Source organism: Planococcus lenghuensis (assembly GCF_001999905.1).
GTDB classification, from domain to species: Bacteria; Bacillota; Bacilli; order Bacillales_A; family Planococcaceae; genus Indiicoccus; species Indiicoccus lenghuensis.
In genome coordinates, this window is the sequence record NZ_CP019640.1 from 2,882,836 (window position 1) to 3,113,521 (window position 230,686).

Below are 230,686 nucleotides of genomic sequence, written 5' to 3' on the forward strand. Positions count from 1 at the left end.
TACTTGTTGCCAGTGCCAAACCGTTGATTCCCATTGTTTTGGATAACACCAGATTTAACCCAATATTCAAAACAACTGTACATGTCGCATTGATCATAGGCGTCTTTGTGTCTTCGAGAGAGTAAAAAACCTTTGTAAGCACTTCTCGCAAGCCGTAACCTAACAGTCCTAGAGAGTAAAAGAACAGTACCCCTCCAGTCATTGCTACTTCAGCTTCACCAAAAGCTCCTCTGCCGAACAATAGTGCAATAATCTCTTTTGAAAAGAGCATCATGCCGATCGTTGACGGAATTACAAGCAACATTGCCGCTGAAATCACTTTTCCTACAATTTCTTTCAGCTGCTGCATATTTTTTCTGGCCGCCAGTTTTGTGATCTTTGGAAACATGACCGTCACAAGCGCTGTGATGAAAATACCTTGGATAAAGTAAACAACTCTATCTGTGTAAGCGATCGCTGATATTCCGCCTTCAATGATTCTGGAGGCAAGTGTCCGGTCTACAAGGACATTCAATTGATTGACCGATACACCGATCACTACTGGCATGGCCATATAGAAAATATTACGGATGCTTTTCTCTTTTAGAGAAATTTTCCATTTATGCCGGTAGCCGATTTTCCATAGAGCGGGACCAAAAAACAAAAACTGACCTGCTAGCGCTACGAGTGTCCCGACTGCTAAAAGATACAGATGATACTCAACACTGAGGTAAATGAACAGTATGGTCAGGATGTTCAATGGCAAGCCGCTTAATGACGAGAGAGTATATCGGCCATGTACCTCCAGAAGACCTTGAGAAATGAAGATCAGTGCAGTAAACATCATGCCAATTGCTGAAATCCGCGTGAACGTGATGGCCAATTGCCTCGTTTCTTCATCGAATCCTGACGCAAACAACTGAACCGCCACTGTTGGAAACAGCATCAGAATTACCGTCATGAGCACTGTGAAAAGGAGAACAATATTGGTTAGATTTGAAGTAAACAGTGCTGCGGCTCGTTCTCCCTCGTTTTCTCGCAATCTTGTATAGACAGGGATGAAGCTGGTATGGATTCCGAGTGCCACAATCGCAAAAAAGACGGAAGGAATCGTCATTGAAATCAGATAGGCATCAGATATATTTGAAGCTCCGTAGAAATATGCCAGAATGATATCTCTCGTAAAGCCAAGTACTTTAGTCATCACGATGACAATCATCATTGATATTACTGTTTTCTCCATGCTCTCAACCTCGTTCTCGGCTAAATCGGAGATTATTCTCTTACATTAGCTTAGTGCTGTTTTTAGGAGGCTGAATGATTGATTATTAACCGGAACTTGCTGTTCTCTGGTACCGGTATCCGATCGGTAAACTGAATTTCAATATCCATATCTCCTTCGAAGGTGTAATCAAGTTTTTCTCTCATTACAGCAGTTGCCGCATCCCTGTTGTTCTCGTGCGCCTCCATGAGAGCTATTAACCTGCCAGGCTTATGCTGGATGAATTGCATTTTATCCACAGCCGCCACTAAAGCGGGGCTGGTGGTCGATAGGTGAAGGAAATTAAATCTCCGCCCACTTTTCGACTGGACGAAATCATTTGAGCGTCCCTGAATCCAGTCCACTAATGGAAAAGCAGATCCACACGCACATGTCTGCTGGCTATCGCTCAATTTCACTGCATCTCCAATCCGGTAACGGATCAACGGCGTGCCATATGTAAAAAAACATGTGACTAGCATGTCCCCGTCTTCCGTTACCTCAATTACGCCAGTATCTGTATGGTAGTGCAGGTTCCCCTGTGTACACTCGGTGATAAAAGGCGATCCCTCCGACGAGCTATATTGATCTCTGACAGGACATTTGAATGCACGTTCTATTTCTGTCCGATAATGCGGATATAGTGTTTCAGAAGTTGGAAAGATCGCTATCGGTCTGAACTTCAATTGAATATTGTTTTTATTGATCCAGCGGGCAATCTCATATATTGACGATGGAAGGCCATCCAAAAAATCAGGCTTGTAGTGATTCAAATTCTCCGCGAATTTTTCCGCTGTCTGTTCATTACAGTAATAAGTGGAATAGAGACGCTGTTTTGCAGTTGCATTATCCCGCCAAAATGTCTTTTTTTGCCCTTTCGGAATAAACTTTTGAGGACTGAATGAAGCACGCTTCATTTCAAGTCCAATTACTCCATGCTGCTTTTTAAAAAAATCCAAGTGGGCCATCCGCTGTTGAAAGTTTTCTTTCGTGTTTAAGAATTTAAGCGGAATTCCAGTTGTTCCGCTTGTCATAGAAATAACCGAATTCTCTTCAGATACCGTATAAATTTCATCTGCATTATTACGGAGAATTTCCTTCGTTAGTACCGGCAGCTTCGGAAGATCGCTGACGGACTGAATCGTTTTGATATTGATTCCTTCATAAAACTTTTTATAGAAAGGGCTATGGTTGACTGCGTGACGGAGTAACTTTCTCATTTCCTCTTCCTGGTAACTTTTCGTCGTTTCCTTATTCATATAGTCACGCTGTTCCAAGGCTTTTAAATGGCGGTAATAAATTGGTCCGAACCGCACTTTGTTTTTGCGGTATCCTTCCAGGTTGGTCAATATATTCTGAACAAAAACCGGTGAATTCCAGTAGATTTTCATTTGCAGTTCTCGCACTTGCTGTACCTCCAATCAGGGCAGTCATTCACTTATGAATTCGCAATATCCAAGATCTAAGTAATAACCTGTTAATGACCGTAGACCCGGTCTTTGCTGAGCCGATAGTTATTCAGGACAACGCCTAGCAGATTTCCTTTTGATGAGTGAAGAGAGTCGCGTGCCCTTGCTGTCGTTACTTGTTCTGATATCCCCGCGCGGACAACCAAGATGGTACCATCGCATTTGTTCGCCAAGATTCTTGAATCAGTCACCGATAAGAGCGGTGGTGAATCAAAAAGCACAACATCATACTGCTTCTTGAGTTCCTCGATCAACTGATCCATCCGGGAAGAGCCAAGTAACTCTGCCGGGTTGGACGGCAACGGACCACAAGGCAGTACATCCAACCCTGCAATACGGGTTTCGCTGATCGCTTCACTAATTGTCGCTGTTCCCATAAACAAGCTGGAAAGCCCCACCTTCCCATTTTGGAGAAAAGTGAAATGAACGGTGGGACGCCGCATGTCAGCATCGACTAACAATACTTTTTTGCCCTCTTCCGTGAATGCTATAGCCATATTACAAGCCGTTGTCGATTTCCCCTCTTCCTTTAATGCCGAAGTAACAAGGATTGTTTTTATCTTTGCTTCTGTTCTAGCAAAATTAATATTTGTTCTGATGCTGCGATATTGCTCAGCCACAACTGATCTGGGATCAGTATGTACGGCCATTTTTCTTGCTGTCTGGTAAATCGATGGCAGTTTATTACGCATATGGATCCTGCTCCTCTCCAATGTTATTCATCGTTTTATATTTCGGAATCGGACTCACAACCCCCAGAACAATCAGCCCCATCTCTTCTGCATTGTCTTCTGTCCGCACTGTTGTATTAAGCTGATCAAGCATGACTGCAGCTCCTGTTCCCAGCAAGAGGCCCATAATGGCACCGATTGTCATATTAACGAGCGGATTAGGTTTAACTGGAATCGGTTCTGCCGGGATATTAGCAGGCGAAAGAATATTTACATTATCTGCATTCATTAGATTCTGAATCTCCCGCTGGAATATTGTGGCTGTTGCGTTTGCAATATCCACTGCTGTTCCCATACTTTTATCCTGCACATTAATCATTACAACCTGAGAACCTTCTACACTGCTGACTTCAATGCGCTCTGTCAATGTTTCTGTCGTTTCTTCCAATCCTAGTTCGTCAATGACTTGTGAAAGGATCGCCGGACTTTTAATAATAATATTGTACGTACTGATCAATTGAACGTTGGCTTCAATGTCTGCTGCAGTGAATCCCTGTTCGGAAGATGAAGTTTGATTTACTAAGAGCTGTGTTGTTGCTTCATATGTCGGTGTCAGAACTTTATAACTGACAATTCCAGCTATCAAGACCATTAACAGTGATGAAGCCAAAATCAATGGCATGCGCTTTTTGACAACTTCCAGGAAACGCTTTAAATCGATTGCATTACCCACTTTCAGTCACCTCGTTTATTTTTGTTTGTTAAATCGAAAGTTCCGTTATAAAAATCTTTTCAATCCTCCTTTTTGTTTTTTACCTTTCTCGTGTCATCACTGGTATTCATAGTAAAGTTAATAGGTTAAAAGTAAGTTAAAATATTAATTTAAATTAAAAATAAAAAAATATTAGGCCATTTGATTCTAAAAATCAAATGACCTAATCTTAATACTTTTAATTCAGTTATTTAATTTTCCGCTTTTTTGACTGAGCTTGAGTATAAATATGGTTTAGTTCACTTCTATAACCACCTTCATTATTCAACCGTTCAAACTTCATAACACTTGCCTCTTTCATTTTTTTCTGTAGGTTTGGATCAGTCAGCAAGGATTTCACCGCTTCTATCAATCCCTTGTTTTCCTGCCTCAAATAACCGGTTACTCTATCATCCACCATATCAACCATACCGTCGACAGATGTGCTAACAATAGGCACACCCAGCGCTAATGCCTCAAGAGCCGCAATCGGCGTACCTTCAAAGCGGGAACACATTAACATGCATTTCGCCTGTTTTAATGCTTTATATGGATAAGGCAAGTTTCCGGTGAACACTACTCGATCCCGCACCCCTCTACTCTCAAATACCCGAACCATATCTTCCTTTAATTCCCCATCCCCGATAACCCCGAAAGTAGCCTCCGGTAGGTCTTGCAGCACACTGGCTGCTACCTCAGCAATTCGAGTAGGATTTTTAGGATAAGATAATCTGCCAAGATAGACAAAGTCAAACGCATAGTCATTTGAATCCCGTTGCACCAATTTATGAACTCTCGGTACATATATGATGTTTCTCATGAAAGTATTCCGTCCTTGGATAAAAGTCCCGAATTTATATTCTTGTGCAATACTCTCTGATACAGTAATGATTTTTTTCACTTTTTTAACTGATAATAGATATGCGACAGATTTAGGACTTACCCTTCGCATCTCCTCTCCATTGCCATGCAAGTGTGAAATCACCGGTATTTTTCCAGAAACGAACGCTGCTACCGTCGTTGCTCTAATATCATGCGCATGAATTAAATCCGGTTCAAACTGCTGGATCGCTTTTCTAACTTCTGTAGGAGTTACTTTTTGCAACGGAACGAATTGGATATTTCTGTTCCCGAGCGCTTCCCGGATCGTCCCATCCGGTGAACAATATGCTGATTCATGTTCCCCTTCAAACATCATACATATATCTGCTGCTACGTTTTCCGCTCCTGATAACCGGTCACTACTCAAGATATGCAAAATCCTCATATAATAGTCCCCCCTTAATTTTAAATTAGATAACAAACTTATATCCAAATCCTCGAACGGTCTGGATATAAGTAGGCTTTGTTGGATTCCGCTCTACTTTGCGCCTTAGGTTACTAATATGCACCTTGACTGTTTGTACATCACCTTCTGAAAGACAACCCCATACCCGATCATATAATTGCTCGGCTGTCCAGACCCGATTCGGATTTTGTGCAAGCAGGAGGAGAAGTTGGAATTCCTTACTGAACAACCGGACTGGTTCGCCCTCACATAAAAGTTCTTTGGCGTCAATATTGAGTGTGAAATCACCGAAGTGAAGCATGGATAGAGCATCTGTTTCTCCAGCAAGCCAACCCTTCCGTCGAAGAATCGCTCGGATTCGAGCTTCTAGTTCATTGAAGTCAAAAGGCTTCGTGATATAATCGTCCCCTCCCACTTCAAGCCCCTGAATCTTATAAGCCAGCTCCTTTCGGTAACTGACAAATAAAATCGGCAATTTGGCATGAAGACGGATCTTTTCACATACTTCCAAGCCACTGAGACCAGGCATCTCAATATCCAGCAGCATCAGGTCCGGCTGTTCTTTCGCAAGAAAGTCCATCGCCTCATATCCGTCTTCCGCTAAAATGACCTGGTATCCCTTCTTCTCAAGAAACAGCTGCATCAATTCACGGATGCCAACTTCATCTTCGGCAATCAGCACTTTTACAGGTTCCATGTTCATTCCCCCCTCTTTGCGCTTCCATTTCCAGTGGCAATGCAATTGTAAAGCAGCTTCCACGACCGAGTTTGCTTTCTGCCCTGATTTCTCCTTGGTGGGATGATACGATTTCCTTTGCGATCGCGAGACCGAGACCGCTTCCTTTTTTGACTGATGTTTTGTTCCCTTTAAAATAACGGTCGAATATATGTGGCAGCACTTCCGGCGGAATGCCGGGTCCGTTATCTTTGATGGTGATGATGAGTTCGCCGTCTGACGCTGTATTTTCCAGTATGGCGCCGGTTCGGCTATCCGTCCGGACTACCGCGGAAAGCGTGATCTCCCCGTTATCGGCATCCGTGTGTTTGACGGCATTCCAGATAATGTTGGAAAATACTTGTCCGAGCCGTTCTTTGTCACCTGACAGCGTTAGCCCTCCCACTTCACCGGTGAGCCCATCAAAACAGAATAGCCGGCCACTCTGTTCAATATCCGCCCGCAATTCATCCGTCAGCTTGCCGAGCCATTCCCGGATATTCAAGGATTCAAAATGGAGCGACATATGACCGGACCGGTATGTCGATAAATCGGTCAGATCTTCCGTCAGTCGTTCGAGCAGGACGAGTTTGCTGTGGATCATATCGAGATAGCGCTGATCCCCTTGGCCGATGAGCCCCGCTTGTGTTGCCTGGATGTAGGAGTGGATGAGCGTAATCGGTGTACCGAGCTCATGCGAGATAGCCGACAGCATTTCATTGCGCGATTTTTCCACTTCCTGCATTTCTTCATTGAGCGTCAGCAAGTTCATATGCGCGATTTCCAGTGCCATTGTCCGCTCCTTCACCCGCTGCTCCAGAACGAATTTCGTCTCTTCCAGTTCCCCTGTTTCCTTCCTGATGTTCGTGAGCGGCATGGTCCAGAGAAGCAGTTCTTCCGGATCCGGCCGGTACTGAAGGCAATTATTCGCCCCTGCTTTAAGTGCTTCTCTGATTGTATCGGATCCCGCCCCAACAGCAACGATCAGCACCGGGAGTTCGATGATCGAGAATTGCTGACGGATAATCTTGCAAAGCGCTATTGCTGTCGTATCCGGCAGTTCCTGATCCAGGATTATGATGTTAGGCTGCTGCCCCTCCAGTGAAAGGAGCAATTCTTTTCCGGTCGGTACAATGGATGTGATAAAATTTTCTTTTACAGCACGCTGACTGAGAGTTTCTGCAGCTGTCCTGTCATTCAGCGCAAGCATCATTCGCAGCTGCTTATTCTGCCTTCTTCGGATGCGCCGGGAAGGAAGGGATGCCACTTCTTCGGCGGCCGGAAGGGAGAACCGGTAACAAGTGACCGGGCCGGGGCCCGATTCCATTTCCAGTTCACTGCCGTGCAGTTCAATCAATTGCCGGACAACCGAACAGTCCGGCCCTTCCGCTCTTATCGGTTCCGTCGATTCCAGCGTACCGCAGATGATGACAGTAATCCTTCCGTGATCCAGCTTTGCCGAAATCTCAATTTGCCCCGTCACCGCTCTGCGGACAAGCCGATTCGTCAGCAGCAACAGCACTTGATGCAATCTGTCGAAATCGGCCAGGGCAGATGGCAGATCTGCAGGTACCGTATTCAGCAGCCTGACTTGGGGATTCTTGATAAAAGGTTTTGTCGCCACAATCACACCGTCCGCTGCCGCCTGCACTCTGACCGGCCGGAAGTTCAGATCCAGGCCGCTCAATTTAATTTCCCGGGAATTCCGGAGCTCGTTGATCATATCGGACATGCGGTGCCCGCTTGAGATAATGTCGCCCAATTGGTCGGACATGCCGGATGACGGCATGGTGGCCGTCACTTGCCGCAATGACTCTGCAATGCTGACGATCCCATGAATCGGCGTCTGGAGATTCTGCGATAAGAGAGCCAGCAACTCTTCCTGGTGTTCATTGGTCCGCTTGAGTTCATCCATCAAATGCTGCTGACGTTCTGTCTCCTTATGCGTCCATTCCTCCCGGAGATCCCGTTTCATCTGCGTTTTTTCTTCAATCGCGATTGCCAGCAGCAATATCCCGAGCGGAATCAATAATGGATCGATCAGCGGGCTTATCCCGAGTAAAAGTAAACCAGCCAGGAAAAAGCGTATGTATGCTAATTTTTTAAGCTGAATGGCCATCGAAATGAAGATCAACATAAGGGTTGTCACAGCAAGCGCAATGGGCACAGCCACCTCTGCCGCTTCTATTGAAGCAAACGGCACAATCACCATTGCGATATTCACAGCGAGCAAACTCTGGATTAGCCATTCCGTCGACGGGTAATGACGGCGTGCATTCAGAAACCCCTCTGCCAGGAAAATCGCGATTATCCCTGCCGCCCCGCCCATCCAGAAGATAGCATCGGGGGTGAACGCAACATATAAGAGTACCGCTCCGAGCAGCACGAAATAGAGATACTCCGTTTCCCGCGTTTCCGTGAATTGAAGAAGCGCCAGTGAGAAAACTGCGCCGATTCCTCCGATTACAATGCCGGTATACAGAAATGATACTGGGGCGGCCGGTGTGGCGAAGAAATAGATTACTGCTATCGCAGCTGTTATGCATATTAATATGTAATAGAACTCTTTAATCGCTTTCGGCATAGCTATTGCCACCTCGCTTTATTAGTTCTTTTTACTTAAAATATATGCAAAAATGTATACTACAGGTGCAATTACAGGTTCATTATACATAGAAATGATAACACCTACACATTGTTAAATATACTGATATTTTAGAATTAATTATAAATGAATACTTCTGTCTAAAACGGAATGGTTGATACTGAAGGCAATGCAACTTCTCTTATTGGCTTTTTGAGTTGTGATGGTTGCTTGCGCTGTCTCGCTAGTAGGTTTTTTGTCTTATATTTCATTAAGAGAATTTATTAGCAGAAAGAATTAATGACCGGTTACTATAATTATATTACCGTCCGGAAACAGGTGCGCTATACTGAACCCGAGGGGTGAGCGCATGATCATTAAGGACCGCACGCCCCCGGTGCCATTGGAGGCACTTCCGCGGCTGCAGCACCGGCTCCCCACGGCGCATGCCGCACAGACGGCAATTCCTGAGCAACTTTATCAGACGAAAGCGGGTTTCGGCGGCGAATCCTATGTCGATGACGTGCTCAGGCAGGTTCGGTTGTATAGGCAACCTGTGATTGTCCGTGATTTATATTTTCTTACGATTGCCCCCTGTCAGATCGATACCCTACTCCTATTTCCCCATTTTGCTGTTGTCCTGGAGATCAAGAATTATACGGGCATCCTTCATTTCTCGGATGAAGGGCGCCGGATGGAACGTGAGAAGCATAAGACCGGCGAGCGGCAAGGCTTCGATTCGCCGATTGTGCAATTACAGATTGAAATGGAAGAATTGTCGCATGTGTTCCGGGAGCTCGCGATTCCGCTGCCGGTGATCGGTGCGGTTGTGCTGCCGCATACGAAAACTCTCATGCGCGGCGATACGGGCGGTGTTCCTGTGATTTATGCGAAAGCGCTTGGGCGCTGGATTGCCGGGTTGCCTCGCGGGAAGGAGTGGTTGCAGGCTGGTGACGTACCGAAAGCCGGTGCCGCGCTTTTGCAACGGCAATTGCGGGATAAAGTCATCGATTTTCAGAAGCGTATCGGCTATTCGGCCGCGGATGTGCTGGCCGGTGTGCGGTGCAGTGGGTGCGGACGTGTTGCCGTGCGCGTCAGTGAGCGGATGCATCATTGCACGGCGTGTGATGTGGCATTCAGCGATGGATTCAAAAGGGCGCTGGATGACTGGTTTGATTTCAAGCAGCCGGTGATCAGCGTGCGGGAATGTCAGGTGTATTTGGGCTTGAAGGACCGCTTTGCTGCCAGCTATTTGTTAAGAAAAATGGGCTATATCGCTGAAGGCAACACATCCAAACGTGTTTATCGAAGAAAATGAGGGCCATCCGTGACAATGCGGATGGCTTTTTGGGATGGAAATTAAGTGAGTTACACAAGTTACGTTGCGAGTTATACAAGATTGGCTGTGAATTACACAAGATCGAGCACGAGTTACACAAGTTAGCTTGTGAATTACACAAGTTGAATATAAAAGCAGAAAAGCCACCCCGGCGGATGGCTTTTCTGCTACTAACTATTTGTTCTTTGCTTTTATTCTTTATTTGATGCACCAGTGGGTGTGCTGCCCCCCTGTTTATCTTGAGAGCTACTGAAACGTCAAAAATGCCTTCCGAATCGGAAGGCATTTTGTCTTAATACGGTCGCATTGCAAAGAAATAACAATTGGCAAATTACCCAGCACAGGCTGTGTTGCTTGAAGCTTTATACTACTTGATATCGAGAGTTACAGATTCTTATTCTACTGTTATTTGAACAGGTTCGATTGCTAACACGCTTTTCACGTGACTATGGAATTTGGCTGGCGCCTCGTCCATAAGTTCTTCATATCCTGCTCCCTCAATGTATTCTCCGTCAACTGTAAGCGTGGTTGTTGCTCCTCTTAGCGAATAAGTTCCCTGTTCCGTTAAATTAAACGTTGACTTTATAACGAGCTCCTCTCCTGGACTCATTTCGGTTTCCACTATCATATCCTCTTGTCCCCCTCCTTGCTCGTCAATGGATAATAGAATAGGAGGTTGGGCGTGACCTAATTCAATCGGCTTTTCTCCATTGTATTTCAGCGTGCCAGTGACCTCAAAGTCCTCCCCCGCTTGCACCGACGAAGAAGGCGCAGTAACTGTAAGCGAGAAAAGGTTTGATTCAATAGATTCCCCAACAGGCTCAACGGGTTCAACATTCTCCTCGTTTGCTGTGCATCCAAATAAATAGAGTGAAAGAATAGTTAAACTTAACATTAATCTCTTCATGCCTACATTCCTCCTACACCAGAAGTTCCGCCGAACAGTGAAGCTTTCTGCCATTGAATTGCCCCTCTACTTGAGTCGTCGTTTCTAAATTACTTTAGTTTCAATTCCCCCTTTATTACGTTTAGTTTTTTACATATTTTACCGATTACCCGCTGTATAGGCTCTGTTAAAGGGTAATGTTGATTTTTCACTGCAAAACTTTGCGGAATTTCAACAGAGACGCTTATCACAGCTAATCAATAAAGAACAGATGCCCAAATAGGTGGCAAGTGACGTGAGTTCCACAAGGTCGGCTGCGAGTTACACATGATAGTTCATGAGTTACACATGATAGTTCACGAGTTACACAAGATCGGGCGCGAGTTACACGAGTTTGCGTATGAGTTACACTAGCTGAACATAAAAACAGAAAAGCCACCCCGGAGGATGGCTCTCTTTGTTCCTTATTTCTTCAATTGGCCTTTATTTGATACGACGGTGTATGTGCCGAGTTTGTTGACGCTAATGGTGAATGTGCCGTCACCTTGTTCGCCTTGGAAGATTTTCCATTTGCCGTTGTCGGCAAGGAATGAACCGAACTGGATTTTCACATTGGATTTGGTATCGAATGTGATGGTGGCTGCTGAACCGAATGTCAGTGCCAGTTCGTCGCCTTCCGCTCCGAGGAGACCGAAGTCGATTTGGTCAGCGATGGCCGGGCGGTTGTCGACAGTCTCTTCGCTGCCCACACCAATTTCGAGGGTGAATTCACCGCCGGCAGCTTCAGCAATTTGCGCGATTTGTTCAGCCGTCAGTGTGAGCTCGGCTGTCGGTGTGTCGACGAAGAGATTCTTGCCGCTCACGAGCAGTTCCGTAACAACGTCTTCACTGAAGTGGATGTTGAGATTTCCTTCTTCATCGAATTCGCCTGTAACGACAACCGCCTGTTCACCGGAGAAGTCCGGTTCTGCATGCTGTTCGCCCGGAATGACTTCTTCTTCAAAATCGATCTGGATGAGCAATGGATCATGGTCGGATGCGCGGCCATGTTCTTCCATGAACATCGCGTTGATATGGACCATATCGATGTCTGTCTGTTCAGCCAGGTTGTCTGTTACGAGAATGTGGTCGAGCACTTGCGAGTTGCCCTGATAAAAGTACGAGAAGCGGTCTTCGAGCGGCACATCTTCAACTTTATTTACGAGAATATCACCCGCCAATACTTCAAGCGGCTCTGAGAATTCAAAGTCGTTAATATCCCCTGCAACCACAACATTCAGATCAGGGTCTGCTGCAAGCCCCGCTTCAATGAAGTCATTGATCGATTGGGCGAGTCGGATCCGTTCTTCTTCCGAACCAAGATACGGCGGTTGGTTGTCACCGAATAACGGCTCGTCTCCTCCTTTCGAGTTCAAGTGCGCGCCGATGACGACGATTTCTTCACCTTGGAACGTGAATTCCGCAGCGATCGCTTTCCGAGTGTTCGGTGCCTCGTCCGGTGCGATGCGACCCGGGTTCAGCGCCAGGTCACCGTCTTCTGTCCAGTAGTTGGCGTCATCAAAGTCGCCGACTGCTCCTGTGTCATTCAACGTCACCCGTTCCGGATTGTAGAGGAAACCGACGCGGATGTTACCGCCCGGCTGTCCGCCGTCCTGGTTGTACTCCGGATCGATGTTCACGAATTCGTATTCGGGACCGCCCGCTGCCACGATTTCCGCAATGATGCGTTCATAGCTTTCATCCGCCGCGGAAGTTCCGGATCTGATCGGACCGTCGTTGTCCTGAACTTCAACGAGCGTGATGATATCCGGTGAATTCAAGTCATTCACGAAAGACTCCGCCACGCGCTGCGCTTTCGCATCAGATGTGTGACTCGGGTCGGCCGAGAAGTTTTCGACGTTGTATGAAGCGATCGTCAGTTCATCTTCTTCCGGCACAATCCATGTTTCTTCCGGTGTCACGCCGCCATCAATCAGTTCAGGCAGGCTCTCGGAAGTCGCTAGGATTTGATAGTTGCTATAGCCATAGGAAACCGGTCCAGTAACTGTGCCATCGAGGTAGTCGCCCGCTTTTGCAATATAGTCTTCATCGTCGATGTTGATCTTCACTTTTTCCGGGTTGTAGTCGTTTTCCGAGATCAGGAGGCCTTCCTGCTTGTGAAAGTTCTTTTCCGGATAAAGATCAGACACGACCCACAGCTCGCCGTATTTCTGCGGCCCGATGATTTGCGGATTCGGCACTGCTACGAGCATGCCTTCAAGCGATTCCCAGAAGTCAATGCCGTCTTCCGCCGGTTCGAATTCCGTCAAATTATCATTGTCTATGATTTCGTACGGCGGGATGATATCCTCACCAAGCACAAGCGCTTCCGGCACCGGAGCTGTGCCAATTTTTGTGACGGTAACGTCCGTCAATTCGGTGACCGGAAGATCCGTCTCAAACTTCTCACTGTAGCCATCGCCGAAGTATTCAGTGACTGTGCCGTCCAATGAAACAAGGTCTCCAGGCGCGAGGCCGTGGTTCCGGCTGTAGACGACGATTCCTTCAGAAGTCGCCGGGTTATCATCCGGTGTGATGTCTTGGATATAGAAATTGCTGCCGTCGACATATGTCACGACGCCTTCTATGTCATTGACGGTCACGCCCGCGTATTTCGAGAAGTGGCGCTCCCCTTGAATGTCGCTGATCTGCAGATCTTCTGTCTTGATGACCGCGTAGTCGTACGTGAACACTTCGGATGTTTCCGCGCTGACCGCAATCGCTTTGATCGTCACGTCTTCCGTCAGCGTGATCGGACCTGTGTATTCTGTGCTGGCGGTCGTCGGTGTTGTGCCGTCCGTTGTGTAATAAATCGTCGCATCTTCCCAGCCGGACTGCAAAATGATTTCCGTTCCGACCGCTACCGTGCCTGGATAGATATCCGGGAAGACCGCGGGTTTATTGACCAGCTCAAAGCTTTCAAAACCGAGCGTCTTCAGCTGATATGTACCATTGAATTCGGAAGCGATTCCGGATACATGGATCAGGTCGCCTTCACTGTAGCGCGCGGCAAAGTCCTCATAGAGGAGACCATTTCGGTTATCGTTGCGGACCAGGACTTCCTCGCCATTTTCCGCCGCTGCTGTGAATTCGAACGTTCCGTAACTATTGACTTCTGTCAGGTTCGAGATGGTGACGTTCTCTACGAGTACGCGCTCACCCTGCGTTTCTTCATTGATTCCTGAAGGACTGACGGTCTGGACTGATGGCAGCTCGTTACCTGATGAGACGACTTCAACTTCTGTCGCTTCAATCTGGAATTCGCCCCGGTATTCATCAAGCGGACCTGATACGATCACTTTATCGCCAGGCGCCACATCGGCTGAATCCGGATAAACGTAAACCCCACCCGTTGCATCCTGCAGGTAGAAGCCATCACCGCCCCATTGGCCGGAAGCCGTCGTGACGATCGCTTCCACTTGGACGATGGTGCCGAGTTCAGCGGCGCGGGCATCGGCGATGGAAACCGTTTCAAGCGGTGTCTCCGGGTCCGGCTCAACCGGTCCTGTCGTTGTGCCGTCCATTGTGTGCGCGCCGAGATTAGAAAAAGTGTCTTGTGGAGAAGCTGAATATTCGGCAGTCGTATCAAATGCATCAGTCGGATCCATGTCGCCCGCTTCTATGGATTCATTGCGGACGAGAGTAATATTGGCCGCGAAATCCGCTGCGTTCCCGAGCTGGCCGAACGAATCGATAATCGCATCGCCTTTTTTCAGAACAACGGTATCATTGCCGTTGAAACTTGCTACCCCGGATGCCAAATCACCGATACTTGTGATTGCTGCCACTGCCTGGCTATTATAAACAATGAATGTATTGTTATGCGATAACGTGCCGGAAAGCTTTTCGGTTCGGGAAGGCGTTAACCCGCCGTTCGAGTAAAGTTCGAGTGTATATTGGCTTAAATCGATATCAGCGCTTGTGCCATTGTATAATTCCAACGCTTTGTTATTCGAACTTCCTTCAATGTATTCCGAGAAAATCAGGTCGGTCGCATCCGCTTCCGCAAACACCGCAGTTCCCGCAGTCGGTACGATCACACTGCCGGCCAGACCTGCAGCTAAAACAAACTTCATCGTCTTCTTCCACTTTTTATTGCTCACTCATGATTCCTCCTAATGGGTTCATCTAGATCGCCAATTGACTAAGCGTCAGACAGTTGCCGGCTTCTTGAATCGTTGGCACATAGCTCTATTATACAAGGAAATTGGAAGCGTTTTCTTAAGAGTTTGTAAAGAAATGAACTTAATGCCCTAAAGTCCTTTTGATCTGTAAATCCATTAGTCATAAAGTATGTAACTTCACGTTTTATTTTCACACCATATTAAGTTAAGACCGCCGGTTGGACTAGTAAAAAAATACCTTTAATTTTAAAAAAATAGTTAGTGCTTTTTTTCAGCGGATGGATTACAATCCTATCATACCCATATTCCAGGAGGAATTTCATTGAAAAAGACAGTTACATCTCTTCTTTCCGTTGGCCTTATTGTTTCTGCTTCATCTGGTGTACAAGCAAGCACTGACCTTGAGCAAAATCACCCATTTTACGATGAAGCTTCTTATTTGATCAATGCCGGCGTCATTAAAGGTTTCCCCGATGGATCGATCCGTCTTTCCAACCAGGTTACCCGCGAACAGACCGCCATCATGCTCGGTCGTTTACTGGAACTCCCGACTACACAAGCCACATCCGGCTTCAAGGATGTCGCTGCCGGCAGTGAAGCAAGCCCTTATATCGCCCAACTTGAAGAAGCTGGTGTCATTAATGGATTCCCCGATGGAACATTCAGACCGAAAAGTGTCCTGACCCGTGGCCAAATGGCATTGGTTCTTGACCGGGCTTTCGATTTACAGTCGGCAATCCCGTCCGCTTTCGCAGACACCCAGACTACTGCAGAGCTTTCCGAAGCTGTTTCCAGCCTGGAAGCGAACTTGGTCACAAACGGCTATCCGGATGGAACCTTCCGTCCTAAAACCGAAATTACACGCGGCCAGTTCTCCGCTTTCCTGGCACGCACGGTCGAGCCTGGATTCAAAAATGAAGTGCGGGCAAGCAATCCGAATACATTCCTTCGGGATTTAAGCAAAACTTATACGTATTCCTATGACGGTGAACTCGTTTCTGAAACATTTGCTTTTTCAGAGCCATTCAGCGTAGACGAGCCAGTCGGCTTTGCCTGGATTTCAGAATTCGCTGATGGAAGTATCTTCCCTTACTATGAGCATGAAACCAAAGCCGGTCTCGCACACAGCGATCCATATGATGACAGCTATCTCGTCATCAAATATCCGGTCAAAGCCGGTTCATCCTTTACCTATACATACTGGGACGTGGACTACACTGGCACCTACACGAATACAGATGTGCAGGTTACAACCCCATATGGCACATTTGATCACGCAGTGGAAGTCACTGAAGACGGGATCAAATATTACTACGTAAAAGGATTCGGTCTTGTGAAAGAAGTGGATACAGACGGGACTGTTTACAGTGAACTCGTCAGCATTGAAGAATCTGTAAATTAATTTAAAGAAGAAGCCGGCCCCATTTGGGACTGGCTTTTTTCATGCATTCAAAAAACGCCTGGCAAATGGGTCATCCATTTGCCAGGCGTTGCCGTTTTAACTTATTTGATATCGATGCCGTATTTTGCAAGTCCGTCAGTAGCCAGTTCGATGAAGGAGATATTATCATCTTCCAATGCGAATGGCTGAGCGGATGGGCTGGACAGGAATGTCAGTTCAGCATCAGCGACTGTCGACGCGAGTTCCCAGTTGCCATCAGCGGATGGGTCAATGACTGGGTTTTCCACGAGATAATCCATGATTGCGAGTCGGTTTTCGTAAGCGAAATCGACTTGCGCGATGGCGTCACGCACGCCTGGGAAGTTGCCGCTTGCGCGGTAGTTATTCGTTACGACAAAGAACTGCTGGTTCGGATCGATTGGCTCCCCATTGTATGTCAGGTTGACGATCCGGTTGGCATCTGCATTGATCAGTTTGCCGTCGCCATCGTATTTCGCCGGTTCCGTGATATCGATGTCGTATTCCACGCCATCAATCACATCGAAGTTATATGACCGGAAATCCGGGTTGATGATGTCCTGCTCAGTTGCAGCAGATGCATTCACCTGGTTGAACTGGCCTGCAGACATTTCGAGCCATTCTTTCACACCTTCACCAGTCAGAACAAGACCGAAGATCGTATTGTCAAAGACATATAGATCCGCTACGTTCTTGATGGCGATTGTGCCAGCCGGGATATTCGTATAGTATTCCGCCCCGTAACGTCCGCCCGCTTTAAATGGTGCGGCTGCGGAAAGCACTGGAAGGTCTGTGAATTCACCTTGATAGTTTTTCTCCACATACCATTTCTGCGCTGTATTCACGAGCTGGATGGATGGATCATCCTGTACTTGCGAGAAGTAGCTTGTAATCGGTGCAGTTGTTTCACCGATCGGTGTGTTGACGTAATTGATTGTTGCTTGATGTGTTTCCTGGACGGAATCAATGACGCCTTGATCTACAACATCAGCCGGCAAGTCTTTAATCGACCGGAGTTCAGCGTCCCCGTCGATCACTTGCCATTTGCCGCCGAGCTGCTTCAGGTGAAGGTCGATGACACCGAGGTGGCTGCCGAATTTACCTGGCATAACGACCGGTGTGCCGTTGATCGTGCCTTCTTCCATATTCACGCCTTCGAGATCACCGTAGCTGCCCGGGAACGTCACATGATTGTGCCCAGTGATGACTGCATCAACGCCTTCCAATTCAGTGAGCTGGTACGTGATGTTTTCTTCGCCGACTACGTGTTCTTCATCGCCCATACCGGAATGCGAAAGAACGACAACGACATCAGCGCCAGCCGCTTTCACTTCCGGAAGGAATTTCTCGACGGTTTGCACAGCGTCTTCCGCGATGACTTTTCCTTCAAGGTTGATCTTATCCCACTTCATGATCTGCGGTGCCACGACACCGATCACGCCGACCTGAATCGTATGTTCACGGCCTTTCGCATCTTTCACGACCCGGTCTTCCACGACGTATGGCGTGAATTTATTTTCTTTTGTTTCTGCATCGTAGACGTTTGCGTTCAGTACCGGGAATGGCGCTTCTTCCAACGCATTTTCAAGGTAATCCAGCCCGAAGTTGAACTCATGGTTACCGAGCGTTGTTGCATCGAAGTCGAGTGATTCGAGCGCAGCGAAAGCCGGGTGTAATTCGTTTTCTTCAATCGGGTCTTCCGTCACTTTGTAGCTGCCAAACGGTGTGCCTTGGATCAAGTCGCCGTTATCGAATAGCAGGGAGTTTGCACTTTCCGCGCGTGCCTGTTCAATCAGAACGCCGGTTTTAGCCAAGCCGAGGCTATTATCAATTTTATCTTGGTAGTAGTTGTAGTTCACAAAATTCGTGTGAAGATCGGATGTGCCCAGAATGCGGAGTGACACTTCTTTGCCTGTGACCGGCTTTTCGATTTTCACCTGATCGGTGTTGCCTTTTGCTCCGTTCCCCGGTGCAGCCAGTACACCAGTTGATGCGGAAAATCCACCGATGGTCAGTGCAAGTGCTGTTGATACGACAGACGCTTTTTTGAATACGTTCACTCGAGTATCCCCTTTTTGCTTAAGTTTTCGCGCTATACATATGCCTTTGTATAGCCACCGAACTCTACTATAGCTGCTTTTTCAGAAAAGTAAAGGCTTTCATTCGACGGGAACTTCTGTTTTTCGACAATTGAGCAAATGCTCCTAGAGGTCTGACTTCTTTTTCAGGACTTCGGAATCCCGAATTTTTCATTGCTTTTTCTTAGAGCGGTTGTAGGGGGATCTCCGATTTCCGCAAAAGGGATTGGGTGCCTGGAAATGATCTCATCAAGGAAGGCGCAGATGGAAAAACGGCATCATTTTTTATGATTTAAAGCAAGAATCCGGCTTAGTTGCATTTAAGATTGCGTGAAGAAACTTTAAGCGCCCGCGAGTTCACTTTAAAGCCTTTTGAATGTGCATTAAGAGAATCCGAATTCACTTTAAGGCGCTGTGAAATTACTTTAAGATTCCATAGGCAATCCAAATAGGCAGATAATCTTTGATTGAACACAAAAAAGCCACCCCGGAGGATGGCTTCAAACTCATTTCTTTACTTCAGTTCGTCCAAGAATAATGAAACGATTTTCACTGCTTCTGCATGTGAAACGGCTGCATTCAGTTTGAACTGTCCGTTATGACCTTCAACGATTCCGAAATCATATAGCATAGTGATCGCTTTTTGTGTTTCAGCATCTGCCCGTTTCAGATCTTTGAACGGCGCAAGTTCGCCAGCCACGTAGTCATCACCGGCATAATCGAACGCGCGGTTCAAGAGAAGAGCCAAGCCCGCCCGTTTTACAGCTTTATTTTCCTGGAACTTGCCATCACTGAGGATGCCTGCTTCCACTGCTGCAGCGATTGCTTCTTCGACAGTTGCCGCTTCAATTCCGGCCGCCCGGACTGCGAGTGCTACGGCTTCGCCTTGTTTCAGCGCTTTGTCCGCTTCGAATTCTTCACCGAACAGGCCATCAAGGAGACCGTTGTAGTAAAGGTTCTGCACGTACGGGTAGATTTCGTCAAGGATCGAGATATCCGCATATGGCACTGTCAGGTTAATGCGCCCTTCCACTTCAGGGCTGACTTTGCCGAGTGTTGCAATATAATCGATGAACATCTGGTAGTCGATATTGCCCGGTTCGCTCACACGGCCATCCGCGTACGCTGCAGCGAAAACATCATAGCCATCGCCGCCTTTAGCGGTGAATGTGTTTGTTGCGACTTTATAAAAAGCGGCCGGGTCCAGTGCTACCACTTCGTCATTGCTTGTGATGTAGACCTCGCTGATGCGCTCGCCTGCAGGTGCAGTCGGATCAAACGCGAATTTCAGGCCCGCCACTTGGAGGAATCCGCCGCTCGTTGTCGGATAGGCGCTTACGCTGTGCTCGAGGGCCGCGATGATTTCCGCGCCGCTCAGCTCCATAATCGCAAGGCTATTGCCGAACGGCATTACAGTCAGGACTTCACCCACTGTAATATCTCCCGTGTCGATTGATGCCCGGATTCCACCGCCGTTTTGCAGCGCGATGACGGTTTCAGGGTCGATTTCCTGAGCTGTCGCCAGCATACCGTCAGTAATCAGGTTACCTAGGTTTGTTTCAGAAGTCCGCACGTCTCCGCGTGCGCCGTTCAGTACAACTTCCGCTTCCGCACCGGTGGACTGGTTTTTCAATCTTTCAATTGCCGCTGTGTATGGTGCCAGAAGTTCTGCAGCTTCCGCATCGGCAACTGCGCTTCCAACCGGGTGAAGCGTTCCGTCGAATGATGTGATGACACCCGCCTCGTTGAACGTGACGTCCAGTTCACCGACTGCGTTGCCATACTGGCCCGCCTGGACGATGACAACCGGTTCTCCGTCTTCATTAAAGACAATCGGTTCCCCTAACTCGGTGTGCGTATGTCCGCCGACGATCACGTCAATGCCAGCCACTGCTTCTGCAAGCAATCGGTCATTATCGTATAACCGTGAGTCATCATATCCGAGATGCGTCAGTGCTACGATTTTATTGACACCGGCTGCTTCGAATGCCGCGACCGCTTCTTCAGCAGCAGCGATGTAGTTTGAGAAGTCCACTTCACCAGGGCTTGAGATATCGGCCGTTTCTTCGGTTGTCAGACCGAAGATCCCGACTTGTTCCCCATCAATTTCTTTGATGATGCCGCTGTAGATTTCACCGTTTTCAAACTCGGATGTATAAACATTATTCTCGAAAGCCGCCAGGTTGGTGTCTTGTGAGAAGTCCGTATTCGCGGAGACGAACGGGAACTCAGCTCCAGCGATGAATTCAGCAAGGGCCGCATGTCCTTCAGGGCTCGCGCCAAGATCGAATTCGTGGTTTCCGAATGTCATTGCGTCATATTGAAGCAAATTCATGAAAGCCAAATCCGCCTGCCCTTCAAACTCGTTGAAGTACAGCGTTCCCGAGAATACATCTCCAGCGTCCAGCAAAAGATTATTCGGATTCTCCGCCCGAAGCTGTTCTACCACTGTCACCCGTTTCGCGACATTTTCCAGATGTGCATGCGTGTCATTCGTGTGCAGAATCGTCAGTTCGAAATCCCCTTCTGCCGCTGTTGCCGCTATCGGAGCCTGAAGTCCGATTGCACTGATCGTCACTGCCGATGCAATAGTCGCCTTAACCGCTTTACTCTTCATCTGACACCATCCTTCTTAGTTTTCGAATAATTGCCCTTAGAATAACTCCTGAATTAAATTTCATACCGGCAATTCAAAGGACAAGTAACCGCTTTCAGTTTAGCATGCCGAAATTCTTCCAACAATAAAAAACTTATTTATTTATGTTTTTTACAAATCGCCTATTAATTGAATCAATTTCATAATTATGAGGCCTTGCGACTCTAAGGCGGTCAGAAGTAAAAAAAGGAACACCTCCCCAAATCCTGTATAATGGACGTCACCACAACACACCAAAACAGGAGGGGAAGCGCTCTATGCCTATTATAAGACAAGATAACCTGTTTGACATGCAGGAATTATTCGAAATAGCACCTACCCACCGGTTCAATGCCATTTTTTCGACATTGGAACTGGGTCCGCTTCTTCGCATTTTTGATAAAAGCCGTTCCTTTTTTGTCTAGGAGAAACGGGAACTTGCGCGACTCCTGCGGAATAACTGGCTGGTAAGATCCCGCCGCACGGAACGGGCGGCGAGGCTTGCCGGTCAGTCCGCGGAAAGCAAGCGGGTTCCCGTCCGTCCAACTTTTTGGTGAATTCACAGATTCATTTTTTAGAGGAAAAATGCTCAGAAAAGCAGTCTGTGCTTTTTTAAACATGCGATTTATGAAATCGGCTCAATTATATCGCCATTTTACAAGCGAGCAACAGACATGAATGCTTCCCCCTTCATATAAAAAAAGCACGCCTACAGAAGCTGCGGCGTGCAAATCAATCTTTGTTTATTTTCGCAAAGCATCCAGAACAAGGTTTGCTGTCCCGGCGGCTTGTTTTTGCAGCGGAAGGGCTTTCTCATTAAGCTTTTCCGCTTCTATAGCATAGTTTTTCAAAATACGCTCAGCCGCCGCCGTAAGATCTTTATGATTCCAATCCTGCGGACTGACGCTGCCGATCACTCGCTGGCCTGTAATGGAAGCAAACGAATCGATTTTCGGATCATATGAAAGTGCGAGGAATGGCGTGGAGCCGGCTGCAGCAAAAATCAGCGCATGCAGCCGCATGCCGATCAGCAGGTCCACTTCGCTGATGATGGCCATCTTTTCTTCTATCGAGCTGTCATGTGGTGCAATCAATGCTTCTTGTTGCATCATCGCCGCCGTGCGCTCCGATGTTTTTAAATCATGCTCACCGTGCATCGGCACGAAGACAATCCGGTTGCCGCGTTCTGCGAGTTCATCGAGCGAAGCGGCGATATCATTCAAGTAGTCCAGGTTTTCTGTCCAGTCCCGGACAGAGACAGCAATAGTCTGGATTCCCGGGTCTTTTTCAAGCCAGTTGCTCTGGAAATCACCAGGATTCAAGCCCATAACGGGATCAGGAACAACGGTGATCGACCGGGTAATACCGATGTCTTCCAACAACTGCTTTGACTGGCTGTCTCGTACGGTCAGCAATTCAGCTTTCTGAAGAACTTTCTTCATCAGCAGACGGTTGGCTTTTCCGCTCACTGGTCCCATACCCTGGGCATAGACAAAGACCGGCTTTTTCATCCATTGCGCTAATTTGATGACACCAAGATAATATGGAATGCTTTTAGGGCCGGTCTTGTCCTGCAGCAAGCTGCCCCCGCCGCTGATCAGCCCATCCGACTGCTTCAATGCGGCTCTGACTTCTCCTGGTTTCCAGCGGTTCACTGCGTTGACGCCGTAGGTTTCTGCGGTGTAGGCAGGATTATTCGAAAGGACGGTGATCTCCACCGCCGGATCCCACTCCCGCAGCGCCCGGATGATGGCGAACAGGATGGCCTCATCTCCGACATTATCAAATCCGTAATAACCTGACAGTACAATATTCATGTCTGCCACCTCGCTTTAATCTGATTCACGACCCAGTCCCCGATCAGTTTATAAATCCCAATCAGCCCGAGACCGATCAGGAATCCGAGCACGATGCTATAGAAACTTCTGAGTACAGAAACCAATAGCGGGATATGGAAATGCGTGAATGTGTTGACCAGTGATAAAAAGCCGATTACCGCCGGTATCAAGATGAAATAGCTGGCCCGTTCATACCGTTTGGCAATATAGAGGGCGAAGACGAACAATGGAAGCCCGATCAGAAATTCCTTTGTCCGCGGTCGCACATAAAGCAATTGCTCCAGCAGCTGCCTCGCCTGAATTTCAAGAGTGCTCACCGTAGCGGCGTTCCCCGTCCGTTGGATGTAATAAAAACCGATTGCCGCAACCAGACCGAACAGCAGGATATGCCAGTATTTTATATCGAGCTTAAGTATATCCGTAATCTTCCCCCAGAACGCATAAAGCGCAACGAAAGCGATCGGCAGGATATACACGAGCTTCACCCCTCTGAACAATTCCGTTCCAAGGATAAATTGGTTGCCGTTCAGCAGAACCACGATGAGCCAAATGCCGGCAAATGTAATTCCTACTGCTTTCAAATATGAAAATAGCAGGTAACCCTTCTTGTCAGGATCCCGCGGAACCAGCACGGCGAACACTGGTGCTGTAACAGCGACGGCGAGTGCCATCCCTTTCAGCAGGATGCTTGAGCCAAGGACAAGATATACCAAGGAAAGCAACGAAAACAATGCAATGGCGCCGATGGTCAGCCAGCGCCGGTTGAAGACAGCTGCAGCGGCCAGACCGATGAAGGCGACAGCTCCCGCTAACGCAATCGCTATCTGCCAAAGCGGCACATCGATTTGATCAAACGTAACCGCTTCCCCTCGCATATAACGCGGGAATATCCCGGCATTCACCGCTGTCTCCAATTCAGACAGTGTTTCAATCGCTTCGCTGTATTCCGGGATGCCGACATTCAGGAACACCACTTTGATATTCCGTTCTTTGACCGCCCGGATGATCCGATCAGCCATTTCGTCGACATTCGTTGTGTACAGCGGAAGGCTGTGCAACCGGATGACGTCGAATTCGGTTATATATGCCGCCGTATTGAAGCCTTGCTGGGTCGCCAATTCGATGTTCAGCAAATCGAATCCGGCATTTTCAAGTTCACGGACAAAGTTCTTCAACCGGACGGGGTCATCGTAAAACGGCAGTTTGTGTCCCGAAAACAGTACGCTGTCCGTATTTTCGCTGTAAAGCGCAAGAAGCTCTCCTATGTTCTCGTCCAGCCGGTCATCATCCGACTGATGAGCGATTCGCGGAATGACTGCCATTCCGGCGGCTTCAATCGCCGAAATTGCTTCCGTATTATATACAAGCGGAGCCGACTTAAGTTCATCCGGTTGGCCGGGCACGAATATGTATGAGACCTCCCCGATTTCCGTCGCCCGTGTGTCCGTGAAGTTATCCCTGATCACTGACCGGTAATCAGGGCCATTTTCCATGTAGACAAAAATCCCTCTCGTATCAAAGAAATCCGAAAGTGGTTCTTCTCCATTCAGTAGAATATGCTCCCGAATTGTCGCAGAACTGATAATGGAAATCTCTCCCCATTGTTCGAGTGTCCGCAAATTGATCGGCTCTACGCTAATGCTTTGAACGCCCACTTCCTTCAGACCCTCGAGCACTTGCTCCAACTCAAGGTCCGGCTCTCTCGTAAGCCATCCGTCGATTACATGAAACGGAATGGCGGTTTCAATTGTCTTACTGCCTTCTTCCACAGTGACGCGTTCATAGATAGAAGGAATGGTTAATATAATGGCTGCAAGAACTATACCCATTAATGCTTTCTGCACTGACTACACACCTTTGATTGTTTATTGTCCCAAAACTGTTTCCGACTGTTATACATACCCTCTTATTTAATGAATGACCGGATTACCGGAATTTTATTCAGCAAACGCTTATCAATGACGTTCAGCATCAGCAACAGACTGCCGTAGATGACAGCGCCCGCTGACGCAGAAGCGGTCAGATACAAAAATGCGATGCCGCGTGTCCATTCTGCCACTTCGAAAAACACGAGCGGCAGCCAGACGATCCCGCCCATCACAAGCGCGGCGATGATCCCTGCCACTGCCTTTTTCGATAAAAAATTAAATTTCGTGTGTTTCCAAATGAAGTACGTATTCACCAAAAATAGAAGAAGATAGACAGCAGTTGTGGAAATAGCCGCGCCGAGCAACCCGTACCATTGGATGAACAGGAGGTTCAGCAGCGCTTTCACCGTCACCCCTCCAACGATAATCCAAGCAGCCAGTTTCGCTCTATTGATGCCTTGCAGAATGCCCGTACCGAGAACCGTCATGGACGTGAACAATGAACTGAATGCGATGACCGCCAGCACGGCACTGCCTTCCAGGTTCGTAAACAAGGCCAAATTGACTGGCAATGTCAGCACGGTCAGTCCGATGGCAGCCGGCAATGAAATGAGGTAACCGAGAAAATATGTATGCTCAAGATCGCGTTTAACTCCCAGGGCATCACCGGCCGCAAGTTTGGCGGATACGGATGGAATGAGCGGCAAGACGACGGATGTCGCGAATACGGAGACAATTTGCACAAGCGCAAGTCCCCGGCCATATATACCGTATAGATAGATAACATCGTCATCCGAATTACCGAATACCCGCAATGCGTTCGGTATGGTGACGGAATCCACCAGATTGAGGAGCGCCATGGTAATGGAACCGATGCTGATCGGAATGGAAATCGCAAGAATCATTTTACCTGTGCGCGTAAACTGGCCTCGGATGCGATTTGCATTTTTTTTGACGCGGAAATCGGAACGGCTGTATAAATACCGCAAATACATGAGGGAAGCGGCTGCCCCAATGACCGAACTGATCATGATTCCGCCGGCTATTTCCCGGGCGCTGTAGAGCTGGCTGACCATATAGACCGCGATGACAAGGATTAAACCGACCCGTATGAATTGCTCGATCACTTGTGAAACAGCTGTCGGCGTCATATCGCCATGCCCTTGAAAAAATCCCCGGTACACAGCCATATACGGAGCGACCAATAGCGTGCAGCCCACCACAATGAGCGCCGGGCGGGTCGCCTGTCCGCCAATCACGGCAGCGATCTGCTCCGAGAAGATGAAAATCAATGCGAAAAACAACGCTCCAAAAACCAGTGCTAAAATGCCGGACGTATGAAAGATCTTGCCGACCTCGTCCGGCTTATCCTGTGCCCGGGATTCTGCAATCAGCTTCGAAATAGCGATCGGAATACCTGCTACCGACAGTGTCAAGGCAACCATATAGACCGGGTAGACGAGTGTGAAAATCCCCAGCACTTCATCGCCGGCGATGTTTTGCAATGGAATCCGGAAAAGGCTGCCCAACACTTTTGATAACAGGGCCGCAATGGATAAAACCAGCGTCCCTCTTATTAATGCGTTGTTCATTTCTTCCGGGAAGCCTTTCCACGCAAAATAACCAGCGCAAACTTCGGCAATACAAGCATTCTTTTCCAGCGGGAAGGTTGCTTCGCGAGCCGGTAAAACCACTCGAGATTCAGTTTAATCCATACATCCGGCGCCCGATTTACATTGCCGGAAAACACATCGAAACTTCCACCTACCCCGATGAATACCCCTTTATCAAATAACGGCAGGTATTTGCCGATCCATTGCTCCTGTCGGGGGAAACCGAGCGCAACAAAAACCAGATCCGCACCTGATTCTTTAATCGCTTCAGCCACGCCAGGATCCTGGCGGTCAAAAAAGCCGTTCTGGTGTCCGGCAATCTTGACGTTCGGATACTCCTCGCGCACCTTTGCCACTGTAGCCTGCAGCACTTCCTCCGCCGCTCCCAAAAAATAGACGCTGTAACGCTGCCGGTCAGCCACTTGAAGCAGATCGAGCATGATGTCATATCCGCTCACCCGTTCCGGCAGTGGATCACCGATGATCGAAGCGGCTTTCACAACACCGATTCCGTCGGCTGTGATGTAATCCGCCTGTTGAAGGATTCCCCGATACTGCTCGTCTTGGAGCGAATGCATGACAATTTCCGGATTTGCAGTCACGACAAATGTTTTACTTTTTTGTTCCACATGCCGCTGCAGCGTTTCTATGAACGCCTGTCGGGTCGTGTGCAGAAACGGCACTCCTAAAATATCAATCGTTTTCTTCATCTTGTTTTTCTCCTTAACTTGACGCCTTGTTTCTTTTTCCTACTATAACACAATTGAAGCATAATAAACCGGGTGAAACGTATGGTATGAGCACCTCCGACTCTGCTTAAAACGGCAATCAGCTTAGACAAAAGTCCTCCCGCTTTAGTTGAAGAGAGCAATTACACGGAATTTAACGCCGGCACCTTTCTTGTAAACCATACAATAATGAACAAAGGTCGGAGGTCGCGGACAAGGAAAAAAGAAATATCAAGCGGAAGAAAACAAGCAGGGTCAATTGAAAGAACTTCTGCAATAAATCAAAAAAAGAATACCGCACAGGAGACCGCAGCCTCTTGCACAGTATTCTTCTTTTTTGCCGTCCTGATAGTTACTTCGCAAGCGGAAGAGCTTTAACAAATTCTCCATACGCGCCATTTCCATAAACATGCGCATCGTCAAATGCCTTGTCTTCAGACTGGACATGGAACCAAGTTGCGCCGTTCACAGTAGCCTGTCCTTTGATAATGACCGGGACGTTTGTATGAAACAATTTATACATCACGGTATCCGGCGCTGTTGCTCCGGCGATTGTCCGGAAGTTTAAACCCTCCACATTCGTATAGCCCAGCTGATGCTTGTAGATATCTTTTTTGCCAAGGTATAAGTCGGTCCGATACATATGGCCGGCGATCTTTTCACCCCAGTATGGATCTGATGCATAGCGCACATTCATACCGATTGCCTTGTTGCCAAGAATAGATCCGTTATAGAAACTGCCGGTTACTTTATGGTAGTTTGCATTGATTTTCTTAGCAGCATCTTCAATGGATTCCTTGAAAGTAGCGTAGGTATAAGCGCCATTGTACGCGTCCCCGTCGACTGCCCCGTAGCCGAACAGGTTGTTTTTATCCTGCGCAATTTTACTGGTTCCCCAATTGCTTTCATGAATTGCATGGGATAGTAAGTACAATGCGTTCACTTTATACTGCGCTTCGATGTCTTTGAAGAATTGGCCACTGCCTGCAAGCGGACTTTCGGTCCATGTTTTTCCGTAGATCGCTTTCCCGTAATACGGGAATTTATCTGTTAAGTATTTATCGAGTTCTTCAGCCGTGTAATTCGTTGCTGACGAAAGCGGCAGTTTATTGAAATACTGATGCGCCTCGACCACTTTTGCGCCGGAAGCGTTGAAGAAGACCGCGCCATCCTGGCTGTAGTATTTTGTTCCTGGCACAAGCCCAGCCGGCGCTGTACCGATTACGCCAGTCGATGAATATTTTTCACTCAAGTGATTGAATGGCCGATGAATGAGTCCACCGTTTGCCACTTCATAGTAGGAACGGCCTTTCATCATTTCATATGGAATCAGCATGATCGTGTTCGATTTCACATAGCCTGGTTTGCCTGCAAGTTCCACTCGTGCGTATCCGGCTTCAGCGTCGATATACTTCATTTCCGTTCCAGTCGGAATATACGGGCGGTACTGGCCGCCGAGCTGACCGGAACTCCATTGGAGACTAGCGCTCGGATAGACATAGGAGAATGCGCTGCTGACTGCGACTCCATTCTCCATCCAGACGATCTGGCTGCTGTGTTCAACCACTTCTGCTGATGCATCCGCTTTGGCGAATTGCTTCGCCTCTTCAAAAGTCCCGAATTGCTTAACCGCTTCTGTCTGTCCATTTGTGATGGCTGAAGCTTGGTACGGGAGCGGCGCCGGCGGATAAATAACTTCTCTTCCTCTTAAAAGCACAAGAGCCACCATCCAGCGTTTCGAATCTGCTTTCGGTTGAAATTCTCCAACCAGATTCCCTTCCATGATTTTTAAATGACCCAAAATCCGGGCATCTTCAGCATGATACTTGGCGATGCTGGCTGTATCCACATACGTCAGCGGTGCGATTTCAGCGATATTCACGACAATCCCTTTCGCTTCCAGCCCTCTCGAAATCATGCTTGCCATCTGCTCGCGGGTAATCAAAGCATTCGGCCGGAAAGTGTTATCCGGGTAGCCTCTTACAATCCCTGCATCCACTGCGGCAGCAATCGGCTTAGCGTACCATGCGTCCGCTGAAACATCGCGGAAAGTGGATTCTTCAGTCGAATCGCCTGCCGGCAGTCCCGCTTCTCCACTTCCTCCTAATTCAAAAGCCTTGACGATCATTTTAGCGAACTGGGCTCTACTGACTTCCCGGTCCGGTCCGTAACTGCCATCCGGATACCCGGTGATCGCCCCGAGAGCGATCATCTCCCGCATCGCCTCTTCATATTTATGACCTGTCAGATCATCGGCCGCATTACTATTCTGCGGGAATATCAGTGAGAATATCAAGCTCGCTATAATGGCTGCACACAACATTTTTTTCATTTCTCTTTATTTCCTCCCATATGTTAATATTTTTCTATTTTTTACCTTTTTATGTATTAAAGTTACTTAAAAATGCTCCTTTCTATCGTTTATTCTTTTCATAAATAAGTAACTATGCCTTTATCCTCCTTTGCCGATAGCTGGATTAAGTCGCATAAGACTAAGGAATATGAAGCAACGATCCTTATCTATTCTAATCCTTTTTACTGCTCAATCTTATTTTATTTATCGGTATTTTTGGCCTATTTTGTGCTAAAATCTCTTTAAAGCAATTTATATCGGGATACTATATCCTTATTTTCACCAAAACCGGTTGTTTTTTACGAAACAGAACAAATAAACTGTGTGTATACCCGTTGTGGACAGCGGGTAAACAAATAAACAATTAAAGGAGAAATTTCGCCCACATGAAGAATGCTAGTACACGACTTTTGGCGCTACTCATCCTCTCGGTTTTTGTGATTTTGAATTTTGGTACCTCACAGGTATCTGCCAGTAATCCATTCACGGATGTCTCCTCATCAGACGAGGAAATTATTTATCTATGGAACAAAGGACTTATCAACGGAACATCCAGCACCACATTCAGTCCAAATAGTTCTGTCACTCGTGAACAGGCTGCCATCCTGATCGGTCGAATTTTGGGCTATGCGTCAACACCGCGGGAAACGGATTTTTCAGATGTTCCATCATCCCGTTATAGTTCCGGATACATTCAGACAGCAGTTGAGAATGGCATTATCACTGGTTATCCCGATGGTACTTACAAACCTAAGGCAACAATGACACGAGGCGAAATGGCTTTCCTTCTAAGTCGAGCATTCAACCTGAAAAACACAGGGCCTGTCTTTTTTAGAGATGTTAATGTAAGCACAGATCCAAAGAGCTTATATTTAGCAGTCAATAAGATAGCTACTAAGGGAATTTCAAATGGTACCGGAAATGCGAATTACTCGCCCTCACTTAAATTAACGCGCCGCGATTTTGCAGTTTTCGCAGCCCGGGGCTTGGAATCTTCATTTAGAGTTACATTCCAGAATGCGACAATCGATGAATTGGCCGCTACTGTGGATAGCTTGAATATCAGAACCGGCCCAAGCTCGACTTACAGTACAGTCGGAAAAATCAATAAAGGCACAGTGGTTTCAGTTTATGGCTATCATGGCGATTGGGCGTACGGTAAAACCGGAAGCTTATTGGGTTATATACATAGCGCATATCTAAACGAACCTGCTCCACCCGCTCCTGCTAAGCCTGCTTACATCGCTGAATTGGTCTCAACAACAGACAATTTGAACATCAGATCCGGCCCTGGCACGAGCCATGGAGCGATCGGTCAAATGGACGCCGGTGATAAAATTCAAGTCCTCAGTTATGATGGAAGCTGGGCGTACGGACAGATTGGAACATTGAAAGGTTATGTCCACTCCGCTTATCTTGTAAATCCGGCAGCTCAGAAACGTTACATCGCGATCGATCCAGGCCACGGCGGATCTGATCCGGGCGCTGTTGCAAACGGACTTGTGGAAAAAGAAATTAACCTTGACGTCTCAAAACGTGTACAGAAGCTATTGCTCGCTAAAGGAATCTCGGTCTATATGACACGTACAACAGATGTTTACCCGACACTCTCTCAACGCGTCACCAACAGCGTAAACAGCGGTGCCAATGCATTCGTCAGCATCCATGCTAATGCTTACACGCCGGCAACAAGCGGATCAGAAACGTTCTATTCCGCGGCGCTTGATCAAGTTGCAACCGACAGCAAACAACTGGCGACTTTCATCCAGAACCGCTTGTATGTGGCGATGAACAATAATAACCGCGGTGTGAAAGAAGCATCGTATCAGGTGCTCCGCACCAATCCGATGCCTGCCGCACTGACGGAACTCGGCTTCATGACTAATACGTCCGATGCAACGAAGCTTGCCTCTTCCACTTACCGGGACCGGGCAGCAAGTGCTATCGCTGAGGGTATCGAAGATTACTACAACTGGAAAGCAAAAAATTAAAGTTAAAAAGACGAACGGTTCTCGTTCGTCTTTTTGCTTAAATTGTATTCGCTGACCTATTACGCCTTGCATATGTGATATCCATAGGAGTGATTGTATTGAGAACCAATCTGCTTTTTGTTATTTTGCTGCTCGTCTTTTTTCTGTCTTTACCGATTTCCCCCAGCGCTGAAATGGCAGGATCCGAACCGGTCATCATTTCTTTTGAGGAAAAAATCGACTACGAGTTACTTGAAGAGCTCGGTGCCGTCATCCACGAGGAACTCACTGAGATTTCCACCGTCGTGGCGACTGTGCCCGAACGGCCACTTGTGACGGCCGCAGCTACTTCAGCTGACATTCATATTGAGGAAGACCAAATCGTGCAAGCGGCGGTTCAGACTTCTTCCTGGGGCCTTCAGAAAATTGGCGCCTCCCACGCAGCCGCGCTCGGCTACACCGGAAAAGGAGTTAAGATCGCTGTTTTGGATTCCGGGATAAACGGCTCGCACCCTGATCTCAAACTGGCCGGTGGCGCTTCATTTATCAGCGGCAGTGATTATTTCAATGACCTTTTAGGGCATGGAACCCATGTCGCAGGCATCATCGCTGCACTCAATAACGATATCGGCACAGTCGGTGTTGTACCGGATTCTTCATTGTATTCTGTAAAAGTATTATCGGACACCGGAAGAGGGTCGCTGTCCACAGTATTGAGCGGCTTGGACTGGGCCATCGCGCAGCAAGTTGATTTGATCAATTTGAGCCTCACCACAGAATCGGATTCACCCGGATTAAAAGCAGCGCTGCAGAAAGCGTATGATGCAGGCATACTCGTCGTTGCCGCTTCCGGAAACAGCGAACAGCTGGATGGCACTCAGGTTGATGTACTTTATCCCGCCCGCTACTCTTCTGTTATTGCAGTTGGTTCCATCGGCAAGGACAATAGCCGGTCGTCGTTTTCTTATTATGGCCCTTCCGTTGAATTCGCCGCTCCCGGTGAAGCTGTCAGAAGCACACACACTAACCCTGATACATTGACGCATAATGATTACGGTTCGCTTAGCGGCACTTCTGTCGCAACACCTTTTGTTACCGGTGTTTTCGCCCAGTACATCGAAGCGTATCCGTATTTATCGAATAAACAAATCCGGGAAGTAGTCAAACGCAACGCGCTGGATATCGGTCCTACCGGCAAGGATATACACCATGGCTACGGACTCGTGCAGTCTCTCCATACACAAGCATCGCTGTTCCCGGATCTGCCGCTTGTAAAATGGTACTTGCCTGCTATTGAAAGCATTGTCAGCAAAGGTATCATCACCGGTTATCCGGACGGTACTTTCCAACCTGAACATGCCATCTCCCGCGAACAAGCCGTCGCCATGATCGGCCGAGCAGTTAACCTGGAACCTGACACATCCATTAACGTCTTCAGCGATGTGCGGCCGGCCAGTTTTGGAAGCGGCTATATCAATAGCGCTTACAAGCTCGGTTATATCGAAGGCCGACCGGACGGAAATTTTTATCCGGCTGATTCAGTTACACGAGGAGATGTCGCAGTCATTCTGCAGCGCGTCTTCAATTTCTCGAAAAGTGGCGAAAGTTCCTTCCGGGATGTGCGGCCGACGATTTACTATGCGGATGCCGTGCAAGCCGCTTATGAAAACGGGATTGTAAATGGATTCGAAGACGGCACTTTCCGGCCAGGTGAAGCAATCACCCGCGCCCAATTTGCAGCCATGCTCCATCGCGCCTTGCTGCTTCCGTAGAAAAAGCAAAAATGGCCCTGTCCGGATGGTTGGACAGGGTCGTTTTTTCAGTTTACCGTCAGGGTTGACTGGAATGGGACCTTGTAGTTAAGCATCATAATTCCCTTGCTCAAAAAAAAGAACCAGTTACAGTGAGAGTGAGCTACACCCTAGCACAGATCATAAGTATTGAAAACAAAAAGGGGCTGTCCAAAAAGCCCCCTAAATTAAAAACAGGGAGAGAATAACCAATCGGTTGTTCTCTCCCTGTTTTTTTAAAGTTCGCTTTTTCGGAAAGTGACCGGAGGAAACCGGCCACTTTCCGAAAATTATGCGCCATGGCGATGAGTCCGAATTCGATGTGCACTTTCTGAAGCCCCCGGAGATGGAACCGGCGGAACGCCAAATTGCCCTTGATATCGCCGAAACCGGTTTCCACCTCGATTTTTCTTCGGGCGTATACCAGTTTTCGGTCCTCACATTCAAGGGCTTCTTTCGCTTTCATTTTCAATTCCTCGTAGACCGGGTTCCAGTGAACCTGACGGTTCCCTTTCGCCTTGGTACACGATTCTTTCAGCGGACATCCGGTACAGTCTTCACATTCGTAGATTCTATAGGACTGAACAAAGCCCGATGCATTTTTCTTCTCCTGATATTTTTTGAAAACGACGCGGCGGCCGTTTGGACAGATGAATCGGTCATCCGCTTCTTCATACGTCCAGTTTTTCGCGTTCCATTCATTGTTTTTAAACTTCTTCGTCTGCTCTTTCAGATAGGTGCCATACGGGATCAGGAAGCCGGCAAGCGGTTCTTTTTCATCCCCGATCAGGTAGAGGTAGTTCTCTTCGCTTCCATAGCCGGCATCCGCGACGATGGTCTTCGGCATAGGCAGGGCAGATGCCTGCAGCTCTTCCAGATGTGGAATCAGGCAGCGAGCATCTCCTGGGCGCTGATGAATGGTATAGAACAGTACAAATTGATTCTCGGTCGCCATCTGGATATTGTATCTGGGTTTCAGCTGGCCATTCTTCATATGATCTTCCTTCATCCGCATGAATGTGGCGTCCGGGTCCGTCTTCGAGAAGCTGTTGCGCTCTCCACAGACGGCGAGCTGTTCCGCATACGTTTCTTGGCGAGGAATGAAGTTTTCACGAATCAGTTTCACTTTCTTTTTCAGGAGACTGTGCCGTTTGCGGAGTCCTTTTCTGTTTTCCACAATCTCTTCCTCAGCAATGAGATCCGTCAGGATGTCCATTTGGTCTTCCAGCTGGTTCGCAACTGAAGCCAATTCCGCAGCCGCCGGCTCCTCGGCCAGCTGGCCCAGTTCCAATCCCTCCGCCTTGGCAATCTCCTGGATCTCCTGAAGCGTTTCCTGGATTCTGATTTTCAGTTTCGCTTCCCGCCCCGTCACCGCCTTACGGAAGACAAAGCTATACTTATTGGCGTCCGCTTCCATCTTCGTCCCGTCCAGGAAGTAGTTCTCAAACTCGACAAACCCTTGCCGGTGAAGTTCCAAAACAGTGAACTCGAATAACTGATCGATGACCGCTCCCATTCGGACGCTCCGGAAATGGTTGATGGTCCGGAAATCCGGTTTCTGCATCGCCGCCAGCCAGATCGCCGGAAGATCCTCGTGCAGCATCGTGGCGATGCCCCGGCAGGAATAAACTTTTTGGGAATAGGCATAGAGAATAACTTTGAGCATCAGTTTCGGGTGGAAGGGTGGCCGCCCGCCGCCAGGGTAGCAGGCGGTCAACACCTCATCGGGGAAAGCCTCAACCAACTGATCCACCACACGAGCCACATGATGGTCGGGAATCAGGGCGCCAATATCAGGAATGGATAAGGCCTGGGTCGGATCATACGGTTTGAATGCGGGCGCCGGCCGGCGCCCTTGGGTGGAGACTACGATTTCATGTTCAAGTAATTCACCTGACGGAAGAGGTGGTTGCATGGTATAATCGGTAGAAGCAATCGTTGGATTGCGCATAAAAATCGTCCTTTCTGAGTGGTTGTGTGGTAACTCCCATTTTACAGAAACGGACGATTTTTGTATGCATTGATGACTTGACTAGCGGGAAGGCCGGCGGCGACTCCTGCGGGACCAGCACGAGCTGAAGACCCTGGACCGAGCCCAGCGAGGGAAGCGTCTGAAGCCGTGCCCGCGGAAAGCGTCCGCCGGGCCGAACCCCAGCTACTTCTTTACGAATAGAAAAAGGAACTGCCCCTCGAGGTCATTTTTCATGACCTTTCGGGACAGCCCCTTTTCAGATTTATTTATTGCCAAGCGCCCGGTAAACGAAGAGCGAGAATTCTGCCCGGGTCGCATTGGATTCCGGATTGAATACTCCGCTTCCATCACCTTTTGCAAGTCCGTTCGAAGCGACGATCAAGATATCAGACTCTGCCCAATGACCGCTGATATCCGAGAATGCGACTGAGCTTCCTGTCATTTGCAAATCGAACGCCCGGTTCAGGATCACGGTGATTTCCGCGCGCGTGATCGGATCTTCCGGATCAAACGTACCGTCACCGCGACCATATACGATTCCAGCTTCCGCAACTGCGTTAATATAGCCTGATGCCCAATGGCTGCTGGAGACATCAGGGAATTTGGATCCGCTGATTTTACTTAACCCCAGTGTTCGGGCGATCATTGTCGCCGCTTGCGCTCGGGTAACTTGATTATTAGGGCTGAAGTAGCCATCGCCCGTTCCAGTTACAATGCCTCTTAATGTCAGATCTTTGATCGCCGCTTGTGCCCAGTGTCCGCTGGCTACGTCGTGATATTCCCCAGCAGCAAGTGACGTCACTTTCGGTTCTTCGACTCCATTAACGCGTCTGGCGCCTAGGTATCTTGGCTTCCAGTAAGGATTGGTATTGATATCCGAAATCGCGATCCCTTCACTTTCGGCAGAGATGACATCGCCGTTTCCGATATAGATGCCGACATGCGACAAGCCGGACTTATATGTATTTTGGAAAAACACAAGATCGCCTTTTTGGAGATTGCTTTTTGAAACGTAAGTCCCAACTCCGTACTGAGAGCTTGACGATCTTGGAAGCGAGATACCGAAATGCGCGAATACATAACTTGTAAATCCGGAGCAATCGAAGCTGTATGGCCCATCTCCTCCATACTTGTACGGTACACCAAGGAACTTCAGTGCATAATCAGCGACCTCATCAGGGGTTGCAGTTGCCGCATTGGCTTTGGTGGCAGTAAATACATTCACAGGAATCAGCAGCGAGAGTACGAGCATTAACATGATAAGTTTTTTCAATTAGTCACCTCGAGAGTTTTTTAGTTTCCGCAAGTTGATCAAACATGGAAACGATTGTTTTGTTAACTATATCCTTAGTCTAATATAAAATTAAGAAACATAATGTTACTTTTAGATTACAAGTATGTAACAAATGAATCAGATAAATGTATTCACTCTCCTCTTCCAATGCTTTGTAATTTAGTTCTTAATCGCTTCTGCTGTAAGTAAAAACGCTATTTTACGTTTTCTTTTTCAAAAACCTTTTATTGTTACATTTATATTACAGCCTTGATTGTACTTGCGCTGCTAGGTATTGTAACCTAAACTAAGGACACTACTAGTTACTTTGGAGGAGTTTAATAGGATGAATAAAAAGACCTTATCTGTTGCCGCTTCTGTCATTTTATCGATTGCTCTTTCAGCGAACAGCGTATCCGCCAGCAATTACACGGTCCAAAGCGGCGATACACTGTGGGGAATCGCACACAAGCACAGCATTTCCGTTTCCGCCCTGAAACAATGGAACAGCTTGACGGATAACACCATTGTGCCGAACCAGCAGCTGCGCGTTTCAGTTGACAGCACCGCGCCTGCAGCTTCGCCTTCTGTACCGGCAGCTCCTGTCTCTTCCGGCACTTATACCGTAAAAAGCGGCGACACGCTTTATCGCATCGCCCTTGAATCCGGTTCTTCACTTGTTGAATTGCGGCAATGGAATAATTTGCAGACAGATGTCATTTATGTCGGACAGCAGCTTAAGGTCTCTTCATCCTCCGCTCCGGCTCCCGCTTCTCCCGCGCCGGCAGCTCCGGCTCCGGCACCTGCACCTGCACCCGTTTCTTCAAATATCGTTACGTACCGAGTTGCGGCAGGCGATACACTGAACCGGATCGCCGGGAAATACAGCGTCAGCGTAAGTTCCCTCAAAACGTGGAACAGCCTGACTTCGGATCTGATCTATATTGGCCAGTCCTTGAAAATCAATGGAACAGCCGCTGCCGTCCCGGCTCCGGCATCTCCGCCGGAAGTCGCGGGAGAAAGCAACCGGAATCCGATCAGCATCGCGACGCCCCTCCTCGGAGCGCCATACGCATGGGGCGGCACGACACCTGCCGGCTTTGACTGCAGCGGCTTTATCTATTACGTATACAAGCAGGCCGGATCGTCGATGGGCCGGACCAATACGACCGGCTATTACAATTACGCCGTATCCGTAACTGCCCCTCAGCTTGGCGACCTGGTCTTTTTCCGGGATACATACAGAAGCGGCATTTCCCATATGGGCATCTACCTGGGCAATCGTGAATTCATCCACGCCGGCAGCTCGGGCGGCGTGCAGGTGTCCAGTCTCGACAATTCTTACTGGAAATCAAAATTTGACAGCTTTAAGCGATTCAACTAATAAAACACAAAAAAACGCGGCAACCGGCAATCGGTTTCCGCGTTTTCATATTTTATTGACGGGAGAATAAGTGAACCCAATAATCCGTACCGGCTTCATCCACTGCATGACCAACCCCCATTTGCGTATAGCCCGGGTTCAGTAAATTCGTCCGGTGGCTGTCCGAGTTCATCCAGCCTGTCATGGCTGCGCCTGGTGTCGTATATCCGATCGCCAGATTTTCGCCGTACATCTGGTAAGAATACCCGAAGTTATACGCCATCTCAAACGGCGATCCGTATGTCGGAGAAGTATGATCGAAATAATGATTCGCGGCCATGTCTTCCGCTTTCACCTGCGCAATGCGATTCAATTTTTCATCTGCAATCACAGGAGATGCGCCTGTTTTGCTGCGCTCCAGGTTAACGAGTTCAATGCTGCGCTGCTCGTCTGCCGACAGCCCTTCCTCGCCGCTGATGATCGGCTGTGATTCTTCAGCCGGCGCCGCTTCTTCAGCCGGCTCTTCTTTCGCCGATGTTTCTTTCACTGGTGTTTCTTTTGCCGGTGTTTCTTTTGTCACCGTTTCCTCTGCCGGGTCAAAAGAAGAAGGCACTTTCAGTTCCTCTCCGATGTCGATGATGTTTGACTGCAGGTTATTCCACTGCTTCAATTCATCGACCGATACGCCGGCATCCAAGGCAATGCTGTAAAGCGTATCCCCACTTTTAACAGTATAGGCACCAGCCGGAGCGGCAGATTGTTCTTCCGCTGGAGCCGGTGGTTCTTCAATTGCCGGTTCTTCATCGGAAGGCTGTGTTTCCTCTGCCGGTTCAAAAGAAGAAGGTACTTTCAATTCCTGCCCGATGTCGATGATATTTGACTGCAGGTTATTCCACTGCTTCAATTCATCGACCGATACGCCGGCATTCAATGCAATGTCGTACAGCGCATCGCCACTTTTAACGGTATAAGTACCGGTCGGCACGGCAGATTGTTCTTCCGCTGGAGCCGATGATTCTTCTTCAGCTGTTTCAACCTGCTTGTCTTTTGTACTTTCATTTGCAAGGGAAGCGGCATAATCAAGCGCCCGGTCGATAATGACTGCAAAATATGCCCGGGATATTCCTTTATCCGGTTCAAATGTATCCGCCGTCGAGCCTTCCAGGATGCCCAGGCCGGCTACAATTTGTGTATACTCATGCGCCCAATGCGGGCCGGGTACGTCTTTGAATACCGGCGTCTCTTCTGACAGCTGCAGGTCAAATGCTTTAACGAGCAGTTCTGCCGCTTCACTCCGCGTCAATGTTTCATTCGGATTAAGCGCTTCTGTATTCGTCAGAATGCCCTGCTCGACCAAGGCAATCGCTTCCTCGTATGCCAGGTCGCCCGGCTGCAGATCCAAAAATTCCGGCACAGCGGAACTGTCGAATTTGCCCAATTCCAGATTCAAGGCGTTGGCAAGAATCTGTATCGCTTCATCCCGCTCAATCGCTTTATGCGGATTGTATGTTTTATCCGGCGTTTCCCCGATAACTTCAGCGTCTTCCAGTTCATATATCGCATCAGCTGCCCAAAAATTAGCCGGCACATCACGGAACGGCCCATCCTCGGCAACAGCTGCCGGTATTGCTGCCCCAAAAACAATTGCGAGTGCAAAAACCCATTTCTTCATGCAGAACTCCCCTTACTTGATCGATTTCCCCATAACCCTCTTTTCCAGATACCCTTATATTATCGTTAAAGTACAACAAAAATAACCGACTTTTAGCACATTTTTAAGAAATAAATTGGGTGTATCGGCTCTTGAATCAACGGAAAGCATCTCAAATAGAAATAGGAATTTTCTTCACACCCTGCGTCTTGGCATCGGTTTTATTACTAGCTCCTTATAGCTTACCATGGATAGCGGTATTTAAATACTTTAAGGGTTATCCTCCTTAGAACTTTCCCTTCGCAATTAAGACGCAGCAAATACCTGGAAGTTGCCGGGAAAAGAAAAGTTGTATTCGCGGCCCGACTCTCAGGTGGGCACACTGGAGGGAGCGTTCAGAGTTTGAAGTATATTCGGATCTCCCTACTGCGCACCCGGCTTCTTTTAAAGGTGTTTCCAGGTTTTAAAACGCACTCAACTTTTTTTAATGTGCACTCATTTCTCCTTAATGTCCATTCACTCAGCTTTAATCGTCACCCAGCCCATTTTAAAATGCACTCGTCCTCCCGGTGAAGGTTCTTCAAATTTTAATGGTCATTCTTACTATAATCTCATCTGCTTCATCGCTTCCCCCTCTTGATTCCAATAAAAAAAGCCTTCCGCTCAGGAAGGATTAATGCTTTTTCGCATATCTTCTATACTTCTTACTTCCGCTTTCCGCCAAATCAAAGCTCTTCAGCATACGCTTGGCGACATCGGCTCGCTTCACACCAAGAAATTGCTGGCATTCGCGCGTGGAAATGTCTGTTTTCAGGAGCATGAACCAGTCGTCGATCGCCTGATAGTGAGCGTCTGTACTATAGGCATGACAGCTTCCGCATTTCCACCGCCGCGCAGCATATTCCATGCTGAAACGGCCGCAGTTGGAACAGCAAACGCCCACCGTCACATCATCCGGGTGAATTTTAAATGTCCGGATGACCGGAGATGGATCGTAATCCCGGTGCGCTGAAACCAGCAGCCTGCCCAGTGTCAGCATGTCTGCTTCTGAAATCAGCGCCTTGCCCAGGTCCATCTTGGACAAATGATAATTGACTTCCCGGGCGGCGAGCAGGCGCATATCAGCAGGCGGCTGTTCGACGACTTGCGAAGGATAGGCGACGACGATCAATGGGATGACAGGCAATAGGATGCCCGCATTCCGCATGAAGCGCTCGATTTTCAGCATGGTCGTCCGCACTTGGATGACCGGACAGTCGTGGATTTTCAGCGTGCCGTCCGATTTCACCTGATGCAGTGCCGCCGGATTCGACTTGAAATACAGCTTCCCCTGCATGTTCTTGACTTCGAGCAAAAAAATACAGCTTCGGGTGATGACGAGCGTGTCCGCCTGACACCAGTACGGACCGGGCAATGCCAAATCCCGCAGAACCACGTGCGCATATGCCGGACTGAAATGATCCATGATGCCATCAAAATGCACTTCACCGCCGAACCCTGCACGCACCGACTCCAGTCCTTCCATGATACGCCCCCATTCTGGATGCTGTTCCGGCAGGCGCCGGAGCAATGCTTCATAGGCCGCCAGTTTCTTTGGCGGTGTCCGGTATTTGATGATCAATCGCTTCTCTCCTTTTTGATTCGAGTGTACCGCGTTTATTCGAATAAATCCCGTTTTTTTCCAAATTAAAAATTTGCCGGCGCTATATGGGGCAAAACGGGGATTTGACAGCAAAAATAAAAGCCGCATCAGCTGCGGCTTTTCACTAAAATGGTTTTGATCATATCTTCAAGCAGGACTGGCATTTCGTCAAAAGCGTTGCGTTTATGGAGACGTTCGCTCCGCTTGTGGGCATCTTTGCCGAACGGACCGACGTTCATGACCGGCGCATTCAGCCGCTTCATCGTTTCAAACGGAATGCTATAGTCATCACCATAAATCGGCGTGTTGTTCTCGTAGACGATCCAGCCGTCGCCCCGATCTCCATAATTGACGTAGCTGAGATCCGACATGCCGTTGAAATAATGTGCCTGCGTGATGGCCAGCCCGAATTTACTGCGTGCATTTTCGGTGATTTGTTCCACGCATGCCTGGACGAGCGGGTCACCCGTCGAATTCACCGGCGGGTAGAACGGCGGCGCGAACAGCAGCACGATGGCCGGCGTCAGCTCCTGGCAATTAATGAGGAGAACGTCGGTGATGTGCATCGATTTTTCGCGGACGTCCCAGCCCGGATGCATGACGGTGTCCGTCAGAATATCCTTCACGTAATCGCGTCCGAATTTACCGGTGGCATACTCGACGAGCTCATCGAACCGGAGGACGCTCACTTCACCGACCGGCTGAATGCCTTCCCGCATACACATATCGAGATAATCCTGGTTGCAGTTTGCCGCTGCTTCGCGTGCGACCGCTTCGAATTGCTCGAGCACATCATCCGCATCCTTTTTCATCACAATCACGTTATAGTAGGCGCTCGTCCGGTACGGTGTCTGCGCCGAATAGCCCTGTTTCAGGTCCTGCTGCATGATCGTGACTGGAAGCGGCGTTGATTCGCCGTGATCCGTTTCCCGGAATGCTGGATTCCATTCCATGAGCCGGGTCAGATATGTGGAAATATAGCTTGAGCTGATACCGGCGAGCGGTGAGCCGACATGCGTTTCCCGGCCATAAAATAATGCGGATGGCAAAATCTTGCCGATCGAGCCGGTGTAGACGTAATGGTTCTCGTCGCCGGGCTGCATCGGAAATACCGGTTCGGCATTCAGGAATAACACATACTCAAGCTGATAATGACGCGCGAGATAGAGCAGTTTTTGGGTGCCATAGCGCATGCCGGCCGAATTCACTTCTTCATCCGGCACCGTGATGAGGACAAGGTTGATCGGCCATTGTTCGGCTGCCGCTTTTTCGATCATCGCCATATGTAAAGCCAGTCCTGCTTTCATGTCCATGATGCCGCGTCCAAACAAGTACTCCCCTGACTTGAGATCCGCCAAGGCATCCGCATATAATTCGCCCGGAACGTTTTTGAAGGCAGCCGTTAAGGCCTCCGGGTAATAAGCCAATTCCTCCAGGTCACCGTACTCCTCAGTACCGACTGTATCGAAATGACTGATCAGCACGATCGTCTCCGCCACATCCGCATGCTTGTACAACGCCGTCAAATACTGACGCCCCCAATTCACCTGGCCCAGTTCGAGGTGTTCCGGGTTCTCCTGAAAATATGGAATAGCTTCCATCTTCTCTTTCAATTTATACGGAAAGACCTCTTCTCCCTCAGTCAATGAAACACTTTGCCAGCTGACCAATTCGCATACAAGCTGCTGCAGCTTATCCGGTGTGTCCCAAAACAAGCTCATATCCCCGCCTCCTTCAGATTGCCTTATTCCCTTTCATTATAGCGAATTCATGCAATCGATGCTGACATTTATCTGCGACAGGTAGTCAAGCGGGTACCTAAGTGAGTGACGGCGAGAATGTGATTGACCAGGCGATTGTGATTGATGGTGAATTCATGAGTTTATATTGAGTCATGTTTTAAGGTGGAAGTGAATTTGCTTTGAAGTTCCTTTGGGAAAAGCTAGTGGGCATTGAAAATTGAAGACACTGCTATGACAAGCTGAATGCATTTTAAAATCGGCTGAGTGATGATTAAAGCCGGGTGAGTGCTCTTTAAGGAGAACTGAGTGCTCTTTAAGAAGAACTGAATGCTCTTTAAAAACCCGAGATACTTCCAAGCGAATTACCATCCGCTTCATTCCTTTTACAACAAAAAAAAGCCCGCTTCCGCGGGCTTTTCATCGTCTTTTATTCAAATAAATAAGGCACGTAGTCTTCCCAATAGGAGTTCCCGACCAGATCCCAGTCCGGCCATTCAAGCGGCATCGGCATGAAGATGGCCGGCGCTTCCCGGTAGTCGGCGAGCTGGCTTTCATTGAGCACGACGATTTCGGGCGGCACGCCGCCTGCCAATATGGTGCGGCCATACAAATCGAAGTCGATGGTGATTGGCACCGGAGCTGCACGCCCTTCCGGTGTCAGCGCAAATACGTAGCCGGTGTCATTTTCCAACCGGCCAACGATCCACGATTCCGGCAGGGCGACGGCTTCTGCCGCTTCTTCGGTGATGATGGCGGCAGTGGCCGTGCTGCCGAACGGCAGGCCGGCCGCAGCGAGCCATGGATCCGTCACTTCGGTGTCGGCTGCTTCTTCCGTAACGGTTTCCTCGTCAATGACAGGTTCAAAGTCGGCGACGATGTCGAAGTCAACGGCGTAGAAAGCCATCGGGTTGGCCGGCGTTTCCGGTTCCAGCACACGGTAGGCATGGAACCATTCGTCACTGCCGGCCGGCACTTCGGCGATTTCCCGGATGACGGCCGGTATGGCGGCATCGAGGCCCGGCGCTTGGATGTATGCTTTGTCGCCCGGCTGTATTTCGAGCCACTGGTCTTCTGTGACATACGTCCGGAAGCTGCGGTCTTCAGAATAAACGACGAGGCTGTTATCCTGGATTTCCGCTATGGTGCCGTTGACCGGGCTGAGCAGTATAGGTTCTGTAATCGTTCTGTTCAGCTGGGCTTCCACCACTTCAATATCACGGGTGATGGCAGCGATTTGCTGTTCGAGCTGAGCAATTCCCGCTGCGTAAGCCCCTTGCTGCGGCACTTCAATATTGATGTCGACATTCACTTCTCCGCCACCGGTGGTTCCATTTCCGTTGGTGCCGGTTCCGTTTGCACCATTCCCATTGGTGCCGGTTCCATTATCAGCAGTTCCATCATTAACAGTTCCATCGGAGCGGGCTCCCGGTATGCGGGTCGTCGTTGATTCGCTTGCAGTGGTATCCTGCCGGTCGAGTTCGTCTTCCAGATTATCAAGCGCCGCTTCGACTTCATCCCGTTCCCGCTCGAGTGCCGCAAGTTCCGTTTCCCAAACCGCACGCTGTTCTTCGGCTTCTTCGGAGTCCAGCATGGCCAGCTCAGCACCGATTTCAACGGGGTCGCCCTGCTTGGCGATCCAGTATTCGACCGCGCTGTCGCCTGGAGCTGAGATGACCGTTTCACTCGCCGGGACTGTGAGCGCAGCTTTTGGAAGCGTTGCTGTGTAAGTGCCGGTATACGTCTCTGCGTAATCGTGGACGTATACCCATTTCGGAAATACGCTGTCTTTTCCGAACAGCAGGATGGCATTAACAGCGATAAAGGCAATGAGCGATATAATCAGAATGGTTTTAAGGAATTTATTCAACTGAACCGCCCCTTTCCATGAAACCGGTCAGGATGTCATCGAACGGAACGTAGCTCATGGATGCCGTGATAAGTGCGCCGACGATATGCGCGAGGATGAGCACCGTCAGAATGAGCCACGGCTTCCATGTCGTGAACGCCCGGGCATAGCGGTATTGAATGCCGATGATGAGCGCCGTGATAATGGTCAGCTGATTGAAAAATAAGATCAGGAACGGTTCATGCAAAAATGTCGCGGCTAACGGTCCGAGTGACAGGAACGATAGCAACACGGTATAGCCGAGTGCGGAGAATACGGCCAGTATAAGCGCTTTTTCGAAAATCAATAAGCTGACGGCGTATGCCTGCATGACGAGTGCCGCCCGCCAAGGCATACGCATGAACAGCCGGAACAGCAGGGCGATGATATATGTATGGAATGCCAGGTAAAGGACTGCCCAAACCAGTGTGCCAAGGAGTGAGGTCCAGCGGGCGATCGTATATGTATCCCATTGACCCGCTGCAAGGATCGGCGTCAGTCCGGCTGTACCCAGCCCCCAAATCTCCCGGACGGCAAACACAAGGAGGCCGATGAGCCAAATCCAGGCGAGCCGGCGACCGAAGTGGCGCATTTTTGCTTCTTGCAGATGACGGACCAAAGCGTGCTGCCGGAAAGCATAGCGCCAGAATGAAAAGTCGAAGACCATATCGCAGTTCCTTTCAATCTCTGTAACGAGTTTAGTTTCTCTTACTTTACCAAATACAGGAGAATTTTTAAATGGCAAATCAATAAAGAAACTCCCGCATTACGCGGGAGTTCGCTTATTCCATGATTTTATATTTCTTATGGGAGATGACAGTGAGATTGGAAGCCGCTCCAATTTCTTTTGCATCTTCCGGTGAGATCTCAACGATCACGGAATTCTCAAGAATTTTGAAAATAGTGCCGGGAACTTCCACTCCATTGCGTGTGAATTGGATCCATTCCCCGATTCTGCGGGCTTGGACAAATTCCGATACTTCTTTTTCGTTTGGTTGAAATGCCATTCCTATCCACGCCTTTCTGTGCAAACAAGCTTACGCTATTATATCACAGATCGCATGTTTCCGCCATTTTACCGGATGCCCGGAAGCACGGTCAGCGTTTTGGCGTCGCCATCAAGCCGGGCGTCTGCTCCGAGCGGCACGGCGAAATGTGGCTCGCAATGCCCGATCTTAAAGCCGCTGACGACCGGCACGCCAAGATTGCCGAAATGATGGCGGAACACTTCCTGTAATGCCCGGCCCGATGGATCGGCTGACTCGGCGTCTTCCTTGAAGTCGCCGATCACGATTCCTGCTGCATCCTCGAATTTCCGGGCCAGCCGCAACTGGGTCAGCTGGCTGTCCGCCCGCTCCGGATCATTGCTGACGTCTTCAATGAGCAGAATTTTGCCGGCCATTTCAAGATCGAATTTCGTGCCGATCAGATCACGGATCCGCGTCAGATTGCCGCCGACCAATTCCCCTTGGGCGATACCGCCCCGGATGGCCGTCAGCGGTGAGATCGCTTCATTATAATGGAGTTCCCGGGGCTCGAGCAGCTGACCGAACATCTTGGCGCTCAATTCCGTGAATTCCGGCTTGCCAACATTTGATGCCAACATCGGACCGTGAAACGTGACCAGGTCTGCATATTGGCCGATCGCCGTATGCAGGACCGTGATATCAGAAAAGCCCCAGAACACTTTTGGCTGTTCCCGAACGAGCTGATAGTCAATCCGGTCTACAATTCTTGCTGCACCGAATCCGCCGCCGGCACAAATGATGCCTTGTACGTCCGGGTCTTCAAACATGGCATGAAAATCAGCAAGCCGTTCGGCGTCCGTCCCTGCCAAATAGCCGAGATCCCGTTCAGCCGCCTGGCCGAGCTTCACATTGAGTCCCATATCCCTGAGAAACGGCAAAGCGCGCTGCAGGCTTTCCCGGTCGACCGGACTTGACGGGGAAATGACTCCGACCGTATCCCCTTTTTTCAGTCTTTCTGGCTGTTTGCGCATTCTATCCCTTCCTTTCAATACGGCAACTGTAGCCGAACCGTTCAGAAATTGCAACACCGTCTCTTATTTCCGGCACCCGTCCACTGGATTTTGCCCATATGAAAACGCCTGCCACTCCATCGCCTGGCAGGCGTTCTAGCAATCGGCTTTATTCACTTGGGCATCCTCCATTCATTTGCCGTGATATCAATTCATGAAACATCACTTCATCCCGCTGTTCGAGCGCATAATCGATCATGCGCGAAATATTTTCCATTTCAAGAAATTCAATCGCCTCTGCCGCTTCCCGGATGGATTGCTCGGTTACATCAGCGGCATGCGCCCTTTCGCCTTCCAATATGGTCTGAAGGTGCAGATGAATATCGGATATGAGCAGGAGCTGATACAGCGGAAGCCGGATAAACCGGTTGCCTTTCTGAAAAACAAAGACTTCTGACAGGTTCTCGACTTGGAAGGTATTCAGATTCACAACGATCTCTTTTCCTTCCACTGGTACAAAGTGGAACAGTTCATCATCTTTCAAAAGTGAGAAATATTGATACGCGAAGACAAATCGGATGAGGTGTTTTTCTTTTTTTGTATAGAAAGGTTTCATCAGCTTAACGTACATCATGGCTATTCGCCCCCTTTTTTAAACGAATTTTCTGATTACTTATATCATACCATAGTTTTCCTGAAATGAATATTAAAAAACACAAGGCGGTCACCTTGTGTCGAGGGAGTTCTTTTTTCGATTCGCGGCAGATGACATGAATACGAGCCGCTTGCTGTCTGTCCGGAGAATGAGTTCCTCCATCATCCGGTTGAAACAGCGTTTCACTTGCCGCTCGTCCATCTGCAGTGACCAGAAAAGAATCCGCCGGTTTTTCAAATCCACCTGGATTTTCTCAAAATACCCATCCTGTAACTTAACGCGGGAAATTTCCAAGCGGTCACTGGTAATTGATACATCGAGGGTCAGACAATGGTATTCAATAGCTGATTCCCGGATAAATACACTCCATCGCTCTCTTTCCTGCTGTTTAGTGCCCCGACTCACTACCGGTATCGTCAACATGTAGACGCACGCCAAGCTCATTCTCCTGTCTTGTTGGTTTTTTTTGGATAAAACTTAATCTTATATTACTGTATAAGTTTCAAAAATCAAAAGGTATTTACATAAACTGCCTTAAATTGACGTTTTGTCAATTTTCCTCACCTCTTCCCTCTTCTTTCGTACAGTTGGCACAAGAGAGGGTTGACAATATGGAATTTTATCAATTGCTGAAAACCTACCGGGAAACACTCGGCATCCCCCAAAAAGAGATTGCCCGCCGGCTTAACGTTACCGCTTCGACACTCAGCCGTTATGAGAACGGCTCGCGCCGCATTTCCACCGAGGCCATCCCGGAATTCCAGCGCGCTTATTCGCTTCCCGATCAGCTGGTCATCGATGCGCTGTTCGGCAGCCGGGATAAGCTGCGCCTGCAGCCGGATCAAACGAAAGAGCTGCAGGAACAGTATTATAAATCCTATTTCGATTTGTATCAAGATGTCTTGATGGACGCTTCGTTCCGCCGGTTCATCACCGAGTTCACGGAGCTTCCTTCTGAAATCCGGCCCATCCTGATCCGCAAATTCACCGATGATATCCGGCGACAGCGTGCAGCGAATCCGAGTGAATGATCCCTTACTCGTTTACGGCAGGCCCTGAAAGTCGTATAATAGAGGGATAGTGCAGCAAAGGCTGCCGTATGACCCGCTTCAGGCGGATATTCAAAGTTTACATTTTGGGGCGATGTCTATGGCCACCGTTCAAGCGCTGGCAAAACGATTTGAAGAAACGATCTCTGATTTCATGACTGCTGTCGACAGCACACTTCACCCGTCCAGCGAACGGGATGAAGAGATGGTTCGAAAAGCAGTCTTTTTCGTGCGCCATGGCGGCGTTACTTTTCAGTCTTTTAATGAAGAAACACAATTGCTCGAAGCGACAGTCAAAGACGTGCATACCGTAAAAGTCGTGCTGAATTTCAACGATCTGCTGTCCAGCTGCAGCTGCCCGGAAGAAGATATGTGCCGGCACCGGCTCGCGGTCATTTTTGGGCTGTATCAGAAAGTCGGATCGCTCTCAGGCTGGGTGGCAGACTGGCGCGCCAAGAAAAATGAGCAGCTGCTGCTGATGCCCGACGAGCGGTCGCCCGCCCAGTGGCTTGCGATCGTGAAGAGTGTCTGGCAGGAACCGATTCCCGAATACACCCGGCGCAACTTTTTTTATTTTTCCCAGCTGTATGAAAACCGGTTGAATGCCGTGCTGGCTTATTTGCCGTTCGAGCGGGAATGGAAGACGCTGTTCCGCGTCTATGCGCATTTTTTATCGCTCGTCCATGCTTGGGAATTTTACCGGGACGGCATCCACGAGATGCATCATTCCTTTTTCGGGCGCTGGCTGGAAGAAGAAATTCAATCGCTGACTTCCTTGCTGGAACAGCTGAGCGTGCAGCACCGGACGTTTGCACACGATCCGTTTTTCGACGTGCTCGAAGAACAGGTGCACCGGTTCGCTGAAAAACAGGATGAAACGTTCGCTGCCCGTTTCAGCGTATACCGGCTGTTCTGGGAATTGCTGTTCACCACTAAACGGCTGCGCGAACAGGAAGCGGCCCGTATTGCGGGAACCGATAATCGGCTGGAAGTCTTCTTCGACCTCTTGCTGAACCGGGAAATCGGCGATATCCAGCCGGCTGCCGATGAATTGTCCGTATGGATCGAGCTCGCTGAACTGGCCCGGGAAAACGGCCGTCAGGATGCGATGCAGCGGATCCTTTCGGGTATCCGGCCACACGTGGAACGCTTTTTATTCAATGAAATCCATCCGCAGTACCGGGAAGCGAATGTGAAAACGCTGAGCCGGCTGTTCACAGCGGCAGAACTCAGTGAATCGGAATGGGAAGAGCTGTTCAGCCAATTCGGCCGCTACGGGCTCCCTGCCTACTCCGCTTATCTGATCGACCGGCAGGAGTTCCGCAAATGGGCTGAACTTCATCAAAGGCACCGGTCGCCGCTGTATTTTGCGGAAGAATGCGGACTGAAGGAAGTGCAGGCTGCTGCGCCTGACTGTGTGCTCCCGCTTTATCATTTTTACGCGCTGCAGCATGTCGAGGAACGCAGCCGATCCGGCTACAAACAGGCCGTCCGCATATGGAAACGGATGAAGACCGCCTGCAAGAAGAGCGGCCAGCTGCCGTTTTTCGAATCGTATATGAATGAAATCAAACTGCGGTACAAGCGGCTTCGGGCCCTGCAGCAGGAAATCGAGAAAGGACAGTTGGTATGATGCGTTTTACAACCGACAGCAACATGACATACTTCCTCAGCATCGACCAGGGAATGCCTTTCCGGGTGACCGCAGTGACTGAAACCGGTCAGCCGGTCCCGCCGGAACAATGGAAACCGTATTTGTATTTCTGGGATAAAACAAGCTTTTTCGGAATGGGCGCGGAAGAAGACGGACTTGAACTGCTGATGACATCGGCGGAATTCGTCCGGCTGTTTCAGCGTCCACCGCATCATTTTGTTTCTTTTGAAGGTTTGCGTTCAGAAGACCGGCAGCTCTTGTCCCTCGCCGAGGAGTCGGCGAACCGGATGGAAGATCCGCTGCTGTGGGATGCTGTCACAGAACAGGACGGACAAGTTGTAATCGGCGATTCCTACGCTTCTCCGGAAGTCCGCCGGTTCCTGGAACAGGCGATTGAACAGCAGCTGCAGGCGAAAAACCTGACATCTGCCCTATTGCCTGCCCTCCTGCCATTCCTGAAAGAAGCGGGGTGGGATGGCCTGCCGGAAAATGATGATTATGTGATCGGCATGCGGCTGAGCGAACCCGAGGAATCCGCCTATTGGACGTTCGAAACGGTCATCCGTTCAAAGCGCGGTTCGGTCTACTGGACACCGCCAGCCAGCCGGAGAACGGCACCGATCGATCAGGCGCTGCCGGCGAAATGGCGGGACCATGCTGAAGAGATCCGGCGCCAGCAGCAATTGATGCTGAGTCTGTGTCCGACCACGGAACCGCCAAATCCGGACTGCTTTTATTCGACGGATCTGACTGATGCGGATGTCCTGGCTTTTTTGCGGGAAGATGCAGAGCTTCTGCAGGCGTTCGGGGTTGAATTGTCACTCCCCGCGTGGCTTCGGGCTGTGCAGGAATCGAAAGTCCGCGTCAAAGCGAACGTCGGCGGACCGGTTAAGAAGCAGTCGGCAGTCGGCCTTGATGAATTGGTGAAGTTCGACTGGCAATTTTCATTGAACGGCCATGAAGTGACCCGGCAGGAATTTGAGAGCCTCGTCGAAGAAAACCGGCAGTTCATCCGGGTCGGCGGCGAGTGGGTCCGGGTAGATCCGGCCTTGCTGCAAAAGCTCCGGACGCTGATTGATGAAGCCGACGGCGAGAACTGGACCATCAAGGATCTATTGTTCAAGGATATGCCGGAACTGGAAGAGCAGGGAGATGAACTGGAGCTGGAAGATCCGCTCGTTGAGTTCCGGCTGCATCAGTCGCTGCAGGAACTGCTCGACCGGTTGCTTGAAAAGCGTGACTTGCCGGAAACCGTCATCCCGGCCGGCCTCCAGGCGGATCTTCGGCCGTATCAGAAAATCGGTTTCGATTACCTCGTCTTCATGCGGGAACAAGGCTTTGGCTTGTGCCTGGCAGACGATATGGGTCTCGGCAAAACCGTCCAGCTGATCGCCTACCTGCTCCATGTGCACCGCACCCCGCAGGCCAGACCGTCGCTGATCATTTGTCCGACAAGTGTGCTCGGCAATTGGCAAAAAGAATTGGAACGGTTTGCACCGGATCTCCGGGTGGTGTCGCATTACGGAGGGAGCCGGGCGAAAGAGGAAGATTTCCAGTCTTCCCTTACCGACTCTGCGCCTGATGTTGTTCTGTCGACTTACGGCATTGCCTCATCGGACGCCGAAGCATTGCAGGCAATCGAGTGGACAAGCGTCACGCTCGATGAAGCGCAGAACATCAAGAACATCCAGACGAAACAATCGCGCGTTCTCCGGAAACTCAAGGGACAGCACCATATCGCGCTGACCGGCACTCCGATTGAGAACCGGCTGAGTGAGTTATGGGCGATTTTCGATTTCATCAATAAAGGCTATCTGTACCGGATCAGCCGTTTTAAAGAGCAATTCATCGTTCCGATTGAACGGGACGATTCCGAATCGCATAAAGAACAGCTGCGCCGGCGCATCCAGCCGTTTCTGCTGCGCCGGACGAAGAAAGATCCGGAGCTGCAGCTGAACCTGCCGGAAAAACAGGAACAGCTGGAATATTGCCCGCTGACACCTGAACAGGCGGCGCTGTACGAGGGACTTGTACAGGAAACGCTCGGGAAAATGGAGACGCTGTCGGGCTTTGAGCGCAAAGGGCTCGTGCTGAAAATGCTCAGCAAGCTCAAACAGCTGTGCAATCATCCGGCTCTGTATCTGAAAGAACCGTTCACGACTGCGGATGAAATTCTGCCACGGTCACAGAAGCTGGAGCGGATTGTGACGATGGCTGGTGATATTGCCGAACGCGGGGAGCAATGCCTCATTTTCACCCAGTATATCGGCATGGGGCATTTCCTGCAGGAAGCATTGAACGAGCTGTACGGCTTTGAAGTGCCGTTTTTGACCGGCAGCATGCCGAAAGCGAAACGCGATGCGCTTGTGGCCTCTTTCCAGGCAGGCGACTTTCCGGTGTTCGTGCTGTCATTGAAAGCCGGCGGCACGGGGCTGAACCTGACCGCTGCGACGCACGTACTTCATGCGGATCGCTGGTGGAATCCGGCCGTTGAAAACCAGGCAACAGACCGGGCGTACCGGATCGGCCAGACGCAATTCGTGCATGTGCATAAATTTGTGACGATCGGGACAGTCGAAGAAAAAATTGATTCCCTGCTTACGGAAAAACAGGCGATGTCGGATCAGTTCATCCAATCCAGTCAATGGATGACGGAACTGTCTGACCGGGAACTGGAAGACCTCTTTACCTATACACGTTAAAATGATCCGGCCCGAATCCCCATTCGGCCGGATCTCCCTGTTTTACAGCCCCAAACCTTTCAAACCTTCCGAATCTCCTGGAATGCCGGTGCTGATTTCAGTTCGCGCAGCTCCCTTTCGGCTTCGGAGAGGCGCCGATGCAGCAAGGCGGTCATCTTGATCAATTGCTCCATATGCGCTTCAAGCCGCCGTTCTTTTTCATCCGACATTCCGTTTCCTCCTCATCCGCGTCCGGCTAAAGTCTCCCCGCTTCAGCCGGCGCTTCAAAATCAAAATGTTCATCCCGTTCTGCCCCGCTGACGGTTTCCGCCTCGTCTTTCTGTCGCCTGTCCAAGAATCGGATCTGATCGCCGACCACTTCCGTGACATACATGCGGGTTCCATCTTCTTTATCATAATGACGGGATTGCAGGCGTCCAGTCACTGCGACGAGCGAGCCTTTCACGCAGTATTTCGATACATTATGCGCCGGACGGCCCCATGTGGAGCAAAGGACGAAATCGGTATCCATTTCGCCGCGCTGGTTTCTGAAATTCCGCTGGACGGCCAGGATAAATGAAGTATGTACACGGCCTTCCGCCAGGACCCGGGTGACTGGATCCTTGGTCAGCCGTCCCACCATTCCGACTTGATTCATGCGCTGTTCACCTCCTTTCCGCTTCAGCATACGGCGACCGGAGCTTTTTCAGCAACTGCCGAAAAATGGAAAATGGCGGGAAAATGCTTGTTCAAACTGCGATTTTGGGAATTGTTTCTCCGTGTTCTCCCCGCTATCGCTAACATTCTGATGGGATGAGCCCGTCCTGAAATCCCGAATTTCGCAGTTCTGCGTTTTTTTCTATGCTATACTGAAAAAAAAGTCATTAAAGGAGCAGACGATGAAAACGTTTAAAATGATTTCGCTCGGTATCATTCAGGACGATACGTTCGTCGATTACCCAATAAAAGATGGCATTATCATTAATCAGGAAAACAGCCAGCAATCCTGGGTGCTGGAATTGCTTCTCGACCGATCGTTCATCGAGACGTTCGAGGCCTTCAAAGCTTCCGGCGAAGTGGCTGACGTGAAAGTCGTCATTTCCTATCCGGGAAATGAGCCCGCGACCTTCCGCGTATCGGTCAGTGATGTCAGTGAAATTGAAGAGAATATTTCAGTGTTGATGATCGGCACACTAAAGCGCGGCCGCCGTCGCTACGCCGAAGAGCTCTTGTCGGAACTGCTTCAGAATGGACTTGAAGGTGATGAGCTGCTGGAGCGCTTTGAAACGGATATGCTGGCCCGGCCGCGGCTGCGGGTTGACGAAGGCAAAGAACAGACGAAAAACAAGTAAAAAAACAGGATGGCCTCATGGAGGTCATCCTGTTTTCATGTCTTTACTTTTCTGAAACCGGCCCGAGTGCAAACAAAATGTCACATTCACATACGAGTTCTCCATCGACGGTTGCGACACCATGGCCTTTGCCCATCGGTCCGCGGAGTTTTGTCATTTCCACTTCGAGCTTCAGCTGATCGCCCGGCACAACTTGCCGCTTAAAGCGGCAATTGTCGATGCCTGTGAAAAAGGCCAGTCTGCCTTTATTTGCTTCCATGCTGAGCACTGCGACTGCACCGACCTGCGCAAGTGCTTCAACGATGAGCACACCGGGCATCACCGGATAATCCGGAAAATGACCGTTGAAGAACTCTTCGTTCGCCGATACGTTCTTCAGTCCGGTCGCTTTCTTGCCCTCTTCCAGTTCTAAAATCCGATCCACCATGAGGAATGGATAGCGGTGGGGCAGAATCGCTTTTATCTGTTCTGTTGTCAGCATCCCATGACCTCCTTGCCTTCCGTTTTTTCAATTGCCGCAGTTTACTCAACCGCGTCTTCTTCGACAGCGCCGTCTTCTGTCGGCACATCCGTTTCTGCCGGAACTTCACTTCCCTCTAACTCCGTGCCTTCCATGATGTCAAAAATGTGCTGCCACGTTTCCCAGCGCAGCGCATCCCGGGGTTCGCCGTCGCCGATTATTCCATAGCCGACCATCGCGCCGCCTGCTGCTGCAAGCCCGAGGAGCACCAGTACAAGTACGACCCGCAGCCAGATCGGAAAGAGCCGGATCTGGACCCACCAGGTCTTTTTGTTTTGTCTATCTTTTTGAACAGCCGGTTTTCTTTTTGTTCTTACTTTTCTTGTTTTTGGCATTCCCACCGTCAGCCTTTCCTTTACGAATTCCTGCGTTTTGAATGCATCTTGAAAGCCGGAGCGGTAATCTCACCATCTGTCTCCACGGCTTTTCCACTTCGCCGGGCATTGCTCTAAAGCCGTTTATCGCAGCAAACGACAGAAAAAAACACGGGCTGAAAGATGCAATTGATCCAGTTCGACGCACATGATTTGTATGTATACGCCGGTATCACTGCCGGCATGCCTAATTCACGAACATTAAAATGATCAGGCGTCTTCAAATAACAGCCGGATCAGCTCAGCCGAAGCGCCTGCTTGATCTCCTGCGGGCGAATCCGGACCGTTTCAGGCAGACCGGAAACAAGGTTCCGCCCACGGATGTCCAATTCTCCCGCAGTCTGCAGAAAAGCAGTTGATCTTCTTGCAGTGTCTTTCATCGAATTTGCAGTCGGATCATCGATCAGCAACCGGTATGTGTGTTTTATATACAGCAGGATTTCACGGGAAATCGCTTCTTCCAGCTCCATGAGATTGTGTTCCTGTTCAGACAACGTGACTACCCCTTCCGCTCCCTGATTGCATTCTGTCATCGAAGCGTTGCACTAACGCATATTTTATCACAGTCGCAGGGTGAAATATACAATGAAGATACGGGAAACCAGTCGATCGGGCAAACTTTCCAGCTTTTTGATCCGGGTACTCTAGGCCGTTTAAAAACCCCCGCAGACAGGCAGTCTGCGGGGGTTAAGCCATGGTATTAAGCAGGCTGACCTTCTTTTTCTTTTGATTCTTCAAGAGAAACGCGTTCAATATCCGCTCCGAGAGCTGCGAGCTTCTGATGAAAATTCACATAGCCGCGGTCGAGATGCTGGAGTTCTGTGACGCGGGTGATGCCGTCTGCCACGAGACCTGCCAGGATCAATGCTGCTGCCGCCCGGAGATCAGTCGCTGCAACTTCTGCTCCCTGCAGTGTTGACGGTCCCTGCATCATCACTGAACGGCCTTCGATTTTCACGTTTGCATTCATGCGACGGAATTCTTCGACATGCATAAAACGGTTTTCAAACACAGTCTCAGTCAGGATTCCGGTCCCTTTTGCCGTCAGCATCAATGCCATCATTTGTGACTGCATGTCCGTCGGGAATCCCGGATGCGGCATCGTCTTAATGTCGATGGAACGCAGCGGGCGAGTTGCACGTACCCGGACACCTTCAGGAGTTTCTTTAATATCGACGCCCATTTCACCAAGCTTGGAAATCAGCGCAGTCATATGCTCAGGCATCGCATTTTCGATGATGACATCGCCTTCTGTAATCGCTGCTGCAACCATGAATGTACCGGCTTCGACCCGGTCCGGAATGATTGTGTGTACAGCGCCGTGAAGTTCACGGACACCTTCCACCCGGATTGTATCTGTTCCGGCGCCAATTACCTTACCGCCCATTTCATTGATATAATTCGCCAAGTCCACGATTTCCGGCTCTTTTGCCGCATTTTCAATTACAGATACTCCATCAGCCAGCGCAGCTGCTGACAGGATATTTTCTGTTGCTCCGACGCTCGGGAAGTCGAGATAAATCTTCGCTCCGCGCAGGCGGCCGTTCGTCTTCGCTTCAACAAAGCCATTGCCGACTTTGATGACAGCACCCATTGCCTCAAACCCTTTCAGGTGCTGATCGATCGGACGTGAACCGATTGCACATCCGCCTGGCATTGCGACGCGGGCAAATCCGTTTCTTGCAAGAAGCGGACCCATCACTAAAATGGAAGCACGCATTTTACGCACATATTCGAACTGCGCTTCACCGGCAAGTGTCTCGGATGCATCAATTACCATTTCAGTATTTTCAGCTGTATAAAGTGCATCCGCGTTTAAGCTTCTCAGCACTTCCTGAATGGTATAGACGTCCGACAGATTCGGAACCTCCCGGATAATGCTTTTGCCTGTTGATGCCAGTAATGCGGCTGCCAATACCGGTAAAACTGCGTTTTTCGCTCCTTCAACCCGAACTTTTCCTTTTAATTTATGTCCGCCTTTTACAATGATCTGCTCCACTAGAAAACCCTCCAAATAAAAAATATTGTGTATATGTAACTTCGAAGTCAAATGTCATAATTTAGTAATAAAACCGTTTTAATTTTACATCTTACCCATATCCTCTACAAGCGGCAAAGCACCTATACTTATTAACATTCTCTGACACAATCGATTTTTTTGCAGGTAATTTGCTATATTGCATCAGATGTCCGTACCTTTTTATTACAGTTTGATTACAAAAAACGATTATATTAGCACAATTCCCGATAGCCAACAAAATAAACCTAAAGTTATCATTGACAGAACACTCAATCTATCCGTTTTGCTGTTCTGACGGAGCTGCGGGCTCCCCAGCGCCGTCAGAACACCAAAACATTAAAACAGATATGGGAGCTGTCTAGACCATGCCGATATATCCAGAAAGAAAGTCGAAACCATTGTCCCGATAGCGATGCTTAAAAAGATATAGAGAATTTGCGCCTGCAGCACATGCTGTTTGCGGATCCATTTATCAAACATGACCGCACGCATGGCGTAAAATGCAACACCCGTGAAAAAAATATGGCTGAAAATCGAAATCAATGCCGTTTGGCCAATGAAGAGATCCATCGGTTTATTTCCCCCTTTCTTGCAATGGAAAGATGAAAGCTGGTTGCAGCACCGAAGTTCAAAATATAACAGTATTCATGCAAAATGTATATTTTTTTGCCTCATCCGGCTTGCCGGTACTGATAAAAAAATCTAAGAAAAAGACGAGCAGGAACGTTTGTCCCGCCCGCCTTTTGGTTTATACCTTACCCTCATAGACTCTGATACGGTTTGTTGCACGCTGAAGCGCAAGTTCCGCACGTCTGAAATCGGTGTCGTCTCTTCTCGCTTGAAGCAAGGCTTCCGCCCGCTTCGCTGCTTCCTGTGCCCGAGCGACATTGATGTCTTCGGCCAATTCAGCAGATTGCGCAAGAATGGTGACTTTTTCAGGACGGATTTCCAGAAAGCCGCCGCTCACAGCTGCAATTTCTGTCGCGTTATCTTTCTTCAGGCGCACAGCGCCGATCTGAAGAGGTGCAACTGTCGGAATATGGCCGGGGAGAACCCCCAGTTCACCGGTTGCGGTAACCGCGATCACCATGTTGACGTCTGAATCGTATACCGGGCCGTCGGGAGTGACAATACTGACTGCAATGGTCCTCATTTTTTCCCCTCCTAAACCCTGGTTTTAGACTTCTACGCCCATGTTTTTCGCTTTTTCGATAACTTCTTCGATGCGGCCGACAAGACGGAATGCATCTTCCGGAAGCCGGTCGTACTTGCCTTCAAGGATTTCTGCAAATCCTTTGATTGTTTCCTGAACCGGTACGTAAGACCCTTTCTGGCCTGTGAACTGCTCAGCCACGTGGAAGTTCTGAGACAGGAAGAACTGAATGCGGCGCGCACGCGAAACCGTCTGCTTGTCTTCTTCACTCAGCTCGTCCATACCGAGGATCGCGATGATATCCTGCAGTTCGCGGTAACGCTGAAGCGTCTGCTGCACTGCACGGGATACGCGGTAATGTTCTGCCCCAACGATTTCAGGCGACAAGGCGCGTGAAGTCGATGCGAGCGGATCCACAGCCGGGTAGATCCCCATCTCGGACAGTTTACGCTCCAGATTCGTCGTTGCATCAAGGTGCGCGAACGTTGTTGCCGGAGCCGGGTCCGTATAGTCATCGGCAGGTACGTAAATCGCCTGGATGGACGTTACAGATCCAACGTTCGTCGAAGTGATCCGTTCCTGCAGCTGACCCATTTCCGTTGCCAGTGTCGGCTGGTAACCTACCGCAGACGGCATACGTCCGAGGAGAGCGGATACTTCCGAACCTGCCTGTGTGAAACGGAAAATGTTGTCGATGAATAAAAGAACATCCTGTCCCTGCTCATCGCGGAAGTATTCAGCCATTGTCAGGCCGGACAGGGCAACACGCATACGCGCACCCGGCGGCTCATTCATCTGACCAAAGACCATCGCTGTTTTCTTGATAACGCCTGAATCGCTCATTTCATGGAACAAGTCATTTCCTTCACGCGTACGTTCACCAACGCCTGCGAATACGGAAAGTCCGCCATGCTCCTGTGCGATATTGTTGATCAGTTCCTGGATAAGAACCGTCTTCCCTACACCCGCTCCGCCGAACAGACCGATTTTACCGCCTTTGATGTACGGTGCAAGTAGGTCAACGACTTTAATGCCGGTTTCAAGAATTTCAACATTCGTTGAAAGGTGTTCGAACGTCGGCGCTGAACGGTGAATCGGATCGCGGCGTTCAGATGCCGGGATTTCCTCGCCAAGGTCGATTACTTCTCCGAGTACGTTGAAGACGCGGCCGAGTGTTACGTCCCCAACAGGAACAGAAATCGGCTGGCCTTTATCGATTACAGCAGCACCGCGCTGAAGACCGTCAGTGGAATCCATTGCGATTGTACGGACTGCATCGTCGCCGAGGTGGAGCGCCACTTCAAGTGTCAGTGTCTGCGGCTCCCGGTTCGGACGATTAATAGTAACAGTCAGGGCATTGTAGATCTCAGGAAGTTCGTCGTTACCGAACTTCACGTCTACAACCGGACCCATGACTTGAAGAACTTGTCCTGTTTTCATGCTGTTCCCTCCTATCAAACTAAAAGTTCATCCTCTATTCAAGGGCTGCGGCACCGCCGACGATCTCTGTGATTTCCTGTGTGATCGCCGCCTGGCGTGCGCGGTTATATGAAAGCGTGTAATTACGGATCAGGTCCGCTGCGTTGTCGGATGCGCTCTTCATCGAGGTCATCCGGGCAGCATGCTCGCTTGCTTTCGCATCAAGAAGAGCACCGTAAATCAGGCTCTCAGCGTATTGCGGAAGCAGCACTTCCAGGATTCCTTCAGCCGACGGATCGAACTCATAAGTTGCCGTCGAACCAGTCGGTTTAATATCCGTCAGCGGAAGCACTTTCTTTTCCGTCACTTCCTGTGTCATAGCAGACACGAAGTGGTTGTAGAACATAAAGATCTCATCGTACGCACCATCGGCGAACATGCCGACAGCCTTATTGGCAATATCTTTAATATCAGCAAAAGCAGGCTGATCCGGCACACCGATTGCGCTATCGATGATCGTATATCCGCGTCTTGCAAGCAAATCGCGGCCCACACGGCCGACAGCGAAGATGACGAATTCGTCATTGGACGCATGCCGCTTATTGATTTGGTACATGACTGCCCGCACAACGTTTGAGTTGTAGGCACCGGCCAGACCGCGGTCTGCTGTAATGACGAGATACGCCGTCTTTTTCACGGGACGGGTCACCATCATCGGATGGCTAACATCGGATGAACCTGAAGCGATGGATGCCACGACATCCTGGATTTTGTTCATGTAAGGAACGAATCCTTTCGCGTTCGTCTCCGCACGGTTCAGCTTGGCTGCAGAAACCATCTGCATCGCTTTTGTGATCTGACTCGTTTTCTTCGTTGACGTAATCTTGTTCTTTATATCGCGTAAAGATGCCACCGGTATTTCACCACCTTCATGTTTTTCACCGGATTCCGGTACAGGAGCTATTATTCAGATTTGGCGAATGTGCGTTTGAATGCGTTGATCGCTTCTGCCATTGCTTCATCTTCAGGAAGGCCCTGTGTTGTCCGGATATGATCCAGCAATTCCGGGTGGTCAGCATCCAGGAAGCTCAGGAGCCCTTCTTCAAAGCGGCGGATATCTCCAACCGGGATATCATCGAGGAATCCTCTTGTCAGTGCATAAAGGATCGCTACCTGTTTTTCAACTTTCAATGGCTTATGAAGATCCTGTTTCAGTACTTCTACTGTACGGGCACCACGCTCAAGTTTCGCTTTCGTCTGCGGATCCAGGTCAGAACCGAACTGGGCGAATGCTTCGAGCTCACGGTAGGCTGCAAGGTCAAGACGCAGTGTACCTGCCACTTTCTTCATCGCTTTGATCTGGGCGGAACCACCGACACGCGATACAGAGAGACCCGCGTTGATCGCCGGACGCACGCCCGAGAAGAACAGGTCGGACTGAAGGAAGATCTGTCCGTCTGTGATGGAAATAACGTTTGTCGGAATATATGCCGAGATATCGCCAGCCTGCGTTTCAACGAACGGCAATGCTGTGATGGAGCCGGCACCGAGTGTTTCATTCAGCTTCGCTGCACGCTCCAGAAGGCGCGAGTGCAGGTAGAAGACATCCCCCGGATAAGCTTCACGGCCCGGAGGACGGCGGAGCAAGAGGGAAAGTTCCCGGTATGCGGATGCCTGTTTTGTCAGGTCATCGTATACGACAAGCACGTGTTTGCCTTCAAACATGAACTCCTCGCCCATTGTTACGCCGGTATACGGAGCCAGGTACTGAAGCGGAGCCGGTTCGGAAGCGGATGCTGAAACGACGATCGAGTATTCGAGTGCGCCATTCGCCCGCAGCGTTTCGACGAGTCCGCGGACTGTCGATTCTTTCTGGCCGATTGCAACATAGATACAAATCATATCCTGGTCTGCCTGGTTCAGGATCGTATCGATTGCGACAGAAGTTTTTCCTGTCTGACGGTCACCGATGATCAGTTCACGCTGTCCACGGCCGATCGGCACAAGGGCATCGATCGCTTTGATGCCTGTCTGAAGCGGTTCATGCACCGATTTACGCGCCATAACGCCTTGCGCCGGGCTTTCAATCGGACGGGTTTTGGTTGTTTCAATCGGACCAAGACCATCAATCGGCTGTCCGAGCGGATTTACAACGCGGCCGATCATTGCTTCACCGACCGGTACTTCCATGATGCGTCCAGTACGGCGCACTTCATCGCCTTCACTGATATCTCTATACGGTCCAAGAATGATGATACCTACGTTATTGGCTTCCAGGTTCTGCGCCATTCCCATAATACCGTTTGAGAATTCCACAAGTTCCCCAGCCATGACGTTATCGAGACCGTGAATACGGGCAATTCCGTCACCGACCGAAATAACTGTACCAATGTCGCTGACTTGCATTTCCGATTGGTAGTTTTCAATCTGCTGTCTGATCAGGGCACTGATCTCTTCAGCTTTGATGCTCATATGTGTCACCCTCTCATAATTTGGTGGAACGACCGCTCAGCTGACGCTGCAGGCTCTCAAGTTTCGAGCTGACACTGCTGTCAAAGATACGGTTTCCGATTTGCACACGCAGTCCGCCGATCAAGGACGGATCAACTACGTTTTCAATGCGCAGGGCCTGCTTGCCGACTTTCCGTGCAAATGTCTCAGAAATGGCTGCAGCTTCAGTTTCTGTCAGGAAACGCGTTGAATATACGGTTGCTTCTGCGATTCCCCGGTCTTCATATGACAGATGAATAAATTCATCAACAATATCTTTTACTTCATTGATCCGTTTGCGTTCCACTGCGAGAAGCAGCGTATTCAGGACGTATTCATTAGCTCCGGCAAACAGCTGCCGGACAAGCGCCTGCTTGTCCTTCACGCCCATCTGCGGAGAAGCGAACATATCAAAAAAGTCCGGATTGGTATTGAGGACTTCCTTTACTTCACGCAGATCCTGCTCGACGCTGGCAATTTCACCGTGCGCTCTTGCTACCTCATAAAGTGATTCAGCATAGCGCTGGGCTGCCTTCGACCGGCTCATTGAATTTCGCCTGCCTTCGCAATCGTTTCATCGATCAGCTTGCGGTTTTCTTCTTCCGTCAGTTCTTTACCAAGCACCCGTGAAGCTGCGAGCATCGACAATGCCACCACTTCATCACGCACTGCTGCCAGCGCTTTATCGCGTTCATTGCTGATTTCAAGAACTGCATTATCTTTGATGCGGTTTGCTTCCGCACGTGCCGAAGCGAGGATTTCCTCACGGGAAGCTTCCCCTTGGCGTTTCGCGCTTTCCACGATATCAAGCGCTTCGTTGCGCGCTTCTTTCAGCATGCTGCGCTGTTCTTCCAGATACTTCTGTGATTCTGCACGGCTTGCTTCAGCCGATTCGATCTCACTGGCAATCAATTCTTCACGTTCCTGCATGATGCCCATGAGCGGTCCCCATGCAAATTTCTTCAACAGCCACATCAACACGAGGAAAATCGCCAGTGTCGCCAGAATATCTCCAACATTCAGGAATTCATGATGTTCTGCTTCCACTTCCACCGCGCCGAATACGAGATGATCAAAAAACACGATTGTTTCACTCCCTTCAAGAGCTCTGAATCCTAGTCAGTTTATAGTCGGATTGTTGTTTTCAAAGGTAAAATATGCAAAGTTTTTTCTTACTGTCCAGTTCCGCCGCCCAGCTCCTCGGGGTCATAAGTCGACCCGCTGCGGAAATCAGGATTTCCTGCGCGTTTCGCCTTATGCCTGTCGGAGCTTGCATGGCCGGCTTCACTTTTCTTACTTGTCCAACTTGTTCGCCAGACCGTACGCTGATTTCGCACCCTCCTCCGGAAACAGGTTTCCGGGTCGGCCGCTCCAATCCGCTATCGGTCTACCGGCTCACTTTGCTTTCCTTACTTAAACGCAAATGGCGAAAGATTTGCACTCCGCCATTTACGTCCTGCTGTCCAATTGTCTCTTATTACTCAGCGTTCATAACGATGAACGCGATAACTGTTGCGATGATCGGAAGGGCCTCAACCAATGCAACCCCGATGAACATTGTTGTCTGAAGAACGCCGCGTGCTTCTGGCTGGCGGGCGATACCTTCAACTGTTTTAGAAACGATAAGTCCGTTACCGATACCTGCGCCAAGTGCGCCAAGACCAACTGCGATTGCTGCTGCCAATAAACCAAGTGAACCTGTCATTATTAAATGTCCTCCTCAGGATAAGTAAATTTTGCTCTTAGAGCAGTTTATATTTATTAATGGTCATCTGCAACTTTATGTGAGATGTAGACCATCGTTAACATAACGAAAATAAAAGCCTGGATCGATCCGACGAAAATTGAAAATCCTTGCCATGCGAGTGTCGGCAGGATAGCTCCCAGGAAACCGAGCGCTCCGGCACTGGCCAGACCTGCAAGAAGTCCCAGCAGGATTTCCCCTGCGAAGATGTTCCCGTAAAGTCGGAGACCGAGTGTAAGTGTGTTTGCGAATTCCTCAATGATCTTAATCGGCGTGAGGAACCACATCGGCTTGGTAAAGCTTTTCGCATAAGATCCGAAGCCGTTTGCCTTGATGCCGTAGTAATTGCTCAAAATGATGATCATTGCTGCGAGTGTCAGCGTGACGCCCGGATCTGCCGTTGGTGATTTCCACCACAGGTAGCCGTCGACAACGATTGCAAAAGGCAATCCCAGCATGTTCGCCACGAAAATGAACATCAGAAGCGTAATTCCGAGCACGTGGAGGCTGCCGCCTGTTCGCCAGTCCATGTTGCTCTTGATGATGCCTTTTACGAAATCCATGATCCATTCCATGAAGTTCTGCATACCGGTCGGCTTCAACTTCAGGCTGCGTGTCGAGATCAACGCAATCAGAAAGACGATGGCCGCTGCGATAAGCAGCATCAGGACATTAGATAAGTTAAACCAAATGCCTGTACCGGGCAGTTCCCATGTTGGAGACAGATGTTCCACGATAATTTCACCTCTCTTTCCCCTTTGCGTTAATGATGCCGCACCTGATGGATGATCCGTTCTGTCAGCAACAGAAGGTATGGAATCATCAGACCTGCCGCTGTACTGATCAAGTCAAGATGTTCGGCGAACGTAATCGCGAGTGCGACTGCCGCCACACCTGAGGCAAACCGGATGGCAGTTCCGAGTGAACGGACTTGCGATCCTGCTGTCACCGCCCGATCAAACTTTTCCAATCGCCGCTTCAATATCCAAAAGTTATACAGACCGAATGCCGTACCTAGAGCAAGCCCTGCAAAAACAGACGGGTACGGGGTAAATCCCCACCCCAGAGCAAAAAGCGCCAGGATAAAAAATACCATTTTCTTGAGCTTTTCGTAGATTTCATGAAAATCTGACATTCACTGTTTATCTCCTGAATCGAATTTTTGAACGGTGTACATCATTGCTGCTGCACCGGCGGCAACGCCTGCAAGCAGGAAGATGATTAGAAAAAGTGGGGCGGTTCCGAGTTTCTCATCGAACCACATTCCTGCGAATGTGCCGATCAGAACGGACCCGACAAGTTGTGAGAGGATGGCACTGTAAAGCGCCATCGCTTGCAAGGGACGGTTTGGTGGGCGCATGTTACCCCCTTGAAATCCACTGGAAATCCAGCAGTTTTTTCAACTGGCGGAGCATCGCATCAGGTCTCCTACAACAAGAAATTTATGTATGAAAACCCTGTCATGCATACCCTTTGTAAGCATACAATAGGGGCAAAATCATGTCAATCAACTGAAGTGAAATTGTTCACAAGCGACATGCGGCTGTCATATTCCCGACAAATTTCACGCCAGCTGAAAATCCGGCTGTGGAGGAGGAACTGAGGATGGTAACAATATGATAATTGTAACACAGTTTGGAATGGGGTTTAGCAAATCTTTTTAATTCAATTAAGAAACTTCTTCCAGATGAGCGGCGGGCCGGGAAATTGAATGTTCATGGCTTTTGGAGGGAAAAAGCGGATTAAGATGCGTGTTTTCTAATGAAATATTCATTTTACATCCCTCTCCTCCTGGCTTCTGGACTGACTGCCATGAATTTATGATATTGGGGGAAACAAGGCGACAGGGAGCCCAGGCATATTAAGAGCTGGTGAACGTTCTTTAAGAACATCTGAATACACTTTAAGCCTCCACCTTTTCTTGCTGGCTTGATTTATTGATGTGGATCTGCTGTTTCGAATAAAAAACCGGGACACCAAGGGGCGAATGCTCTTTAAGAGCTGGCGAGTGCTCTTTAAGAAAGATTGAATGCACTTTAAAAACCGGCGAATGCTCTTTAAAAGCTGGTGAATGCTCTTTAAGAAAGACTGACTGCTCTTTAACCTCCACCAATCTCCATAAAAAAAGATGACCCTTGTTCAGGGTCATCTTCCTTTATTCGTTCCCGAAGTATTTATGCAAAGCTTCGACGATCCGGCGGGATGCCTGGCCATCTCCATAGGGGTTGGAGGCATGGGCCATTTTGGCGTACTCTGTTTCGTCGGTGAGCAACTCGGTCGCCATCCGGTAGATTGTTTCTTCGTCGGTACCCGCGAGTTTCAAGGTGCCGGCATCGATGCCTTCCGGACGTTCGGTCGTGTCACGGAGGACGAGGACGGGCTTGCCGAGCGACGGCGCTTCTTCCTGGATGCCGCCGGAGTCGGTCAGGATCAGGTATGACCGGGCCGCGAAATTATGGAAATCGAGCACTTCAAGCGGCGGGATGAGATGGATGCGCGGGTCGTTGCCGAGAATTTCGTCCGCCACCTCCCGTACTGCCGGGTTCAGGTGCACCGGATAGACGACTTGCACGTCGCCCTGTTCTTCGATGAGGCGTTTGATCGCTTTGAACATACCGCGCATTTTTTCGCCGAGGTTTTCGCGGCGGTGGGCGGTAAGCAGGATCATGCGGTCATTCCCGATTTTATCAAGTACCAGGTGTGCGTAGGCATCGCGGACAGTTGTCTTCAGCGCGTCGATGGCGGTATTGCCGGTGACGTAGATACGGTCGGCGGGTTTGTTTTCCGCCAGCAGGTTACCTGCTGATTTCTCGGTCGGCGCAAAATGGATATCCGCCAGCACGCCAGTCAGCTGCCGGTTCATTTCTTCCGGATACGGTGAATATTTATTGTGCGTCCGGAGGCCGGCTTCCACGTGTCCGACTGCGATCTGGTTATAAAGCGCAGCGAGGCTTGCCACGAATGTCGTCGTCGTGTCGCCGTGGACGAGGACGATGTCGGGCTTCGCTTCCTGCATGACACGGTTGAGTCCTTCCAGGCCGCGGACTGTGACATCCATCAATGTCTGGCGGTCTTTCATCATGTTCAGGTCGTAATCGGGTTTGATGCCGAACGTGTCCAGCACCTGATCGAGCATTTGCCGGTGCTGTGCGGTTACAGTCACAATCGATTCGATGGTGTCCGGGTGTTTTTGCAGTTCAAGGACGAGCGGAGCCATTTTGATGGCTTCCGGTCTCGTGCCGAATATGGTCATTACTTTCCGTTTTGCAGTCAAGCGGTGTGCACCTCCAGTTTATTTCGTACCGTACAGCCGGTCGCCTGCATCGCCGAGGCCCGGTACAATATAACCTTTTTCGTTCAGCTTTTCATCGAGGGCGGCGATGTAGATATCGACATCCGGATGCGCTTCCTGCAATACTTCCACGCCTTCCGGTGCTGCGATGAGGCACATGAACCGAATGCTGTTTGCGCCGCGCTTCTTCAGTGAGTTCACTGCTTCGACGGCAGAACCGCCGGTCGCGAGCATCGGATCGACGAGGATGAAGTCCCGCTCTTCAATATCCGACGGCAGTTTGACATAGTATTCGACGGGCGTGAGCGTTTTAGGATCCCGGTACAGGCCAATATGTCCCACTTTCGCTGCCGGAATCAATTTCAGGATGCCGTCGACCATGCCAAGGCCGGCTCGCAGAATCGGTACGACCCCCAGTTTCTTGCCGGCGAGCACTTTGGCGCTGGCCTGCTGAACCGGCGTCTGCACTTCGATGTCCTGAAGCGGCAAATCGCGGGTGATTTCAAACGCCATGAGCGTCGAGACTTCGTCAACCAGTTCACGGAATTCTTTCGTGCCCGTCTTAACGTCACGGATGTATGTAAGCTTATGCTGAATAAGCGGATGATCGAATACATATACTTTTCCCATTGGGTTTCTCTCCTTTTTGTTGCGTTATCTTATACAGTATAACAGTTTTTCATTGTCCGTCAGCCCTTAAAACAGGTAAAACCGGCCCGTTGAACACGGTCCGGTCTATAATTCATCCGCTTCTTCCACCGGGAGCGGCCGGTAGAAATAATAGCCTTGTCCGACCGCGCAGCCGGCATCCAGGAGAAATTCACGCTGCGCGTCCAGTTCAATGCCTTCTGCCACGGGTGTCATTTTCAGGTTCCCGGCCAGTTGAATGATTGCCCGGACAATGGCCTGCGTTCCTTCTTCTTCAAGGTTCAAAATGAAAGAGCGATCAATTTTGATTTCAGAGACCGGCAGCATCTGCAGGTAACTGAGCGATGAGTAGCCCGTTCCGAAGTCATCGATCGAGCAGGCAAACCCATCCTGCTTGAGCTGGCAGAATACGCGGATGGCCGCATCGAAATCTGTGAACCCGATGCTTTCCGTCAATTCGAACCGGATGAGTTCCGGCCGGATGCCGGCGAGCGTCACCAGTCGCTTCATGTCTTCCGAGAATGTGCAATGGAAGAAATGATCCGCTGAAATATTGACCGCCACCTGCCGAAGACAAAGTCCGCGGTCCTGCCGGCTCCGCAGCCATTCGAGCACCTGATTCAACATCTGCTGTTCCAGCAAGCGGATTTTCCCGGTCCGTTCAGCGGCTGAAATGAACACATCCGGTGATACGTGACCGTATTCAGCGGAGTACCAGCGGGCCAACGCTTCAAAACCGATCACTTCCCCGGTCGATAAATTCACTTTGGGCTGCAGGTACATCCGCACTTCTTCCCGCAACAGTGCAGGCGTCAGTTCCTGGGCCAGCTTCTGTTCCTGCAGCAGGTGTTCGTTCCATTCCGCATCGAAAAAAACAACAGCCTCTCCTGGCTGCTTTTTCGCTTCAGACAATGCACTGTCAGCAGAGCGCAGCCATTCCTCGATGTTTTGTACAGCTGCCGCCAGCGGCACCACCCCGACTTTCACGGTTGGAAACAACCGCATATCCGCCACTTCAAGCGGCTCAGTCAGCACTTCTGAAATCTTTTTCAGGGCCCCATCCATCCCGGCCGCTTCAACATCAGAATAAAATGAAAGTGTCGCACCCGAAAAGCGGGCCGTGCAATCCGCAGCCGATAAGTGCAGCGCACCGAGCCGCCTGCCCAGCTTCCGGATCAGCGTATCGCCGGCCCGATGCCCGTACTGGTCAATAATATCGGGATACTCCAAGATGGAAATGAAGGCGATGAACCCAGTGGAATTGACCACCCCGCGTTCCTGGAGCTGATCGAGAAAGAAATGCCGGTTCGGCAAATCCGTGCCGGGGTCTTTATAAGACAGACGGAGCACTTCCATTTGCTGTTCCCGGTAATTGACAGCCAGTGTGATGAGCGGACTGATTTGGCTGATGAATTCAAGTTCTTCCGGCGATGGCGCATGCCGGGAAGAAAAATAAATACCGAATGAGCCGAATACCAGCTGTTCCGATTTAAAAATCGGCAGCGACCAGCAGGAGTTGAAACCGTAGCCCATTACCATGTCTTTCAGCGATTTCCATAACGGGTCGGTACTGATATCTTCTGAAATCACGATCGTTTTCCGGCTATATGCCGCACCGCACGATCCGATTTCGCCATCCGCCCGCTGCCCTTTTACCGCCTGCAGCAGTTCATCCGGCAAGGAATTCCCAGCACCGACTTGAAAGCGGCCGTCCCGGTCAACCGTCAGGATGGAACAGGCGGTCCCCTGCTCGAAAAAAGATTCCACTGTGTCACAAATTTTCTGCAGGAGATCGGCAAGCGGCGCCCCGGATTCAATCCCTGTGTACATCGCCCGCTGCAGGCCGACGAGTGCTTCCGCCTGTTTGCGCCGCGTGATATCCTTGGCAGCCACAATTGTGAAGAGAATGACATCCGACTCTCCGAATACCGGCTGCAGGGTCAGCTCGTTCCAGCATGGACGCCGGTTCTTATAGCAGATCATCCGTTCAAATGTACCAGCCTCCCCTTGCCGGATCGCGCGGCAAAGGTCCGCAGCATCAGCCTGGTCAATGTTTTCTGTCCCCAGAAATCGCGCCGGCAACCCGACGATTTCTTCAAGGGCATAACCGGTCATGGCACAGTAAGCGTCATTCGCATACACGACGGGCAATTCTTCCCGGTGCGGATCCACAACGCTGAAACTCGTGTGGAAACTCTCCCCAAGCCGGCGGAGCCATTCAATTGTCGCTTGCTGTTCGTTGCTGATTGCCTGCAGCTGCATCGGGCGTCTCTCCTTAAATTAACCATAGGCTTCAATTATAGTTAATGGAAAAGACAAAAAAACACCGCCGAAAATCCTATTTTCGGCAGTGGTGGTTTTTACTTGTAAAGCGGGTAATTCGATGTAAGGTTTGCAACCCGTTCCGCAGCTTCTTTCTTTACGTCCCCGTCTTCCGGATTCTTCAGAATCGATGCGATGACGGCCGCGATTTCCTGCATCTCCGCTTCCTTGAAACCGCGCGTTGTAACGGCGGCTGTGCCGATCCGGATGCCGGATGTGACGAATGGGCTTTCCGGGTCGAACGGAATGGTATTTTTATTCGTCGTAAGGCCGACTTCATCAAGCGCATGCTCTGCCACTTTACCCGTAAGGCCGAGTGAACGGAGGTCGATCAGGAGCAAGTGATTGTCCGTGCCGCCAGAGACGATATCGATGCCTTCCGATTGGAGTGCGTCAGCCAGCGTTTTTGCGTTTTTTACGACTTGCTCGATGTACGTGTTGAACTCCGGCTGGAGCGCTTCGCCGAACGCGACTGCTTTCGCGGCAATGACATGCATGAGCGGGCCGCCCTGAATCCCCGGGAAAATCTTTTTGTCGACTTTCTTCGCGAATTCCTCTTTGCAGAGGATCAGACCGCCGCGCGGGCCACGGAGCGTTTTATGGGTCGTGGACGTCACAAAATGCGCATGCGGCACCGGATTTGGATGTACGCCTGCTGCCACGAGCCCGGCGATATGCGCCATATCGACCATCAGGTAAGCGCCGACTTCATCTGCAATTTCACGGAATTTCGCGAAATCCAATTGACGCGGATAGGCACTTGCACCAGCAACGATGAGTTTCGGTTTATGCTCCAAAGCGATTTGACGAACCGCTTCATAATCGATGAGCTGCGTTTCTTTATCGACGCCATATTCCACGAAATTGTACTGAATGCCGCTGAAATTGACCGGACTGCCATGCGTCAGATGCCCGCCGTGCGACAGGTTCATGCCGAGAATGGTATCGCCCGGCTCAACAGCTGCCATGTAAACGGCCATGTTCGCCTGTGAGCCGGAATGCGGCTGAACGTTGGCGTGGTCGGCGCCGAATAATTTCTTTAACCGGTCTCGGGCGATATTTTCCGCCACATCGACGAATTCACAGCCGCCGTAGTAACGCTTGCCCGGATAACCTTCCGCATACTTATTTGTCAGAACAGATCCTTGCGCTTCCATGACGGCTTCTGAAACAAAGTTCTCCGAAGCGATCAGTTCAATATTCGCTTCCTGCCGATTTTTCTCGGCCTGCATTGCGTCAAACACTTCCAGGTCCTGCTGCTTAATCAATTCCATCTCCATGTCTTTTCCCATGCCCCTCTCGTAAATGAACTGCTTCACGGTCATATGCAGCGCGGGCTCCGCCAATCAGCTTCGGCCGGGTCTTTGCTGCCGTAATCACCGCTTCCCCTATCAGTTTAACAGAAGTGCGCACCGGAACGGCGACATGTTTTAAATGCATGCCGATCAGCGTCTGGCCAATATCGATCCCTGCATGCGCCTGAATGCTTTCCACAACGACCGGGTCTTCCATGACGCTGTACGCATGGGCGCTCATGGAACCGCCTGCCCGCGCAACCGGAATAACGGTAACTGGGTCAAGGTTGAATTTTTCCGCCGTTTTCCGTTCGACCGTCAACGCCCGGTTGATATGTTCGCAGCCCTGAAACGCAAGATGAAGGCCATGCTTTTTCGCAAAGCGTTCCAGCGGTCCGTACAGGCTTTCCGCTACATCGAGTCCGCCGGCCGTGCCAATGCGTTTTCCGACGATTTCTGACGTCGAGCAGCCGACGACGAACAGCTGCCCTTTGCGGAATTCCATGTGCCTTTCCAATTCATCCAACACTTCAGCCAGCTGTAATTCCCAAAGTGTATCCATGCTGTTCACCTCTCAGCTCTCCAGTGCAGTTACTTTGGCGATCCGCCGTTCATGCCGTCCGCCTTCAAATTCCCCTTCAAGCCAGGTGCGGGCGATTTCCCGTGCAAGCCCCGCGCCGATCACCCGTTCACCCATCGCCAGGATGTTGGAATCGTTATGTTCCCGGGTCACTTTTGCCGTGAATACATCGTGGACAAGCGCACAGCGGATGCCTTTGACTTTATTGGCCGCGATCGACATGCCGATCCCTGTGCCGCAGATCAGAATGCCCCGATCAAATTCACCGCCTGCCACGCCATCCGCCACCGGTTTTGCAAAATCCGGATAATCGACGGAGCCATCATCCTGCGGTCCGAAATCTGTATAATCAATGCCCATTTCTTCGAGCAGGCTGATGATTTCTCTGCGGAGATTATTGCCTCCGTGATCTGATGAAATTGCTATATTCATTTTCTGTGCCTCCGTTTCGGTTTGGTTACGTCCAGTTTACCATTTCAGCCGTAAAAAAACATGCAGGCCAATGCGGCATGCATGTGAAATACTGAAGTCCATTCTATTGATTGTCCAGCCGTTGTTCCAGACCGGCCAGCAGCCCCTTCAGCTCCCGGTACGTCTCTCTGTACTGCGACTCGGAGCCGCCGTACGGATCGGACACATCATGTTCTTCCCCGTACACATATTCCTTCAGCGTGTATATTTTATGCCCGGCACCCGGATAGCTCCGGATGAGGGCATCTTTATGCGCTTTCGTCATGGTGAGCACCAACGTCGCCCAGTCGATATCATCAGGTGTCACAGAGCGGGACTGGTGATCCGTGTCGATTCCTTCTTCCGTCAGAACATTCCGGGCATGGCCGGAAATCGGACCGCCGCCCGCGAACAGACCGGCAGACCGGGCATCCATGCCATCGAGTTGTTTGGCTTTCAGAATCGCTTCCGCCATCGGACTCCGGCATGTATTTCCGGTGCAGACAAAGAAAATATTCATGGTGTCATCCCCTCTCGCTTTACTGAATGCCCATCAGCTGAACCACTTATGATCCGCCGCTTTTTCCAGCCGGTTCATCAACGCGGCGTCCTTTTTGTGTTCCGGTTGAATCGCCGCCAGAATCAGATCGGCAGACGTCTCATCGCATTTCCGCAGTCCGGAATACAGCACGTCGGCACTCAGCGGAAAATAATAGTCAGCAGCTTTCGAGAAATCCGCACTCAGGACCGCGACTTTCTTTCCTTTACTGTGCAAGTGCTCGATCGCCCGATCCACGATATCGCCTTTTTGTTCGATCAAATAAACAGGAGCATCCGGTGCGTAATGCGTATATTTAACGCCCGGTGAACGAGGTACTGTCCGTTTGCCTTCACAGGAAACACGCAGCTGTCCGATCACATCTTCAATCATATCCGCCGTGATGCTGCCGGGCCGCAGGATGGCCGGCGGTTCCGCTGTCATGTCCAGCACGGTCGATTCGATGCCGAGCGCCGTCGCCCCGCCGTCGAGAATAAGATCGATTTTGCCGTTCAAGTCATGCTCCACATGTCCTGCGCATGTCGGGCTCGGCTTGCCGCTTACGTTCGCACTCGGTGCAGCAAGCGGCCGGTCCGTCTGCTTCAGCAAGTTCAGCGCAATCGGATGATCCGGCATCCGGAGTCCGACAGTCGGCAGGCCGGCCGTTACATTGTCCGCAAACACGCCTTCTTTCGCTTCAAGTATGAGGGTGAGCGGTCCTGGCCAGAATGCATCCATGCATCTGATGGCTTTTTCCGGCACATTCGCTGCATAACGCAGCGCCATTTCTTTTGAATCGACATGGACAATGAGCGGGTTATCAGATGGACGCCCCTTCGCCAGGTAAATTCTCTCGACGGCTTCTGCATTCGTTGCATCCGCTCCAAGGCCGTACACCGTTTCAGTCGGAAACGATACCGTTCCTCCGCGCTGCAGGATCTCCGCCGCCTCTTCATAGTATTCCGGGTTGCCGGCATCATTGCCCACTTCCACGATTCTGGTTTTCATGCTGTATCCTCCTTGCTTCTGCAGTCACCGGATGATGCAGAACACCATCCGGTCCTTGCCATTGATATCTTGTTTTACCGAAGTTTCCGCTTTCGGAAATGCCTGTTCAAGCAGTTGTTTCACCGCTTGGCCCTGCATATAGCCGATTTCAAAACCGATGAGCGCCGGCCGGTTCATGAGTGCCGGCAGTTTTTCCGCCAGTTCCTCATATAGGGAAAGACCATGACGGTCGGCGAACAATGCGGTATGCGGCTCGTGATCTCTGACCGTATCAGCCAGCGTATCCGCTTCTTCCTGTCCGATATACGGCGGGTTCGACAGCACTACATCCCATTTGCTGCCGGCGAGCGGCCCGGTAAGATGACCGAGCCGGAACGCGACTTCCGCATCAAGCCGGTCGGCGTTTTTTTGTGCCGTCTCGAGTGCCGGCCGCGAAATATCCGTCGCTGTTACTTGCGCTTCCGGCAGTTCGCATTTCATCGTGATGCCGATAATGCCGCTCCCCGTTCCGATATCCGCAACGTTCAGCTGCCGATTACCAAACACTTCCGGAATGAGCCGGAGTGTTTCTTCAATTAATTCTTCGGTTTCCGGACGCGGAATGAGGACATCCGGATTCACGAGGAATGTCCGGCCGTAAAATTCTTCCTGTCCGGTCAGGTGCTGCACCGGGATACCCGCTGCATGCTGATTGATTAATTCAAAATAACGCTTTTCGGTTTCATTGTCCAGCGGATCGCGCAAAGAAGCGAGCAATGCAGTCTGATTCAGACCTAATACATGCTGCAGCAGAATGCGCGCTGCGCCCTCTTCCCGGCCTTGCGCCTTTAAATAAGAAGAAGCCCCGTTCAGGGCCTCATAAATTCGTTTATCCTTGCTGTTCATTCAATGACTCCATTTTCGCCGATTGTTCTTCCACAATCAATGCGTCGATGATTTCATCCATCTTTCCCTGCAAGATCTGATCCAATTTCTGGATAGTCAACCCGATGCGGTGGTCTGTCACCCGGTTCTGCGGGAAGTTGTACGTCCGAATGCGTTCCGAGCGGTCGCCGGTTCCGACAGCTGACTTCCGTACAGCATCATATTCAGCTTGGGCTTCCTGCTGGAATTTATCATAGACGCGGGCACGCAGCACTTTCATCGCGGATTCCTTATTTTTGATCTGCGATTTTTCGTCCTGGCATGTTACGACAGTACCCGTCGGCAAATGTGTCAGCCGGACTGCCGACATGGTCGTATTGACCGACTGGCCGCCGGCGCCGCTTGATGCATACGTGTCCACCCGGATGTCGTTATCATGAATCTCAACTTCCACTTCTTCCGCTTCGGCCAGACAGGCGACTGTCGCCGTTGACGTATGGATACGTCCGCCTGATTCCGTTTCCGGCACCCGCTGCACGCGGTGTGCCCCGTTTTCGTATTTCATGCGGGAATAAGCGCCTTTCCCGGTAATCATGAAGACCACTTCCTTGAATCCGCCGAGACCGGTCGGAGAAGCGTCCATCACTTGAACTTTCCAGCCGTTCGCTTCCGCATAGCGGCTGTACATCCGGTACAGATCCCCTGCAAATAATGCCGCTTCGTCTCCGCCCGCTGCCCCCCGCACTTCCATGATGACGTTTTTGTCATCATTCGGATCTTTCGGCAGCAGCAGCATATGCAGTCGTTCTTCCAGCTGTTCGCGGCGGTCTTCGAGCTCGTTCAGCTCTTCTTTCACCATTTCGCGCATATCCGCGTCCATTTTATCATCCAGCATCGTTTTCGCGTCGCTCAGCTGAGCTGATACATCTTTATATTCCCGATAAGCATCCACCGTAGCCTGCAGATCCGACTGCTCTTTCGAATACTCCCGCAATTTGGTTGTATCATTAATAATATCCGGATCGCTCAGCATTTCATTGAGCCGGTCATACCGGTCTTCGAGCGTCTGCAGCCTGTCAAAAATTCCACTCATCTTCCATTCACACCCCGTTCTAAAATTCCGTAACCGTTACACCTGCGGGCACCTCATGATGATGCCGGCAGCGGGGCTCGTAGGCTTCGGATGCCCCGACAAGAATGATGGGATCATCCGCTCCGGCAGGCCGGCCGTCGATCAGCCGCTGCGTGCGGCTGGCAGGTGATCCGCATACCGTGCATACGGCCTGCAATTTCGTCACTTGCTCGGCAACCGACAATAAATCCGGCATCGGACCAAACGGTTTGCCGCGGAAATCCTGATCCAAGCCGGCGACGATCACCCGAAAGCCATGATCGGCCAGCTTTTGTACATTTTCTGTAATCGCCTCATCAAAAAATTGGGCTTCATCTATTGCAATGACATCAAATTCATCTGTGATATACTTCCACATCTCATCAGAATGGCTGATCGGATGGGCAATCACCGTCGATCCATTATGGGAAACGACCGCTTCCTTGCTGTAGCGGTCATCGATTCGCGGTTTAAAAACGGCGATTTGCTGTTTGGCAAATTGCGCCCGGCGGATGCGGCGGATCAGCTCCTCTGATTTCCCTGAGAACATGCTGCCGCAGATCACTTCCACCCAGCCCGATTGTTTCATTACGTACATTGTTTCTTGTGCTCCTTTCGCCATTCGGTCTATCTCTTATCATACCGAAAAATGACGCCGATTTCCGCACTTATTTTTAGAAACTGCCCGGACTCCTTGGGCGGCCTGCCAAAAGAAAAATACCCGGCGTGCAGTGATCTGCATGCCGGGTACCGGTCGTCCAACTTATTCGTTGTCTGATTTGATGCCATATTTTTTGTTGAAACGGTCAACACGGCCATCCGCAGCTGCGAATTTCTGGCGGCCTGTGTAGAATGGGTGGCATTCGTTGCAAACCTCTACACGGATGTCTTCTTTAACGGAACCAGTATGGAACGTGTTTCCGCAAGAACATGTGACTGTTGCTTGTTTGTAATCTGGGTGAATTGCTGATTTCATAGTATTAACTCCTCCTGCCCTGATCCATCCGGAACAGAGTTTAACGGTTGATGACCTTTGCCTTACACGGCTCCTTAGGCCGTATATGCACGGGTTCCTTTGACTTACAAAACCTAGTATAACAAGGATAGGATTCAGGTGCAAGATGTTTGCTCGGATTTAAAGAATGTATTTTGGCATGCAGGAATGCGGTGAAAATGGAAACTCATGGCTTCGGCGGAGAAAAAGACTATTGAAATCACAACAAGTTTTGTAAGTTTCGTTGTTTTTTTGTTAATAGCGATTAAAAGCGGCTGAACGCTCTTTAAGGCCGGCTGAACGCCTTTTAAAATCGGTTGAGTGCATTTAAAGATTGCTTGGACGCTCTTTAAGAACGGCTGAACGCTCTTTAAGACCATATGAGTGCTCTTTAAGATTTATCAGAGAGGAAACTCGAACTATTATTCCATAAAATGGATTTCATGTTTCATCGTACATGCGTTTTAAGATTAAATGAATTCACTTCACTCTCATCCATAATAAAAACCCGCCGATTCAGACGGGAATCGGCGGGTTCATAAACTTATTTAATTAAAGTAACCCTTTGCTGCTTTTATGGGCCCGGATTTCCCCGGTCAGCTGGTCAAAGAACTCTTCATTGGTCTTCGTCTGTTTCAACTTGCGCAGGAAGCGTTCGCCGAAATCATGGGAATCAGAGAAAGTTTTGCGGATGAGCCATAGTTTTTCAAGCTGATCGGCATCCAGCAGCAATTCCTCTTTCCGGGTGCCGGAGCGGCGGACGTCAAGCGCCGGGAAGATGCGCCGTTCGGCAAGGCTCCGGTCCAGGTGCAGTTCCATGTTGCCGGTTCCTTTGAACTCTTCATAAATGACTTCGTCCATCCGGGAGCCGGTTTCAACAAGGGCAGTCGCCAGGATAGTCAAGCTGCCGCCTTCTTCAATGTTCCGGGCAGCACCGAAAAAGCGCTTCGGTCTGTGGAATGCGGCCGGATCGATTCCGCCGGAGAGGGTACGGCCGCTTGGCGGGATGACCAGATTGTACGCACGGGCCAGGCGGGTGATGGAATCCATCAGAATGATGACATCCCGTTTATGTTCGACAAGGCGCATCGCGCGCTCGAGTACGAGTTCTGCAACTTTTACATGGTTATCCGGCACTTCATCGAACGTCGAAGAGACAACGTCGGCATCGACGGACCGCTCAATGTCCGTTACTTCTTCCGGACGTTCATCGATCAGTAATACGATCAATTCCGCTTCCGGATAATTGACTGTGATGGAATTGGCCACTTCTTTCAGCAACATGGTCTTTCCGGCTTTCGGCGGAGCGACGATGAGTCCGCGCTGACCGAAACCGACTGGCGCAACCAGATCAATGATGCGGCTCGATAGACGGCCGGACGTGGATTCCAGTTTGATCTGGCGATCCGGATACAGCGGTGTAAGACCCGGGAAATGGACGCGTTCTTTTGCGACTTCCGGATCTTCCCCGTTAACCGCTTCCACTTGCAAGAGACCGAAATAGCGTTCATTTTCTTTTGGCGGCCGTACTTTCCCGGATACTTTATCTCCGTTCCGTAGATCAAAGCGCCGGATTTGCGATGCGGAAATGTAGATGTCTTGTGAACTCGGGGAGTAATTGATCGGGCGCAGGAATCCAAAGCCTTCCGACTGGATGATTTCCAGTACGCCTTCCATGAAGAAAAAGCCTTCCTGTTCCGCACGGGTCTTCAGGATTGCGAAAATGAGTTCTTTCTTTGTAAGTTTGCTGTAATTAGTCAATTTGTATTCACGCGCCAGAGCATACAGCTCTTTCAACGTCATATTCTCCAATGAGGAGATGGTTATTGTTGCCATGATGTACACCACTCTTATTCATTTTTTGGAATTATCGGGATGGAAAACAGGATTGGGGTTGATAAATCAGTAATAGAAGGAGCCCGGCGGTCAGCCGGGCACAGGTTTCAAGATTAATCGTTCATCACAAGATTCGGTTTTTTCTGGAGGCTGTGCTGTCCTTCGACAAAACGGACAGTGCCGGATTTTGCACGCATGACGAGCGAATGGGTCATGCTGGATGCCCCTTGGACTCGAACGCCGCGGAGCAATTCACCATCCGTAACACCGGTCGCAGCGAAAATGGCATCTTCACCTTTCACAAGATCATCCATGTAGAGAACTTTATTGACGTCGAGTCCCATCTGTCTGCAGCGCTCTTCCTCTTCAGCATTCTGCGGCAGCAATTTTCCTTGAAGTTCTCCGCCGAGGCATTTGAGGCCCACTGCAGCGATGACACCTTCCGGAGCGCCGCCGGATCCAAACAGAATGTCTACACCTGTCTGTTCAAAAGCGGTATTGATGGCTCCCGCTACATCGCCGTCGCTGATCAGCTTGATGCGCGCGCCGGCTTCACGGATCTGTTCAATGATCTCCGCATGGCGTTCCCGGTTCAGAATCGTTGCCACCACATCTTCAATGTTTTTATTCTTCGCTTTTGCCACTGCCCGAAGGTTGTCGATCACCGGTGCGTTGATGTCGACTTTGCCGACCGCTTCCGGCCCGACAGCGATTTTATCCATGTACATGTCAGGTGCGTTCAACAGGTTTCCGCGATCTGCAACGGCCAGTACGGCCAGCGCATTCCAGCCGCCGGATGCCACGATGTTCGTGCCTTCCAGCGGATCGACTGCCACATCCACTTCAGGTCCATGACCGGTTCCAAGCTCTTCGCCGATATAAAGCATCGGCGCTTCGTCCATTTCGCCTTCTCCGATTACAACCACACCCTGCATCGGAATCGTATCGAAAACTGTCCGCATGGCACTTGTCGCTGCATCGTCCGCTTCGTTTTTCAGGCCGCGTCCCATCCATCTGGCTGAAGCAATTGCTGCCGCTTCAGTCACGCGGACCAACTCCATCGATAAACTTCGCTCCATTTTTCCAGCCCCCCGTTCACACTATCTATACTATTGTAGCATATTCCCAGTGGCCGGGAAGCAGAATTTTCAGCCGTTTCTGCTGTTGAATTTCATGCCGGGCACCGGTTCCGCAGTCTCTTTCCGGATGTCGGCTCCAAGACCCTGAAGCTTATCGGTCAGGTTGGAATAACCGCGCTCCACATGGTAAATATCGCGAACTTCCGTTTCCCCTTCCGCAAGCAATCCGGCAATGACGAGTGCTGCGCCTGCGCGCAGATCACTGGCTTTCACGTTTGCCGCGTTGAGCGGCGTCGGTCCGAACAGGACAGCCATCTGGCCTTCCACCCGTCCTTCCGCGTTCATCCGGCGCAATTCATCAATGTGCTTAAAGCGCGCGGAGTAGACGGTGTCCGTAACAATCGAGGCACCTTCCGCCTGGGTCATCAACACGGAAAACGGCTGTTGCAGATCCGTCGGAAAACCTGGGTAGACAAGTGTCTTTACATCAACGGAACGAAGGGATTCGGCCCTTGGGATAAAGATCGACTCTTCGCCTTCTTCCACTTCGACACCCATCTCCCGTAATTTGGCGATCAGCGCTTCCAAATGAAACGGAATCACATTATCGATTTTGATGCCATCGCCAATGGCGGCTGCCATGATCATGAATGTGCCTGCTTCGATGCGGTCAGGAATGATCGTGTGACGGGTGCCGTGGAGTTCATCCACACCGTCGATCCGAATCACACTTGTGCCGGCTCCCTTGATTTTTGCGCCCATATTGGTCAAAAGCGTGGCAACGTCAATGATTTCCGGTTCTTTCGCCGCGTTTTCAATGACAGTCTGTCCTTTTGCCCGCACAGCTGCCAGCATGATATTAATGGTCGCACCGACACTTGCGACGTCCAGGTAAATCTTGGCGCCGCGAAGTTCGTCTGCCCGGAGATAGATGGCTCCGTGTTCATTGGTGACCGTTGCACCGAGTGCTTCAAAGCCCTTGATGTGCTGGTCGATCGGCCGCGGTCCAAGGAAACAGCCGCCGGGCATACCGATGACTGCATGTTTGAACCGGCCGAGCATCGCCCCCATCATATAATAGGAAGCGCGCAGTTTTTTTACGTTGCCGTTCGGCAGCGGCATATCTGTCATTTGAGAAGGATCGATTTCCATTGTGCCGTCCTTGAACGTGACTTGTCCGCCGATTTCTTCCAGAATACTTTTCAGCGTCCACACATCCGAAATTTCCGGCAGTCCGTCAATCTGTACAGGTGAACTCGCCAAAATCGAGGCGGGAATCAATGCAACTGCACTGTTCTTCGCGCCATTCACTTTAATGGTTCCGGAGAGGCGTTTCCCGCCCCGGATTTTGTATACATCCATTCTGATTCCCCTTACTCTGACTTCCGTTTTTCCCAATCGGCCAGGAATGCTTCGATTCCTTTGTCCGTCAGCGGGTGCTTGAACATCTGCTGCATGACTTTGATCGGCATTGTGCCGATATGGGCACCGTTCAGCGCCGCGTCTGTCACGTGCTGCGGATGGCGGATGGAAGCCGCGATGATTTCCGTGTCAATGTTATGCACAATAAAGATTTGAGCGATTTGATCAATCAGATCCATGCCGTTATGGCCGATATCATCCAGACGTCCGAGGAACGGCGAAACGAATGTCGCCCCTGCACGCGCAGCAAGCAATGCCTGGTTGACAGAGAAAATGAGTGTTACATTCGTTTTGATGCCTTCAGATGTAAGAACGGCACAGGCTTTCAGACCTTCCGGTGTCATCGGGAGTTTTACAACGATATTCGGTGCAATCGCCGCCAGTTCCCGGCCTTCTTTCAGCATGCCTTCCGCATCAAGCGAAATGACTTCTCCGCTGATCGGGCCGTCGACGAGGTCTGCAATTTCTTTCAGGCGGTCATGGAACGATACGTTTTTCTCTTTCGCCACGAGTGACGGGTTTGTTGTGACCCCTGAGAGGATCCCCCATGAATGCGCTTCTTTAATTTCATCAAAATTGGCTGTATCAATAAAAAATTTCATTTGTATACCCCTCCTGTAATATTGTAAAAGAGAGAAGATACCTGCTGGCCCTTCTCTCTTCTATTCCATTTATGTTAATGAATACAATTATGCTTTTTGCGAGCTGCCGAAATCGCGCATTTTGCCTTTGACGGTTTCTTTGATCGCTTCGCGGGCAGGCCCGAGATATTTGCGCGGATCATAGACGTCCTGGTCTTTATTCAGCGCATCACGGATTGCCTCCGTGGCTGCAATCTGGCTCTCTGTATTGACGTTGATCTTTGAAGTGCCAAGGGAAATTGCACGCTGTACATCCTTCACCGGAATGCCGGTTCCACCATGCAGAACAAGCGGTACGTCCGACTGCTTCGAAATGATTTCCATTTCTTCAAAACCGAGATTCGGTTCCCCTTTATATGGACCATGAACAGAACCGAGTGCCGGTGCGAGACAGTCAATGCCTGTCTGTTCGACGAGCTGGCGGCATTCTTCCGGATCGGCATAAATAACGCCATCAGCGATCACATCATCTTCCTGGCCGCCGACAACGCCCAGTTCCGCTTCAACTGAAACGCCGCGTGCATGCGCATACTCCACTACTTTTTTCGTGACTTCGATGTTTTCTTCGACAGGATGATGCGATGCATCGATCATGACAGATGTAAATCCTGCATCGATCGCTTCCTTGCATTTCTCGAAGCTTGAACCATGATCAAGGTGAATCGCAACAGGAACGGTGATCTTATAGTCTTCCATCAGACCTTTCACCATCTGAACGACCGTATAGAATCCGCCCATATAGCGGGCAGCGCCTTCTGACACGCCACAGATCAGCGGAGAGTTTTCTTCCTGAGCAGCCTGCAGAATCCCTTGCGTGAATTCCAGGTTGTTCAGATTGAATTGGCCGACGGCATAACCTTCCTGTTTTCCTTTGATCATCATATCTTTCATTGACACTAACGGCATTATTGTATCCTCCTAAAAAATCTATCGCATAATTCCTTTCCTATCATACCAAAAAGCATGGCGGTTGACCACCAGCCAGCCACCTCAAGGATTCAGGAGCTGGATAACGGCATCCCGGACTTCGAATATATCGAACGGCTTTGTGAAATAGCGGACGGCCCCGAGCGATACAGATTCTTCGATCAGGTCGAGTTCACCGTATGCAGTCATCATCATAATGGGCAGGTCCGGCTTTTCAGCTTTCAGCCGTTTCAGGATTTCGATTCCGTTCATCCCCGGTATCTTCATATCAAGCAGCACGGCATCCGGTGCTGTCTCATCTGTCTTGCGGAGCGCTTCGATGCCGTTCGACGCAAGCACTGTATGATAACCTTCTTTTTTGAACACTTCAGCAAGCAGCAGCCGGATGCCCGGCTGATCATCAACAATCAAAATGGTTTTCATTTCCGGAGCCCCCTTTTGTTCCCATTGTACCTGTTTTTGATTCACTCCGCCTTTCTGGTATACTCTTGCGGTGAGGTGATCCCAATGAAAATACTGACAACCCAGCTGACCGGCTTATTCCAGCGCATCGGCAAGCAGGAAGAAGCGATAGAAGATACAGCGCGCGTGCTCGCACAGGCAGCCATCGGCGAAGGCATCATTTACCTGGCGGCATTCGGTGAAATGGAAGCCGTAGCAGCAACGGCGCTGGACGGGGCAGAACCGCTCCCGTCCGCCGCACGCTGGCAGCCCGGAACCGAACTGGCAAGCGCCGACCGGGTATGGATCCTGGCCCGGAACGATGAAGGGGCGGCGCTGGCGCAGGACCTCGCCGGCCAGTTCATCCCATTCGCTTATTTAAGTGCAGAAACATACGACAACCCGGATGCGGATGCGTTTCTGTCTCTTGGCATCGACAAAGGCCTTCTGCCGGATGATTCCGGTGGCCGGACCGTCGTACCCCATGCGCTCGCTGCCCTCTTCGTTTATCATGCGGTGAAAATGGACATCGACGAAATGCTGGGAGAGTAGAAAAGCGGAGTGAGCTGTGAAAGACTCGACAGGCATAAGGCGACGCACAGAGGAAATCCCGATTTCCGGCGTGCGGTGACTTATGACCCCGAGAGTCTGAGCGCGGAAACTGGACAAAGGAAAAGCGGAGTGAGCCGTGAAAGACCGATAGCGGATTGGAACGGCCGACCCGGAAACCTGTTTCCGGCGGAGGGCGTGAAATCAGCGTACGGTCTGGCGAATGAGCTAGACAATGAGAAAAGTTGAGGCGCTCGTTTTGAGGAGCGCAACCTAAGAGCGCGACATCCTGTCGCAACGGTTGCATGACCCGCTTCCCGCGGGCCTTCGACAGGCATAAGGCGACGCACAGAGGAAATCCCGATTTCCGGCGTGCGGTGACTTATGACCCCGAGAGTCTGAGCGCGGAAACTGGACAACGAGAAAAGTGGAGGTTCCTTGAAAGCCCCGACAAGCGCTGGAGAGCCTGCAAGCGATGGCGTTCTTTGCCATCGCCGGCAAGTTCGAAGCGACTCGAGGGGCTAGGTACCGGAGACTGGACAAAGGAAAAGCGGAGTGAGCCGGACTGAGGAACGCAACCTAAAAGCACGACATCCTGTCGTAACGGTTGCATGACCCACATTCTGTGGGCCTCCAACAGCGGATTGGAACGGCCGACCCGGAAACCTGTTTCCGGCGGAGGGCGTGAAATCAGCGTACGGTCTGGCGAATGAGCTAGACAAAGAAAAGCGCAGGTACCTTTGTAAAAAAGCTCCCCGATCACAAATTGTGATCGGGGAGCTTTTGACTGTTCTTATGCTTCTTCACCGAGCGATGCCCGGATGAATTCACGGAACAGCGGCTGCGGACGAGTTGGCCGCGACACGAATTCCGGATGGAACTGCGAAGCGACGAACCATGGATGATCCGGCAGCTCGATCACTTCGACAAGCCGGCCGTCCGGGCTCGTGCCTGAAAAGATGAAGCCGGCTGTTTCGAATTCTTCACGGAATTCATTATTGAATTCATAACGGTGACGGTGACGCTCGTAAACGAGTTCCTCGCCGTACGCTTCAAACGCCTTTGAATCTTTCTGGAGCTTAGCGGGATAAAGGCCGAGACGGAGTGTGCCGCCGAGATCTTCGACATCTTTCTGCTCCGGCAGCAAGTCGATGACCGGATAAGCTGTTTCCGCATTCAATTCTGAGGAGTGCGCAGCATTCAACTTCATCACATTGCGGGCAAATTCAACAGAAGCCAGCTGCATGCCGAGACAAATGCCAAAGAACGGAATTTTGTTTTCCCGTACATGACGGATTGCCGTGATCTTTCCTTCGATGCCGCGGTCGCCGAAACCGCCCGGCACCAGGACACCATCACAGCCCGCAAGCAAGTCGGCTACGTTATCATCATTAACGTGCTCCGCGTTGACCCATTCCACTTCGACTTCTGCATCAAAAGCGAATCCGGCATGCTTCAGTGATTCCACAACGGAAATATAGGCATCCTGCAGCTCCACATATTTGCCGACGAGTGCGATGCGGACCTTCTTTTTCAGTGACTTCACGCGGTCGATGAGCGCTTTCCACTCTTCCATATCCGCTTCCGGTGCGTCGATGCCCAAGTGATCGAGAACGATCTGATCCATGTTCTGTGCCTGCAGGTGAAGCGGGATTTCGTACAATGTTTCCGCGTCGCGCGCTTCAATGACTTCATCTGCCCGGATATCACAGAACAGAGCAATTTTATCTTTCATTTCCTGCGGTACCGGCTGTTCTGTCCGCACCACGATGAGGTTCGGCTGGATGCCGAGCGAACGCAGTTCTTTTACGCTGTGCTGCGTTGGTTTCGTTTTCAGTTCTCCCGCAGCCCGAATATACGGAATCAGTGTACAGTGAATGTACATGACATCATCGCGGCCGAAATCCGACCGCATCTGGCGGATCGCTTCAAGGAATGGAAGGGATTCAATATCACCGACCGTGCCGCCGATTTCCGTGATGACGACATCCGCGTGGGCTTCTTTGCCAGCCCGTACGAGCCGTTCCTTGATTTCATTTGTAATATGCGGAATCACCTGCACGGTGCCGCCAAGGTAATCGCCGCGCCGCTCTTTCCGAAGGACAGTCGAATACACTTTCCCTGTCGTTACGTTCGAGTATTTATTCAGATTGATATCGATAAACCGCTCATAATGGCCGAGATCAAGATCCGTTTCCGCGCCATCGCCTGTCACGAAAACTTCACCGTGCTGATACGGGCTCATGGTACCCGGGTCCACGTTGATATAGGGATCAAATTTCTGGATCGTTACGTTCAGTCCCCGATTTTTCAGCAGGCGGCCAAGCGATGCGGCCGTAATCCCTTTTCCGAGTGATGAAACGACACCGCCAGTCACGAAAATGTACTTTGTCACACTTTTTCCTCCTCAAAATAAAAAAAATAAATGCGCTCCGCCTGCAGCTGCAGGGGGAGCGCATTAACTGTATCCTTCGTTTCTCCTTTTTAAGGAGCCCAATAAAATCTTATCCGGTCAGCGGCAGGAAGTCAAGACGAAATGACCTGTTACTTCTGTTCCTCGTCCTCGTCTTCGCTGTCGTCTTCATCTGCATCGTCAAAATCTTCATCTTCAACGACGAGACCTTCAATTTCATCAACTTCCTCGTCATCGTCATCATCAAAGTCCAGGACTTCGACGTCTGCGACAGCATCCGGATCGTCAGCAGTTACAGCAGGTGTGACATCATCGTCATCATCGTCATCGTCATCGTCGTCGTCCACGTCATCAAAGTCGTCGAAGCCTTCCAGTTCGTCCTCATCGATTTCCAACTCTTCGTCTTCCTCTTCAACAACCTTTTTCGCTTTCTTCTTACGCGTTTTCACAGTCGGTGCAGATTCTTCTTCAATCTGTTCAACCGGATACCATTCCCGGATTCCCCAGCGGTTTTCCCCAAGAATAAGAAAGCGACCGTCGATGTTCAGGTCCGTATAGAATTGGACGAGCCGCGCTTTCAGTTCTTCCGGCGGCAGGCCCTGCAGCGTTGAAATTTCCGCTACCAGTTCCTGATATGTCATGGTTTCACGCCGCTCCTCGAGCACCGCAAACGCCAGATCGATCAGCGCTTCTTCCTGCATTTCTTCTTTCGTCATTTCACGTATATTCAAAACTTGCACTTCCCTTCTCCTCGCATTAACTCATTCATTATATACAAACCGGACCAGCTCTGCTACCGTGATTTCTTTTTAGCCCGGTTCAGTAATTTCCAGCCTGCGTAAAATAAATAGATGGACAATAACAAAAATGGAATGGCGCCGAATTGCTCATTATACAATAAAACAACCAAGATGATGCAAATAACGGGTATTAAATAAAAAATTGCCTTTCGCACGCGACGCCCTCCTTGCCAATGTATTCAGTATACCCAAAAACGGCTGGTATATCGACTGAGTTATAACGGAATGACAGTGGCTGGCGGGTTACTTGCGAAATGCGGGCGTTTACTTGCGCATTCCACCTCGGCACTTGCGAATCTGCCGGGTTTATTTGCGAATTCGGTTTTACTCGCGAAACGTGTGCGGTTACTTGCGAATTCCACTTCGACACTTGCGAATTCGCTGGGCTTACTTGCGAAACCCGGTTTACTTGCGAAACGTACGCGGTTACTTGCGAATTCGCTGGGCTTACTTGCGAAACCCGGTTTACTTGCGAAACCCGATTTGCTTGCGAAACGTACGCATTTACTTGCGCATTCCACCTCGGCACTTGCAAATCTGCCGGGTTTATTTGCGAAACCCGATTTACTCGCGAAACACGTACCATTTATAACATGAAACAGCCGGTCGTGATGACCGGCTGTTTCGTTTTACTGCCTGATTACATGTTTCTACGGTATTGTCCGCCGACTTCGTACAATGCCGTGGTGATCTGACCGAGACTCGCGTATTTCACAGTGTCCATGAGTTCCTCGAAGATGTTGCCGCCGGTTTTGGCGACTTCTTTCAGCCGGTTGAGCGCTTCTCCCGTCTTATCTTCATGGCGCTCCTGGAATCCGCGAAGATTATTGATCTGCGTTTCTTTCTCGTCTTTCCCTGCCCGTGCGATCTGCATGGAGTTGATCTCGTCTTCCGATGTCGGATTCGGGTTGATGTACGTGTTGACTCCGATGATCGGCAGTTCGCCGGTGTGCTTTTTCATTTCGTAGTACATGGATTCTTCCTGAATCTTGCCGCGCTGGTACTGGGTTTCCATTGCACCCAATACGCCACCGCGGTCGTTGATGCGGTCGAATTCCTGCAGCACTGCTTCTTCGACGAGTTCCGTCAGCTCTTCCACCACGAACGAACCTTGGAGCGGGTTTTCGTTTTTCGACAGGCCGTGCTCTTTCGTGATGATCATCTGGATCGCCATCGCCCGGCGGACGGATTCTTCCGTCGGCGTCGTGATCGCTTCATCGTATGCGTTTGTATGCAATGAATTACAATTATCCTGCAGCGCCATCAGCGCCTGCAGCGTTGTGCGGATATCGTTGAAGTCGATTTCCTGTGCGTGCAGGGAACGGCCCGACGTCTGCACGTGATACTTCAGCTTCTGGCTGCGTTCATTTGCGCCGTATTTGTCACGCATCGTAACGGCCCAGATGCGACGCGCCACACGACCGATGACGGTATATTCCGGATCGAGGCCATTCGAGAAGAAGAACGACAGATTCGGAGCAAAATCATCGATGTGCATACCGCGGCTTAAATAGTATTCGACATATGTGAAACCGTTCGACAGTGTGAACGCGAGCTGGGAAATCGGGTTCGCGCCCGCTTCGGCGATATGGTAGCCCGAAATCGACACCGAGTAATAATTGCGCACTTTGTGATCGATGAAGTATTGCTGAATGTCGCCCATCATACGCAGCGCGAATTCCGTCGAGAAGATGCACGTGTTCTGCCCCTGATCTTCTTTCAGGATGTCCGCTTGAACCGTACCGCGCACGACTTGGAGCGTCGCTTCGCGCACTTCCGTGAATTCGTCCATGTTCAGCATGCGGCCAAGTTCTTCTTCGCGTTTTTTGACTTGCTGATCGATCGCCGTGTTCATGAACATCGCGAGGATGATCGGCGCCGGCCCGTTGATCGTCATCGAGACGGATGTGGTCGGTGAACATAAATCGAAACCGGCATACAGTTTCTTCATGTCTTCAAGCGTACAGATCGATACGCCTGACTCGCCGACTTTTCCGTAAATATCCGGCCGGTGATCCGGATCTTCGCCGTACAGGGTCACTGAATCGAACGCCGTCGACAGCCGTTTTGCATCATCGTCTTTCGACAGGTAATGGAAACGGCGGTTCGTCCGCTCCGGTGTGCCTTCGCCTGCAAACTGGCGTTTCGGATCTTCCCCCGCCCGTTTGAACGGGAATACGCCGGCTGTGTAAGGGAATGAACCCGGTACGTTTTCCGCGTAAACCCAGCGCAGGATTTCACCGTAATCCTTGAATTTCGGCAGCACAACCCGCGGAATCTTCAAGCCGGACAGGCTTTCTGTCCGGAGGATCGTCCGGATTTCTTTGTCGCGCACTGTTGTGACAAATTCATCTCCGGTATAGGCTTCCTTCAGCTTTGCCCAATTATCGAGGATCCGTTTCGATTCGGCGGTCAGTTCATCACGAATACCTTCTGCCAAAGATTCGAGTGACGCCACAAGCGCCTCATCCGGATTCTTTTTCTCCACTTCATCGATTGCGCCTTCTAGCTGGAACAGCCGGCGGGCGAAATCCGCCTGCTCTTCCGACTTGGCATGATAACCGCGGACCGTATCGGTGATTTCACGCAAATAATGCCGGCGGTCATTCGGGATGATGACGTTCTGCTTTTGGGTTTTCACGAACTGCTCGTAGCTCGTTTCCCAGTCGGTCCCCAGTTTTTCATTGAGTTCCCCGACGAGTGCCGCAAACAATGAGTTCGTGCCTTTATCGTTGAACTGGCTCGCAATCGTGCCGTATACCGGCATCGCATCGAGTTCCTGATCCCATAACAGATGAGAACGCTGATACTGCTTCTGCACTTGGCGCAACGCATCTTCCGAGCCTTTGCGCTCGAATTTATTAATGACAATCAAATCCGCATAATCGATCATGTCGATTTTCTCGAGCTGGGACGGTGCCCCGAACTCGCTTGTCATGACGTACATTGACACATCGGCGATTTCGGCGATATCCGCATCGCCCTGCCCGATGCCGCTCGTCTCGACGATGATCATATCGTAGCCGGCTGCTTTGACGACATCAAGCACATCATTGATCGCTCCCGACAGCTCCGATTTCGAACCGCGTGTTGCGAGCGAACGCATGAACACGCGTTTATTGAAAATCGCGTTCATCCGGATCCGGTCGCCAAGCAGCGCGCCGCCCGTTTTCTGCTTCGTCGGGTCGACCGACAGAATGGCCACCCGCTTGTCCGGGAATTCGGACAGGAAGCGGCGGATCAATTCATCAGTTAATGAACTTTTCCCGGCGCCGCCTGTTCCGGTGATTCCGAGGACCGGTGTGTTTTTTGACTGCGCACGCGCTTCTTCAAGCAGTTTTTTCGTGTCGCCGCCTTTTGTATGCGCTTCTTCCGCCGCTGTGATGAGCGGCGCCAGTTTTTCCGGCGTTTCCGCGGATACGCCGTCCAGTGTCAGTTCCGTCTTATCCGCTGTTGAGAAATCGCATTTTTGCACCATGTCATCGATCATGCCCTGCAGGCCTTTCGTACGCCCGTCTTCCGGCGAATAAATGCCTGTGATGCCGTAATCGTGCAATTCCTTGATTTCGCGCGGCAGGATAACACCGCCGCCTCCGCCGAAAATCTTGATATGCGGCGCGCCTTTTTCCTGCAGCAAGTCGTGCATATACTTGAAATATTCCACATGGCCGCCTTGGTAAGAGGAAATGGCGATGCCTTGAACGTCCTCCTGAATGGCCGCATTCACGACTTCTTCCACGGATCGGTTATGGCCGAGGTGAATAACTTCGACGCCGCTGCCCTGTAAAATCCGGCGCATGATGTTGATCGACGCGTCATGGCCGTCGAACAGGCTTGAAGCTGTCACGAAGCGGATATGGTTCGTCGGCTTATACGTTTCTTGCTTTTTTGCCGCTGTTGTCATCGGGATTCTCCTTTCACGTACTGATCTGCTTTCGTGATTCCGTTGAAGAGCAATTCCGTCTGGGTATCGATAAATTGTTCAATCGTATAGTCTCCGTGCAAAGCCCAGCGCCGGAACGCCCACATCTGGCCCTGCACCACTAAATGATGAGCTGCCAGTTTCACTTCTTTCGCCGAGAGTGTCAATTCACCGCTCCGCACACTTTCTTCCAGCAGCCGTTCAAAAATCGCCACCATTTCCACTTCTTTATCGAGCACATATTTCAGCGCATCTTTCGGCAATGATTTCGACTCCTGGTACATGACGACAAATTCATCCTGCATGTCGTCGATCAGCAAATAATAATTGCGGATCGCCGTTTTCAGTGCCTGTGCCGAGGGGGCGCCGTGTGTCAGTGAATCAAGACGGGCATGCACCTCATCGTAAATGGCATCACAGACGAGAAACAGCACATCTTCTTTCGTGCGGATGTACTCGTACAGCGTGCCGATCGAAAAGCCGGCTGCTTTTGCAATTTCCCGCGTCGTCGTGCGGTGGAACCCTTTTTCCTTGAACAGCATGACCGCGCCGCTGATCATCTGGGTACGCCGTTTTTCAATGAGTGTTTCGTCTTTTACGGACGATTGGATTTCCCGCTTTTCAGCCATACCTCCACCTCCGGTTACTTCGTCAGCATCCGTGAAATGACAAGGCGCTGGATTTCCTGGGTGCCTTCATAAATCTGGGTGATTTTTGCATCGCGCATATAACGCTCCACCGGATAATCTTTCGTATAGCCATACCCGCCGAATACCTGGACCGCTTCTACCGTGACATCCATCGCCGTGTCGCCGGCCATCAATTTCGCCATGGCGGATGCTTTCGCGTACGGCAAATCATTCGATTCGAGCCATGCCGCCTGATATGTCAGGAGGCGGGAAGCTTCGATGGACGTGGCCATATCCGCGAGTTTGAACGATACGCCTTGGTTCGCTGCAATCGGCTTGCCGAATTGCTCGCGCTCTTTCGCGTAGCCGACCGCCGCGTCGAGTGCGCCTTGAGCGATGCCGACTGCCTGTGCTGCGATGCCGTTGCGTCCGCCATCGAGTGTCTGCATGGCAATTTTGAAGCCTTTGCCCAGTTCGCCGAGCACGTTCTCTTTCGGCACGCGGCAATTATCGAAAATGATTTCTGTTGTCGGGCTCGAGCGGATGCCGAGTTTCTTTTCTTTCTTGCCGACCGAGAAGCCTTCAAATTCTTTTTCAATGATGAATGCCGTCGGTTTGCTTTCCTCTTCCGTAATCGCGAAGACGATGTAGATATCAGCGATGCCGCCGTTTGTAATGAAGATTTTCGAACCGTTCAGGATGTAATCATCACCATCGCGTTTCGCGTTCGTTTTCATGCCGCCCGCATCCGATCCGGAAGCCGGTTCCGTCAGGCCATATGCCCCGATTTTTTTGCCTTCCGCCATCGGACGGAGGTATTTCTGTTTCTGTTCTTCATTGCCGAATTTATAAATCGGCCAGCCGGCCAGCGATGTGTGTGCGGATAATGTAACGCCTGTCGAGGCACAGACACGTGACAATTCTTCCACCGCGATGCAGTAAGCGAGGAAATCCATGCCGCTTCCGCCGTACTCTTCCGGCCATGGAATCCCGGTCAGGCCGAGTTCCGCCATTTTATCGAAAATATCACGGTCAAAGCGTTCTTCTTCATCGCGCTCTTCTGCAGTCGGCGCCACTTCGTTCTGCGCAAAATCACGCACCATTTTACGGATCATTTCATGTTCTTCAGACAGTTGAAAATTCATTATTAGGTTCCCTCCCGGTCATTTGAGCAGCTGTTTGGATACGACAAGCCGCTGGATTTCACTTGTGCCTTCATAAATCTCTGTGATTTTTGCGTCGCGGAACAGCCGCTCCACAGGATATTCTTCCGTATAGCCGTAGCCGCCGAACACTTGGACGGCGTCGATCGCCACTTTTGTTGCCGCGCGTGAGGCGAACAGTTTCGCCATCGACGCTTCTTTATTGCAGATTTTTCCGCGGCCGTACAGATCTGCAACCTGGTAAACGAGGAGCCGGGCCGCTTCCACATCGGTCGCCATATCGGCAAGTTTGAAGCCGATGCCTTGGTTCGCCGCAATCGGTTTGCCGAATTGTTCCCGTTCTTTTGCATACGCCACCGCGTATTCCAGTGCCGCTTCCGCGATGCCGAGCGCCTGGGCCGCAATGCCGATCCGCCCGCAATTGAGGTTGGCCATTGCCACTGTAAAGCCTTCGCCTTCATTGCCAAGCAAATTCTCTCTCGGCACGCGCAAATCTTCAAGCGTCAGCTGCACCGTCCGGGAACCGTGAAGTCCCAGTTTTCGTTCATCTTTTCCGATGATCAGTCCCGGAAAATCCTTTTCAACAATAAACGCCGAGATGCCACGGGAGCCTTTTTCGGGATCCGTTGACGCGAACAAAATGTAGACATCCGCCTCACCGCCATTTGTAATGAAGACTTTGGAACCGTTGATGACGTACTCATCGCCTTTGAAGACCGCACGCGATTTCAGGCTTCCGGCATCGGATCCGGCGGACGGTTCCGTCAGGGCAAAAGCACCGAGGTGCTCACCGGATGCGAGACGCGGCACGTATTTCTGAATCTGTTCATCCGTTCCGAAATTGAGGATCGGCGTCGTTCCGACGGATGTATGAACAGACAGGATAACACCGACCGTCGCACTCGCTTTTGACAATTCATGGATCGCCGTGATATAGCTCGTGAAGTCCATTTCCGATCCGCCGTATTTCTCCGGGACGATGATTCCCATCAGTCCGAGTTCCCCCATTTTGTTTAAAATGTTGCGCGGGAACTCTCCTGCTTCCATCCGTGGAATGAACGGCTCGATTTCTTTTTTTGCAAAATCGCGGACCATGTCGCGCATCATGCGCTGTTCATCTGTAAAACGCAACTCCATGAAGGATTGCCTCCTAAAATGGTTCGAATTGGTCGTGCTTGAATGGCTGAACGCGGATTAGGCACCTCTGAACGCGGATTAGGCACCTCTGAACGCGGATTAGACCTGCCTGAACGCGGATTCCCGTTCACCTGCCATCAGCTATAGTCGTAGAACCCTCTTCCGGTTTTCTTGCCGAGCCAGCCGGCTGCGACGTATTTCCGGAGAAGCGGGCTCGGGCGGTATTTGCTGTCGCCAAAGCCTTCGTACAGGATTTCCATAATGTAGAGACAGGTATCCAAGCCGATGAAATCCGCTAACGTAAGCGGGCCCATCGGATGATTCATGCCGAGTTTCATGACGCTGTCGATCGCTTCTTTCGAGGCGACGCCTTCCTGCAGCGTGAAAATCGCTTCGTTGATCATCGGCATAAGAATCCGGTTGGAGACGAAGCCCGGGAAGTCCTGCACTTCGACCGGCGTCTTGCCGAGTTTCGTTGTCATGTCTTCAACTGCTGTGTACACTTCATCCGTCGTGGCAAGCCCGCGGATAATTTCGACAAGCTGCATGACCGGGACCGGATTCATGAAATGCATGCCGATCACCCGTTCCGGCCGGTTCGTCGCCGCTGCGATTTCCGTAATCGGCAGCGAAGATGTATTCGTTGCGAGAATGGCATGTTCGGGTGCCGCCGCATCCAGTGTTTTGAAGATGGAATGTTTAACGTCCATGTTTTCGACTGCCGCTTCAATGACGATGTCTGCGTTTTTCGCATCGTTTAAATCGAGCGATTTGGTGATGCGGCCGAGAATCCCTTCTTTCTCTTCTTCCGTTTTGCGCCCTTTTTCTACATCGCGGGATAAGTTTTTCGTGATGCCTTGAATGCCGCGGTTATAGGCTTCTTCTTTCATATCGTTCAATGTCACATTAAAGCCGGCTTGCGCGCAAACCTGAGCGATACCGGATCCCATCTGGCCTGCTCCGATGACCATTACGTTTTCAATTGTCATTACTGAGCCCCCTGTTTCGGTACTTCAATCATGATGGCATCACCTTGTCCGCCGCCTGAGCAGATGGATGCGATGCCGATGCCGCCGCCGCGGCGCTTCAGCTCATAAGCAAGTGTCAGCACGATGCGCGCGCCGCTTGCGCCGATCGGATGTCCGAGTGCGACGGATCCTCCATTGACGTTCACTTTTTCCGCGTCAAGATCGGCGATTTTCGAACTGGCGAGTGCAACTGCCGCGAATGCTTCATTGATTTCAAATAAATCGATGTCTTCAAGCGTCTTGCCGGTTTTCTCCAGTAATTTATTGATGACAAGACCCGGGGTTTCCGGGAATCGGTTCGGTTCAACTGCCACTTCAGCGTGTCCGAGCACATAAGCGAGCGGGGTCTTTCCGTCCCGTTTTGCGCGTTCTTCACTCATGAGGACGAATGCAGCGGCGCCATCATTGACGCCCGGTGCGTTGCCCGCAGTGATTGTGCCGTCTTTCCCGAATGCCGGCCGCAGTTTTGCAAGCGACTCGACGGAGGTGTCGGCACGCGGCGCTTCATCCGTATCCACTGTAATCGGATCACCTTTGCGCTGCGGGATGTCGATCGGCGCAATTTCCTCAGCCAGCAGTTCACGGGAGTTGACGGCGCGGTCATGGGAACGGTATGACCAACTGTCCTGCTCTTCCCGCGACAGGCCGAATTTTTCGGCAGTTTCGTTCCCGTAGGTGCCCATATGGACGCGCTCCGGACTGAATGAACAGCTGAGTCCGTCATACACCATGCCATCCACCACTTCGGCATTGCCCATGCGCAGGCCCCAGCGCGCTTTCGGTAAATAATACGGCGCATTGGACATCGATTCCATGCCGCCTGCGACGATCACTTCTTCGTCACCGAGACGAATGAGCTGATCGCCAAGCGTAACGGAGCGCATACCGGACGCGCAGACTTTATTGATCGTTTCTGTTTTCACGTCAAATGGGATGCCGGCTTTGTCAGCTGCCTGGCGGGATGGAATCTGCCCCTGCCCCGCCTGCAATACGTTCCCCATGATAACTTCATCGACTTCTTCGGGTTTGACACCGGCCCGCTCGAGCGCTGCCTTGATTGCGTATCCACCAAGATCGCTTGCAGTTAAAGAACTTAAGTTTCCTCCGAATTTGCCGAAAGCGGTGCGGGCTCCATCCAAAATTACGGTTTTTGGCATGTTAATTCTCCTCCTCCTAATGTAAACGCATACAAAAAAGCTCAAAAAATAGTGACTGAACGCTCGCTCGGAATAATGGCAGAAAAAAAGGGAGCTGATCCACTCCCTTTTTCTGATTACTCTTATTGTACCGAATCACTTCAACTTCGGCAATGGTTATTGAACGACCGGCTCTTCTTCCGGTGCAGTCGGTGCAGTCGGTTCACCGATGACAGCCCGTTCCAGAATTTCCGCAACGTCATAAGTGCCGACCATTTCTTCAACTTCCTTCGCTTTTGTGCCGTCTGACAGCATGGTCAGGCAGTATGGGCAACCGGAAGAAATCATGCTCGGGCTGACAGCCAATGCCTGCTCCGTCCGCGCTACATTCACGCGATTCCCTACATCTTCCTCCATCCACATCAGCCCGCCGCCGGCTCCGCAGCACATGGCGTCCTGACGGTTACGGACCATTTCAACGAGTTCCACGCCTTCAATCGCACGGAGAATTTCCCGCGGTGCGTCATAGACGCCGTTGTAACGGCCGAGGTAGCAGGAATCATGGAATGTGATTTTTTCATCAACCCGGAATTTCGGTTTCAGACGGCCTTCCTGCACGAGGTCGAACAGCATTTCCGTATGGTGGAATACTTCCGCTTCGAATCCGAAATCCGGATATTCATTTTTAAAGATATTGTAGGCGTGCGGATCGATTGTGACGATCTTCTTCACATCGTTCTTTTCAAATTCCTTGATATTTTCCGTCGCCAGTTCCTGGAATAAAAACTCGTTTCCGAGACGGCGTGGTGTATCACCGGAATTCTTTTCTTTATTGCCGAGAATCGCGAATTTCACGCCAGCTTCGTTCATCAGGTTAGCGAATGACAGCGCAATTTTCTGCGAACGGCTGTCGAATGCGCCCATTGATCCGACCCAGAAGAGGTACTCGAAGTCTTCACCGGCTTTTTTCAGTTCTTTCACCGTCGGGATTGAGATATCCGGACGCTCATCGCGCCAGTTTTCTTTCTCTTTCCGGTTCAGTCCCCATGGATTGCCTTGCTTTTCGATGTTTGTCATCGCGCGTTGTGCATCTTTATCCATGCGGCCTTCTGTCATAACAAGATAACGGCGGAGATCGATGATTTTATCGACATGCTCGTTCATAACCGGGCACTGGTCTTCACAGTTCCGGCACGTTGTGCACGCCCAGATTTCTTCTTCCGTGATAACATCGCCGATCAGGGACGGGTTGTAGATGTCATCGATGACGGCACCTTCAGCACCGGCGGCCAGCGCCAGCTGATTGCCCTGTGTATTACCGAATAAAAACGCAGGCACCCACGGCTTTTGTTTCGTCTGTACAGCGCCGGTATTCGTCAGGTTATCCCGCAGCTTCACGATGAGATCCATCGGTGACAGCATTTTCCCTGTTCCGGTTGCCGGACACATATTCGTACAGCGGCCACATTCAACACAGGCATAGAAGTCGATCATTTGCGCCTGGTTAAAGTCGGTCACTTTTCCGACGCCGAATGTCGGCATTTCGTCAGACTCGTCGTCTTCCAAGTCCTCAAAATTGAGCGGCTTAAGACGTCCGACATGATCCAGCCGGTGGAAATACGTGTTGACCGGTCCGAAAATGAGGTGTGCGTGTTTCGACTGCGGCACGTACACAAGGAACGCGAGCAGGAACAGCAAGTGTACCCACCAGGCAATATAGAACACAGTAATCGCGAACGTTTCCCCTGCCCAGCCAAATAATGTAGCGACAATTGAAGCAATCGGCTCCGTCCAGCCAGTCGGATGATCCAGCCATACAAGCGACATGCCATTTCCGACCAGTACAGAAACCATGAGACCGCCGATAAAGATGAGCACAAGACCTGATTTCCATGTGCGCTTCAGACGGACAAGTTTCTCAATGTAGCGGCGGTAGAATGCCCAGACGACAGCAACAAGAATTACGAATGTCACGATTTCCTGGAACAGCGTGAACGCCGGATACAGCGGGCCGAACGGCAGATGCGTACCCGGATTAAGGCCTTTGATAATGAAATCAATCGCTCCGAACTGCACGAGCAGGAAGCCATAGAAGAACATGACATGAATCGATCCGCTCTTCTTATCCTTCAGCAATTTTTTCTGGCCGAACACGTTGACCATGATTTTACGCATACGTTCCCGAACGTTCTCTTCAAACTCGGCTTTCTTGCCGAGCTTTATGAAATCGCGACGCGTTTTGAGCACGTAAAGAAACAGATAAATTCCGTAAGCGGTTACAGAGAGAAATAAAATCCAGTTAGCAATGAGCAGCGGCTCCATCGCGTTGCCTCCTTCAAAGGTTTGAAATTTCCTGAAAGCTTTCAACAAGTTTACAAGAAAGCTTTACAGATGTCGATAACTACTTCTAGTTTAAAACTGAATGAGCATTCAGTCAATGGTAAAGTTGAAAGAGTTGCCTGACTTTTCTTCATAGGAGTTTTGTACAAGTCAGCAGTTGATTTTCAGAAAGGGTTAAGACTGTTTCTTAGAAGGGGATAATTGTTACTTGCAAAGCTATAAATACTTGTGAAATTCCTATGGTTACTTGCGAATCCCCCCTTCTTTATTTGCAATAAAAGCACTTGTCCCGGCAAACTCGCAATAACATAAAAAGACCAACCACAGGGGCTGGTCTCAGATTGGTGTTTATTCATAAAAAACGAGCGGGACGACCGCTGTGCCCAAATGCTGCTGGAGTTCTTTAACATCCTGCAACACTGAGCCGACAAGCACGCATGTTGCCGGACCGCCGGACGCGTCCACATCAAGCGTTCCGGCTAAAACAGTGCCGCTGCGCCCTGTCAGTTGCTGTGCTTCATGAGCAACGCCTTTTGATCCAACCGGCCATATCCGAGTGATCGCATTCTCATTAAATGCATTTCGAATCTTGCCGAGATCCGCCATCAGCCCGGTCTTAGTCAGGACATCTTCCCCGACAAGCGGCACCCCATAGACGTACCAATGCAAATCAGCCCAACCAGGAAGCTGTGTGTGCTGCCGGCCGAACATTACCACTCCGATGCCGGACTGCATCGTCGTCATATTCGTTTCGGAACTTCCTGAAATTGGAGGCGTCACTGTTTGCGCCTCACTAAACAGTTCGTCAAGACCGGCCATATACCGGAGCCAGTGAGTTTTTCCGCTGAAATTTTGCATGATCACTGCTTCCGGTTCGCTTCCAGCCGCCCATTGTTCGAGCAATGCGACCCGGGCCGCCAGTTTTGCAACCAGTTTATCCGGTGCCCGCACCACATCTTGCGGCTTGTTTCCAATGCCTGCTGAATTATCAGCTGTAATGATCCATTCCGAGGCGTTCAATGCATGCCGCATGTCTTATCCCTCGATTTCCTATTCAATAAAACCGGCAGCACCAACCCGGCAGCCAGTGCATTTCCCGCTGCTGCAAGCAGCAGGCCCGGTACAGCGGCAAAGAAAAAGGCGGGTGACAGCAGAAAATAGAATGGCACAGCGGCAATAATCCCGTTACCTAACACAAAAAACAGCCATTTCAAACCGGGGATTCCAATCTCATTCAGTTTGGCGAAACCGAAAACAACTATGAACATTTCCGCTGCGATCAGGAAATGGAACGGTCCGAGCGGCATTCCGCCATAGAGAGCTGACAGCAAATGTCCGCCTGCGCCGACAATCCCGGCAACCGGTGCCGACAGAAACAGTACGGCAACCAGCGCCGGAAAGGAGTCAAAGGCGATGGATGAGGGTCCGACTGGCAGCTTCAGCATCCCGCCGACCGCCGACAGGCTCATGAACATCGCTGCTGCCGTCAATGTCCGGATGTTCATTCTTCCGCTTTTTTAGCGCGTCCATTGTTCTTGAACACTTTTGCACTTCTTACATATTCATTATCCGGAATGCCGGCCCTGGAATTGATGACCCGGGCCGCTGCGAATAAATAATCCGATAGCCGGTTCAAATAGCGCTGAACTACGGCGGGAACGTTTTCATCCGCTTTCATCAGCGTTACGGTCTGCCGTTCAGCACGCCGGGTCACCGTCCGTGCAATATGCAGCGTCGCAGCAGCCGGCGCACCGCCCGGCAGGATGAAGCGTTCCAGTAAAGGCGGTTCTTCCATCAGCTCATCGATTCGTTTTTCCAGCACTTCCACCGGCTCATCCGTCATTTTATATTTCGGCGACTTTCGTACATCAGCCAAATCGCCGCCGCAGTCAAATAACTCGTTCTGAATGTTTTCCAGGTCCTCAAGCAGGTCTGCGTACCGCGCTTCGTCAAGTTCAGTCATAGCTTTTCCGATAAAGGAATTCACTTCGTCAATGGTTCCGTATGCTTCGATGCGCGGTGCATCCTTGTCTGCCCGGGCACCGATCAAACTAGTCTGCCCCTTATCTCCTGTTTTTGTATAAATCTTCAAGTGGTTCATCCCCTTTCAAAATTTGTGGAATACCGTACCAAATACGGGTAACGCCGGCTGCTTGGCTGAATAACCGCTGGTAGAGCCGGCCTGTCGCATCCCGCATTTTCCGTTCAAGCGGATCGATCGGCACAATTCCGCGATGAAGATCGGTGAGAATCCAGATTTGATTGTCCTGCACCGCTTTCAGCGCATCCCTTGCCACTGCGTTTTCCGTCGAACCGGCTTCCAGTTGCTGTTTTATCCATTGTTCCACGCCCGCTATCACGGGCAGCCCATCAGCCTTATCGGGCAGCTTTCCCTCATACCAGCTGTACCGGCATCCTGTAAGCTGCCGTTTCACATACTCCCGCTTGCCGTTATAGGCGCCGCCGAATATGATATGCATCGCGCTCCCTCCTCACATTCCTTCCGGCTGTTCCATGTAAGTGTATAACAAATACCATGCCGGGCGGGCTGTTCCCAAAAAGATCCGCCATTTCCCTGCTTGAGCAGCAGACGGATCGGACCGCCGTGGGTGATCACAATGTGTTCTTTGCCATGCGGCAATGCACGAACGGCGCGATTGACGCGTTCCGCTACATCCGATAAGCGTTCACCGCCTGGAGGAGCGACTTCATTTGGATCATTCAGCCAGCGCTGATACGTTTCATCATATTCGAGCTGCGCATAGGTTTTTCCTTCCCAGGAGCCGAAATAGCATTCCCGCCAATCCGGATTCACACGGTACTGCGCTGCCGGAAACAGCTGGTCCGCCGTCTGTCGGCAGCGCTGCAGATCGCTGCCCCATATCTCTTGAACTGTGAAATCAGGCAGCGCCTGGAATGGCACTACCGCTTCATCGGTCCAGCCAATGTATTTTTTTGCTTTATTGCCGGCCGTCGGTGCATGCCGGATTAATTTAAGAATAAAAGCACTGTCCATAGCAGCAATTCCGTCCCTTCAATATATGCCCCGAATAAATCACCGGTTACGCCGCCAAAATGGCGGCTGCACCAGCGCCGGTACCATAATAATGACACCAGCAGAATGCTGCTGAGTATAAGTAACGGCAATGCATAATTCAGCAGTGCACCTGCCGCAATGACGATCAATAAGTACAGTGTCGCCAGGAACTGGAGCAGTCGCCGGTTTGCGTGCTGCATGAAAAAAGCGGCCAGGCCGGTGTTCTTCGTGCTGGCGGTTCCGCTGAACAACAGCAGCAGACCGATCCGTGAAAGAACCGGAACAGCCGCTACCGCCAAAAGCGGCACATCAGGAATAATTTCCGCAATGATCACCAGTTTCCCGAGAAGCGCGAATATCAGCGTCAATGTGCCGAACGCACCGATTCTCGGGTCTTCTAAAATGGCCAGCCGCTTTTCCTGCTCCTGATAAGAAAAGAAGGCATCGCCTGTATCCGCAAGCCCATCCAGATGCAGCCCGCCGGTTAAGACAGCGCTTAACAGAACCAGCAAAAAGGCTACAAACAAACCGCTGAACTGCATTGTTTCCGTGAAAAGAAAAACTGCAAGAACCAACGTACCGCCCATACCGGCACCGAGAACCGGCAACGCGGCGTACATCCCCGTAATACTTTTCCGGTCCATCGGCAGCTGCCGGTTCACCGGAATGGACGAGAAAAACTGAATGGCCAGCGCCATGCCGATAACCCACTGCCGCATCAGCTTTCCTCCTCCATCATCTGACTGACCGCCTGCCAGTCAATATGCGATTTTACGTGTTCTGCCCACAAATCGTAGCGGTCGACCGGATCCACTGCAGGCGGCTCGGATAATCCTTTTCGTTTCCGGATCGGCGCAAGAAATGCCCGCCGGCAGTCCGGCCGGTCAAATAAACCATGCAAATGCGTGCCGATGATACCCTCGCGCCAATAACCTTCTGCCGCACCGTCATATATGATGAACGGCGCTTCTGTCTTCGAGGATACTCCTGTATGGATTTCGTACCCTTCAACGTCCACTAGTCCTGTTGGAAACAACGCCTTGCCGCTCCGTCTTTTCACATACTTGTCAGCTGAAAAACGGGTTTCCATTCCAGGAATGAGTCCGAATCCCGCTTCATCGGCTGCCGGCAGTCCATCAAACCCTTCCGGATCCTTCAGGCTGGCACCCATCATCTGGAAACCGCCGCATAGACCAATTATCAAGGTATCCGGTGACAGATCTTTCAGCATCGCTGCAAGTCCCTGTTGTTTCCAGTGCCTCAGATCCGCGATCGTGCTTTTCGTCCCTGGCAGCACAAGCACATCCGGTTTGCCGATTTCACGAGTGGTGCGGACCCATCTGACCGCAACATCCGGTTCCTGCAGCAGCGGCTCGAGATCGGTGAAATTCGACAGATACGGATGGTGCAAAACGGCCAGATCTATCGGGCGCGATTCCGAAGAAGACCGGACCGAACTGACACCGAGCGAATCTTCCTGTTCGATGCCGTGATCCGGCGAATACGGAATAACGCCCAGCACAGGGATACCCGTATAGGATTCCAGAAACGCCACACCATCTTCAAACAAGCGGATATCCCCCCGGAATTTATTGATCAGCAGACCTTTGACGCGTTCGGGATTTGGCATGAGGGCAAGCGTACCGACAATGGATGCGAATACACCGCCCCGTTCAATGTCAGCGACCAGGATAACTGACACATCCGCCCGCTCGGCAACTGACATGTTCACGAGTTCCCGATCATTCAGATTCACTTCCGCCGGGCTTCCGGCTCCTTCGATGACGATATGACTGTAGGTCTGACCGAGCGCTTGAAGCGCCCGGTCGATCGCCGTCAGCCCTTCTTCGTAAAAATCCGTCCGGTACGCCATGCCATCCATCGCCTGCCGCTTTTTACCGAACAGGATGACTTGGGAGCGCATATCGCTTTCCGGTTTTAAAAGAATCGGATTCATATTAACCGTGGCCACCGTTCGGGCTGCTTCTGCCTGTACGCCCTGCGCCCGGCCGATTTCTTCACCGAGCACTGTCACGTACGAGTTATTTGACATGTTCTGTGATTTGAATGGCGCCACCTGTTTTCCTTCATCAGACAGAATCCGGCATAACGCCGTGCAGATCATGCTCTTGCCGACGTCAGATGAAGTGCCTTGAATCATAATCCCTTTCACCGGTTCACTTCCTTTTCTGTGCCATTCCGAATTCAATTTCGATCGCTTCATCCGCTTCAGCGGCGAGCCATCGGTGCATCATGCCGAGCCAGCGCTGATAAATTTCGCTTTGGACCGGTTCATCCAGCACTTCATTGGATACGATAACCACAAGCCCAGCTATCTCGCGTATATTTCGGATCGCCTCCTGCAGCAATCGCCATTTCCTGTCCATGCAGCCGGGAATGGTTGCGCATTCGGCACCTGTCTCCCAGCCATCGTATAGCTCGTTTGCCAAATAGGTGGTCAGGCAATCCCAAAGTACAGCATCCCCTTTTTTCAAATGAGATATGGTCTGAGCAAGGTCGGTCGGCTGCTCGATCGTCAGCCAGCCTAGTCCTTCCCGTTCATTGCGATGCCGCTGGATTCGCGCTTCCATTTCAGCATCGCTCGCCTTGCCGCTCGCAATATAAATCCGGCGGGCTGAATCCACTTCCAAGATTCTCTTTTCAGCATAATTGCTTTTACCGCTTCTGACGCCGCCGCACACAAAAATTAATTTCCCCGCAGCCATCCGGCGATCGCCTCCCGTAAGGCTTCCATATCAGCCGATGATTTCATGCCGATCCGGAACCATTCCCCGTCCATTCCGTTGAATGAATAGGTATGCCGGAGAATCAAACCTCTTTGCAACATATCTTTTAAAAAACGGGCGGGATCATACGATGGAGGCAAACGGAATGACAGAAAGTTCACTGCAGAATCTGTCACTTTGCAGCCCGCGCCTGAGAGAAATGCGGTCATCTTTTGCCGTTCCGCCACAGCCGCTTCCCGAATCATCCGCCGGTACCCGCTTTCTTTGAAGCATTGCGCCCCGATTGCCGCTGCCAGTGCATTCACATTCCAGTGCGCCGCGCCGGCTGTGAGTTCTCTAATTACATCCCCCTGGCCAAGAACATAGCCAAGGCGCAGTCCTGGCAATGCGTACATCTTCGTCATGGAACGGATGATTGTTACATGCGGATTGGCGGACAGTTGCGGAACAAAGGAAAAGGCCTCTCCGGCAAAATCCATGAACGCTTCATCAATGACGAGCTCACAATCGGCCGTCCTGCATATGCCGGCAATCCGTTTCATGTCCTCAGGCCGGATCAGCGCACCGGTCGGATTATGCGGATTGCAAATATAGAAAGCCGCGCAATCAGCCAGTAAGGGAGCCAGCTCATTAACCGGCAATGCCCAGGCGTCATCCGCCTCCAGCTGAATCGTTTTCACTTGTGCCCCTTCCGCTTCCAGCGTTTTCCGGTATTCAGAAAATGCCGGCTCCGCGAGCAGCACCCGCTTTCCGCGGTAACGGCGGGCAAGCCACGTGAACACTTCCGCAGCGCCATTTGAGGCAGCGACTTGGTCCGGACTGACGGAATGAAAAGAAGCGGCAGCCGTCCGGAACGGTTCGGCTGCCGGGTCCGGATAGCGGGTGATGGCCGGCAGCAGCGCCGGCCATTGCTGGCGGATGAAGTCAGGCGGCCCGAACGGATGGACATTCTCACTGAAGTCCAAAAGCCGCACCGGCGGTTCCAGATTCAATTCTTTATAAAGACGGAGCGGGTTAGCTCCATGGTCCGGCAAATTCAATGCACAGCCCTCCTAACGCAAAAATCAGTAAAAACAGCAAAGATACCCGATGCATATGTGTGACGGTTTGCGGGATATGCTTTGCTTCAAGCGGGAATACCAGTGTGCCCATATGTGCTCGAACGGATGGTGCACCGTTATATGTATTGGTGCCGCCGAGCCGGATGCCGAGTTGAACAGCGGTCGCCGCTTCCAGCCAGCCGCTGTTCGGGCTCGGATGCTTCCGGGCATCCCGCATCCATTCAGTGAAGCGCTGCCGGATGGTCAGCTGCCGTTCATTCCTGGTCGCCAGCAGCAATAATGCCCCGGTCAGCCGGCTCGGCACGTAATTCAGCACATCATCCAGTTTTGCCGAAGCAAAGCCAAAATGCTGAAAGGCTTCATTTTTATAGCCCACCATCGAGTCACACGTATTGACGGCCTTGTACAGCCAGATGCCCGGCGCTCCAAGTAAAAAAGCCCAAAACAAGGGGGCGGTCACACCGTCACTTGTGTTTTCCGAGACCGTTTCAACCACACCGCGCACAATTTCACTTTCGTCCAGTTCTCTCGTGTCCCGCCCGACAATCCAGGATAATTTTTCCCTCGCTGTCCCGAAATCCTGCGCGGCAAGCGGATGATAAACATCGGCGGCCGCATCCCGCAGACTTTTCTGTGCCAATCCCGAAGCGATCAAAAGCGTTTCAGCAGCGAATCCGGCCATCCAATGGACAGCTGATGCCGCCCAGACAATGGAGGCAGCTATACCGGTTGCGGCTGCCGTCACTGTCAGGACCAGAAAAAATCCGTTGCGGAATGCATGCGGCGGCCGGTTCCATCTTTTCGTCAATCGCGCGATCAAGGTGCCGATCCACCTTACCGGATGTGGCCAGCCCGGCGGATCACCAATGAGGCGGTCCAGGAGAAAACCGGCTGCGATGGCGAAAATATGACTTACCATTTTTGTTTCGCTTCCATATACAGCCGGATCGCTTCCACCGTACATTCAAATACCCCCGTACCGATGAGCGCACCAAGTTCAGTCACCGGTCCGGCATACGGCAGCTTCTCTCCTTGCTGGGTTGCAGCGATCAGACAGCTGTCCGTCGATGTACCTGTAGCGATTGTGTTCGTCAGCGGATCCCGCACTTCTTCCTGGAAGAGCGCTTTTGTTTTCGCTTCGGTCGCTGTGATCATCGCCTGGATGAACGCTTCATCCGACAGTGTGCCGTTCACGAGTACCCACGTATTGATCGTGCCCACCTGCACAGCGCGCTCAGCAGCACGCGAGACATCCACCGCGTTTCCAACGCCGGCTGTGACAGCGATGATAACCGATCCGAATGCCCCCTCGTATTCCTTAACGATTGCGTCTTCTGTCCTGACCGCCGTCATCATGGCAACGGTATCCGTCACTTTATAGCCGCATTTTTCAATGAAAGCCGTCATTTCTGCCGTGCTGTCATCGCAATTATAATCCACGGACACATGGCGGTTCAGGAATGTCCGATACCAGCCGGCGCCCGCATTGACGACTGCTGACGAAACGGTCTTTAATGGAACCGGGCTTTCCAGTGTCACCATATCAACAGACAGCTTCAGGTCTTCGGCATGGATGCGTGTCCGCGCCGATTGCCGCTTCACTTCCGGAAGCAGGGTGATCTGCGGTTTCGGCAGCTCCGGGTGGGGGTGATTGCTGATGCGGGTCCGGTACACCGCCTGGATCTCTTTTTCTTTCACGACTTCGTGTGGCTCTCCATATCCCGCAACTTCTCCTTCATTCAGCAGTAACAGCTGGTCACAGTACATGGAAGCTAGATTCACATCATGGAAAATTGACACCACTGTCAATCCTTTATCAATTGCTTGTTTTTTTATTGTATCGAGCAGTTCTTTCTGGTGATTGATATCGAGATGGTTGGTCGGTTCATCGAGCAGCAGGACCGGCGCATCCTGCGCCAGTGCCTGAGCTACAAACACCCGCTGCTGTTCACCACCCGACAGCTGATCGAGCAGCGTCCGGCTGTAGCGGGTGATATCCATCAGCTGCATCGCTTCCTGCACGGCAGCTTCATCTTGTGCTGACCATCCGGACAGCCAGCCGCCCTGATGCGGATAGCGGCCGAGTGCCACGGTTTCCTGAACGGTATGCGAAAAGGCATGCGGATGAAGCTGCGGCAGGACCGCCATTTGCCGGGCCAGTTCTTTCGCTCCGAATTGGGCCAGCCGCCTCCCGCCGATCTCGATGGTTCCGGATTTCGCCGGCAGCACGCCGCTGATCATTTTCATCAGCGTGGATTTCCCGCTGCCATTCGGCCCGAGAATGCCCAGCACTTGCCCTTTTTCCACTTCAAAAGAGATGCGTCGGATGATTTCACGTCCGCCGTACCCGCCGGTTAACTCTGTAATCTTCAGCACATTAAGCCCTCCCTTGTCTTTGCCGGAAGAAAATATACGCAAATACCGGTGCCCCGAGCAATGCCGTAATGACGCCGATCGGCAGTTCCGACGGCGAAATGATTGTTCTTGAGACAAAATCACATAAAACGAGCAGCGTCGCTCCATTAATAAATGACAGCGGAAGCACATGCCGATGATCCGCTCCCCAAAGCAGGCGGACCATATGCGGCACGACGAGGCCGACAAAACCGATCGTACCGGATACCGCTACGGCAGCACCGGTCAAAAGCGAACCGCCGACCAAGATCACCAGCTTCCGTTTCCGGACATCCACGCCCAAATGCCTCGCCCGGTCTTCCCCGAACAGCATGGCATTCAGCTCCCGGCGGTTCAACCACAGCATAAATGAACCGATGAACACAAACGGCAACACCATCCAGACATGCGGCCAGCCACGCATTGATACGCTGCCGAGCAGCCAGCTGATAATCTGGCGCAGCTCCTCGCCGCTCAGGGCGACAACGAGGGAAATGACCGATCCAAGAAAGGCGCTGAAGATGATTCCCGTCAGAATGACAGTCTCCATCTTCATCGCTTTATCCACCAATTGGGCGAATCCGATCACGGCAATCATGGTGATCAGTGCACCGGTCATGCTCATCACCGGCAGTGTGAACAGTCCTAAAACCGGAATGGAAAGACCGAAAAAAAGCGTCGTCACAGCGCCGACTGAGGCACCGGACGACACTCCGAGCGTGTATGGATCCGCCAATGGGTTCTGAAGCAACCCTTGGAATGCAGCACCGGCGATTGCAAGGGATGCCCCTACAAGTCCGGCCAATATAACCCGCGGCATCCGGATATCCCACAAAATACTCGCAGCCGTTTCATCTGCTCCCGGATTCCACAAGATATGGAATGGAATCGGGACTGTCCCGACTGTCACGCCCAGAACCACCGATCCTGCCAATAACAGGCAGGAAACGATGTAGGCAATTGCTGTTTTACTCACTGTAAATTTCCGGATAGACAGCTTCCCCAATAGCCTGAAGCCCTTCTGTCAGACGAGGACCTGGACGGGAAACGAGATCTGAATTGACATCGATTACCGCTTCATTTTCCACGGCCGGCACTGTACCAAATCCTTCTCGGGACATTACCTGTTCCACTGCATCCGGAACGAATGCGCCATATGTCGTCAAAATAACTTCCGGATTCCATTCGACGATTTGTTCCGGATCCACATTAATCCAGCCTTCCTGGTCACCGGCGACATTCTCAGCGTTGATAATTTCCAGCATCTCGTGCATGAATGTATTTGATCCGGTCGTATAAATGTCCGGCGTTCCGGCCACTTCAACAAATACGGATTTCGGCTCTTCCACTTGCGCTGCCTGTTCGGCAATTGCTGTGACTTCTTCCTGCATTTGCGCTACGATTTCTTCCGCAGCTGCCGTTTCCCCTGTCAATTGACCAATTGCTTCAATCGAAGCGTATACTTCTTCGAAATTCGTCGCATCGTCTACTACATATACCGGAATACCGGCGTCACGCAGCTGCTGATAGCCTGCAGTTCCCAATCCCAGTCCGGATTCATGCCCCAAGACGATATCCGGTTGCAGACTTACGATTTTTTCCACGTTGAATTCCTGACCGCCGACTTTCTCTACGTCAGCCACTTCTTCCGGATAATTCGCAAAGTCGGAGACACCGACGATATTTTCACCTTCGCCAAGCGCATAAGCAATTTCCGTATTAGAAGGAATCAAAGATACGATTGCATCCGGCTCTTCTTCAATCACGACTTCTTCACCCGTTACATCCGTGACAGTCAGCGGATAGGCTACCTCCTCAGCCGCAGCTTCCTCTTCAACAGGTTCCGCCTCTTCCTCCACCACTTCTGTTTCTTCTTCCGTGACTTCAGTTTCTTCTTCGGTGACTTCAACTTCCTCTTCTGTCACTTCAGTCTCTTCCGCAGTATCCCCACAGCCGGCGAGCACCATCGCAGCAACCGCGCTGCTCATTCCGAATTTCCAATAACTCTTCATATTTTCTCCTCCAATTCAAATAGAAAACGTCTCCCGCGGGCATGCGGGAGACGCTGAAAGTCACGTGAAAGAACTACGCGCACTCAGCCTGTTTCCCGCAGGCTCTTGGGTGTGGCTCATAAAGGCAGGTCTCCTGGCTCGTGATCAAGGCAGTCTGCACCTTCCCGAAGCAATTGCTTCAGTGGTTTTTGCAGACAGCTCACACTTACAGTGGCGGGACCGCGCCGGAATTGAACCGGCTTCCCTTTTAACCTGCCGTGTTCAGCGGCAGGCACCTTTATGCTGTCAAATTCTATTGTTCAGTTGTTTATTATACACCAAAAACCGGAATCCGCACTACATTCTTTCCGGAGCTGCGACACCGACGAGCCGCAACGCGTTGGCAATCGTCGTTTTCACGGCCACTGCCAATGCCAGACGGGCGCCGGTCAGTTCCGGATTTTCCGGATCCACCACTTTGTGCGCACCGTAGAAGCTGTGGAATGCAGCCGCCAGTTCGTGGATGTACGTCGTGATGCGGTGAGGTGCCCGGTGTTTTGCCGCTTCTGCTGTAATCTGAGGGAAGTCGCCGATTTTCTTCAGCACATCGATTTCCTTTTCTTCAGTCAATAAATGCAGGTTATCTGTCGATGCGGCAACCTTTTGTTCATCCGCCTGGCGGAGAATCGAGCAAATGCGGGCATGGGCATATTGCGCATAATACACCGGATTGTCGTTCGACTGGGATACTGCCAGGTCCAAATCGAAATCCATATGGGAATCGACGGAGCGCATCGCGAAGAAATACCGGACAGCATCCAAGCCGACTTCCTCGACGAGCTCACGCATCGTCACGGCTTTGCCGGTCCGCTTGCTCATCTTCACTTTTTCGCCGTCTTTGTACAAGTGCACCATTTGCGATACGAGCACTTCGAGCGTATCCGGCCCGTAGCCTAGCGCTTCGATCGCCGCTTTCATGCGCTGGATATAGCCGTGATGATCCGCTCCCCAAATATTGATAAGCTTATCGAACCCGCGCTGCAGCTTATCCTGATGATAGGCGATATCCGGCGTGAGGTACGTATATGACCCTTCCTGCTTGATCAGCACCCGATCCTTGTCATCGCCAAAATCGGTCGAGCGCAGCCATGTGGCGCCGTCTTCTTCATAAATATAGCCGTTGTCTCGCAATTTATTGAGCGCTTCTTCAATTTTGCCGTTCTTATAAAGGGACGTCTCCGAGAACCACACATCGAATCGCACGCGGAAATCCGCCAGATCCTGCTGCAGTTTCGCGAGTTCCACTTTCAGTCCGTACTCGCGCATTGCGTTAATGCGTTCGCCCGGTGACGTATGGACATATTTATCGCCCACTTTTTCCACCAGCTGTTTGCCGATGTCTTTAATGTCTTGCCCCTGGTAACCATCAACCGGCATCTCCGCATCGATGCCGAGCGCTTCAAAATACCGGACTTCAAGCGACTTGGCAAGATTGTTGATTTGATTGCCTGCATCGTTAATGTAATATTCCCGGGACACGTCATACCCGGCAAAATCTAGCACGTTGCTCAGGGAATCGCCGACTGCCGCGCCACGCGCGTGCCCGAGGTGCAGGTCGCCTGTCGGATTTGCGGACACGAACTCCACTTGGATTTTCTCACCGCCACCTGCATTCGAACGGCCGTAATCGTCCTGCTGTTCAAGTACTGCCTGGACCGCTTCAAGCAAATAATCTTTTTTGATTGTTAAGTTAATGAAGCCGGGACCCGCCACATCGATCGTCTTGATATTCGCCGCGTCTTTATCCAGATTTTCCAGAATCGCTTCCGCAATGGCACGCGGCGGCTTTTTCGCAATGCGTGTCAGCTGCATCGCAATATTCGTTGCATAGTCGCCGTTTTCTTTATTTTTCGGTGCTTCCAGCTGCACATCAACCGGTTCGTCCGTAAGTCCCGCTTTCTTGACGGCCTCGGCGAACGCGTCCTTGATCGCCTGCTGTGCCTGTTCTACTGCATTCATGATGTAACCTCCGTGTATATGATTTCCATTTTATATTCACCGACCGCTGAAGCGCCCATCGCCAGATCATAATGGACGAAAAACCGGGTGTCACTTGCGACTAATTCATGGGTCGCCGTCGTCAGCAAAAATGTGCCTTGTTCGTTTGTATAATTGCCCTGCTGCTCCGCGTCCAATAAAAACGGCAGTCGCATATCAAGTCCGCCGCTCCGCAGAATCAGCGCTTCCGTTTCTCCAATCTTCACGGTCGTCCTGATATCGAGCTCATCCTGTTTTTCCTCATACTGCAGGTACCGCTGGCCGTTTTTGACCGTCATCGTCCCCGATGACCACAGTTCAAACGTTTCCGCTTCCGTTCCGGGCTGCTGGATGGTCGTTGTAAGTCTGATTTTCACCGGTGTTCGCATCGCCGGCCGCCTCCCTCCGCTGAATGATAACCTTCTTATTATAGCGCGACGGAATTGTGGTTTTCAATCATATTAAGACGGGGATGCAGAAGATTCAATTCTCTGTACCGGGCCTTTGAAATGAATTCAGCGAATTCTTCTCCACTCGTGCTGCGTCATTGGAATTGTTGATAATGATATCGAATTGTGCGCTGTACGTATGCATGAACACTTCATACTGAATCCGGCGCTCGGCGTGGGACTGCCGCAAATACGTCAGGTCCATGCCCCTTTCTTTGATATCACGACCGGATCTTCTCTGAAATTCCGTATCCCCGTCCGTGTAGACGTAGAGGTTCAAGTCGAATAAATCCGGATTGCTGAAGGCGACAGACATCCCTTCGACAATCGCCACATTCCTGTCCGCAGACAGCACTTCACTTTTCATGAACGACGTATCGATTGTAAAGACGTCAAGTCCTGGGCGGAGCATTCGGATATCCCGCTCTAAAGCGGCCACATGATGGGCTGCCGGGTGGCACGCTGTCATTTTGTCCTGATGTTCTTCGTTCTCGTATGTATAGGAAATCCGTGTGTGCTTCCGCACGTTCGAGCTGATAATATACGGATCCGTGTTCATGTAATTTACTTGCTCCCGGTTCAGCCGGTTCATCAGCCCATTCGCAAAAGTCGTTTTCCCGGCCGCCCCGTGCCCTGAAATGCCGATAACCAGCCGTCTGTCAGCAGCATTGAGCCAATCCGCGATTTCTCGTACTAATCGATCCATCCTTCTTCCTCCCTTAATCTGCAGTCTTTATTATAGGCTAACGCACCCGGTACAGAAAAGAAGGCATGGCCGCCGCCACACCTTCCCGTTTAAATCGCTTAATTCATTTTATCAAAGTCCGAGTTTCCGGATCAGCGGTTTGATGGTCAGCCCTTGGACGATTAAGGAAAACAGCACAACCGCGAATGTCAGCAGCAGGATCGTCTCCCGCCCTTCAAATGCCGGCGGCAGGCTGAGCGCCAACGCGATGGATAGACTGCCTTTCAATCCGCCCCAATTCAATAGAATCCGCTCTTTCCGGTTCAGTTCCTTTGCCGGCATCGTGCTGAGGAACAAGGCAATAATTCTCGCACCGACCACAATTACGATGGCCAGCAGGATGACACCCCATTGTCCGGTAAAGTCGATATTGCGGATTTCCAGTCCGACGATAAGAAAAATCAGCGCATTCGCAATAAGTCCGATAACATCCCAAAATGAATTGATATTGCGCTCGGTAATCTCCGACATGCCGATTTTACCGCCATAGTCACCAAAGACGAAGCCGCCGGCGACAACGGCGATAACGCCTGAAACGTGCAGCTGTTCCGCAATGAAGAAACTGCCGAAGAATAACAGTGCGGAAACGGCGATTTCAAACGGATAATCATCGTAGAAGCGAATCACTTGGGAGAAGATGAAGCCAAGGATGACGCCTACCAAAACGCCGCCAATAGCAAAGCGCAGGAACATCCAAATGCCGCTTCCGAGTCCAGCCCAACCCATTTCCAAGTATGTAAGTAAATAAAGAGAAGAAATCTGGAACAGCACGACGGCAATCCCGTCATTGAACAGCGATTCGCCTTCCATGATGGTCGACAGCTTTTCCGATACACCGACCGATTTGAAGATGGACAGCACGGAAATAGGATCGGTCGCACTCATGAGCGCTGCGAATGTGAAAGCAACCGCAATCGGCAAGCCGATCAAATAATGGGTGCTGAAGCCAATGATGAGAAACGACAAGAGCGTACCGCCGAGCGCCATGCCGACGACCGTTTTCCGGCGTGCATATAAATGATGAAACGGCAGTTTCAATGTCGCATCCCCTAATAAAATCGGCAGGAATAATGAAATGATGATAATTTGAAAGACGTTCGATTGCGTAATGAACGCTTCTGCCCGGTCGATAAATGGAAAACTGGTGATTCCGAGAACCAGGCCAACAAGCACGAGCGCGATCGTGTCCGGCTGGTTAAGTTTTCTTGCAATGCCAATGACTGCAATGGCAATGGCAAGCAGCAGTAAAATCTGCATGAAGGTTTCGTTGAATTCGTGCATTCCGTGTTCCTCCTGTTCTGAAGGGTCCTCTTACAACCATTTCTCTAATTCCCGGCCGATAAACCTCCGGGCGGCAGCTGAATTAAAAAAACGGCCCCTGATCGGAGCCGTTTGTAATCAATCAGCGCACCCAGCCGAGCAGCATTTCCCGGATGAGTTTGCTTGCTGTGTTTGCTGTCTGATCGGAATGATCATAGACCGGTGCCACTTCAACGAGATCGAATCCGACAACGTTGACTCCTGAAGCCGCAATAGCATGGATGGCGGCGAGCAATTCGCGCGACGTGATGCCGCCAGCGTCGACTGTGCCGGTTCCAGGCGCGTGCGCCGGATCCAGTACATCAATGTCGATCGTGATATACACCGGACGCCCGTCAAGCGTCGGCAGGACTTTCTTCAACGGCTCAAGCACTTCGAACTTCGAAATGTGCATGCCGTTTTCTTTTGCCCAATCGAATTCTTCTTTCATTCCGGAACGGATGCCGAATGAATACACATTCTTCGGTCCAATGACGTCCGCGATTTTACGGATCGGCGTGGAATGGGAGTATTCGTAGCCTTCGTAATGTTCACGAAGATCGGTATGGGCATCCATATGGATGACGGCGAGATCGTCGTATTTCTCGGCGACCGCCTTCATGACCGGCAGCGATACGAGATGCTCGCCGCCGAGACCGACCGGGATTTTGTCGTCTTTTAATAATTGATGAATGTAATTATTGATGATTTCAAGGCTCTGTTCCGCGTTGCCGAACGGCAGCGGTATGTCCCCTGCATCGAAGAATTTCACGTCATCGAGATCCCGGTCAAGATACGGGCTGTACTCTTCCAGACCGATCGACACTTCGCGGATCTTGGCAGGACCGAAGCGGGAGCCCGGACGGAAAGATACCGTCCAGTCCATCGGCATGCCGTAAATGACCGCTTTGGATTCTTCGTAATTCGGATGGCTTTTAATGAACACTTTGCCTGAATACGTATCGTCAAAACGCATCGCTTATTCCTCCGTCAAATCTTTCACGAATTTCGGGAGAACGAAGGAAGCATTATGCAGTTCTTTTGTGTAGTATTTCGTGTCGATGTCATGGAACCGCTCTTCTTTCACAGCGAGCGGATCATACTTTTTCGAACCGATCGTGAACGCCCACAGACCGCTCGGGTACGTCGGGATATTCGCCGTATACAGTTTTGTAATCGGGAAGATTTCCTTCACGTCTTTCTGCACCTGTCGGATAAGATCCGCTTTGAACCACGGGTTATCTGACTGCGCGACGAAAATACCGTCTTCTTTCAGCGCTTTCGAGATGCCTGCGTAGAAACCTTTTGTGAATAAATTCACGGCAGGACCCACCGGCTCGGTCGAATCGACCATGATGACATCATAGGCATTTTCCGATTCCGCAATATGCAGGAAACCGTCGCCGACCATCACTTCCACGCGAGCGTCCTCGAGCTTGCCGGCAATTGTTGGGAGGTACTTTTTCGAGTACTCGATCACTTTGCCGTCAATGTCGACGAGCGTCGCTTTTTTCACTTGCGGGTGCTTCAGCACTTCCCGGATGACACCGCCGTCACCGCCGCCGACAACGAGGACATTTTCAGGGTTCGGGTGCGTGAACAGCGGCACGTGCGCAACCATTTCGTGGTAGACGAACTCGTCCCGCTCGCTTGTCATAACCATGCCGTCGAGGAACAGCATATTGCCCCATTCTTCCGTTTCCGCCATTTCCAAGAGCTGAAAATCCGTCTGCTCTGTATGTAACGTCTTATTGACTTTTAATGTGATGCCGAAATTATCTGTCTGTTTCTCTGTGTACCAGAAACCAGCCATGTAAACATCAAACTCCTTTACTTGTGCATATAGTTTAAAAGTATAAATGTTTTCATTGAAAGTGCAACCGTTACGGCTGCGGATTGGAGGTGTGCCGGATGGTGTTGTAAGATAGCCGGGACTTGGTGTGTTTGTTTTTAGTGGAGTCAAGCGGGTGCTGCTTGCTGGAGTTGATTTTTGTATGGGGATAGCGGTGATGATAAAAGATTTTTGATATTCGATTTATGATTTTGATTCTCGGACGGGTGAATGCATTTTAAAACCAGCTGAGTGCTCTTTAAGATGCCGTGAATGCGTTTTAAGATGATTTGAGTGAATTTTAAAATCGGGCGAGTGCTCTTTAAGATTGGTTGAGTGCACTTTAAAGCTTCTAAAATCGTTAACGGAGCGAGGTTCATGCTTGGGAGTGACAAGTTATTGATTTTTCGCTTATGAATTTGGTTCTCGGACGGGTGAATGCATTTTAAAACCTGCTAAGTGAATTTTAAAGCATTCAATCAAGCGGGAAATTCTTATTTGCTAAAGCTGTCATGTATGCTGTATAAATACAGCATACTTTCAAAGGAGCTGACGCGGATGCTGATCAGAAAAGCACATGAGACGGAATACGATGAAATCCGGCGCGGACGGATTCATGCATATGAGCAATATATGGAGCAATTGCCGGAAGCCCATTGGTACGCATTGAAAGGAACGCTGTCTTCCGGAAGCGAGCTTCACGCCGGCGCTGAACTATTCATTGCGGAAGCAGCCGGTGACATTGCCGGAAGCGCAGTGCTGTTCCCTTCTCAAAAAGCGGCGTATGAGTGGGAGACCGGCTCGCTGGATTATCCGGAACTCCGCATGCTGGCGGTTAACCCGTTGTTCCGGAACCAAGGTGTGGGCAAGTCACTTGTGCTGCACTGCATTCAGGAAGCTAAGGAAGCGGGGCATTCGTTTATCGGCCTCCATACCGGTGAATTCATGACGGATGCTATCGGGCTGTATGAACGGCTCGGTTTCGAACGTGTCCCGGAGCTGGATTTTTCACCACTGGACGACGGAATTACCGTGAAGGCGTTCCGCCGGGAAATTTAATCAATATAAAAAAGGTTTTCTGCAGCAGGGAAATAATTCCCGGCACAGAAAACCTTTTTTGCCTGACAGCGCAAGGCAGGAAGCATGAGCCCGCGGGCTTGGGAGTTCTCACAAGCGCATGCGCCCTGTCTGCCAGTCAGGTGTCCTAGCTTTCTATTTGAAAGCACTGTACTCAGTTTACTTATTTTTTTCAGCAACTTCAACCGCCGGACGGTCTTTGGCCGAAATGTCATAAATCGTTCAAGGATGGTTCAGACGGTCAGCGCCTCGTGCAGTTCTTCCGGGCTGCGCTCCCACATTTCAGGGCTGTGGCCTTTCAGATATTCCCGTAGCACTTGTTTTGATGCGGCATCCATGTCAGCGACCATGATTTTCCGCTTCATCGACTTGTCCATGCGGTTCACATGATCAGCGAGAATTTTGTAACCGCGCCGCTTTTCACGGTTCACGACCATCTCGCATGCGGTGACGCCCGCGTAATACGGCCCTTCTTCCAGGTAATCGATTGTCACCCAGACCAGCCAGTAATCCTTGCCGCCTGCGGAATCTTCCCGGTTTGTGGTGAATTTGATCCCTTTTTCCGTGACGCTTCGCGCATGCATTGCCCCGATATCGACTTCTGCTGTCTTTTCTGCCACGTCGATAATCACCGGCGAGACATTTTCAAGCGTTAATGAGCCGATGCCATACCCCTTGTGTCCACCGGTCGGGTCATTTTTTATAATTGTAAAATCAAGTTTCTGTTTCGGTGTCGGCTGATCTTCACTGTTTGCCATATCCGGAATTCCTCCATTCTGATATGATTTGAGTAGTCCAACTAAAAAGGAGCTGTTCCTATTATGCCATATGTGACGGTTAAAATGCTCGAGGGGCGTACGGAAGATCAGAAGCGTGCGCTGGTTGAAAAAGTGACGGCAGCGGTATCGGCAACGACCGGTGCGCCGCCTGAAAAAGTAACTGTCTTCATCGAAGATCTTAAGAAAAGCAATTACGGCGTCAACGGCAAATTGCAGAGCGATGTGTGAAAACTCCCATTACGGGAGTTTTTTCATGGTCTGCAGGCTGTCAATAAAGGAAAATGCCTCATCAATTTCTTCATCTGTGAAATTCAGCTTTCCTTTGACGATATGCAATTTTTCAACACATTCTTCCCGGGACAGATCTTCGAAATAAAGGAGCGTCGCGGTCAGTTCCAGAAAACGGGAACTTCTTTCATTGAGTGCTGCCGCCAGCTTTTCGTCACCTGTCTGCGCCCCAAGCGCCGAGCGGAATTCATGCCCTTCATCGGTTACAGCATATGTATACTGAATATAGGAGCCTTTGTCCTCCAGTGCTTCGGCCAAAAACCCCATGTCGCAAAGTTCCTCGATCCGCACCGCCAATTCCTGTGAATACGGTCCGTAAATATGGAATTCATATTTCTCCTGAAACGGCAGCTCGAGTTTCTTCGCAATGTAGATCATTTTCTGAAGTTTTTTACGGCCGGTCACACCTTCCGTCAGCGCGATAAAGTCCACAATGTTTGCATGTCCTTGCAGCACGTTATCTCTCCCCTTCCCTGATCATGTCCCGGATCTGCTGTTTGACTGCTTTCTTTTTACCGTCGGTCAGCAATTCTTCCGGAAAATATAATTTATAATCTGTCCGGCGCTTGCCTGAAATCGCGTCAACGATTTGCGAGGAGCGGGACAATTCCTTGATTTCATTGTTCGGCATCAGCAAATGAATCGGCAGCCGCTCGCCTTCTTCCCCCGGCCGGTAAAAATCGTATGGCAGATCCGATGAGGAATCATCCACGAGGTAATATTCCGGATCGATGCCCGCTTTTGTGAATAAAACCGCGAGTTCCGCCAGCTTCCGGAAGTCCTTGCCGGGATCGAACTCGATATATTGAAACAGGCGCCGGTTGACGAACCGGTCACTTAAGTCAGACAGAATCGGATCATCTTCTTCCATCCACAGCTGAAAATATGTCATGAGGATGGATTCATCGAGCGCCAGATACTCTTTGAGTGTAAAGGTCCGGTCAAAAAATGACTGAAAATGACGTAGCGGCTGTTTGAATTCATAGCCGTTCGCATCCAGTTCCTTCGCCCGCTGCAGGATTTTCCGGAGAATGACTTCGGCACTCCGGGCAACCGGATGGAAATAAACCTGCCAGTACATCTGATATCGGCTCATGATGTAATCTTCGACGGCATGCATGCCGCTCAATTTGATGACGACCTGATCTTCAAGCGGGCGCATGACACGCAAAATCCGCTCCATATCAAAATGACCGTACGATACCCCGGTATAATAGGCGTCCCGCTGAAGGTAATCCATGCGGTCGGCATCAATCTGGCTCGAAATCAGGCTGACGACAAGTTTATTCCGGTACGTTTTTGCGATGACGTCCGCCACATCCTGCGGGAATCCGGATGACACCCGGGCGAGCACTGCGTTGACTTCCGTATCGCCCAGCAGGATGCGGCGCGTGAAATCCTCATGATCCACATTGAACACTTTTTCAAATGCATGCGAAAACGGTCCATGCCCCAAATCATGCAGGAGCGCGGCACACAGGCTGACAAGCCGTTCCCCTTCGTTCCATGCATCCCGTCCCGGGAAGACATCATCGCAGATCCGGCGAACGATTTCATAGACGCCGAGCGAGTGATTGAAGCGGCTGTGTTCCGCTCCGTGAAACACCGTATAAGATGTGCCAAGCTGTTTGATGCGGCGGAGCCGCTGGAATTCCCGGGTGTTCACGAGATCCCAGATGACTTGGTCCCGCACATGGATATAGCGGTGAACCGGGTCTTTGAATACTTTTTCTTCCGCCATCTTCTGCGTTGCGTAACCCACAGGCACACCTCCCATTTCCTTCAAGTATAGCGAAAAAACCACCTCCGAAAAAGGCGATTTTTTCACACGCCCGCTTCCAGCATTTTCGCATTGCGTTCCACGACGCGGTTCAGGTAATACGTATAGCGTTCCATTTCTTCCGGTCGCAGCATGCCCGGCTGCGGCCGGCCGAGCAGTTCATGAAGGTTTACAACCGTCTCCTGAACAGTAACGGAACGGCCGAGCAACTCGCTCAATGATGACATGACATCCGGTTCGATGACCGGATAGGTGAATTTGGTCGGCTGACCGGCAAGACCGGCCGCATAGAAATCTTTAATCAATTCCGCGCGCGCCGATCCGCTGCCTTCGATGCATAAATACACCTGCACGGCGATGCCTTTGCGGATGCGCCGCTGTGAAATGCCGGCGAATTTCTTTCCGCCGATACTGAGGTCGTACGTGCCTGGGCAGTAGGAGCCGATAATTTCATAGGCGTCGATCTGCGCTTCCGGGAATAATTGCCGGACGAGGTCCACCATCAGCTCATAACCCGCCGGAATGTCAATCGGGGTTTCCCGTTCGGACAGCACGAGCGAAATATTCAGCACCCCGGAATCGAGCACGACTGCGAGACCGCCGGAATTGCGGACGATCGGCTCATAGCCCCGCTCCCGCAATACGTGAAGGCCTGCGTCGATTTCCGGCAGCCGGTGATCCTGGATGCCGAGCACGACCGTGTCATCATGCACCCACGTACGGACAGCGGATATACTCTGTCCGCTGCCCACCAGTTCGCACAGCGTATCATCCGCCGCGAACGATTCGAGCGCGGAACGGTTCCGGCCGCTGATCGACTGGTCCCAGAACCGCCACTCGTGCTCCGTAAAAAATGAATCCATCATTTATTCCCCTTCAGGTAAACTTTGTGCTGCCGTGATAAGCGCCAAGTTATAGGCATCTTCCACCGAGCAGCCGCGCGACAGATCATTCACCGGGGCATTGAGCCCCTGGAGGATCGGGCCGACCGCTTCCATGCCGCCGATGCGCTGCGCGATTTTATAACTGATATTGCCGGCTTCAAGCGACGGGAAGACGAATACGTTCGCCTGCCCTTTCAGCGGGCTGTCCGGTGCTTTTTTCTCGGCAACGGATGGCACGAACGCAGCGTCGAACTGCATTTCGCCGTCGACCGGCGTATCGCCAAGCCGCTGTTTAGCAAGTTCTGTCGCTTCGGCGACTTTTTCCGTTTCTTCTGTGACCGCCGAACCTTTTGTGGAAAATGACAGCAGGGCGACTTTCGGATTGATGCCGAATGCCCGTGCCGTTTTCGCGCTTTCCGCTGCAATTTCCGCCAGGTCTTCTGCTGTCGGCGCAACCGTGATTGCACAGTCGGCAAAAATGTAACGATCTTCACCTTTTGTCATGATGAACGCCCCACTTGTTTTCGACACGCCTTCTTTCGTCTTGATGATCTGAAGCGCCGGGCGCACCGTATCGGCTGTCGTGTGGGCGGCACCGCTCACGAGTCCATGGGCATTTCCGGTATAGACAAGCATCGTTCCGAAATAATTCGGATCCTTCAGCTGCTCGCGGGCTTGTTCAGCGGTCGCTTTTCCTTTGCGGCGCTCAACGAACGCTTCGACGAGATCTTCAAATCCCGGATAAGTATCCGGTGAGACATGCTCACAGCCTTCAATTTCCTTTGAGGCATTGATGACGACGGGCGTGATCAGCCCTTCTTTTGCCAGGCGTTCGGCCGCTTGGGCGATCCGTTCATCTTCCCCTTCCGGAAAAACGATGCGAAGCCTTTTGCCTGTGATTTTCTGTGCCAGTTCGTTAAATAAATCCGCCATGATTATTCATCCTTTCCGTCCTGTCTTCTTCCATTCAGTTTACCCGATGGACCGCTCCCTGAAAACAGCGGGACGCGTGGCAATCCGGTGACAGCCGCTGCCACCTGCAGACGGGACCTGCGGTGTATGCTAAACTGGAAAGGTGAAAGTTTTATTTAAAAGGAGTGTTTGGTCAATGAATGAAGCCGCAATTACACTGGATGGCTGGTATGTGCTGCACGATTTCCGTTCGATCGACTGGGTCGCCTGGAAAATGCTAGACGAAGATGAGCGCCGTGCCGCCGTTGAAGAGTTTACCGCATTTCTGAATAAAATCAATAAGACGGATGAAGCAAAAACAGGCGCGCACGCCCTGTACACAATCGTTGGACAGAAAGCTGATTTCATGCTGATGATCCTGCGCGAGACGATGGACGAGCTCCAGGAGATTGAAACGGAGTTCAACAAACTGACGCTTGCTGCTTTTACCGTCCCGACGTACTCGTATGTATCCGTCGTGGAGCTGTCGAATTACCTGGCAGGCAAATCCGATGAAGATCCGTATCAAAACCCGCATGTCCGCGCGCGTCTCTACCCGGAACTGCCGCGTTCGCAATACGTGTGCTTCTATCCGATGGACAAGCGCCGCGAAGGCAACGACAACTGGTACATGCTTGGAATGGATGATCGTCGCGCCATGATGGCGAGCCACGGCAAAATCGGCCGCGGGTATGCCGGCAAGGTGAAACAGATCATTTCCGGTTCGATCGGTTTCGATGATTACGAGTGGGGCGTCACGCTGTTCTCGGACGACGTGCTGCAGTTCAAGAAACTCGTGTACGAAATGCGTTTCGATGAAGTGAGCGCACGTTTTGGCGAGTTCGGTTCGTTCTACGTCGGCACCTTGCTTGATGCTGATAAGTTTACGAAAATGCTGGAAGTTTAATAATGGGGGAAGCTGATGCCGGATATCCGGTGTCAGCTTTTTTTGATTTGTAGTGGAAAAACGGTAAAATTGCGATTGAAATCGGCTGGATGCTCTTTAAGATTCCGTGGGTGCTCTTTAAGCCGTCGCGAATGCACTTTAAGATTCTGTGAGTGTATTTTAAACGCCAGCCGACAATCAATACGGGAACTTCAATTGTACCTTTTTCGCAAGTGTTTCTCCGTTCGCAAGTATTCACCATGCTTTAGCAAATAACCTCCGCTCTTTCGCAAGTACTCACCAAGATTTCACAAGTAATCACGGAAAGCTTGCAAGTATACAGGTATCTTTCATTAATCGGCCCCCGAGTTTTGCTAGTTGTCTCCTGAGTTCCACTAGTTGGCTCCTGAGTTCCGCAAGTTGAACCATGAGTTCCACTAGTTGTCTCCTGAGTTACGCAAGTTGAACCATGGGTTCCACTAGTTGGCTCCTGAGTTCCGCAAGTAACCTCCTGAATTCCGCCAGTTGATACTCTTCATTTTCTCCTCCCACTTCCTCCCCTTCTCGCCGATCGTCCACAAAACCGCATTAATTTGTCCAAAACAAAAAGCCCTCTGAATGTCAGAGAGCTTTCAAAGCGGCGACGATCAGCATGATCCAGCCGGCGAGGAACGCCAGGCCGCCGATCGGTGTGATGGCGCCAAGTATGCTGATGCCGGTCAGGCTGAGAACGTACAGACTGCCGGAGAAAATCACGATACCGGCGAGTAATAAGTAGCCGGCCCAGTTAAGTGAAGAGATCGGTCCGATGAACGCGGTGCTCATCAGCAAGCCGACGATCAAAAGACCGGTCGCATGGAACATCTGGTACTGCACAGCGGTCTGCCAAGTGGCAAGGTATTTATCCGCCACGCGCCCTTCCAAGGCATGAGCGCCGAATGCGCCGAGTGCAACCGATAAAAACGCATTGATGGCACCGGCAATCAAGAAAAATTTCATGTAAACCCAACCCTGCTTTCCTCAATTAAAAATCAAACAGTGAATCCCCGTTCGCATCGTCTTCCTGAAGCGGCGTCTCGTAAAGGTCCCGTGGTGCTGCCGGCTGCACAGACGATTGCGGTGCCGGCCTCGGAGCCGGTACCGGCTGCTGCGGACGCTGTGGCGGCTGATCCTCCAGTACGATATCGCATAATGCGCGGATGGCCGCAAGCGTTTCCCGCACATGACCGGCATCTTCCGGGCGCACGCGCTCCAGGTGCCGTTCGATTTCCGTCAGGACCCGGTCGGAAGGAATATTCATGATGTGTCACTCCTCCCCTTGTTAGCCTGCATTCACTTTCCGTTTTCTATCGTACCATGAAGTCAGGCGAGGCAGAAGTCGATTGGGTCTTCTCCGCGTTCTTTTAACAATTCGTTCACTTTTGAGTATGGCCGGCTGCCGAAAAAACCGCGTTTTGCGCTGAACGGGCTTGGGTGCGGCGCTTCAATCACATCGTTTTTATCCAGATCGATGAGTTCTTTTTTCGCTTGGGCCGCTTTGCCCCAAAGGACGAAAATGACCGGTTTTTCACGCTCGGACAGTTTGCGGATCACTTCATCCGTAAATTGTTCCCAGCCTTTGCCTTTATGGGAATGTGCTTTGCCTTTCTGTACGGTCAGCACTGTATTCAGCATCATGACGCCTTGTTCAGCCCATTTTGTCAGCGTGCCGTCTTCCGGAATTTCACAGCCGAGATCGTCTTTTAATTCCTTGAACATATTGCGGACACTCGGCGGTTTTGTAATCCCCGGCTGCACCGAGAAGCTGAGGCCATGCGCCTGGTTCGGCCCGTGGTATGGATCTTGCCCGAGAATGACGACTTTCACGTCATGGAAGGGTGTTGTCTCGAATGCTGTCCAGATTTTGTCCTTTGGCGGGTAAATGGTTTTGTTTTCGTACTCTTCCTTCAGAAATGTGCGGAGCACCTCATAATACGGTTTGTCAAATTCCTCTCCGACCACTTCCTGCCAGTCGTTTGATAAAATTTGCTTTGTCATCGCACTCATCCTTTCCTTATTTGAATCGGACGGTCACGTCATAACCGACGAGTCCGAACATATCCCGCACCGAGCGGGAAGCATTGTCTTCTGCCAGCTGCAGGACTCCTTGTGCCTCGGCTTCTTTTTTCATAAGTTTTTGTGCTTCTTCCGCCAGCGTGTACGCCTCGGACAGGTCAGGGTCACCGCGGAACATGCCTTCATGTGAATAAATCTTGATGTCTTTCAGCATCAGTTCTGGTTCACCGAGCAGTTTCGGTTCAGGCAGCAGGAGAATCGCAGTCTGTGCCTCTTCGTCCACCGTAATGTCATCCGCTGCTATACTTGAGAAATCAACACCCGCACGGACTTTCCCCGGTATTACGACGAGCAGCTGACGGTCGGTTCCCGGGACATCGAATCCAATATCCCGGCCGAATAATTGATTGTCATCCTGCTCGATAATCACTTTTGTGTACGCTTCTGCCGTTGACAGCTCGTTCAAGTCCTGCAGCCGCTCCACAATCGAGCTTTGGGACTCCTGAAATGTATTGCCGCTCTGTAAATACCAGAACACGCCGAACGGCAATGCCGCAGCGAGCAGCACAATGAGCACCGAAATCAGGAAAATCCAATTGCGCCAACTGCTTTTCGGCCTGCCCCTCCTTCCCTCTTTTTCCCTGTCTTTCACTTCGTTAAGCTGCCTTTCGATTTCTTTGTAGCGCTCGTCATCTGACAACAAAATCCCTTCCTTCCTCGATATGATAAGATAAACACAGCAATTACTTTTTGAGGTGATGCATGTGGACGACTTCCGGCAAAAAATCAAAGCAATTATACAAACAGACGGATCCGCGGCTCCTGAACCGGTCAAAAAGGCGGCAATGGGCTGCCTGTCAGTAGTTCTGCTTGTTGTGTCCGTTTTGATCCTATTAATCAGCATGGGCCTTTTTCAAGATGGCAGCTGGCTGTTCGGCAGTGTGCTGTTTCTGTTTTTCCTGCTGACCGCAGTCATGGCTGTCACCGCTTTCCCCCTGAAGCAGGATTCATTGTAAAGCGCCGCCTTTTTGTTAAAATGAATGAAGAATACAATTCACTGATGGAGGTTTTGGAATCATGACGCTAAAAAAAACATTAACGATCGCAGGATCGGATACATCCGGCGGCGCCGGCATACAGGCTGACTTGAAAACATTCCAGGAATACGGCACATACGGCATGACGGCATTGACAGTCATCGTGACGATGGACCCGGATAACGGGTGGAGCCATGGCGTCCACCCGGTACCGGTCGAAACGCTGCCGCCTCAGCTGAAAACCGCTTTCTCAACCGGCGTGGATGCTCTGAAGACCGGCATGCTTCCGACAGTTGAAATCATCGAAGCTGCCGCAAAAGGCATTGCGGAATCCGGCGTTGAGCAAGTAGTCATTGACCCGGTTCTCGTATGTAAAGGTGAAGATGAGGTGCTGTTTCCGGAAAACGTCGACGCCATGGTGAAACATCTGCTGCCGATTGCCCAAGTCGTTACCCCGAATTTATTCGAAGCGGGCCAGCTATCAGGTCTCGGAAACCTCGAATCGATCGACGACATGAAACGTGCAGCTGAGATCATCCATGAACGCGGCGCAAAAACAGTCGCCATCAAAGGCGGCAAGCAGCTGCCGCACGATAAAGCGGTGGATCTGTTCTTTGACGGCAGCAAGCATTATCTGCTGATTACGGAACGTTCGGATACTTCATATACGCATGGTGCCGGCTGCACATTCGCTGCCGCCATCACTGCCGGACTCGCAAACGGCTCTTCCGTTTACGATGCCGTCGTTGATGCGAAAGCATTCGTATCTGCGGCCATCTCACACGGCTGGAAGCTCAATGAATTCGTCGGTCCGGTCATGCACGGCGCAGTGAACAGCTTCGGGTATCCTGAAGTGACTGTTGAAGAAGCATAAAATGATTCAGGAAGGCGGCCCCGTGTCGCCTTCCTTTTTTGTTTAACCTTCTTTAAAGGAAGTTATACCTGTTTCACGGGATTTTTCCGCTTTCAGCCTTTGCACACAAAAAATCCCGCCGATTCTTGGCGGGATCTTCTGTTTACAGTTCTTTCGCCATATCGACTTGCTCTGAAGTGACTTGGAATCCCCGATCGTGCAATATTTTGAGTGTATCTGCACTTCTGGTGACCGGAATATTCACCGCTACCCGCTTGATTTCTCCAGTAAATCCGTCGAAGGTTTCAGCGAGCAATTGTCCGATCACTTTGCAGGCGTCCTGAATGGCAGGATCGGCCTCGCATTGCAGCAGGACCGTAGCGGTATGCATACCAGTTTCATCATAAGCTTTCCGGAAAACGGCATACCCTGCAGGCTGGCCCGTCTCATCAAAAGCGATGAGCGCTTCGCCGCCTTTCGCGCTTTGCCACAGCGTCTGCCATGGATAAGCACTGCGGTAGAACGGAAGTTCACCTGCTTTTTCCGGGATCGTTCGTTCAGTCCGGAAGAATCGGGCCGGCTCCATGCTGTGCTCCACTTCCCCGTGCAGATGAAGAAACTGCAGCCGGTCGATGATCCGGTAGCCCACCTTCTCATATAACGCGATCGCCGGGTCATTTTCCTTGATGGCTTCGAGTGTCGCTGTCTGTACACCATTGGCCTTGAAAATAGCCAGTGTCTGTTCCATCAATTTCTTGCCGATTCCGCTGCCCCGTAAGGAAGAGGCGACGCCCGTCCCCCCATTCCAGCCGATTTTCTTGTTTCCGGATTTTCGGATGCCATTGAGTACGAGCCCGGCCGGTTGCCCGCCATGGAAGACGACGAGCGACAGTTCCGGAGCCAGACCTTCCTGATCCAGCCGTTTTTCAAATGCTTCCGGGGTGGTAGTCATATCGAAAAAATAACCTTCAAATCCTCTGTTCCATGCCTCGGCTCCATCAGCCATCGTACAATCGGCCAGTTTTTCAATGCGGATCACGGGTCACCGCTCCTTCCGATTCCTCCATGCCGGCAAGCCGTACCATCTTCTTCCGCAATTCAGTGCGGTTCCACTCGATGACAGTTTCTTCTTTTGCAGACAGCTTCCGTTTTTTCACCTTCGGATTTTTAGACCGGATATAGCCTTCCATCATGAGCGAAACGGACAGGATCGCGATCGCGATGAAGAGGACCGGTATCAGCGGCAGCCACGGAGCTCCTTGCAGATAGCGGAATGAAGAACCGAACAGGCCGGCCCATTCGAATGAAATGGACATCGGCGGATCAGCCAGCATCGGATCATAACTTACTTTCGTCCCGCCCAGGAACAGATCGAGCAAGCCGAGATGCGCCAACACGATGAATGTCTCGATCACTTGTTGACCGTAGAGAACAGCCAGCTTTTCCCGCATTTGCGGAAATAAATGTTTCCGGATCAGCCGGAATTTGCTGGCACCGAGCGTCCGGGAAGCGAGCACGTATTCTTTCCGGTAAACAAGTGACGCTTCGTTGCCGATAAGTACGGCAATGACCGGCGCCGTCAGCAGCGCCATGATGACAATCTGAATAAAAATCCGCTCCCATAACGTCGTTGTAAAGCCGCCTTCCGGCATCCAGAGAACCGGAAACAGAACGAATGCCGCAAATACACTCAGCGGGATGTAATGCAATGAATCAGCAAGCCCGCCGATCCACGTGCGGTGCCGCCGGAGATAAGTCGCCAGAAAGTAGCCTGCCGGAATGGCGATCAGCATGCGAAGCGCTGCAACCAGCAGGGCAGCAAGGATCGTATATTTCGCGCCCAGCACAATCTTCCCGAGAATGTCATAGCCGAATGGATCCGAACCGAACGGCATGCTTGCATTCGGAGAAATGGGCGGTGCTTCAACTACCCGCCCATTTTCAATCAGAAACTGGACCTGACGGGGTGTGGTGCCCCAAATCCATTCATAAGCAAAGCTGCTGGCTAAAAGCAATGCCAGGACCGAAAAGCCGATGATGAAAAAAGGCTGTTTCCACATTCAGACAATCTCCCTTCCATACAGACGCCGCAGAAAATACCATTCACCGATACTGTACAGGATGAATACCGGCAGGAAAAAACTTAGAACAGTCACCAGGAATACTTCTGGCGTCATATTCTCCTGCCAGAACAAAATGATGCCAGGCAAATTGAACATGAGTTCCAGCACAAATAAATTGGACAGCATGAACCAGACCGTTTTTTTCGATTGAAAAAAAACGCTGGTCATGGCATTGCGGAACATGTGCAGCAGCACGGTGATCGCTTTTGAATAGCCGAGGGAACGCGCGAATTCCACATACAGCTGCCGCTCTTCTTCCTGAAACGTCAGCATGCTGAGCCGGTATAGCTGGATCATCGGCAGAATCATGAGACACAGCACCGGAAGCCAGTAAATGCGGTCATCCCCGAGTACGGCAATGCTTGAGACAAGAATCCCGGTTTTCTTGAAAAATGCGATAACCGCCAGCTGGGCAAGCATGATGACGAGAAGGTCCGGAATGGACTCCAGGAAATACAGGGCCAGCTTGACCTGTTCCCGCCATCGGTCCGGCAGCATCATCGTCAGAACGGTGAATACGAGTGCAGTGACAACTGCCGCGATGATGGCCAAGGTGAGAATTTGCAGCGAGTAACTTATGTACGCGAAAATATCCGGAAACAGCGGCATCTCCTGCTGCGCCCGAAAGTTCATGATGGCGATATCCTGAACCGGCCACAGTGATTCAAGAACGTCCCGGATTGTCCTGAAGTAGATTTCGAGCCGCAGTTCCCCTGCCGCGAACCCGCCTACCAGGACCGGAAGCCCGCTCGCCAATAAAATAACGATCAGCGAAAACAGAAACTTCAGTAAAAATTTCACCCAACGCACCCCTTTGTTTAAACATTCGTTCTTATTTTACCAGTTTTTTCTGGCCAATAAAGCTGGACTGTCGCTTTACAGGACGAAATTTCCTATACTAGGTTTCAGGGGAATTTTCGGAAGGAGGAACTGCTATGGAACTTGTTGAGCCTAAAAAACTCCAGACGGCACTGGATGCCTTCGCCGGCAAGGATGTCTATCTCCACCTGGAGACAACAAACGGTGCATACGCCAGCCATTTCAATGAAGGCTTTTTTAACGCCGGTGCATTCATCCGCAATGTGCTGATCAATTTTGAATTGGGAAAAATCGTCGGTGACAGTCCGCACCGCGTAGGATTAAAACTGCCGTATGGCTGGGTTTATGCACAAGGCATTACCCATTATGAACTGGATGACCACGGCCGTCTGTTGCTCGCCGGCCATGACGCATCCGGAAAACTCGCGGTGGCGCTGGAACTGAGCGAAACACCGTTCGCTTATTAAGGAGGAACTTATGACAATAGAAGCAGAACGCCATGTACTGGTTGTATTTCCGCACCCTGATGATGAAGCCTTTGGTGTATCCGGAACGATTTCATCTTATATTGAACAGGGAACACCTGTTACATATGCATGTCTGACACTTGGTGAAATGGGCCGGAATCTCGGCAATCCGCCATTTGCCACCCGGGAATCACTTCCTGACATCCGAAAACAGGAATTGCTGGCTTCCGCAGAAGCCATGGGACTGGAAGATCTGCGGATGATGGGACTTCGGGATAAGACACTTGAGTTTGAAGATGACGAAAAAATGGTGCAGCTCATCACAGAATTGATCGATGAAACGAACCCTTCCCTCATCATCACATTCTATCCGAATTATGCCGTGCATCCCGATCACGAAGCGACCGCACGAGCCGTCATCCGCGCTGTCCGCCGCATGAAGGACCGCCCGAAACTGCATTGTGTGGCGTTTGCCAATGATACGCTGTCCGGCCTCGGCAAGCCCGATATCGTCCGGGATATCTCGCCCGTCCGCGAACGGAAAATGAATTCCATGAAAGCCCACATTTCGCAGACGGCCTGGATGCTTGAAGAAATGGAGCATAAACTTGCACAGGGAGATACAGAAACTGAGAGCTGGCTTGTCAATGAACGTTTTTACACGTACCGGTGGGATGAGGACTTTGAAGAATCATTTTAATCGTGCAGGGCTGTCCCGAAAGGTCATGAGCGATGACCTTTCCGGCGGCTCTTTTTGATTGGCTGGAGTCGCCGCCGTTCATTCGTCAGCCAAGTCATGGACGGATATAACGACCTTACAGAATGGCAGCTGCCGTGATATCTTCAAAAAGGCTGATGCTTATGCGGAAATCGCAGGAAGAGAAAACTGGCGGATTTTTCTCTTCCCTGCCTTCATCATTGATTGCAAGCGGAATCTTTTGGTCAAACCCTATAATTATGCATAAAAATTTTTATGCAGAAAACTGCAAGTAAACAATTTCTGCCCACGAGTGAAATCTGCCGATTCTGACAAAGGTGTTCCGCTTTTTTAAGAACGCTCGCGGGAAGCGATCAAAAGATGCGCGTGATGGATGACCGCGTCCTTTGATCCTCTTCCCCTGCCCGCCTCTTCTTTCCAAACCGGTACCCATTTCTTGATAGCCGGTTCTTCTTGCAGGAAAGACGGCACCTTTTCCCGTTATTCTTCTAATGGAGTTATTGGAGCAAAACAGGTACAGACAATCCGTTGAGGCCGGCGGGCTGCCAATAATTATGTACAGAACGATGTCTTGTCCCGCTCACTGACTGGCCTGTTTGCTTCAGGACCAGGAAGCAAGCGGAACGTTTTCGGCTGGCGACCGGGAATACATGTTTATGCAATTTACAGGGTTTTATCTATAGCTCCAGTTCCTGCCCTAATGGAAGGGACTATATTTATTCGACAAATTCCGCTACTATAATAGAGGATGTTCACACAAGAGAAAGTGAACACGGCAATTATTTCAGTTACATAGACATCAAGGAGGAAAATCATGAAAACGCATTCAGCATCAACGTGGGCATTGTTCCTGATTCCGTCCATACTCGGAATTCTGCTGTTCATGGTGCCGCTCCAGACAGCGGAAGGTGTTCAGGTCGTGGTCGCGATTCTTGCAAGCTGGCTTGCAGAATATATTGCACCGTATGTATCGTGGATCGTAACCGGGCTGCTCATCATCGCAGCGGTGGGATCGCTGGTTTTTGTAGCGAAACGGCCACCTGCAGCAGACGAAGAGACAACGTTTATCGAAAAATTATTCAATGTTCATTGGTTCTGGACAATCGTCCGTGTTCTCGGTGCAGTTTTTGCGCTGATGGTTATGCTCCAGGTGGGACCCGAAGCGGTATGGAGTGACGTAACGGGCGGACTTTTGCTGTCGGCAGAAGGCTTGCTGTCATTCCTGTTCACCATCTTCCTGTTCGCCGGCCTCCTGTTGCCGCTCCTCATGAATTTTGGCCTGCTGGAGTTCTTCGGGACGATGATGGTCAAAATCATGCGGCCGCTGTTCCGGCTGCCGGGCCGTTCTTCCATCGACGCACTGGCCTCTTGGGTCGGTGACGGAACAATCGGTGTCCTGCTGACAAGTCAGCAGTATGAGCAGAACCGCTATACGAAGCAGGAAGCTGCGATCATCGGGACGACTTTCTCAGTCGTATCGATCACGTTCGCCATTGTCGTCATCTCAGAAGTGGGTCTCAGTGAATACTTCCTGCCTTATTACGGCACTGTCATCCTGGCAGGTGTTGTACTGGCACTCATCATGCCGCGGATTTATCCGCTCGCTCAAAAAGAGACGACATTCGCAGACGGCACGCCACAGGAATCTCAGCATGAAGATGTGCCGAAGGGATACAGCTCTGCAAGCCATGGCCTTGAACTGGCTCTTGAAAAAGCGGACCGGAACCGGTCGGCAGGCAAGTTCTTCACCGATGGATTCAAAAACGTGCTCGATATGTGGATCGGCGTTGCCCCGGTTGTCATGGCATTCGGGACAATCGCATTGATTCTTGCAGAATTCACACCGTTCTTTGCGATTCTCGGTGCGCCGTTTGAGCCGCTTCTCACCTTGCTCGGTATTCCCGAAGCAGAAGAAGCCGCCCAGCTCATGGTCATCGGCTTTGCGGATATGTTCCTTCCGGCGATTCTTGGAGCGGGATTGGAATCTGAAATGACCCGCTTCATTGTAGCTACAATGTCGGTCACTCAGTTGATTTACATGTCAGAAGTCGGCGGTTTACTGCTCGGTTCGAAGATTCCGGTCAATATCCTTGATCTGGTTGTCATCTTCCTGCTCCGCACATTGATCGCATTGCCCATCATCACTGGCGTGGCACATTTGCTGTTTTAAATGAAAAAGCTGTTGTCGGAAATCCGGCAACAGCTTTTTATGATTTGTCATGAAAATCCAGCTGGTCTGTAAATAATAATCGGCTGAAATCCCTTCAAATAATAACGAGCATCCCTTGAACCTCCATAAAACACCTTACGAACCCGTGATTCCGTTCAAGAGGAATTTGCCTGCAACCGCTTTTCGCTTTCCGCACTGAGCTGCAGCTCTTGTTCTGTGTCGGCTGGCAGATGAGCAGCAGGTTTCTTTGCCTTCACTGCAGTAAATACATAGCATCCTGCAATGACGATGGCACTGCCGGCCAATTGTGTACCGGTCATTTGTTCGCCCAGTAAAAGGAATGCCAGAATAGCAGTAAAGATTGGGTTAAAGTTCAGGTAAATGCCCGCTGAAGCAGCGCCGAGTTTCTGCACACCGATGTTCCAGAGCACAAAACAAACTACTGTAGAGATGACGCCAGTATAGAGCAGCGCACCAATGAACGGTCCCGTTATGTCTGTCACGTGAAAATCTGCAGCGTTATAGGGCAGGAGCACCAACAGACCTGCGATGCCTGAGTAGAATGTGGCAGCAAGCGGCGTCACATACATCATCGCCCATTTGCTGCAAACGGAGTAAATTCCCCAGATGCCCACCGCAGCCAGCATGTACACATCTCCCCGGTTGAATTCGAGCGACAGAAGCACCTCACTGCTTCCTTTCGACAGCACCAGCACAACACCGGCCAGTGAAAGAGCGATCGCAACCGTCTGGACAGCGCTGATTTTATCCTTCAGGAGCAGGACTGAAAATATAGCGATCGAAACGGTATTCAGCGTAGAGATCAAGCCTACATTTGTGGCGGATGTGTGATCAAGCGCTAAAAACTGAAGCGTATTGAATAAGGCGACACCTGTAAGTCCCATCAGCAGCAACGGCAATAATGCCTGACGCGGCGGAAGCGCCGTTTTTCCCTGCCGCATGATAAACGGTAAGAGACAGACGATTGCAATCAGCCATCTGAGGCTCGTCAGCGTGATGGGTGAAGCATGGCCCACCAGCCATTTTCCCATCACAAAATTCCCTGCCCATAGCAGGCTTGTCAGCAGCAATAAGATTGAATACTTATAACGCATAAAGAACCTCCCCCGCTTCAAGTTAAAACCTCTTTATTAATAATTTTAACTTTTCTACTCATAAACTTACAGGTTCTTTACCTATTGCGTTTTAATTCAATAAAAATTAAAGTGTTACTAAGGAATACGTTATTTTATTCATCTGGCAAATTGAGATTTCCATCATCACAAAACAATCTTAAAGGAGACTTGGCAATGGAATCTGTTTTCAGTAAAGTACTCGATTCAATCGATGTCCAGCTGCTTGATATACTGCAACACGAAGCCCAATTGAGCAATGCGGAATTGGCCCGGCGCGTCAGCCTCTCCTCCCCTGCTGTTCATGCACGTGTCCGCCGCCTGGAAAACGAGGGATACATCAGCCGGCAAGTCGCCATTTTGAACCAGGAAAAACTCGGCTTCGATCTGTTATGTTTTATTTTTATCAGCACGACTGTTCATCAGGCAGAAGAATTGCATGTGCTGGAATCCGCACTGCAGGCGATGCCCGAAGTGCTGGAATGCCATTGCCTGACGGGTGAATATGATTATTTGCTGAAAGTCGCCAACCGGGACCGGGCGGATCTGCAGGCATTCATCCGCAAACTGAACCGGCTTGGCGTCACGAAAATCCAGACTAGTCTCGTGCTGCGGGAAGTCAAAGATTCAACTGTACTGCCCATTACCGGCGGGCCGGATGCCATTTAACGGTTTTACGGCATAAAAAAGCACACGCTCAGGCGTGTGCAAATTTTTCCCGTAATTTATTGAGCATGTCAGCTGTCATGGCATCCAGGGAATACTTCACTTGGAAGCCCCATTCCCGTTCAGCTGCAGATGCATCAATGCTGTCCGGCCAGCTGGCGGCAATCCCCTGACGGACCGGATCGACATCGTATGTCAATTTAAAATCCGGGAGGTGTTTCCGGATGGACGCCGCAACCGCTTCCGGGTCCACGCTCATCGCCGTCACATTAAAGGCATTCCGGTGCTCAAGTTGCGCTGCGTCCGCTTCCATTAGATCCACAATGGCCTGCAGGGCATCCGGCATGTACATCATGTCCATATGCGTCCCTTGCGCGATATAAGAAGCATAGCTGCCCTGTTCGAGCGCTTTGTAGTAAATGTCCACTGCGTAATCGGTCGTTCCGCCACCCGGGGGTGTTACATAAGAAACGAGGCCCGGAAAGCGGACACCGCGCGTATCAACGCCAAATCGGTGAAAATAATAGTCACACAGCAACTCCCCGGCGACTTTATTGACCCCGTACATCGTTGTCGGCCGTTGCAATGTATCCTGCGGGGTGCCGATTTTCGGTGTGGACGGGCCGAACGCACCGATCGAACTTGGCGTAAAAAACTGCAGACCCAGGTTTCTGGCCGTTTCCAGCGCATTCATAAGACCGCCCATGTTCAAATTCCAAGCGAATAACGGATTTCCCTCGGCTTTTGCTGATAATAATGCCGCCATATGCATGATTGTGTCCGCATTAAAATCTTTCGCCAATTGCTGCATCCGTTCCCCATCCGTCACATCCAATAATGCGAAATTACCGTCTTTATTTTCAATCGGACGAATATCCGTTGCCAGCACGTTTTCGACTCCATATATTTCTTGGAGTTTCCCCGTCAGTTCAGATCCAATCTGGCCGAGCGCACCAGTTATCAGTATGCGTTTCACCCAATTTCCTCCTTTAAGTAAAACCATGAACGCCTTTACGCATCTCAAATTTCAATCCTTATTCATTATACGGGGGACGGCATGGGAGAACAACCGGAAATAAGAAGTGAGCCGTTTTTCCTGACTTCCAGTCCAATCTATGTCTCTTCAATTGGCCGGCACGCGCACAGACCTGAAAATCTAAAAAGCGCACTGCCAAAATGGCAGTGCACTGCTTGCGTCATTGAATAACGCCCAGTTCTTTGCCGACTTTTTCATATACGGCAAGCGCTTCATCAAGCATGTCTTTCGTATGGGCGGCCGTCGGCATGTTGCGGACGCGGCCGGTGCCTTTCGGAACAGTAGGGAAAACGATCGATTTTGCATACACGCCTTCTTCGAACAGGCGCTTTGAGAATTGCTGGGTCAGCTTCTCCTCACCGATAATACACGGCGTGATCGGCGTTTCGGATTCCCCGATATTGAAGCCCAGCTCTTTCAGGCCTTTTTTCAAATAATCTCCGTTATCCCACAACTTATCATGGAGCTCCGTGGAATCGATGATCATCTGCAGCGCCGAAATGATGGCCGCTGTATCGCCGGGCGGCACTGCCGTGGAGAATAAAAACGGACGTGAGCGCACGCGCAGCCAGTCGATCAGGTTCTGCTTACCGGCAACGTAACCGCCGACCACACCGACCGCTTTTGATAGCGTGCCCATCTGCATATCAACTTCTTTTTCCAGACCGAAATGCTTTACAGTTCCTTTCCCTTTGCCGGTCACGCCGGATCCATGGGCGTCATCGACATACGAGATGAGGTCGAATTCCTTCGCGATTTCCACGATTTCCGGTAGCTTAGCAATGTCGCCGTCCATTGAGAATACGCCGTCTGTGATAACCATGACTTTATTGTACAGACCGGATTCTGTCGCTTCTTTCGCCTTCGCCCGCAAGTCTTCCATATCGGAATGCTTGTACGCGATGATCTTCGCTTTCGACAGTCGGCAGCCATCGATGATCGAAGCATGGTTCAGCTGATCGGACAGGATCGCATCATTCTTATCCATGACTGCAGAAATCGCCGCCATATTGCAATTGAAGCCGGATTGATACGAAATCGCCGCTTCCGTCCCTTTGAACTCGGCAAGCTTATCTTCAAGCTGCACGTGCAGGTCGAGCGTACCGTTGATCGAACGCACTGCACCTGCGCCAACGCCGTATTTGTCGATCGTTTCTTTTGCGACCTTTTTCAATTCGTCGTTCGTTGCAAGGCCCAGATAGTTATTGGATGATAAGTTGATCAGTTCTTTCCCGCGGACTTTGATGATCGGGCCATTCGGGCCTTCAACCGGATCCACTTCATTGTACAGCCCCTGCTCTTTCAATTCCTGCAGGTTATCGTTCAGGAATGCATCAAGTGTTTTTGACAATGTCCTCTTCCTTTCGCACAAAATTCTCTTCTTCATCTTACCATAAGGGGAATTGAGGCAGGAAGGAAGGGACTGCCGGGATTTGCGAGCTTTATTTCTGGAATACGAGCTTTATTTTGGATTTACGAGCGATAGAGCGGATTTTCATTCCAAAGACAAAAAAGTGTTATGTAAATCAATCCGGTGGTCTAAAAAAAGGTGGCATACCCCAAGTATGATCGATAACCACCTGTTTATGATCGTTATTTTCCGTTTATGATCGATAACAGAGACTTATGATCGTTATTTTCTATTTATAATCGATAAGGTCGAAATCTATTTTATTTCGCAGATTAATGATACTCATCCATAAGAAAAAGCGGGCTTGTGGCCCGCTTTTCGTAAGACTTATTCGCCGCTGTTGTTTCCTGCGCCTTTATTCGGATTATCGATCTTGTACTGTACTTCGTACGTGAATTCCTGTGCATTGCCCTGTCCCGGCTGCGCGGCGTATGAAGTAATCATTTTCACGTTGCCTTCCCGGAAGACGTTTTGAAGGTCCAATGCTTCTTCTTCCGTTACATTGAATGGGTCCACATGGAAAACATGCTGCTGACCATTCTTCTTTGTCTGGACGAATGTCGTCGTGAAGTCGACATATTCACCTTTCAATTGGCCAAGTGATTGGAATGGCTCTGTCGATGACCCGTCTGCAAAGAAATCTCCCAACGACACATTCTTGATGAACCAGCCTGTGTCGTTATAGCCCCAGTCCGTGAGATTACGGAATGAAACCAGAATGTCGCGGCCTGCATACGCCGAGAGGTCGAATGTCTCTGTTGACCAGTTCAGCTTATGACCAGTGAAGCCCGGAACGTTCTCTTTAATTTTCGGGTACCCCTCTTCCACGACATCTATGCGCGTGTTTTCATTGGCTAACGACGTCCATGTTTCCCCATTATCAGTGGAAACTTGAACGACCCCATAATCCCATTGTTCTTCGATGTCATAATAATGATCGAATGTCAGGACTGGATTGTCTGCCGGTACAGTAGCCCCAAAAATCAACGCCTGATCCACTTCATCTCCGTTGTTTGCGTGCAATACCTGCTCGGTCTCATCCAATGGGTTAGCTGCAGTACTCCATTCCAGCGGGAGGAAAGCGACGCCATCGAATTCCATACCGCGTACTGTGGTATCGAAGTTGAATTCCTTGAAATCGCCGCCCCATGCCGGAACGCCTTCTTTTTCGAATGTAATGGCTTTTTCAAAATCGACCGTCTTGCCGCGCACGGTGCCTTCTGAATCAACCGGCAATGTGCGAAGGTCGATGCTGTCGATATTGTAATCACTGCTGACTTTCGAATGGTCGAGAGTCAGGGCTGCCATGAAATTCTGGTAGAGCGTATTGAATGATTTATCCGAACCAAATTCGGCAAGCTTTTGGTCGATGCTGGCCATGCCTTGATTTTCCCCATCCGTTGCAAGCTCACGGATGAACTCTTTGCCGAATTTATCGTGCATATAAAGTGTGAACAGATAGGTCTGGCCGTAATCAGCGATCGTTTCAGGACCAGTTACCGCTCCATAATGCTCATCCCAGTTCACGAGTGAGTTTTCCGGGTGATCCAGATAGAAATTGATCGAACCGGCATCATGCCCATAGCCGCCGAGGTATTCAGAGAAAGTCGAGAACCCTTCGTTCAGCCAAGTTGTCTCCGCTCCGTCGTTATCCGCCTGAATCAAGTGCTGCAGTTCATGGATCGTTGTGCCAAAGAAGGTGTTTTCGAGACGGGTATCCCACGAATTCGTATCAATCGTAATGATATTTCGGTCGATATAATTTTCAAGCGTCTGCCAGAAGAAGCCCGCGACGAAGAATGGATAATCCGGATTGTTCCAGCCTTCATCGACAATATTATCAACGAGCATGATCACTTTATCGGAACCCTCATAGTAACCCTCAGGCAATCCCACTATCCCCGGAAGAGGGGAATTGGAGCCATCCAGTGGATCCGGTATTCCGAAGAACTCAGTCGCTTTCGGATAAATATTGCTGTCAAATTCATTGCGCAGCTTATCAACCTGTGCTTGTGTTACTATATCAGCCGGCTTTGGATTGTTAGGGCCATAAGCAAGATCGTTGGCCACCCAAATTTCGACATTCTCCCCGACGCTGCGAAGTGTGAATTCTTTGAACGCAAGCTCCCGGGTAAGGAATAGTTTTGTTCCGCCGTCAAACGTGAATGGGTTATCAGCAGTTGTTTCAGATCCATCACCGGCAGTCCCATCTCCCGGTTGGTTCTTTCCTTTACCCGTCTGGGTTTTGTCATTGCCGGCATCTTTCCCTTTCGTTTTACCACCCGTCAGCTTGTCCTGCACTTGTTCAGCCTGTGCTTTGATTTTTTCAGCTGCTTGCTGCTGGAACTCTTCGCTTTCTGCTAACTGGTTCAGCTTTTGGTCAATGTCGACCCGGTCACCATAGCGTTCTGTGTTCCAGTTTTCGGTCTGAACTTTCGGCTCTTCCACGTTTGCCGTGGCCGGCGCTGCAAGTGAGAGTGTCAGGATGCTGGCTATTACGATTGTGCCCCATTTACTTTTTCCCATTTCCCTTCCCCTTCCGAATTCAGAATTTACCGCTAAATTAAGATTATCATTTCTGATAATTCAGAAACATAAGAAATAGTGACTATTTTCTCCGTGTCCACAGCGACCATGTTCCTTTTTCTCCAATTAGCACTTGAGTCACGAAATTGCCTGACTGCTTTTTTGCCACAAAAAAACAGGCAGATCCGCTTTGTGCGAATCCGCCTGCCCTCTATAGTTATCCTGTTCACTCGCCAGCGAGTGCATTCTCCAGATCTTCAATTAAGTCTTCCACATCTTCGATTCCGACCGACACGCGCACAAGGCCTTCGGAAATACCGAGTTCCGCACGGCGTTCCGGCGGGATGGACGCGTGCGTCATGAGTGATGGCACAGAGATCAGGCTTTCCACTGCCCCTAAGCTTTCTGCAAGTGTGAAGTAGCGGACTTTGTCGAGCAGTTTATGCGCTGCATCCACGGTACCGACATCAAATGAAATCATGCCGCCGAAACCGGTCGCCTGTTTTTTCATGATGTCGTGGCCGCGATGGCTTTCAAGGCCCGGGTAGAACACGTTTTTCACATTGTCATTGCCGTCCAGGAATTCCGCGACGCGCTTCGCATTCTGGTTGGTTTCTTCCATGCGGATACCGAGCGTTTTCAGGCCACGGATTAAGAGCCAGCAGTCCTGCGGTCCAGGCACTGCGCCGACCGAGTTCTGGATGAAATGAAGATCGGAAGCGAGCTGTTCGGAGTTCACGACAACAAGACCCGCCACGACGTCACTGTGGCCGCCGATGTATTTCGTCGCGCTGTGCAGCACGATGTCAGCGCCGAGTTTGATCGGGCTTTGCAGATATGGCGTCATGAACGTGTTATCCACGATCGTCAGCAGGTTTTTCGATTTAGCGAATTGTGCCACTTCTTCGATGTCCGTCACTTTCAGAAGCGGATTGGTCGGCGTCTCGACGAAAATCGCTTTCGTGTTGTCGCGGACCGCCGCTTTCACTTCGTCCAGATTGCCGGTATCGACGAATGTATGTTCCAGACCGAAGCGGTTCAGCACTTTCGTCATGACGCGGTATGTCCCGCCGTAGACGTCATCTGTCAGCACGACGTGATCTCCTGCAGAGAACATCATCATGACCGACGAAATCGCTGCCATACCGGAACCGAATGCAAACCCGGCATGCCCGCCTTCGATATCCGCGATCAATTCCTCCAGCGCGTGGCGGGTCGGATTGCCTGTACGGGAATACTCGTACTTGAAATTGCCGACCCCTTCCTGCTTATACGTGCTTACCTGGTAAATCGGCGTGGAAACGGCACCTGTGTGCTCGTCGCCGAAAATGCCGCCGTGGATCAGTCTCGTTTTCGGTCTCATTTCGCTTCCTCCTCTTCGAATGTCTGTCCGTATATGTTCTGGCTCAAATAGCGCTCGCTCGAATCCGCAAACACCGTTACGATATGGCTGCCGGGTGCTGCAGTTTCCGCTTCCCGCAGTGCAGCCGCAAACGCCGCACCGGAAGAGCTGCCGACAAGGAGCCCTTCCTTGGCCGCCAGCACGGTCAACGCCGCGAATGCTTCCTTATCATGAATCGTGTGGATTGCATCAAAATAGTCCGGATCCATGTAATCCGGCAGGAACTCCATGCCGATGCCTTCTGTGAGATGTGGTCCCGGTTCGCCGCCATTCAAGATGGAGCCTTGCGGTTCAACGATGACCGTCTTTACATCCGGCTTTTTGGATTTGAGAAAACGGCTCATGCCCATGAACGTCCCGCCGGAGCCAGCGCCGGCGACGAAGATATCGATCTCGCCGTCAAGCGCATTCCAGATTTCCGGTCCCATCGTCCGGACGTACGTTTCCGGATTGGCCGGATTGCCGAATTGAAGCGGCAGAAACGCCTGCTCTTCTTCCGCGATCTGCTGCGCTTTTTCAATCGCGCCTTTCATGCCCTCGTCCGTCGGCGTGTTAATGACTTCCGCGCCAAGTGCCCGCATGAGCGTCTGCTTTTCTTCACTGAACCGCTCCGGTACGACGAACTTCACTTTATAACCTTTTCCGATTGCGGCAATCGCCACACCGATGCCGGTGTTGCCCGCTGTCGGTTCAACGATCGTACCGCCCGGTTCCAGCACGCCGCGCGCTTCAGCGTCTTCAAGCAGTGACAGGCCGAGACGGTCCTTTACACTGCCGCCCGGATTAAAGTATTCCAGTTTCGCAAAAATACGGCAGCCGTTCGGGATTGCCACATGGGTCAGTTCCAGTAGTGGCGTATTCCCGATCAGCTGCTGAATGGAAGTTACATATGTCATCTCTTTTAACCCTTACACCGTTTCTTCTTCAGCGAAGACGACGCGCCATTCATCTTTTTTCTCGAGCATTTCACGCGCGAGTTCCTGTGCGTCTTCCAGGCTGTGGCTCGCTGCCCATCCGCACTGCACTTCATTGCTTGCCGGCACTTCCGTCGCTTCGAGAACATCTTTCAGTGTCGCTTCGATGATGTTCAGCACGTCCTCGTAATCGTCGTGATTGATGAGGGACATATAGAAGCCGGTCTGGCAGCCCATCGGTCCGATGTCGATGATTTTATCGGAATGGTTGCGGCTCAGTTCCGCCATCAAATGCTCAAGCGAATGCAGCCCTTTCATTTCCATGTGCTCTTTGTTCGGCTGTTTGAAGCGGATATCGTATTTGTAAAGCGTATCTCCGCTTGCCCCTTCTTTGACGCCTGCCAGGCGGATGTAAGGTGCCACTACTTTCGTGTGATCGAGGTTAAAGCTTTCAACATTCATTTTTTTCATGGAAATCGCTCCTTTTCGAGTGAGTTACTTCTTCGTCGCGTCCATCAGCCAGACATAATCATTCAGTTGTGTAAATTCTACCGCAAATCCGACTGATTCGAAAATGTCCTGCATAACCGGAAGTGTCGTATAATATTCCCGGTTCAAATCTTCGACAAGGTCCTTGAAGCCGCGGGATTCCTCGTAGCGGATCCGTTCCTGCTTCGCTTCTTCCGACTCGAATACCGTGTCAGCAAACACCACTTTGCCGCCTGCCGGCAGTTCGGAGGCATAGCGTTTGATGGCCTGCGCTTTTTCCCCGTCTGTCAGGTGGTGGAACGCATAACTGCTGACAAATGTGTTCGGCTTGGTATCCAGCTGATACTCGATAAAATCTCCATCAATGATTGTCGCTTCCGGATATTTTTCAGAAGCGGCTTTTTTCATGGCGCCATTCGGCTCGACACCGACTGCTTCCAGTTCCCGCTCCTGCAATTTTTCCAGCAAATTACCTGTCCCGGTCCCAAACTCAACGACCGGGCTCACAGCACGCGCGGCGACCGCTTCAAGAATGGCTTCATAATGCGCAAACACATCCGCGTATTGAGGGTCCTGCCCGCCAACCGACTCATCATACGTGTGTGCCCACTCATCAAATATTTCTACGAATTCGCGTCCCATCCGGTATTCTCCTTTTGTTTTTCCGTCTTTTTCTAATAAAACCTATAAGACTACTAGGGTTTATTATACTTGATTTGACGGGTTCCTTCAAACATCCGGATTATATTCACAGGCGGACAGCGCTTGGCGTTTCCGGTTTACCGGGCAGCAGGCGCAACAGCAGGCTGCGGCATTGTGGAATCGAATATTGGGCGATGGCGCCGGTTCCGAATGCCACAATGACTGTGCCAATGCCGACCGGGCCGCCGAGCAGCCAGCCGAGTGCTGCGACGGTCACTTCGATCATCATGCGCACCGTGCGGATGCTCCATCCGGTTTTTTCAACAAGGAACAGCATAAGCCCGTCACGGGGACCTGCCCCCATTTGCGGTGACACATACACGCCGATACCGTATGCGTAAACGAATAAGCCGGCCATGAAGATCACAATCTGGCCCGCCAGCGCATCGATATCCGGCAGCAAGAAATTGAAAATATCGATGAACACCCCGACGAGAATCATATTGAGGATCGTGCCAAGCTGCGGGCGCTGTTTCGTGACAGCCACTGTAATCGCAACGATGGCCAGCCCGATGAGGATTGACCATGTGCCGATTGACAGCCCAAAGTTTTTGAACAGCCCGATGGCGAGCACGTCCCATGGACCGACGCCGAGCAGCCGGCCTTTGATCATCATCGAAATGCCGAGCGCCAAAATAATGAGACCCACCGTGAAAAATCCCCATTGCAGCACTGTTTTCTTATTCAAATCCATTCCTTCTTTCTATGTGCAGCTAATCAGTCTCTGTCAATTCCGCGTATTCGGCAGCTGCCGCTTCCAGAAGAGCAGCCGGTGCGAGTTTCAGCTGCATGCCGATTTTGCCGGCTGACACAATAATCGATTCAAGTTCCTGGGCCTGCGACGCCACGTAAGTCGGGAATTGTTTTTTCATGCCGAGCGGTGAACAGCCGCCGCGCACATAACCCGTGACAGCCGTGATGTCTTTTGCCGGCAGCATCTCGATCTTCTTCTCTCCTGACGCTTTCGCCGCACGTTTCAGATCGAGTTCGTCCGCCACGGGGATGATGAATACGTAAGGTTGTTTATCCTGCCCTTGGGCAACCAGGGTCTTATACACTTCCGCAGGCGCGGCGCCGATTTTGGCGGCAACTGATACGCCATCAATTTTTCCGTCCTCTGTTTCATACTGCAGCACTTCGTAATCGATGTTCTCCCGGTCCAGCAGCCGGGCCGCATTCGTCTTCGCCGGTTTCTTCGCCACGCGTTTTCCCCCTAGTCGTTCTGCTCGAGCAGTTTTTTCAAGGCATCCGCCATTGCGGTATTTTTCGGTTCATCCTGCTGTTTCAAGTATTTATTGACATCTTTTTTCGTCGCTTTCGACTGCGTCTTTTTCTTCTTCTGTTCAAAGACGGACAGCTTCTCACGGTGACCGCATTTGCATGTGAAGATTTTGCCTTCCCCTTCGCCGCGCAGTTCCATGCGCTTATGGCATACCGGACAGCGGGCATTCGTCTGGACCGCAATATTCTTTTTGAAGCCGCAGTCGCGGTCCTGACAGACGTGCATCTTCCCGCGCTTGCCGTTCACTTCCAAGAGCGGCTTGCCGCAGTCCGGACACATCTTGCCGGTGACATTGTCATGCTTGAACTTCTGGTCGCTTGATTTGATTTCCGAAACCGCATGCTTCGCAAATGAAATCATTTCACCCATGAAGACGTCTTTTTTCAGCTCGCCTTTTGCGATTTTCGTCAGTTTCTGTTCCCACTCCGCCGTAAGTTTCGGCGATTTCAGGTCCTCCGGAACAAGATCGAGCAGCTGACGGCCTTTTGACGTGACGTGCAGGTCATTGCCGCGCTTTTCAATTAAAAATGTGTTGAACAGTTTATCAATGACGTCCGCCCGGGTTGCAACGGTGCCGAGTCCGCCGGTATCTCCGAGCGCGCGGATGAGTTCTTTGGATTCACCGGACATGAAGGAAGACGGATTTTCCATTGCGCCAAGCAGCGTCCCTTCATTGAAATACGGCGGCGGTTTCGTCTTACCGTCTGTCAGCGTCACCGCTTTGATCGTCAGTTTTCCGCCTTCCTGGAATGGCGGCAACGTGCTTTCGTTTTCTTCCGCATCCGCATCCGCAGCACGTTTCCAGCCGGCTTGGCGGATGGTTTTGCCTTTTGCCTGGAACGTTTCTCCACCGGCAGTGAGTTTCACCGTTGTCTGATCGTATTCATGCGGTGGCAGGAATACCGCCAGGAAGCGAGTCGCGATCAAGTCATACAGCGTTTTCTCCCGGTCCGACATGTCATAGAGCGGTGGCGCTTCCTCGGTCGGGATGATCGCATGGTGGTCCGATACACGGGCATCATCAATGACACCTTTCTGCGGATTGACTTTCCCTTTCAGAATCATGTTCACTGCAGCCCGGTTCGGTCCGGTGCCGGCGGCTTTCACCCGGTCCTTCAACGTATCCTGCATATCGGATGATAAATGCTTCGAATCGGTCCGCGGATAAGTGACCGCTTTATGCCGCTCATACAAATTCTGAAGCGTGTTCAATGTTTCTTTCGCTGACCACCCATAGCGCTTATACGCTTCTTTCTGGAGTTCGGTCAAGTCAAATAAAGGCGGTGCCGGCTGTTTCTTCGGTACGGTTTTGATTTCCGTGATGGTGCCTTCCGTTACTGCATCTAGTTTCCGGAACAGTGCATCGATCTTTTCCTTGTTGAACGATTGCGTATTATTGCCGTCCGTCCAAGTGAAGACGGCTTCCGGTGTGATCGCCTGCATGCCCCAATACGGTTTCGGCTTGAAGTTCTTGATCTCTTCTTCCCGATCAGCGACCATTGCGAGCGTCGGCGTCTGCACCCGGCCCGTCGACAGCTGGGCATTGTGTTTGACGGTCAGTGCACGTGTCGCGTTGATGCCGACGACCCAATCTGCTTCCGAACGGGCAACCGCCGCTTCGTAAAGGTTGTCGTATTTCCGGCCGTCTTTCAGGTTATTGAAGCCTTCTTTGATGGCTTTGTCCGTGACGGACGAAATCCACAGCCGTCTGATCGGCTTTTTCGTTTTCGTCTTCTCCAGGATCCAGCGGGCGACGAGTTCCCCTTCGCGCCCCGCATCCGTTGCAATGATGACATCTTTCACGTCACCGCGGTGGAGCTGCGCTTTCACCGCATTGTACTGCTTCATCGACTGCTTGATCGGCACCAGCTTGAACGGATCCGGAATGATCGGCAGCGTCTCCATTTTCCATTCTTTCAATGATGCGTCATACTGCTCAGGCTGGGCCTGCGTAACGAGATGACCCAGCGCCCACGTTACGATATGATTTTTGCCTTCGAGAAAACCGTTGCCTTTCTGATTGGCGCCGAGGACGCGGGCGATATCGCGCGCGACCGACGGTTTTTCTGCCAGGACGAGTGATTTAGACATATTTTCTACCCCATTTCTACCGGATTATTATACCATGGCTGCACGCAGCATAAAAAACCTCCTGCGCTGATGGCACACAGGAATCGGGTTATATCGAGATACAGAACGAAAAATGCAGATTTGGCAGAAGCGCCAGTCAGTTCTGATTAAAATTCACAGAAAAAGGCATTTCCGGACAAATTGTCTGGAAATGCCTTTCAGTTAAACCGCTTATGGGTTATCGATCGTTTCTTTGGATAATTTCTGACTCATTTCCGCGTATTGCACGAAGACACGCGCCAGTTCTCGAAGCCGATTCAGTACATCGTCCTCGATAATCTCATTGCCTTCACCGAAATGGGATGTGTGGGTGTAGACATAGTTCGGTGTCACGAGACAGCGGAAGTAATCAAGGATGGGCTTCAGCTGGTTTTCGATCACGAGATGATGCTGGTACGTCCCGCCGTTTGCTACGATGGATACGGGTTTGTAGCGCATCGTGCGCGGATGCAGGAGATCAAATGTGTTTTTCAGCACACCCGGAATCGAACCCTGGAAAATAGGGGATGCAATGATGTAACCGTCCGCCTGTTCAAAGCGGCTTGCCAGCGCCTGCATGTCTTCGTTATATGCTTCCAGCGGCCGGCCATCGACAAATTCATGGTCGTAATCTGAAAGGCTCAGCAATTCAAGCTTCAGACTTGGCCCATATTCCTCAATATATGCTTGAACCTGTTCGAGGACGGCTCCTGTCTTGCTGCCGACGATTGTGCCGTCTACCAGTAAAATGTTCACTCAAGTACCTCCTCTTCTGCTGCTATACCTTCACTATACCAAACACCTGCAGCTGATGCCCGGCAGTGCGCCCGTCGGCCTCAGCTCTGCGTGCCGTTTTTCACGCGTGAACTTTGGAGGCGTTCCTGGATGCGCTGCTCTTTTTGCGCTGGAGGCGCAAGGCTGATCAGCGTATCCCCAGGCTGCGGTTCGGTATGCTGGTCGGCAATATAGAAAGCGATCGCACCTGATGCTCGAATGATCAGCAGCAAAATCGTTCCTTCATGCCAATTTTCAAGAAAATCTTCATACGTATACTGTGCGGTAATGGTGGTTTTTCTGATTTCATAGCCTTCCGTGATTTTTTCTTCCAGCTTATGCACATTCCATTCATTACCGAACAGGACCCGGACACTCATCGTAGCCCGGAAATCTTTAGGATCCGCCTGGTGAATCGCTGTCTGGTACAGATTTTCCCGTCCGAAATCCGGAACGAAATTATTGACGACCAATGCGTTGTAGGAATCGATTTCCGTCGCTGCGACCAGCGTCGGAAACGGGGTGATATCAATATCGTACTCAGTATGTTCAGACAGCACTTCACCGGCATACGTGGGCACTCCCGCCTGCCGGGCTGCCTGAAGCCGGCCCCAGGATCGGTCCATGATGAGAACCCGCTTATTCATCTCTTTCAATAAAACAGCCAGTTTGGTTGTAAACAGATTGGCGCCGACAAACAGGACACCCGGCTCATCTGAAAATGCAAGATCGAGTTTCCGGGCGACCCAGCCGATGCTGAAGCCATGGGCAACAACCGTTGAAAACACAAGCGCCAAAGTCAATGCAGTCAGGATTTCAGCATCCGGATATCCCGCTTCAAGCAGGACACTGGCAAAATACCCCGATACTGTAAGCGCCACAATTCCCCGTGGGGCTATCCAGCCCACGAGTACCCGCTCTTTCCACGTCAGATCCGTGCCGATTGTTGCAATGCCGACTGCGAGAGGCCGCACGACAAATAACACGACCAGCACGAAGGCGATGATGCCCCAATCGAAAATCGAGATTAACACGTCGACAGAAAGCGATGCCGTCAGCATGATAAAGACGCTCGCAATGAGGAGAACGGAAATGTTCTCTTTAAAGTGGCGCATATCCCCGATCGAGGAGATGTTCATATTCGCCATGATAACGCCCATTGCTGTTACAGCAAGAAGTCCGGTTTCATGCATGATGGCATCCGACAACGCGAATGTGAAGAGCACAACCGCGAAAACGACTGGAGCTTTCAAGTATTCCGGCACTTTTCCGCGCTCGAACATCTGCCCGAGAATCCAGCCGGCTCCTGCACCCACCAATGCTGCGAACAGAGAGGCCAGGAAGAACAGACCGAACGATCCGGCTGTCACTTCCCCTTCAATAAACAATAAGCTGTGATAAGCAAACAGGGCGAGCAGCGCGCCGAACGGATCGACGATGATCCCTTCCCATTTCAGCAGTGCAGCCGGACGCGGCTTCAGTTTCGCCTGCCGGAGCAGCGGCATGATGACGGTCGGCCCCGTTACAATGAACAGGCCGCCGATCACAAATGCAACCGGCAAGGACAAACCGGCAATGTAATGAGCGGCAAGCGAACCTGCTACCCACGTCACAAATGCCCCAACTGTCACAAGACGGATGACCGGCCGGTTAAAGCCCCGGATTTCCCTGAAGTTCAAGTTCAGGCTGCCTTCAAACAGGATGATGCCGACAGCCAGTGAAATGAACGGTCGGAATAGCTCGCCAAAACTTTCTTCAGGAGATATTATGCCGAGCAGCGGTCCGGCAATCAGTCCGGCAATCGCCATGAGAACGATTGCTGGAAGCCGGAACAGCCAGGCAAGCCATTGTGAAAAAATTCCAAGAAAAATGATCAGCATTAATTCAAACAGCAAAGAATCTATGGGATTTCCCCTCCTCATTATGTGCTTAACTAAAAAAGAGCAGATGCACAGATTTTCACCGCTTTTCTGCTCTGTATTCGACTAGTATATCTTTTTTATTACCCGAGGGGAAAACCTTTAACCTGAAATATCTCCTTTTCGTATGTTATACTGATATCAAAAATTAGGTGATTATGATGACTAGACAGGAACTGGAACGGGAAATTACCGAGCTGAAAAATGACTATATCCGCCAGCAGGGGGATATCGAAAAATTGGAGTCAACCGGCCACGGCCAAATGGTAGAGAAAGCGGAAGCGCGTCTCGAGGCGATGGAAAATCGCCTGGCAGAACTGAACCGTCAGCTCGCGAACTTGTGAGCGGCGGATTTTTTATGAAAACGCAATGGAGGAATACATGAAATGAGTTTATTGACAGTAGAAAATTTAAGTCATACATTCGGCGATCGCACGCTGTTTAAAGACGTATCATTCCGATTGGTGGAAGGCGAACATGTCGGGCTTGTCGGCGCAAATGGCGTCGGCAAATCGACGCTGATGAATATCCTGACCGGTGAATTGATCCATGACGGCGGAAAAGTCGACTGGCTGCCCAAAACACATTACGGTTACTTGGACCAGCACACCCGGCTGCAGCCGGGGCAGTCGATGCGTGAAACGCTGCAGGATGCGTTTTTGCCTTTATATGAGAAAGAAACGGAAATGAATGAGATTGCCGGACAGATGGCGGAAGCGGATCCGGATCAACTGGAAAAATTGCTGGAGGATATGGCAGAAATCCAGGATGCACTGGAAGCGGGCGATTTTTATTCACTGGATGTGAAAGTGGAGGAAATTGCGCGCGGACTCGGCTTGGATGCCATCGGTCTGGACCGGGATGTATCGACATTGTCCGGCGGTCAGCGAACGAAAGTGCTGCTCGCCAAACTGCTGCTCGAAAAACCGAAAGTGCTGCTGCTGGATGAGCCGACCAACTATTTGGATGAAGAGCATGTCACGTGGCTTTCCAATTACCTGAAAAATTACCCGCATGCTTTTCTGCTGATTTCACATGATACTGAATTCATGAGCGGGGTAACAGACGTCATTTTCCACCTGGAATTCTCAAAGCTGTCCCGCTATACTGCGACATATGAGAAATTCCTGGAATTGGCTGAATTGAATAAGCGTCAACATATCGATGCCTTTGAGAAACAGCAGGAATTCATCAAAAAGCAGGAAAATTTTATTGCCAAAAACAAGGCCCGCTACTCCACAACCGGCCGCGCGAAATCCCGTCAGAAACAGCTGGATCGGATGGAGCGGATCGACCGCCCGGAAACAGCAGCCAAGCCACAATTCGGTTTCAAGGAATCCCGAAGTCCGAGCCGGTATGTCATTGAAGCGGAAAACCTGCAGATCGGCTATGACCAGCCGCTTCTGCCGCCGTTGACGTTTGAAATTGAACGCGGCGAAAAAATTGCATTGGTCGGCATGAACGGCGTCGGAAAATCGACGTTGCTGAAAACAATGCTCGGAAAAATCCAGCCGCTCGGCGGCGACGTCATCCGCGGCGATTATTTGAATCCGAGTTACTTCGAACAGGAAGTGAAAGCCGATAACCGTACGCCGATTGAAGAGATCTGGTCAGCGTATCCGTCGATGGATCAAAGCCAAGTGCGGGGCGCGCTGGCACGCACCGGCTTGAAAAGCGAGCATATCGGCCGGCCGATGAACCAGCTGAGCGGCGGCGAGCAGGCAAAAGTGCGCCTGTGCAAGTTGATGATGGAAGAAAGTAATTGGCTGATCTTTGATGAGCCGACCAATCACTTGGATGTTGATGCCAAAGCGGAACTGAAACGCGCCATGCAGGATTTCAAAGGGACGATTGTGCTGGTCAGCCACGAACCCGAATTTTATGATGGCCTTGCGACGAAAGTCTGGAATGTCGAAGAGTGGATCAGCGCCGGCACAGTAAAATAAGTTACACAACAGGCAGTCACCAAACAGGCAGTCAATCAGCAAACTGATTGACTGCCTGTTTTTCGTTAAAGGTGAATCTGAATTGGACAAGAAAGGAGTAGATTTCCCTGCTACGGGGAAAACTAACCAGAACAGTGCAAAATAAGACAGAAAGACCGGTGTTGTTTCCTGACTGTGCCAATAATTGACAAGTGAGGTGTGAATCATGATTGCGACCGAGAGCCAACCGTCAATAAAGAACCATGTCTACGCGCTGATTGTCTTGAATATGCTCGACGGGATCCTCACATATATCGGGATCACATCGGGCTTTATAACAGAAGGCAATCCGCTGTTAAGTGCCCTCTCTCCATTGACCATCCTGATGGGCAAGCTGCTGCTGTCACTTTGTCTCTATGGGTTGCTTTTTACGTCGTTCGCTTCAATCCGGTCCCGCTTGTGGCGCTACGGCCTGATCGCGGCAAATTCATTATACTCCATGATTTTACTTCTCCATCTGCTCTGGCTCTATCTACTGCTCCTGTAATACCTTGCCCAGCATGAAAAAATCTTGAGCCTCCACTCCCGCCTCCAAGTTAATAGGTCGTGAATTTCAGCAGTTTCTGAACGCCGTAAACGCCGCGCTGAAGAAACGTCAGATCGCTTTGATATGCTTCTGCCTCCAGTGTATAAAGGGCATCTTCATTATTCCAGAGCCGGGTGAAATATGCTTCCATGCTTCGGACGAGTTCGCTGTCGTTCGGCGCTTCGATCCGGAGATTGCTTTCCACATTGTAATCGTCGAGCGTCCGTTCCGTGTAATTCGATGAACCGCCGGAAATGACCGTTCTGTCATCGGTCCGGATCATAATCGTTTTTGTATGGTACTGGCCAACGACCGTATTATACCAGCGTACCTGCAGGTTATCAGATGAATCTTCCATAATCTCATGAACGACAGGCCGGTTTGGCAATCCGCTTTTTTCCCTGCCGAATGCGTTTTTATTCGGATCAAGAATGATCCGCACGTCCGCTCCCCGGTCCGCTGCTCCTTCCAGTGCTCCGATGATGTCCCGCTTCGCAAGGAAATACATGCCCAGCCAGATTTCGTTACCTTTTTCAGCTGTTTCGATGTCTCCCAGCAGCGATTTCAGTGTCTGCTGCTCTGTCAGATATTGCACGCGGTACGGTCCTTCTTGCGCTTTGCTGTCTGTCCGCGGCAGTTCCGGGCCGCCCGAAAATAGGGACACCGCTTCTTCCGCTTCCAGCATGTCATTCAGCACCGGGCCGCTCACTTTAAAGGCCATATTCCCATGGAAACCACTGGCATTATGGGGGTTTGCCGAACTGACAATCGCTTCCGATTCCGTGATCACTGCCTTCCGATGATTCGCTTTAATATTGAGCATGGTTAAATAGGAAGGAAGCGTCATATCCGGTGCATCTTTCGCCATCGGATTTGAGACGCCCCACTCGCCGGGATTATACGGCCATTGAAAAAATAGCCGATACAGCCCTGAATACAGGGGAAAGGAATCACGCAATTTATCGAGATCCGTGTAGATCACTTCAATTCCTGCCTGTTCCAATTCCGCCAAATGCGGACTGTCATAGGAACCGTAGCCGGTATTTAAGGGATCCGTGATAAAGTAAATCGGCATATCCGGTTTCTGTTCTTTTTTATCGACCAGGCGGGCAGTCAGCGTCTCTGCGATCGCCGGATATTCTTTTCCTTCCATTCCATAATGATCAAATAGGAAGAAATCGAGAACGATAAATTCTTCTGCCCGGTCGATCACTCCGTATACTTCCTCGAAAATCCGGAGTTCATGCTGCAGATCAGTCCCTTTCTCGTCCTGGGCAAATGACAGGTCCGCAATCATCTCAACTGTTTCGGCTTCCCGGAGTTCTCCCGCATATGATAATCCAGCCGGCAGCGGCTTAAATGTATGCCATGCGATCACAGCCAGATACAGAACGGCGAATAAAGCGATTCCAACCAACAGGCCTTTCTTTTTACCGTTCATTTTACGGGCCGGCTTTCGGCTCATGGTCCATCTCCTCCTGATTCATCATCATCAGCCGACTGATTACAGAAAGACCGGTCCCTGACAGGCGGAACCGGTCTTATATCAGTATGTGGTGATTTTCAATAATTTCTGCACAGCATAGACGCCCCGCTCCAGCGGTGTCAGCCGGCTCTGATAAGCGGTATCATCCAGCGTGAAAATGCCGTCTTCATTGTTCCATAACCGCTTGAAATAGGCTTCCAGGCTCTGTACCAGATCACTGTCATTTGGCGCCTCAATCCGGAGATTGCTTTCGATGTTATGGTTATCGAGCGATCTTGACGAAAAATTGGAAGATCCCCCGGATATGACGGTTTTACCGGCCATCCGGACCAAGGTAGTCTTCGTGTGGAATTCTTCGTCAATGACGTTATACCAGCGGAGCTGAAGATTCTCCAGCCCTGTCTCCCGCAGTTCTTTCGCGACTGGTCGGTTCGGCAGCCCCCGCTGATTTCTGCCGAACGCAGTTTTGTTCGGATCGAGGATCAGCCGCACATCCACACCGCGTTTCGCTGCACTTTTCAACGCATTGATCACTTCCCGTTCCGCCAAATACAGCATTGCCAGCCAGATTGCATCCCCTTCCTCAGTTGCTGTAATGTCCTGGAGCAGGGCTTTCAGTACTTCATGTTCCGTCAGATACTGCACTTTATACTCCCCGCGTTCTTCTCCGGGCTCCGTCCGCGGCAGTACCGGTCCGCCGGACATCAGGGAAACCGCTTCTTCCGCTTCCAGCAAGTCCTTCAGCACCGGCCCGGTGACCCGAAATGCCATATTATCATTATAGCCGTCAGGGTCATGCGGATTGGCTGAACTGATGATCGCTTCGGATTCTGTAATGATCGCTTTCCGGTGATTCGCTTTGATATTCAGAAGCGTCAGGAAAGATGATAGGGTCATATCCGGCGCATCGCCTGCGATGGGATTTGAGATCCATCCCTCTCCGCCGTTATCCGGCCATTGCACCAGCAGCCGGTACAGGCCAGAATACAGCGGGATGGAATCGCGCAATTTATCCAAATCAGTGTAAATAACCTCCACACCGGCTTCTTTGAGTTTGCTGAATTCCGGCAGTTCATATGAGCCATATCCCGAATTAAGCGGATCGGTGATGAAATAAATCGGCATGTCCGGGGATGCTTCTTTTTTAGCTAACAATCGGCTGACCAGGTTTTCCGCAATAGCCGGATACTCTTTTCCTTCCGCGCCGTAACGGCCGAGCATGAAAAAATCGAGTACGATAAACTGCTCCGCCCGGTCAATCACTTGATAGATTTCCTGAAAAATCTGCGCTTCACGTTTTGTCCGCTTGCCTTCCCGGTCTTCCACGTATGTAAGATCCGTCAGCATATCAATCGTTTCCGCCCGGTGAAGTCTCCCCTGATAGGCCAAGCCTTTCGGAATCGGTTTGATAAATGAGTTCCAGGCTGCAGCCGCCACGTAAGATACCGCCAGTACAGACAGTGTGCCGGTCAGCCACTTTCTGCCGTCAGTCAGTTTCGCTTTCATACGTCAGCCCCCCGTCCTATTTATCTATACAGTAGCAGAAGCTGTCTGCATACACAAAAAAGCCGGCTGAACCGGCTGCTGTTTAAGCGGTCATCACATAATCCCGGGTTTGACTGTCTGCCAGCAGCAATTCTTTCAATCGCTGTTTTGCCCGGAAGAGGCGGGATTTCACTGTTCCAACCGACACTTTCATTTCATCCGCAATTTCATTCAGTGATAATTGGTGCACATAGAAATAAAGAATGGTCGTGCGGTAAATGCCATCAAGTTCGGCAATTTTATGCTGCAGCAGAACTGCCGCGTCATGTTTTTCCGCAGTTTCTTCCGCTCCCGCTTCATCTGAAGGCACCAAATCCAGAATCGAAATATCCAGGCCTTCCGGTTGCTGCATCACGTGTTTCGAACGCCGGACATTTTTACGGTAGCGATCCCGGAATGTATTCATGCAGACTGTCGTCAGCCAGGCTTTGGCATGTTCAATCTGATCGATCTGTGACTTCGAACGCACGACTTTCAGCCAGACTTCCTGCATCAGATCCTCCGCTTCATCCTTGTTGCGTGTCAGTTTCAGGCAAAGGTGATAGAGATAACGGTTATATTCATTATATAGGCTTTCCATTGTATTGCCCCCATTCGGTTGTTCTGTTAAGACCAGTTTGCCAGAATGGTGCCTTACCCTCTATCGGATTCGCTTTCAATTGACTTACAAAAATGTAAGCACAAAAAAAGCCCTCACATCCTGTGAAGGCATTAAACCGGAACTTCCATTGAATTTTTCGTAATGGTCAGCCGCACAATCTTATTGCGGTCGACTTCATTAACTGTCACGTGAAGATTTTCGAATTCAAATTCTTCCCCTTCATCCGGAACATGACCCAATTGCTGCAGCACGAACCCGGCTACTGTATCGTGGTCATCCTCGGGCAGTTCAATATTGAAGATTTCATTGACATCTTCAATTTCCAGCCGCCCGTGACAGGAAATCCGATTTTCTGTCACAGTATAGATAAGCGTTTCATCTTCTTTATCGGTTTCATCTTCAATGTCTTTCCCGATCATCTCTTCGATGATATCTTCCGTCGTCACAAGTCCAAGCGTCCCGCCGTATTCATCCAGCACAATTGCCATGTGCTTCTTTCTGGCCAGCATCATGCGGAACACTTTTTCGACACTCACGCTCTGTACAACGAATAACGGGTTTGCATCCATCAATTCTTCAAGTGTCAGGCCCGGATTCATCGACCACTCGATCAGCCGCTTCGTAAAGAACAGGCCGACGATATTATCCATATTTTCTTCATAAACAGGATAACGGGTATAGGAATGGCTCAAAATGATATCCCGGACTTCTTCATACGTCGAATCAGCGGGGATGCCGACTGTATCCGTCCGGTGTGTTTCCATCACGTCGGAAACATCCTTGGAGGAAAAATCAAGCATACCCATCAGGCGAAGGGATTCTTCTTCTTCAAACGTCCCTTCACTCGATGCAATGTCAACCATTGAACGCAGTTCTTCTTTCGTTATCGTCGCTTCCTTCACCTGTCCCCGCGAAATAAGGCGGATGAAAATGTTGGTGAATTGGGACAGAATCCACGTCAGCGGACGCAGAACAACAACCATCGCGGATATGACAGGCGCAACGATATAAGCGACCTTGTCTGCGAATGTGGCCGCAATCGTCTTCGGCAGCACTTCACCGAAAATGATCAGGATCACTGTCAGCACACCGGTCGCCACTCCGACTTCCCAGCCTCTCGTGATGGCAATTGTCGTAACCAGCGTCGGCAGCATAATATTCGCGATATTATTTCCAATCAGAATTGTCGTGATCATTCGGTCCGGCTTCGATATAAGTTTCAGCAGGCGCTGAGCTGCAGCATCATCATCTCCCTGCTCTGCCCGAAGCTGGACCTTCATCCTGTTAACTGCAGTGAGTGCAGTCTCGCTTCCTGACAGGAAAAACGACATCATCAAGAAAAACGCGAGTGCTATGAACAAATTTGTTTCCTCCAGTATAAAATTCGAAAATTAAAGTAAGCTTTCCGCTCTGCGGAATTTCCGAGCTCTTTCTCTGTTCCTGATTATATCACAGGTCTTTTGCTGATGTCGAAAACACTGTTCGGTATGCTATACTATTTCCAAACTCGAACCATTTTGAATTGGAGGCATAAATTTGAATCAGGAACTGGATCTTTATTTCAAACGAAACCGCGAAGAACACTTGGATGAACTGAAGTCATTCCTTCGCATCTCTTCCATCAGTTCACTCAACGAGCATAAACAGGATACGCGGAAAGCTGCTGAATGGCTGAAAAACGCCTTGGAACAGGCGGGACTCGAACATGTTTCCATTGATGAGACAGCCGGGCACCCGGTCGTCTATGCCGACTGGCTGAACGCACCCGGCAAACCGACCGTCCTTGTGTACGGCCATTACGATGTGCAGCCGGTGGATCCGCTGCATTTATGGGAAACCCCGCCGTTCGACCCGCACGTGCGTGACAATAAATTGTATGCGCGCGGCGCAAGTGACGACAAGGGCCAGACTTTCATGCATATCAAGACTGCTGAAGCGCTGCTGAAACTGAACGGCGAGCTGCCCGTCAATATGAAATTCATCATTGAAGGCGAAGAAGAAATCGGAAGTCCGAATCTCCCGGTTTATGTGGAGGAAAACAAAGAAAAACTGGCAGCGGATCTGATTGTCATCTCCGACACCGGCATGCAGGGGCCGGGCCGGCCGGCGGTCTGCTATGGACTGCGCGGTCTAGCGGGCATCCAGATTGATGTGAAAGGGCCAAAAGGCGACCTCCACTCCGGCTTGTATGGCGGCGCTGTTCAGAATCCGATTCACGCAGTGGCAGATATTGTCGCTTCGTTCCATGATCAGGAAGGGACAGTTCAAGTTGATGGTTTTTATGATGACGTGCGGCCGCTGAAAGATGAAGAACGCACAGCTTACCGTGAACTGGATTTCGACTTGGAAGCGGAAAAGAAAGCGCTTGGCATTACGGAGGATTTTGGTGAATCCGGTTATTCATTCCTTGAACGGACATGGGTCCGCCCGACACTTGAAATCAATGGCATCTTCGGCGGGTTCTCAGGTGAAGGCATCAAAACAGTCATCCCATCAGAAGCGGGGGCAAAGATCACATGCCGGCTCGTCCCTGACCAGAAACCCGATGACATTATTGCGAAACTCCGCGCTCATGTGGATGCGCATCTGCCGCCGGGCGTTACAGTTACTATTACGGAATTCGACAAAGGAACGCCGTTCATCACGCCATTCGATCATCCGGCGATTCAGGCGGCCGGCCGTTCTTATGAAAAAGTGTACAATGTGCCGACTGTTTATACGCGCATGGGCGGATCGGTTCCGATTGTTGCGGAATTCGACCGCATCCTCGGCCTGCCGGTCGTGCTGATGGGCTTCGGCTTATCCACTGAGAATTTTCATGCACCGAATGAACATTTCCACCTGGAGAACTTTGACAAAGGGCTCCGGGTCATCGGAGATTATTTATCTGAAGCCGCTAAACTTTAATAGGGCTCATTAAGAAAGGACCGGGAAAATCTCCCGGTCCTTTCTGTATTAATTAAAGCGGGACACCGCCGTTGATATGAAGCACTTGTCCGGTTACATACGATGAGTCATCCGATGCAAAGTAGACATAGCCCGGTGCCAGTTCGTCCGGCTGGCCCGGCCGTTTCATCGGTACGTTCTTACCGAATTCATCCACTTTTTCCTCTCCGAATGTTGACGGAATGAGCGGAGTCCAGATCGGTCCCGGCGCTACGCAATTCACCCGGATGCCTTTTTCGACAAGCGACCCGGAAAGCGAGCGGGTAAATGCCAGAATCGCACCTTTCGTCGAAGAATAGTCAATCAGACTCGGTTCCCCGCGGAATGCGGTGATGGATGTTGTGTTGATGATCGAGCTCCCTGACTTCAAATGCTTCAGTGCCGCTTTCGTCAAGTGGAACATGCCGAATACATTAGTCCGGAACGTTCGCTCCAGCTGCTCTGCGGTTATATCTTCAAGAGAGGGCTGCGGATGCTGTTCAGCTGCGTTATTAACTAGCACATCGAGTTTACCGTATTGGTTAATTGTCTGCTTCAGCACTTCCTCACTGAATGACTCTTCGCCTAAATCACCGGAAATCAGCAGGCAGCGCTGCCCTTCCTGTTCGACCAGCTTCTTTGTTTCTGCTGCATCATCATGTTCATCCAAAAATACAATGGCCACATCAGCGCCCTCTTTTGCAAAAGCAATGGCAACTGCCCGGCCGATGCCGCTGTCCCCTCCGGTGATCAATGCCGTCTTCCCTGCCAGCCGCTGCGCTTTGCCGGCTAAGTTCTCCCGGAAATCCGGACGGGGCGTCATGCCGGATTCTATACCCGGCTGTCTCTCCTGCTCCTGCGCGGGGATATCTGTCGGTTTATTTTTCTCCATCATCAACTCACCCTTCCTGATCATTTTACTTTCTTTGGTCAGTTTTCCCCTTCTTCCTTTACTTAAACCGGCAGAATGTGCTGAAATAAAGTACAGTAGCAACGACTGACTGAAAGGCGGGGATTCCCATTCCATTTGTTACATTCGAGGCCTGGCGTAATATTGCAAGCATCTTCTTCTTTTTGAATATCATATTGGCAGTAATTATCGTGTTTCGTGAAAGGAAAACCCCTTCGTCCACATGGGCATGGCTGATGGTCCTGTTCTTCCTGCCTGTGATCGGTTTCTTTCTTTATCTATTCTTCGGCCGCTCATTTAAAAAAGAGAGACTCAAACAGCAGTCCACTTATTTTAATGATGAGCTAGCAAAGGCGGCCGATGATCAGCTGCATGCAGTGACCACTGGCGCTTTTCAGCACCCTGTATCCGTTACGCAGGAGCTTGAAGGACTGGTCCGGATGAATCTGCAAACAGCTCCAGCCCTGCTGACGTTCAATAACCGAATCAGTATTTTTTCCGACGGCAGAGATAAATTTGATGCGCTTTTTGAAGATATCCGGAACGCCAAAGATCATATTCACATGGAATATTACATCATCCGAAAAGATGCGCTGGCTCAGAAACTGCTGGATCTGCTGACTCAAAAAGCAAAAGAAGGCGTCAAAACACTGTTCTTGTATGATGATGTCGGCTCGCATTCGGTCAACGATGCGTTCCTGGCGGAATTCAGAGAGGCGGGCGGCAAGGCTGCACCGTTCATGCCTTCCAGGCTGCCCGTCATTAATACGAATATGAATTATCGGAATCACCGGAAAATCGTAGTCATAGACGGAATGATTTCCTATACCGGCGGGTTCAATGTCGGCGAAGAGTATTTGGGGGAAAAACCGAAGTTCGGCTATTGGCGGGATACCCATCTTCGGATTACAGGCGGTGCTGTACACACACTTCAGCACCGGTTCCTGCTGGATTGGAATGAAGCTTCAAACAGCCATCCGGTTAAATTTGCCTTTGAATACTTCCCCCCGTCGCCTGACCGCAAAGGTGCAGCCATGCAGATTGTGGCGAGCGGGCCCGATGAACGGCATACACAAGTTAAAAACGGCTTGCTGAAGCTCATAGCCAGTGCGCAGCAATCCATTTATATCCAGACCCCTTATTTCGTGCCGGAACAGACGATCATTGATGCCTTGCAAGTCGCATCGCTGAGCGGAATCGATGTCCGGATGATGATTCCGGACAAGTCGGATCACCCGTTTGTCCATTCGGCAACACTGTCATTTGTAGGCGATTTACTGGATGCAGGTGTACAGGTATATGCATACCATAATGGTTTCCTCCACGCTAAAATGATGATAATCGATGGCAAAGCCTTTACACTCGGTTCTGCCAATATGGATGTCCGGAGTTTTAAATTGAACTTCGAAGTTAATGCATTCATTTTTGACCGGGAGACAACGGAAGCGATGACAGAAGTATTCTTCCGGGACATGGAACTCACCAGTCAGCTGACCCAGGAGTATTTTGACAGCCGGTCGCTGTTCAAGCGCATCAGGCATCGTTTCGCCCGGCTGATGGCTCCGCTGCTGTGAATTTCCAAGACTGCTCCTATTATAAGGGCCAGTCTTTCTTTTATGATTCTTTTGTCACAACTAAACTTACTGTAAAGCCAGGAACCCGTTCCGAAAGTGATCATATCCGTCTAAACTCCCGTTTTTTCTCTGTCCCTTTTACGCATGGTATGCTATATTTTGGTTACTGAATCTTCAATAAGATGGGAATGGTTCCGATGAAAAAACCGCTTGCTTGGATTACTGATTCGATGGGATTCATAACAGAAGAACTGAAAGAGCATCCGGATGTATACGTAGTGCCGCTTAATATTCATTTTGGGCAGGAAACTTTTGAAGATGCAGTTGATTTAACTTCAGAAGAATTGTATGACCGGCTTCGGGGGGCTGAGGAATTCCCGAAGACCTCTCAGCCTTCCGCCGGAAAATTTGCCGAGCTGTATAACCGTCTGAAGGAAGAGTACGAGTGCGCGATCGCCGTTCATGGCTCTTCCCGGTTAAGTGGCACACTGGCCTCTTCCGTCGCCGGTGCCGAAATGGCGGACTTTCCTCTCTATGCCGTTGATTCGCTGGCCCTCTCCTATGGGATGACAGGACTGATTGAACGCGGCTTTTACCTGCAGGAGCAGGGATTGGTGCCTGAAAAAATCGCAGCTCAGCTGCAGAATGAGACAGTGGATTTCCGGAATTTCATCACGATCGGCAACCTGTCGCAATTGTATAAAGGCGGACGGATGAATGGGGTCCAGTATTATCTGGGAAGCCTGCTGAAAGTGAAACCGATCGTCCAAATTACGGAAGAAGGTGAATTGGCACCAATCGACAAAGTCAGATCACAGAAAAAAGCGATGCAGTACCTCGTTGACCGGGCAACCGAAAGTTACCGTGAACACGGTTCTTCCAAGTTCCAGATATTGCATGCCAATGTCATTGCGGAAGCTGTAGAACTGCGTGAAGAAATATTAAAAGTTGTGCCGCACGCCCATATACTGATCGGTGAACTCAGCACGGTGCTGGTCGTCCATGCAGGTGAAGGAACAATCGCCCTTCTCTGGCGCAGTGAGCCTGCCATTTATAAGTAAGTCGAACAGGACTCACTATGCCATCTGTCAACAGATAGTCCAGCATTCATCTGCTGCAATGGCAGCAGCAACGTATCGCGTGAGGTGGTAGACATGCAACACTTGGAACGGGAAATCACAGATCCTGTTTTGCTCTGTGACACGAAAGGACAGCTGAACCCAAATGCCATTGGATTCGCCCGGAAGCCGCTGATTGAAAGCAATTTACGGGGGCATTTTCTGCGGAAGAAAAGATGGAATTACTGGTGCATTTTCGGAACTGAAATCGTGTTCTCTGTCACTGTCAGTCATTTTGATTATGCCGCAGCCTGCTCTGTGTATTTCCTGAATTACGAAAATCAGCGGTTCTATGAAAAATCTCTTATCCTGCCTTTTGCAAAAAGCATGAAACTGGCACCGAAAGCTTTTGAGGAATACCGCTTTTCCCATGAAGGACTGATAATTGAATTGATTGAGCGAAAAAATCAAACATTCATGTCAGTTAAAACGCAGGATTTTGACGGGGAACCGCTGCAGGCTGATCTTAAGATCGATCACCCAGCTTCACGTGATTCACTGAATGTCGTTATTCCAAGGAACCGCAATCTATTCCAGCTGACCGGCAAGCATCTTAATTTACCCGTTAGCGGCATTGTCCGAATCGGAGATCAGCCCTTTACATTCGATCCGGCTGACAGTTTTGCTGTATTGGACTGCAGCCGCGGTGTGTGGCCCCGGGAAACGGCAAAAAACTGGGCTGTGGCCTCACAGCTGGTATTCGGTAAAGAAATCGGACTGAATTTTGGCGGCAAGTGGACGGATGGAAGCGGAATGACAGAAAATGCTTTTATCGTGGATGGCAGACTGACAAAGATCCATGAAGATGTCTTATTCAATTATGTTAAATCCGATTACACCGCTCCCTGGGAAATACAGACGAAATTCTCAGATGATGTCCACCTGACTTTCACGCCTTTTTTCGAACGGACGGCTGAAAGTAATTTACGGCTTCTGAAATCCGAAGTCCATCAGCTGTTCGGCTACTTTAATGGTTATGTCCGCTATGCGGATGGCCGGAAGCTTAGAATTCGGCAGCTGCTTGGCGCTGTGGAAGAACAGTATGCCAAATGGTAACCAGAAAAGCTGCTGTACAACTCGCTCTAATACTAATAAAAGTGGACTGTCCAAAAAGTCTAACCGACATGCTGACACAGCTTTTTTATCCCCCGGCCCGGGTTGCAAAACCGGACGCTTCCGGAACGGCCACAATCCATCTGAAAAAAAACCAAAAAAAAGCGGGAAGGGGAACAAATTGTCCTCTTTCCGCTTTCTGTATGATCAGGCTGATTCGTTCGAGCAAAAACAGGACGGCCGAGCGTTTGCGCAGCGAGTGCCGTTTCAAAAAGTTCCGCGGATATGATGAACTGCAAAGCTTTTTGGATACCCTCTTTCAGGTGCTGGTTAAATTGATTGGCCGGCCGGATTACCGGCACTGTCACAGTTCTGTGCGAATGGCCCACAGTTCAGGGAAAAATGATTGATCCAGTACTTTTTTCAAATAACCGACACCGGAAGAGCCACCGGTGCCCGTCTTGAATCCGATGATCCGTTCGACTGTTTTCATATGCCGGAAACGCCATTGCTGCATCCAGTCTTCGATGTCGACCAGCTTTTCTGCCAATTGATACAGTTCCCAATAAGTTTCAGTGTTCCGGTAAACCGTTTTCCAGGCACTTTTCACACTATCATCCGGGCCGTAGGAATCGTCAGTGCGTCGGTTCAGGACAGATGAATTGATAGCAAAACCGCTTCTGCTCAATTTCCGGATGGCTGTATCATACAACCCCGGAGCATTATATGCAGCAACAAGCCCGCTGTGCAAATCTTCGTCTTTTTCATAAATCTTCAGTACATGCGCCGTTTTATAACCGAGTGCGAATTCAATCAGCCGGTATTGGTATGACTGAAAACCGCTTGCGTTGCCCAGCGCGTCACGAAATCCCATATATTCAGCAGGCGTCATCGTCGCCAGCACATCCCAGGCTTTAATGATCTGCTCCTGAATTTTTGATACCCGCGCCAATTGCTTGAATGCCGGCTGGAGATCATCCTGATCGATGTGCCGGACGGCAGCACGGAGTTCATGCAGAATGAGTTTCATCCATAATTCGGAAACCTGATGGATGATGATGAACAACGTTTCATCATGATGACCGCTCAGCCCCTGCTGCGCATCCAGCAGCTTGTCCAAATGCAAATACTCGCTGTACGTCATTTCATCTTTAAAATCGGTACGGATGTTTCCATCACGATTGGTCATGCCCTGACAACCTTTCTGTCTCATCTTCGGCTCGGCTTCTCTTCATCCATTGTACCCTTTTCGACGGGGTACCGGCATCCGCCTTATGATTGATTTGGCGAAAAACGGGAATACGTACTGTAACGAGAATTGTTTTTTGAAAGGATGAGGATGAATGGGACGGAATAAATACCGGTTCATGGCCGGAATTGCCATCTCCTCTGTCATGGTGCTTGGTGCGTGCGACAGAGGTGACGTAGTAACTGAACATGTCGGTGATGAGTCGCCGACGCCGGCAAATACACCGGAGGAAGCAGATCCTGCGGGTGGGGTCGATGAGCCGGGCGGCGTTACTTTCGGCTTTACTGATTTTGTCGTGGAAGCGGAGTTCGCTGAAGGTGAGGAATTGTACGCGAGCTATGAAGAGGAGCGGGATCAGGTCGTAGCGGAATACAGAAATGACCTGGAAGGCGAGACATTTGAAGGCAACGAAGCGTGGGATGAACTCGAACCCGTCATTGAAGGAATTGAAATCGATCCGGAAACCCCCGACGAAGAAGTGATCGCCTCCGTAATGGATGCTTTTGAATTGGGTGACAATGTAACTTCGCTTACGATTTCAGTTACGTATGAAGACGGAACTGACGAAGAGTATGAACTTGAAGAATAATTGATTCCGGTCGGTCGGCTTATTACTCCTTTTACCGATCGGCCGATCAATACCGATGATTCTGATTCATGTCATTTAAAGAAAAACCAATCCCCGCCGGGCAGCCACTCTGCCCGGCGGGGATTGGTTTTTTGAACTTTTTCAATCAGCCTGTGCTCTCTGGTTCCCAATAGGCCACCGTTGTTACGGGTGTAAACCCTGATCGCTCGTATAAGGCAAGCGCTTCATTTTCAGTTTCCACATCAAGCATGACATCCCGCAGTTCCATGCGGGCTGCAAGCTGCCTGCACCAGTGCAGAAACGCCTTGCCATATCCTTTTCCCTGTTCATCAGGATGGGTGCCAAAAGCTGTCACCCAAAGGTGGCCGTCTTCAGCCAGTGTAGCAGCGGATGCCACAGCGCGTCCGTCTTTTCGCATAAGCCAAACCTGCCGGGATTCATCCGCCATATTATAGGCGATCACCGGTAGCATGTTTTCATCGAACGCCGCTGTCAGCACACGCTCTGCTTCCGCCTCTTCTTCGTCAGCCAGCACAACCTCCATCCCGGAAGGAAGCTCGTAATCCCGCAGCAGCGGCGCGGCTAATTGAATTTCTTTAAAGGCCGGCTTGTATCCGAGGCTTTGAATGAACGCTGCGGCCCCTTCTTCTTCCACACATGCCGCCAATTCTCCTTCCGCCCCCCGCTGTTTAAGACCGTGACGGATTCCCTCAGCCAGCGCTGCCCCCACCGACTGCCGGCGGATATCCGGCGACACGACGGCTGACCATTCATACTGATCGAGGTTGACAATATCGATGGCTGTAGCAAATCCTTTCAATTCACCTTCCTCCGTATAAGCCAGCACAGCAAACCCCCGCACATCCGGCAGCCGCCATACGGAGGCACCGGTGACTGTGCGGTAATCGGTTCCCAGTCCGTCCAGCAGGTTGTTCATATCCCTGTCCGTTTCTTCGCTGAGCGGAAACGATTCAATGGAGAGTGCCAGTTCCATCTGCCTCTTCCTCTCTGTTTTTGTTAATCCTATCATATTTCACCGCAAAAAAAACCAGCCCCTTCAGGAGCCGGTTATAATTTAGCATCTTCCAGCATGGCTGCATAGCGGCCGCCGCTCTCAATCAGCTCCTTCTGTGTGCCGGATTCCACTAATACGCCAAGATCCATGACAAAGACAAGATCCGCCTGCCGGACCGTATTCAGCCGGTGGGCGATAACAAAGCTTGTCCGGCCTTCCATGAGGCGTTCAAGCGCTTCCTGGATTTTCAGTTCAGTCACGGTATCGATGCTGCTTGTCGCTTCGTCAAGAAGCAGAATCACCGGATCTGCCACAAGCGCCCGGGCGATGGACAATAACTGCTTTTGGCCCTGACTGATCATCGCACCGTCACCTTCAAGCACGGTATCATATCCGTCCGGCAGTTTTTCGATAAATTCATGGGCATTCGCCTGCTTGGCCGCTTCCATGATTTCTTCGTCCGTTGCGTCCAGTTTTCCATATCGGATGTTCTCCCGGACGCTCGCTTCGAACAGGAACGGGTCCTGAAGGATGAATGCAATCTGACTGCGCAATGTCTGTCTTGGCATGTCAGTGATCGGAATGCCATCCAGCCGGACTTCCCCTTCATTGGCGTCATAAAAACGGGCAAGCAGCTGCATGATGGTTGTCTTGCCGGCACCGGTCGCCCCGACGAACGCCGCCGTCTGCCCCGGTTCCACCGTAAAGCTGATATCCCGTACGGTCCAGTCTTCTTCCGCTCCTTCGTACTTGAAAGAAACATGATCAAATTCCACATGACCTTTCAAGACAGCATCCGTGTTTTCCGCCGCGTCGTCCCGCTCCGTCTTTTCGTCCATGATAGCGAATACGCGCTCAGCTCCAGCAATCGCTGACAGAACTGTATTAAACTGATTGGCCAAGTCGTTCAGCGGCCGGGTGAACTGCCGGGCATACTCGGTAAAAATGACGATTACACCGATGGTCACTTGCCCGTTCAGCGCTAAAATACCGCCGACGCCGGCAACAAGTGCGAAACTTGCGTTATTCAGGAAGTTCATCACTTTCGGTATGAATCCGGCATACGTCCACGCCCAGAATGCCGTTTGCCGGAGATTACCGCTTTTTTCAGCGAACTCATCCAGCACACGCGGTTCCTGGGAAAACGCCTTGATGATGCTTTGGCCGGAAATCGTCTCCTCAATATAACCGTTCAGTTCACCAACCGCTTTTTGCTGCTGCTTATAAAGCCGGCTTGTCCGCTTGGTGATCCAGCGCATCGCGATGAACATGACCGGAATGATAATAAGCGTCAGCACAGTCAGCAGCGGACTCAGGAATACCATAACCACCGCTGTCCCGACCAATATGAGTACACTTGAGAAAATTTGGATCAGAGAACTATTCAATGTCACGCTGACGTTTTCAATATCGTTCGTCATGCGGCTCATCAATTCCCCGTGCTGCCGCTTATCGAAAAAGCTTACCGGCAATTGCTGCAGATGGCTGAACAGCCGGGTCCGCATACGGTAGACCACCTGCTGGGCAATCCCCACCATCCAATAATTCTGCAGGTAAAGTGAAACCGATAAGCCCGCATATACCGCAATCAGCCAAAAGATTATATTTTGCATCCCGCCGAAAGAGCCGGGAACGATATATTCATCAATGATGTAGCCGATCAGGAACGGCCCCAGTAATGTGAGCGCTGAGCTAACGACGACCAGGCTCAATACAGCAATCAACAGCATCCGCTGCTCATCCACGAGCCGCCAAATATTGAGAAGCGTTGATTTCCAGTCATTCGCCCGCTCGGTCTTATTGGCCGGCTTTCCATTCAATTCCTCTTTTTTCAGTACCGGTTCATAGCCGAACGGCCGCCGGATTGCATCAAACATACTCATTCACCTCTTCTTCCTGCTGGGAAACCGCAATTTGCCGATACAGTTCGGATGATGCCAGCAATTCCTCATGGGTGCCATATGCGGTGATTTCACCGTCATCTAAGAGCAGAATGCGGTCCGCTTTCAATGCAGTCCGGACTTTTTGCGTAACGACAAGCATGGTGGCATGTTCCTGTTCAAGCTCTTCCCAAAGTGCCGCTTCCGTCTTCACGTCCAGCGCGCTGGTCGAGTCATCCAAAATCAGGATGGATGGTTTCCGGACCAGAGCCCGGGCTATCGACAGGCGCTGCTTCTGCCCGCCGGACAAGTTCACACCTTTTTGTCCGACACGCGTCCCGTATCCTTTCGGAAAACGTTCCACCGTTTCATGGATCTGCGCTTTTTGGGCAGCCTGGAACAATTCAGGTTCCGCTGCCTGCTCTTTTCCCCAGGACAGGTTATCTGAAATCGTCCCGGTGAATAGCATGGCCTGCTGCGGCACAATGCCGATCGTCTGCCGGAGCGACCGGAGTGACCAGTCCCGCACGTCACGGCCGTGAATTTCGATCTGTCCGTCCGTGACATCATAAAAGCGCGGCAGCAGTTGCAGGAGCGTCGATTTTCCCGAGCCGGTCGCCCCCATGATGGCCAGCTTTTCTTTCGGCCGGATACGGAATGAAACATCCTTCAGCACCGGCACTTGCGTTCCAGGGTAGGTGAAAGATACATGATCGAACACCACTTCCCCTTCATGCAGCGCTTCATCTGTCCCTTCCGCTTCCTGCTCCCGGACGTCCTCTTCTGTCAGCACTTCTTTGATCCGGGCGGAAGACGCTTTCGCCCGCGCATAAGCCATAATAATGAATGCGAACATGGAGAATGCGATCGTCATCCGGGTTGCGTAATTGATGATGGCTACGAGCTCACCGACTTGGGCGCCGCCGGTTTCAATTCGGCTGGCACCGATCCAGATGACCGCCAAAAGTGACACATTCATCCCGAACATGAGCACCGGCAGTACGACTTCCATGATCCGGAACGCCTTTACTGTGTCTGTTTTCAAAAGACCGGCCACTTCATTAAAGCGGCTCGATTCATACTTTCCGCGCAAATAAGCCTTAATGAGCCGGACAGCCTGCAGATTCTCCTGATTCACCCGGTTCACTTTATCAAGCCGTTTCTGGACCCGCGCGAAAACCGTGACACCCTTGCGGACCATGACCACCAGGAAGATAAGCAAAAATGGAAAAAGAATGACCAGATAGACAGCCAGCTCGGCATTGATGACAAATGCCATGATGATGCTTCCGACTACCAGCAGCGGTGCCCGGAGCATGATTCGGAGACTCATATACAGCACGTTCTGGACCATCGTGATATCGCTGGTCAGGCGTGTGATCAGCCCGGATGCCGGGAATTTATTGAATGTGGCCAATGAGAAGGATTGAATGCGCCGATAGAGGGCTTCCCGGAGATCAAACCCGAAGCTTTGGGCCGTGTGGGCAGCGAAAAACGAATTGACGATACCCGCCAGAAAAGCAGTCAGCGCAAACAGCATAAGCGCTGCTCCCCACGCAATGATCGCTTCCCGGTTTCCGCCCACGATCCCGTAATCAATGATCCGGGCAATGACAAACGGCTGAAGCAATTCAACCGCAAGCTCAGTCAGCATCAGCAGCAAAGCAATAATGATGAATTTTTTATAGGGCAAGGCATAAGAAAAAACAGTTTTCACGACTGATGGCCTCCTGTTCATTTCGTTACTCGAATTATCTATCTAGTATGCCACATTTCATCGAAGAACTGTAGTTTCGGAAATCCGAATTTATTAAATTGAAAAAATGAGCCTATCTTTCATGTCAATTCCGGAAACTTCAGAAAGACCAGAACAATCAGCATACACAAAACAGCGACCTGTCTGCAAAAATCTATTGGAATTCGGATAAAAATTCTGCTTTAAAATAGAAATTAGGGATTTTTGGCAGGTATCTGCCGGAAAAGGATGACTGTCCATTCATTTTTATCTATAATAAAACCTAGAACATTCAGAAGGAGCGTCACGTGATGAGTGAATGGCAGGAATTATTATCCAGCAACCTTGTATTTAACCATATTCCGTTCCCGATTATCATTACAGATAAAGACGGCCGTGTTGTCTGGTGCAGCCAGCATGCAGAACGGGCCTTTCATATAAAGCTTGATGAAGTCAAAGGGGAACTTTACCCGTTTATGCGCCAGGAAAAGGCTGCCCAATTCAAAGCATCGTGGGAAAAGATCCTGCGTAGCCGAAACCCTGTACGATTCGAGAACATGGAGGTCCATCTCCACGATGGCACGGACACCGTAACGACAATGGTCGCAAAAGCGTTCACTTCCGGAAGCACCCGGTATGTCATGACGCTGTTTGAATTGGACGAGTTTGAAGAAAGCAATACAGCTTTCCAGGAATTAACGAGCCTGCGGGATGGGTTGAGCGATTCGTTCATGATGCTGTATTTCGATAAGGATCATCTGATTACATATGCCAACCCGCTGTTTTTGAAAACGAGCAAATGGACCCCGAAACGGATCATCGGGCGTCCGGTTTGGCAAATGTTCGCCGATACACCTGAAGACCGACAATTTGTCGAATCCATCCTTAATACGCTTGAAAGCGGTAAGACGTGGACAGGTGAAGCCAGAAAAATGAAAAAAGACGGTGAGAGCTACTGGGTGAACTTAACCGCAATTCCCATGGCGCTACCGGAAGAAGAAAAGTATTACATGTTTCTCGCCCGGGATATTACGAAGATTAAGCAGTTTCAGGACCATTTGGAAGAAGTGGCTTTCATCGACCCGGTCACCGGCCTTGAAAACCGGCACCGCCTTGAGCAGATCGTGAATAATGCCATTCAGGATGGCCGGCATTTTTCCTTCGTTTACTTGAATATCGATCAGTTCTACACACTGACGGATGTCTCCGATCCCGATGTCGAAAACGAATTGCTGACGGAATTCACGAATAGGTTACGGATGTATTTTTCGGACACTGCCATCACCCGGACAGGCATTCATGAGTTCGCACTCGTCACCCCGCTCAGCGACTGGTTCATTGAAGGGTTCGTCCCGTACTTGCGGCAGCATCCGATCTACATACGGGGAACCGCGATTCCGATCACCATCAGCGGTTCGATCACCCGCTATCCGGAAGACCAGCAATCGTTCGTGCATTTGATGAAAGCTTCCCATGTAACGATCGATAAAGTGAAGAGCCAGGGCGGCGGCAGCATTGCCGCATTGTCTCCGGACGATCACGGGCGACTTAACCGGAAAGCCCTCATTGAGAAACGGTTGATGCATGCCTTGGACCGCAATAATATGCAAGTGCTGTATCAGCCGCAGGTTGATATCCTGACCGGACGCATCACCGGCGCTGAAGCGCTCGTCCGCTGGCGTGATGAAGAAGCCGGGATTGTGTCCCCGGAAGAATTGATTCCGATTGCTGAAGAGACAGGGCTTATCCATGACATCGGCCTGTTCGTCCTTGAGAGTGTCTGCCAGCAAATGAAAGACTGGGCAACCCGCGGCATCAACCTTCACGTCAGTATCAATTCATCTGTCCGGGAATTCCGCGATAAAGATATGGCCAGTCTTATCCAGGAACATCTTGATCAGAATAATTGCCGGCCGGATCAGCTGACTGTGGAGATAACGGAAAAATTTGCGCTTGAAGCTGAAGCTGAACGTTCAATCATCCGGCAGATGATGCTGCTCCAGCAGAGCGGTGTAACTTTCGCCCTTGATGATTTCGGTACCGGATATGCCTCATTCCGCTATATGCAGCTGCTGCCGATTTCTGAACTCAAGATCGATAAACAATTCATCCAGTCACTGAGCCAACAGGAAAAAATGCCGAAACTGGTCAGCGGCATGATTCAATTCGGAAAATCGATGGACTTCCGGGTCATCGCGGAAGGCGTTGAGACGAACGAACAATTCGAAGTCCTCCGCACGCTCGGCTGCGATGTAACGCAAGGCTACCTGTCGGGTCATCCGGTGGAAGCCGCCGAACTGGAAAGATGGCTGAAATCAGCTGATTGATAAGTGAATCAAATACAAAAAGGCGCTTCCCGAACGAATGGGAAGCGCCTTTTTTTGATCCAGTCTTATATTACACCACTTTACAAGTTATGAAAAAGCTCTCCACCCAGCGCTATTCCTAGTCAAAAGAAATCGCTTCCGTCGGACGCTTTCCGCGAGCCCGGCTTCAGCCGCTTCCCTCGCTGCGCTCAGTCCAGGGTCTTTAGCTCGGTGCTCCTGCGCAAGCTCGTCGCAATAATAACTGCTGATCCCGCAGGAGTCGCCGCCTGCCGCTCTTTCTTCTGGAGTTCAGCCGCCGATTGCTCCGCTCGGCTGCAGCTGACGGGAAATGCGAGATAGTGTGGCAGCAAAGTGCTGTTTCATCTATCTCGCTCTTTCTTGTCCGTCTGTTACCTGAATGGATATGCCGGAATGGTCATGAAGATACCCAGCACCGGCGCGTCCATGGGAGAGGCGAAGCCGTAAGACTGGCGGGTTTTGCCAGGCTTGCGGCGAGAGCCCTTCCCTGAGCGATCGGTGCGGATTTAGAGAGAATCTTTACTGCGTTTCATATAATCTATTTAATTTCTCCAACAATACCCAAACCCGCCAGCCCATTTCCGCTAAAGGGAAGCTTGTTTTTTGCTTTTTCGCGTCCGCAGCAAATTGAATATCAGCTGCATGAATACCTCCGCGAACACCAGTCCCATCGCAATGGCCCCGGAAATCATCAAGGCTTCCCCCGCGTAGGACAGTGCAGACAAATAATCGTTTTCCACTACGTTCAGCATGGCGTTGAATGCCCGGCTTCCGGGTACAAGCATGATGATGCCGGAAACACTGAAAATGATCATCGGCATCCGGTAACTCCGTGCCAGCAAATGAGCCGCAATTGCAATGACAAACGCGCCGAAAAATGTTGCCTGTACGGGATCTCCGCCAAAACCCACATACATACTGTGAACCATATAGCCACTTGTACCAACGAGCCCACAACTGATCAGTGTCCTGGTTGGTGTATTAAAGAGCACGCTGAACGATACCCCGCCGATGAATGCGACGAGTGTTTCTATTGCCCAGTGCATTATATCCCTCCTAAAATGACAGGACGAGCGCAATCCCGGCACCAATTGCGAACGCCGTCAGGAATGCTTCCGCTCCTTTTGATAACCCCGATACAAAATGGCCGGCCATCATATCCCGGACTGCATTTGTAATCAGCAGTCCTGGAACAAGCGGCATGACAGAGCCGATAATGATTCCATCCAGTTCTTCACCGAATCCAAGGAAAATCACCGTGTATGCGAGCGTGCCGATGATGACTGCCGCTACGAACTCTGCAAAAAACCGGATGCGCGTCAACCGCTCGATACGATCCGTTACAATAAAACCGATACCGCCGATGAGTATAGCATACGGCACATCCGGCCATGCTCCGCCGAACAGCAGCAGAAAGCAGCCGCTTCCAATAGCAGCCGCAAAAATCTGAAGCCGAAAGCTGAATGCAGTGTGTGTACTTTCAATTGCCATAAGTTCCTCATATGCTTCCTGCAGTGAAAAGCTGCCGGCGACCAGTTTACGGGAAACCGCGTTGACAAGAGCCACTTGTTTCAAGTCGGTTCGTCTTGAACGGATGCGCACGAAGCGGGTCGGCAGTTCATCGCTTGGCGAGAACATGATACCGGTCGGTGCTACTGAGCAATGAGATTTAGGCATCAGCTGGGAAGCGGCCATCCGCTCCATGGTGTCTTCCACCCGGTAAGTCTCCGCACCGCCTTCCGCCATCAGCCTGCCGGCGAGCAGGCAGCAATCAAGGGCCAGTTCGCGTCTTGTTTCACCTGTCTGTACCATGCGCATCCCTCCTTTCCTTTAACATCTTAACGCAAACACACAGAAAAAACACGCTTCCATCGAAGCGTGTTTTTCATATCCTGCAGCATATGGGTTTCTACGGTTTTAAAATGACTTTTGTGCATTCATCCTGCTTATCATTGAACACTTTATAGGCAGCGGAGGCCTGCTCCATCGGAACGATATGTGAAATGATTTCCCGCGGATCAAAGTCTCCCCGGTTGATCATTTCGAATAATTGAGGCATCAGGTGAATGACAGGCGCCTGCCCCATTTTCACTGTAACGTTCCGTTCCCACATATTGCCGAGCGGGAACATATTGTATCGGAGTCCATAGACGCCAGTCAGCTGAATCGTGCCGAATTTCCGGACTGCATCTTTCGCGATTTCAATGGCGCTCAAGGTTCCGCCTTGCAGCTTCAGTTTCTGTGCGGCTTTTTCGATGGGATTCTTTTTACCGTCCATGCCTACACAATCGATGACGACATCGGCTCCGCCGTTTGTCTGATCATGAAGGAAATTACCCGCATCCACATGCTTGGTGAAGTCATACACTTCAACATTATTCATTTCTTTCGCTTTCTGCATGCGGTACATGACATGATCCACTGCGATGACCCGGCTGGCCCCTTTCATCCAGGCGAATTTCTGTGCGAGCAATCCAACCGGCCCGCAGCCCAGAACGATGACCACGTCTCCAGGTTTTACGCCTGCATGCTCGACACTCCAATATGCCGTCGGAACAATATCAGACAGAAACAGCACCGACTCATCGTCAATTTCAGCGGATTCCGGAATTTTAAATGGCATGAAATTACCGTAAGGCACCCTCAGGTATTCAGCCTGTCCCCCTTGGTAATTGCCGTAACGCTGAGTGAATCCGATATATCCGCCTGTATCCAAATGCGGATTGTCACTTGCATTGTCGCACTGGCTTTCAAGATCATGTGTACAGTAGTAGCAGTGGCCGCAGCTGACATTGAAAGGCAGGACGACACGATCGCCTTTTTTCACTTTTGTTACTTCAGGACCCACTTCTTCAACGATCCCCATCGGTTCATGTCCAATCACATAATCATGGTATGTCGGAATATTCCCATTATAAATATGAAGGTCAGATCCACAAATGGCAGTTGAAGTGATCCGGACAATAATATCATCGCGGCTTTCGATCTTCGGATCGGCGACTTCTTTTACTTGGATATCTTGTGCACCCTGATATGTCACAGCTTTCATCATTTATCCCTCCGTCTATTTGGAATATGATTCACAATTCCCTGTTTATTCCGAATAGAAACATAAAAGATCCGGACCTTTTCAGGCTGCCGGATCTTCTGAAGTCAGTAATTGAGCTGATCTGTAAGTTCGAATGAGCCGAGATTATAGCCGGCAATGCTGTTATATCCGATCGTGTAAAGCGCATCCCCACTGTAGATGATCCGCTGTACCGCTTCAGCCGGATCCTGATACAGCCCTTCCGCTTCTTCTGTCAGGTCAGCCGCCAATCCAATGCCTTCTTCGGTAATGCGGTAAATCATGGCCCCTTCCGCCTTCAATTCCAATCTGCCGGGACCGCTTTCTTCATAAATCGTCACCGGGAAGCCATACAGGCTGCGTTCCGGTTCTTCAAAAAGTGCTTTGTGGTCATACTGCAGCGACGAATACGTCCCTCTGCCTCCGATGACTTCCGTGTCTTCTTCGATCGGCACCGTTACATCTGTGATATCGAACAGGGAAATTTTCATGCCGCCCGTCACGACAACCGGTTCGCCTTCTTTCACCGGTTCCAGGTAAGTTTCAGAACCGAAGCCGATCAGATGATCCTCTCCAAGCGGGTGCAGGTAATTGGAGAAACCCGGAATTTTCAGGAGTCCCAGCACTTCAGGCGAAGCGGGATCCGCCAAGTCAATCACAAACAGCGGATCGGTCTCTTTGAACGTCACCATATACGCTTTATCCTCCATGAAACGGACCGAATAAATCCGTTCACCTTCACCTAAATTCTGCAGTGAACCGGCTGTTTCCAGCTGCTCATCCAAGACGAATAAATGATTCCGAGACGGCTCTGCTCCAGCCCACCAGCCGCCTTCCGTCGTGGCGACCCGCAAGTACCCGTCCTGCTCATCCAAAGAAAACTGATTCAGCAATGTTCCCGGCACTTCAGCAGATGCCGTGAATTCCACATCTGTCCCGTTCAGCAGGAATTTGAAAATTACAGTATTCGCCGCTTGCGGAGCCCAGACAACCACTTCCGCTTCCTCTGCCGGCTGTTCCGGAGGCATATAAGCAGAAGCCGTTAAATAAAGCGTATCTTCCGTCATATACAGCTGTTCACTGGCACCGAGAAACCCTGTCACTTCCAGCTCATTTTCCGACGGCGCGCCCAAATCAATCGCTGAGATGATACTGTACGTACCTTCCAGCGTTCCGGGCAGGATGGAAATCTGCTCATACGGCAGCAATGTCTGTGCACCGCCAGCGCCGGAATCATATATGAAAGGCCGTAACTCCCCTTTATCCTCCGGTGCACTGGGCCAGATCATCGGACTGACAGTCGTCACATAGTAAAGTGCTCCATCTGCCAGACGGGCGCTGTTCAAATGGCCTTCTGTCCCGAATTCACGGACGAGTTCAGGAGCAGCCGGATTGCTGACATCATATAAAAACACTGAGGTCATACCGGTCTGCGGCAGTATGTCATGCATTTCCCCTGCAGGAGGCGGCGTATAGCGGCTTCCGAAAATCACAAGGGTTTCTTCTGATAGCAGGAGGGTTTCCGGAAATACTTCTTCTCCGAATTCCAATGTCGCAGCTTTCAGGATATCCGCCGGGTTCCTGACATCTGTAATCACCACACGTTCACCGCTGACAGCGTAGATGAACTCACCATCTGTCTTAACAAGGTCTGCTTCATCCACGCCAGGTTCCTGGATATTGGTTGTCGAATGGCTATTGCTGGTTTCTTCCGTTCCGGCCGCAGCGCTTTCAGCAACTCCTTCATCAGTCGAAAACGCACCATATCGCTCTCTGCTTTCCATCAGCTTCATGAGCCGGTCGAAGTAGGCCTGCACTTCTTCTTCCTTCGACAATGTCTGCACTTCCTCTTGGATCACAAAAGGAATCTCATCCATGGCAAGGGTCTTAAAGAAACTGCCTTCCAGCGCCTGGCTGCTGATATGGAGTGTGTATTCTCCTTCAGGAAGAGAGGTGATCTCGAGGGTCCGGCCATTTTCCCGCAGAACCATTTCCACTTCCAGTTCCTCTCCTGCTGCGTCTCTTACAACGAGTTCACCCTGCTCAATGGCGTCGGAACTGAGCGGCGCAGAAAAGTTCACCCGTAAACCGGCCTCCTCCAGCGCAACAGAAGAGGCGCTGACCGACACCTTATCCGTCATCAGTGCAAAACCGATTCCCAGAACTGCCATCACCGCTGCCACGATCAGCCATCCGGCCCGTTTGCTCATATCCCGTCATCCTCTCTTTACCGGTATTTTACCATTAGACAGCCGGTTTCAAAATAAGTTTCACTTCTTGGACTCCGGAATTTGCTGACTGGTACGTATGAGCCTTTCCCGCTGCACCAGGTATACGGGAGAAGCAGCGGTGGAAAATGGATAACAGGAAGGATGACCAAGATTCAACGGAAGAATCTATCTGGAAAGGCGGTTCTGGTTTTAGTCATGAGCGGGAGATCCGTCGGAACGCACCGAGTTCCGCTCGCTTCATTGCCATCCGACGGGTTGCCGGACATTTCCGTCATTCAAGCTTCTACGCTCGCCATGTTGTCCGAATGGTTTTCTTTATGAGATTCCGACATCGCTGAAGAGAGCTCGAACACGTCTTATGCTTGCAGGGACGCCACATTTCCATTCAGACCGTTTCGGCCAAAGAAGTGGATACCGGCAGCGAGATTTATTTGCATACGCCTATCAAGAGCTGTCTCAAAAGCTGAAATGCTGATGCCTTCCACAACAGGGTAAGCGGAAATTCAGCTATCCTGTTTCTGTCATTTAAACGGCCATGACGGCAGCATCTCATTCAGCGGCTTGTCTTCCCGGCTGCCGAGTACATAATCCGCCTGCATGAGCGTATGGATTTCCCGTGTGCCCTCGTAGATGACCGGTGCTTTTGAATTGCGCAGGAACCGGGCGACCGGATACTCATCCGAATAGCCATAGGCGCCATGGATCTGTACGGCATCATCCGCCGCTTGATTGGCGAAATTGCACGCCTGCCATTTGGCAAGCGACGTTTCCCGAGTGTTCCGGACGCCTTTGTTCTTCAGTTCTCCGGCCCGGTACACGAGGAGCCGGCTCATCTGATAGCCCGCTTCCATATTTGCAAGCATTTGCTTGACGAGCTGGTGATCCCCGATCGGCTTGCCGAACGTCTCCCGCTCCCGGCAGTACTTTACGCTTTCTTCAAGGCATGCCTGAATCAGCCCGCACGCTCCTGCCGCGACCGTGAACCGACCGTTATCAAGTGCCGACATAGCAATTTTAAATCCCTCACCTTCCTCACCGAGACGGTTGGCTGCAGGAATGCGGACATCTTCAAAGAATAGTTCACCGGTATTGCCTGCACGGATGCCATACTTGCCTTTGATCGCTTTTGATGAAAAACCGGAACGTGTCCGTTCGACAATAAATGCGGAGATCCCTTTATGTTTTTTCGCTTTGTCGGTATAGGCGAAGACAAGAAAATGGTCAGCTGAATCGCAAAGCGAAATCCAGGTTTTCTGCCCGTTCAGCACGTATTCATCCCCGTCCCGCACCGCACTTGTGGTGAGCGCGGCAACATCGGAGCCTGCTCCGGGTTCAGTGAGCCCGAACGCACCGATTTTCTCACCCTTCGCTTGCGGAACCAGGAACTGCTGTTTCTGTTCTCTTGTCCCCCATTGCATGAGCGTCATGGAATTCAAGCCGGTGTGTACCGATACCGCTGTCCGAAAAGCGGTGTCCCCCCGTTCGAGTTCCTCACAGACAATGGCAAGGGAATTATAATCCATGCCGCTTCCGCCGAGCCGCTCCGGAATGCAGACACCCATCAGACCAAGATCGGCAAGACGCTGCCAGATGACGGGATCAAATCCGCCTTCTGCATCCCATTGCTGGATATACGGATTAATTTCCTCATCCACGAATTTCCGCACTGTTTTTCTTAAAAGGTTTTGCTCATCAGAAAATGTAAAATCCATATTGGGCCTCCTTTTTATGTAAACGCTGACAATATAGTTATTCTTCAAAATACTGTTTTTTCCTCTATTGGATTCCGGAGTCTCTTTCGATTCAAGCAGTTCTATTCAAGAGTCGCCGTTTGCTGGCGGGTGTCCTCCTCTGTTTCTGCCCATTCATTGCGGCAGGAACGAAATACACTGAGCGTTTTACTGACAGCCGGGCGGGGTATGCTTGAATTAAGTTAGCATTGATAACTTGGCAGCAGTCAATGAACAGCGAGAGGCGACTGCCTCTTTTTTTATTGACACCTGCTCAGAGGAGGAGGGAAATAATTGGATTCAATTTGGGTGGAGTATCTATGGACACTACTGGTCCTGATCGGGCTGGAAGGTCTGTTATCAGCAGATAACGCATTGGTACTCGCGGTTATCGCCAAACATTTACCGGAAGACCAAAAAAGAAAAGCGATTAACTACGGCATCATCATGGCATTTGCTTTCCGGTTTGTTGCACTTTTTGCAATTTCATTTATCGCTAATGTATGGCAGATTCAAGCGATTGGTGCTGCTTACCTGCTTTATCTCGGGCTGAAGCATGTGGTCCAAGCAAAGTTCGGGAAAGAAAATGAGAACATTGAAAAGGACATCGAAGAAGAATCTGCGGGCAAAGGTTTCAAAGCAACAGTCGGGAAAATCGCACTGGCGGATCTTGCATTTGCGATTGACTCAATTCTTGCGGCTGTCGCCCTTGCTCTTGGCTTGCCGGATTCCCCGCTGGGTGATTTCGGCGGTATGGATGGCGGTCAGTTCATCGTTGTCGTTATCGGCGGTATTGCGGGCCTCATACTGATCAAGTTTGCTGCAACATGGTTCGTGAAACTGCTGAGCCAGCGTCCTGCCTTGGAAACGACTGCTTATGCGATCGTGGCATGGGTCGGTGTCAAGCTCGCCGTCATCACGCTGGCCCATGAAGATATCGCTGTGCTCGACCACGACTTTCCGCACAGCACGGTCTGGACGCTTATTTTCTATGGAGTCCTTGTTGGCCTTGCTCTCTGGGGCTGGTTCGCACCGAGCAATAAACCATCCAGTCATGCAAAATCCTAATATCGCATAATTGAAAAAGCGTTTCCGGATCAGAGAGCCGGAAACGCTTTTTTATGATCATATTATTCCTATGCTGTCTTTTTCAGCTTCCAGATAAACCAGATGCCGGGCACAAGCAGCAAGGCCGATGCGGTGATACCGCCCGAAATGGACGTGTAGAGCGCAATGAGTCCAACGATCGGGCCGCCTGCAATCTGGCCGAACGCATCCAGCTGCCCGAACATCGACAGCGCCGTCGCCCGCCCTTTGGATGCCAGCCGCTCGTTCGTCATGATATTCATGAGCGGATAATTGATATTCCGGAGCGCGCCGGTTACAAAATACAGCAGAACGGCTGCATAGAACGCCCCTGCCCATGCGAAGCCGAGCATCGACGCGACGAGAAGCGTATTGGCGATCAAAAGTACAGAAGCGTAGCGCCCTTTAACGTAGCGTTCCACAATCTGCAGAACAATGATATTCAGCAGGAACGCAAGCGCATAAAAAAAGCCGAACCAGTAAATGGCTTCTTCATTCAGCAAATTGAAGTCTTCGATAAACAAAGCACCCCACAGCCGGTCATAGCCTTCCGAGGCCAGTCCCCACATCAGTGTGACGATCGCCAGTGCAGTAAGCGTTCGGCTGCCGCGAATCTGCCCGAACCCGCCGCTCAAAGCTTCTGCTATATCCGCAAGACCCGAGCTGCCTTCCCGTTTCGTTCTAATGAACTTTGTTTCCGGCACAATGAAAAACGCGCCGGCAGCCAGTGCGGTCAGCAACGCACCGGCAATGATAATCGTCGCCTGGACAGTGAATAATGTGGCGAGCCCAACGCTCAGCACAATACCGAGAAAGCGGCCGAACGAGCTGTACTGGGCACCGCGCAGGAACACCTGCTCAAGCTGTCTGCCTTCCAGTTCATCTGCGATCCATGCCTGTTCCGCTCCGCTGATGAATGTCCAGCCAAGTCCCCATGATGCAGATGCCGCTGCGATCGCCCAGAATTCCGGGATGCTGCCTTCCAGGATATGAGCGAAACCCAAAACGCCGGTACCGATGACGAGTGACAGCTTCCGCCCAAAGCGGTCGGCTGTCAGGCCGGTCGGAAGCTCAAACAGCAGAACCGACAGTTCCATAATCGTACCGATCAGCACCAATTGCAGCGGGTTCAACTCCGCTACTGACACGTAATAAATCGCGTTTAACGTAAAAACCATTTGAATGAGCAGTGAACGTGTCCCTGTCACCCCGTAATAAATATGCTGAATTGCCAATGTGCTGTTCCTCCGTTTAAGTTAAGATAACGGAGGTGTTGTCTGAATCAGTACAAAACCTCCGATTGATTGTGAGGTTGTACCAAAAAGACTGTCATATTCGTCCACTCCTTTGTTCAGATAATTCAAGTGTATGGAAATTCCGATTTCTTGGCAATCATTAATTTGCAATCGAAATATTCCAAAAAAGGTTGACGCTTACGCTTCGTGATTGTTTAATGGAGGAATAGCACAATGCGAGGTGATGACAGTTTGTATAAAGTTCAGGAAGCCGCAAAAATGGCAGGCATCAGTGTCCGCACACTCCACCATTATGACCATATAGACCTGCTGAAACCGTCGGATGTCGGAGAAAACCGCTACCGGTACTACAGCGATGAGGATTTAAAATCCCTTCAGCATATCCTGTTGTTTAAAGAGCTTGGCTTCCCGCTGAAAAAAATTCAGGAGATTGTCAGCAGCGGCTTTGACCGGGATCATGCGCTTACCCAGCACGCCGAGCTGCTGCAGCTGAAAAAACAGCGGATAGAACGGCTGCTCGAAACGATTGAGCAGACAAGGAGTGAACTGCAAGGCATTACCGTCCTCTCCCACGATGAGCGCTTCAGTGCTTTCGCTGCAGATACCGCGAAAATGTCATTGGAACGGTACATAAAAGAGGAACCGCCGGCACAGGCTGCTGAAGCCAAGGATCCAACCGCAGATCAGACAGGCACCGATGATGTGGGTGAAACTGCCGACCGTATCTACCGGTCCATCGCCGGCCGTATGCATCTCCCGCCGGATCACCCCGACGTGCAGCAGGATGTGGATGATTATTTCGTTCTGCTGAACCGGTCATTCGACTGCACGCCGGCTGTATTCCGCCGGCTCGGAGACCTGTATGTGAACGACAGCCGGTATACCGCGAGTATCGACCGGCACAAGGAAGGGCTTGCCGCTTATTTGCGCGAAGCCATGCTCAGTTATGCGGGGAGGCTGCATTATGCGTGAACTCCTCGGCAGCTGTACCGATTGCGGGAAAGATGTCTACTGTATGGACGGATTTTTAAACGGAGTCTATATTGAGAATCGGCTATTCTGCTTCGAGTGCGCGGACCCTGAAGAGAAAAAAGAACAGGAAAAAGAACAAGCATAAGAGCTGCCCCGCTTTTATGCTTGTTCTTGCTACTCGTTCCATATCGACTTTCAAAACAGAAATGAGTGGAACACCCATGCCTTTACAGCGAAGAATCTTCTTATTTGGTGCCTTGTTCGTATCCGCCATCATGATTCTGGCAAGTCTGTCATTCTACTTGACCCTGTCAGATGCAGTTGAAGAGCAGATCGGTATTCGGGCACTCACAGCCGCAGTGACTACTGCCGACAGACCGGATATTGTAGCCGGGTTTACAGCGCCAGACCCCCATGCTGCACTTCAGCCGATCGCAGAAGAAATACGGATCCAGTCCGGAGCAGAATATGTCGTCATCGGCAATACAGAAGGAATCCGCTATACACATCCCCTGCCGGACCGGATCGGACAGAAAATGGTAGGAGATGATAATGAACGGGCACTGCTGCAGGGAGAAGCTTATCTGTCATCCGCAACCGGCTCTCTCGGACCCGCGCTTCGGGGTAAAGCCCCTGTCTTCAATGAGTCAGGCGAAATCATCGGAATTGTATCAGTCGGCTTTCTGAGCAAGGACATCACATCCGTCTTTCTGAATTATGCTGATTCCGTGGGAGGCATCGTGCTGCTTGCGATAGCAGTCGGCATTATTGGATCTATGCTGCTTGCCCGGAATATTAAGAGAACCATGTTCGGGCTTGAACCAGCGGAGATCGCGGCGCTCTTCACTGAACGGAACGCCCTCATCGATTCCATTCGGGAAGGGATCATTATGGTCAATAAATCAGGCGAAATTACAATGGCAAATGCCGCAGCGCTTAATGTTTTGTCACTGCCAAAAGAAACAGTACTGATTGGCAGTAAGATTGATGATGTTCTGCCGAATACTCTTCTGCCGCAAGTACTCGAAACAGGCGAACGGCAGTTGGACCGGCCCATGACAATCCGTGGTAAAAAAACTATCGTTAACCGGCTCCCGCTTATAATCGGCGACGAAATTGCCGGTGCAGTTTCCAGCTTCAGACTGCAGTCGGATTTAGACGGGCTTCGGGATGAGCTGTCACAAGTCCGGCAATACATTGAAGCACTTCGGGCGCAAGCACATGAACATCAGAACTTTCTCTATACGATATCCGGTCTGATTCAGCTGAATTCACTTGATGAAGCCATGATGCTGATCCATGATGAGACGGTTGAGCAGCAGTCCCTGGTGCAGTTCATAACCCAGCGGCTTAAAGACCCTTTCCTTGGTGGAATCGTCATCGGACTGTTTAACAGAGCCCGCGAACTGAAAGTGCGACTTGTGCTGGATGAGGAGAGCTACCTGGAGCAAATTCCCGCTTTTCTGGAAAAGAGTTTATTTGTTTCTGTCCTCGGGAATCTTGTGACGAATGCTTTTGAAGCAGTGCAGCATCTTCCTGAACAGCAGCGGATTGTCAGACTGCTTCTCAGTGATAACGGCGATGAAATTCTGATTGAAGTTGAAGACTCCGGACAAGGAATCGAAGCGGGACTGCTCCCGTTGTTGTTTAAGGAACGGATATCCACCAAGTCAGGGGAAGACCGCGGCTATGGCATGTTGAAGATTGCCGAAAATGTTGCTGATCTGCGGGGGGAAATCGCATTGGAGAAAGGCGATCTTAGCGGCGCCTTATTTATTATCTCCATTAGAACTGGAGGAAAATTGAATGATTGAAGTGCTGATTATTGAAGATGATCGCCGGATCGCTGAGATCCATAGACGATTCATTGAACGGATTGATGGGTTTCAGACAGTGGGGCTCGCTTATACTGGCATTGAAGCCCGGGATTGGATTCAGTCGCTGACCCCGCATCTGATTCTGCTGGATGTGCACCTGCCTGATATGAAAGGCACTGAACTGATGCCGTTCATCCAGCAGCACAGCCCTGACTCAGACATCATTTTCATCACTGCCGCTTCAGAAGCAGGCATTGTAAAAAAAGCGCTCCGGAGTGGTGTGTCCGATTATATGCTGAAACCGCTGACGTTCGACCGCTTTAAAGACAGCCTGCTGGCTTACCAGGCAAAACGGCAGTCCCTCGATTCAGCGGATCTCCTTGATGAAGAAACCATTCAATTCTTATGGAATAAGGCACAAGCTGCAGAAACAGAACAAGCGGCTACACCGAAAGGAATTGATCCCAGCACCATGGCAAAAATCCGTGAACAGCTCGGACATGCTGCAGCTGGGTTCACTGCGGAAGAAATGGGGGCCGCGTGTGGAATGAGCCGTTCTACTGCCCGCCGTTACTTGGAATATCTTGTTTCGGAAAAACTTGCCCGGGCTGAACTGTTGTACGGCACGATCGGGAGGCCGGAACGCCGCTATTTTCCAACTGTATGAACTTTATGAACAAAATAGCTTAAATGATGTTTATTTCTCTTATGACCACAAACATTGAATTGAATAAGACTTCTGATAAATTGTAGACAGCGAATGAAAGCGCTGTCTTTTATTAATTTTCAGGAGGAGATAATTATGTTGAAGAAATGGATGTCCATCCCACTCGCCGGAATCCTTGCCGTTGGTCTTGCTGCCTGTTCACAAGAAGAAGCTACAGGCGGCGACGTTGCGGGTGCTGAATACCCGAGTCAGAATCTTACAATTGTTGCCCCATCCGGTGCTGGCGGCGGATGGGATCTTACAGCCCGTTCAATTGCTAAAACAATGAATGGAACAGAATTGGTCTCGGCGCCGATCACAGTTGAGAACAAGCCAGGCGGAGGCGGCGCTGTCTACATGGCAGAATATGCAACCAAGGAAGCAGCAAATGATCACGTGCTGCTTGTCAATTCCCCTCCGATTCTGATCAACAGCAATAAAGCGGAAGGCAACAGCCCTTATGGTTATGCAGACACCACACCGCTGGCGCAGCTTACACGTGATTACGGAGCCATCGTTGTCCAAGCCGATTCAGAATTCGAAACGCTGACAGATGTATTGGATGCAATTAAAGAAGAACCAACAGCCATCACACTGGCCGGCGGTTCAGCCCCAGGTTCTATGGATCACTTAGTTGGCATCCTGCCCGCTTTTGAATATGGCATCGACCCGAAAGCCGTAAAGTACGTTTCTTATGATGGCGGCGGCGAAGCCATCGCGGCGCTTCTTGGCGATAATGCAGATGTGATTGCGACAGATGCCTCGACAATTGCTGAGTATGTAAAATCCGGTGATGTACGCGTATTGGCAGTGAGTTCCACTGAACGGCTCGGTGGTGAACTGAGTGAAGTACCGACATTCAAAGAAGCTGGAGTCGACGCGGAATTTACAATCTGGCGCGGAATTTTCGGCCCGAAAGACATGTCTGACGGCGCTTATGACTACTGGTCTGAAAAGCTGGCAGAAATGACGGAGACTGAAGAATGGCAAACGGAACTTGAACAGAATGGCTGGCAAAGTGAATATAAAGACGGCGAAGAATTTGCAACATTCCTGGAAGAACAGGAAAAAGTGATTGTCGAGCTGCTGACTGCCCTTGAAATGCAAAAATAATTAGATGCAAAGCGGCTCCGGCCGCTTTCTTCTTTCAACTAGAGAGGATGAAAGACAATGAGTAAAACGTTCGATCGGTTCGCAGGCATCGCCTTTTTACTGATTGGCCTTTTGTTTGTCATCGAGAGCCAGCGGATTTCCGAGAGTTCTTATGGCTCAGCAGTAGGCCCTGATATCTTCCCTATCGGATTGGGAAGTTTACTGATCTTGCTCAGTGCGCGGCTTGTGTATGAGACCATGCGCTACGATGTTTCCGGAGAAAAAGGGGAATCCATCAATTACCGGAAATTTATTATCATTTTCGTCAGTGCTGTAGTATACGCTGCGCTGCTTGAGCCATTGGGTTATGTCATTACGACGTTCGCATTTCTGTTAGTCGCATTCCAGACAATGGAACGCGGCAAATGGCTTCAATCGATCGTTGTCGCAACTTTATTTTCTGTCGGTGTCTACTACTTATTTGCGACATTCCTGGGAGGCTCCCTTCCCGGATTCCCGGTATTCTAACATGAAAGGCTGGTTCCTATGAGCGCATTAAACTTCTTATTCGACGGATTCCTCGTCGCTTTCCAATGGCATAATATCCTTTTCGCATTCGTGGGTGTACTGATCGGGACGGCTGTCGGCGTGCTGCCCGGGATCGGCCCGATGAGCGGTGTCGCACTCCTGATTCCAGTCACTGCCACACTGACCGGCGGACTCCCGCCTGAATCAGCTGCAGCAAGTTCCATTATTCTACTGGCAGGTGTTTACTACGGGGCTATGTACGGAGGATCTACCACCTCCATCCTGCTGAATACACCCGGTGAATCCTCCTCGGTTGTCACCACACTTGATGGTTATCAGATGGCCCAGCAAGGCCGGGCAGGTGCTGCTTTATCCATTGCGGCCATCGGCTCATTCGTTGCCGGCATCATATCGCTGATCGGGCTGGTTCTGCTTGCAAAACCGTTATCGAATGTGGCGCTTGAATTTGGTCCTGCCGAATACTTTTCACTGATGCTGCTCGGACTTGCTGCTGTCAGCGGGCTTGCCGGCAAATCGATGACGAAAGCACTGATGATGACGGTGTTCGGTCTGATGCTCGGCACGATCGGCATCGATGCCGTTTCCGGGATCGCCCGGTTCACCTATGATCTTCCGATTCTGTATTCCGGCTTGGAATTCCTGACGATTGCAGTGGGACTGTTCGCACTGGGAGAAGTATTCAAAACGATTTTGGAACGGGAACACGAAGATGGGGCCATCGCCAAAATCAGCCGGATTCTTCCGACAAGACAAGACATGAAAGACAGCACTGCGCCGATCTTGCGCGGGTCTTTCCTCGGCTTCTTCATTGGTGTCCTCCCGGGAGCCGGTGCGACGCTCGCTTCCTTCTTTTCATACATCGCAGAGAAGAAATTCAGCAAGTTCCCGGAAAAATTCGGCACCGGAGCCATTGCCGGCGTAGCCGGACCCGAGTCAGCGAATAACGCGGCATCAGGAGGCGCCATGATCCCACTTCTGACGCTCGGAATCCCTGGTTCCGGTACAACTGCTATTTTGATGGGCGCCCTCATTATGTACAACGTTCAGCCGGGCCCCCTGCTGTTCAATGATCACCCGGAAGTCGCCTGGGGACTGATCGCCAGCATGTTTATCGGCAATCTCATGCTCCTTGTTCTCAACATGCCGCTGGTCAAAGTGTTTGCGAAAATCATTCAGACACCGAAACGGTACTTGCTGCCAATCATCGTTGCAATCTCGTTCTTCGGTGTATATGCTGTCCAGTACACAACGTTCGATTTGTATCTGCTGCTGGCATGCGGCGTGCTGGGCTATCTGCTCACACGCAATGACTTCCCGGTTGCTCCACTTGTCCTGGCGCTGGTGCTCGGACCAATGATTGAAAATAATATGCGGAGAGCGCTGACCATATCCAATGGTGATTTCTCGATTTTTGTCACAAAACCTCTATCGCTGGCATTGCTCTTGATTGCAGCCGCCTGGTTATTGGTTCCACTCCTTCTGAAATTTAAAGGCCGGGCTATTGTTGTAAACGAAGAGGATTAATTATCGAACACAAAAAAAGCAGCCGGAGAATTTATCCCCGGCTGCTTTCGTATTTCATCAAACTGACGCTTCTTCTTTTAATGCATCAAGGCGCGCCTGTACTTCTGCTGCTGTCAGGCCGTTTTCTGCCGCATAGCGATTGCGTGGATGTTCCCGGCATTCGTCTGAGCAAGAACGCATGTACTTGTACTCGTTTTCTTCTGAAGCCAGGATTTTTTTATTGCATTCCGGATTCGCGCAGTTTACGTAGCGTTCGCAAGGTTCGCCGGTGAAATGGTCGCGTCCGACGATAACATGTTCCACCCGGTTGACCGGCACGGCAATCCGCTCATCGAACACATAGAGCTGACCGTCCCATAATTTACCCTGCACTTCCGGGTCTTTTCCGTAAGTGACGATGCCGCCATGGAGCTGACCGACATTATCGAAGCCTTCCCGCTTCAGCCAGCCGGAGAATTTCTCGCAGCGAATTCCGCCTGTGCAGTAAGTGAGGACTTCTTTCCCTTCAAGCATTTCCCGGTTCTCCTCTACCCATTTCGGCAGATCGCGGAAGTTCTCGATATCCGGACGGATGGCGCCGCGGAAATGTCCAAGGTCGTACTCGTAATCGTTCCGTGCGTCGAGGACGATGGTATTCTCATCCTGCATTTTTTTATAGAACTCTTCAGGCTCCAGGTAATTGCCTGTCAGTTCGTTTGGATTGATGTCATCTTCGAGGCTCAAGTTAACAATTTCATTGCGGAAGCGCACGTGCATTTTCTTGAATGCATGGCCGTCCGTTTCATCGATTTTGAAGACGATGTCCGAGAAGCGCGGATCCGCCTTCAGCATGTCCGTATACTTTTCAGTCTGTTCGATTGTGCCCGAGCACGTCCCGTTGATGCCTTCATGGCCCACGAGGATGCGCCCTTTCAGTCCGAGTTCTTTACACACTTCGAGGTGCTCGGCTGCGAACGTCTCCGGATCTTCAATCGGTACATATTTGTAGAATAATAGTACGTTGTAAGTATGATTTTGCATGAATCATACCTCCTTGGATAATGTGTTTACTTACGAATACACCCGTAAAAAACCTTCCCTATTTTATACTAAACGCTGGAAGAATTCAACTTTCCGGAATGGTGGTTTGGAGGTCATTATAAGTAAGTGGCTTTGTTTAGGGAGATTGGCTGTTTAGCGAATAGCCCGCCTGTTTCAGCGAATAGAAACCGAATTTGGCGAATAGCCTGCCTGCCTGCCTGTTTCGGCGAATAGAAACCGAATTTAGCGAATAGCCCGCCTGTTTCAGCGAATAGAAACCGAATTTGGCGAATAGCCTGCCTGTTTCAGCGAATAGAAACCGAATTTGGCGAATAGCCCACTTGTTTCGGCGAATAGAACCCGAATTTGGCGGATAGCATCTGGTTTTCAAGATAATCTTGATCAACAGCAAAACAGCCGCCAAACCGGCGGCTGTTTCAGCAGAAGTTGATCCTTCGTTAATTCAGAATGTACTTCTCAAAGACGTCAGTGAAATCTTTTTTCGTATACATATCGTATTTGCTGGTCAGCCAGTCAAAGACATGTTCATTGATCGATGCGTATTGCTCAGCGGGACTGCCGCCCTGTCCGCCTGCGCGGCCGATCGAGCTGGCTGCGACTTCCAGGCTGCGGTTGGCGAATTTCAGCATTCTGCCGTTTTCTTCCGCAATGTGGGACAATGCTGTCAGTACTTTATACAGGTCTCTGATTTCAGTCAGGAATTTTTTGTGAACATCGATCGACATGGCTTCATTGCCAATGTTGAACTTGATCTCCACGTCCAAGTCGACGGTCCCCGCTGTCTCAAGCGCCACGTTGGTCACCGGATTCAAGTAATACTCATAGCGTTTCAGGTTCCGCTTTTTGCTGACGGCATTTGCTCCATCCACATGGATCAGCGCTTTATTCGTAAAGCAGTACTCGTCTGACTTAGATTTAATAAGGAAGAAAATCTTCTCCCCATCCTCATGCATGACGTAATCATCTGATTCGACTTTGTCGAAATCCTCCTTCTTGATGACCGAGCCGATATCACTCAGACCAAGTGCATCGGATGCCACTTTACCGAACATTGCCATGTTCCTCTCTCCTTTAACAGACTCGATTTTTGATGTCGTTTCCAGTGAGGCAGGCGTGGATCGCTTCCGCGTTCAACTGCATCATCGCGTGACGCGCCTGGACGCTCGCGCTTCCGATGTGCGGAGTCACCGTGACATTCGGCAGCGACAGCAACGGATGATCAGTCGGTACGGGTTCCTCTTCGAATACATCAAGACCAGCTGCCCAAATGTCACCATTCTTCAACGCTGCTTCCAGTGCTTTTTCATCGACGATGCCACCGCGTGCGACATTGATGAGGCTCGCCGTGTTTTTCATCAATCCGAGTTCCCGTTCTCCGATCATGCCGGCTGTCTGATCGGTGTATGGCGTTAGCAGGACAACGAAATCCGACCGGGACAGCAATTCATCCAAATCCGAATAAACGAAGTCCTCAAACCGCCGGCGTGTGCGATTATGGTACAGGACATCCATATCGAAACCTTTCGCCCGCCGCGCCACCGCTTCACCGATGCGCCCCATGCCGATGATGCCGATCGTCGCGCCATAAACATCATGGCCGGTAAAGCCGAGCGGCGTCCACGCTTTCCATTCGCCTGCCCGCAACGCCCGGGAAGCTTCCGACAGCCGGCGTGCCGTTGCCATCAGCAGCGCGAATGTCAAATCTGCCGTCGCTTCCGTCAGCGCATCAGGCGTATTTGTCACACAAATGCCCCGCTCGCGTGCTGCATCCAGGTCGATATTGTTATGTCCGACCGCCAGATTGGAAACAATCTTCAGATTCGGCGCATTATCCAGCACTTCCCGGTCGATGGAATCTGTCAGCATGGCCCAGATGGCGCTTGCCTCCTTTACTTCTTCCAATAGAACCTCGCGCGGCACCGGCGTCTCTTCCTCTTCCCACATGCGCACTTCATATGATTCCCTTAAGCCAGCCACTGCCTCATCAGGTAATTTACGTGTTATATACACAATCGGTTTCACAAATTCAGCCTCCAGTCAGTCCGTTTTCTTTTTAGTGTAACAATTAAAAAAACTGCCGGCAAATGCCGGCAATTGTCAAGTTCTGTCTTTCTTTCTTCGGATGAACCAAATGAAGCCAATTACAAGCAACAGTGCCAGTAATGCGTACATGATATTTGAATACACATCGAATTTGCCGACGACCTCTTCCCAGTTTTCGCCGACTGAAGCGCCGAGCCATACGAGGACAGTGTTCCAGATGATGGTTCCGAGCGTCGTGAAGATCAGAAACGGCACAAGGTGCATGCCGGAACTGCCCGCCGGAATGGAAATCAGGCTCCGGATAAGTGGAATAAAACGGCAGAAGAACACCGTCCAAATCCCGTACTTCTCAAACCAGCCATTCGCTTTATGTAAATCCTCCCGATCGATGCGCAGCCATTTGCCGTATCGGTCGATCAGCCGCTCCAGCCGGGGCACACTCATCACACGGCCCACACCATATAGAATGACAGCTCCGGCCACCGAACCGGCCGTCGATGCCACAATAACGCCGAATATCGTCAGCTGCGTCGTCGCTGTCATGAATCCCCCGAATGTAAGAATCACTTCAGACGGGATCGGCGGAAATACATTCTCCAGCATGATGAGGAGGAACACACCCCAATAGCCGTAATTCGCCATCACGTCCGTAATCCAATTTTCCAATTTAAATCCTTCCTCTCATTACACAAATGCAGCAGTTCCGAAAATCGAATGCCTATCTTTGGTCATTTACCCGTTATCATACCAAAAAAACAGCCGCTTCGGTGAACCGCCTTTCAAATGACGACACAAAACAGCAGAAGTTTCACATTTTCAGCCGATGTTCACTAGTCGAAAGATGGGTCCTGATTGTCCCTACGCCGCAAGTCTTAGACGAAAATGCAGTCCAGGCCCGTATTGGCGGATTCCTGCCGCTGATAAGATAAGGATGTAAACAAGGCAGCCCCTTACAAGCTGCACACTATTAAAGGAGGCAACACCCATGAACAAATTTTGGCTCGCAGTAATCGGCATCACTGCAGGAATCGTGGCTTTGGCGAATCTCGGTTCGCTCCTCGGCCTGATCGTTTCGGCTGCGGTCGTCTACGCAGGTATTCATTTCTACCAGCGCAGTGTCTCGACGCCTGCAAAAGTCTGGTGGGGAATCGTCATCGTAATCGGTGTAGTTACAGCGATTGCAAATGTCCCTGCATTTTTCGCAGTAGCCGGCCTGATCGTTCTCTGGATGGTTTACCGGAGATGGAATGGCGAAGAGGTTTCGGTATCCCGCTCAAAAGATCCGTTCACGAATTTCGAAAACCAGTGGAAGCAACTTAAAAAATAAGGAGGAATTGATCATGACAACAGCTTGGAACCGTTTGAAATTCGCATTGGAAACTGACCTTGATGCATTGATTTCGAGAAAAGAACAGAAAAACCCGCTTGCCCTGCTTAACCGGTACGTGAAAGAAGCGGAAAAGCAGACAGAAGATACCGGCAAATGGCTCGAACGGCAAGCACAGCTGAACGGGAAACTTGAAAAGGAACTGGAAGAGGCCGCTGCGATGCTGGAGAAACGCCAGCGTCAGCAGGAATTGGCCGCAGCTGCAGGTGAAGAAGACCTCGCACAATTCGCCGAACGGGAAGTAGCCGCTTACAGCCAGCGGACCGCTGTCCTGAAAAGCAGCATCGCTGACAACCGCAATGAGTACGAACAGATGGAGCGCAAGTACGAGGAAATGAAGCATAAAGTGAAAGACATGAAGATCCGCCAGCTGCAGCTGATGGGTAAAGAAAACGCAACCCGGGCCAATGTCTACATGGATCGCGTGCTTCATCCCGAACACGGCGAAGCTAGCATCGGCACCAATGATGAGATGATGTCGTACATTGAACGGCTGAGCGGCACGATCGAAGAACAGCATGAACAAAATGTCCTTGTCCACCGGCTCGAAGCGCTCGAAAAAAACAGCGCACAGGAACAGGAAATCCGATAAACTAACAATAAGAACAATCCGGAAGCGAACCGCTTTCGGATTGGCTTCGTTCAATAAAAGTCCAATGAAGGGAGGAACTGAGATGATGCGCCAGTTCTCGACGAACCAGCAGGCTTTTTTTCTGTTGCTGCTGTTTGTCCTGCTGTTTATCGAATCCACGATTTTTCAGAACGGCTCCGTCTTCCTGGCAGTGCTCGGCTTCATTTTCATCTATATCGGTGTGCGCAAATACTACCGCTTCGGCAAAGTGATGTTCTGGATCGGTGTCTTCTTTCTGGCCATCGCAGTTCTCTCACTTTGGACGCTGCGCCTGCTGGTGCTGGCCGTGGCGATCTCGCTTATGGTCCGGCTGTGGAAAGGCGAGGAGTGGCAACAGGAAATCCCGCTCACTGCAGGTCCGGATTCCCGAACCGATCCGGCTTCACGCAAGCTGATCCACAATAAATTATTCTCTGCACAAACCACACCTGCCGAGGCATTCGAATGGAAAGATATCCACATTCAAGGTTTGGCCGGGGATTTACTGATCGATGCCACCCAAACTGTCCTGCCGAAACGAACGTCACTCATCTCCATCCGCCAAGGATTCGGCAAGGTCCGGATTGTAGTGCCATACGAGGTTCCCGTGCGCGTGTTTTATTCCACGCTGTACGGGGATGCCCGGTTTTTCAACAACCCAAAACAGCGGATTCTCTACAGCACCGTTCAAACGCATGACGGATACGAAAATGAGGAACCGAACAAAGCGCAGGCGGAACTTCTCATCTCGCTCACCACCTGGATGGGCGATGTGGAGGTGATCCGGCGATGAAATCGCTCGTATCCCGCACATTACTGCTGGGTCTGCTGTTTTTAGCTGTGGCCTCTTCCCTGCTGGTTTCATTCCTTGGCGTGTCATCGGTCGATCCGTGGATTGCGCTGGGGACGGATATGGAAGCGGGACTCCCTGTCGGCGGCTGGCTGCTGCTACTCATCGCAGCGCTCGCTGCCGGAATCGCCTGGTGGACAGAGCTCGCGAACCGCAGTTCCGTCACGGAAACGAAACGTGTTCTGGAAGCGCTCGTGCTCAATGAAGACAAGGTGATGACAGTGAACGAGATGCGGCATATCCCGGCTGAGCTTAAACCATCGCTCATGCGGGTGAACCGGCTGCTCAAATCCCAGCGCACCAGTCTAAGCCGAATTTCGAATGAGCGTGCGGAAAATCAGGAAAAACTCATCCAGGAACAGCTTGTCATGGAACGGCAGCGGCTCGCGCGTGAGCTGCATGATTCCGTTTCCCAGCAATTATTCGCCGCCTCGATGCTCTTGTCGTCGATGACCGAGGGACAGGAAGCTCCTCCCCTCCTCTTACAGACGGAAAAAATGGTGCAGCAGGCGCAGCTTGAGATGCGGGCCCTTCTCCTGCACTTGCGGCCAGCCGCTCTTCACAATAAATCCCTGCGGCAGGGGCTATTCGAGCTGCTGACTGAATTGAAGGAAAAAGTCTATTTCACAATTGAATATAAATTGGAGGATGTCCCGCTGCCAAAAGGTGCGGAAGATCATTTATTCCGGATTGCCCAAGAAACCTTATCCAATACGCTGCGTCATTCAAAAGCGACGGAAGTTCATGTATTATTTGTTGAACGCAACGGGCTGGCGATCCTCCGCGTTCAGGACAATGGAGTCGGGTTCGGAAGCGACCAGGCAAAATCGACCTCATACGGACTGAAACATATTGAAGAACGGGCGGTGGAAATCGGAGCTGTCAGCAAGATCGTATCCGTTCCTTCTGAAGGAACAATCGTGGAAGTGAAAGTGCCAATTGAAAGGAGAGAAAGCGATGATTCGAGTGCTGCTCGCGGATGATCATGAAATGGTGCGGATCGGTGTATCGGCTTATTTGCAGGCGCAGCCTGACATGGAAGTGATCGGTGAAGCGACTGATGGAATAGAAGCGGCAAAAATGGCGCTGGAACTGCGCCCGGACATCATCCTGATGGATATGGTCATGCCCGGCATGAACGGAGCTGAAGCCACGGACGCCATCATCCGGGAATGGCCGGACGCTAAAATCATGGTGGTGACCAGCTTCCTGGATGATGATAAGGTTTATCCTGCGTTGCAGGCTGGCGCAGTCAGTTACATATTGAAGACATCAAAAGCTTCCCGCATTGCCGCATCCATCCGCGAAACGGTGACCGGAACCCCGGTACTGGAACCCGAAGTGATGAGCAAAATGATGAAGCAGATGCGCCACGCCCACGTGCCGCACGAAGAACTGACGGAACGGGAAATGGAAATCCTGCTGCTCCTGGCGAAAGGCTATTCCAATCAGGAAATCGCCGATGAGTTGTATATCGCGCTCAAGACGGTGAAGACCCATGTCAGCAACCTGCTATCGAAACTTGAAGTCCACGACCGGACGCAGGCCGTCATTTATGCGTTCGAACACCGGCTGATCACGCCGGCTGACTGATCAACCGTCTTCTTGAACACCGGCTGCCCGGTGTTTTTTCTTTTGGAAAGGGATTGGGAGAGCTGATGCCGAAAAACCGGTGCCAGCTTTTTTGATTTCCTGATGAGCATGCGGCTGAATGGCGATTAAGATTGCGTGAATGCACGTTAAGAACTGCTGAACGTGTTTTAAAACCAGTTGAGTGCACTTTAAGAAAGGTTGAGTGCACTTTAAAAACTAGTGAGTGCATTTTAGAAGGGTCAGAACTTCGAAGTCAACTGCTGGCAATATGCAAGTCTTCCGCTCCAGTGACCGACTGAAACCGGTATCAGCATTTTTTGATTTACAGCAAGGAATCTAGTTAAATTAGTGATTAAGATTGCGTGAACGCATGTTAAGAACTGCTGAACGTGTTTTAAAACCAGTTGAGTGCACTTTAAGAAAGGTTGAGTGAACTTTAAAGCCAACTGGGTGCACTTTAAAGTCTTACAAACTTATTTTAAGCGACAGCGGGAGAGTGCAGCCTGCTACTAAAACAAAAAAATGCCATGAACACGAGGTTCATGGCACGATGGAATTTATTGGGTGATTTCGCATCCGTGTTCTTCAACCCGGGCTACGAGCTGGTCCAATGACACTTGCTGGGCATTGTATTCAATCGTCACTTGCTCTTTTTCCATATCGACCAAGGCACGTTCCACACCCGGTGCATCAATCAGCACTTTCTCCAGCTTTTCAATGCCTTTTTTCCCCGTGACATCTCTTACGTTGAATGTAACGACTTCCATTCATCTCATCCTTTCCGTATATCATCTTCTCTATTTTGTATACCCGAAAAAGGCAAGTGGAAATCAGCCGGATGGAACTGTTACCGTAACTTTGAATAAATCGCCGTCCACATCGATCTTCAAGTTCCCATCATGCAGGTCGGCAATGGACTGTGCGATGGCAAGACCGAGCCCGGACCCTTCCGTCCCCCGCGATGTGTCGCCCCGCTTGAACCGTTCGAATAATTCGTCGGTGTCACTGCCGATTTCATGGCGCGTGATATTTTTGATGATAAATTCCGCCTGGCCGTCGCTTTCCCGTAAGGAAACATACACCCGAGTGCCCGGCAATGAGTATTTGAGAGCGTTCTGGATCAGATTATCCATCAGCCGCCACCATTTTTGTCCGTCCACCCAGATAAGCAGCGGATGATCGGGTGCAGCTACCCGGAATTCAAGGCCCGATGCTTCAATTTCCTCCTCATGCTCGGCAAGCGCCTGCTGCATAAGCTGAATGGCGTCCACCCGCTGCCGCTGCAGCTCGACAGTCCCGGAAGCCATTTTGGATACTTCGAACAGGTCCTCGATCAACACTTTCAACCGCTGGGACTTCCGGTCCAGAATCTCAACATATGACCGCCGTTCTTCTTCAGCCAGTCCCTGATTTTTCAAGAGATCGGTGTACGTAATAATCGAAGTGAGCGGTGTCCGGAGATCATGACTGACATTCGTGATCAATTCCGTCTTCAGCCGCTCGCTTTTCGCCTGTTCCGACATGGACAGGCGGATGCCTTCTTTCAAGGAGTTCAATTGCCGGGCATGTGCAGCGAGCGGGGATTTCCCCCGCACGGGCAGCTCTTCATGCAGTTTGCCTTCCGACATGGCCGCAGTTCCGTTCATAAGTACGTTCAAATAACCGAAGCGGCTGACCAAGATGAACAGCACCGGAATTCCGATAAACAGACTTGCCGGCACAAGCACCACTAACAATGGCGGAAAAGCGATTGTCAATGCGGTTCCCGCTCCCCAGAAAAAGACGACCGCCAGCAGAATCAGCATTTGGATGCCGACAGGGCGATTCCGGAAAGCCTCTCCTGAATTGCGCACGAGCCGGGCACTGATGCCGGTTTGCAATTCAGCTGAAAGCCGGTCCGGATGCCGGTACCAATTCCATAGCCAGATTGTCTGCAGCACCAGCAACGACAGGAGCACGAGTACAGATACAAACGTAATGACAGTTTCGGCTCCGTTTACGATTCCATAACCGAACCAGCCGCTGTAAAACCAATCATAGAACAGGCTGTCCAGTGCGAGCAATGCCAGAAAGCCGACTGCTACAACTACTCCCGCTTTTGCTTCGATTGCCCAATTTCCGGCAATGCGCTGGTAATATACAGGTGGAAACCACTCTTTCTCAAATTTAACGGAGATGAGCGCACCAGTGGCAGCTGCAATGATCGCCAGAGAGACAAGTGAGCTTACCAGGTTTCCGGCACCATAATTCAGAAAGCCCAAAACCCCAATAAGCAACGCATCCATACTGACAAGCCATATCCATTTTTTCACTTACAGCCCTCCTCCTGACCCTGCCTGCAGATGTGCAAGCAGTTCGGCCGCCCGCTGCGCCATGACGACATCAAATAACGAACCGAGACAATACAAAAGGCTGAACAGCCCGATCACCACAGCCACAATCGACAGCACATCATTTTTCCATCTTGTAGCCAATGCCCCACACCACCTTCAAGTACCGCGGATTTTTCGGGTCCGCTTCGATTTTCTCCCGGATTTTCCGGATATGCACCGCGACAATATTTTCTGCGTTATATGCAGGTTCATTCCAGACCCGCTCATAAATATCCCGGATGGAAAACACCCGGCCGGCATTTGCCATAAGCAGTTCCGTAATTCTGTACTCGGTGGGCGTCAAGCGGATCGGCTCTCCATGCAGTGTTAACTCTTTGGCTTCCGGATCAAGCACAAGCCCATCAATTTCGTACTGCCGGTTTTTATTTTCATATGTCCCAAGAGTGACGTAGCGTCTGAGCTGTGACTTCACCCGGGCGATAAGTTCCATCGGATGGAACGGCTTCGTTACATAATCATCCGCCCCAACTGACAGACCATGGATCTTATCGGAATCCTCGGCCTTGGCGCTCAGCATGATGATCGGGATGTTCCGCTCTTCCCGGATTTTGAATGTGGCGGAAATCCCGTCGAGTTCCGGCATCATAATATCCAGAATGATGACATGGACTTCCTGCTCGGTCAGCTTTTCCAGTGCTTCCATACCATTGTCCGCTTTCAGCACCCGGTACCCTTCATTTTTCAAATAAATCTCGATGCCATCCCGGATATCCTGATCATCATCCGCCACCAGCACAGTGAATTGCCCCATCCCAGTCACCCCCGTTTCACTTCTGAATTTATTGTAACCTGAAATTCTTAACGCGAACCGTTGGAATAAATGAAGAAATTCTTAAGATTTGCGCTGTCGTGCCGTCACAGCGATGATTCCGCCGAGCAGCAGCGCAACGCCAGTCCACGACAGCGCACTTAAGGTTTCACCGACCAGGAAAACCCCCAGCAACGCAGCGGTGAGCGGTTCTGCCAGCGATAAGGTGACGGCAGACGATGAAGGGATCTCCCGCAAGCCGCTTGAAAACAGCAAATAGGCAATCGTGGTAGCTCCGATCCCTAAATAGATAAGCACCGCCAGATTGCCCGGTGCTGCTGCATAGCTGAAGTCAAAAATGAACAAAAATGGAATCAGCAATACGGCAGCAAATGAGAAAATAACGGCCACCGCAGACATCGATTCGGCTCGTTCCAATACTTTTTTGCTTGCGATGGTGTAGGTGGCGAATGCAAGTCCCCCGCCAAGCCCGGCCACAATGCCGAACGGGTTGATGGTGACGGTATCGCTTTCTGCAAACAGCAGCACACAGCCGGTAATCGCGAGCAGAGTAGCAGTCACCCAGACCCGGTCCGGCCGCTGTCGGAGTACCAGCCATTCGATAAGCCCTGATAAGACCGGTGCACTGCCGATGGTGACGACGGTGCCTACTGCGATTCCAGTCAGCTGAACCGCTGAAAAAAACAACGGCTGAAACAGCGCCATACTGACAGCGGATAGTATTGTTGCACGCCAGACAAGCCCGCGGAGTTTCAGTTTTTTCATCAGTATTGCAAATCCGAGCAGTGAAAAGCCGCCGATTGTCAGCCGGACCGCACCGATCGTCAGCGGATGCGCGTCCCCATCGATGAATGATTGCGCAGTACCCGTCGTTCCCCATAAAACAGCTGCAAAAAGTACAAATACATATGCCATAGCTTACCTCCGAATTTTTCCCCTTAATTGCACATTACCACAAAGCGGCGGATTCGGAGATGGGTGACTGGGAATTTACGTAAAAAATACGGTTCCGTCAATGGAATTTCGTATTCACAGCTAACGCCCGCTGTACCGGTCTCCGCCTATTTCATTGTATTTTCAGCAATTGACTTGTTTGAGCTGTGCCCCTTTTCGTTTTATACTGAAAGAAAAGAGGAGGTGGATCACATGTATCGGACCATCCCGGAAACTGCCGCCTTTTTATCGATGCCTGAAGAGCAAGTGAATCGCTATGTATTGGAAGGCCGGATTCGCGCTGTCCATGACGGAACCCAGTACTTGATCAACACCTCTCAATTCGACCGGCATTTTGAACAGCTCGAGATCGCGAAACAGGAATTGGAAGAATGGCGCCTGACGCCGATTCCGGAAGACCCGGACATTAAGGACGAAGATTAGAAAGTATTACTGCGAAAAAAAGCTGATGCCGGAAAACCGGCATCAGCTTTTACGTTCCATACTAAAGTATACTCGTCCCTCTTACGCACGCAAGCTTTCACCGACCCGGTGCAAAGCCCCCAGCTTTCCGGCAATCAGATGGCCCCACTGACTGAAGTCTGTCAGGAATCCGTCATGGCCGTATATCGTTTCCACCAGTTCATGGGTCGCATCCGGCTGCTTTTTCAGCCAGTCACTCATGGTCGTAGACGGATACAGCAGATCATTTGTGAATGACAGGGCAAAGATCTCTGTTTCGATTTTCGCTTCCGTCACATCGTGCGTGTTCATCGCCTTCAGCAGTACGATATAGCTATTGGCATCGAACCGGGCAGCCAGCTTCTGTCCTTGGTAATCCAAGTACGATTCCACATCGAAGCTGTCTCCGTTATGGCCGCGGCCAAAGCGCTCTGTGAACAGCTTTTCACTCCGGTACGTTACCATGCCCGCCATTCGCGCAACTCCCAGCCCTTTTAAACTTGCAGAAGACGCATAATTACCGCCGGCATACAGCGGATCAGTTTCGATGGCAGAAATACCGATTTGATTGAACGCAATGCCATATGCACTGAGTGCCGGCGTAACAGCCATCGGAACGATCAATTCCACCGTTTCCGGAAATAAATGCCCCCATTCCAGCGCTCGCATTCCACCGAGTGAACCGCCGAGGACAGCCGCTACGTGATGAATCCCCATCACTTGCAGTGCCTGTTGTTCCGCCCGTACCATATCACGAATGGTGATCGCCGGAAACGCAGCCCGGTATGGTTCCCCGGTCGCCGGATTCACTGAAAGCGGGCCGGTCGAGCCATGGCAGCCGCCGAGCGCATTAAATGCGATGACATGAAAACGGGCGGTATCCACTGCTTTTCCCGAACCGATCAGGCCTTCCCACCAGTCACCGGCTGCATACTGATCGCCGGTCAGCGCATGACAGGCCAGAATGACCGGCCCCTGCAGGTTTCCCGTCTCTTCGTAAGCAAGTGTGACTTCCGGCAATACAGCTCCGGATTCAAGGTGTAATGAACCGATCTCGACCGTTTTCATTGTCTACGTCCTCCTATACATTTGCTGGCACAGCAGCTTCGATTGCTTGTTCCAGATCACCGATCAGGTCATCCGCATTTTCCAGTCCCACCGACAGCCGGATCAGTTCATCTGTCACGCCGGAAGCTGTCCGTTCTTCCTGGGATAACTGCTGATGAGTCGTCGATGCCGGATGGATGATCAGTGACTTCGCATCGCCGACGTTCGCGACATGCGACCATAGCGATACATTATTGATCACTTTCCGGCCGGCCTCCAATCCGCCTTTCACACCGAAGTTCACAATGGAGCCGAACCCCTGTTTCAAGTACTTCTTCCCATCCTCGTGTGAAGGATGATCTTCAAATCCGATATAATTCACCCACTCAACCTCCGGATGCCCTTTCAGGTATTCCGCTACCCGCTGCGCGTTTTCATTGTGTTTCGGAATTCGCAGGTGAAGGGTTTCCAGTCCCTGCAGGAAGGCATGGGCGCTTTCCGGGCTGAGTGACGGGCCGAAATCGCGCAGCAGCTGAACGCGCAGCTTCGTGGCGAATGACGCACCTTCAGCGTCAATCGCATAACGGATGCCGTGATAGCTTTGATCCGGTTCCGTATAGGACGGGAATTTCGGGTTATTCCAATTGAACTTGCCGCCATCCACTACGATGCCGCCGATTGTTGTCCCGTGTCCGCCGATCCATTTTGTCGCCGAATGAATGACAACGTCCGCTCCGAATTCAATCGGGTTGCTGCCGTATGGAGAAGCGAATGTGTTATCGATCAGGAGCGGAATATCATTTGCATGGGCGATTTCCGCCACCCGTTCAACATCAAATACATTCAGGCTTGGATTGCCGATAATTTCACCGAAAATCGCTTTTGTTTTATCCGTAATGGCATCCGCAAAATTCTCGGGATTTTTCCCGTCGACAAAGCGGACCGTAATGCCATAGCGCGGCAGTGTATTGGCGAACAAGCTGAATGTGCCGCCATATAAATTTTCATCCGCAATAATTTCTTCCCCGGCTTCAGCCACGTTCAGAACCGAGAATGCAATCGCCGCCATACCGGAAGAAAGGGCCACTGCAGCTGTCCCGCCTTCGAGGAGAGCCACCCGCTGTTCAAATACATCGACTGTCGGATTCATGATTCGTGTATAGATATTGCCGGTTTCCTTCAGGCCGAATAAGTTCTCCGCATGTTCGGCACTTTTGAATACGTAAGAAGTCGTTTTATGAATCGGAACCCCCCGTGCGCCTGTTACCGGATCCGGTTCCTGTCCTCCGTGAAGCAATTGAGTTTCTGGTTTGAAGTTCGTCATTCGTCTTCCTCCTTAGTTTTTGTCCGATGGAAAGCAGATGAGGAGGAATTAAAAACGGCCCTCTTCGGTTAAGAAGAGGGCCGCCATTCTCAGACAAACCTCCTCTCATCTGTCAGATCAGTTGCAATCTGTAGGACGTAGCACCATTCCAAGCAGCAGCTTGGTGGTTGCCGGGCATCATCGGGCCTATTCCCTCCGCCTCTCTCGATAAGAGTATTCAGATTCAGTTTTCCATCTTAGTGACCAAGTATAGAGAACCACGGCCGCCATTGTCAAGAATTTTCAGCATCTTTTTGAAACCTTTTTATTATCAGGAGCGTTACATGTAAAGAAAGATGCGGAAATCGGAGGGGTTTGCATGACAGGCTGGCTAGCAGCAGCACTTATTATCGGTTATTTGATCGGTTGCCTGCATGGTTCTGTTGCGGCGCGATTTATTTCTGGGGTGAATATCAAAACGGAAGGCGTAAAAAATTCCGGCGCTTCCAATGCGGCTATTGTGCTCGGCTGGAAGTATGGCGCACTGGTGGCGGCCATTGACATCGGAAAAGGGGCTGCTGCTGTGCTGCTCATGCGCGGGCTCTTTTCAGGTTCGGGATTATCCCCTGAAATGCTCTGGATATTCCTGTTCTTTACAGGTAGTGCTGTCGTCATTGGCCATAATTTCCCATTCTATATGGGATTCAGCGGCGGGAAAGGAACTGCCGCCCTCATCGGTGTCTTGCTGGCACTTGACTGGCGGCTCGGGCTCACCGGTCTGCTGCTGCTTATCATCGTTTCATTGATCACAGATTACCTCGTCATTGGAGTGCTTTGCCTGTATGCGGTTCTGCTGCTGGCTGCGTTCCTGCCGGCTCAGGGAGAATGGCCTGTCATTACAGCCGCAGCGCTGTTCGGGATGGCGCTGTGGAAGCACCTGGAGAACATTAAACGGATAAAAGAAGGAACCGAAAACAAAGTGTCGGCCGTCTTCCGGAAGAAGCCGGCAAAAGCAGCTTGAAAATTTTTTTCGATAAAATGGTTGACTTTTTTATACCCAAGCCATAAAGTAGGAATCACGAATTGAATAGCACACATTACTTTCTTATCCAGAGAAACTGAGGGACAGGCCCTATGACGTTTCGGCAGCGGGTTCGCATTTATGCGGACACTGTGCTAATTCCTGCAAATGCGCATCGGCGTATTTGGAAGATGAGAAGGAGTGATTTCATTTATTATGAAGCTCTCTTTTTTCTTGCTGGTAAAGAAAAAAGAGGGCTTCTTTTTGTTTTATTCAGCAAAACCACTATTGAGGAGGCATGGATATGATCCAATTTGAAGGGGTCGCAAAAACGTATCGTTCAGGAAAGCGGGAAGTACCCGCACTGAACGGCATCGATCTGACAGTCGAAACCGGCGAAATCTATGGTGTGATCGGTTTCAGCGGCGCCGGCAAAAGTTCTCTGATCCGGACCGTCAATCTTCTCGAACGGCCGACGAAAGGAACAGTCAAGATTCACGGCAAAGACATCTCCGCATTGTCCGCGAAAGAAATCCGGACAACGCGAAAAGATATCGGCATGATCTTTCAGCATTTTAATCTTTTGACTTCAAAGACCGTATATACCAACATCGCCATGCCGCTGATCTTAACCAAAACGCCAAAAAATGAAATTCAGCAGCGGGTTACGGAATTGCTGGACTTTGTCGGGCTCGGTGATCAGGCGGATAAGTATCCGGAACAGCTGTCCGGCGGTCAGAAACAGCGCATCGGCATCGCCCGGGCGCTCGCCACGAATCCGTCCATCCTGCTGTGCGATGAAGCAACGTCTGCTCTGGATCCGCAAACGACCCAGTCAATCCTGGACCTGCTGCGGAAAGTGAACCGCAAGTATAAGATCACTATTCTCCTGATCACGCATGAAATGGCGGTCATCCGGGAGGTGTGCGATAAAGTGGCTGTGCTTGAAGCCGGCCGGATCATCGAACAAGGAACGGTATTCGATGTATTCTCGAATCCGCAGCATGCGACGACGCGGCGGTTTGTCCGCTCGGTTATGAATGATGAACTGCCGGAGGCGCTGCTTAAACAGATCCGGAACACGAACAGGAGCCAGCCGATTTACCGCATTCAGTTCACAGGCGATTCCGTAGCCCATCCGCTCATCTCACGGATTTCCCGGCGCTATGATCTTGAACTGAACGTTCTGTTCGGCAATATCACCGAGCTGCAGGGCATTCCGTACGGCAATCTGATTGTAGAGTTCAACGGCAACCCAGCGGAGATCCAGCGGGCATTGATCGAAATCCGGAATAATTACGTCTTAGCAGAGGAGATGAGCAGTTATGCTAGTTGATCAGGAACAAATACTGGAAGCGTTATGGGAAACCATTTACATGACCGGCGTTGCGTTCGGCTGTTCATTGCTCATCGGCTTCCCCCTCGGTATCCTGCTCGTTGTCACAAGGCGCGGCCATCTGCTTGAGAATGAACCGGTATTCAAAGTGCTGAACGCCATCGTCAATATTTTCCGGTCGATTCCTTTTATCATTTTGCTTGTCGCGATCATCCCGCTCACCCGGCTGATTGTCGGCACTTCCATCGGAACGACAGCAGCGATTGTCCCGCTTGTGTTCTATGCAGGACCTTACATCGCCCGGCTTATTGAAAATTCATTGCTTGAAATCGATAAAGGCGTCATCGAAGCGGCCCAGGCAATGGGTGCCACGCCCGGCCAGATTGTATTCCGTTTTCTGATTCCGGAAGCCCGCAGTTCACTTGTGCTGGCTCTTACCATTGCAGTCATCGGACTAATCGGCGCGTCAGCCATGGCAGGCGCAGTCGGTGGCGGCGGGCTCGGCGATCTGGCCATCACGTACGGTTATCAGCGGTTCGATACAACGGTTATGTTCCTGACAGTCGCCATTCTCGTGGTGCTCGTCCAAGGGGTACAGACCGGCGGCAACATCCTTTCGAAGAAATTACGAAGAAGCTAACCACACATACAATTGGAGGAATTATTCATGAAAAAAACAACAGCGATCTTATCAGCAGCAAGCGTGGCACTCTTACTCGGAGCATGCAGTGAAGAAGGAAGTTCAGCAGAAGGACTGACGGAAGTGACACTCGGCATCAGCGGTTCCGATACGACAATCTGGGATTACATTGCCGATAAAGCGGAAGAAGAAGGAATTGATCTTGAAATTGTTACATTCTCTGATTATGTGGCACCGAATATCGCCTTGGCAGAAGGCGAACTTGACTTGAACGCATTCCAGACCATCTCGTATTTTGAGGCTTTTAAAGAAGAACACGGCTTGGATAATATCGTGCCGATCGGTTCGACAGTCATCGCACCAATGGGATTATACTCCGAGAAGTATGAATCGCTCGAAGAATTGCCGGAAGGTGCACAGATTGCTGTGCCGAACGAAGCAACGAACATGGGGCGCGCCCTCCTGCTGCTCGATGAAGCGGGACTTATCACTTTATCCGAAGACGCCGGTCTGACCGGAACGGTGGATCATATCACGGAAAATCCGAAAAACATTGAAATTGTCCCGATGGTGGCAGGTCACACACCACGCGCACTTCCGGATGTGGCAGCTTCCATCATCAATAACGGCATCGCTGTTGATGCCGGATTGAATCCGACCGAAGACCCGATTGCCCGGGAAAGCGACACTGCAAAACCGTATATTAACCTGATCGCTGCACGCGAAGATGAAGCAGATAACGAAGCATTCCAGACGATCGTTGACCTGTACCAGCAGGAAGACACAGCTGAATTCATCGTTGAACATACAGAAGGCGCACAGATCCCGACATTTGTATCAGTCGAAGAACTGCAGGATTATAAATAAACCGAGGGGGATTTATCATGACATTGGCAGCTGAAACGAAGAACATTATTGAGCAATCCATTGCAGCAGGACGGTCCCGCTACATTGAGACAAGTCAGGCGATCCATGCCCGGCCGGAAATCGGCAATCAGGAGTTCTATGCAAGCGAGACACTCAGCCGCCTGCTTGAAGAAGCCGGCTTTACCGTCGAACGGAACGTGGCTGGACACGAAACGGCATTTTTTGCCAGCAAGGAAAGCACACTTCCCGGTCCGACGATCGCTTATTTGGCCGAATATGATGCACTTCCCGGACTCGGGCATGCATGCGGCCATAACATAATTGGCACGACGAGTGTGGCGGCCGCCATTGCCCTGTCGGAAACGCTGCCTTCTGCCGGCGGCCGCGTCGTCGTTCTCGGCACGCCTGCCGAAGAAGGCGGACCAAACGGCAGTGCGAAAGGCAGTTTTGCCAAACATGGCTTGCTCAGCGGCATCGACGCTGCCCTCATGATTCACCCTTCCGGGAAGTCGGCAATCACAGGTCCTTCGCTCGCTGTTGATCCGCTCGATTTTCATTTCTACGGCAGGCCGGCTCACGCCGCTGCCGCTCCGGAACAAGGCATCAATGCCTTGGACGCGGTCATTCAATTGTTCAACGGAGTGAATGCGCTTCGCCAGCAGCTGCCGTCAGATGCCCGGGTTCATGGCATTATCACACATGGCGGCGATGCGCCGAACATCATTCCGGAATACGCCTCCGCCCGTTTCTATATCCGGGCGGACTCCTGGAAAAAGGCTTCGGAAACTTCCCGGAAAATCCAGTCGATTGCAGAAGGCGCAGCCCTTGCCACCGGTGCAACGGTGAAAATCGACCGGTTCCAGAACGAAGTCAAAGACCTTGTCCTGACCGGCGCACTTGATGCATTGGTACGTGAGGAGCTGCTCGCTGTCGGAGAATCGGTCTCCCCTTCCCGCTCCCAAGGACTCGGGTCGACAGATGCAGGAAACGTCAGTTATGAAGTGCCGACCGCCCATCCGTATATCAAAATCGGACCGGATGATTTGATCGCACACACGGCTGAGTTCCGGGAAGCCGCGAAATCCGAAGCGGGTAACGAGGCACTGATCCGGGGAGCGACAGCTTTGGCAAAAACCGGATACCGGCTGCTGACAGATACCGACCTCCTGCAGTCAGTCAAAGCGGACCATGCAGACGCAGTAGCTGAAAAAAGCTGAATGCTGGTGGAGACAGGCGGGTTCCTTCTAAAAAGGGATCCGCCTTTTATCATTTACGCCGAGAAGACTCCCACCTCTAAGTGAAACGCAGGTGGGGGATGAATCGGCTTCGGGCAAGGGGTGTCTTTCGACGCGTCAATTGTCCGACGTCTATCCATCTATATTAAGCCCTCTACTTGAAAACGCAGATGATTGGCTGAAATTTAAAATAATGGCTATCATGGAAGTAAAGATAATCCAAAAAGGCGAGGTGAAAACGATGGTGCGACACAAAGCATTCAAGTACAGAATCTACCCGACCAAAACCCAGGAAGTCCTGATTGCGAAAACCATCGGTTGCAGCCGCTTTGTGTTCAATCACTTTTTGGATAAGTGGAACTCCGCCTTTAAGGAAACAGGCAAAGGGTTGAGCTACGAGAACTGTTCGACTCAATTGACGCAGTTAAAAAAAGAAATCGAGTGGCTGAAGGAAGTGGACAGCACCTCCCTCCAGTCGGCATTGCGGAATCTGGACGACTCCTTTAAGCGTTTTTTCAAAAAGCAGAATAAGCTTCCCCGCTTCAAGTCGAAGAAAAACGCCGTCCAGTCCTACACGACGAAGCATACCAATGGGAACATCGCCATCGTCGGAAACAAATTGAAGCTTCCGAAACTGGGCTTGGTGAAACTGGCAAAGAGTCAAGAAATCGACGGCCGCATCATCAGCGCTACGGTATCTCGGAAAGCGAGCGGGAACTATTTCGTCTCCGTGTTGGCCGAAGTTGAGATTCAACCACACGCCAAGACCCATTCAGCCATCGGTGTGGACGTGGGCTTGAAGGACTTTGCCGTCCTGTCGAACGGAACGGTCTATGGAAACCCGAAGTATCTGCGCCGAATGGAGAAGAAATTGGCTAAGGAACAAAAAATTCTTTCGCGACGAATGCGTTTGGCACTGGACCGCAAGCAGCCGCTTGCTGAAGCTAAGAACTACCAAAAACAAAAGAAAAAAGTCGCCCGTATCCATGAGAAAATCACCAATTGCCGAACCGATGCCCTACATAAAATCTCATCCGAGATTGTCAAAAACCACGACATTATCGGAATCGAGGATTTGCAGGTATCGAATATGCTGAAAAACCGACACTTGTCGAAAGCCATCAGCGAAGTGAGCTGGTCCACCTTTCGTTCCATGCTTGAATACAAAGCTGAATGGTACGGCAAACAAGTTGTCGTTGTAGCGAAAAACTTCGCTTCGAGTCAGCTCTGTTCAGCATGCGGCCATCAGCACAAAGACGTTAAGAATCTCGCGCTACGTGAATGGGAATGCCCATCGTGCAAGGCACATCATGACCGAGATGTTAACGCAGGAATGAATCTCCGAAACGAAGCGATTCGTCTCGTAACCGCAGGAACTGCTGGGGATAGCCTAATAAATTTCTGCCCGTGAGGGCGGATAACTTAGGAATCCCCCACTTCAAGGAGCTTTAGCGAGTAAGTGGGGGTTGTTCAATATTCCGGCAGATTGCCTTGTGCTAAACTAGAAGTACTTGTACATAAGGAGGAAATTATGTGAAAGAACAATTGATCGAACGCCTGATCCGCTATGCAAAAATCGATACGCAATCTGATGCGGAAAGCACGGAAACGCCATCGACCCCCGGACAGTGGGATCTCCTGCGCGTGTTGGAACAGGAAATGAAAGACGTCGGACTCGAAGAAGTGGAGACGGATGAATATGGCTATCTGTTCGGCACGTTACCAGCCAATACAGAAAATGCTGCGCCGGTGATCGGTTTTCTGGCGCATGTTGATACAGCAACCGACTTCACAGGGAAAAATGTAAACCCGCAACGTGTGGACAAGTATGACGGTGGTGATATTGAGCTGAATCAATCCGTCACGCTGTCTCCTGCTGATTTTCCGGATCTGAAAAACTACGTCGGCCATACATTGATCACAACGGATGGCACGACACTGCTTGGCGCAGATAATAAAGCCGGCGTTGCTGAAATCATGACAGCCATGGAATATTTGGTGACCCATCCGGAAATCCCGCACGGTAAAATCCGCGTTGCCTTTACGCCTGATGAAGAAATCGGACGCGGGCCGCATAAATTCGACGTGTCGCGTTTCGGGGCGGATTTCGCCTACACGATGGACGGCGGCCCGCTTGGTGAGCTTCAGTATGAAAGCTTTAATGCAGCTTATGCCAAACTGACTGTCAATGGCAAGAGCGTCCACCCGGGATCCGCGAAAAATAAAATGGTCAATGCAGTGACTGCAGCGATCGAATTCCAATCCCATATGCCGGCTGATGAAGTGCCGGAACGGACAGAAAACTATGAAGGGTTTATTCACTTGAACAACTTCAATGGCGATGTCGAAAAAACGGTGCTTTCATATATTATCCGGGACTTTGATGGAGAAAAATTCGAAGCAAAAAAACAGCTGCTGCAGGATACTGCAAAACATTTGCAGACCAAATACGGCGAACAGGCGATTCAGCTCGAGCTGGAAGACCAGTATTACAATATGCGCGAAAAAATCGAGCCGGTGAAAGAAATTGTTGATGCGGCCGAGCAAGTGCTGCGTGACCTTGACATCGAACCGCTCATCGTGCCGGTACGCGGCGGCACCGATGGCTCCCAGCTGTCTTACAAAGGCTTGCCGACACCAAATATTTTCACAGGCGGCGAGAATTATCATGGCAAATATGAATTTGCATCAGCTGATAATATGGAAAAAGCTGCACACGTCATTGTTGGCATTGCAAAATCGTTTGCACAAAAATAAAGCGCTCCTTGCTAACCCGTTCAGTTGAGCTATACAACACCACACTTAACAGATAAATAACAAGGCGCGTAGCAATAGCGAATCAGCATCCGTTTTAACACACCGATCAGCAGCTCAAACAGGGCCTTCCATAACGGAAGGCTCTATTTATTTTGTGAGACGAGGCTGACTGACATGGTTATGATTCCGCAGAACCGCTCCGCTTTCAACGGGCTTGCGCTGAACTAACTCGGGCTTTTAGCCCGAATGGATTTCCGCGCTTCGCATTCCCGCAGAAGTCGCCGCTGTTCTGCTCCTTCTTTTGAAGCAAAGGTCCCTCAATGGGATTCGTTGATATGATCTTCGCTAAAGGAAATGTGAGCAGCGGAAATACGAGACGCCTGAGAGAATAGCGGACCAGTCAAGACCCTGCAGGACGCAGCGCGACCGAAGCGGCTTGCGGACCGCCCGCGGCAAGCGAGTGTTTGTGCAGCGAACGTTCCTGTGATAGAACCGCAGTTCTTTAATTCAATTTTTTCGGCATAGCAGCGAGTGGATCAGCAAAAGTTCTCTTACTATATCAGAAGGAATTTTCACAACAAGGCTATTTGATGGCAAACGCTGATTTAGCAACATTCGAAAGACCGCTAATTCAGGTGCGAATTAGCGGTCCAGATAGCATGTCATTCCATGTTTTATCCTATTTAACTGAACGGAACGCTGATTGCGCTCCGCTTTTTTTCATCATATGATGCTTTTCCCCCGCTGGGCCAGCGCATAGTAAATGCCGTGCTGCAGTGTCTGAAAACACTGAAATCGCTTCAATTCAATGCCCGTTTGAGAGATGACGACGCCCATTTGGGCAGAGATACCGACCAGGACGGTTTTCGTTCCGATCAATGAGGCAGCAGAGCCGATTTTATCGATTAGGCTGGCTGTCTGTTCTGAGAAGTCATTATTCAGTCCAGTCAGATCCAGCACCAGGTTCTCCGCCTGATGTTTGGGCAGATTGCTGAGCGTTTTTGTGATCAATTCATCCGCCCGCGTCTCATCGTATGAGCCGAGCAGCGGGACAACAACGATTCCATCCAACACCGGAATCAGCGGGGATGAAATTTCTTTGATCAGTTCATTCAGTTCTTTCGTTTTTTCATCGACGGATTGCTCCAGCAGCTGGATCTGTTCGGCTTCTTTTGTCCGTATCAGCCGGTGGATATTTTCCTGTACGGTAGTATCCGACGGAAAATACCGGACAATGCTCTGTTCATTTCCCTCGATTTGATGGTGAACAACTTCGTACCATATATTCTGTTCCATCAAACCGGTAAAAATCCCTGCATAATGGGCAGGCAGAAAGGAACCGCCGGACGTTTTCCCTTGTGCAACGTTGATCTTATGTTCCCAACTGTCTTTCAAATGCACTTCTGCAGTGGCCGTTTCGACATCCAGCTTTTCCACTGAGATCATTCCCCAGCCGGCTGATCCGTATGTATTCTGAATCAGGTTCGTCGCTTCTTTCAGTGAAATGTCCTGCTGCTGGAAGTATTCGCCGACAACAAGTCCCTGTCGGAATCCGGTCGCCTCAAGCACGACTGTCGCTGATTCTTCTCCCGCAATTTCTTCAATCGAATCAAAAAACGTCTTCATTGCAGATGATATCCAGAAAAGCACTGCATCATCCTCTTCGAATAAAAAGCGCCCTTTATCCAATTCCCATGAGAACTGGAGGCCGGCCACGTTAATGGATGGATTATTCTCCATTAGAGTACACCTCATCTCTGAAATTCTTTGTCTGTTTCTATTGTACTATTCATCGGCTCTTTTTTACACATCTCGAGACCTGAAGCAGTTTTACCTCTCCCATTTCCGGGAATATATCTGTTAATGAACTTTCTGCAGCAGATCAGCCTACAGACTTGCGCCGGCAACGATCCGGCACTTATTTCACAGAACGGGAGATGATTGCATGGCTCAAAATGAGCAGAAACAGCGGGCACTCAAAATTCTTGAGGAGAGCATGATCGGGACATTGGCGACAGTGGACAATAATAAACCGCACTCGCGCTATATGACATTTTTCCATGAAGATTTCACACTGCATACCGCTACAAGCAAAAAAACACATAAAACGGAAGAAGTAAAAGCAAATCCGAACGCTCATATCCTGATCGGCTACGAAGGGGAAGGATTCGGGGACGAGTACTTGGAGATCGAAGGGAAAATTTCCGAATCGGATGATGACAGCCTCAAGGAAAAAGTATGGAATGATAAGCTGAAGGGCTGGTTTGACGGTCCTAATGATCCGGATCTTATCATTTTGACCATCCAGCCGACTCACGTCCGTCTCATGAACACGAAAGGTGAAGAGCCGCAGACAATCGAAGTGTAGGAAAAAACGGCTCTCACCGGAGCCGTTTTTTATGTGTTTGCTTTATTGTCGACTTGCAGCAACATGCGCAGCCCCTGTTTGTTCATGAGAAGGTCCGCAAGTGTATAGCCGGAAAGCACGTCCAGATAAGCTTTCAATGCCTGAGCCAAAACACCTTTCAATCCGCACACCGGCGCAATCGGGCACGTATTGCCTTCCGCACTGAAACACTCCACCAGATGAAAATCGTCTTCCATCTTTTTGACGACCGCCCCGATATTGATCTCCTCCGGCGGTTTGGCCAGACGGATTCCGCCGCCTCTACCCCGTACCGTTTCGATGAATCCCTCTTTTCCAAGTTCGTGCGTGACTTTCATCAAATGATTTTTCGATATATTGTATGAAGTTGAAATTTCCTGGATTGTTGATAATTGTTCCTGTTCTTTTGTACCTATATATAAAAGTACCCGCAAAGAAAAATCAGTATACATGGTAAGACGCATGGTTCCCTCACCTTCCTGTCCTGCATTATAGCATAACCTTTTTCTTTCAGTCTTATCTTTGATTCACAGCGTCGGAACGAGTGACTTTAAAGATCAGGCAATTCTGTTAATTGTGTCGATTGTGTTAAAGATGTATTTATAATATATCTTTTAACGCCGATGTATCGTATAGTGAACCTGTAGAAGATAAAACAAAAAGGAGCGATTCACTATGCTATCACAGGAAACAAGAGATATCGTCAAATCCACTGCACCGGTACTCGCTGAACACGGCACGACCATCACTACTGAATTTTACAAAACGATGTTTGAAGCACATCCCGAACTTTTAGATATCTTCAATCATGCGAATCAGTCGCAGGGCCGCCAGCAGGCAGCGCTTGCGAATACAGTATATGCGGCGGCGGTACATATTGATAACTTGGAAGCGATCCTTCCGGCGGTTGTACAGATTGCCCATAAACACGTCAGCTTGGGCATTAAGCCTGAACACTATCCGATTGTCGGGGAATACTTGCTGAAAGCGATCAAGACCGTACTCAGTGATGCTGCGACAGATGATATCATCAATGCCTGGGGCGAAGCATATGGTGTGATCGCGGATGCGTTCATCGGTGTGGAAGCCAATATGTATGAGCAGACGGAAGAAAAAGAGAATAGCTGGAGGTTCTTCAAGGACTTTAAAGTTGCCCGCAAAGTAAAAGAAAGTGAAATCATCACTTCCTTCTACCTGCAGCCGGCTGATGGCGCCAATGTTCCGGAATATCAGCCAGGCCAGTACATTTCTGTCCGCCTGTCGATTCCCGGAGAGGAACATACGGTCATTCGCCAGTACAGTCTGTCGCAGGCGTCCCGTCCGGATGAATTCCGGATTTCTGTTAAACGGGAAGCTGACAATGACCCGAACGGTGTCGTTTCCGTCTACCTGCACAAAGAAGTCAATGAGGGCGACACAGTCGAAGTCAGTGCTCCAGCCGGTGAATTCGTGCTGGATGAATCAAAAACAACACCGGTCGCGTTCATTTCCGGCGGAGTCGGCATCACCCCGATGATGAGCATGTTCGAAACAGTGGCCACCACAACGCCAGACCGTCCGACCGTCTTCCTTCACGGTGCACGCAACGAAGCACTTGCGGCATTCCAGGACGATATCGCCCGCCAGGTTGCGAACATGAGCCATGTGATGTATCAGACCTTCTATTCGGATGAACCGAATGGTTTCATCACCCGTGAAGTGCTGGAGCGATTCATTGCAAAAGACAGCGATGTCTATGTCTGCGGACCGGTTCCATTCATGGAAGCGATGATCCGGGAACTCCACAATATCGGATTGGACGAAGACCAGATCCACTATGAATTCTTCGGCCCGTCTGTCCAGCTTCAATTGAGCTAAAGATGAAAAAAGGCGCTCTGCTTATCGAAGGGCGCCTTACAAAAAATTGTTTGAAAAATATTTATTCCATTTGAGTAACGGAGAAATCAGGAAAAAGGCCCCCGTCCTTTCCGTGAGGCCCGCAGGAGCGGGTCAGGGGACCGAAGCGACAGGATGTCGCGCTCTTCGGTCTCCTTCCTCTCGAGCCTCCCCGTCCTGAAGGACTCGGGAATCTCGTCAGCCAGTTATTCCGCTGGAGTGGCGGGGGCTTCCCCTTTTTCCTGTCTTGTCTTATAGGAATCCATTAGTATAGTAAGCGTTCTAAAAAGCATGGATTCGCCAATCGAGACCGGACAGTAAGCGATGAAAATGTCTCTATTATCTGGTATTTTTCCGTGTAGTACAGTCAAAGCAGCAAATTATGCAGGTCTCTGTGTACCTTGTTTTCTACGAGCTTGCACAGGAGCAAAACGCTTTTGCCGACTGCTACCGAAAGAAACCCGTTTATGTAATTTGAAGGGAGTTGGTCTACAACTCGAGGCGCTCTTCCTATCGCAGGGCGCCTTTACTGTCTTTTCATTTAGCGCCAATTCAGCCTTTCATCAATTCGATCCGGTTACCGAACGGATCTGAGACATACATCCGGACGACTCCCGGAATGTTGTCATCATCCTGGAACTCCACGCCTTTCGATGTGAGATACTCACGCAGTTCGTCGTATCCTTCCACAAGAAAAGCGGGATGCGCTTTTTTCGCTGGCATAAACGGGTCTTCCATGCCGACATGGAGCTGACAGCTGCCTGACTTGAACCAGGCACCGCCCCTCGCTTTAAGTGCGCCCGGTTTCTCCACTTCTTCCATGCCAAGCACACCGCTGTAAAAAGAGCGCGCTGCTTCTTCTTCCCCTTTTGGTGCCGCCACTTGTACATGGTCAATCCGCTCGATCAAAAACCTCATATTTCCGCCCCCTTTTTTCCATTTTATCGAATATAGAAAGCAAATAATATTCGAATAATCAAGGGTTTTGCCATAAGCTGTTCTTATACACTATATTTAATCGGAGAGGGGAAATTCCATGGAACTGCCTTTTGCCTTTAAACATCATCTTGCGAACCAATCCGTCATCGTCGGAAAGGAAGCCGTACAGCCTTTATCCGGCTTTCCGGAAATCATTGAAGAGTTGAAGGCTTGGAGCGGCACGGAAACGGATGGCGTGGCCATTTCTTATTTTTTCCGTCAGTACGCTTTGTTCATCACCGCCCAATTCGATGCCATTGCCACTTCCGGTCTGTACTTCAGCGGAACTTGGAAAGACCTGCAATTCAGTCGGATCCGAAAATACGGCTATCCACTTTTGGAAACGCATACCGATCCGGCTCTATTCGTTCCGGTCACGCAGTCCGACCGCTTTAAGGCATTCCATCACATTCTTTCTGAACAGACAGATGCGTTTATACAGGAATTCCGGAAACACGCAAAAATCTCACCGGTCATTCTTTGGGAAAATGTTCTCGGTTCCGTCCTTTGGTTTTATGCCAATCTGGAGCAGCGTGATCCAAGACGGGCAGCCGAAGACATTGAATGGCTCATGGACAGCGGGAACTGGGCACCTGTCCGTAAATCTTATCTGGCCGCCATGGTCGGCAATGCAACTCTTCAGCAGGCTGTCACCCAACCGCTCAGACGGACTTGCTGCCTTTATAAGGAACTGCCCGATTTTGACACCTGCACGTTCTGTCCCGTTGCAACTTAACGAGCATTACCAAGGAAAAAAGATTCTTGCCAGTTCATCAAGACTTTCCGCTTCCAAGGCGGCCGTGTTCCCCTCCATGTACGCCGGCAAATCACTGAAGCGGTGCAGCAGCAGAAGAGCCATAAGCTCATGCCGAAGCCCATCAGTCAATTCAAGGCCATATGCGCGGAGAAAAGTTTCCGTCAGCCCATCTTCCCGATGAAAATTGAACAGAATCGGCCCAAGTAAGTCATACTTCGGATTACCGACGAAACAGTCTGCAAAATCGATGAGACCGGAGAGCCGCCAGCCATCCGCCTGTTTTTTCAGGAGCAGATTAAAAGGGGTATATTCCCCTGTCAGCAGCACCTGCCGCTTCGTATTCAGGTCAACGCTTTCTATGTATGAAGTCATTTCACTGATGAGCGATTCCCTCATGTCTGCCGCCCGGTGATACGCCGCGGCTTTTTTCTTTCGGGCTTCGACAAATGCCGGCCAACTTCCAGGCAGGCTTTTCATCATCGAAGCATCCAGCCGGTGAACTGAACGGATCAGCCTGCCTAGATCTTCTGCATGATCCAGCTTCTCTGTCCTGGAAAGCTCGTCCCATAAATCGACTGCCAACGTCCCCTCAAGAAATGTCATGATCAGGTAGGGCCAGCCTTCATAGGCACTCGCCCGCATCATCTCCGGTGTCTCCGCCGGCAGATTCACCCATTCCAGCAGTTCCAGTACCGCTTTTTCCGACTGGAAGCCCTCGCCATGGAATGGCGGGAACAGCTTGATTACATGGCGGCCGCCTATCTTATAGACAACATTGGCACCCAGCTCAAATTTCTCCACCGTTCCCTCTTCCATGCCTTCTTTCAATAAAATCATATGAATCGCTTTATCCCAAGTTTCCTGGGGAACATCCGCATAAGTCTCTCTTGTGATGCCCTCGAACATGTCCTCACTCCTTCCCGTCCATTGTATCAGAGGCTGCTGTCTTCGCAGCGGACTTGTGCAGGTGCGGTATCGATTTTTTCGCGCATAAAAAAGCCCCGGCATCCTGGCCAAGGCTTGTTGATGTCAATTATTGAATACTTCATACAGCACTTTTTTGGCTACTGCATTGTTCAAGTTTTTATACTTGGTGCTGTCCGGTTTTCCCCGGAGCGATTCGGCGAACGTGTTGGCGGATTCCGTTTCACCGATCACATGGATTTCCTTCCAGCCCCGGCCCTTTTTCATGTCCTCTACTTTAGAGGCGATTTCTTTGTAAAAACGGTTCAGGTTCTCGCGCATGCGTGCATCCAGTTCCGGCATCCGGTTATTGCCGGCGCCTGTTGCATTGTTGCCGCTCCGTTCATGCCATACTTCAATGCCGGGATCGAATTCATAAAACAATTCTTCTTTCACAGAACCCATTTCTGTATCCAGCAGGCGAATTTCCGCATAGCTTGGCAACACAACGGCAGAACTTGGATACGCTTTCAAAAGCTGCTCAAGCTGTTCTGTCATGGGCCGGTCTTCCCAATGGAAATTGGTCTCCACCGGCACTTGCACGTAATGGACCGACCACAGATCTTTATGAGGAGAGGCGAAAAGAATAACTCCTTTATGGAGTTCACCTTGATTGTCTTCAATCGCTTTTACCACTTGTTCTTTCAGCGCTTTAAACTTTTTCAGTTCCTTTTCGTCTTTGGAAGCAGTCAAATACTGATCAAGCCGTTTCATTCCGGATTTCAATTCAATTCTCCATGCGCCATTCTGATGATCACGGTCTGCAGGGTCGGTGTTTAAATACACGGTTAAGACACAGCGGTCATCACACCGGAAATCTTTCAATTCCTGCAGTTCATCGTATAATGTCATACACTCCTCATCCTCCTTTTTCGTGCTTGTTAATTTGTTACCCGAAGCCCTACCCGCTAAACGGTTTTGAGGCATTTTTCAGACATTAATGTGTTTGAGCAGCTGAACGCACCGGGTAAACAGATAACAGGTCTGATGCTGGCGGCAAACAAAACAAGAGGAGTGAAAATTAATGGAGAACATGGATAAACGTGTACAAGAAGAACTGAAGAACTTTGATAAGGAAAAGAAAGCAGAGATCCTCGAGAATTTCGAGAACTTTAAACAGTACTTAGGCGGCAAAGTGGAATTGGGTGAGAAAATGGGCTTGAGCGAAGAACGGATGGCTCATCTCGCTGCAAAAGTAGCGGATTACTTGGCGAAGAAAGAGGAGCCGCGCAACCGGGAAGAACATCTGTTGCAGGAATTGTGGAAAGTCGGCAAAAAAGACGAACAGCACATGCTTGCCCACATGCTCGTACGCATGGTCAAACAAGATTCAAAATAAGTAAAAACGGCCGCCCCTCAATGGGATGGCCGTTTTTCGTATAGCGTAAACATCAGCAGGTAGACAACGCCGCTCGCCACCGACAGAACCGCCAGGATGGCAAACGTCCAACCGAAGCCGATCCAGGCGGTCAGAGGAATGGACAGCGGTGCGATCATCCGGCCTACGGTATACCGAAGACTCGCCGCTGCGTAATACTGACCGCGCATATGGTCCGGTGCCAATTTGGAAATGAAACTTTGCTGAAGTCCGGCTGTCAGCAATTCACCAAATGTGAAAATCGCCATGGCAACAACCAATAGCCAAAACAGATTGGTGAGCGGAAACACAGTCATGGCGACCGCATACAGAATAGCAGAGAAGAAAAACACCCACTTTTCCGGGTACTTTACCGCAAGCCGGGTCAGGACAACAGTCAGTAAAGCCACGAGCAATCCGTTCTCTGATAACAGGAAACCGAATGCCTCTTCCCCTGTAACCGTCCAGTCCCAGCCGAACAGTGTGGCGACAAGCTGTTCATCAATCGCTTCTTTCAGATAGATCGGTATCAGCAGATCCAGCTGCATGAATGTCTGGGCACCGAGAATTCCTGCACCGACGAACAGTAAAAACAGCCGGTCTTTCAAAATGATGCCATATTCTTTCAATTGCTTTTTAACCGCTCCTGTCCAGCCTTGTCCAGGTTCTGTCGCCAGTTCCCCTGAAGGCGCATACTGAAGGGTTTCCTTTGTCAGAAGCTGCAGTGCGATTCCAAGGGCAACCGCGACAAGCGCAACAGACAGCAAGAGTTCAAAACGGTACGAGAAAAACAGCACTGCACCGATGATCGGACCGATGACGACGGAAATATTAATCGACGTATAGAAAATCGCAAATACATCGCTTCTGTATTCTTCCGGGATAACATCTGCCACCATCGCCTGGCTCGCCGGCCAGTAGAGGGAGCTGCACATGCCTGCAAACGTGAACGCCGCGAAGCCGAGTGCCGGCGACTCATACCACGGCGAATTGGCGGCGGCAAACAACAGAAAAGCCGCACCTAAGCCGAACGAGGAAAGAACGAGCATCGTCCGGCGGCCGAACCGGTCCGCACAGTATCCGCCAACCAAGTTGGCGGCAACAGAAAATACTTGAGACAGCACGAGCAGCAGCCCTGCCGCCTCTTTTCCGAATTCCTCTGCAAAATAAATGGCGAGAAACGGAAACACCATCCAAAAACTTGTATTCATGAAAAGCTCGCCGATCAGGCGGATTTTCAAACTTCGATCCCAATCTCTGATTCTCACTTCTGATTCCCCGCGTTCTGTTCAAATTTCCCTTTCCTATCATAGTACAAGGGAAGCCGGAACAGAACCTTTTTCTGTCACTGAGCCATTTCCAACAGCTTATGGCTGAGACAAATCTCAATTGAAAACTCTCTGTGCTGCTTTTCAAACTGAACCGAGATCCGGTCGGCTGTCCGCTCGGTGATTTTCCCCAGTCCGAATACACGGTGGCGGATCCGGGTTCCGGCTGTCAGCACGTCCGCGCTCCGGATGGCATTTGGATTAACCGGTACTTTCAGACTGGCCGGAGCCGCTGCTGATTTTACCTTTTGTACCGATTTATGCACGCTCTCGGGTTTTTCCGGTTTTCCGAGGCGGTTGCCCACTTCCCGCACCTCTGCTGTAAACTGGGATTCTTCATCGTAACTGAGCAATTCCAAATGGGCTTTCGCACGGGTCATCCCGACATAGTACAAGCGCCGGGCCTCTTCCAGGAGAGCCGGTTCTTCCTGATCCTCTTCCGCTGGAATCACTCCTTGGTTCAGATCCACCATGTAGACCCGGTCAAATTCGAGTCCTTTTGAGCTATGGAACGTCGACAGCGTCAGCATCTCATCCGTTTTTTCGTTTTTCGCTTCCTGCGTCACTTCCTCAAGTTCCCGCAGGCGTTGCGCGAAAGCAGCCATGGACGGAAGCGGTTCTGCAATCTGTTCCAGCGTAGCCAGGATCTGCGTCAGGTAATTCAGCCGCATGCCAAATTTTTCAGCCCGGCTCGTAAGCATCTGGTCATATCCGAGTTCTTTGCGGATCGTCTTGATCGCTTTTGACGGTTTCATCTCCTGCATCGACTGGAACCATTTTTTCTGCTGCTCCACGATTTTAAGCTGATAATCTTTCATCGTGACACTGCGGGTGATTTCATCCAGCCCGTTGCGCTCTGCCGGCTTCACCCGGTTCATCGCTTTCAACTGGGAACCGGTCCAGTAAGCATTCGTCTTGGCAGCGATTTTCGCATAAACATCCGCCCGTTCCGGTTTCAGGCTGAACCGCATGAAGTTCAGCATGTCTTCCACAATCCAATGGGCGAAAAAGCGGTTATCCGCATCTTTCATATAAAAAGGAATTCCCAGCCGGTTCAGTTCAGCCATCAGGATGGTGGAAGATGAATTATTGCGGTACAAAATAGCCGTATCCCCGTAATGATCCAGCTTCTTCAATTCCTTCAGCACGTACTGAAGCTGAGTTTCTTCTGATGCAAAGCGCCGCATGACGATGGGATTGCCTTCTTCCCGGTCCGTATGCATATTCTTATCATGGCGCTGTTTATTCGTTTTGATGAACTGATTGGCAGCATCGACAATCGTTTTCGAGGAGCGGTAATTGCGCTCCATTTTCATGACATATGCATCCGCATAGACGGTCTTAAACTTCAGCAGGTACGTCGGTTCTGCTGCGCGCCATGTATAAATGGACTGATCATCGTCCGCCACCACGCATAAATTCCGGTGGCTCGCCACCAGTTTTTCCACGATGGCATGCTGTACGAGCGACGTATCCTGGCTCTCATCTGTCATGACGTAATCCCACATGTTCTGATACTTCGCCAGCAGATCCGGCCGCCGCTCCAACGCCTCATTGGCCAGTGTCAGCATATCATCGAAATCCACAAGCCGGGTATCATAGTTTTCCTTGAAGGCCTCATAGGTCCGGAGAATATCAGCCGCGCCATCAAAAGGCCCTTTCAATTTACGCCATTTTTCTTTCGGCATCATTTTATTTTTCACAAACGAAATGAATGACATCAACTCATCGAGTTGATCTTCTGTGATCTGTTCGTCCATTTCGGTCTGATACATTTCTTTCAGCAGCTGCCGCTTATTCAGGCCCTGCTTCCCATTCCCCTCGATCATCACGTATGGCTTACCCTGAAAGTAATCTCGGACAATCCGGAATGCAAGGCTGTGAATGGTCGAGAAATCCACCGCTGGAAGTCCCGGAAAAAACCGCTTATAGCGCTCAGCCATGTCCGTGGCGGATGCTCGGCTGAATGTGATGGCTTTAATCCGGTTGGGCGATGCATTTTTTTCCTCAATCAAGTACCCGATTCGCATGATCATCGTCGTCGTTTTTCCGGAACCCGGACAGGCGAGCAGCAATAGCGGACCTTCCGTCCGCTCGACCGCTTTGCGCTGGATTTTATTCAGCTTTACGCCCAGTTCCTGCTCTTTGCGCTGAAAAAAATTACCCATGTCTACTACCCCTTACATAATTTCCTGCTGTTTATTTTACCACAGAAAACCCGGCTCACGTTCGGTGAGCCGGGTTTCACTGCATGAAATTTCACTTTCTTTTCTTATCCGGGTCTTCATCGTATCGGTCCTCTTCCAAAAGAACTTCATCCACTTCGGAATTCGGTTTTTGAAGGGGATCCGCTTCATGCAGCTGTTTCTGCTGAAACTCGGATTTTTTCGTTTCGGAATCCAAGTACGAGTCATTGCTCTCCGGATTCTCTTCCCCGAAATGCTGATCGAGGATAACGTTATGATCGTCCTCATCCGCATCCGGCAGAATCTCACTGACCCGGCCGACCTGCCCATCCGCAAGCCGGACTTTGATGCCATGCGGGTGGGTCGGTGATTTTGTCAGCAAATCTTTCACAACACCTTGCGTTTTCCGGCCTGTCCGCTGGTCTTTCTTCAAAATGATATTCACCTTTTTGCCCGGCTTCACATCCCGGCGGTTCCGTCCATCCATTCCAAGCCTCTCCCTTCTTCTGCTGATTTGACTGCAATGAAAAAAGGCGGGGAATCCCCGCCTCGTTAACGCCTTTAATTAAAGGCGGCCTTTTCTTTCATTTTCTCTTCTCAGACGCTCAGCTTCATCGATTTCAACGTCTCCTTCGATGTCCGCTTCTTCGTGTCGTACTGTTTCATCGACGACTTCAGTATCTTGTACTTTGCGTTTGCCGACAACAATCTCTTCACCCACGACGTCTTTTTTCGATACTTCTACGCGCTCTTCGGTGAGCGGGATATGAATTTCTTCATTATCATCATAAGCCCGGTCATTCACGCCAGCCTGTGTTTCTTCGTTGACTGGACGGCGTTCGACAACAACCTCTTCATGCTCTACCGGCACTTCTACATGCTGACGCTCTTCGACAGTGTGTTTCCCGACATTGACTTCGCCGGACTCAACGCGTTCTTTGCCTACATTCAAGCGTTCCTCGTGCAGACGGAGGCGTTCTTCTTCCGTTTCAGCTACTCGTTCTCTGTCTGTTTCTACTACTGGATCTACTGCGGGTTCTACTGGTGTTCTGTCTTTTTCTACCACGACTTCATCCACCTCTTCTTCCCGGATTCCGCTGTCGATTCGTCCTGTATCCAAGCGGTCATCATCTTCCACCAGATTGCGGTTTGTATTATATGCTGTGTTATTCGATTCATTTGTATCGACAGTCAGACCTGGCGATGCAACTGCTGCATCATCGACATAGCCTTCAGTCTCATAATGTGTACCGTAGTCACGGTCAACGTACAGCAGGATTTTGCCGTTCTTCACTTCATTGTGATAGCGGTCTGCCTCTCCTGCATCAAGACCCATTTTATCGAATGCTCCGCGTGTCGGTTCTTCACCGGACAGGAAGCCCATGAACTTATCCATCCAGCCGCCGCCGGAAGACTGGACATCCACATCTACATCAGTACGGCCGCGCACCATGGAAATCTGGTCGCTGTCACTCGTCATGACGTACATGTCGTTCTCTGCATAACCTTCCGCTTTCAGTTCGTCGATCTTTTGCAGTACTTCTGTTTCCGTGTCGAACGTTCCGATAAATTTGTTATCAAAGTTTCGCATTCCGAATTCCTCCATTTTTTATAGTTTCGTATTTGCGTGTTCTATTATTGAATTTACCCTTGGCATCGCATTTAAAACATTCGTTTTATTACGATTTAATTACTGTGCCTGATAAAAACCGCGACTGCAGGAATCCTAAACCAGGAAATCAGCTGCCTTGAATCATGTATTTTTGGATGGCATGCGCCACACCGTCTTCATTATGGTGCTTTGTGACATGTGTGCTTGCCTCTATTACCTCTTCTTCAGCGTTTTCCATTGCGATTTTCATGCCGGCGATTTCAAACATCGACAAATCGTTTAAGTTATCCCCATCGCCACAATGTCCGCCTGTGTGATTTCCATCATATCTGCCAGTGCCAGCACGGCGTTCCCCTTGCTGGTTTCGGGATGTCCAAGTTCCAGTTTGACGTCCCCTGAGGAAGTTATGGAAATATCAGCCCGGTCGGATAACCGGTCGCGGAGTGAAGCGAGTGCGTCTCCATCAAATGACATAACAAATAATTTATACGGAGCGACATCTGCATAATCCACGCTGCCAAAATCGCCCATCGTTGTCATTCCGTGCTGGTTATACTGGATTTCGATTTTCCGCTCAGCCCAGTCCACCGGGTAATCCGGATCTTTTTTCAGTGCAGCTTCAATCTCCGCCTGCAGTATATCCCGACCGTTTTTCAGGATATAAATGCCCCGGTTCGTATAGATTTCATAATAGAACCCTTCTTCCTCCAGAATTCCTGCAACATCTGCTGCTGTTTCAGGTGACAATGCCAAGTAGCGGGCCTCTTCGCCCCCATGCCGGGTAACTGCGCCATTTCCTGAAATGATTGGGCATTCCAGCCCGGCCTTATGCAAAATCTGTTCGATATCCGGAACGGACCGGCCGGAACAGGCAACGACTATGTCTCCTTGATCCTGCACCTGCCGGATTGCTTCGGCGTTAATCCGGCTGATGGTGCAGTCTTCGGAAAGCAGCGTATCATCAAGGTCAATCGCAATCAGTTTCATTAAAATCCACATCCTCTCATCTGGCATTTTCATGCCGTTACTGTTTATGCATGGCAGGTAACTTCTTCCCTGATGCATTTAAGTCAAAACAAAAAAGCAGCGAAATCGCTGCTTTTCATTGATCTCATGTATTCATAATTTGCTGTACCATTGTTTTGCAGCCTGAACTTCAGACATTGTCAGCTGATGGCCCTGATTTTCCCAATGAAGTTCGACGCTTGCGCCTGCATCCTTCAGCAGCCGATTTAAATCCTCCGATTCCTCGGCAGTACAAAGCGGGTCATTCGTACCTGCCCCGATAAAGACCGGCGTGCCCGTCAAATCAGGCAATTCCATATCCCTTACCGGAACCATCGGATGATGCAGGATAGCTCCGCGCAGTGCATCTCCATAATGGAACAGCAGACTGCCTGCAATATTGGCACCGTTTGAATAACCGATCGCAATAACGTTTGAGCGATCGAATTTATACTCCTTCGCCGCATCCTCGATAAACTCATATAATTCCTTCGTGCGGAATTTCAAGTCTTCGATATCAAATACCCCTTCGGACAGCCGCTTAAAAAAACGGGGCATCCCGTTTTCTGTCACGTTGCCCCGGATGCTTAAAACGGATGCTTCCGAATCAATCTCCTGGCCAAGTCCGAGCAAGTCCTGTTCAGTTCCCCCTGTTCCGTGCAGCAGCAATAACGTCGGTTTTTCCGGATCGGTTCCCGGTTTAAAAATATGTTTCATGAATGTATCTTCCCCTTTCTCGTGCGATTGATTGGTATCTAAGCGATTCTATATAGGTTGAACAAAAGAATCTTCAGCGAATTCGCATTGGTCGCTCGGGGGAAGACTCTCGCAGGAAGCCAGGCAAAGACCCGTCTGTCTTCCTGCTTCGTCTACCCCACGGACGCGCCAATGCTTAATGTAACTCGTTAATTGACCGCTTCCAGCCCCTGTGGAGGAAACAGGCGGTTTCTGTTTCTCCTCTAGTCTATAAATACCTGGATTCTATAGTGATATGTGGATTCTTTAACTCAATTTATATAGTATACTCCCACTGCTGTTCATACTGCGGTAGCAGCTCCAGCTGTTCCCGAGCATTTTCCGGTGTTGCACCAATCAGGAAGCCGGAAGAATCTCTCGTCACTTCTCTTCACAGCCCGATACTCCAGTTGATACCCAATAATTACCGGTGCACAACGAATTTTTTCAGTTTCAGCCGGTTTCATTCCGCCCATATGCTTACCTGGAGATTACCGGAACAACTATCTCGAATTAAAGGTAATTATACCAGAACAAAAAAGAATGTCCATCAGAGGACATTCTTTTTTCAGATCAAGCCGGTTATTCCTCCGTAGGCCAAGGCAAGCAGAATAACAAAGGCGGGATGAATATTTTTGATTTCAAGCAGAAAATAACTGACTGCAGCGATTGCGGCAGTTTCGACGATGCCGGCAGTCGCTGCTGATTCTGTGAAAAACTGAAGCGCCATGACGCCGAGCAACACTGCGATGACCGGCCGGACAAGCTTCGTGATGTTTTTGACTTTCGGGGAATCTTTATACTTCAGAAGCGTCACCATCAGACCGATCATCAGGAACAGAGAGGGGCCGACAGCGGCAAACAAGGCAATAATAGCGCCAAGAATGCCGCCTTCCTCAAAACCGATATAGCCGGCCATTTTCGTGGCAATCGGTCCCGGCAATGCGTTCCCGAGTGCCAGCACCTCCCCGAATTCCTGGGTAGTCATCCAGCCATACCGGTCGACGACTTCCGCTTCAACAAGCGGAATGGAAGCAGGACCACCGCCATATCCTAAAATTCCGGGAATAAAGAAAGCGAGAAACAATTGCCAGAAAATCACTCATTTTCGCCTCCTTTTTTCAGCGGCAGAAACACAAAGACAAGCACAGCCAGAATTAAAAAGGCCGGATGGACACCGAGGGCTTCCATCAGAACAGCAGCCAGCACAGCCAAAACCACTGCCCGCGTCCAGCCGAGGGACTGGCCGGATTTTTTCAAAAAATCCCATGTCAGGACAGCCAGCATGACTCCGACTACCGGAACAACTGCAGCTGACATGCTGGCAACCCATGGCAGGTCCTTGAATGCCTGCAGCGTACTCAACAGCAGAATCATCAGCAGAACAGTCGGCACAACGTTTGCGATTAACGCTGTCAGGCTGCCGGTCAACCCGCCGAGCCGGTAACCGATATAGCCGGCCATTTTTGTGGCGATCGGTCCCGGCATTGTATTAGCCAATGCCAATGTATCACCGAAATCATCATCTGACATCCATCGGTATTTTTTAACGACTTCCTGGTGAAACAGCGGAATCGAAGAAGGTCCGCCTCCGAATCCCAGCATGCCTACACGGAAAAAGGCGGCAAATAAATCCGCATACAGCCGGGATCTGGACGGTTCCCGCTGTCTGACTTTCGGTTTTTCTTCGGTCACCACACAGACACAGCTCCATCGGTACGGGGTTCTGTGCCGCCTGCAAGGACACCCGTTTCCGGATTGCGCCAGATAATCTGACCTCGTCCGAATGCGCCGCCATCCGCCATCACTTGTACATCATGCCCTTTGCGGATCAGTGCCTGCGCCAAGTAATTCGGGAAATGCGCTTCCACGATTATTTTCTTGCCGCCCATCCATTGCCAGCGCGGCGCATCAAGGGCTGCCTGTGGATTCAGCAAGTAATCAACGGTATTGGTAACCACCTGAAAGTGACCTTGCGGCTGCATATAGCCGCCCATGACCCCAAACGGCCCGACCGCTTTTCCGTTTTTCGTCAGGAAACCGGGAATGATTGTATGGAATGTCCGTTTGCCCGGTTTCAGCACGTTCGGATGGTCTTCATCCAGCTTGAAATCCGCTCCCCGGTTCTGCAGGCTGATGCCGGTGCCCGGGATAACAATGCCGGATCCGAAACCCATATAATTACTTTGGATGTAAGAAATCATATTCCCTTCCTCGTCTGCAGCAGACAGGTAAACCGTGCCGCCTTTTGGAAGTTCATACGGTTCCGGGTCACACGCCGTTTCACCGATGGCAGCTGCACGCGATTTGGCATAGTCATCCGACAGCAAGTGTTCAGTCTCCACCGGCATCGCTTCCGGTTCTGTGATGAACGCCTGTCCGTCCGTAAATGCCAGTTTCATCGCTTCGATCTGCTCGTGGAATGTGTCCGCTGACTGCCAGACCGGTTTTTGCTGCTGTTTGAAAATATTGAGTGCCATCAATGCGACCATGCCCTGTCCGTTCGGCGGGATTTCCCATACATCATAGCCGCGGTAGTTGGCGGACACAGGCTCCACCCACTCCGGTTTATATGCGGTCAGATCTTCCTTGCGCAGAAAGCCGCCGTGCTTCTGCATAAATGCATCCATCTGATCAGCAAGTTGCCCTTCATAGAATGAACGGGAATTTGTTTCGCCAATATCCCGAAGCGTCGACGCATGACCAGGCGATGTCCATACTTCGCCGATTTCCGGCGCCCGGCCATTCGGTGCAAATGTGTCAAACCACGCCTGGTACTCTTCCGATGTGAATGTTTCCTTGAACCGGCTGTATGCCAGCTTCCAGTACTTTCCGAGAATCGGTGTAAGCGGATAACCTTCTTCCGCATAGCGGATCGCCGGTTTCAGTGTTTCTGACAGCGGCAGTTTGCCAAATTTTTCAGCGAGCGCGGCCCAGGCAGCCGGTACACCCGGTACTGTTACAGGGATGAGACCATGGACCGGCATCTTGTCGTGTCCGCGTTCTTTGACAGCTTCCACGGAAATGCTTTTTGGCGCCGGTCCCGAGCTGTTAAGTCCATGCAATTTATCCTTCACCCAGACGAGTGCAAACGCATCACCGCCGATGCCATTCGATGTAGGTTCCACCACCGTGAGCGCTGCAGCCGCAGCGATGGCTGCATCGATCGCATTGCCGCCTTTTTGCATCACTTCAATTCCCGCCTGGGCTGCAAGCGGCTGGGATGTCGCCACCATTCCTTTTTTTGCAAATACCGTGTTTCGTTTCGATTCAAATGGGTGATTTAAATAATCCATCATTCATCCTCCTGTCTAAATAACTATCCTTTATGGGAAAAGCCCGGCAGTTCACCGGCTAGTTTTGTGATTTATCTCTGTTTACTGATTCCGGCCTCGCTTATTAACAAATGAATACAAATAGTTGAATAATAAGGACTAAGTTATACACTTGTTAAGTTTTTAATTCGTTTTAATTAACAAAAGAAAAGCTTACTGCCGATTATAAAGCATAAAAATTAAGAAATCTATATGAATTTTCCAAAAATATATTTAAATCCTTCAGCAAATCCTTCAACTATAGTAAGAACGAGCAACAGTCCGCGGCAAAAAGTTCTTATAATTTCATTCCGCTTCTGCTTTTAAAGCGTCGGAGTAGAATATGGCTTTCCACCCGCGTAATTCCTTCCAGCGCATACAGTTCTTCATTAATGAATTTTTCAAGCGCAATAAAGTCCTCAACAAGCACATGCATATGAAGCGTTGAAGGACCGGTCATCTGGTAGCAGCTCGCAACCAGCGGATTATCTGCAAGCGTCTGTGCCACTTCAACAAGTGAAGCCGGCTCACAGTCCACTTCGAAAAAACCGGAAACACTTTTTCCGATCTTCTCGCTGTTAATTACAACTGTAAATTTCTCAATAATGCCTGCTTCCGTCAATTGATGTACCCGTTCCCTTACCGCTACTCGGGAAAGATTGAGCTCTTTGCCAATATCAACATAGGAAGTGCGTCCATTCTCTGTGAGCAATTCAAGAATCCGTTTATCCGTTTCATCAATCTTCATATAGACACCACCTTCTTACCTGTATTTTGTTAATTATTATACGCATCGCCCTTTCTTTGCGAAAGGTAATTTGTTTTTTTACATTCTTATTGTCCGTTCCCTCTATGTCTGATAAATTAGACTTATTTTAATAATACCTTGTATTAAACAGTACTGTCCGTTATATTGTTCTTAAGCAAGTATTATTCATTAAACAGTAGAGGGGTGACAAAATGAATGTCCAATTCAAAAAAGGCGCGCTTGATTTATGCGTCCTGGTTTTGCTGGCCAAGGAAGACCGCTACGGATATGAACTGGTCCAGAAAATTTCCGATCGCATTGCCATTTCTGAAGGGTCAGTGTATCCCCTTCTCCGGCGGCTCACGAAAGACGGGTTCTTCACAACGTATCTTCAAGAATCAACCGGTGGTCCACCCCGCAAATATTACAGTCTGACAGAAGCGGGCAGAACATATCTCCAGGAACAGCTGGATGAATGGAAACAGTTCACGGAAGGCATTAATACACTCATTGAGGAGGGAATGAAACATGATTGAACAGCAATTTCTGCACACACTGGAAAGTACGCTGACAACACTGCCGAAAGAAGAAAGAGAGGACATTCTCCAGGATATCCGGGAATACTTCGCCAATGGACGGCAGGATGGAAAAACCGAGGAAGATATCGCCCAGGAACTCGGATCTCCAGAGACCATCGGACAGGAACTGCTCCGTTCTTCCGGTTCGGGACTGGAACCGAAACTCGCGCATTCTTCAGGGGAAGCAGAATTCGAACGCGTCCACGCAAAAATCGAGAATGCAGCTCTCGTCCTCTGTCCCTCTTCTGATGATGAGCTTCATGTGGATGTACGGGATAAAAGCTACCGACAGCAATTGACGACAGAAATCAAAGACCGGACGCTGTATATCACTTTCCGGGAAGAACAGACCAAGTGGGGGCTTTCCAATTTCGGTATCACTTCAAAAAATCCAACGGTCGTCCTCCAGCTCCCTGCTAAAACGTACGAGGAACTGGATTGCACGACGGATAACGGACGGATTGAGGCAGACAGCGTAAAAAGCGAGTCCATCCGATTGAAGTCGGAAAATGGGCGGATCCGTGCGCAGCAGCTGGTAGTAGACAAACTGCTCGCTGAATCTGATAACGGACGGATTGATCTGGAATCT

213 protein-coding genes, 2 pseudogenes and 3 riboswitches (2 of these 218 running past the window's edge) are annotated in these 230,686 nt (G+C 50.5%); of the genes and pseudogenes, 57 read left to right on the forward strand and 158 right to left on the reverse strand.

Going from position 1 to position 230,686, the window contains the following annotated elements; genetic code table 11:
* From murJ to B0X71_RS14715, 7 genes are all read right to left on the reverse strand, one after another.
* A protein-coding gene (gene murJ, locus B0X71_RS14685) for a murein biosynthesis integral membrane protein MurJ (RefSeq protein ID WP_077590122.1) crosses the window boundary here: on the reverse strand, nt 1-1,222 show its 5' portion. 293 nt of this gene lie to the left of the window's left edge; only the first 1,222 of its 1,515 coding nucleotides appear in the window; it begins with the start codon at nt 1,220-1,222; the stop codon falls past the left edge of the window.
* A 62-nt stretch (nt 1,223-1,284) separates the two neighbouring features.
* Nucleotides 1,285-2,646 (reverse strand): phenylacetate--CoA ligase family protein, encoded by a 1,362-nt coding sequence (locus B0X71_RS14690; protein WP_077590123.1) that lies wholly within the window; start codon nt 2,644-2,646, stop codon nt 1,285-1,287.
* A 71-nt stretch (nt 2,647-2,717) separates the two neighbouring features.
* Nucleotides 2,718-3,401 carry a CpsD/CapB family tyrosine-protein kinase gene (locus tag B0X71_RS14695; protein ID WP_077590124.1) on the reverse strand — a complete coding sequence of 228 codons (684 nt, stop codon included), beginning with the start codon at nt 3,399-3,401 and terminating at the stop codon, nt 2,718-2,720.
* On the reverse strand, nt 3,394-4,113 hold the full coding sequence (locus B0X71_RS14700) for a YveK family protein (RefSeq protein WP_077590125.1): 720 nt from the start codon (nt 4,111-4,113) through the stop codon (nt 3,394-3,396). The genes B0X71_RS14695 and B0X71_RS14700 overlap by 8 nt, the downstream gene beginning before the upstream one ends.
* Before the next feature lie 226 nt (nt 4,114-4,339).
* A complete protein-coding gene (locus tag B0X71_RS14705) occupies nt 4,340-5,398 on the reverse strand; it encodes a glycosyltransferase (RefSeq protein WP_077590126.1) in 1,059 nt (352 codons plus the stop codon).
* A 25-nt stretch (nt 5,399-5,423) separates the two neighbouring features.
* On the reverse strand, nt 5,424-6,116 hold the full coding sequence (locus B0X71_RS14710) for a response regulator transcription factor (RefSeq protein ID WP_077590127.1): 693 nt from the start codon (nt 6,114-6,116) through the stop codon (nt 5,424-5,426).
* A complete protein-coding gene (locus tag B0X71_RS14715; protein ID WP_077590128.1) occupies nt 6,082-8,718 on the reverse strand; it encodes an ATP-binding protein in 2,637 nt (878 codons plus the stop codon). The genes B0X71_RS14710 and B0X71_RS14715 overlap by 35 nt, the downstream gene beginning before the upstream one ends.
* Nucleotides 8,719-9,088: 370 nt before the next feature.
* Here B0X71_RS14715 and B0X71_RS14720 point away from each other — a divergent pair, with 370 nt between their 5' ends.
* Nucleotides 9,089-10,036: a nuclease-related domain-containing protein gene (locus B0X71_RS14720; RefSeq protein ID WP_077590129.1), complete on the forward strand. Its 948-nt coding sequence runs from the start codon at nt 9,089-9,091 to the stop codon at nt 10,034-10,036.
* A 415-nt stretch (nt 10,037-10,451) separates the two neighbouring features.
* Here B0X71_RS14720 and B0X71_RS14730 read toward each other — a convergent pair whose 3' ends face one another.
* On the reverse strand, nt 10,452-10,964 hold the full coding sequence (locus B0X71_RS14730) for a hypothetical protein (RefSeq protein ID WP_077590131.1): 513 nt from the start codon (nt 10,962-10,964) through the stop codon (nt 10,452-10,454).
* A 443-nt stretch (nt 10,965-11,407) separates the two neighbouring features.
* Nucleotides 11,408-15,085 (reverse strand): DUF8508 domain-containing protein, encoded by a 3,678-nt coding sequence (locus B0X71_RS14735; RefSeq protein WP_077590132.1) that lies wholly within the window; start codon nt 15,083-15,085, stop codon nt 11,408-11,410.
* A gap of 343 nt (nt 15,086-15,428) precedes the next feature.
* Here B0X71_RS14735 and B0X71_RS14740 point away from each other — a divergent pair, with 343 nt between their 5' ends.
* Nucleotides 15,429-16,508: an S-layer homology domain-containing protein gene (locus tag B0X71_RS14740; RefSeq protein ID WP_077590133.1), complete on the forward strand. Its 1,080-nt coding sequence runs from the start codon at nt 15,429-15,431 to the stop codon at nt 16,506-16,508.
* Nucleotides 16,509-16,609: 101 nt separating this feature from the next.
* On the opposite strand, the gene B0X71_RS14745 is transcribed toward B0X71_RS14740, so the two are convergent.
* Together B0X71_RS14745 and B0X71_RS14750 are read right to left on the reverse strand one after the other, a co-directional pair.
* Nucleotides 16,610-18,586 (reverse strand): bifunctional 2',3'-cyclic-nucleotide 2'-phosphodiesterase/3'-nucleotidase, encoded by a 1,977-nt coding sequence (locus B0X71_RS14745; RefSeq protein WP_232336708.1) that lies wholly within the window; start codon nt 18,584-18,586, stop codon nt 16,610-16,612.
* 532 nt (nt 18,587-19,118) lie between these two features.
* Nucleotides 19,119-21,221 (reverse strand): bifunctional metallophosphatase/5'-nucleotidase, encoded by a 2,103-nt coding sequence (locus tag B0X71_RS14750; protein WP_077590135.1) that lies wholly within the window; start codon nt 21,219-21,221, stop codon nt 19,119-19,121.
* Nucleotides 21,222-21,517: 296 nt separating this feature from the next.
* Between B0X71_RS14750 and B0X71_RS21020 the strand changes: the two genes are divergently transcribed.
* Complete coding sequence (locus B0X71_RS21020) at nt 21,518-21,664, forward strand: hypothetical protein (protein ID WP_156889885.1); 147 nt, start codon at nt 21,518-21,520, stop codon at nt 21,662-21,664.
* Between the two features lie 318 nt (nt 21,665-21,982).
* On the opposite strand, the gene csaB is transcribed toward B0X71_RS21020, so the two are convergent.
* The 5 genes from csaB to B0X71_RS14775 all read right to left on the reverse strand — a co-directional run bounded on the left by csaB (nt 21,983) and on the right by B0X71_RS14775 (nt 29,618).
* Nucleotides 21,983-23,056: a polysaccharide pyruvyl transferase CsaB gene (gene csaB, locus B0X71_RS14755; protein ID WP_077590136.1), complete on the reverse strand. Its 1,074-nt coding sequence runs from the start codon at nt 23,054-23,056 to the stop codon at nt 21,983-21,985.
* Nucleotides 23,053-24,921, reverse strand: a complete 1,869-nt coding sequence (locus B0X71_RS14760) for a DUF5693 family protein (protein WP_077590137.1) — start codon at nt 24,919-24,921, stop codon at nt 23,053-23,055. The genes csaB and B0X71_RS14760 overlap by 4 nt, the downstream gene beginning before the upstream one ends.
* A gap of 62 nt (nt 24,922-24,983) precedes the next feature.
* Nucleotides 24,984-26,537, reverse strand: a complete 1,554-nt coding sequence (locus tag B0X71_RS14765; RefSeq protein WP_077590138.1) for a putative polysaccharide biosynthesis protein — start codon at nt 26,535-26,537, stop codon at nt 24,984-24,986.
* Entirely contained in the window at nt 26,534-27,268 is a 735-nt protein-coding gene (locus tag B0X71_RS14770) for a WecB/TagA/CpsF family glycosyltransferase (RefSeq protein ID WP_077590139.1), read from the reverse strand. The genes B0X71_RS14765 and B0X71_RS14770 overlap by 4 nt, the downstream gene beginning before the upstream one ends.
* Nucleotides 27,269-27,638: 370 nt before the next feature.
* The gene (locus tag B0X71_RS14775) at nt 27,639-29,618 is read right to left on the reverse strand and encodes an S-layer homology domain-containing protein (protein WP_077590140.1); all 1,980 of its coding nucleotides are present in this window, start codon (nt 29,616-29,618) and stop codon (nt 27,639-27,641) included.
* Nucleotides 29,619-30,025: 407 nt separating this feature from the next.
* Here B0X71_RS14775 and B0X71_RS14780 point away from each other — a divergent pair, with 407 nt between their 5' ends.
* On the forward strand, nt 30,026-31,630 hold the full coding sequence (locus tag B0X71_RS14780; protein WP_077590141.1) for an N-acetylmuramoyl-L-alanine amidase: 1,605 nt from the start codon (nt 30,026-30,028) through the stop codon (nt 31,628-31,630).
* Nucleotides 31,631-31,728: 98 nt separating this feature from the next.
* Entirely contained in the window at nt 31,729-33,381 is a 1,653-nt protein-coding gene (locus tag B0X71_RS14785) for a S8 family peptidase (RefSeq protein WP_156889886.1), read from the forward strand.
* 142 nt (nt 33,382-33,523) lie between these two features.
* Here the strand turns inward: B0X71_RS14785 and B0X71_RS14790 are convergent, their stop codons facing one another.
* On the reverse strand, nt 33,524-35,350 hold the full coding sequence (locus B0X71_RS14790; protein ID WP_077590142.1) for an IS1182 family transposase: 1,827 nt from the start codon (nt 35,348-35,350) through the stop codon (nt 33,524-33,526).
* A 283-nt stretch (nt 35,351-35,633) separates the two neighbouring features.
* Nucleotides 35,634-36,644 carry a C40 family peptidase gene (locus tag B0X71_RS14795; RefSeq protein WP_232336709.1) on the reverse strand — a complete coding sequence of 337 codons (1,011 nt, stop codon included), beginning with the start codon at nt 36,642-36,644 and terminating at the stop codon, nt 35,634-35,636.
* A gap of 346 nt (nt 36,645-36,990) precedes the next feature.
* Here B0X71_RS14795 and B0X71_RS14800 point away from each other — a divergent pair, with 346 nt between their 5' ends.
* Nucleotides 36,991-38,028, forward strand: coding sequence for a C40 family peptidase (locus tag B0X71_RS14800; RefSeq protein WP_077590143.1), 1,038 nt, complete (start codon nt 36,991-36,993; stop codon nt 38,026-38,028).
* A 52-nt stretch (nt 38,029-38,080) separates the two neighbouring features.
* Here the strand turns inward: B0X71_RS14800 and B0X71_RS14805 are convergent, their stop codons facing one another.
* The 9 genes from B0X71_RS14805 to B0X71_RS14845 form a co-directional block, all read right to left on the reverse strand.
* Nucleotides 38,081-39,679: a LysM peptidoglycan-binding domain-containing protein gene (locus B0X71_RS14805; protein WP_077590144.1), complete on the reverse strand. Its 1,599-nt coding sequence runs from the start codon at nt 39,677-39,679 to the stop codon at nt 38,081-38,083.
* A gap of 652 nt (nt 39,680-40,331) precedes the next feature.
* Nucleotides 40,332-41,279, reverse strand: a complete 948-nt coding sequence (locus B0X71_RS14810; protein WP_198038624.1) for an NERD domain-containing protein — start codon at nt 41,277-41,279, stop codon at nt 40,332-40,334.
* Between the two features lie 128 nt (nt 41,280-41,407).
* A complete protein-coding gene (locus tag B0X71_RS14815; RefSeq protein ID WP_077590146.1) occupies nt 41,408-43,021 on the reverse strand; it encodes a M20/M25/M40 family metallo-hydrolase in 1,614 nt (537 codons plus the stop codon).
* A 448-nt stretch (nt 43,022-43,469) separates the two neighbouring features.
* Nucleotides 43,470-44,909, reverse strand: coding sequence for an efflux RND transporter periplasmic adaptor subunit (locus B0X71_RS14820; protein ID WP_077590147.1), 1,440 nt, complete (start codon nt 44,907-44,909; stop codon nt 43,470-43,472).
* The gene (locus tag B0X71_RS14825) at nt 44,902-45,519 is read right to left on the reverse strand and encodes a hypothetical protein (protein WP_077591022.1); all 618 of its coding nucleotides are present in this window, start codon (nt 45,517-45,519) and stop codon (nt 44,902-44,904) included. Before B0X71_RS14825 ends, B0X71_RS14820 begins: the two co-directional genes overlap by 8 nt.
* A gap of 190 nt (nt 45,520-45,709) precedes the next feature.
* Nucleotides 45,710-45,934 (reverse strand): DUF2187 family protein, encoded by a 225-nt coding sequence (locus B0X71_RS14830; protein WP_077590148.1) that lies wholly within the window; start codon nt 45,932-45,934, stop codon nt 45,710-45,712.
* Between the two features lie 68 nt (nt 45,935-46,002).
* Entirely contained in the window at nt 46,003-46,926 is a 924-nt protein-coding gene (locus tag B0X71_RS14835; RefSeq protein WP_077590149.1) for a S66 peptidase family protein, read from the reverse strand.
* A 148-nt stretch (nt 46,927-47,074) separates the two neighbouring features.
* On the reverse strand, nt 47,075-47,539 hold the full coding sequence (locus B0X71_RS14840) for a transcriptional regulator (RefSeq protein ID WP_077590150.1): 465 nt from the start codon (nt 47,537-47,539) through the stop codon (nt 47,075-47,077).
* A 90-nt stretch (nt 47,540-47,629) separates the two neighbouring features.
* A complete protein-coding gene (locus B0X71_RS14845) occupies nt 47,630-47,998 on the reverse strand; it encodes a hypothetical protein (protein WP_156889887.1) in 369 nt (122 codons plus the stop codon).
* A 173-nt stretch (nt 47,999-48,171) separates the two neighbouring features.
* Between B0X71_RS14845 and B0X71_RS14850 the strand changes: the two genes are divergently transcribed.
* From B0X71_RS14850 to B0X71_RS14860, 3 genes are all read left to right on the forward strand, one after another.
* The gene (locus tag B0X71_RS14850; RefSeq protein WP_077590152.1) at nt 48,172-48,591 is read left to right on the forward strand and encodes a helix-turn-helix domain-containing protein; all 420 of its coding nucleotides are present in this window, start codon (nt 48,172-48,174) and stop codon (nt 48,589-48,591) included.
* 118 nt (nt 48,592-48,709) lie between these two features.
* Entirely contained in the window at nt 48,710-50,242 is a 1,533-nt protein-coding gene (locus B0X71_RS14855) for an SWIM zinc finger family protein (RefSeq protein WP_077591023.1), read from the forward strand.
* Entirely contained in the window at nt 50,239-52,965 is a 2,727-nt protein-coding gene (locus tag B0X71_RS14860; protein WP_077590153.1) for a DEAD/DEAH box helicase, read from the forward strand. The genes B0X71_RS14855 and B0X71_RS14860 overlap by 4 nt, the downstream gene beginning before the upstream one ends.
* A 59-nt stretch (nt 52,966-53,024) precedes the next feature.
* Here B0X71_RS14860 and B0X71_RS21265 read toward each other — a convergent pair whose 3' ends face one another.
* On the reverse strand, nt 53,025-53,174 hold the full coding sequence (locus B0X71_RS21265; RefSeq protein WP_198038625.1) for a hypothetical protein: 150 nt from the start codon (nt 53,172-53,174) through the stop codon (nt 53,025-53,027).
* 26 nt (nt 53,175-53,200) lie between these two features.
* Complete coding sequence (locus tag B0X71_RS14865) at nt 53,201-53,602, reverse strand: single-stranded DNA-binding protein (RefSeq protein ID WP_077590154.1); 402 nt, start codon at nt 53,600-53,602, stop codon at nt 53,201-53,203.
* Between the two features lie 241 nt (nt 53,603-53,843).
* Between B0X71_RS14865 and B0X71_RS14870 the strand changes: the two genes are divergently transcribed.
* A complete protein-coding gene (locus B0X71_RS14870; RefSeq protein ID WP_077590155.1) occupies nt 53,844-54,296 on the forward strand; it encodes a YwpF family protein in 453 nt (150 codons plus the stop codon).
* 43 nt (nt 54,297-54,339) lie between these two features.
* Here B0X71_RS14870 and fabZ read toward each other — a convergent pair whose 3' ends face one another.
* From fabZ to B0X71_RS15045, 34 genes are all read right to left on the reverse strand, one after another.
* Nucleotides 54,340-54,777: a 3-hydroxyacyl-ACP dehydratase FabZ gene (gene fabZ / locus B0X71_RS14875; protein WP_077590156.1), complete on the reverse strand. Its 438-nt coding sequence runs from the start codon at nt 54,775-54,777 to the stop codon at nt 54,340-54,342.
* Between the two features lie 41 nt (nt 54,778-54,818).
* Nucleotides 54,819-55,151 (reverse strand): DNA-directed RNA polymerase subunit beta, encoded by a 333-nt coding sequence (locus B0X71_RS14880; RefSeq protein WP_077591024.1) that lies wholly within the window; start codon nt 55,149-55,151, stop codon nt 54,819-54,821.
* Between the two features lie 275 nt (nt 55,152-55,426).
* Complete coding sequence (locus B0X71_RS14885) at nt 55,427-55,684, reverse strand: rod shape-determining protein (protein WP_198038626.1); 258 nt, start codon at nt 55,682-55,684, stop codon at nt 55,427-55,429.
* A gap of 206 nt (nt 55,685-55,890) precedes the next feature.
* The gene (gene murA / locus B0X71_RS14890) at nt 55,891-57,189 is read right to left on the reverse strand and encodes a UDP-N-acetylglucosamine 1-carboxyvinyltransferase (RefSeq protein ID WP_077590158.1); all 1,299 of its coding nucleotides are present in this window, start codon (nt 57,187-57,189) and stop codon (nt 55,891-55,893) included.
* A 357-nt stretch (nt 57,190-57,546) separates the two neighbouring features.
* Nucleotides 57,547-57,780 carry a DUF1146 family protein gene (locus B0X71_RS14895; protein WP_077590159.1) on the reverse strand — a complete coding sequence of 78 codons (234 nt, stop codon included), beginning with the start codon at nt 57,778-57,780 and terminating at the stop codon, nt 57,547-57,549.
* A gap of 178 nt (nt 57,781-57,958) precedes the next feature.
* Nucleotides 57,959-58,363, reverse strand: coding sequence for a F0F1 ATP synthase subunit epsilon (locus tag B0X71_RS14900; RefSeq protein WP_077590160.1), 405 nt, complete (start codon nt 58,361-58,363; stop codon nt 57,959-57,961).
* A gap of 24 nt (nt 58,364-58,387) precedes the next feature.
* Nucleotides 58,388-59,803 (reverse strand): F0F1 ATP synthase subunit beta, encoded by a 1,416-nt coding sequence (atpD, locus tag B0X71_RS14905; protein ID WP_077590161.1) that lies wholly within the window; start codon nt 59,801-59,803, stop codon nt 58,388-58,390.
* A gap of 34 nt (nt 59,804-59,837) precedes the next feature.
* Nucleotides 59,838-60,695: an ATP synthase F1 subunit gamma gene (atpG, locus tag B0X71_RS14910; RefSeq protein ID WP_077590162.1), complete on the reverse strand. Its 858-nt coding sequence runs from the start codon at nt 60,693-60,695 to the stop codon at nt 59,838-59,840.
* A 50-nt stretch (nt 60,696-60,745) separates the two neighbouring features.
* Nucleotides 60,746-62,254: a F0F1 ATP synthase subunit alpha gene (gene atpA, locus B0X71_RS14915; RefSeq protein ID WP_077590163.1), complete on the reverse strand. Its 1,509-nt coding sequence runs from the start codon at nt 62,252-62,254 to the stop codon at nt 60,746-60,748.
* 13 nt (nt 62,255-62,267) lie between these two features.
* A complete protein-coding gene (locus B0X71_RS14920) occupies nt 62,268-62,819 on the reverse strand; it encodes a F0F1 ATP synthase subunit delta (RefSeq protein WP_077590164.1) in 552 nt (183 codons plus the stop codon).
* The gene (gene atpF, locus B0X71_RS14925; protein WP_077590165.1) at nt 62,816-63,355 is read right to left on the reverse strand and encodes a F0F1 ATP synthase subunit B; all 540 of its coding nucleotides are present in this window, start codon (nt 63,353-63,355) and stop codon (nt 62,816-62,818) included. The genes B0X71_RS14920 and atpF overlap by 4 nt, the downstream gene beginning before the upstream one ends.
* 394 nt (nt 63,356-63,749) lie before the next feature.
* Complete coding sequence (gene atpE / locus B0X71_RS14930; RefSeq protein ID WP_077590166.1) at nt 63,750-63,977, reverse strand: F0F1 ATP synthase subunit C; 228 nt, start codon at nt 63,975-63,977, stop codon at nt 63,750-63,752.
* A 56-nt stretch (nt 63,978-64,033) separates the two neighbouring features.
* The gene (gene atpB, locus B0X71_RS14935; RefSeq protein WP_077590167.1) at nt 64,034-64,750 is read right to left on the reverse strand and encodes a F0F1 ATP synthase subunit A; all 717 of its coding nucleotides are present in this window, start codon (nt 64,748-64,750) and stop codon (nt 64,034-64,036) included.
* A 29-nt stretch (nt 64,751-64,779) separates the two neighbouring features.
* Nucleotides 64,780-65,151: an ATP synthase subunit I gene (locus tag B0X71_RS14940; RefSeq protein WP_077590168.1), complete on the reverse strand. Its 372-nt coding sequence runs from the start codon at nt 65,149-65,151 to the stop codon at nt 64,780-64,782.
* Nucleotides 65,152-65,376: an AtpZ/AtpI family protein gene (locus tag B0X71_RS14945; protein ID WP_077590169.1), complete on the reverse strand. Its 225-nt coding sequence runs from the start codon at nt 65,374-65,376 to the stop codon at nt 65,152-65,154.
* A gap of 543 nt (nt 65,377-65,919) precedes the next feature.
* The gene (locus B0X71_RS14950) at nt 65,920-66,165 is read right to left on the reverse strand and encodes a hypothetical protein (RefSeq protein ID WP_077590170.1); all 246 of its coding nucleotides are present in this window, start codon (nt 66,163-66,165) and stop codon (nt 65,920-65,922) included.
* Nucleotides 66,166-66,171: 6 nt separating this feature from the next.
* Nucleotides 66,172-67,290 (reverse strand): non-hydrolyzing UDP-N-acetylglucosamine 2-epimerase, encoded by a 1,119-nt coding sequence (wecB, locus tag B0X71_RS14955; protein WP_077590171.1) that lies wholly within the window; start codon nt 67,288-67,290, stop codon nt 66,172-66,174.
* A gap of 18 nt (nt 67,291-67,308) precedes the next feature.
* Nucleotides 67,309-67,938, reverse strand: coding sequence for a uracil phosphoribosyltransferase (gene upp, locus B0X71_RS14960; RefSeq protein ID WP_077590172.1), 630 nt, complete (start codon nt 67,936-67,938; stop codon nt 67,309-67,311).
* Between the two features lie 105 nt (nt 67,939-68,043).
* Nucleotides 68,044-70,218, reverse strand: coding sequence for a bifunctional diguanylate cyclase/phosphodiesterase (locus tag B0X71_RS14965; protein ID WP_077590173.1), 2,175 nt, complete (start codon nt 70,216-70,218; stop codon nt 68,044-68,046).
* Nucleotides 70,219-70,316: 98 nt separating this feature from the next.
* Complete coding sequence (gene glyA / locus B0X71_RS14970) at nt 70,317-71,552, reverse strand: serine hydroxymethyltransferase (RefSeq protein ID WP_077591025.1); 1,236 nt, start codon at nt 71,550-71,552, stop codon at nt 70,317-70,319.
* A complete protein-coding gene (locus tag B0X71_RS14975) occupies nt 71,539-72,135 on the reverse strand; it encodes a TIGR01440 family protein (protein WP_077590174.1) in 597 nt (198 codons plus the stop codon). Before B0X71_RS14975 ends, glyA begins: the two co-directional genes overlap by 14 nt.
* Before the next feature lie 12 nt (nt 72,136-72,147).
* Entirely contained in the window at nt 72,148-72,585 is a 438-nt protein-coding gene (rpiB, locus tag B0X71_RS14980) for a ribose 5-phosphate isomerase B (protein ID WP_077590175.1), read from the reverse strand.
* Between the two features lie 103 nt (nt 72,586-72,688).
* On the reverse strand, nt 72,689-73,123 hold the full coding sequence (locus tag B0X71_RS14985) for a low molecular weight protein arginine phosphatase (RefSeq protein ID WP_077590176.1): 435 nt from the start codon (nt 73,121-73,123) through the stop codon (nt 72,689-72,691).
* Between the two features lie 33 nt (nt 73,124-73,156).
* Complete coding sequence (locus B0X71_RS14990) at nt 73,157-74,149, reverse strand: L-threonylcarbamoyladenylate synthase (RefSeq protein ID WP_077590177.1); 993 nt, start codon at nt 74,147-74,149, stop codon at nt 73,157-73,159.
* 24 nt (nt 74,150-74,173) lie between these two features.
* The gene (prmC, locus tag B0X71_RS14995; protein WP_077590178.1) at nt 74,174-75,034 is read right to left on the reverse strand and encodes a peptide chain release factor N(5)-glutamine methyltransferase; all 861 of its coding nucleotides are present in this window, start codon (nt 75,032-75,034) and stop codon (nt 74,174-74,176) included.
* A complete protein-coding gene (prfA, locus tag B0X71_RS15000; RefSeq protein ID WP_077591026.1) occupies nt 75,018-76,097 on the reverse strand; it encodes a peptide chain release factor 1 in 1,080 nt (359 codons plus the stop codon). Before prfA ends, prmC begins: the two co-directional genes overlap by 17 nt.
* 28 nt (nt 76,098-76,125) lie before the next feature.
* Nucleotides 76,126-76,722 (reverse strand): thymidine kinase, encoded by a 597-nt coding sequence (locus tag B0X71_RS15005; protein WP_077591027.1) that lies wholly within the window; start codon nt 76,720-76,722, stop codon nt 76,126-76,128.
* A gap of 165 nt (nt 76,723-76,887) precedes the next feature.
* Nucleotides 76,888-77,100: a 50S ribosomal protein L31 gene (gene rpmE / locus B0X71_RS15010; protein ID WP_077590179.1), complete on the reverse strand. Its 213-nt coding sequence runs from the start codon at nt 77,098-77,100 to the stop codon at nt 76,888-76,890.
* Between the two features lie 570 nt (nt 77,101-77,670).
* On the reverse strand, nt 77,671-78,954 hold the full coding sequence (gene rho, locus B0X71_RS15020; protein ID WP_077590181.1) for a transcription termination factor Rho: 1,284 nt from the start codon (nt 78,952-78,954) through the stop codon (nt 77,671-77,673).
* Between the two features lie 113 nt (nt 78,955-79,067).
* Nucleotides 79,068-80,033, reverse strand: coding sequence for a class II fructose-bisphosphatase (gene glpX / locus B0X71_RS15025; RefSeq protein WP_077590182.1), 966 nt, complete (start codon nt 80,031-80,033; stop codon nt 79,068-79,070).
* 69 nt (nt 80,034-80,102) lie between these two features.
* A complete protein-coding gene (locus B0X71_RS15030) occupies nt 80,103-81,395 on the reverse strand; it encodes a UDP-N-acetylglucosamine 1-carboxyvinyltransferase (RefSeq protein WP_077590183.1) in 1,293 nt (430 codons plus the stop codon).
* A gap of 11 nt (nt 81,396-81,406) precedes the next feature.
* Nucleotides 81,407-82,057: a fructose-6-phosphate aldolase gene (gene fsa, locus B0X71_RS15035; RefSeq protein ID WP_077590184.1), complete on the reverse strand. Its 651-nt coding sequence runs from the start codon at nt 82,055-82,057 to the stop codon at nt 81,407-81,409.
* 87 nt (nt 82,058-82,144) lie between these two features.
* The gene (locus tag B0X71_RS15040; protein ID WP_077590185.1) at nt 82,145-83,002 is read right to left on the reverse strand and encodes a class II fructose-bisphosphate aldolase; all 858 of its coding nucleotides are present in this window, start codon (nt 83,000-83,002) and stop codon (nt 82,145-82,147) included.
* Between the two features lie 84 nt (nt 83,003-83,086).
* Complete coding sequence (locus B0X71_RS15045) at nt 83,087-83,446, reverse strand: response regulator (RefSeq protein ID WP_077590186.1); 360 nt, start codon at nt 83,444-83,446, stop codon at nt 83,087-83,089.
* 84 nt (nt 83,447-83,530) lie between these two features.
* Between B0X71_RS15045 and B0X71_RS15050 the strand changes: the two genes are divergently transcribed.
* On the forward strand, nt 83,531-84,016 hold the full coding sequence (locus tag B0X71_RS15050; protein WP_077590187.1) for a DUF2529 family protein: 486 nt from the start codon (nt 83,531-83,533) through the stop codon (nt 84,014-84,016).
* A gap of 790 nt (nt 84,017-84,806) precedes the next feature.
* Here B0X71_RS15050 and B0X71_RS15060 read toward each other — a convergent pair.
* From B0X71_RS15060 to B0X71_RS21270, 3 genes are all read right to left on the reverse strand, one after another.
* Nucleotides 84,807-86,408: a CTP synthase gene (locus B0X71_RS15060; RefSeq protein WP_077590189.1), complete on the reverse strand. Its 1,602-nt coding sequence runs from the start codon at nt 86,406-86,408 to the stop codon at nt 84,807-84,809.
* A gap of 149 nt (nt 86,409-86,557) precedes the next feature.
* Nucleotides 86,558-87,157 (reverse strand): DNA-directed RNA polymerase subunit delta, encoded by a 600-nt coding sequence (rpoE, locus tag B0X71_RS15065; protein ID WP_077591028.1) that lies wholly within the window; start codon nt 87,155-87,157, stop codon nt 86,558-86,560.
* Between the two features lie 62 nt (nt 87,158-87,219).
* A complete protein-coding gene (locus tag B0X71_RS21270) occupies nt 87,220-87,381 on the reverse strand; it encodes a hypothetical protein (protein WP_198038627.1) in 162 nt (53 codons plus the stop codon).
* Nucleotides 87,382-87,451: 70 nt separating this feature from the next.
* Between B0X71_RS21270 and B0X71_RS15070 the strand changes: the two genes are divergently transcribed.
* Nucleotides 87,452-87,823 carry a hypothetical protein gene (locus tag B0X71_RS15070; RefSeq protein ID WP_077590190.1) on the forward strand — a complete coding sequence of 124 codons (372 nt, stop codon included), beginning with the start codon at nt 87,452-87,454 and terminating at the stop codon, nt 87,821-87,823.
* 43 nt (nt 87,824-87,866) lie between these two features.
* Here the strand turns inward: B0X71_RS15070 and icmF are convergent, their stop codons facing one another.
* From icmF to speE, 26 genes are all read right to left on the reverse strand, one after another.
* Nucleotides 87,867-91,130, reverse strand: a complete 3,264-nt coding sequence (gene icmF / locus B0X71_RS15075) for a fused isobutyryl-CoA mutase/GTPase IcmF (protein ID WP_077590191.1) — start codon at nt 91,128-91,130, stop codon at nt 87,867-87,869.
* Nucleotides 91,127-91,777, reverse strand: a complete 651-nt coding sequence (locus tag B0X71_RS15080) for a TetR/AcrR family transcriptional regulator (protein ID WP_077590192.1) — start codon at nt 91,775-91,777, stop codon at nt 91,127-91,129. The genes icmF and B0X71_RS15080 overlap by 4 nt, the downstream gene beginning before the upstream one ends.
* A 14-nt stretch (nt 91,778-91,791) precedes the next feature.
* Entirely contained in the window at nt 91,792-92,922 is a 1,131-nt protein-coding gene (locus B0X71_RS15085) for an acyl-CoA dehydrogenase (protein WP_077590193.1), read from the reverse strand.
* An 18-nt stretch (nt 92,923-92,940) separates the two neighbouring features.
* The gene (locus B0X71_RS15090) at nt 92,941-94,077 is read right to left on the reverse strand and encodes an acyl-CoA dehydrogenase (RefSeq protein WP_077590194.1); all 1,137 of its coding nucleotides are present in this window, start codon (nt 94,075-94,077) and stop codon (nt 92,941-92,943) included.
* A 137-nt stretch (nt 94,078-94,214) separates the two neighbouring features.
* Nucleotides 94,215-95,066: a 3-hydroxybutyryl-CoA dehydrogenase gene (locus B0X71_RS15095; protein WP_077590195.1), complete on the reverse strand. Its 852-nt coding sequence runs from the start codon at nt 95,064-95,066 to the stop codon at nt 94,215-94,217.
* On the reverse strand, nt 95,066-96,262 hold the full coding sequence (locus tag B0X71_RS15100) for an acetyl-CoA C-acetyltransferase (RefSeq protein WP_077590196.1): 1,197 nt from the start codon (nt 96,260-96,262) through the stop codon (nt 95,066-95,068). Before B0X71_RS15100 ends, B0X71_RS15095 begins: the two co-directional genes overlap by 1 nt.
* Before the next feature lie 156 nt (nt 96,263-96,418).
* On the reverse strand, nt 96,419-98,563 hold the full coding sequence (locus tag B0X71_RS15105; protein WP_077590197.1) for a heterodisulfide reductase-related iron-sulfur binding cluster: 2,145 nt from the start codon (nt 98,561-98,563) through the stop codon (nt 96,419-96,421).
* Nucleotides 98,564-98,929: 366 nt separating this feature from the next.
* A complete protein-coding gene (locus B0X71_RS15110) occupies nt 98,930-99,613 on the reverse strand; it encodes a hypothetical protein (RefSeq protein WP_077590198.1) in 684 nt (227 codons plus the stop codon).
* Entirely contained in the window at nt 99,598-100,086 is a 489-nt protein-coding gene (locus tag B0X71_RS15115; RefSeq protein WP_077590199.1) for an ECF transporter S component, read from the reverse strand. Before B0X71_RS15115 ends, B0X71_RS15110 begins: the two co-directional genes overlap by 16 nt.
* A complete protein-coding gene (locus tag B0X71_RS15120) occupies nt 100,083-100,673 on the reverse strand; it encodes a cob(I)yrinic acid a,c-diamide adenosyltransferase (RefSeq protein WP_077590200.1) in 591 nt (196 codons plus the stop codon). The genes B0X71_RS15115 and B0X71_RS15120 overlap by 4 nt, the downstream gene beginning before the upstream one ends.
* The gene (locus B0X71_RS15125) at nt 100,645-101,061 is read right to left on the reverse strand and encodes a bifunctional adenosylcobinamide kinase/adenosylcobinamide-phosphate guanylyltransferase (RefSeq protein ID WP_077590201.1); all 417 of its coding nucleotides are present in this window, start codon (nt 101,059-101,061) and stop codon (nt 100,645-100,647) included. Before B0X71_RS15125 ends, B0X71_RS15120 begins: the two co-directional genes overlap by 29 nt.
* Nucleotides 101,013-101,597: a histidine phosphatase family protein gene (locus tag B0X71_RS15130; protein ID WP_077590202.1), complete on the reverse strand. Its 585-nt coding sequence runs from the start codon at nt 101,595-101,597 to the stop codon at nt 101,013-101,015. Before B0X71_RS15130 ends, B0X71_RS15125 begins: the two co-directional genes overlap by 49 nt.
* A complete protein-coding gene (cobS, locus tag B0X71_RS15135; protein ID WP_156889888.1) occupies nt 101,570-102,337 on the reverse strand; it encodes an adenosylcobinamide-GDP ribazoletransferase in 768 nt (255 codons plus the stop codon). Before cobS ends, B0X71_RS15130 begins: the two co-directional genes overlap by 28 nt.
* Complete coding sequence (locus B0X71_RS15140) at nt 102,337-103,791, reverse strand: cobyric acid synthase (RefSeq protein ID WP_077590204.1); 1,455 nt, start codon at nt 103,789-103,791, stop codon at nt 102,337-102,339. Before B0X71_RS15140 ends, cobS begins: the two co-directional genes overlap by 1 nt.
* A 4-nt stretch (nt 103,792-103,795) precedes the next feature.
* On the reverse strand, nt 103,796-104,344 hold the full coding sequence (locus tag B0X71_RS15145) for a bifunctional adenosylcobinamide kinase/adenosylcobinamide-phosphate guanylyltransferase (protein ID WP_077590205.1): 549 nt from the start codon (nt 104,342-104,344) through the stop codon (nt 103,796-103,798).
* The gene (locus B0X71_RS15150; protein WP_077590206.1) at nt 104,326-105,405 is read right to left on the reverse strand and encodes a pyridoxal phosphate-dependent aminotransferase; all 1,080 of its coding nucleotides are present in this window, start codon (nt 105,403-105,405) and stop codon (nt 104,326-104,328) included. Before B0X71_RS15150 ends, B0X71_RS15145 begins: the two co-directional genes overlap by 19 nt.
* Entirely contained in the window at nt 105,380-106,345 is a 966-nt protein-coding gene (cbiB, locus tag B0X71_RS15155; protein ID WP_077591029.1) for an adenosylcobinamide-phosphate synthase CbiB, read from the reverse strand. The genes B0X71_RS15150 and cbiB overlap by 26 nt, the downstream gene beginning before the upstream one ends.
* Nucleotides 106,339-107,802 carry an adenosylcobinamide amidohydrolase gene (locus B0X71_RS15160; RefSeq protein ID WP_077590207.1) on the reverse strand — a complete coding sequence of 488 codons (1,464 nt, stop codon included), beginning with the start codon at nt 107,800-107,802 and terminating at the stop codon, nt 106,339-106,341. Before B0X71_RS15160 ends, cbiB begins: the two co-directional genes overlap by 7 nt.
* A 1-nt stretch (nt 107,803) precedes the next feature.
* Nucleotides 107,804-108,796 (reverse strand): FecCD family ABC transporter permease, encoded by a 993-nt coding sequence (locus tag B0X71_RS15165; protein ID WP_077591030.1) that lies wholly within the window; start codon nt 108,794-108,796, stop codon nt 107,804-107,806.
* A complete protein-coding gene (locus B0X71_RS15170; RefSeq protein ID WP_077590208.1) occupies nt 108,789-109,832 on the reverse strand; it encodes an ABC transporter substrate-binding protein in 1,044 nt (347 codons plus the stop codon). Before B0X71_RS15170 ends, B0X71_RS15165 begins: the two co-directional genes overlap by 8 nt.
* Nucleotides 109,833-109,938: 106 nt before the next feature.
* Nucleotides 109,939-110,126, reverse strand: a riboswitch (cobalamin riboswitch).
* A 42-nt stretch (nt 110,127-110,168) separates the two neighbouring features.
* Complete coding sequence (gene argS / locus B0X71_RS15175; RefSeq protein WP_077590209.1) at nt 110,169-111,830, reverse strand: arginine--tRNA ligase; 1,662 nt, start codon at nt 111,828-111,830, stop codon at nt 110,169-110,171.
* Nucleotides 111,827-112,237: a YwiB family protein gene (locus tag B0X71_RS15180; RefSeq protein WP_077590210.1), complete on the reverse strand. Its 411-nt coding sequence runs from the start codon at nt 112,235-112,237 to the stop codon at nt 111,827-111,829. Before B0X71_RS15180 ends, argS begins: the two co-directional genes overlap by 4 nt.
* Nucleotides 112,238-112,331: 94 nt before the next feature.
* Complete coding sequence (locus B0X71_RS15185) at nt 112,332-113,003, reverse strand: uridine kinase family protein (RefSeq protein WP_077590211.1); 672 nt, start codon at nt 113,001-113,003, stop codon at nt 112,332-112,334.
* Between the two features lie 111 nt (nt 113,004-113,114).
* The gene (locus tag B0X71_RS15190; RefSeq protein WP_077590212.1) at nt 113,115-114,323 is read right to left on the reverse strand and encodes a cation:proton antiporter; all 1,209 of its coding nucleotides are present in this window, start codon (nt 114,321-114,323) and stop codon (nt 113,115-113,117) included.
* Between the two features lie 121 nt (nt 114,324-114,444).
* The gene (gene speB / locus B0X71_RS15195) at nt 114,445-115,317 is read right to left on the reverse strand and encodes an agmatinase (RefSeq protein WP_077590213.1); all 873 of its coding nucleotides are present in this window, start codon (nt 115,315-115,317) and stop codon (nt 114,445-114,447) included.
* A 3-nt stretch (nt 115,318-115,320) separates the two neighbouring features.
* Nucleotides 115,321-116,154 carry a spermidine synthase gene (speE, locus tag B0X71_RS15200; RefSeq protein ID WP_077590214.1) on the reverse strand — a complete coding sequence of 278 codons (834 nt, stop codon included), beginning with the start codon at nt 116,152-116,154 and terminating at the stop codon, nt 115,321-115,323.
* 576 nt (nt 116,155-116,730) lie between these two features.
* Between speE and B0X71_RS15205 the strand changes: the two genes are divergently transcribed.
* Nucleotides 116,731-117,231 carry a GNAT family N-acetyltransferase gene (locus tag B0X71_RS15205; RefSeq protein ID WP_077590215.1) on the forward strand — a complete coding sequence of 167 codons (501 nt, stop codon included), beginning with the start codon at nt 116,731-116,733 and terminating at the stop codon, nt 117,229-117,231.
* A 251-nt stretch (nt 117,232-117,482) separates the two neighbouring features.
* Here the strand turns inward: B0X71_RS15205 and B0X71_RS15210 are convergent, their stop codons facing one another.
* Nucleotides 117,483-118,007, reverse strand: a complete 525-nt coding sequence (locus B0X71_RS15210; RefSeq protein ID WP_077590216.1) for a YwhD family protein — start codon at nt 118,005-118,007, stop codon at nt 117,483-117,485.
* Nucleotides 118,008-118,070: 63 nt separating this feature from the next.
* Here B0X71_RS15210 and B0X71_RS15215 point away from each other — a divergent pair, with 63 nt between their 5' ends.
* Nucleotides 118,071-118,256 carry a 2-hydroxymuconate tautomerase gene (locus tag B0X71_RS15215; RefSeq protein ID WP_077590217.1) on the forward strand — a complete coding sequence of 62 codons (186 nt, stop codon included), beginning with the start codon at nt 118,071-118,073 and terminating at the stop codon, nt 118,254-118,256.
* Between the two features lie 9 nt (nt 118,257-118,265).
* Here the strand turns inward: B0X71_RS15215 and B0X71_RS15220 are convergent, their stop codons facing one another.
* From B0X71_RS15220 to pta, 4 genes are all read right to left on the reverse strand, one after another.
* Nucleotides 118,266-118,772 (reverse strand): YwgA family protein, encoded by a 507-nt coding sequence (locus B0X71_RS15220; protein ID WP_077590218.1) that lies wholly within the window; start codon nt 118,770-118,772, stop codon nt 118,266-118,268.
* A 1-nt stretch (nt 118,773) separates the two neighbouring features.
* Entirely contained in the window at nt 118,774-120,078 is a 1,305-nt protein-coding gene (locus B0X71_RS15225; RefSeq protein ID WP_077591031.1) for an HD domain-containing protein, read from the reverse strand.
* A 62-nt stretch (nt 120,079-120,140) separates the two neighbouring features.
* Entirely contained in the window at nt 120,141-120,959 is an 819-nt protein-coding gene (locus B0X71_RS15230; protein ID WP_077591032.1) for a lipoate--protein ligase family protein, read from the reverse strand.
* Nucleotides 120,960-120,962: 3 nt separating this feature from the next.
* On the reverse strand, nt 120,963-121,913 hold the full coding sequence (pta, locus tag B0X71_RS15235; RefSeq protein WP_077590219.1) for a phosphate acetyltransferase: 951 nt from the start codon (nt 121,911-121,913) through the stop codon (nt 120,963-120,965).
* 175 nt (nt 121,914-122,088) lie between these two features.
* Between pta and hemQ the strand changes: the two genes are divergently transcribed.
* On the forward strand, nt 122,089-122,838 hold the full coding sequence (hemQ, locus tag B0X71_RS15240) for a hydrogen peroxide-dependent heme synthase (protein ID WP_077590220.1): 750 nt from the start codon (nt 122,089-122,091) through the stop codon (nt 122,836-122,838).
* Between the two features lie 600 nt (nt 122,839-123,438).
* Here the strand turns inward: hemQ and B0X71_RS15245 are convergent.
* The 4 genes from B0X71_RS15245 to B0X71_RS15260 form a co-directional block, all read right to left on the reverse strand.
* Nucleotides 123,439-123,816: a DUF423 domain-containing protein gene (locus B0X71_RS15245; protein ID WP_077590221.1), complete on the reverse strand. Its 378-nt coding sequence runs from the start codon at nt 123,814-123,816 to the stop codon at nt 123,439-123,441.
* Nucleotides 123,817-123,841: 25 nt separating this feature from the next.
* Nucleotides 123,842-124,117 carry a YwdI family protein gene (locus B0X71_RS15250; protein ID WP_077590222.1) on the reverse strand — a complete coding sequence of 92 codons (276 nt, stop codon included), beginning with the start codon at nt 124,115-124,117 and terminating at the stop codon, nt 123,842-123,844.
* A 62-nt stretch (nt 124,118-124,179) separates the two neighbouring features.
* Nucleotides 124,180-124,854, reverse strand: coding sequence for a uracil-DNA glycosylase (locus tag B0X71_RS15255; RefSeq protein ID WP_077590223.1), 675 nt, complete (start codon nt 124,852-124,854; stop codon nt 124,180-124,182).
* 16 nt (nt 124,855-124,870) lie between these two features.
* On the reverse strand, nt 124,871-125,572 hold the full coding sequence (locus tag B0X71_RS15260) for a DUF4230 domain-containing protein (RefSeq protein ID WP_077590224.1): 702 nt from the start codon (nt 125,570-125,572) through the stop codon (nt 124,871-124,873).
* 64 nt (nt 125,573-125,636) lie between these two features.
* Here B0X71_RS15260 and B0X71_RS15265 point away from each other — a divergent pair, with 64 nt between their 5' ends.
* Both B0X71_RS15265 and thiD read left to right on the forward strand, forming a co-directional pair.
* Complete coding sequence (locus B0X71_RS15265; RefSeq protein ID WP_077590225.1) at nt 125,637-125,888, forward strand: hypothetical protein; 252 nt, start codon at nt 125,637-125,639, stop codon at nt 125,886-125,888.
* 61 nt (nt 125,889-125,949) lie between these two features.
* Complete coding sequence (gene thiD, locus B0X71_RS15270; protein ID WP_077590226.1) at nt 125,950-126,783, forward strand: bifunctional hydroxymethylpyrimidine kinase/phosphomethylpyrimidine kinase; 834 nt, start codon at nt 125,950-125,952, stop codon at nt 126,781-126,783.
* 142 nt (nt 126,784-126,925) lie between these two features.
* Here the strand turns inward: thiD and B0X71_RS15275 are convergent, their stop codons facing one another.
* Genes B0X71_RS15275 through B0X71_RS15285 form a run of 3 tightly spaced genes read right to left on the reverse strand, consistent with a single transcriptional unit; the run spans nt 126,926 to nt 129,686 of the window.
* The gene (locus tag B0X71_RS15275; RefSeq protein ID WP_077590227.1) at nt 126,926-127,801 is read right to left on the reverse strand and encodes a GNAT family N-acetyltransferase; all 876 of its coding nucleotides are present in this window, start codon (nt 127,799-127,801) and stop codon (nt 126,926-126,928) included.
* Nucleotides 127,788-128,822 carry an ABC transporter permease subunit gene (locus B0X71_RS15280; protein WP_077590228.1) on the reverse strand — a complete coding sequence of 345 codons (1,035 nt, stop codon included), beginning with the start codon at nt 128,820-128,822 and terminating at the stop codon, nt 127,788-127,790. Before B0X71_RS15280 ends, B0X71_RS15275 begins: the two co-directional genes overlap by 14 nt.
* On the reverse strand, nt 128,823-129,686 hold the full coding sequence (locus B0X71_RS15285; RefSeq protein ID WP_232336710.1) for an ABC transporter permease subunit: 864 nt from the start codon (nt 129,684-129,686) through the stop codon (nt 128,823-128,825).
* A gap of 134 nt (nt 129,687-129,820) precedes the next feature.
* On the opposite strand from B0X71_RS15285, the gene B0X71_RS15290 reads away from it, so the two are divergent.
* The 3 genes from B0X71_RS15290 to B0X71_RS15305 all read left to right on the forward strand — a co-directional run bounded on the left by B0X71_RS15290 (nt 129,821) and on the right by B0X71_RS15305 (nt 133,059).
* Nucleotides 129,821-130,171: a YojF family protein gene (locus tag B0X71_RS15290; protein ID WP_077590230.1), complete on the forward strand. Its 351-nt coding sequence runs from the start codon at nt 129,821-129,823 to the stop codon at nt 130,169-130,171.
* Nucleotides 130,172-130,181: 10 nt separating this feature from the next.
* Complete coding sequence (gene bshB2 / locus B0X71_RS15295) at nt 130,182-130,871, forward strand: bacillithiol biosynthesis deacetylase BshB2 (protein ID WP_077590231.1); 690 nt, start codon at nt 130,182-130,184, stop codon at nt 130,869-130,871.
* A gap of 832 nt (nt 130,872-131,703) precedes the next feature.
* Complete coding sequence (locus tag B0X71_RS15305; protein ID WP_077590233.1) at nt 131,704-133,059, forward strand: YjiH family protein; 1,356 nt, start codon at nt 131,704-131,706, stop codon at nt 133,057-133,059.
* 155 nt (nt 133,060-133,214) lie between these two features.
* Here B0X71_RS15305 and B0X71_RS15310 read toward each other — a convergent pair whose 3' ends face one another.
* A complete protein-coding gene (locus B0X71_RS15310; RefSeq protein WP_077590234.1) occupies nt 133,215-134,174 on the reverse strand; it encodes a DMT family transporter in 960 nt (319 codons plus the stop codon).
* A 195-nt stretch (nt 134,175-134,369) separates the two neighbouring features.
* Between B0X71_RS15310 and B0X71_RS15315 the strand changes: the two genes are divergently transcribed.
* Nucleotides 134,370-134,861 carry an Lrp/AsnC family transcriptional regulator gene (locus B0X71_RS15315; protein WP_077590235.1) on the forward strand — a complete coding sequence of 164 codons (492 nt, stop codon included), beginning with the start codon at nt 134,370-134,372 and terminating at the stop codon, nt 134,859-134,861.
* A gap of 28 nt (nt 134,862-134,889) precedes the next feature.
* Here the strand turns inward: B0X71_RS15315 and B0X71_RS15320 are convergent, their stop codons facing one another.
* The 12 genes from B0X71_RS15320 to B0X71_RS15375 all read right to left on the reverse strand — a co-directional run bounded on the left by B0X71_RS15320 (nt 134,890) and on the right by B0X71_RS15375 (nt 149,383).
* The gene (locus B0X71_RS15320; protein ID WP_077590236.1) at nt 134,890-135,834 is read right to left on the reverse strand and encodes an NAD-dependent epimerase/dehydratase family protein; all 945 of its coding nucleotides are present in this window, start codon (nt 135,832-135,834) and stop codon (nt 134,890-134,892) included.
* Nucleotides 135,835-136,054: 220 nt separating this feature from the next.
* Entirely contained in the window at nt 136,055-137,245 is a 1,191-nt protein-coding gene (locus tag B0X71_RS15325; RefSeq protein WP_077590237.1) for a glycine C-acetyltransferase, read from the reverse strand.
* Between the two features lie 387 nt (nt 137,246-137,632).
* Nucleotides 137,633-139,831 (reverse strand): immune inhibitor A domain-containing protein, encoded by a 2,199-nt coding sequence (locus B0X71_RS15330; RefSeq protein ID WP_077590238.1) that lies wholly within the window; start codon nt 139,829-139,831, stop codon nt 137,633-137,635.
* 226 nt (nt 139,832-140,057) lie between these two features.
* Complete coding sequence (locus tag B0X71_RS15335) at nt 140,058-141,194, reverse strand: bifunctional cystathionine gamma-lyase/homocysteine desulfhydrase (protein WP_077590239.1); 1,137 nt, start codon at nt 141,192-141,194, stop codon at nt 140,058-140,060.
* Nucleotides 141,191-142,129, reverse strand: a complete 939-nt coding sequence (locus B0X71_RS15340; protein WP_077590240.1) for a PLP-dependent cysteine synthase family protein — start codon at nt 142,127-142,129, stop codon at nt 141,191-141,193. The genes B0X71_RS15335 and B0X71_RS15340 overlap by 4 nt, the downstream gene beginning before the upstream one ends.
* 12 nt (nt 142,130-142,141) lie before the next feature.
* Nucleotides 142,142-142,618, reverse strand: coding sequence for an S-ribosylhomocysteine lyase (locus B0X71_RS15345; protein ID WP_077590241.1), 477 nt, complete (start codon nt 142,616-142,618; stop codon nt 142,142-142,144).
* A 24-nt stretch (nt 142,619-142,642) separates the two neighbouring features.
* Entirely contained in the window at nt 142,643-143,278 is a 636-nt protein-coding gene (locus B0X71_RS15350) for a class I SAM-dependent methyltransferase (RefSeq protein WP_077590242.1), read from the reverse strand.
* A 106-nt stretch (nt 143,279-143,384) separates the two neighbouring features.
* Nucleotides 143,385-144,026, reverse strand: coding sequence for a YczE/YyaS/YitT family protein (locus B0X71_RS15355; protein WP_332309452.1), 642 nt, complete (start codon nt 144,024-144,026; stop codon nt 143,385-143,387).
* Between the two features lie 25 nt (nt 144,027-144,051).
* Nucleotides 144,052-144,540 (reverse strand): Cys-tRNA(Pro) deacylase, encoded by a 489-nt coding sequence (gene ybaK / locus B0X71_RS15360; protein ID WP_077590244.1) that lies wholly within the window; start codon nt 144,538-144,540, stop codon nt 144,052-144,054.
* An 11-nt stretch (nt 144,541-144,551) separates the two neighbouring features.
* Entirely contained in the window at nt 144,552-146,711 is a 2,160-nt protein-coding gene (locus B0X71_RS15365) for a DNA topoisomerase III (RefSeq protein ID WP_077590245.1), read from the reverse strand.
* A 210-nt stretch (nt 146,712-146,921) separates the two neighbouring features.
* Complete coding sequence (locus tag B0X71_RS15370) at nt 146,922-147,485, reverse strand: NADPH-dependent FMN reductase (RefSeq protein WP_077590246.1); 564 nt, start codon at nt 147,483-147,485, stop codon at nt 146,922-146,924.
* Between the two features lie 80 nt (nt 147,486-147,565).
* Complete coding sequence (locus tag B0X71_RS15375; RefSeq protein WP_077590247.1) at nt 147,566-149,383, reverse strand: cation:proton antiporter; 1,818 nt, start codon at nt 149,381-149,383, stop codon at nt 147,566-147,568.
* Between the two features lie 200 nt (nt 149,384-149,583).
* On the opposite strand from B0X71_RS15375, the gene B0X71_RS15380 reads away from it, so the two are divergent.
* The 3 genes from B0X71_RS15380 (at nt 149,584) to B0X71_RS15390 (ending at nt 151,894) form a co-directional block, all read left to right on the forward strand.
* Complete coding sequence (locus B0X71_RS15380) at nt 149,584-149,766, forward strand: SE1832 family protein (protein ID WP_077590248.1); 183 nt, start codon at nt 149,584-149,586, stop codon at nt 149,764-149,766.
* A 42-nt stretch (nt 149,767-149,808) separates the two neighbouring features.
* A complete protein-coding gene (locus tag B0X71_RS15385; protein ID WP_077590249.1) occupies nt 149,809-151,368 on the forward strand; it encodes an ABC-F family ATP-binding cassette domain-containing protein in 1,560 nt (519 codons plus the stop codon).
* Nucleotides 151,369-151,573: 205 nt separating this feature from the next.
* Complete coding sequence (locus B0X71_RS15390) at nt 151,574-151,894, forward strand: DUF5658 family protein (RefSeq protein ID WP_077590250.1); 321 nt, start codon at nt 151,574-151,576, stop codon at nt 151,892-151,894.
* A 49-nt stretch (nt 151,895-151,943) separates the two neighbouring features.
* Here the strand turns inward: B0X71_RS15390 and B0X71_RS15395 are convergent, their stop codons facing one another.
* The 4 genes from B0X71_RS15395 to B0X71_RS15410 form a co-directional block, all read right to left on the reverse strand.
* A complete protein-coding gene (locus B0X71_RS15395) occupies nt 151,944-153,398 on the reverse strand; it encodes a phospholipase D family protein (protein ID WP_077590251.1) in 1,455 nt (484 codons plus the stop codon).
* 81 nt (nt 153,399-153,479) lie between these two features.
* Entirely contained in the window at nt 153,480-154,925 is a 1,446-nt protein-coding gene (locus tag B0X71_RS15400) for a phospholipase D family protein (RefSeq protein ID WP_077590252.1), read from the reverse strand.
* Between the two features lie 82 nt (nt 154,926-155,007).
* A complete protein-coding gene (locus B0X71_RS15405) occupies nt 155,008-155,544 on the reverse strand; it encodes an RNA polymerase sigma factor (RefSeq protein ID WP_077590253.1) in 537 nt (178 codons plus the stop codon).
* A gap of 131 nt (nt 155,545-155,675) precedes the next feature.
* Entirely contained in the window at nt 155,676-156,926 is a 1,251-nt protein-coding gene (locus tag B0X71_RS15410; protein WP_077590254.1) for an HlyC/CorC family transporter, read from the reverse strand.
* A 169-nt stretch (nt 156,927-157,095) separates the two neighbouring features.
* Here B0X71_RS15410 and B0X71_RS15415 point away from each other — a divergent pair, with 169 nt between their 5' ends.
* Nucleotides 157,096-158,472 (forward strand): dipeptidase, encoded by a 1,377-nt coding sequence (locus B0X71_RS15415; RefSeq protein ID WP_077590255.1) that lies wholly within the window; start codon nt 157,096-157,098, stop codon nt 158,470-158,472.
* Nucleotides 158,473-158,524: 52 nt separating this feature from the next.
* Here the strand turns inward: B0X71_RS15415 and B0X71_RS15420 are convergent, their stop codons facing one another.
* Nucleotides 158,525-159,382 (reverse strand): SDR family oxidoreductase, encoded by an 858-nt coding sequence (locus B0X71_RS15420; protein WP_077591033.1) that lies wholly within the window; start codon nt 159,380-159,382, stop codon nt 158,525-158,527.
* Between the two features lie 170 nt (nt 159,383-159,552).
* On the opposite strand from B0X71_RS15420, the gene cls reads away from it, so the two are divergent.
* From cls to B0X71_RS15435, 3 genes are all read left to right on the forward strand, one after another.
* Entirely contained in the window at nt 159,553-160,974 is a 1,422-nt protein-coding gene (gene cls, locus B0X71_RS15425) for a cardiolipin synthase (protein WP_332309479.1), read from the forward strand.
* 197 nt (nt 160,975-161,171) lie between these two features.
* The gene (locus B0X71_RS15430) at nt 161,172-162,035 is read left to right on the forward strand and encodes a DegV family protein (RefSeq protein ID WP_077590257.1); all 864 of its coding nucleotides are present in this window, start codon (nt 161,172-161,174) and stop codon (nt 162,033-162,035) included.
* A 93-nt stretch (nt 162,036-162,128) separates the two neighbouring features.
* Nucleotides 162,129-163,148, forward strand: coding sequence for a DUF2804 domain-containing protein (locus tag B0X71_RS15435; protein WP_077590258.1), 1,020 nt, complete (start codon nt 162,129-162,131; stop codon nt 163,146-163,148).
* Between the two features lie 361 nt (nt 163,149-163,509).
* On the opposite strand, the gene kynA is transcribed toward B0X71_RS15435, so the two are convergent.
* A complete protein-coding gene (kynA, locus tag B0X71_RS15445) occupies nt 163,510-164,334 on the reverse strand; it encodes a tryptophan 2,3-dioxygenase (protein ID WP_232336712.1) in 825 nt (274 codons plus the stop codon).
* 154 nt (nt 164,335-164,488) lie between these two features.
* Here kynA and B0X71_RS15450 point away from each other — a divergent pair, with 154 nt between their 5' ends.
* A complete protein-coding gene (locus B0X71_RS15450; RefSeq protein WP_077590261.1) occupies nt 164,489-164,983 on the forward strand; it encodes a YusW family protein in 495 nt (164 codons plus the stop codon).
* A 145-nt stretch (nt 164,984-165,128) separates the two neighbouring features.
* Here B0X71_RS15450 and B0X71_RS15455 read toward each other — a convergent pair whose 3' ends face one another.
* The 3 genes from B0X71_RS15455 to B0X71_RS15465 form a co-directional block, all read right to left on the reverse strand.
* Entirely contained in the window at nt 165,129-165,977 is an 849-nt protein-coding gene (locus tag B0X71_RS15455) for a GNAT family N-acetyltransferase (RefSeq protein WP_198038629.1), read from the reverse strand.
* Nucleotides 165,978-166,051: 74 nt separating this feature from the next.
* Nucleotides 166,052-167,875, reverse strand: coding sequence for an ABC transporter ATP-binding protein (locus tag B0X71_RS15460; protein ID WP_156889959.1), 1,824 nt, complete (start codon nt 167,873-167,875; stop codon nt 166,052-166,054).
* Nucleotides 167,868-169,595, reverse strand: coding sequence for an ABC transporter ATP-binding protein (locus B0X71_RS15465; RefSeq protein WP_077590264.1), 1,728 nt, complete (start codon nt 169,593-169,595; stop codon nt 167,868-167,870). Before B0X71_RS15465 ends, B0X71_RS15460 begins: the two co-directional genes overlap by 8 nt.
* A gap of 329 nt (nt 169,596-169,924) precedes the next feature.
* On the opposite strand from B0X71_RS15465, the gene B0X71_RS15470 reads away from it, so the two are divergent.
* Complete coding sequence (locus B0X71_RS15470) at nt 169,925-171,940, forward strand: EAL domain-containing protein (RefSeq protein WP_077590265.1); 2,016 nt, start codon at nt 169,925-169,927, stop codon at nt 171,938-171,940.
* A 602-nt stretch (nt 171,941-172,542) separates the two neighbouring features.
* Here the strand turns inward: B0X71_RS15470 and B0X71_RS15475 are convergent.
* The 5 genes from B0X71_RS15475 to B0X71_RS15495 all read right to left on the reverse strand — a co-directional run bounded on the left by B0X71_RS15475 (nt 172,543) and on the right by B0X71_RS15495 (nt 178,968).
* On the reverse strand, nt 172,543-173,004 hold the full coding sequence (locus B0X71_RS15475; protein WP_077590266.1) for a threonine/serine exporter family protein: 462 nt from the start codon (nt 173,002-173,004) through the stop codon (nt 172,543-172,545).
* A gap of 10 nt (nt 173,005-173,014) precedes the next feature.
* Nucleotides 173,015-173,770, reverse strand: coding sequence for a threonine/serine exporter family protein (locus B0X71_RS15480; protein WP_077590267.1), 756 nt, complete (start codon nt 173,768-173,770; stop codon nt 173,015-173,017).
* A gap of 97 nt (nt 173,771-173,867) precedes the next feature.
* Nucleotides 173,868-175,007: a zinc-dependent alcohol dehydrogenase gene (locus B0X71_RS15485; RefSeq protein ID WP_077590268.1), complete on the reverse strand. Its 1,140-nt coding sequence runs from the start codon at nt 175,005-175,007 to the stop codon at nt 173,868-173,870.
* Nucleotides 175,008-175,111: 104 nt separating this feature from the next.
* Nucleotides 175,112-177,235 (reverse strand): beta-propeller domain-containing protein, encoded by a 2,124-nt coding sequence (locus tag B0X71_RS15490; RefSeq protein WP_077590269.1) that lies wholly within the window; start codon nt 177,233-177,235, stop codon nt 175,112-175,114.
* Nucleotides 177,236-177,777: 542 nt separating this feature from the next.
* Entirely contained in the window at nt 177,778-178,968 is a 1,191-nt protein-coding gene (locus B0X71_RS15495; RefSeq protein ID WP_077590270.1) for an acyl-CoA dehydrogenase family protein, read from the reverse strand.
* Nucleotides 178,969-179,280: 312 nt separating this feature from the next.
* Between B0X71_RS15495 and B0X71_RS15500 the strand changes: the two genes are divergently transcribed.
* Nucleotides 179,281-180,054, forward strand: coding sequence for a TerC family protein (locus tag B0X71_RS15500; RefSeq protein ID WP_077590271.1), 774 nt, complete (start codon nt 179,281-179,283; stop codon nt 180,052-180,054).
* A 68-nt stretch (nt 180,055-180,122) separates the two neighbouring features.
* Here the strand turns inward: B0X71_RS15500 and B0X71_RS15505 are convergent, their stop codons facing one another.
* Nucleotides 180,123-181,307, reverse strand: coding sequence for an MFS transporter (locus tag B0X71_RS15505; protein ID WP_077590272.1), 1,185 nt, complete (start codon nt 181,305-181,307; stop codon nt 180,123-180,125).
* A 234-nt stretch (nt 181,308-181,541) separates the two neighbouring features.
* On the opposite strand from B0X71_RS15505, the gene B0X71_RS15510 reads away from it, so the two are divergent.
* From B0X71_RS15510 to B0X71_RS15535, 7 genes are all read left to right on the forward strand, one after another.
* Nucleotides 181,542-182,300 (forward strand): MerR family transcriptional regulator, encoded by a 759-nt coding sequence (locus B0X71_RS15510; RefSeq protein WP_232336713.1) that lies wholly within the window; start codon nt 181,542-181,544, stop codon nt 182,298-182,300.
* Nucleotides 182,293-182,445 (forward strand): hypothetical protein, encoded by a 153-nt coding sequence (locus B0X71_RS21275; RefSeq protein ID WP_198038630.1) that lies wholly within the window; start codon nt 182,293-182,295, stop codon nt 182,443-182,445. Before B0X71_RS15510 ends, B0X71_RS21275 begins: the two co-directional genes overlap by 8 nt.
* A gap of 76 nt (nt 182,446-182,521) precedes the next feature.
* Nucleotides 182,522-184,114, forward strand: coding sequence for an ATP-binding protein (locus tag B0X71_RS15515; RefSeq protein ID WP_198038631.1), 1,593 nt, complete (start codon nt 182,522-182,524; stop codon nt 184,112-184,114).
* On the forward strand, nt 184,107-184,784 hold the full coding sequence (locus B0X71_RS15520; protein ID WP_077590273.1) for a response regulator: 678 nt from the start codon (nt 184,107-184,109) through the stop codon (nt 184,782-184,784). Before B0X71_RS15515 ends, B0X71_RS15520 begins: the two co-directional genes overlap by 8 nt.
* Nucleotides 184,785-184,919: 135 nt before the next feature.
* The gene (locus tag B0X71_RS15525) at nt 184,920-185,936 is read left to right on the forward strand and encodes a tripartite tricarboxylate transporter substrate binding protein (protein WP_198038632.1); all 1,017 of its coding nucleotides are present in this window, start codon (nt 184,920-184,922) and stop codon (nt 185,934-185,936) included.
* 57 nt (nt 185,937-185,993) lie between these two features.
* On the forward strand, nt 185,994-186,443 hold the full coding sequence (locus B0X71_RS15530) for a tripartite tricarboxylate transporter TctB family protein (protein ID WP_077590274.1): 450 nt from the start codon (nt 185,994-185,996) through the stop codon (nt 186,441-186,443).
* Between the two features lie 18 nt (nt 186,444-186,461).
* On the forward strand, nt 186,462-187,988 hold the full coding sequence (locus tag B0X71_RS15535; protein ID WP_077590275.1) for a tripartite tricarboxylate transporter permease: 1,527 nt from the start codon (nt 186,462-186,464) through the stop codon (nt 187,986-187,988).
* 57 nt (nt 187,989-188,045) lie between these two features.
* Here the strand turns inward: B0X71_RS15535 and trhO are convergent, their stop codons facing one another.
* The 4 genes from trhO to B0X71_RS15555 all read right to left on the reverse strand — a co-directional run bounded on the left by trhO (nt 188,046) and on the right by B0X71_RS15555 (nt 191,738).
* Complete coding sequence (trhO, locus tag B0X71_RS15540; protein ID WP_077590276.1) at nt 188,046-189,008, reverse strand: oxygen-dependent tRNA uridine(34) hydroxylase TrhO; 963 nt, start codon at nt 189,006-189,008, stop codon at nt 188,046-188,048.
* A gap of 458 nt (nt 189,009-189,466) precedes the next feature.
* A complete protein-coding gene (locus tag B0X71_RS15545; RefSeq protein ID WP_077591037.1) occupies nt 189,467-190,081 on the reverse strand; it encodes a PH domain-containing protein in 615 nt (204 codons plus the stop codon).
* A gap of 19 nt (nt 190,082-190,100) precedes the next feature.
* Entirely contained in the window at nt 190,101-191,051 is a 951-nt protein-coding gene (locus B0X71_RS15550; protein ID WP_077590277.1) for a 2-hydroxyacid dehydrogenase, read from the reverse strand.
* Between the two features lie 75 nt (nt 191,052-191,126).
* On the reverse strand, nt 191,127-191,738 hold the full coding sequence (locus tag B0X71_RS15555) for a DedA family protein (protein WP_077590278.1): 612 nt from the start codon (nt 191,736-191,738) through the stop codon (nt 191,127-191,129).
* Between the two features lie 319 nt (nt 191,739-192,057).
* Here B0X71_RS15555 and B0X71_RS15560 point away from each other — a divergent pair, with 319 nt between their 5' ends.
* From B0X71_RS15560 to B0X71_RS15580, 5 genes are all read left to right on the forward strand, one after another.
* The gene (locus B0X71_RS15560; protein ID WP_077590279.1) at nt 192,058-192,399 is read left to right on the forward strand and encodes a lmo0954 family membrane protein; all 342 of its coding nucleotides are present in this window, start codon (nt 192,058-192,060) and stop codon (nt 192,397-192,399) included.
* A 13-nt stretch (nt 192,400-192,412) separates the two neighbouring features.
* Nucleotides 192,413-193,051: a PspA/IM30 family protein gene (locus tag B0X71_RS15565; protein WP_077590280.1), complete on the forward strand. Its 639-nt coding sequence runs from the start codon at nt 192,413-192,415 to the stop codon at nt 193,049-193,051.
* Nucleotides 193,052-193,133: 82 nt separating this feature from the next.
* Nucleotides 193,134-193,862 carry a cell wall-active antibiotics response protein LiaF gene (gene liaF / locus B0X71_RS15570; RefSeq protein ID WP_232336714.1) on the forward strand — a complete coding sequence of 243 codons (729 nt, stop codon included), beginning with the start codon at nt 193,134-193,136 and terminating at the stop codon, nt 193,860-193,862.
* Nucleotides 193,859-194,902 carry a sensor histidine kinase gene (locus B0X71_RS15575; RefSeq protein ID WP_077590281.1) on the forward strand — a complete coding sequence of 348 codons (1,044 nt, stop codon included), beginning with the start codon at nt 193,859-193,861 and terminating at the stop codon, nt 194,900-194,902. Before liaF ends, B0X71_RS15575 begins: the two co-directional genes overlap by 4 nt.
* Nucleotides 194,877-195,512, forward strand: coding sequence for a response regulator (locus B0X71_RS15580; protein WP_077590282.1), 636 nt, complete (start codon nt 194,877-194,879; stop codon nt 195,510-195,512). The genes B0X71_RS15575 and B0X71_RS15580 overlap by 26 nt, the downstream gene beginning before the upstream one ends.
* 557 nt (nt 195,513-196,069) lie before the next feature.
* On the opposite strand, the gene B0X71_RS15585 is transcribed toward B0X71_RS15580, so the two are convergent.
* The 5 genes from B0X71_RS15585 to B0X71_RS15600 form a co-directional block, all read right to left on the reverse strand.
* On the reverse strand, nt 196,070-196,279 hold the full coding sequence (locus B0X71_RS15585) for a heavy-metal-associated domain-containing protein (RefSeq protein WP_077590283.1): 210 nt from the start codon (nt 196,277-196,279) through the stop codon (nt 196,070-196,072).
* Between the two features lie 63 nt (nt 196,280-196,342).
* Nucleotides 196,343-197,824 carry a sensor histidine kinase gene (locus B0X71_RS15590; protein WP_077590284.1) on the reverse strand — a complete coding sequence of 494 codons (1,482 nt, stop codon included), beginning with the start codon at nt 197,822-197,824 and terminating at the stop codon, nt 196,343-196,345.
* Nucleotides 197,825-197,986, reverse strand: a complete 162-nt coding sequence (locus tag B0X71_RS21025; protein WP_156889889.1) for a hypothetical protein — start codon at nt 197,984-197,986, stop codon at nt 197,825-197,827.
* Nucleotides 197,964-198,656: a response regulator transcription factor gene (locus B0X71_RS15595; protein ID WP_077590285.1), complete on the reverse strand. Its 693-nt coding sequence runs from the start codon at nt 198,654-198,656 to the stop codon at nt 197,964-197,966. The genes B0X71_RS21025 and B0X71_RS15595 overlap by 23 nt, the downstream gene beginning before the upstream one ends.
* 81 nt (nt 198,657-198,737) lie before the next feature.
* Nucleotides 198,738-199,589: a DMT family transporter gene (locus B0X71_RS15600; protein ID WP_077590286.1), complete on the reverse strand. Its 852-nt coding sequence runs from the start codon at nt 199,587-199,589 to the stop codon at nt 198,738-198,740.
* Between the two features lie 231 nt (nt 199,590-199,820).
* Here B0X71_RS15600 and B0X71_RS15605 point away from each other — a divergent pair, with 231 nt between their 5' ends.
* The gene (locus B0X71_RS15605; protein ID WP_077590287.1) at nt 199,821-200,051 is read left to right on the forward strand and encodes a MerR family transcriptional regulator; all 231 of its coding nucleotides are present in this window, start codon (nt 199,821-199,823) and stop codon (nt 200,049-200,051) included.
* Nucleotides 200,052-200,132: 81 nt separating this feature from the next.
* On the opposite strand, the gene metX is transcribed toward B0X71_RS15605, so the two are convergent.
* Both metX and B0X71_RS15615 read right to left on the reverse strand, forming a co-directional pair.
* Complete coding sequence (gene metX, locus B0X71_RS15610) at nt 200,133-201,137, reverse strand: homoserine O-acetyltransferase MetX (protein ID WP_077590288.1); 1,005 nt, start codon at nt 201,135-201,137, stop codon at nt 200,133-200,135.
* 13 nt (nt 201,138-201,150) lie between these two features.
* Nucleotides 201,151-202,440, reverse strand: coding sequence for an O-acetylhomoserine aminocarboxypropyltransferase/cysteine synthase family protein (locus tag B0X71_RS15615; RefSeq protein WP_077590289.1), 1,290 nt, complete (start codon nt 202,438-202,440; stop codon nt 201,151-201,153).
* Between the two features lie 102 nt (nt 202,441-202,542).
* Nucleotides 202,543-202,654, reverse strand: a riboswitch (SAM riboswitch).
* A 144-nt stretch (nt 202,655-202,798) separates the two neighbouring features.
* Here B0X71_RS15615 and B0X71_RS15620 point away from each other — a divergent pair.
* The 7 genes from B0X71_RS15620 to pepT all read left to right on the forward strand — a co-directional run bounded on the left by B0X71_RS15620 (nt 202,799) and on the right by pepT (nt 210,275).
* On the forward strand, nt 202,799-203,440 hold the full coding sequence (locus tag B0X71_RS15620) for a glycerol-3-phosphate acyltransferase (protein ID WP_077590290.1): 642 nt from the start codon (nt 202,799-202,801) through the stop codon (nt 203,438-203,440).
* An 81-nt stretch (nt 203,441-203,521) separates the two neighbouring features.
* Nucleotides 203,522-203,638, forward strand: a riboswitch (SAM riboswitch).
* A gap of 106 nt (nt 203,639-203,744) precedes the next feature.
* The gene (locus tag B0X71_RS15625) at nt 203,745-204,776 is read left to right on the forward strand and encodes a methionine ABC transporter ATP-binding protein (RefSeq protein WP_077590291.1); all 1,032 of its coding nucleotides are present in this window, start codon (nt 203,745-203,747) and stop codon (nt 204,774-204,776) included.
* On the forward strand, nt 204,766-205,416 hold the full coding sequence (locus tag B0X71_RS15630; protein ID WP_077590292.1) for a methionine ABC transporter permease: 651 nt from the start codon (nt 204,766-204,768) through the stop codon (nt 205,414-205,416). The genes B0X71_RS15625 and B0X71_RS15630 overlap by 11 nt, the downstream gene beginning before the upstream one ends.
* 27 nt (nt 205,417-205,443) lie before the next feature.
* The gene (locus B0X71_RS15635; RefSeq protein WP_077590293.1) at nt 205,444-206,283 is read left to right on the forward strand and encodes a MetQ/NlpA family ABC transporter substrate-binding protein; all 840 of its coding nucleotides are present in this window, start codon (nt 205,444-205,446) and stop codon (nt 206,281-206,283) included.
* A gap of 17 nt (nt 206,284-206,300) precedes the next feature.
* Nucleotides 206,301-207,500 carry a M20 family metallopeptidase gene (locus B0X71_RS15640; RefSeq protein ID WP_077590294.1) on the forward strand — a complete coding sequence of 400 codons (1,200 nt, stop codon included), beginning with the start codon at nt 206,301-206,303 and terminating at the stop codon, nt 207,498-207,500.
* Nucleotides 207,501-207,759: 259 nt separating this feature from the next.
* Nucleotides 207,760-208,929, forward strand: a complete 1,170-nt coding sequence (tnpB, locus tag B0X71_RS15645) for an IS200/IS605 family element RNA-guided endonuclease TnpB (RefSeq protein WP_077591039.1) — start codon at nt 207,760-207,762, stop codon at nt 208,927-208,929.
* A gap of 122 nt (nt 208,930-209,051) precedes the next feature.
* Nucleotides 209,052-210,275, forward strand: a complete 1,224-nt coding sequence (pepT, locus tag B0X71_RS15650; protein ID WP_077590295.1) for a peptidase T — start codon at nt 209,052-209,054, stop codon at nt 210,273-210,275.
* 723 nt (nt 210,276-210,998) lie between these two features.
* Here the strand turns inward: pepT and B0X71_RS15655 are convergent.
* Complete coding sequence (locus tag B0X71_RS15655; RefSeq protein WP_077590296.1) at nt 210,999-212,015, reverse strand: STAS domain-containing protein; 1,017 nt, start codon at nt 212,013-212,015, stop codon at nt 210,999-211,001.
* A 205-nt stretch (nt 212,016-212,220) separates the two neighbouring features.
* Between B0X71_RS15655 and B0X71_RS15660 the strand changes: the two genes are divergently transcribed.
* Entirely contained in the window at nt 212,221-212,643 is a 423-nt protein-coding gene (locus B0X71_RS15660; RefSeq protein WP_077590297.1) for a pyridoxamine 5'-phosphate oxidase family protein, read from the forward strand.
* A gap of 29 nt (nt 212,644-212,672) precedes the next feature.
* Here the strand turns inward: B0X71_RS15660 and B0X71_RS15665 are convergent, their stop codons facing one another.
* Nucleotides 212,673-213,125, reverse strand: coding sequence for an RrF2 family transcriptional regulator (locus B0X71_RS15665; RefSeq protein WP_077590298.1), 453 nt, complete (start codon nt 213,123-213,125; stop codon nt 212,673-212,675).
* A gap of 211 nt (nt 213,126-213,336) precedes the next feature.
* Between B0X71_RS15665 and hmpA the strand changes: the two genes are divergently transcribed.
* Entirely contained in the window at nt 213,337-214,518 is a 1,182-nt protein-coding gene (hmpA, locus tag B0X71_RS15670) for an NO-inducible flavohemoprotein (RefSeq protein WP_077590299.1), read from the forward strand.
* A gap of 570 nt (nt 214,519-215,088) precedes the next feature.
* On the opposite strand, the gene B0X71_RS15675 is transcribed toward hmpA, so the two are convergent.
* Complete coding sequence (locus B0X71_RS15675; RefSeq protein WP_077590300.1) at nt 215,089-215,454, reverse strand: VOC family protein; 366 nt, start codon at nt 215,452-215,454, stop codon at nt 215,089-215,091.
* A gap of 118 nt (nt 215,455-215,572) precedes the next feature.
* On the opposite strand from B0X71_RS15675, the gene B0X71_RS15680 reads away from it, so the two are divergent.
* Entirely contained in the window at nt 215,573-216,250 is a 678-nt protein-coding gene (locus B0X71_RS15680; RefSeq protein WP_077590301.1) for a hypothetical protein, read from the forward strand.
* Nucleotides 216,251-216,256: 6 nt separating this feature from the next.
* Here B0X71_RS15680 and B0X71_RS15685 read toward each other — a convergent pair whose 3' ends face one another.
* Together B0X71_RS15685 and B0X71_RS15690 are read right to left on the reverse strand one after the other, a co-directional pair.
* On the reverse strand, nt 216,257-217,177 hold the full coding sequence (locus B0X71_RS15685) for an aminoglycoside phosphotransferase family protein (RefSeq protein WP_198038633.1): 921 nt from the start codon (nt 217,175-217,177) through the stop codon (nt 216,257-216,259).
* Between the two features lie 123 nt (nt 217,178-217,300).
* On the reverse strand, nt 217,301-218,086 hold the full coding sequence (locus B0X71_RS15690; RefSeq protein ID WP_077590303.1) for a VLRF1 family aeRF1-type release factor: 786 nt from the start codon (nt 218,084-218,086) through the stop codon (nt 217,301-217,303).
* A gap of 172 nt (nt 218,087-218,258) precedes the next feature.
* On the opposite strand from B0X71_RS15690, the gene B0X71_RS15695 reads away from it, so the two are divergent.
* Nucleotides 218,259-218,573 (forward strand): DUF3243 domain-containing protein, encoded by a 315-nt coding sequence (locus tag B0X71_RS15695; protein WP_077590304.1) that lies wholly within the window; start codon nt 218,259-218,261, stop codon nt 218,571-218,573.
* Between the two features lie 17 nt (nt 218,574-218,590).
* Here the strand turns inward: B0X71_RS15695 and B0X71_RS15700 are convergent, their stop codons facing one another.
* The 10 genes and pseudogenes from B0X71_RS15700 to B0X71_RS15750 all read right to left on the reverse strand — a co-directional run bounded on the left by B0X71_RS15700 (nt 218,591) and on the right by B0X71_RS15750 (nt 229,519).
* Entirely contained in the window at nt 218,591-219,859 is a 1,269-nt protein-coding gene (locus B0X71_RS15700) for an MDR family MFS transporter (protein ID WP_077590305.1), read from the reverse strand.
* Nucleotides 219,860-219,936: 77 nt separating this feature from the next.
* Complete coding sequence (locus B0X71_RS15705; RefSeq protein ID WP_077590306.1) at nt 219,937-222,087, reverse strand: ATP-dependent helicase; 2,151 nt, start codon at nt 222,085-222,087, stop codon at nt 219,937-219,939.
* Between the two features lie 316 nt (nt 222,088-222,403).
* Nucleotides 222,404-222,592, reverse strand: a pseudogene (locus B0X71_RS21425) (YwbE family protein); the annotation flags it as partial.
* Between the two features lie 78 nt (nt 222,593-222,670).
* Nucleotides 222,671-223,696, reverse strand: coding sequence for a YsnF/AvaK domain-containing protein (locus B0X71_RS15715; RefSeq protein WP_077590308.1), 1,026 nt, complete (start codon nt 223,694-223,696; stop codon nt 222,671-222,673).
* 148 nt (nt 223,697-223,844) lie between these two features.
* Nucleotides 223,845-224,782: pseudogene (locus B0X71_RS15725) on the reverse strand (Cof-type HAD-IIB family hydrolase).
* Nucleotides 224,783-224,836: 54 nt separating this feature from the next.
* The gene (locus B0X71_RS15730; protein WP_077590311.1) at nt 224,837-225,439 is read right to left on the reverse strand and encodes an alpha/beta hydrolase; all 603 of its coding nucleotides are present in this window, start codon (nt 225,437-225,439) and stop codon (nt 224,837-224,839) included.
* Between the two features lie 586 nt (nt 225,440-226,025).
* On the reverse strand, nt 226,026-226,559 hold the full coding sequence (locus tag B0X71_RS15735) for a chromate transporter (protein ID WP_077590312.1): 534 nt from the start codon (nt 226,557-226,559) through the stop codon (nt 226,026-226,028).
* Nucleotides 226,556-227,152, reverse strand: a complete 597-nt coding sequence (locus tag B0X71_RS15740) for a chromate transporter (protein ID WP_077591040.1) — start codon at nt 227,150-227,152, stop codon at nt 226,556-226,558. The genes B0X71_RS15735 and B0X71_RS15740 overlap by 4 nt, the downstream gene beginning before the upstream one ends.
* A complete protein-coding gene (locus B0X71_RS15745) occupies nt 227,149-228,753 on the reverse strand; it encodes a gamma-glutamyltransferase family protein (RefSeq protein WP_077590313.1) in 1,605 nt (534 codons plus the stop codon). Before B0X71_RS15745 ends, B0X71_RS15740 begins: the two co-directional genes overlap by 4 nt.
* Nucleotides 228,754-229,069: 316 nt before the next feature.
* Nucleotides 229,070-229,519, reverse strand: a complete 450-nt coding sequence (locus B0X71_RS15750) for an Lrp/AsnC family transcriptional regulator (RefSeq protein WP_077590314.1) — start codon at nt 229,517-229,519, stop codon at nt 229,070-229,072.
* Nucleotides 229,520-229,731: 212 nt separating this feature from the next.
* Between B0X71_RS15750 and B0X71_RS15755 the strand changes: the two genes are divergently transcribed.
* Complete coding sequence (locus B0X71_RS15755) at nt 229,732-230,055, forward strand: PadR family transcriptional regulator (protein WP_077590315.1); 324 nt, start codon at nt 229,732-229,734, stop codon at nt 230,053-230,055.
* Nucleotides 230,048-230,686, forward strand: the 5' portion of a protein-coding gene (locus B0X71_RS15760) for a DUF4097 family beta strand repeat-containing protein (protein WP_077590316.1). 384 nt of this gene lie beyond the right edge of the window; 639 of the gene's 1,023 nt are visible here — the first part of the coding sequence; the start codon lies at nt 230,048-230,050; its stop codon lies off the right edge, out of view. Before B0X71_RS15755 ends, B0X71_RS15760 begins: the two co-directional genes overlap by 8 nt.

Coding starts and splice junctions, on each gene's coding strand:
- B0X71_RS14850 (WP_077590152.1), top strand. CDS start 48,172: ATGGAATTTTATCAATTGCTGAAAACCTACCGGGAAACACTCGGCATC.
- B0X71_RS15705 (WP_077590306.1), bottom strand. CDS start 222,087: ATGGGTAATTTTTTTCAGCGCAAAGAGCAGGAACTGGGCGTAAAGCTG.
- B0X71_RS15635 (WP_077590293.1), top strand. CDS start 205,444: ATGAAAAAAACAACAGCGATCTTATCAGCAGCAAGCGTGGCACTCTTA.
- B0X71_RS15530 (WP_077590274.1), top strand. CDS start 185,994: ATGAGTAAAACGTTCGATCGGTTCGCAGGCATCGCCTTTTTACTGATT.
- B0X71_RS15130 (WP_077590202.1), bottom strand. CDS start 101,597: ATGGACAGTGCTTTTATTCTTAAATTAATCCGGCATGCACCGACGGCC.
- B0X71_RS15385 (WP_077590249.1), top strand. CDS start 149,809: ATGAGTTTATTGACAGTAGAAAATTTAAGTCATACATTCGGCGATCGC.
- B0X71_RS15330 (WP_077590238.1), bottom strand. CDS start 139,831: ATGGGAAAAAGTAAATGGGGCACAATCGTAATAGCCAGCATCCTGACA.
- thiD (WP_077590226.1), top strand. CDS start 125,950: ATGACGCTAAAAAAAACATTAACGATCGCAGGATCGGATACATCCGGC.
- B0X71_RS15365 (WP_077590245.1), bottom strand. CDS start 146,711: ATGTCTAAATCACTCGTCCTGGCAGAAAAACCGTCGGTCGCGCGCGAT.
- B0X71_RS15090 (WP_077590194.1), bottom strand. CDS start 94,077: ATGGAGTTGCGTTTTACAGATGAACAGCGCATGATGCGCGACATGGTC.
- B0X71_RS15205 (WP_077590215.1), top strand. CDS start 116,731: ATGCTGATCAGAAAAGCACATGAGACGGAATACGATGAAATCCGGCGC.
- B0X71_RS15630 (WP_077590292.1), top strand. CDS start 204,766: ATGCTAGTTGATCAGGAACAAATACTGGAAGCGTTATGGGAAACCATT.
- B0X71_RS14985 (WP_077590176.1), bottom strand. CDS start 73,123: ATGAATATTTTCTTTGTCTGCACCGGAAATACATGCCGGAGTCCGATG.
- B0X71_RS14710 (WP_077590127.1), bottom strand. CDS start 6,116: ATGGAACCTGTAAAAGTGCTGATTGCCGAAGATGAAGTTGGCATCCGT.
- B0X71_RS15170 (WP_077590208.1), bottom strand. CDS start 109,832: ATGAAGAGTTATTGGAAATTCGGAATGAGCAGCGCGGTTGCTGCGATG.
- B0X71_RS15520 (WP_077590273.1), top strand. CDS start 184,107: ATGATTGAAGTGCTGATTATTGAAGATGATCGCCGGATCGCTGAGATC.
- speE (WP_077590214.1), bottom strand. CDS start 116,154: ATGGCTGGTTTCTGGTACACAGAGAAACAGACAGATAATTTCGGCATC.
- B0X71_RS15745 (WP_077590313.1), bottom strand. CDS start 228,753: ATGGATTATTTAAATCACCCATTTGAATCGAAACGAAACACGGTATTT.
- kynA (WP_232336712.1), bottom strand. CDS start 164,334: ATGACCAATCGTGATGGAAACATCCGTACCGATTTTAAAGATGAAATG.
- atpA (WP_077590163.1), bottom strand. CDS start 62,254: ATGAGCATCAAAGCTGAAGAGATCAGTGCCCTGATCAGACAGCAGATT.
- B0X71_RS15585 (WP_077590283.1), bottom strand. CDS start 196,279: ATGGAAGTCGTTACATTCAACGTAAGAGATGTCACGGGGAAAAAAGGC.
- B0X71_RS15070 (WP_077590190.1), top strand. CDS start 87,452: ATGACAGTGGCTGGCGGGTTACTTGCGAAATGCGGGCGTTTACTTGCG.
- B0X71_RS14865 (WP_077590154.1), bottom strand. CDS start 53,602: ATGAATCAAGTCGGAATGGTGGGACGGCTGACCAAGGATCCAGTCACC.
- B0X71_RS15435 (WP_077590258.1), top strand. CDS start 162,129: ATGCAACACTTGGAACGGGAAATCACAGATCCTGTTTTGCTCTGTGAC.
- B0X71_RS14860 (WP_077590153.1), top strand. CDS start 50,239: ATGATGCGTTTTACAACCGACAGCAACATGACATACTTCCTCAGCATC.
- B0X71_RS15665 (WP_077590298.1), bottom strand. CDS start 213,125: ATGCGTCTTACCATGTATACTGATTTTTCTTTGCGGGTACTTTTATAT.
- B0X71_RS15255 (WP_077590223.1), bottom strand. CDS start 124,854: ATGACAAAGCAAATTTTATCAAACGACTGGCAGGAAGTGGTCGGAGAG.
- B0X71_RS15605 (WP_077590287.1), top strand. CDS start 199,821: ATGTATCGGACCATCCCGGAAACTGCCGCCTTTTTATCGATGCCTGAA.
- B0X71_RS15685 (WP_198038633.1), bottom strand. CDS start 217,177: ATGTTCGAGGGCATCACAAGAGAGACTTATGCGGATGTTCCCCAGGAA.
- upp (WP_077590172.1), bottom strand. CDS start 67,938: ATGGGAAAAGTATATGTATTCGATCATCCGCTTATTCAGCATAAGCTT.
- B0X71_RS21020 (WP_156889885.1), top strand. CDS start 21,518: ATGCCTATTATAAGACAAGATAACCTGTTTGACATGCAGGAATTATTC.
- B0X71_RS15290 (WP_077590230.1), top strand. CDS start 129,821: ATGGAACTTGTTGAGCCTAAAAAACTCCAGACGGCACTGGATGCCTTC.
- B0X71_RS15340 (WP_077590240.1), bottom strand. CDS start 142,129: ATGACATATGTAACTTCCATTCAGCAGCTGATCGGGAATACGCCACTA.
- B0X71_RS15690 (WP_077590303.1), bottom strand. CDS start 218,086: ATGACATTATACGATGAACTGCAGGAATTGAAAGATTTCCGGTGTGAT.
- cobS (WP_156889888.1), bottom strand. CDS start 102,337: ATGCGGCAGTGGGTTATCGGCATGGCGCTGGCCATTCAGTTTTTCTCG.
- hemQ (WP_077590220.1), top strand. CDS start 122,089: ATGAATGAAGCCGCAATTACACTGGATGGCTGGTATGTGCTGCACGAT.
- B0X71_RS14830 (WP_077590148.1), bottom strand. CDS start 45,934: ATGGCATTTCAACCAAACGAAAAAGAAGTATCGGAATTTGTCCAAGCC.
- B0X71_RS15545 (WP_077591037.1), bottom strand. CDS start 190,081: ATGTTCGGTAAAGTGGCATCCGATGCACTTGGTCTGAGTGATATCGGC.
- B0X71_RS15040 (WP_077590185.1), bottom strand. CDS start 83,002: ATGCCGTTAGTGTCAATGAAAGATATGATGATCAAAGGAAAACAGGAA.
- B0X71_RS21265 (WP_198038625.1), bottom strand. CDS start 53,174: ATGTCGGATGAAAAAGAACGGCGGCTTGAAGCGCATATGGAGCAATTG.
- B0X71_RS14715 (WP_077590128.1), bottom strand. CDS start 8,718: ATGCCGAAAGCGATTAAAGAGTTCTATTACATATTAATATGCATAACA.
- B0X71_RS21275 (WP_198038630.1), top strand. CDS start 182,293: ATGCGTGAACTCCTCGGCAGCTGTACCGATTGCGGGAAAGATGTCTAC.
- B0X71_RS15515 (WP_198038631.1), top strand. CDS start 182,522: ATGCCTTTACAGCGAAGAATCTTCTTATTTGGTGCCTTGTTCGTATCC.
- B0X71_RS15450 (WP_077590261.1), top strand. CDS start 164,489: ATGGGACGGAATAAATACCGGTTCATGGCCGGAATTGCCATCTCCTCT.
- B0X71_RS15475 (WP_077590266.1), bottom strand. CDS start 173,004: ATGCACTGGGCAATAGAAACACTCGTCGCATTCATCGGCGGGGTATCG.
- B0X71_RS15575 (WP_077590281.1), top strand. CDS start 193,859: ATGAAATCGCTCGTATCCCGCACATTACTGCTGGGTCTGCTGTTTTTA.
- B0X71_RS14880 (WP_077591024.1), bottom strand. CDS start 55,151: ATGCCAAAAACAAGAAAAGTAAGAACAAAAAGAAAACCGGCTGTTCAA.
- B0X71_RS15380 (WP_077590248.1), top strand. CDS start 149,584: ATGACTAGACAGGAACTGGAACGGGAAATTACCGAGCTGAAAAATGAC.
- B0X71_RS15230 (WP_077591032.1), bottom strand. CDS start 120,959: ATGGATTCATTTTTTACGGAGCACGAGTGGCGGTTCTGGGACCAGTCG.
- tnpB (WP_077591039.1), top strand. CDS start 207,760: ATGGTGCGACACAAAGCATTCAAGTACAGAATCTACCCGACCAAAACC.
- B0X71_RS15405 (WP_077590253.1), bottom strand. CDS start 155,544: ATGGAAAGCCTATATAATGAATATAACCGTTATCTCTATCACCTTTGC.
- B0X71_RS15470 (WP_077590265.1), top strand. CDS start 169,925: ATGAGTGAATGGCAGGAATTATTATCCAGCAACCTTGTATTTAACCAT.
- B0X71_RS14870 (WP_077590155.1), top strand. CDS start 53,844: ATGAAAACGTTTAAAATGATTTCGCTCGGTATCATTCAGGACGATACG.
- B0X71_RS15125 (WP_077590201.1), bottom strand. CDS start 101,061: ATGCATATCATATTCGGCGGCGCCTATAACGGCAAGCGGGAGTATGTG.
- B0X71_RS15110 (WP_077590198.1), bottom strand. CDS start 99,613: ATGCGGCATGCATTGAACGCCTCGGAATGGATCATTACAGCTGATAAT.
- B0X71_RS14790 (WP_077590142.1), bottom strand. CDS start 35,350: ATGCGCAATCCAACGATTGCTTCTACCGATTATACCATGCAACCACCT.
- B0X71_RS14730 (WP_077590131.1), bottom strand. CDS start 10,964: ATGAAGAGATTAATGTTAAGTTTAACTATTCTTTCACTCTATTTATTT.
- B0X71_RS14775 (WP_077590140.1), bottom strand. CDS start 29,618: ATGAAAAAAATGTTGTGTGCAGCCATTATAGCGAGCTTGATATTCTCA.
- B0X71_RS15490 (WP_077590269.1), bottom strand. CDS start 177,235: ATGAGCAAACGGGCCGGATGGCTGATCGTGGCAGCGGTGATGGCAGTT.
- B0X71_RS15180 (WP_077590210.1), bottom strand. CDS start 112,237: ATGCGAACACCGGTGAAAATCAGACTTACAACGACCATCCAGCAGCCC.
- B0X71_RS15190 (WP_077590212.1), bottom strand. CDS start 114,323: ATGCACGAATTCAACGAAACCTTCATGCAGATTTTACTGCTGCTTGCC.
- B0X71_RS15640 (WP_077590294.1), top strand. CDS start 206,301: ATGACATTGGCAGCTGAAACGAAGAACATTATTGAGCAATCCATTGCA.
- glyA (WP_077591025.1), bottom strand. CDS start 71,552: ATGGAATTGATTAAGCAGCAGGACCTGGAAGTGTTTGACGCAATGCAG.
- B0X71_RS15215 (WP_077590217.1), top strand. CDS start 118,071: ATGCCATATGTGACGGTTAAAATGCTCGAGGGGCGTACGGAAGATCAG.
- B0X71_RS14855 (WP_077591023.1), top strand. CDS start 48,710: ATGGCCACCGTTCAAGCGCTGGCAAAACGATTTGAAGAAACGATCTCT.
- speB (WP_077590213.1), bottom strand. CDS start 115,317: ATGCGTTTTGACGATACGTATTCAGGCAAAGTGTTCATTAAAAGCCAT.
- B0X71_RS15695 (WP_077590304.1), top strand. CDS start 218,259: ATGGAGAACATGGATAAACGTGTACAAGAAGAACTGAAGAACTTTGAT.
- B0X71_RS15525 (WP_198038632.1), top strand. CDS start 184,920: ATGTTGAAGAAATGGATGTCCATCCCACTCGCCGGAATCCTTGCCGTT.
- B0X71_RS15345 (WP_077590241.1), bottom strand. CDS start 142,618: ATGAAAAAAATGAATGTTGAAAGCTTTAACCTCGATCACACGAAAGTA.
- B0X71_RS15715 (WP_077590308.1), bottom strand. CDS start 223,696: ATGCGAAACTTTGATAACAAATTTATCGGAACGTTCGACACGGAAACA.
- B0X71_RS15655 (WP_077590296.1), bottom strand. CDS start 212,015: ATGGAGAATAATCCATCCATTAACGTGGCCGGCCTCCAGTTCTCATGG.
- B0X71_RS14965 (WP_077590173.1), bottom strand. CDS start 70,218: ATGCAGCTGCAGGCAATCAGCAACGAACAGCAAGCGACAATTGAATGG.
- B0X71_RS14800 (WP_077590143.1), top strand. CDS start 36,991: ATGAATAAAAAGACCTTATCTGTTGCCGCTTCTGTCATTTTATCGATT.
- B0X71_RS14780 (WP_077590141.1), top strand. CDS start 30,026: ATGAAGAATGCTAGTACACGACTTTTGGCGCTACTCATCCTCTCGGTT.
- B0X71_RS15085 (WP_077590193.1), bottom strand. CDS start 92,922: ATGAATTTTCAACTGTCTGAAGAACATGAAATGATCCGTAAAATGGTG.
- B0X71_RS15580 (WP_077590282.1), top strand. CDS start 194,877: ATGATTCGAGTGCTGCTCGCGGATGATCATGAAATGGTGCGGATCGGT.
- pta (WP_077590219.1), bottom strand. CDS start 121,913: ATGGCGGATTTATTTAACGAACTGGCACAGAAAATCACAGGCAAAAGG.
- B0X71_RS15105 (WP_077590197.1), bottom strand. CDS start 98,563: ATGGAGCCGCTGCTCATTGCTAACTGGATTTTATTTCTCTCTGTAACC.
- B0X71_RS14920 (WP_077590164.1), bottom strand. CDS start 62,819: ATGAGCCGGTCGAAGGCAGCCCAGCGCTATGCTGAATCACTTTATGAG.
- B0X71_RS15045 (WP_077590186.1), bottom strand. CDS start 83,446: ATGAAAACCATTTTGATTGTTGATGATCAGCCGGGCATCCGGCTGCTG.
- B0X71_RS15600 (WP_077590286.1), bottom strand. CDS start 199,589: ATGGCATATGTATTTGTACTTTTTGCAGCTGTTTTATGGGGAACGACG.
- B0X71_RS15755 (WP_077590315.1), top strand. CDS start 229,732: ATGAATGTCCAATTCAAAAAAGGCGCGCTTGATTTATGCGTCCTGGTT.
- fabZ (WP_077590156.1), bottom strand. CDS start 54,777: ATGCTGACAACAGAACAGATAAAAGCGATTCTGCCCCACCGCTATCCA.
- B0X71_RS14990 (WP_077590177.1), bottom strand. CDS start 74,149: ATGAAAACCAGAATCGTGGAAGTGGGCAATGATGCCGGCAACCCGGAA.
- glpX (WP_077590182.1), bottom strand. CDS start 80,033: ATGGAGCGAAGTTTATCGATGGAGTTGGTCCGCGTGACTGAAGCGGCA.
- B0X71_RS15495 (WP_077590270.1), bottom strand. CDS start 178,968: ATGGATTTTACATTTTCTGATGAGCAAAACCTTTTAAGAAAAACAGTG.
- fsa (WP_077590184.1), bottom strand. CDS start 82,057: ATGAAATTTTTTATTGATACAGCCAATTTTGATGAAATTAAAGAAGCG.
- B0X71_RS15245 (WP_077590221.1), bottom strand. CDS start 123,816: ATGAAATTTTTCTTGATTGCCGGTGCCATCAATGCGTTTTTATCGGTT.
- rpmE (WP_077590179.1), bottom strand. CDS start 77,100: ATGAAATCAGCAATTCACCCAGATTACAAACAAGCAACAGTCACATGT.
- B0X71_RS14950 (WP_077590170.1), bottom strand. CDS start 66,165: ATGACCCTGAACAAGGGTCATCTTTTTTTATGGAGATTGGTGGAGGTT.
- B0X71_RS14720 (WP_077590129.1), top strand. CDS start 9,089: ATGATCATTAAGGACCGCACGCCCCCGGTGCCATTGGAGGCACTTCCG.
- B0X71_RS15660 (WP_077590297.1), top strand. CDS start 212,221: ATGGCTCAAAATGAGCAGAAACAGCGGGCACTCAAAATTCTTGAGGAG.
- B0X71_RS14940 (WP_077590168.1), bottom strand. CDS start 65,151: ATGTCAGATTTTCATGAAATCTACGAAAAGCTCAAGAAAATGGTATTT.
- B0X71_RS15480 (WP_077590267.1), bottom strand. CDS start 173,770: ATGGTACAGACAGGTGAAACAAGACGCGAACTGGCCCTTGATTGCTGC.
- B0X71_RS15510 (WP_232336713.1), top strand. CDS start 181,542: ATGCGAGGTGATGACAGTTTGTATAAAGTTCAGGAAGCCGCAAAAATG.
- B0X71_RS15420 (WP_077591033.1), bottom strand. CDS start 159,382: ATGGAGAAAAATAAACCGACAGATATCCCCGCGCAGGAGCAGGAGAGA.
- cbiB (WP_077591029.1), bottom strand. CDS start 106,345: ATGGTAAGTCATATTTTCGCCATCGCAGCCGGTTTTCTCCTGGACCGC.
- B0X71_RS14835 (WP_077590149.1), bottom strand. CDS start 46,926: ATGCGCAAACAGCCAGAAAGACTGAAAAAAGGGGATACGGTCGGAGTC.
- B0X71_RS15400 (WP_077590252.1), bottom strand. CDS start 154,925: ATGAAAGCGAAACTGACTGACGGCAGAAAGTGGCTGACCGGCACACTG.
- B0X71_RS14805 (WP_077590144.1), bottom strand. CDS start 39,679: ATGAAGAAATGGGTTTTTGCACTCGCAATTGTTTTTGGGGCAGCAATA.
- B0X71_RS14705 (WP_077590126.1), bottom strand. CDS start 5,398: ATGAGGATTTTGCATATCTTGAGTAGTGACCGGTTATCAGGAGCGGAA.
- bshB2 (WP_077590231.1), top strand. CDS start 130,182: ATGACAATAGAAGCAGAACGCCATGTACTGGTTGTATTTCCGCACCCT.
- B0X71_RS15485 (WP_077590268.1), bottom strand. CDS start 175,007: ATGAAAGCTGTGACATATCAGGGTGCACAAGATATCCAAGTAAAAGAA.
- B0X71_RS14750 (WP_077590135.1), bottom strand. CDS start 21,221: ATGAAGAGTAAAGCGGTTAAGGCGACTATTGCATCGGCAGTGACGATC.
- hmpA (WP_077590299.1), top strand. CDS start 213,337: ATGCTATCACAGGAAACAAGAGATATCGTCAAATCCACTGCACCGGTA.
- B0X71_RS15625 (WP_077590291.1), top strand. CDS start 203,745: ATGATCCAATTTGAAGGGGTCGCAAAAACGTATCGTTCAGGAAAGCGG.
- B0X71_RS15390 (WP_077590250.1), top strand. CDS start 151,574: ATGATTGCGACCGAGAGCCAACCGTCAATAAAGAACCATGTCTACGCG.
- csaB (WP_077590136.1), bottom strand. CDS start 23,056: ATGAATATTGTACTGTCAGGTTATTACGGATTTGATAATGTCGGAGAT.
- B0X71_RS15395 (WP_077590251.1), bottom strand. CDS start 153,398: ATGAGCCGAAAGCCGGCCCGTAAAATGAACGGTAAAAAGAAAGGCCTG.
- B0X71_RS15560 (WP_077590279.1), top strand. CDS start 192,058: ATGAACAAATTTTGGCTCGCAGTAATCGGCATCACTGCAGGAATCGTG.
- trhO (WP_077590276.1), bottom strand. CDS start 189,008: ATGCAAAATCATACTTACAACGTACTATTATTCTACAAATATGTACCG.
- B0X71_RS14900 (WP_077590160.1), bottom strand. CDS start 58,363: ATGAGGACCATTGCAGTCAGTATTGTCACTCCCGACGGCCCGGTATAC.
- B0X71_RS15115 (WP_077590199.1), bottom strand. CDS start 100,086: ATGAACATCCGGACATTGACGGCAGCAGCGATGTTCATGAGCCTGTCG.
- B0X71_RS15310 (WP_077590234.1), bottom strand. CDS start 134,174: ATGCGTTATAAGTATTCAATCTTATTGCTGCTGACAAGCCTGCTATGG.
- B0X71_RS15305 (WP_077590233.1), top strand. CDS start 131,704: ATGAAAACGCATTCAGCATCAACGTGGGCATTGTTCCTGATTCCGTCC.
- B0X71_RS15730 (WP_077590311.1), bottom strand. CDS start 225,439: ATGAAACATATTTTTAAACCGGGAACCGATCCGGAAAAACCGACGTTA.
- B0X71_RS15095 (WP_077590195.1), bottom strand. CDS start 95,066: ATGACAATTGAAAACGTAATGGTCATCGGAGCAGGCCAGATGGGATCC.
- B0X71_RS15565 (WP_077590280.1), top strand. CDS start 192,413: ATGACAACAGCTTGGAACCGTTTGAAATTCGCATTGGAAACTGACCTT.
- B0X71_RS15050 (WP_077590187.1), top strand. CDS start 83,531: ATGAAAATACTGACAACCCAGCTGACCGGCTTATTCCAGCGCATCGGC.
- B0X71_RS14770 (WP_077590139.1), bottom strand. CDS start 27,268: ATGAAGAAAACGATTGATATTTTAGGAGTGCCGTTTCTGCACACGACC.
- B0X71_RS15005 (WP_077591027.1), bottom strand. CDS start 76,722: ATGTACGTAATGAAACAATCGGGCTGGGTGGAAGTGATCTGCGGCAGC.
- B0X71_RS15430 (WP_077590257.1), top strand. CDS start 161,172: ATGAAAAAACCGCTTGCTTGGATTACTGATTCGATGGGATTCATAACA.
- B0X71_RS15750 (WP_077590314.1), bottom strand. CDS start 229,519: ATGAAGATTGATGAAACGGATAAACGGATTCTTGAATTGCTCACAGAG.
- B0X71_RS15250 (WP_077590222.1), bottom strand. CDS start 124,117: ATGAATATTCCTTCCGACCGGGTCCTGACGGAAATCGAACGGCACCTG.
- B0X71_RS15185 (WP_077590211.1), bottom strand. CDS start 113,003: ATGGATCGATTAGTACGAGAAATCGCGGATTGGCTCAATGCTGCTGAC.
- B0X71_RS15080 (WP_077590192.1), bottom strand. CDS start 91,777: ATGGCTGAAAAGCGGGAAATCCAATCGTCCGTAAAAGACGAAACACTC.
- argS (WP_077590209.1), bottom strand. CDS start 111,830: ATGAATGCAGTAGAACAGGCACAGCAGGCGATCAAGGACGCGTTCGCC.
- rpiB (WP_077590175.1), bottom strand. CDS start 72,585: ATGAATATAGCAATTTCATCAGATCACGGAGGCAATAATCTCCGCAGA.
- B0X71_RS15620 (WP_077590290.1), top strand. CDS start 202,799: ATGACAGGCTGGCTAGCAGCAGCACTTATTATCGGTTATTTGATCGGT.
- B0X71_RS15315 (WP_077590235.1), top strand. CDS start 134,370: ATGGAATCTGTTTTCAGTAAAGTACTCGATTCAATCGATGTCCAGCTG.
- B0X71_RS15680 (WP_077590301.1), top strand. CDS start 215,573: ATGGAACTGCCTTTTGCCTTTAAACATCATCTTGCGAACCAATCCGTC.
- liaF (WP_232336714.1), top strand. CDS start 193,134: ATGATGCGCCAGTTCTCGACGAACCAGCAGGCTTTTTTTCTGTTGCTG.
- B0X71_RS15460 (WP_156889959.1), bottom strand. CDS start 167,875: ATGTTTGATGCAATCCGGCGGCCGTTCGGCTATGAACCGGTACTGAAA.
- metX (WP_077590288.1), bottom strand. CDS start 201,137: ATGAAAACGGTCGAGATCGGTTCATTACACCTTGAATCCGGAGCTGTA.
- B0X71_RS15145 (WP_077590205.1), bottom strand. CDS start 104,344: ATGGCTGCGGGGAAATTAATTTTTGTGTGCGGCGGCGTCAGAAGCGGT.
- B0X71_RS14975 (WP_077590174.1), bottom strand. CDS start 72,135: ATGGATACACTTTGGGAATTACAGCTGGCTGAAGTGTTGGATGAATTG.
- B0X71_RS15280 (WP_077590228.1), bottom strand. CDS start 128,822: ATGTGGAAACAGCCTTTTTTCATCATCGGCTTTTCGGTCCTGGCATTG.
- B0X71_RS15455 (WP_198038629.1), bottom strand. CDS start 165,977: ATGGAACTGGCACTCTCCATTGAATCGTTTCCGCTCAGCGAAGAAACG.
- atpD (WP_077590161.1), bottom strand. CDS start 59,803: ATGAAAACAGGACAAGTTCTTCAAGTCATGGGTCCGGTTGTAGACGTG.
- B0X71_RS15535 (WP_077590275.1), top strand. CDS start 186,462: ATGAGCGCATTAAACTTCTTATTCGACGGATTCCTCGTCGCTTTCCAA.
- B0X71_RS14840 (WP_077590150.1), bottom strand. CDS start 47,539: ATGATGTACGTTAAGCTGATGAAACCTTTCTATACAAAAAAAGAAAAA.
- B0X71_RS15100 (WP_077590196.1), bottom strand. CDS start 96,262: ATGCCAAAAACCGTAATTTTGGATGGAGCCCGCACCGCTTTCGGCAAA.
- B0X71_RS15350 (WP_077590242.1), bottom strand. CDS start 143,278: ATGGGACGCGAATTCGTAGAAATATTTGATGAGTGGGCACACACGTAT.
- B0X71_RS15675 (WP_077590300.1), bottom strand. CDS start 215,454: ATGAGGTTTTTGATCGAGCGGATTGACCATGTACAAGTGGCGGCACCA.
- atpE (WP_077590166.1), bottom strand. CDS start 63,977: ATGACAGGTTCACTTGGTTTATTGGCAGCAGCAATCGCAGTTGGTCTT.
- B0X71_RS14815 (WP_077590146.1), bottom strand. CDS start 43,021: ATGAGCTTGTTTTGGGACACACCGGATAAGCTGCAGCAGCTTGTATGC.
- B0X71_RS14765 (WP_077590138.1), bottom strand. CDS start 26,537: ATGAACAACGCATTAATAAGAGGGACGCTGGTTTTATCCATTGCGGCC.
- B0X71_RS15375 (WP_077590247.1), bottom strand. CDS start 149,383: ATGCTGATCATTTTTCTTGGAATTTTTTCACAATGGCTTGCCTGGCTG.
- prmC (WP_077590178.1), bottom strand. CDS start 75,034: ATGAACAGCAAGGATAAACGAATTTATGAGGCCCTGAACGGGGCTTCT.
- rho (WP_077590181.1), bottom strand. CDS start 78,954: ATGGCAACAATAACCATCTCCTCATTGGAGAATATGACGTTGAAAGAG.
- B0X71_RS14945 (WP_077590169.1), bottom strand. CDS start 65,376: ATGCGCCCACCAAACCGTCCCTTGCAAGCGATGGCGCTTTACAGTGCC.
- B0X71_RS14825 (WP_077591022.1), bottom strand. CDS start 45,519: ATGCGCCACTTCGGTCGCCGGCTCGCCTGGATTTGGCTCATCGGCCTC.
- B0X71_RS15210 (WP_077590216.1), bottom strand. CDS start 118,007: ATGGCAAACAGTGAAGATCAGCCGACACCGAAACAGAAACTTGATTTT.
- B0X71_RS14895 (WP_077590159.1), bottom strand. CDS start 57,780: ATGGATCTCTTCATTGGCCAAACGGCATTGATTTCGATTTTCAGCCAT.
- B0X71_RS15335 (WP_077590239.1), bottom strand. CDS start 141,194: ATGAGACCGAAAACGAGACTGATCCACGGCGGCATTTTCGGCGACGAG.
- icmF (WP_077590191.1), bottom strand. CDS start 91,130: ATGACAACAGCGGCAAAAAAGCAAGAAACGTATAAGCCGACGAACCAT.
- B0X71_RS15030 (WP_077590183.1), bottom strand. CDS start 81,395: ATGGATGTATACAAAATCCGGGGCGGGAAACGCCTCTCCGGAACCATT.
- B0X71_RS15615 (WP_077590289.1), bottom strand. CDS start 202,440: ATGACGAACTTCAAACCAGAAACTCAATTGCTTCACGGAGGACAGGAA.
- B0X71_RS14695 (WP_077590124.1), bottom strand. CDS start 3,401: ATGCGTAATAAACTGCCATCGATTTACCAGACAGCAAGAAAAATGGCC.
- B0X71_RS15595 (WP_077590285.1), bottom strand. CDS start 198,656: ATGGGGCAATTCACTGTGCTGGTGGCGGATGATGATCAGGATATCCGG.